The sequence below is a fragment of the Imperialibacter sp. genome, assembly GCF_040222385.1.
Classification (GTDB): domain Bacteria; phylum Bacteroidota; class Bacteroidia; order Cytophagales; family Cyclobacteriaceae; genus Imperialibacter.
Window position 1 is genome coordinate 1 of the sequence record NZ_JAVKDF010000039.1, and the last position, 230,686, is coordinate 230,686.

The window sequence follows — 230,686 nt, forward strand, 5'->3', positions numbered from 1 at the left end:
GCTAAGGCTGTGGGCACCACAGTCGTGCCCACAGCCTTAGCTGGTGGCACGACGAACTAATGAACCCCGTCATTTTTGGCAATTCGCCTCACTTCCATGCTATTGCCTTCACCTTGAAGCACAGGGCAGCCTTTGGCAAACTCCACAGCTTCTTCCACCGAGGCTGCCCTTACGGTAATAAAACCGCCGATGGTTTCCTTGATGTCGCCGAAGGGGCCATTGGTCACGACCTTTTTCGAATTCACAACCCGTGCGTTGTCGAAGGGAAGGCCGGTGCCACTAACAAATTTGTTTTGCGCTGCAATACCACCAATCCAGTCCATGGTTTGCTTCATCCACTCCTGCATTTGCTCGGCCGAGGCCACTTTGGCCCCGTCTTCATGCCTCATGATCAATACATACTCATCCATGATAGTAATCTTTAATGTTTCAGATAATTGATTTATACCCTCATATCAAATGAGTATCGATCAATTGGACACGTAGTAGAAATTATTTTCGGGAAGTTAGGAAAGACTTTCAGTTTTCAGGAAATCGCCATCTACAATCAGTAGCTTCACACCCTTTTCTGACACTGAGCGGTGGGAGCTTAACCCATCGGAAACCACATAGCTCATTCCTTTACTCAAAATAAAGCTTTGACCATCCTCCATTTCGGTTTCAAATTCACCCTCAATGCAGTAAACAATATGCCCTTTCTGACACCAGTGATCTGCGAGGTAGCCAGCCCCATACTCAACAATACGCATTCTCAACCCCGGCAATTGGAGTGTTTGCCAAAAGGAGGTGCCGGTTTCACCAGGATGCTCGGTTTTGGGCACTGAATCCCAGTCGATGGTTTGGAAAGGAATGTTCATTGTATGCTCAGGGTTTGAAAGACAGCCCGGCAGATGCAAGGGCTTGTTGCAACTTCGGCAGGGTGGAGGGCCCCATACCATGAAGTTGCATTATCTCTGCTTCGGTGTGGTTGGCGAGCGCCTGCACGGTGGTGATACCCTTTCCCTGCAGGGCACGTCTGGCCGGCGCCACAAGCGTGCTCAGAAAGTCATCATCTGGTTTTTCTTCATTGGCACAAATGGGACACACGGGGCAGTCGCTGCTCTTGTAGTATTGATGGCCCTTTTTACAAGTTCTGAGTGTTTTTTCGGGAGGAGTCATGAGAGAAGGAATGCGTGTTCTGAAATTATGAAAAAGGATTTACCTGGCCGGATCTTCATCGAAATGGTTAATGCACGTGGGGAAGCCCACTGCTCTTCTCCCTTTTGAAGATCACAATGAACTCAGTAGTACTTCCACGATCAAATAAAAACCAGCTTTCAGTTACGGGCTCAAACTTCACCAAATCCCAGCCTTCGCCTCCCCACTCGTCAAAGTTGCGACTCAGCTCCGACTGGAAGTCCTTCTTTTTCAGGTGGGCAACGCTTATGGTTACGATCTTATATTCAAATTTCTGCATATCATCCTATCGACACTCTTCCCCCGTCTTTTGCGGATCGGTAAATAGCCTCCACTACCCGAATATCTTTAAGTCCTTCTTCTCCAGGTACCATCACGGCCTGCTTTTTCATAATGGCCATGGCATCGTCGTCCATTTGTTTGGCTTGCTCGTTGTTGATCGGCTTGTTCAGCTTAATGCCGTCGCTTGTTACTCCATCAATGCCGCTGTAGGCAGAGAATGGCTCCAGCTTGTACCAACCATTACTACAGTCGACCTGCATAGCATTCATGCCCCTGCCAAAGCTGGCCTCGCAGGCTGCTGTGGCTCCGCCCGGAAATTCAAGATCGAATACAATGGTTTCCTCTACTTCATGGTAAATCTCGGGCCTGGTTGTGGAGGCTTTGGCTGTGACGGCTATTGGTTCCAGTCCGGTAGCATATCGGGCAGCGTTGAGAGGGTAAACACCCATGTCGTACATTACACCGCCTCCCATTGCTTTGATCTGCTTCCAGTGGTCGGTGCGCCCTTCCCTGTAGCCGGCAGCAACGGTCACCTTTTGCACTTTGCCGTAGGTTTGGTCTTTTTGAAACCTCATGATTTGAATTGTATTGGGCTCATGTTGCATGCGGTAGCCTATGCTCAGCTTCACTTTGTTTTTGCTGGCGGCATCAATCATGCTTTGGCATTCGGCCTCACTCATCGCCATGGGTTTTTCACACCACACATGCTTGCCAGCATTGGCAGCTCTTATGCTGTATTCGGCGTGCATGGAGGGGGGGAGGACAACATAAATCACGTCTATGTCCGGGTTGTTGGCTAGCTGATCGTAGTTGTCGTAGTTGTAAACGTTTTTGTCTTTGATGTTGTACTTCTGCTGCCATTCAGGGATTTTGGACGGCGTGCCTGTGACAATGCCAGCAAGGTAGCAGTTTTGGGTGAGCTGTAGGGCTGGAGCCAGCAGGTCACGGCTGTAGTAGCCAAGCCCCACAAGGGCTACGCCGAGTTTATCCTTTTGGCGGGGAACGATGATATTGGCAAAAGCATGAGAGCTCAAAGCCAGGCCTGACAGGCCGACCAGCGATTGTCCGATAAATTTTCTTCTGTTACTCATAGGGCATTTTTTTTGAAATAGTCTTTCATTTTAATTCTTGTAGCCTGATCAGGTAACTCACCATAGCAAGAAGCCATATTCTCTTTCACATGTGCCACCTGTGTGGTGGCGGGAATGGTACAAGTAACAGCAGGGTTTGATATGATATACTTTAAAAAATATTCGGCCCAGCTATTAATACCATATTCCTTTGCCCAGTCAGGCAAAGAAACTCCCTGAATATAGTTAAAAAGGCCACCAGTTTCAAAGGGCTGGTTGATAATGACGGCAACACCATGATCAGCGGCAAGTGGAAGCAGGTAGTCTTCGGCTGCATTGCTGCGAATGGAAAGGTTGATTTGAATGAAATCCAGCTTTTCCTTTTTGATAATTTCAGCCAATTGTTTGTGGGTATGGTCGAGGTAATGAGTAACGCCGACATATTTGAGTTTGCCTTCTTCTTTCAAAGACCGAAGCGTTTCCAGGTGAGTCTCCAGGTCTACAAGGTTGTGTACCTGAAGCACCGAGGGCCATTTCCGAAAGTAGCCCAACGAATTTTCGATCTGTCCTTTGCCAGCAACCTTACCCTGTGTCCAAACTTTCGTTGCTACCCAAAGCTTATCCGTTACTTCCAGCTCTGCTGCAAGCTCTCCAATTACTTGTTCTGACCTGCCGTACATAGGAGAACTGTCAATCACCCGGCCTCCCTGGCTGATGAATTCTTTCAACACATTTCTCATAGGGGCCCTTTCGCTCTCCGATTGGCCTACATTGAAAGTCAGCCAGGAACCCATTCCTATGGCAGGGATTTGTTCTCCGGTTGATGGAATTGTTTTCATTAACATCTGGTTACCCAAAGCGGAAACGAGGCCAGGAGTGAGATAGAGGCCGGCTGCTGTTAACAGGCTTGTCTTCAAAAATGATTCTCTTGTCATTAGTTTAAAAATGATGCGGTAATCGAATAACTAACTGTACAAGTAGAGAAGAGAAACTAATTTACTGATTTAGAGGCTTTGAAACAAAAACACCCTGACTGGCACTCAACCAATCAGGGTGTTCGTCAACAAAGTTCCTGTAAGTTATCTCTCTATTCCGTTCTCAAAGAACTTGAGGGATTCATTGCAGCTGCTTTGTAAGAATGGACGCTCATCGTTAGCCAGGCGATAACGAAAGACAGGCCGCCGGCAAGGGCAAATACACCCACGCCAATAGTAGTGCGGTAGGCGAAGTCCTGTAGCCAGGCGTCCATGGCAAACCAGGCCAGGGGCACAGTGACCACGAAGGCAATCAGCACCAGCTTCATGAATTCCTTGCTGAGCAGTAAAATAATGGAGCTAATGGATGCGCCCAGCACTTTTCTGATGCCCACTTCTTTGGTGCGTTGTTCGGCGGTAAAGGCCGCAAGACCAAACAATCCGAGGCAGGCAATGAAGATGGCCAGTCCTGCAAAAATCCCGAATATCTCCCCGATTTTTTCTTCTGCCTTGTATTCAGCATTGAATTCCTCATCGTAAAAGGCGTATTCAAATGGCTGGCCCGGGGCAAACTCATCCCATTTACTGTGAAGGAAGCTAATGGCCTCTGCATATTCAATGGTATTCAGCTTGAAAGTAATTCTACTGGTGCTTTCGCCCAGGAAGATGACAGCAGGCCTTATGTCTGTTTTCAACGACTCAAAATGAAAGTCTTTGACAACCCCTATGACTTTAAACACTGCGATTGTTGGATTTTCCGGGCTACTGCCTTCGCCGTCGAAGGTGCCCAACTCCTGTCCAATGGGATCGTCGGCTATTCCAAATTGTTTGGCAGTCGCTTCGTTGATGATGATACTTGTAGAATCTGTGCCAAAGTCCTTTGAGAAGTTACGCCCTTCTATCAACTCCATGCCCAGGGTTGGGATATAGTCGTAGTCTACATAAAACATAGCAAGGGATGTAGTGCTGTTGCTCTTTGGGTTTCTTCCCGGGAACATCGCACTATTGTTGTTGTTTGACCTGATTGGTAAAAAGCCGCTAATAGAACCACTCTGGAAGTAGTCGTTGGCTACAACCTCATTTTTGAATGATTCGATTGACTTGTCCAGTACGTACGTGTTTTGTAGCACGATCAACTGCTCACGATCGTAGCCCAGTTTTTTTGTTTGAATATAGTCGAGCTGATCGAAAACGATAAGTGTACCAACCACCAGAAAGATAGAAATAGAGAATTGTAGCACCACCAATACACTTCTAAGTGAGCCGCTCTTCATGCCAATATTTAGCTTTCCCTTCAGGACACTGGCTGGCTGAAAGGCGCTGAGAAAGAATGCCGGATAGCTGCCGGCTAAAAGACCAACAACTATCAGGATTGCCACCAACGAGACTGCCAACGTGGGTGTGGCAAGAATGCCTAGGCTGAACACTTTCCCGGTAAGCTCATTGAAGTAGGGCAAGGCAACTGCCAGCAGTCCAATAGCCACTACAAAGGAAATAGCGGTGATAATTAAGGACTCCAAAAGAAACTGACTGACCAGGTTATGTCTGTAGGCGCCCATTACTTTTCTGACTCCCACTTCCTTGGCTCTGTTGGCAGAGCGGGCTGTAGCGAGGTTCATAAAATTGACGCAAGCAATGATCAGAATGAAAGCGGCAACCGCCGAAAAGATGTAGACATATTTGATGTCGCCCGGAGGGCCTAATTGGGCATCGACCTGAGAATGGAGGTGGATGTCGGTAACGGGCGTCATGTAGTAGCCGATGTTATTACCAGCCTCTGCGAAGTCTTCCATAGATGCGCCCATGAAGCGCTCCAGTTCCGGCCCAATATATTTCTCTACCATCTCAGGGAACTTGGTTTCCAGGTTTTCCACCGAAGCGCCTTCAGCCAGGCGGAAATAAGTTTGAAAATTTTGACTTAACCATATCGCATTTTTGGCTTCATCAAGTGTTTCCATACTCGCCAGAATATCAAAGTGGAAATGAGTGTTTTGAGGCAAAGGTGCCATCACACCAGTGATTTTGTAATCCTGATCGTTCGATATCTTTACCACTTTACCCACGGCCTCATCATCTCCAAAAAGCTTTTTGGCAAGGGCTTCTGTAATAACCAGCGTTTTCGGTTCTTTCAGTGCGGTGGCTGGGTCGCCTGATATCATGTTGACGCCGAAGAAATCGAATACATTGGCGTCAACATATGCCACACTTTCTTCTTTGTACACATCCTCACCATATTTAACCAGAAAGTAGCCCCTGGTTCTGAACCTCACATAGTCCTCCACTTCGGGGAAATCTTCCTTCATTTGCGGCCCCTGAGCAGCGCTAATGACTGCGATATTGAATTCATTACCGCCAAACCGACCAGTCATGTCCATCCGGTACATTCGTTCTGCATGCGGCAGGTGCTTGTCGAAACTGAGTTCATCCTGTACAAAAAAGATGATCAGCAGGAAGGAGCAGATGCCAATGGCCAGCCCCAGTATGTTGATGAGAGAGAAAAATTTGCTTCTTCGCAGCGAGCGAAAAGCAATGAGTAAGTAGTTGGTTAGCATAGTAGTCCTATTTTGAGTTTGATAACATCAACGGAAAAGGCGACGGTAGGTTGTATTGCAAGGTAGCTTTCTTTACCATTAAATTGTTTTGCATCTATTTGACAACATTGCTTTTGCCATGGTTACATGGCAGATGCAAAATAGTGATGAAGGGTTGCGTCGGAGGTCAGTTGTTAATTACCCGCTGCGTGGTATCGGCTTTTTGGATCAGCAGGGAGTCGGGGGGACTGGTGTCGGGGAGCACGGGTGAGTCGTAGTACACAGGAGGAGGGGTGGGGAGCTCGTCTTTATTTTTATTTGGGTCAACCAACGCATCCTTCACCTTTCGTAAAACATTAAGAAAGTTAAATGACTGAGGGCCGGCCATGGCAGCCCGTTGGTTCTCGGCTGCATCCATGCTGTATTTGCGGTAGTCATAAATGAGCACCTGCTGCGTAAGTGCCGCCATGTTCTTTTCCACGTTTTTGTATTCCTGGTCCGAGAGTTCGAGGGAAAGAATGGCTTGCTTAAACTTTTCGATGGAAGCGGGAAGCACCGTAATATTGGCATTCTCCATCATGATGGTGTCTTTTTGGAGCATCAGCTTGGTTTCAAAAACGGGCGAATTCAATCCCTTTGGAATAGTCAGCTGCTGCGTTTTGTAGCCAACGTACGAAACACTCACCGTGTCACTTTTGCCCACCCGCACCTTAAAAATACCTTTAAAGTCGGTAGTAGTAGCTCGCTCCTTCACCGTTATGTGAGCAAAAGGAAGGCCGGTATAACTCTCGTCTTCCAGTACCTGTCCAATTACCAACACTGAATCGGCCGAGCTCGATTGTGCATAGCTATTGCCATGGAACAAAACTGCAAAAAGAAGAGTAAGAATCAGGTTTCCCGATTGGCGCATTGCAGGTTTTTTGAGAGCACGAAATTACGGTTCTCTATAAGAATGCCAAAACAGGTGAAATAGTTGTAACGACGCTAATTATAAACGGATAAACAGGTAGTAGGTGTACGAAAAGAAGCAAAGGAGATATAGGAAGCCCTCAGCCCTGTCCAGCTTGTATTTTCCGAAAGTATACATAAAAACGAAGAGCATCATGGTGCCGCCCATGATTACATAAAGGTCAGTGTTAAGCACCGTGTCGAAAGTCAACGGGCTATATCCAGAGCTCACAAGACCCGAGGTTCCTAGCACCAGCAATAAATTGAAAACGTTGGAGCCTATGATGTTGCCTATGGCCAGGTCTGACTTCTTATGCAGGGCAGCTACCACGGTGGTGGCTAACTCGGGCAGGGACGTGCCCGCTGCGAGAATAGTCAAACCGATTAGCCTTTCGCTGACTTCAAAAAAACGGGCCATCGCCACCGCATTGTCAACAATCAGCTTCCCTCCAAAAGTAAGGCCGGCCAATCCGCCAATGACCATGAGTGTCGTCTTCACACTGGTAAAGACCACAATATCTTCTTCCTCTTCCGAACTTCCTCCTTTTTTGAGATTAAAGAAGATATAGAGCAGGAACATGGAAAACATGACGAGCAGAATCACGGAGTCGACTATGCTAAGGATGTTTTCTTTTGCTCCAAAAAAGAGGACATCGTTGACGAGAACAAAGAAAACTAGCGTGGCGAGAAGGGAGTAGGGGATTTCTTTCCAAAGGGAGCTCTTTTGAACAGAGATGGGGTAGATAACAGCTGCAATTCCCAGAATCAGGAACATGTTGAAGATGTTTGACCCAATGATGTTGCCAAACACCGCTCCATCGTAGCCCTCCGTTCCCGATATGATATTCACCACCAACTCTGGGGCGGAGGTGCCCATGGCAACTATGGTTAATCCAATTGCGATGTCTGAAACATGAAATCGTTTGGCAAGGGACGAGGCTCCGCTTACCAGAAAGTCTGCCCCCTTGATAAGGAGGACGAATCCTACAATAACTAAAACGATATTGATTAGTATTTCCACGGTCAATGAGGTCGATAGTTCAAATAAGGTATACTAATATAAATATTTTTAGATTTAGTTATATAATACAGCACGAAATCAGGGATGAATAGTCCAGGATTATATTCAAAAATGCAAAAAGCGTACATAAGAAAGGCCCATGGGTGCATGGGCCTTTCAAGAAAAAGCGGCAAATCTGCTATTTCAATTTCATATCAGCGATGATGCCATCAATTCTTTTCATCAGAAGGCCTTCGGCATTTTTGAGCTCTTCAGCAGTTTTCACCGGTGTGGTTACGCTAAAGTAGAATTTTATTTTTGGCTCTGTTCCTGAGGGCCTTGCGGAGATTTTGCTGCCATCCTCTGTGAAAAACTGCATCACGTCGGACTTAGGATAATCCAATTTGGAAGTTTTGCCTGTCACAAAGTCCCTTTCCTCCAGCAATGTGTAGTCTGCTAGTTTGAGCAGTTTACTACCGTTGATCGTTTTGGGTGGATTGGCTCTCAGGTCGTCCATCATTTGTTTGATCTCTTCCTGCCCTTTGATTCCCTTCTTTGTGAGCGAGATGAGGTGCTCTTTGTAGTAGCCAAATTTGAGGTACATCTCATTCAGCATCTGGAACAGGCTCATTCCCTTATCTTTGGCAAAAGCAGTCATTTCCGCAATGAAAGCACACGAGGCAATGGCGTCTTTGTCCCTCACAGAATCGCCTATCAGGTAGCCGTAGCTTTCTTCGCCACCACCAATAAAGGTTTCCTTGCCTTCGAGCTCTCTGATCAAAGCAGCAATGAACTTAAAGCCGGTGAGTGTTTCGTAGCATTTTACTTTGTAGCCGTCGGCGATTTTGGCAATGAGGTCGGTGGTGACGATGGTTTTTACCACAAACTGCTTGCCGTCGAGTTTGCCGTTGTTTTTCCACTGCTCCAGCAGGTAGTATACCAGCAGGGCTCCCGTTTGGTTGCCATTGAGGAGCTGAAATTCGCCTTTGTCATTTTTCACTGCTATGCCCACTCTGTCTGCATCGGGGTCGGTGGCCATTACGAGGTCAGCGTCAATGGCTTTCGCTTTTTTCAAAGCAATGCTCATAGCCTCAGCTTCTTCTGGGTTGGGATACACCACCGTGGGGAAGTTGCCATCGGGCGTGGCCTGTTCGTCTACAATGGTTACGTTTTCAAATCCCATTCTTTTCAGGATTTCGGGTACCAATGTAATGCCCGTGCCATGGATGGGCGAGAAGACTATTTTCAGATCCTTTTGCCGTTTGATGATATCAGGCGAAAGGCTTCCAGCTTTGATCGCCTCAAGGTAAGGCTCGTCTACTTCTTTGCTTATCTTTTCAATAAGCGAGTTGTTTGGTGCGAACTTTACGTCGTCGATGCTCTTGATATTACCTACTTCGGTTATGGTGTTCTTGTCGTGCGGTGCAATCATCTGTGCGCCGTCGTTCCAGTAGGCTTTGTAACCGTTGTATTCTTTAGGGTTGTGAGAAGCTGTGATGACTACACCACTTTGGCAGCCAAGGTGACGGATGGCAAAGGAAAGCTCGGGAGTGGGACGAAGTGCGTCAAAAAAATACACTTTGAAGCCATTGGCTGAAAATACATCGGCGGTTGTTTGAGCAAAGAATGGGCTGTTGTTACGACTGTCGTGAGCAATGGCCACTTTTACTTGCTTGCCGGGGTAGGTTTTTTTTAAGTAGTTGGCCAGCCCCTGGGTGGCCATGCCTATGGTGTATTTATTGATCCTGTTAGATCCAGTGCCCATAATGCCCCTGAGGCCGCCTGTGCCAAACTCAAGGTCTCTATAAAAGCATTCTATCAACTGGGATTTGTCGGTAGAAGCGACCATGGCCTCTACTTCTTTTCTGGCTGCGTCGTCAAGGTTTTTGCTCGATAGCCATTGTTTCGCTTTTATCAGGGCTTGCTGTTCCATAAATGTTCAGTTATTTTGAGAGGGGAATTTAGCAGATATGTTTTCAAGACAAAAGGGTCTTCGGATTTCTTCAGTAAAAATGAAGGCAATGCTAAAAATCTGAAGGCTTGCTTGAATCTTAAAGTAAGTATTCCAAAGTTTGTGCGCTTTAAACCTATTGAATAATCTCTTAAGAAAGCTTCGAATATGGATATCAATAAACTTGACAAGGCTCTCATTGACTTGGTAGAAACAAAGATTGCCTTAAGCGGACTTAGCTACGACGACCCAAAGTACGATGACCTTGAGGAGTTACTTCACGACCAGGAAGATGAGTTTGTTGAGAATTACGGCGACTATATTGAGGAGGCGCTTAGAGATGTGCATGATGAATTCTGCCCCGACAGTGAGGTGTTGCTGCCAATAGCCTATCTGGCAAATGAATACATTAAGAAGGAGGCAGACGGAAAGGTTACTTACACCACGCTGACCAATCAGGGTGTGCCGGTGGATATGGATGACTTTCCTGATAAAAAAACAAGGATTGTTCTTATTCCTGCTCCTACACGCCTGGTACTTATTGTTGATGCACAGAATCAGCAGGTTGTTTGGAAAGCGGAGTAACCAGGGTTAATCTACATTCTTTCAAACATCAAAATAACCGTTTCCTTCTGTGAGAAGGGTGTAGTATATTTTCTGTAGGTCGTTCGCCCGAAAATGGCTATCATTATCTGACCAGGCACACACGTGCCCGACTATTGTCAGATCATTTGTAAACCTACTTAATAATGAAAAAACACCTTATTCTTGCCGCCTTTGTGTGCTTTGCAGGTAATCTGCTGGCCCAAACCGGCAAAGTTTTCGACAACCTTACTGTTACAAGTAAAATACTGAAGAGCGAACGCAAGTTCGCTATCTATCTGCCACCAGACTATGAGACGTCGCAACGCAGCTACCCTGTGCTTTACTTATTGCATGGCGCTGGCGATGATCAAACCGGCTGGGTGCAGTTTGGTGAGGTGCTGCGGATTGCCGACAAGGCCATTCTGGATGGGACGGCCACAGCCATGATCATTGTGATGCCCGATGCTGACACCGGTGTGAGGGGCTACTTCAATACTATCGATGGCAAGTGGAACTACGAGGACTTCTTTTTTCAGGAGTTAATGCCTCATGTGGAAAAAACGTATCGGATCAAGGCAGACAAGCGCAACAGAGCAGTGGCTGGCCTGTCCATGGGAGGTGGGGGCACGTTTATTTATGCGCTGCACCACCCTGAGTTATTCTCTTCGGCATGTCCATTGAGTGCCAGCACAGGCCCCCTCACTCCTGAGGACGGTCGCCGGTGGCTGGAACGAAGCGGCACTGAAAACCCTACGCAAGCCCAGCTGGAAGATTACTACGACAAGTTTGGTGTGAATAAGATCATTGACGGCATGGAGGCTGAAAAGCTGAAGTCAGTGAAGTGGTATATTGACTGTGGCGACGACGACTTCCTATACGAAGGCAATTCGCTGGTTCATATAGCCCTGCGCAAGAAAGAGGTGCCTCATGAGTTCAGAATAAGAGACGGTGGCCACAACTGGACCTACTGGCGAACAGCCTTGCCAACGGTGTTGTCTTTTGTGTCAGACACCTTTCACCAGAAGTAAAAACAAAAGGGCGGTTGAAAGACCGCCCTTTATTGTGTTGTTTACCTGGAAACCTTATGCATGTTCCCGAAAGAGCTTCTCAAGCTGATAGCCAGGCACTGCGCCTGACTGCCGCCATTTGATTTGCCCGCCTTTAAAAAGAATAAAAGTCGGAACACCCGTTACCCGGTAGCTTTGCGCTGCCTTTGGGTTTTTGTCCACATCAATTTTGATGATTTTGGCCCTGTCCCCCAATTTACGTTTCACATCATCCAGCACTGGAGCCATTGCTTTGCATGGCCCACACCAACTGGCAGTAAAGTCAACCAATACTGGTTGCTCACTTTTTATCAATTCAGAAAATGATAGCTTGCTCATAATGTTATTTCACTTCCTCATAAACCGTTTCCTGGTCAGGTAAGTTCTCTTTTTTTGAAGTTGTTGGTACTGCACAGCCACCGGCTCCACAACACCCGGTATTGGTGACAGCCTGAAACAGGAAAAGCGCAGCCAGAACGCCTGACAACACATCGCTTAACTGAATAGCCTGGGCTGCCAGGAAAACTCCAAATCCAAGCCTGAGCCACCTCGCAAAATGCCATCCCGTGGTCACTAATTCGTAGATCTTTGTCATAAGGTCTGGAGAAAAACAAGGCTTGCAGGCGTATGACTGAAGTGTTTAAACGACTGCTTTCTCGAACTGCAAGCTTACTTGTCTAACTGGGTAGTTATCTTAATTTATTTTGAAGGCTCATCCAGCCACCGCCATTGTGCACGGTGTAGCCTTTGGATTTAAGAAGGCTTTTAGCTGATCCGCTTCGCATGCCCGATGCGCAGCAGGTTATAATGGTCTTTTCTTTCTTCAACTTTCCAAGGTTATTTCCCAGCACCTGAAGGGGGATGTTGATAGCACCCTTTACATGGCCACCAGTATATTCCCCTTTTGTGCGAACGTCCACTATGATGGCACCGTCCTTCACCAACTGCTTTAAATCAACAGATGGCCCCATGCCTAGCATGTTTTTTATTGTTTGAATCATATGATTAGCTGTTGACCATTTCCATATTTACCTCAAGCCACGAACCGCCGTTAGAGCAGTCGATCCCCTGGGCTTTTAAGAAACCAGTTGCCTGGCCACTTCTGTTGCCACTAGCGCAGCAAAGAATGATAGGCTGAGCCATTTTCTTGATCTCCTGAACTTTTGAAGTGATGTCTTGTAATGGAATGTTGATTGATCCCCGTACGTGTCCACCCATGAATTCTCCTGGAGTACGCACGTCTATTACTGTTGCGTTCTTACTCATTTTAGATATAAAGTTTATTTAATAAGATTATTTTTTCTTTGTACTAATGCCAAACGGTAGATAAAGCGGACAAACTCCAATGAAGCTTGTGAGAATAAAAACGCCCGCAAGTATCAATAAAATAGTGGCGGCCATACCGGACAACTGCCCAAAGTAGTAAAGTGCGCCGATGACCAGTGCCAAAACAATTCTGATCACCTTGTCGATTGAACCCATATTTGCTTTCATGATAGTCGTATGATTAGAGGTTTATGTTCTAATACGATACAAATATCCGACAGCAATCGGGCGAAGTATGTGACTTTGGTTACGTTGGAATTTTTTTTGAAAAAAGAAGCCTTCAGTCCTGTAGTTAGCTGAACCCAAGAGTGTCCCTCACCCTATCTAACACCTTTCGGGCAATCACTCTGGCTTTTGCCTCTCCTTCCTGTAGTTTGGCCTCCAACTCATCCTCATGAGTCATGAAGTAGTCAAAGGTTGCTCGCTCTTTGGCGAAGTGAGCAAGTATTAGTTCCAGTAGTTCTTTTTTGGCATGGCCGTAGCCGTAGTTGCCTCCCAGGAATTTACCCCGCATAGCTTCGACATCGGAAGGTGATGCCAGCAGGCTGTAAAGTCTGAATACATTATTTGTATCAGGATCCTTCGGCTCTTCCAGAGGAGTAGCGTCTGTTACGATAGACATCACCTGTTTTTTGAGGTCCTTTTCAGAGGCAAAAATATCGATTGTGTTGCCGTAAGACTTGCTCATTTTCTGACCATCGATACCCGGTATTGTCATAAGCTGCTGGTCAATCCGGGCTTCCGGCATAACAAACACCTCGCCATAGCGGCTGTTGAAAGCCCCTGCGATGTCTCTGGCCATTTCCAGGTGCTGCAGCTGGTCTTTTCCTACCGGCACCACATTGGCATCATAGAGCAAGATATCAGCTGCCATCAGCACAGGATACACGAAAAGCCCAGCATTGACATCAGCCAGCCTGTCCGATTTGTCCTTGAACGAATGGGCGTTCTGCAACATAGGAAATGGCGTGAAGCAGCTCAGGTGCCAGGCCAGCTCCGTTACCTCTGTTACCCTCGACTGACGATAGAATATATTTTTGTCGGTATCGAACCCACAGGCAAGCCAGGCAGCGGCAACTGCTTTGGTGTTTTCTCTTCTTACATCGGCATCCTTGATGCTGGTTAACGAATGCAGGTCAGCGATAAAGAAGAGGGAATCGTTCTTTTCCTGCCTTGAAAGTTCAATGGCCGGAATGATGGCTCCCATCAAATTACCTAAATGTGGTTTCCCTGAACTCTGTATGCCTGTAAGTATCCTTGCCATTGATCAAATTTTGGGCAAAGTAAATAAAAATCTTACGTTGATGCGTCAGTAATAGTGATAAGTGTTGATCGTTAACTGCCGACTGCGTTATTTCGTAACAAGTTTAGGATGAAAAATATGGAGACAATGAAAAGGCTGGTATTTACATTTTTGGTGAGCAGTTTGCTGTTTTTTGCTGCGAGCAATGCGATAGCGCAAAGTGGCGCTGTTGCCGAGTTTACCGAAACAGAACATGATTTTGGAGATGTAAAGGAAGAGGAAGGCCCCATTACCCACACTTTTGAGTTTGTGAACAAAGGCAATGCACCTCTGGTGATATCCAGTGTGAAAGCCTCGTGTGGCTGTACTACTCCGGGTTGGAGCCAGGAGCCTGTATTACCCGGAGAAAAAGGTTTTGTCAAAGCGCAGTACAACCCTGCCAACCGCCCGGGGTCGTTTCGAAAGTCGCTAACCGTTACCAGCAACTCATCTGCCGGTGCCACCAGCTATTTGTATATCAAGGGCAATGTGACGCCCAAGCCCCGTACACCTGCCGATGACTATCCGAGCAAATTGGGAAACACCCGGTTCAAGTACCGGTCGATGAACTTCGGTGTGATTACAACTGAAAAGCCCATAACGAAAGAATTTGAGGTATATAACGACAGCGACGCAGCCATCACATTCAAAGAGAACATAGAAGCGCCGGCTCACATCAAGGTGTCGTATGATCCTTTGATTTTGGAGCCTAAGAAGGTAGGCAAGGTGGTGGTTACTTATGATGCAAAAGAAAAAGCCAGGTTTGGCTACAATTCCGATAACGTGAAGCTTTTTACTGATGAGTCAGAGAATGGTGAGAAGCTTCTTTATGTGCTGGCCACGATAGAAGAGTATTTTCCACCGATGACAGATGCCGAAAAAGCCAAAGCAGCGAGGTTGTCGTTTCAGGAAGTGACTCATGATTTTGGAAGGATTCAGCAAAGCGCCAGCGTTTCGTTTGACTTCGTTTATACCAATACAGGCAAATCTCCACTCAATATCAGAGACACCCGAACCAACTGTGGTTGCACTGTTTCTACCGTAAGCAAAGAGGATTTAAAGCCGGGCGAAACCGGTAAACTGTCAGTTACCTTCGACCCCAAAGGACGAAAGGGAACACAACAGAAGACCATTACAATTTTCTCCAATGACCCAACAGCCTCAGCGCAGACGCTGACGGTGAAGGCTTATGTAGAGTAAAAAGTATCTCAAAATTCACACAGTATGAAAGCCGCTCCAGAGCGGCTTTTTGCATTTAAGAGACCCGCTTCTAAATGACGGGAATTTACTTTAACGAGTCTGTGTTCATCCGAAGTGTTTTTGTGTCAAAAACAGTAATTGTCATATGGAAATAGGAATAGACAGCTTTGCTTCGATTGTGTCGGATAGTGAATCCGGTGTTGAGGCAGACAGCATGCAGGCGATGGCCAATTTGCTTGAACGCATTGAACATGCGGATAAATCTGGGTTGGATGTGTTTGGCATTGGTGAACATCATCGCAGGGAGTTCCTCGATTCCTCTACCGTCACCATTCTGGCGGCGGCGGCCGCTCGTACTAAAACCATAAGGCTAACAAGCGCCGTAGCAGTGCTAAGCGCTGCCGATCCGGTGAGGGTGCTCCAAAGCCATGCGACGCTCGACCTCATTTCCAAAGGCAGAGCGGAAATGGTGGTAGGCAGGGGCTCTTCCATCGAAGCCTTTCCTCTTTTTGGCTTCGACCTGAAGGACTATGATCAGCTTTTTGCTGAGAAGCTGGGGCTTCTGCTGCATATCCGTGACAATGAAATTGCCAACTGGTCAGGTAAATTCCGGCCGAGGCTCGTGGATCAACCTATCTACCCAAGACCAGTTCAAACCCCATTGCCTATTTGGCTGGGAGTGGGAGGCACGCCGCAGTCATTTGCCAGGGCTGGTATGCTTGGATTGCCTCTCATGGTGGCCATCATCGGCGGCGATACGCATCGTTTTCGCCCGCTGGTTGATTTGTATAGAAAGGCCTGGCTGGAAGCCGGCCATCCAGAAGACAAAATGAAAGTAGGGCTGCACTCCCTGGGGTATGTGGCAAACACGACAGAAGAAGCTATAGCAGACTACTTCCCGGGCTTTTCGGCCAACATGACGAGACTGGGGAAAGAGCGTGGGTGGCCACCAATGACCAGAGAGCGATTTGAAATGGCACGGGCACCCCTGGGTTCGTTGCTTTTGGGAAGCCCCGAGGAAGTGGCTGAGAAAATTTTACGGCACAGCGAGGCATTAGGAGGCATAGATCGGGTGACTTTCCAAATGGACAATGCCAACCTTCCTCATGAAAAAACCATGCAGGCTTATGACCTGATTGGTACGAGAATAAAACCGTTGATTCAGGGGTAGCGGCTAGATCTTTATCGTAGCAGGTCTGGGGGAAATGAGGTGCATCAGTATGAGCGCTACCACATAAGCGCACCCACAAATGATGAAAAGCACGCTGTAGCCGGCATTAATGTCTCCAAGCGCTTTGTAGTAGTCTAGCAACCGCCCCACAACAATTGGAAACAGCACACCACCAAGGGCGCCCGCTAATGTGCCAATACCAATCAGGCTGCTGATGACCTTTTTTGGGAATTCATCTCCTATGGTTGTGAGAATGTTGGCGCTCCAACCCTGATGCGATGCCGCCGCCAGGCTGACTAATGCGACGGCGATCCATAAATTACTTAAGAACTGCGCCAACATAATCGGGACGACGCAAAGGGCAAAGACAAGCATGGACACTCTTCTGGCTTTGAAGATGGGCCAACCCTTTTTGATTAGCCAGCTCGACAGGTAGCCACCCCCGATGCTACCCAGGGTGGTGGCTGTGTAAATAATCGCCAGCAGCAGACTTGGCTTGGTGAAGTCGACCTGAAAGGCATTGACAAAGTAGGAGGGAAGCCAAAACAAGAAGAACCACCAAATGGGGTCTGAAAGGAATTTGCCGACAATAAATGCCCAGGTTTGACGGAAGGAAAGCAGTTTGAGCCACGAAACCCTTGCGGTACTTTCATCTTTTTCTTCATCATCGCTGTGGATGTAGTCGTATTCCTCCTTGCTTAGTCTTTTTTGCGATACCGGGATGTCGTAGAATCTCCACCACAAGACGAGCCATACAAACCCCATGGCTCCGGTAAGTATAAAGGCTTCTTCCCAGCCCCATAGGGAGACGATAATGGGTACGAGGATGGGCGCCACAATAGCTCCAACGTTGGTGCCGCTAATGAAAATACCAGTAGCCAACGCCCGCTCTTTCTTGGGGAACCATTCCGCTACCGTTTTGATGGCTGTGGGTAAATTCATAGCCTCACTGAGGCCCAGAACGGCTCTTACTGAGGCAAAGCCAATAGTTCTCGTGGTTATTGCATGTGCCATGGAAGCAAGGCTCCAAATGATCAACGAAAGGGAGTAGCCCAATTTGGTTCCGATTCTGTCGATGAGTCCGCCAAAGCTGAGTAATCCCAAAGCATAAGAGGCTGTGAAAGCCATCACCACATGGCTGTAGTCGATTTCACTCCAGCCAAAGTACTGCTCCAGCGTAGGCTTAAGTATGCCTATGACTTGTCGGTCCACATACCGGAGGGTGGTGGCGTAGAACAATAAGGCACAAACATACCAGCGATAGTTCTTTATTACGCTTGATTTGAGCGAATGAGAAGAGTCGGCTGGCATGTGCGTTGGCTAATTTCGAAAATGCGTTGGATTCGTTGCAATGTTGCTACGAATCAAAAACCAAAATAGGTTTTAGCGTTGTTGTAGCAAACATCCTCTACCATTTGACCGAGCAGCTCCATATCATTTGGAAGCTCACCGTTTTTCACATCTTCGCCGATAAGGTTGCAAAGTATTCTTCTGAAGTATTCGTGCCTGGGAAAGGACAGAAAGCTTCTGGAATCGGTAACCATCCCCACAAAAACAGAGAGAAGGCCCATGTTAGACAGTGTGTTCATTTGCTTCTCCATGCCATCTTTCTGGTCGAGGTACCACCAGCCGCTTCCCCATTGCATTTTCCCGGCAGTTGTTCCGTCGTTGAAATTGCCAGTCATGGTGGCGAATAGCTCGTTATCGGCCGGATTGAGGTTGTAGAGGATGGTTTTAGCTAGCTGGTTTGAGCTATCAAGGTGATTGAAGTACCTGGCCATGGTTTGAGCCTGTGGGAAGTCGCCAATGGAATCAAAGCCAGTGTCGGGGCCAAGCTCCCGTAGCATCCTGTCGTTGTTATTTCTTAAGGCTCCAAGGTGAAATTGCTGTACCCAGCCTTTGCTGTGGTAAAGTGTGCTGAGGTGGCTTAGGATAATAAAGCGGAGACCAATTGCTTCAGCAGTAGTAAGCGGGTGCCCTTCCAAAGCCTGAACAAAAAGCTTCTCAGCTTCTTTTTCGGTAATGTTGCTAAAAGGGAGCGTCTCCAGCCCGTGATCTGCCGCACGGCAGCCGTGGTCATGAAAGTAATTTACTCTGTTTTCAAGGGCTGTGAATAGGCCCTGAAGAGAGCTGATGCTGACAGAAGAGGCTTCTGCTAATTTTTGCACATAGGCAGCATACGATGCGGAGCCAGCAAATGTATATGCTTTGTCCGGCCGGAAGGCTGGCAGCATTTTGAGCGTTTTTGAAGACTGCATTGCCTCATGGTAGTGCAGGTCGTCGCAGGGATCGTCCGTTGTGCAAACTACCTCTGCTTTCATTTTTGCCAGCAAGCCCTGCACCCTGAAATCTTCCCTTTGCAGCATGTTGGAACAATCTTCATAGATCTTCCGGGCACTTTTACCGTTGAGAAGTTCTGTCACACCAAAATACCTTTGAAGCTCCAGGTGAGTCCAGTGGTAAAGCGGATTGCGCATGGTTTTTGGCACTGTCTCCGCCCACTTCACAAACTTCTCTTCAGGCGAGGCATTGCCGGTGCAGTAGCGCTCATCAACGCCATTGATTCGCATTGCCCTCCATTTGTAGTGGTCGCCCTCCAACCAGATTTCAGTAAGATCTGAAAACTGACGGTTCTCAGCAATATCTTTTGGCGAAAGGTGATTGTGGTAGTCTACGATGGAAGCATTTTTAGCATGCTTGTTATATAGTTGTTTTGCTTCTTCCGATTGTAAAAGGAAGTCCTCGGTTAAAAAGGTTGGGTTCATGTTTAGGTGTTAATCGTAAGAAGTCTTGTTGGTTGCATGCATCCTATAGGCATGTGATTAAAATATTGAGGCAATTGCTAACTAAACTCCACAATAGGCATTAAATCCGCCGTCAACTGGTACCACCACCCCGGTAACAAATTTGGAGGCATCGGAGCACAGCCAAAGTAGCGTGCCAATGAGCTCTTCGGCGTCGCCAAATCGTCCAAATGGTGTTTGGTTGATCACAGCATTTCCCCGGGCTGTTAGTGTACCATCAGGGTTAGTTAACAACGTCCTATTTTGTTCGGTGAGGAAAAAGCCGGGAGCAATGGCATTTACACGTATGCCTTCGCCCACTTTTTTGGCCATTTCTACCGCAAGCCACTGCGTGAAATTGTCAATAGCAGCTTTTGCAGCTGAATAGCCCACCACCCTGGTGATGGGCCGGAAAGCCGACATCGACGAAATGTTGATGATAATGCCCTTTTTGTTGGCGGCCATTACCTCGCCAAATATTTGGGAAGGTAGTACCGTGCCCAGCAGATTCAAATCAACTACCTGCTGAAAAGCCTTGGTATCAAGGTCGAAGAATGTTTTGTCGGGAGAGATAGTAGCTCCCGGCATGTTGCCGCCAGCTGCATTGACCAAAATGTCGATTTGCCCGGTCGCCTTCAGAATACCTTTTTTTACATCTAACAGGTTGTCTTTGTCCAGTACATCGGTCTTGAAAAAGCTGGCTTTACCGCCGGTTTTTTCAATGTCATTGACAAGGCTTTTGCCTGCATCTTCTCTTCTGCCGAGAACGACCACATGAGCACCTGCAGCGGCCATATTTTTCGCCATCACAGAGCCCAATATGCCGGTGCCACCGGTGATTACAATTGTTTTGCCTTCTACCGAAAATAGTTGGTTGGGGGATTGATTCATGAATTGCCTACTTGTTAAACTCTTTGAACTGTTTGTTCATTTCTTCGTCACTCAAAAACTTACCGGAGCTGAGTAGCACCATGTGGTTGAAAACGATAGATTCTCCAGGGTTCAGCGTGGTAGTGAACTCCGGATCGGTGGGAACATATGATTTGGATGCAAGATTGTTGACAGCAAACAACCCGTAACCACGAGCATGCCAGTGTGCCGGATAGCCCATGTTTTTCTTGTTGTCTACCATGGCAATGGTAATATCTTCGCTTCCTTTAGTTGCAGAAAGGCTGACCCAGTCGGCACGCTTGCCCCATACATCACCTTTTTCAAGTCCACCGCTGTTTCTGTACACACCGTTTACACCTTCGTTGTTAAGGGCGGCTACGGTTGTTGGATTGCCGGCGGCGTCAGTAAATACTTCCGGCTTGTTGCTGGGCTCTTCAAATGCACGATCTAATCTGATGCCCATCATGCCTTCCTTCGACTCCTCAAAAACCACCTTGTCTTTCTGGGCTGTGAGCTTCGTTGTGCGATCGATAGTGCGCAGGTCGTCTGTTCCTGAAAAGGTGAAAGTTGTTTCTTCAACCATGAGCACCTTGCCTGAGCTGTCTACCCAATTCGATTGCACCACCAATGTGCCTTTGGTTTTGCCGCCTTCTGCTTTTATCACTTTTTGATGGCGGATGCTGCCATAATCCTTCTTTTGATCAGCAGGAATGGCATACGAGTTGTTCCAAAAGTCAAGATTGTTTACATCTCCATAATTGAACCAAAGGCCTACGTGATGAGGGTGGTCTACCCGCTCTCCTCCTCTGGGATCTCTGGGGAAGCCTCTGGTAATCACTGTGCCGTTTGCGGTATATATGGGATATAGAACTGGTTTATCCAGGTCTTCGGGATAGATATAAGATGTGAAGAGTTTTCCATCTATCATCACATCTACCTTTTTGTTCTTTTCGTCAGTTACAAACTTCACACCCTTCATTTGCGCATACCCAACATGGGCGATCAGTGTAAACAGGAATAACACAGCACCTGTTTTTGCAATTTTACCTAGTAGATCCATTAATGATGTAATTTATATTTTGATTTTGGATGAGTTTACAAATTGTCATAGTTATGACGAAATTTTCATGGTCAATCCTTACATGTCTCCCGCTTTTTTCTGGTGCCCAGGAGTAAACTAAGGGTGGTAAAAGAAAAATCCGTCTTAGAGTAATAAAGTGCTTTTTTTTACCGGGCATTCTCAATTCGTTCATACCATTCTAAGCTTTTCATATCGCTGTTACATAGCGAATAAAAAGCGGTTCACAATATTATAAAAACCTACTTTACTATCATGAAAAAGCCAGAACCATTCACCCGAAGAAAATTTATTAAAAACACTACGGGAGCTGCCATTGTGCTGAGTTTTCCAACCATTATCCCATCAAGTGCCTTTGGAGCCAACGACAAGGTGCAGGTGGCTGTACTTGGAGTAAATGGCCGGGGGAAAGATCACATCAAGGGATTTCAGGGCCTTGAAAACGCTCAGGTGGCGACACTGTGTGACCCTGATAAAAATATCCTGACCACCAGGGCAGGAGAATTTGAAGCAACATACGGCGCTAAGGTGAAAATGGAGCAGGACCTGAGAAAGGTGTTTAATGACAAGAACATTGACGCAGTGAGCATTGCCACGCCAAATCACTGGCACACGCTGGCCGCCATTTGGGCCATGCAGGCAGGTAAGGATGTTTACGTGGAAAAGCCAGGAACTCATAACCTTTACGAGGGTAAGAAATTGATTGAAGCTGCCAAAAAGTACAATCGTGTGGTTCAGCATGGCGTGCAATTGAGGAGTTCAGTGGCCATACAGGAGGCTATTCAGCACCTGCGTGACGGACTTATAGGTAATGTTTATATGGCCAGGGGGCTTGTGTTCAAGTGGAGACCCGATATTGGCAACAAAGGAACGGAACCTGTACCAGCAGGACTGGATTATGATCTTTGGACAGGGCCTGCTGAGATGCGGGACTTTTCCAGAAACTACGTGCACTACAACTGGCACTGGAGCTGGAACTATGGCAACGGCGACGTAGGAAACCAGGGGATTCACGAAACCGACCTGTGCATGTGGGGCCTGGACGTTGGACTGCCAACAAAGATCACCTCAATGGGAGGGAAGTTCCTGTGGGATGATTACAAAGAAACCCCTGAAGTGTTGACTTCTACCTACCACTATCCGGATCAAAAGAAGATGATTCAGTTCGAGGTTCGCCCATGGATGACCAACAAGGAAGATGGGGTCGGTATTGGAAACATCTTTTACGGTAGTGAGGGGTACATGGTGGTGAATGGCTACAACGAGTACCAAACCTTTTTGGGAAGGGATAAAACGCCTGGGCCAACAAGAAAAGAGGGGGGCAGCCACTATCAAAACTTTGTCGATGCAGTGCTGGCCAAAAACCCAGCCATGTGCAATGCGCCCGTTGAGACGGCCCACTTGTCGTCAGGCCTGGCTCACCTGGGGAATATTGCCTATCATACGGGTCGTGTTTTAACCTTCGACCCAAAAACGGAAACATTTCCGGGTGACGATGAGGCCAATGCCATGACGAAAAGAGAGTACCGGGCGCCGTACGCCATTCCGAAAAAGATATAAAGCTCAGGAGGCAGCGATTGACATCTCTATGAGAAAAGGCTGTCCCTAAAAGACCCCAAACAACTCAATATCAAAAATGAGATTGGAGTTCTTAGGGATGGCCACCTTGCCGGAATTGTCAAGAACATCATTTGCCCCATAGCCAAGTCCTGAAGGAATATATAATGTGATGGTAGACCCGTTTGGAATAAGGGGTAGTGTTGTTTGGAAGCCGGCTATGAGTCTGTAAAGATAGGTTTCCAGTTTATCGCCGGCGTCAAATTCCTCGCCTGTGCTAAGCAGCTTGCCTGAGTATTTAATCCACACAACGCTTTCCAATATGGGCTTTTCCCCATTGCCCAATGCGTCAATTTTGTAACGAACGCCATTTGGTTCTGTCAAAACAATATCTTTGAGGCCCCAAACCGCCAGCGAATCGTCAATGATCTTTGTATCTGTTTCCAGCTGAGTCTGATCTACATTTTTAAGTGTGCTGTCCAAAACATCTTGGGCAGTCAGGGGTTCGGCTACATCTTTGTTGCATCCTGAAAAGAGAAAAATGAATGCTGCCAGGAAAATATTTGCTTTCAAGGCAAAGGTTCTATTTAGTACAATCCTCATTAGTTAAGGTTTCTGTTTAAAGTTAGCGAACTCATAATAGTTGATAAGACCCACATAGACTCAAATGGTTTAAAGGCCTTTGGGATTTGTTAGGCTCAAAGTTAGAAGAAAAGGAACTTTTATTAGCCGGTTTTACATGAGTAAAACACCAAAAACATCAGGCATGTCTCAAAAAAGATGGCAAAGCTGGGCGAAGCTAACTCTAAAATGAAAGCCCTAATTGTTGCTAAGCTGCTTCAGAGCCAATTCTACACTTTTTACTGGAAGCTTGCATACTTTGTTTTGGCAAACATAAATGATGGTTTCGCCTTCAATGAGCTTATTTTCAAGCAGAGGAAGGTTTTCACTGTTCCCTCCCATTAGCAGCATTCCTGGGTGATACTCCCTCATCAAAAGTTGGCTTTTTTCCAGTGCATCTGGCCCCATTACTGCCACTTCAAACGGTTCGTTCACCAGCAAGCCCATCAGGCTCGCCCATTTGGCGAAGTAAGGGCCACTTTGGGTGAAGTCTTTTGATAGTGAGCCTACCATTTTTACGCTCATGTCCAGATAAGTGGCAGACTCATAGTAATGCCCGAGCTTGAAAAGCACTTCTGCCATTGCCGCATTGGAGGAGGGGATTACCTGATCGGCGATTTCGAATTTCCTTGCCACCAACTGCTCCGACGTGTTGGAAGTGTAATAAAAAAAGCCAGTTGATGTATCGTGAAAGTGTGTGACGGTATAGTCGACAAAGCTGCGGGCCTGCTCAAGCCAGCGAATATCAAATGTAGCCTGATAAAGCTGTATGAATGCTAGCGACAGGAAAGCGTAGTCATCGAGAAAGGCCTCGATTGACGGCCCGCCATTTGTATAGCTTCGCCACAGTCCGCCGTCGCTTTTTATCATGTTTTTCTTCAAAAATTCAGCATTCTTAAGTGCGACATCCAGATATTCTGGTTTACCCAGCGCCCAATAGGCATCTAAATAGCCCGACAGCATCAGGGCGTTCCAGGAGGTGAGTATCTTGTCATCCAGCGATGGGCGGATGCGCTTGTTTCTGGCTTCCAAAAGCTTTTTTCTCGATTTCTCAAGTGCCAATATTGCCGCATCTGCGGTCACTGCATGTTTTGCGGCCAATTCTTCGAGCTGCGTTTGTTTGTATAAGACGTTTTTCCCGTGCTCCCAATTGCCCTCTTCGGTAACACCGAAATAGTCGCAGAAAAGCTCAGCCGACTCTGTGTCAAGGGTTGCTTCTATCCCAGCTTTTGTCCAGACATAAAATGTGCCTTCTTCACCTTCGCTGTCTGCATTCAGCGATGAATAGAAGCCAGATTGAGGCGAGGTCAATTCTTCACTTACGAAGGAGAGCGTTTCTTCTACTACTTGAGCGTAAGTCTCATTTTTCGTCGCCTGATAGGCATGGGCATAGAGGCTGACAAGTTGGCCATTGTCGTACAGCATTTTTTCAAAGTGAGGTACTCTCCACTCCGCATCAGTCGAGTACCTGGCAAACCCTCCCGCCAGGTGATCATAAATCCCGCCAGCAGCCATAGCATCAAGGGTAGTGCTGACCACTTTCAGGGCACGCTCGTTATTATTTTGCTGGTGCTCCTGAAGCAAGAATTTCCAAACCGCTGGCATTGGAAACTTGGGGGCACCTGCCAGCCCGCCAGACGAGTAATCTAGCTCTGGCTCCCAGCTAGCGAATATGCCATGATAGGTTTCAAGTAGCCCGGAATTTGTTTCAGATTCCGCCGACACAATCATGTTGTTTGCAAGAATCCCTTCAGTGACGGCGGATGCCTGTTTTTCCACATTCACCCTATCGCCCTTGTATGCCTCGATGATTTGGTTCAATAGGTTGATCCATTGGTCTTTCGGGAAATAGGTGCCCGCATAAAATGGTTTACCATCTGGTAGCGTAAAGGCATTCAATGGCCAACCAGCACGGCCAGAGATAAGCTGAGCAGCTTCGATGTACACCTGATCGACGTCGGGCCGCTCTTCCCTGTCGATTTTGATTGCCACAAAATTCTCATTCATGATGCGAGCCACCGAGGTGTCCATAAATGACTCTTCCTCCATCACATGGCACCAGTGGCAGGAGGCATAGCCAATGCTTATGATCAGTGGCTTGCCCTCACTTGTCGCTTTTGCCAGGGCCTCATCTCCCCATTCGTACCAGTCCACGGGGTTGTCGGCGTGCTCACGCAGGTAGGGGCTGCTCGCTTTGGCCAGGCGATTGAGCGATTCGGTGTTTTCTGTCGCCGGCGAACTGCATCCTGCACAAACCAAGACTGCGAGAACAACCCAGGCCCATCCTTTTCTCTCTACACGCATATCCAACTATTTATTGAGCGCTACTTTTTCATCAGAGGTGGTCCGGGAGGTCGAAAAAACCCTTAGAATGTCATTATTGGATGAAACCAGCACCAGCCAGTTCGCCCCAAACTTGATCATTTGCACATCTTTTACATTGTAGGGCACAAAAAAGCCACTTTGAAGGCTCCCCTCTGCTTTGAATTCGAAGTTGCCAAGCCCTTTCATGAATACGCCAGGCGAGGCGTCATTAGGAGTGGTTTCTACTTCGGTGTCGAACTTATTGCCTGCCACGAGAAGGTCTTTGATGCCATCGCCATCAAAGTCTTCCACCAGTATGCCGTTAACCGCCGAAAGCTGCGCTTCAGTAGGCAGTTTTTTACTTTCAAACTTAGCCTCATTGTTAACCAGAATGGCGTTTGAAAAAGTATAGACTTTTTTGTTCAAGGCTGAGTTCATTCCCGGCCCGAGGATTGATTGAAGATCCGAGCTAGCGAAGGAGAGGTAACTGGGGAACTTTTGTCGAATGGATGGCACCTGGCCCGAGCTACATTCGATACCCCTAACAGGCACCAGAACAGAGTCGTTGTAGTAACGAGCGAGGAAAATATCGTTGGTGCCGTTGTTGTCAAAGTCTTTAGCAAATACCTGAAATGGCTTTTCTTCGTTCGTTTTGAACTTGTAGTTTTCGCCAAGGTTGCCAACAATCAAATCCTGATCACCATCGCCGTCGATATCGTCGGCCACCACTTTGTTCCACCAGCCTTCTGTTTTATCAAGTCCATAGATCACAGTGGCGTCTTTTAGCTTCCCGTTGACATTCGCAAACACCATGACAGGCATCCATTCGCCAACAACCACTAGTTCGGCTGTTTTGTCGCCATTCAAGTCGGCCCAGATGGCAGAGGTTACCATGCCCACATCGGTAAGATCCGGTGCGATTGCCTTGGTTTGATCGATAAATTGCCCGGACTCATTGATCAGCACATAGCTTCTGGGAGAGTAGGGGTAGGCCCCGGTGATAACGTGCCCACCACGGAAAAGATCGAGGTCGCCATCGCCATCAATATCGTAGGGAACGACGCAGGATCCGCTGCTTTGCGTGTTGATGGTTGCTGACTTGGCAAAGTTGCCTTTCCCATCATTCAAATAAAGTCTGTCCTTGTATTGCTCGGCTTTGTCAGGGAATTCGCTTCCTCCGCTTACAACATAGAGATCAAGGTCTCCATCACCGTCAGCATCGAACATTGTGGATCCCATGTCTTCATAGCTTTTATCTACTGCAAAGGCGGCTGTAGATTTTTTAACCAGCTTGCCTTTTGACTGTACATAAAGTTGCCCGGCCTGGCCAGAAGCACCGCCAATGAACAAATCGTCTTCTCCATCTCCATTGACGTCCCCGGTCGATATGAAAGGACCGCTCTTCGAAAAATTATGTGGTAGCAACGTCTGGTCTTTGTACTCATTCACTTCGTTTTCCTTGTGCACAAAAGCTCCCGCCAGTACTCCCGGTGAGGCTTGAAACAATAGCTCTTTTGAAGTGGGTAGTGTCTTTGGCTTCAATGCTTTTTCGTAGGGTACAACTACAGTTTGATTGACGCCGGCAATAGACATAGTATTCTGCATGCCATCGGGCCATGCCACTTTAAGGCTGTCGATGCTGCCAACTTGACCCAGCCCGAAATGGACAATTGGGTCATTTGAAGAAAGATAGCCCCGGACGGTTTTGTTCTCGAAAAACTGAATTTTGTCGTCGTAGTATATAGTGACTTTAGCTCCCATGCCATGTGCATTGGTGGCAGGGCCCTGTAGTTTTACTTTTAAGTAGTTGTTTCGATCTGACGAGGTGTTTTCATAGATGAAAGCTTCGTCATCAAGATTATTGATAACAAGTTCCAGGTCTCCGTCGTTGTCCAGGTCTCCCACAGCTGCACCATTAGAGAAGCTGGTTTCATCAAAGCCCCATGATTCTATGGCATTTTCGAAGTGCAGGTTGCCGGTGTTTCTGAAAAGGTAGTTTTTCACCTTAATGGGGTCATACACATCAATAAAATCCTTGTAACCATTTTTGAGCATGTCGTTCATCGACGTGTACTTGCTTTTATTTTTTAAAACAAAATCCCGCAGTTTCTTATCAAGATCCCCATCGAACACATCACGGCGATAGCCATTCGCTACAAAAACATCTCTGTATCCGTCGTTGTCAAAATCAGACATCAGTACCGACCAGCTCCATTCTGTCTTGGACACTCCGGCCATTTGCGAAATGTCGCCGAAGAATGAATTCCCTTGATTTAGGTGGAGCGCATTGTGCATGTACTGCTTATGCATGCCTCCGTTCACAATATTGTAAAAGCCTTCGACATCCATGGAGGGCATCGATACCTTTGACCGCTTGTAATCTTCAGGTAGCATTTCGGTAACCATTATGTCTTCCAGCCCATCGTTGTTGATGTCTGCCACGTCAGTACCCATCGAGTACATCGAGATGTGGTTGGTGGTTTCTTTTATCTGTTCTTTGAAAGTGCCGTTTTTCTGGTTGATGTACATATAGTCACCTTCGGCAAAATCATTGGCAACAAAAATGTCGGCATAGCCATCTCCGTTAAAGTCGGCGGTAACTACGCTGAGGGCATAGCCAAAATTGTTTTTGATCCCTGCCTGGGCACCGATTTCACGGAACTTGCCATTTTCGTTTTTGTAAAGCTTATCTCTGCTGAAGGAGGGGGACAGCTTCTTTTGCCGGATCATTTCAGTGAGTGGCAGGTCGAAGGAATCCGGTCTATTGGTCAGGTAAACATCCAGGTCGTTGTCATTGTCCATATCAAAAAATGATGCATGTATGGAGTAGCCAGACTCGTCGAGTCCGAAGTCTTTTGCCTGTTCTTTGAAGGTCAGGTCTCCCTGATTGATATATAGTAAGTTGGTTCTTTCTTCTTCGCTATCGTGATAGCCACCCTTGCAGACGTATATATCAAGCAAGCCATCGCCATTGATGTCAACCATGGTCACGCCATTGTTCCACCGGCCGTTGCCTTCTACTCCAGCTGACTGAGAAATGTCTTTGAATTTCAGGTTGCCCTCATTGAGGTAAAGCTTGTTGGGTACTTCATTGCCTGTAAAATATATATCGGAAAGTCCGTCGTTGTTGATGTCTCCAATGCCAACGCCACCGCCATTGTACACATAGGCAAAATTATCGAAGTAGTTGTTGTAGTTCTCATCCACGTCGTTGCGGAAAGTCACTCCGCTGCTGGCCCCGGGGAGCCTTTTAAAAACAGGATCCTCCCTCTTCTCTTCAGGCGCCGAGATGACCTCCGGTTTAGTTTCGCAGGCTGTCAGTACCGAGAAGAGTAGAAGTGCTCCGAAAATGGAATTTAGATGTATTTGTAGTTTAAACAGCATAGTGGTAGTATGATTTAGATAGATAGTCAGCTAAAATTTAACGGTTGCTGACTGATTTACCTGCTCTTTTAAAATTAGGTCAAAGTTAAAGGCTTTGCAAGACTAAAGGATATTCACCGGCGCTTCTATTTGTCCACAACAAGGAAAAAGTAGCTCTCAGGTGGCGGTCGCCAGGAGGCTGATTTGAGTCTTGCTCTTGCCTGTAATAAAATAAGAAGGGCCAGGCAATATGCCCGGCCCATCAAAAACTACTATTTAATTATTACTGAAGCTTAATTACAATCTGATCCCGGATAACCACAGTTCTGAGGGTATCCGCCCACAGTTCTGTCAATTTGCGATTGAGGAATAGGTCTTAGTGTGTGATATTCCTGAATATTTCCAGCGCCAAGCGGGTTGTAAGCCCTCACATACTCCAGTAGCTTCCCTGTTCTGGCCAGGTCAAACCAGCGACACTGCTCACCGTCCATCTCAAGGGCACGCTCTTTAAGGATAAAGTCCATGTCAACATCAGCTGCAGTGATCTGCATAGCAGCCTCCATTCCTTCTTTAGCGGCTCTTGTTCTTACCACGTTGATATCTTCAGCAGCTCCGGCACTATTTCCTGTCAGGAAGCGAGCTTCAGCACGAAGCAGATGGGCATCAGCCAGTCTCATAACAAACCAGTCTCTTGAGCCACGTTCCCACTGAATAGTAGGTCTGCGGGGATCAATGAACTTTTTCAAAGTAGGGAATAGACGCTCTGTGTAGAAATACTGGTCACCTTCGAAAGCTGGATTCTGCGTAATTACATTGTAGCGAACCTGGAATTTCTTTCCAGTCATCCACTCAGCGTCTTTACCGGGCCCTGGTACATACATCGCAGTGTCTCCAACTGTGAATCTGTCTGTTCCTATGTCGCTGGCAGTAACGGTTGATCCGTCGGCCTTCTTAGCTCCGTTGGTTACATGCACCTGTTCCCATTTAGGAATGCTTTTCGGGTTGTTGCTGATATAAGCGTGCTTGTATGTTTGATCATACCTTGCATCTATATCACGGCTTTCTGCCCAAACGGTACCCATATAGTCAGTAGGTCTGAATCTCTTAAATGGACGACCACCTTCAATGTCACGAATCATACCTGCACGGATGTCATACTCCATCAAGAAATAAAGATGGCCTCTGTTACCTACGCCGCCATTGCCACCATTCAGGATTAGGTCTGTAGCATATTGCACCGCCCAAATGATTTCTGAATTGATCTGATTGTCCTGATCCCAAAGGGCATCGTGGGAATCAACCAACGCATAGCCATAGTCATTGATCACATTTGAAAACAAAGTGTTGGCACTTGCAAAGTCCGCTGGCGAGCCAAAAGACTTTTGTCCTCGTGTGAGGTATGCCTTAGCTAACAAAAACTGCGCAGCACCCTTCGTAGCACGTCCATAATCGCTTTGCGCATCTGGTAAATTGGCAATGGCAAACTCAAGATCAGGAATGATGCCATCTGCGTAAACAGCCGACTGAGGTGAAGGATCCGCTTCTACTTCTGCGCCGATGGTCTCTTCAAGGGTAAGATAAACGTCACCCCAGGTTTGCACCAGGTAGAAATAGTAGTACGCCCTTAGAAAACGGGCCTCAGCCTGGCGCTGCGTTTTTAATGCATCACTCATGTCTTTCACTGCTTCCGAACGGTTCAATACCGCATTGGCCTGGTTGATCCCCTGATAAAGAAAAGTCCATTGCTGATCAAGGATGTTAACGGTAGGGTTCAATCCATTGTCGTAGAAGTTGAAGGATTTGTAGCCCCCATCAGCACCGTTTGTGTGCGTGTCTGTGCCAAAAATGGTCAGCATGTAGGCACGCTCGTTACTGTGGATTTCACGTAAGAACGAGTAAGTGGCATCTACCGCATCTTCCAAACCGGCTGCTGTAGTGTAGTAACTTCCTGCCGAAACATCTGAAATCAGCTTTTCATCGAGGAAGTCAGAACAAGACTGAGCAGTGAACGCTATCAGCGCCAGAGCCAGTATTATCGATTTTATGTTTTTATTATTCTTCATTATTTTCTCGGTTTTGATTCCCCTTAAAATGTTACACTAAGTCCGCCCAAAAATAATTGATTGGAGGGCATGTCACCAGATCCGAGGTTATCTGCTCTTTCCGGGTCAAATAGCTTGAACTTAGACCAAACGAGCGGGTTCTGAGCGGTCGCATAAATTCTCACATTCGTAAACCTCAACTTTTCAAGCACACTTGAAGGCAATCTGTAGCCTAATGTGATGTTTCTAAGCTTCACATAGCCGCCTTCTCTGTACCTAAGTGTGCTACCGTTGGTAATACCTTCCTGATTTTTGTTAGGTCTTGGGTAGTCATTGGTAGGGTTGTCAATGGTCCAATAATCAACTTTCAGGTTGTTGTATCGAGCCTGCATACTTGCCTGACCCTGGCAAAACTGACAGTTGATCATAAAGCCAAGGCGATAGTAGAAAAAGAATGATAAGTCAAAACCTTTGAAACTTACCGTGTTGGTTAACCCACCATAGGCAGCAGGCACGTCGTTGCCCAATATCTTACGATCAGCTGGTGTGAACTCACCATCACCATCCTGGTCTTTTATCTTGATCTCTCCGGGCACTGCACCCATGAACGCAGCAGCTTCATCTTTTTCAGACACCTGCCAGATGCCTATTTTCTCATAGTCGTAGAATGTACGAATAGGTTGTCCGATGAACCAACCACTACCTACGTCGTCTATCTTGTTACCATCTGCGTCTCTCTGGGCCAGGTCAATAATTTTCTCCGAGTAGTGGCCCATGTTGAAATCAGCATTCCACTTCAGTCCATTCGACATGTCAAGGATGGTAGCTCCCAAAGTGATTTCATACCCGTTGGTTTCCGTTCCGCCAATGTTCTGTAGAATAGACGTGTAACCAGAGGTAGGAGGTAGTGCTCTTCTCAGAAGTAGTGAAACACCGGTTGAAGTATGGTAGTAATCAAATGTACCGGTCAACCTGTTGTTGAACAATCCAAAATCGAAACCGACGTCGGTAGTTGCTGAATATTCCCAGCTTAAGTCCGGGTTAGGAATGCCGCCAAGTGCAAATCCTCTTGCATCGGCCTCGTTCCAGCTATATACCGACTGGTTAAGTGCACCCTGAGTCTGGTAAGGTGATACAGCCGTGTTTCCAACCTTTCCGTAGGAAGCCCTTAGCTTCAAATCACTGATAAGGTTAACTCCAGAAAGGAACGCCTCATCTTTCATTCTCCATCCTACTGATATACCAGGGAAAGCATTCCACTTGTTGCCTTCAGCCAAACGAGAAGAACCATCCCAACGCATACTTGCCTGGAAAAGGTATTTGCCTTTGAACGAGTAGTTCACTCTTCCCATGTAAGACAGTAGTCTGTAACTCTCAAGACGTGAGCCATAGTCGGAGATAGTCCCCAGACCGAGGTTGTACCATTCCGCTGTTTCGTATGGCAAGTTGATCGCAATCAAACCCGATCTTGTTGAATCTTGTTGTGCAGAACTTTGTAGCGCTGTCAAACCAAGGCTGTGATCTCCGAATGATTTATTGTAAGTCAACAGGTTTTCCTGTGTGTAACCAAAGCTTTGTTGGTTGAAAAGTCCCGCAGAAGGGGTACCGTTTTTACGGGCCTGAGTGAATTGACCTTCGAAACGGCCTCTCTCCCAAGCCTGGTAATCCTGACCAATCAGGAACTTGTATTTCAGTCCATCTAAAATTTGTACTTCAGCATAGACAGATGAGAATAGTCTGTTGATTGTTCTTTCATCTATGTATTTACCAGGTACCAATTCATTCAAAGGATTGGTACGGATACCATCCGAAATAGGAAGGAAGATGAGATTCCCTTCATCATCGTAAGGCATTCCAAGTGGAGTTTGGTTTACCGCTTCGGAAATGGTAGCTCCTGATCCCCAGTTCTGTGTTGAATGAGAATAAAGATTAGACATGCCCACCTTGAATATTTTGTTGATCTGATGGTCGACATTCACACGGGCAGTATATCTGCCGAAGTCAGTTCCTTCAACCAATCCATTCTCTTTGAAATAGCTGAGAGACAAACTTACCTGTGTTTTTTCGGTGCCACCGTTTACGCTGATTTGTTGGTTCATTTGAGAACCATTTTGGTAGATCAGGTCTTGCCAATCGGTAGATCGACCTTGCTGTGCTGAAAGCAACTCAACCGGGTCAACGAATACGGCATCGTCAGCTGGAATGGAAGAGCCAGCGTCGCCCCAGGCACCTCTGCCGGATGCGCCGTTGGCATCTACTCTGTTGGCTTCACGCTTCAGGGCGGCAAATTCAGCTCCATTCATCATTGGAATGGTTTTGAAAGGAGTAGTAGCGGCGTAAGTGCTTGTGTAGGTAACAGAAGTCTTGCCAGGCTTACCTCTCTTGGTAGTAATAAGAATTACACCATTAGAACCTCTTGAACCATAAATGGCTGTTGCAGCCGCATCTTTCAGAACTTCCATTGACTCAATGTCTGATGGGTTAAAGTCCTGAATGGAATTAGTGCCTGAGGTCATTGGAATACCATCCACCACGAAGAGTGGGTCGTTTGTAGCAGTAAGCGATCTTCTACCACGGATAGTGATTTTAGACCCCTGACCAGGACGGCCACCGCTGGACAAAACGTCAACACCAGCAATTTGGCCTTTCATGGCTTCCATTGTGTTGCCGGTAGGGATTTTCGCCAGGTCTTCACCGCTTAAAGATGCGATAGATGCTGTTACGTCCCGCTTGTCCTGGGTTCCGTATCCAACCACCACAACTTCGCTAAGGGATCTGACATCCACTTCCATCCCAACACTTATTTGAGACTGCGAGCCCACGGTCACTTCTGTTGTAGAAAAGCCGATGGCACTAAACACCAAGACAGCGTCTCTTGAAGGAACTCTTAGAGAGTATTTTCCATCAATATCTGTCACTGTTCCCGTGGTCGTTCCTTTAACAATCACGTTGACACCAGGTAGAGCCGAGCCATCTTCCACAGATGTGATCGTACCTGATACCGTCGAATCCTGCCTGGCAAACGCCTGGCTGGAGCAAATCACAACGAGTGCTAATCCTACCGGAAAGCACCACAGGATTCGCTTACATTTTGATAAAATTTCATTCATAGTAAGTAGGGTTTATAAATAATGTAATGAATTTAAACTGTTTAGACCCAATGCCATTATCGCATGTTTGGCTTTGTGCCACTTAGTAAGTTACTAAAATCGAGCTACTTTTCTTCTGTTTTTGTCCACATATAAGAATTCTTCTTTATCCTGGAAGACAGTTTATTGGTGAAAAATTAGACTATTGATTTTCTTAATGATTTTAAAGCACGGCTCATTTGTGTTTCAATGGTCTTAACACTGAGATGAAGCCGATCGGCAATCTCAACGTAGCGAAGACCCTGGTCACGACTTAGCTGAAATACCAGGCGACACTGTTTAGGTAACCTGGCTACAGCGTTTTCTATACTTTCCTGCAATTCAGCATACTCCGACCGTTTCTGTGGGTCGAAGTGATCGCATGGAATAGCTATTTCGTTTTCAATATTTGTAAAGCTGTATTTCTTCTCCTTTCTAAGATAATCGAAAGAGATATTTCTTACCGCTGTATAAAGGTATGACTTGGGGGAGCTGGAAATAACAATCACATTTCGATTGATCCAGATTTTAAGAAAGACTTCGCTGACTAACTCTTCAGCGACTTCATTATTTTCGACCAATTTCTCGCAGAAGCTGCGAAGCGGATGATAGCCAACAACAAACAATTTTTCAAATGCCTGAGCGTCGTCATCACGAAGTACTCTTAACAGCAAATAGTCTATGCTGTCAACAGATTTTGACGGAGCCAATCTTGTCCCGGTAATTGAAGCTCTTTTGGTTATAAGCATTGTTTAAGTAAGTAGCCGATTTCAATCGATTGAAATAAATTTACTCTCAAAATCTGAACAAAACAGATTTGGGAATTTTTTTTTAACGGTATCTGTCCCGGGAACGGTACCGAAATTTTTTTTAGCTTTACATTGAGCTATAAAAATCTAATAATGAGCAAATCTGACTCAACCATACGGGACATTGCACGCACATTGGGGATATCAAAATCCACCGTATCACGGGCCTTGAACAACCATTATGACGTAAGCCAGGAGACAGCCAGGAAGGTGAAGGAATTGGCGCTAAAAATGGACTATCAACCTAATGTTTTAGCCAGGCAGTTAAAGCTCCAGCGCACCAATACTCTCGGGGTTATTATTCCGGAAACTATTAACCGGTTTTTTGCTAAGGCTGTTGGGGGGATACAGGAGGTGGCCAATAGTGCCGGGTACAATGTGATGATTTGCCAGTCGAACGAAACGCTAACGCTAGAACAAAATAATTTGCAAACCCTGATGTCGAGCAAGGTGGATGGATTGCTGGTATCGGTGTCAAGGCAAACCGACCGGAGCGACCACTTTCAGTATGCGATCAACAAGGACATACCGTTGGTTTTTTTCGACCGAATATTAGAAGAGTTGGCGGTACCTCAGGTCTACTCGGATAATTTTGATATTAGTTTTCAAGGTACCGAACACCTGATCCAACAGGGCTGCAAAAGAATTGCCTTTGTGGCTGGGCCATTGCACCTTTTCAATAGCCGCAACCGGCTGAACGGCTACCTGGAGGCACTTAAAGCTAACAATATTCCAGTGCTGGAGTCGCTGATAGTGCAAGCCAACTACCAGGCTGGGCATGTGCAGCAGTACACCAGGCACCTCTTCGACGCCGGGGAGGCGCCAGATGGCATTTTTGCCATCAACGACATATCTGCTCTTGAAATGATGCATATCTTAAAAATGCGGGGCTTGCAGATTCCCAGAGACGTGGCGGTGTTGGGTTTCAACAACGAAGTTATCTGTGATTTTGTTGAGCCAACGCTGAGTAGCATCGAACATCCTGCGTTCGATATGGGGGTAGCTGCAACAAGGATTTTGCTGAAACAAATCTCATCTAAGGAAATCACCCAGCAGAAAGAACTGATAAAAAGCAGACTTGTTATCCGTGAGTCGTCGAGGCGATACTAGCGGTGCGCTGAAAAAGCCGACTGTTGGCAGGGATCCTCACCTAGTTGGAAGAAGTTTCCTTATATTGCTTCCACACCCTTTGCTAATTACTTTATCCGGAATCTTAAAGACCAAATGAACATCAAGTTGTCCCCTATTATAAGCGCCAAAGAACTTCTAGCTATCTATCAGAATGATAATCTGGTAATTGTGGATGCAAGCGGTGGCCCGAAAGCCAGAGAAAACTATAGTACGAAGCACCTTGATAAAGCTTTATTTGCTGACATCAATAAAGAGCTTGCTAACGTAAAGCCCAATGCAGCAGAAGGGGGGAGGCATCCACTGCCTACTGCTGAGCAATTTTCGCAGGCGCTGGGGCGATTGGGGATCACGCCCGGGAGCCACGTGGTGGTGTATGATGATATGGGCGGTGCCAATGCCGCCGCTCGTTTGTGGTGGATGCTGAGGGCAATTGGACACTCCAAAGTCCAGGTGCTCGACGGCGGGCTTTTGGCAGCAGAGAAGGCAGGGTTGATCACGTCGTCGAAAATGGAAATCCCCGGAAAAGTAGCTCCCTATCCTGTTGGTATGTGGCAGTTGCCTCAGGCCGATATGCAGGAGGTGGAAAAGGTAGCCAAAGACAAGAATCACATTGTTATCGACGTTCGGGATGCCAAAAGGTACGCCGGTCTTACGGAGCCGATCGACTTAGTTGCGGGGCATATTCCTGGTGCTATCAATGTCCCCTTCAGTGATAACCTGACCGCCGATGGTCTTTTTAAGTCTCCCAAGGAGTTAAATAACAAGTACCAGGCTGTATTTGGTAATACACCCGCCGACCAGGTAATTGTACACTGCGGATCGGGCGTTACTGCGTGCCATTTGCTGCTGGCCGCCGACTACGCTGGCCTTGAAATTCCCAAACTGTATGTGGGCTCATGGAGTGAGTGGTCAAGAAATAATAAGGAGATGGTGACTGCCGACACTGCCGGGCATTAAAACGTAAAATGCGTCGGGCAGTTTTCTGAAGCCATTCGGTAGCTGTATTTTACGGAACGAACCTAACTTTTATGGAAAAAGAGGAAACTCCCAAATGGCTTGAAGACCTTCAGCAAAGAAGCTGGGAACCGGAAGTGCTGCTTTCAGGAATTGTGTTGTTTGGCATGTTCAAGGTGCCACCATTGCTGGACAAGGCGTTGGCATTTTTCAAGTCTCAAGTATTTAGCTCAACCACCGATATTGACAATCTGGTGGGCATACTCAAACTTGGTATCTATTGGCTCATTCTCGGCCTTATTCTTCACTTGATTTGCCGGGGCATATGGGTAGGAATGGTAGGGCTAAGCTATACCTTCCCCAACGGAGTTAACGCAGAGCGACTCAAATACAAACATCGCTTTAAGACAAGAGTGGAGAAAATTCCACCCTTTCAGCGCATTATTATTAATCTGGAGAAACTTTGTAGTTCCCTGTTTTCACTCTCTTTTATGCTCTTCATGAGTATTGTAGGGGCCTACCTCTACTTTTTCATCCTTTTGGTTGTCCCGTTTTTTATAGGGATCATTTTCCAGGGGAATATAAACTTTACTGACACACGGGTCTTTGAAATATATGTTGTTGTACTGCTGGTTATCGCCTTCATGGGACTTATTGATTTTCTTACCCTCGGTTTTTTCCGGCGCTTTTCCTGGATCAGCAAAATCTACTGGCCATTTCACCAAGTCATTAGCACGTTTACATTGGGGCGCTATTACAGACCCATTTATTTCGCCTTTGTCAGCAACTCCAACCGGTGGGTGGTCTTCTCCCTTCTTACTGTGTTTGCTCTTGGGAGCTTATTTGGGCTGGATGAAGTTACCAATGATGTGTATGATGGTAGCTCGTTTTCCAGATTGAGCTTTTGGCATGGTGGTGATCGAAAGCTAAGGGTGTTCACTGGTTACTATGAAGATCAAAATGAAGAGCTTTTTTCCTACCAGGCGCAGATTCCTTCTGATATTATCGACGGGAATGTCCTTAGACTCTTTATCCCGGCCGGAGTTATTAAGGAGGACTCGATCAGGGCGTATGTGAACTATGATTCTCTGGTTGTTGCCAGCAAGGGCATGACCAGAGATGCGAGGGATATGCCCGCCATAAAAAAGTTTTATCATGTCTACCTGGACGACAGCCTGGTAAGGGAATACCCTCTTCTCTATCATTTTAGGCTTAAGACAAATCAGCCGGGCTATTTGGCTTACATCGATATCGCACAGTTGCCGCAGGGTATGCATACGCTGGAAGTTGGCGGGCCACCTTCCATGTACAAAAATCGCTGGGCGTCTATTCCGTTTTTTAGGGAGCTGGATGCAAGTGAAAGGAAAAGCATTAATTCGACCCAGAAAGAAGATGATGCCTATTTTCAGGTGAAGCCCGGGCTGCCCAGGTGAGGCCTGGCTAGTGGTGGAGTTGACGCTATTGCTAGTCCAGCCTTGGCTGACGAGTTGGTAGACTTTGCGTCGTTTTTGCAGACTGGTTGTCTACTATGTTCCGTACCTAACGGCACTCGCAGGAGTTCCTCGCATGCATGGTGAGTTACCGAGGTTTCGTCCCTACGGGACTGGCCGGACGAGTTGCCGCCTTTGCGAACGACTGTTTTTTTTCGCTTTTGAGCCTATTCCATTTCCACCAACTTCACTGGCCCTATCAACCCCGACGCCTGCACCTCCCAGCCGCTGGCATCGAACGCCTGATAGTCGATATTCACGAAGTTAATTTCGTGGTACTTGCGCCATTCTATCCCCGCCCTGTCCATGTAGCGAATGCGGTTGGCCATCAGGTTGGCTACTTCTATTTCTATGGTATTGTCGCCTTCTTTTAGATATTCCCCAATCCTTAACTCATGGGGCACAGCCCAGCTATTACCTGCATACTGTCCGTTCACCCATACTTTGGCACTTTCCCGCACATCGCCCAGTTGTAGAAGGTAGTCATCCTTTTTCGAAGCCAGGGTGAAGTGGGTAGCGTAGGTAGCGGTGCCGGAAAACTGGTCTGCTAATGAATCTCCCAGGGTTGTCCAGGGCTGGAGTTTGTCCATAGTTTTATTGCCGGGCAGGCTAGGGCCGCCAGCTTTGAAGTCAAGCGTCCATGGACCGTTGAGCGCAACGGTTCCACCGGTTTCGTTAGCATAGCTCCAGTCTGTTGCCGAGGTTTCGTTACCCACCTTAAGGAAAAGAGACTCGCCAGATTTGATCTGCATGCGGACTTGTGTTAGCCCGTTTTCGGTCTTTGTTTCTGCATTCCCAGCCCGGCCTGTCATAGCATCCAGTATTACAGCTTGCTCAAAAGCTTTGTTAAATGGCACCCACCCATCGAAAGCTTCGGGTCGCTGGTTGACAATAAAATAATAGGTATTGATGCCATCCACCCTGCGTACAAACTTCAGGCCGAGAGCCGCCAGCCTTTCAGGCTGAATCATGGCAGCTGTTAACGATGCCTGTACGTTGCCGGCAGGGCTCGTGGAGGTACCCAGCCCCATCACCAGTGAGTCGAGAATTGCCCTTCGCTGCTCCAGATTGTGGAGGCCAGGCACGTCTTCCGGTAACCCCTGGAGAATGATGGTTGCTCCCTGTTTTTTCAGCTTAAGCAGTGTCTGGAGTGCTTTTGTGGACATAAAAGTCATTTTGGGAATGACCAGCGCTTTGTATGATGTGCCGTCGGGGCCAGTGCTCAGCTGCCCGTTGGGAACGGCCAGCTTCTCCAGCCAGCTCTCGGAGATATAGTCGACAAGGTAGCCTTTTTCTGTCAGCCTTTTGGCCGTCGCATAAAAGTTGGTCGGGTGCAGCCACTCATCGATATTGTGTACTGTGAACAGGTATTCGAGGCTTTTTTTGCCGGAGAAGTACGCAGCATCGTCGTAGGGAAAATAGAGGAGCACATCACCGTCAGCCTGCCCGGTTTGCAACACCGACTGGCTTCTGTTGATGTAGCCGGTGAGACCATCGATATGAGGCCACCAGCTATTGGAAGAAGCAAAGTTGGTGGAGGCATAAAAGAGCCATCCTGGCCACTGCGCTTCCGCTGGGCTGTAGGTAGTGCCATGAAAGAATACGTGGTTCACTCCCGCCAGAAATGCCTGGTCGAGCTCGGGTTTGGTTTGTGAAAGGGGCGTTTTGAAATGCTCGCCCAGCCAGGTGAAGGTTTCAGAGGATACCAATGGCTTCCCAGCCACATGGGCTGCCGAGGAGGCAAACTTGAGCATATAAAGGTCGGGCGGCAAATGACGGCTGGAGTGAGTGTAGTTCTTGGCACCGGGAATATCGAACCCAGAATAGCCAAAGGTTTCGCACTCCGGAATGTCCGTAGCGGCGTACACATCCAGCAGATTGGCCGGGGAGCCATGTGCCTGGTTGCGTGACAAAGCACCGTGGTTGTTGATCCAGTTTTTCCAGGGCTCACTGAAGTTGGTCAGCAGCATTTCGCCCATTGTTTGGCGGTAGTCGGCCTTGAGCCTGCGGACGGTTGCTGAGGAGTCGCCACTGAGGAGGGTAGGCAGGTATGGTTTGAGGTCGTAGCCACGGTTGCGTTCAAAGGCTTCGAATAATGTAGGCGTGAAGTTGGCGCCGTACACCTCATAGCTGTCGTTGAAAAAGCTGCGGATATTGGGCCCGGGCGTGCCAAAGGCTTCTTCGAATCGGGCTGTGTAAACGGGGAAGGACTCTTTATTGAGGTGATCCATCACCAGACCGGCGCCACCAGGGGCGGCCCGTTTCACCATTTGCCCGGTTTTGCCGGCAAAGATGGCATAGAGCTCATAGTTGGCGTCGGGTGTCCATGGCAAAAGCCCGTCGTCGCTCAACGAATCAGTCAGGTCAATGGTTGTTTCAGGCCCGTAAGCCATCAATGTCACCAGCCGGGGTTGCATGGCTGCCTGCTTCTCATCGCTGACGGTAATTTTCTCTTTCAGTGCCTGCCCGGCATTCAGGCTGTACTGCTGAACGATCATTTTGGAGGCAGCATGTTCCGGCGTGATCTGCGGACCACCGTAAGGCCAGCCCGTGCCCAGGTTCATATCCACGCCCATACCGAGGGAGTCGGCCACACGTATGACCGTTTGTAGTCTTTGCATCCACTCTTCCGACAGGTAGTCGATGTATAGGTCTTCGAAGCCCATGGCTCCATAAATAGGGGTGATCTCCACGCCACCCAGCCCGGTCTCGTGGTAGGCGATCAGCTGCTTTCTGATATTGTCGTCGTCGACGGCATTTCCCATCCACCACCAGCGTGTCCAGGGTTTGGTTGTAACCGATTCAGCGGGCCAGTCTTGCTGAGGTGTGGTTTGGCAGGAGAGTAGGAGAGCAAAAGGCAAAAGGATGAGCAGGTAACGCATAAGGGATTGTAAATTAGAATAGGGGGATGAATATAATTGAATTTTTTAAGGAGAGAGAAATTAACAGCCTGGATGTGCTGTCATTAGGACGGATTAGAAATTCGACTTTATGATTGTAGAGGCATCATGTTTAGCAAAGCCCGGAGGCTACTATCACGTCTTTGAGCTTGCATCAATATGAGGATTAACTGGTGCGGAAAACCATCAGTAATTGCGGTAATAATCTCTGATCTTACTGATAGCCTGATTGTAAAGTGGTGCCGTAAATTCCTCGAACATAAACTGTGGACTTGGGGCTGATGCTTCCACTGTATTTACCATCTTGAGCTCTTCGTCGCTAAGCGCCCGCTCGTCACCGTTGAATGACGCCCACCTTATGGCCCAGGTGTACTCGCTGGGAAACTTTTCTTGTGTGAGCACTTTCTTCAGGCCATTGTCGAATACTTTGAAGTCCAGCACCCCGGTGCCCGTAATGGCTTTTTCATTGGTTGTAAGTTTGGCCTTGACCGTTCCATAGATTTTCTCATTGTTTCTTGTAGCGATAACCACACTGTCACGGCTTACATCAGTGGTTGTTTTGTTGCTGTATATATTGCCCAGGTTGAACCGGTCAAATTCCATGGTAATGATATGATCCACATAGTCCAATTTCTGCGAGTTGACTTCACCAGGAGTAAAAAACCGCACATATTGGTTGATCATATTGTTGTGCAGGTATTCGTTGATTTTGTTTACAAAAAATTCATGCCTGATTTCAAACATCCTTGAAGGAGAAGGAATGGGTTCGACGACAACACGGAGCGTGGCAAAGTAAAGCGACTCCTCAAGCTTCTCCTCCACATCTTTGAACCGGGGGGCCAACGCCTGAGCTGCCTGAAAATGCTGATGGGCTTCAATGGCCTTTATTCTTTGGTCTTTTTTTCTCAATGCTTCTACGCCCAGGTTATAGTGAACTTCAGCAGCCTTGTTTTTTGCGTCTGTCAGCTCTGCATCGTAGCGGGAAGGCTTTGGCACTACCTGCCGGCAGCCAGGACATCTTTGGATTTCGTCGGCCAGAAAATTGATGTATTGATAGTTTCTCGCAATCACCTCCCACTTCATGATGTCGTTCGAAGCTCTTGCTGTTTTTATATTCCCCAAATGCGATTCAAGCGCATATTTGTAGGCATTGGCCAATGTTGCCTTCGCTTTCTTTTGACCGTCGTTGGAACGAAGCCGATTGATAGCCTGCGTAACCGCTTTTTCATAGTCGCCCTTCTGAAGCGCCTTTTTTCCACTGGCACAGCCCGATAACAGGGCAATAGTGCCTGAAATGATAAGCAGGTGATAATATTTCTTCATGGTTAGTTGGCTTTGGTGCTAAGATAGGGATACCAGAAATAATGCCAACAAAAACCTGTCGCCATTTAAGGACTATTGCTCCTTAGTGTAGCGTGACTCATCAAAAAATTTGATTCCATACTATGTTGACCATTTTCCAGGCAGAGTTGATGTAGCGAAATATGGTAGGCAAGTGCGATCACCATACAACCTACTCACTCCTCAATGTACTGGCCGGGTTGGCCTTCAGTGATTTTAGCGCATAGCTACCCAATACTACCCAGGAGGTAACCATCACAATGCCAGCTGCAAGCAGGTAGGCAAATGGTCCGAGATTGATCCTGAAAGCGAATCCTTCCAGCCAGTCGTTCATCACATAGTAGTTGAGTGGCACGGCAATGAGCAAGCTTATAAGAAACAAGGTCGTTGATTGCTTTAAAAGGATCATAAGCAGTTGCGGCACCGAGGCACCCAGCACCTTTCTTATGGCCATCTCTTTCATCCGCTGCACCACGGTGAAGCTTGCCAGGCCAAGAATACCCAGCACGGCAACCAGGATGGCCATAAAAGTAGCATAGAGTGTCATAGATCCTATCCGCTCTTCTGTTTCGTAAAGGTTTTGGAACTGCTGATCGACAAAGGTGTAGTCAATCGGATGATTGGTGTCAAAACCTTTCCAGGCGTTCTCAATTTGAGCCATGGTTTCGCCGAGTCCGGCGGCATTGAGGCGCACGAGCAGCATGTTGTAGCGATTGCTATTTCTACCCCGGAAAACGTGGATGACAGGTTCTACAGCATTGGCCAATGACCGGAAGTTGAAATCTTTTACTACCCCAATCACCTCAAAACCTTCGTCAGAATCAGGGAACATGAGCTTATGACCTTCTACCGAAGTCCAGCCAAGTTGCTCCATGGCAGCCTGGTTGATCACTGACTTGCGTTGATCTGATCGCATGTCGATATCAAAATCTCTGCCTTCCAAAAAGTCAATATCCATTGTGGTGAAGTACTTGTCGTCGACGCTCACGAAGCGCCAGTCGAGCGGAGCCCTGTCTCTGGCATCTTCCGACTGCACCAGTACGAAACTCCCGCTGTACCTGCCTGGTGCGGAGTTGGAAGCGCACACCGACTTCACCCCCGGCACTGCTTCAAGCGAATTGCGGAAAGCTGCCCACCGCTGTTCGTTTTCTTCACCTTCACCTGACCGTGCATTGATGATCAGTACATTGTCGGGATCGAAATTCATGTCTGCCGTCTTCATGAAGTTGATTTGCTGATACATGATCAGTACAGCGCTGACAAGCATCACAGCAATTGCGAATTGGCAGGTGACAAGAATATTTTTTGGGTCAAAGCCGCTCCTCTTTAGAGATGTGCTGCCGTGCATCACTTCTCCGGCTTTCAACTTCGAAAGGGTGAGGGTAGGGTAAATACCGGCCACCAACCCCAGGCCGATAATGCCTGCCAGGAAGCTGACCAATGGCATGGGCTCAAACAGAAATGCGAGTGACATTTGTTGCCCAAAAAGGTCTATGAAGTAGGGTAACAGAATAAAAGCCAATGCTATGCCCAGGATACTGCCGACGGCAAAAAGAAACGTAGTTTCTCCCGTAAACTGGAGAACCAGGTCTTTGCGCCCGGCACCAAACGTTTTGCGCACTGCTACCTCTTTGAACCTCCCAAGCGACTGTGCAGCGTTAAGGTTAGCGAAGTTGAAAAAGGCAATTAGCAGCAGCCCGACGGAAATATAGCCAAGGAAATAGCCGTATTGCTGCTGCCCGGTGTTGAAGTCGTAGTAGTCGGCCAGAGGCATAAGCTCCAGTGTGCCACGTTCAGAGGGAACAACGAACTTTTCCACTAGTTGAGGGAATTGTGTCTTAAGGGTAGCTGGGTCTTTTCCGTTTTCCAGCTGAAGGAAGCTGAGAACAAACGACGATACCCATCCGTAATCTCCGTCTGCAATCCACTGCTGCCGTCTCGACTCCATGTTTACCAGCATGTTGAAGTTGAAACTGGAGTTGAAGGGAATTTCTCCAAAAACGCCTGTCACCTCATAACTTACTGGCGTAGCAAGCTGTAGCTCTATTGTTTTACCAATCGGGTCGGCATCACCAAAAAGCCGCTCTGCCATGTTTTGACTTATGACGACGGATCTTGGGTTGGCGAAAACCTGTTCCTTTTGTCCACGCACCAAAGGAAAAGAAAACATGTTAAACAAGCCTTGCTCGCCAAAGGCCATTCTTTCGCTGAAATCTCGTCCACTGTACCTGATTGTCGTTTGCCCGCCAAAAATAATGCGTGAGATGTTTTTGATACCCGGAATAGCTTTTTGTACTTCTTCGGCGAGGGGTGGCCAGGTATCGCTCACGTCAATTTGCCCTCCTTCCGGCGTAGGCCTGGTACGATACAAAAAGTAAATGTCGTCAGCATTTTCGTGAAACTGGTCATAGGTGATGATGTCGTAAGCATAAACACCCAGCAAGAGGCTTACGGCCACACCCAGGGTGAGGCCGAGCACATTGATGGAAGCAATGAACTTTCGGTGGCGGATGTTGCGCAGCGCAATGAGGAAATAACTCCCAAGCAATGGCCTGTAGGAGCCGTTGTATCTGAATTGTACTGAATGCTCTTCTTTGCTGATGTCGGCCGGAGTGCCCATCTCCTCAATGGCTTTTTTGCAGGCTTCCTCGGTAGAGTAGCCTTGCGCTTGCAGTCGTTCAATACTTTGTCGCAGATGATCTTCCAATTCGGAGATTAAGCCATCTTCCAGGTTCTTCTGCTTTCGGAGCTGTTGGCGCCATTGAGTGATGTGGCGTTCGATGAGTTGTTGATTATCCATGGAAAGTTTTTGAGTTGAGTGACCAAAGCTTCTCGAGTACATGGTGCATGGCCAGCCAATGTTCCTGCTCCTGATGAATGGCCGCCTTGCCAAGCTCGGTAATGGCGTAGTACTTGCGGTGACGGCCGTTGTCCGATTGGTTCCACTGCGAGGTGACCAGCCTTTCTTTCTCCAGCCTGTGGAGAACGGGGTACAGCATGCCGTCGGCCCATTCCAGTTGTCCGCCCGAGAGGGTCTTGATTTGTTGGATAATATCATACCCGTAGTTGGGGCCCTGCTGTAGGATACCGAGGATGAGAGGTTTGGAAGAAGCAGCAATCAATGATTTGGAAAAGTCCATATACTTAAGAAATCTTTATACATAGATAATCAATGTATAATAGAAAAGCAAGTCATGCCCCATGGAAAAGTCCGTTTGCGGCTGTTTCATGATTTACTCGCTTCGAAGCCGGGTTTTCGTGGGGAGTGCCACTGGGAGAGGGAGTTAGGCGTCGATCCAGCTGCCCAACGCCTCATCAATCGCCTGTAGCAACTCATCTGCATTGGCTTGCGTGAAGCACATGGGTGGCTTGATCTTCAGTGTATTGTCGAAAGGCCCGTCGGTACCTATGAGGATGTTCTGCTCTTTGAGTTTGTGTTTTACAAAGGCTGCCAGCTCGGTAAACGGCTCCTTTCTGACTTTGTCTTTTACTAACTCCAGCCCAAGGAAGAGTCCCTGCCCACGTGCATTGCCCGCCCAGTCATATTTCTCTGTGAGCTTTTCAAAACCGTTGAGGATATAGGTGCCCAGTTTTTGTGCATGTTCAGGCAGTTGTTCCTCTTCCAGCACATTGAGCACGGCGTGCGCAATGGCGCACGATACTGGATTGCCACCAAATGAACTGAAGAACTCCATGCCTGTTTCAAAAGAAGCAGCGATATCCTCGGTAGTCACAACAGCCCCCATGGGGTGGCCATTGGCAATCGGCTTGCCAAGGATAACGATATCCGGTACTACTTCCTGCATTTCGAAGCCCCAAAAGTAGTCACCTAGCCGGCCAAAGCCAGTTTGCACCTCGTCGTTGATGCAAACGCCGCCATTGGCTCGCATAAAGGCATACACTTCTTTCAGGTAGCCTTTGGCTAGTGGCACTTGTCCACCGCAGCCAACGATAGGTTCGGAGATGAAAGTGCCGATTTCAAGATCACTTGCTTTTATTCTGGCGACCAAATCTGTAGCGTATTGTTTGCCTGCCGTACCATCGTTTTGGGTGTATTGGCCTTTGTAGGTGTCGGGCAGGGTGGCTTCAAGGATATGCTCGGCTTTGCCTTGTCCGCCTTTGCGGTTGTATTTGTAATGGCTGATGTCGATCACCTGCCGGGTGTTGCCATGGTAGCCATGCTCCATCACTAGAATGCCTTTCTTTCGACTATGAGTTTGCGCCAGTCGCAGGGCCAGGTCGCTGGCAGCACTACCGGAATTAACAAAAAAGACTTTGGATAGCTTAGCCGGAAACTTGCTAAGCAGCTTTTCCGCATAGTTGTTGTACACCTCGCTCAGGTAGCGGGTGTTGGTGTTGAGCCGGGCCATCTGCTGTTGACCAGCCTGCACCACTCGGGGGTGGCAGTGCCCTACGTGCGGAATATTGTTATAAGCATCGAGGTAGGTGTTGCCCAGGTCGTCGTGCATGTACTGAAAGGCAGCACTAACCATGTGGATGGGCTTATCGAAGCTGATAGATAAGGCCTTGCTGGCCACTTTCAGCCTTTTGCTCAGCAACATGTCGGTGTTGTCGACAATAGTTGGTGGCATGCCCAGCGCTGTGCGAAACTCATGGCTGACACGCCGTGGATTCATTCGTACCCATTTCTCCAGCAACTCCCAGGCCGGTTTTTCGCTTATGGTAATGTAGTCGCTGTCGGGCTTCAGGGTTTTTGTGTAAGCCGATTTGCTCACGCTCACCGCCAGCCGGGTACCGATGAGGTAAAATAGTAGGTCGACCTCTGGCGGAAGTAGGGGCATGACTTCGTGGTAGCCTGTAATCACGGGGATGGCCCATTGGATTGGCTCTTCTTTCCCAAGCATCACGTAGGTGAGCGCTATAGCCAGCTCGTTGACTAGAGGACTGTAGCACATGTCGCCAAAGTCGATCAGGCCGGTGACTTTGTCGTCACTCACCAGTAAGTTCCAGTCGTTGGCATCGCCATGAATGATGGATTTTCTCAGGGCAGGCATCAACGGATCTACGACCTCTTTTTGCTGTAGGTAAAAATACTCTGCCCATTTGCGCTGCTTTGGATCTTTGATATAAGGGACATACCGAAGATTGCACTGGTACAGCTTCAAATCCCAGTCGAAGTCTTTGGCGGCAACTGCTGAGTAATATTGCCCAGTTAACGCCTTGTCCATTTTACCAAGAATTTGACCTAAAGAGTAATAGAGGGCAGTGCTTGGGGTTGATTCGGCAAAAAAAGAACCTTCAAGAAAGGTGAGCAGGCGCAGAAATATAGTCTCACCTTCGTTAGTTTGGATGGTAGTGGTTAGCTCCTGCCGGATATTGGCAATGGGGTTGGAAAAGTAGCCCGGCAGCTCATTGTTGAGCAGCAATAGAATTTTATTCTCGGCATCCAGCAGTTCTTCAAGGCCAGGCTCTTCCTGATAAATTTTGAGTAGGAAGGTGCCGTTGTCGGTTGTGACTTTGAAGTTGGTGCTGTCGTAGCCTTCCAGACTTTTGAATTCGGTGCAGGTGAGGTTGTAGTGTTCCTTGAGTAGTTCGGGAACGTTGTAGGGGCTGTTCATCTGAATCTGTTGGGGGAGTTTTGTCGTGCCCACAGCCGTAGCTGGTGGCACGACAAATTTAGGAAACCTCTTAATCAATCACCTGATGCACCTTTAGCCAATCGGCCAGTCGGTCGGCCCAGGAGTTGAATATTTCGTTTTTAGTGTTCACCATACCCAGGCCATGGGCTCCTTTTTCGTAAATGTGCATTTCGGCAGGCACTCCTGCTTTCTTCAAGGCCAGATAGAAGTAAAGGCTGTTTTCCACTGGTACTGCCGAGTCTTCAGTAGTGTGCACCAAGAAAGTAGGCGGAGTGAGGTTGGTTACCTGTTTTTCGTTCGACATTAAGGTTTGCTCTACCTTGTTTGGACTGTCGCCCAGCAAATTGAACATAGAGCCCCGATGAGTGAAGCTGTCGTCCATATTGATTACCGGGTAGCCGAGCACCATGTAGTTCGGCCTGGAACTGACTTTCTCTACTGCGTCTTTGCTGCTTTTGTCACCATCCGTGAAATGTGTGCCAAGACTGGACGCCAGGTGCCCGCCGGCGGAGAAGCCCATGATACCTACCTTGTTGGGGTCGAGCTCCCACTTGGCAGCATTGGCTCTTACCGTCCTTAGTGCTCTTTCTGCATCCATTAGTGGAACTGGATGGGTATAGCCGCTTTTGTGAAAACCCAGGCGGTAGTAGAGTACATAGGCCGTGACACCACGGTCGTTGTACCATTTGGCTACTTGCTTGCCTTCATGGTCATCGGCCAGATGCCCATAGCCGCCGCCGGGGCAGATAATGACAGCGGATTTCTGTGCGTTTTTCGCAGCCGGATAATAAGCCATCATATAAGGCTGGTCGGCATCTTCTTTACTTTTGGCCATAGGAGCACCGTCAGGCCAGAGGTATATTTTTTCCTGAGCGAAGCTGTTCATCGATATGCAAATGATTCCGAGTAAGAGTAGGTATTTCATACTTCCTTTTTTTGAAAAGGAAATTACAGCCAAGCGGCGAAATACCAAGAATCAAAAGACAAAAATCAATTAAAACTCAAAAGAGGAAGACCCAAATTCTGAAAACAGTTGCCCCGATCGGTGATTGCGAGGGCCATGTTGTAATTCTTTCCTAAGTCAATTGCTAGTGGCCTGTGGCAATCTGTTTATTAGGCATAGAAATCCTGATAAACAGATCGCCTCCTCACTCATTAAGCCGTTCCACAATTGGAATGAGAACCAGTACTTTCCGCCAAGCAAGAGCCAAGCGCAATCTCATGTGGCTTGTACTTTTGTTTTCCTTCGAATTTGAAGCTTAATTGGGCTTTGCCTATTGATATTTGTTTTTTGCGGAGTCTCCTTTACTTCTTCTCAGCCACAAATTCCAACGACACAGAATTCAAACAATACCTTAGCCCAGTTGGCTTGGGGCCGTCAGGAAACACATGGCCAAGGTGACCACCGCAGCGAGCGCACAGCACCTCGTCTCTTATCATTCCAAGCGATTTGTCTGTGCCTACCAGGATATTCTCTTTCTTCAATGGTTGATAAAAGCTGGGCCAGCCGGTGCCAGATTCAAATTTAGTTTGAGAGCTAAATAGTGGGAGCGCACAAGCTGCGCATACATACTCACCTTTGTCGTGATTGTCCCAGTATTTACCAGTGAAGGCTCTTTCGGTGCCTTTCTCTCTCAATACATAGTATTCGTCAGCGGATAACTTTTCTTTCCACTGTGCTTCGGTTAGTTTAAACTCACCTGTACCGGGGTTGGATGCTTCTTCTTTTTGTCCCTGTGCCTGGCAACTGGTAATGAATACCAACATGGCAAGACCAGTCATTTTTATCAATAAGTTCTTCATGGCTTTCTTTTTTGGTATAACTACGAAGTTAACAAGAATGTTGGTTTACCTGGTTCAGTTTATTCGATCCAAACGTCATCAAGAAGACTGAACACATGAAGAAGGAAACAACAAAACTCAAAAACCAAAAGGCAAGTAAATATCAAGCCCCAAGCAGGATTAGCCAACCCACCTTCCATTGCCGGTATTTGCGAGAGCGATACAAATAATTTCGTGTTGACGAGATTTGGTTGTTGCTCGTGGCAATCTGTTTCCCAGCTCCGTTTCTTGACTAACAGATTGCTTCAGCACTTCCTCAGCTGACTCGTAGTTTAGATAACGAGAAGTGCTTCGCAATTACCGACAGGTGGTGTTGCTGTTCAATTTCGAACTTGGCACTTATTTGTTTTTTGCCTTTTGCTATTTGAGTTTTTACCCATTCTATTCGTTCCTCAAGGTGCTTACGGGATTAGAATAAGCGGCTTTGATCGCCTGGTAGCTGATGGTCAAGCCAACAATCATCAAAGTAAGCCCCCCTGCCAGCAAGAAGCTTCCCGGCCCAATATTGATTCGGAAACTGAAGTCATCAAGCCAGCCATCCATAAAGTAGTATACCACAGGCACCGCAATGAGCAGCGAGAACAGAATCAGCAGCGCAAAGCCTTTGGAAAGTAGAATGACAATGTTGCCAATAGTTGCACCCAGCACCTTACGTATGCTGATTTCCTTCATTTTCTGCTGTGCCAGAAACATGATCAGGCCATATGACCCCAGACAGGAAATAAGAATAGCAATGCCAGCAAAGTAGCCCACTATTTTTCCTAGTCGCTCCTCATTTCGGTATGAAGAGGCAAGAGTTTCATCCAGGAAGGTATACTCAAATGCCTTTTCAGGGAAGTGTTTGATCCAAACCTGTTCAACGCCAGCGAGGGTTGCTGGCAAATTTTCAGGATGAATTTTTATAGAGAACATAGTGAAGTTGGCCACGGATACCCTGAACGCCAGAGGACCTATAGGCTGTTGCAACGTCATGAAATGAAAGTCTTTGATTACTCCAACCACCTGGCAGTCATTTCCTTCCACCGTGAATTTTTTGCCAATGGCCTCTTCATTCGAACCAAAGCCGTAGTCTTTCACAGCTGACTCATTAACCAGCACTGCGTTAAGGTGGTCAGTGCCAAACGACTTGTCAAAGTCCCTGCCGGCAACAACGCTCAGCCCGTAGGTGTCGATAAAGTCATAGTCTACTGACAGAACGGGTGCAATGATGTTTTCTTCTCTTGTATGTCCATCGGGAACAACAGGCCGATAGACAGATCCCAAGCCTAGTGGATTATCGGAAAGGGTGGACGCCAACACATTGGGGCTCCTCATCATTTCGTCTTCGAACGTATTCATTCGTTGCCTCATGTTGCCTTCAACGCCTCCAAAAGCATTATTGAAATTATTGCTAAAAAGCGGCACGTTAATAATGAAGTCTTTTTCAAAACCCATAGGTCGGTTGCGCATGAAGTTGACCTGTTGGTATACTATGATGCCACCTGAGATTAAGATGATGGAAACGGTGAACTGGACAATAACCAGGGTTTTTCTGAATGACAAACCTGACCTTCCTTTGTTTGAGAGGATGCCTTTGAGCGAATTGGCGGGATCTATTTTGGTCACGAAGAAAGCGGGGTAGATACCAGCAGCCACAGCGGTGATCAACACCAGCCCCAGGAAGATTAATACATTAGTGATAGTTAGAAAATCGGAGTATACCAGCTCTTTGTCCGTGAGGGTATTGAGAGAGGGCAATAGATAGAAAGACAGCCCCGCAGCAATGAAGGCCGCAGCCAGGCTAACAACGAATGACTCTCCCAGGAACTGCATCACTAATTGCGTTTTCCAGGCGCCCAGTACTTTTCTCATGCCTATTTCTTTCGTCCGCTGTAGTGACCTTGCCGTGGATAGGTTAATGAAGTTAATGCAGGCAATGAGCAAAGTTAGAATGGCAATGGCAGAGAAAATATAAACAAATGTAATGTCCGACACTGCCTCTGGCTCAGCAGAGAGATTGGCATACAGCCGGGTATCGGTCATGGGAAATAGAGACCATTTTTGACCAATTTTGATGGGCTCTGGCACAAACTTGTCATAGAACTCCGGGAATCTTGCATTGGCAGTTGCTGCCGATTCTGCTTCCTTGAGTAGTACGTATGTGTAGAGGTGAGAAGCCACCCAGTTTTGGTTCAGTCGCTCTTTCAGCTGCTGCCCATCCCCCTGCTCTATGTCAAACAAGTTGTCAAAGGGAGCGATCATATTGAATCTTACGTGAGAAGCACTCGGAAAGTCTTTGATCACGCCAGTTACATTGAAGGGATGGTTACCGGCAAGGTAAACGGTCTTTCCAATAGGGTTTTCGTCTCCAAAGTACTTTGTGGCGACTTCTTCTACGAGCACAACCGAGTAGGGGCTTTTCAGCATCGTTTTTGGGTTGCCCGCCACATAGTTGAAGGAAAAAATATCCTGAATTGTACTGTCCGCAAAAAAGACTCTGTTTTCTTCGAACTGTTTTTTGTTCCCTGCCTCATCCCTGACCTCTACGCTGGCATCCCTGTTATAAAGCCTGGCTGCGTTCTCTATTTCCGGGAAGAATTCTGTCAGGTGAGGAGCAATAGGCAAAGGACTTCGTGCGAGATTGAATCCATTGATTTCATATTTGAGCCTGTAAATGCGATCACTCTTGGTGTGAAACTTATCATAGCTCAACTCATCCTGCACATATATGAAGAGGAGCAGGCAGCAGGTAAGGCCGATAGACAGCCCAAGAATATTGATGAGAGAATAGGCCTTGTGACGCAGAAGATTCCTTATCGCCACTTTGAAGTAGTTCTTAAGCATGTCCTTTGAGTTTTGAGATACTGTATGAGCGAATTAATGTGAAAAAGGTTGCTTTTATTACGCTAATGGTGGAAATCAATTTCCTTGTGTCATTATTTTTATATCGGTTGACGGCAGTGGCGGCCACGATTACTCCAAAATAGAAGACAAATGCCAATACAAAGAGTGCTTACTGATAAAGAATTGAGCCGCAGGGAGTTTGTGCGGGCATCTGGCTTGCTGGGCCTCATGATGTATGGCGGCGGAGTGCTTACAGGCTGCAAAGCAGAAAGTGACACCCCTTTCGATGCCCTTACCGAGAATGACATCATGGTGACCATGCGGGATGGGGTACGCCTTGCCACCGATGTTTACTTTCCTGCAAAAGGAAAAGAGAGAGTTGATAGGGCCTTTCCGGTGATTCTGGAACGTACACCTTACGGTAAGCATTTGCCAGTCGTTTCTGAAGTGACAGCCGCAGATACGAAAACCTATAAGAACAGAGTGGAGGTTGCTGAATTCTTTGTCAGAGAAGGCTACATTGTAGTCTACCAGGACTGCCGTGGTCGCTATAATTCTGAAGGTGAGTATGTGAAGTACCTGTCCGACCCAAACGATGGTTTCGATACATGTGAGTGGATTTTGAAGCAGCCATGGTGCAACGGGAAAATTGGCACCATAGGATTGTCGTATGCCGCTCACAACCAGGCGTCGCTGGCCAGTGCTGGTGCGCCCGGCGTGGTGGCCATGTGGCTCGATTCGGGTGGCTTCTCTAATAGCTATCAGGGCGGCATTCGGCAGGGTGGGGCTTTTGAACTTAAGCAGGTCACCTGGGCGATTCGTAATGGCCCCAAAGACCCGGAAGCATTGAAAGACCCTGTGATTCAGGAAACTTACGAGAACATGGATGTCCATGGCTGGTTCAAAAAAATGCCATGGCAGCCAGGTAATTCTCCATTAACTGCCGTGCCTGAATATGAAGACTATGTGTTTGAACAATGGCAGCATGGTGATTTCGACGATTATTGGAAGCAGCCCGGCATTTATGCGCAAGGATACTATGATAAATTCCCGAACGCTGCACAGGTGCATATGAGTGGCTGGTACGATCCCTATCCCCGAACGGCTATTGATAACTATATGGGCATGAAGAAGCTCGGCAAGGGGCCTTTGAAACTCATCATTGGGCCGTGGATGCATGGCAGGAGATCTTTCACTTACGCCGGTGATGTTGACTTTGGGCCCCAAGCCACACTGGACACAAACCTGTCGCCCGACTACCTCACAGCCAGGCTGCGTTGGTTCGATCAATGGATGAAGGGAGAGAACAACGGCACCAAAGATGAACCAGAGGTAGCCGTGTTTGTGATGGGAGGGGGCAGCGGAAGGAAGAACGCTGAGGGAAAGCTTGACCATGGTGGTAAGTGGAGGTTTGCTAGGCAATGGCCAATACCTGAAACGCAGGAGTTGAAACTTTATTTAAGCAACAGGGGAGGATTGGAAAGTGAGCTGGCCGCAGACGGCGGGCTTCTTTCATTTACATATGACCCCGACCATCCCGTGCCAAGCATCGGAGGAAACATCACGTCGGGTGCGCCCATTATGGAGGGTGGTGCCTTTGACCAGGTGGAGGAAGAAAGATTTTTTGGCTCCGAGAGCGAAGGCAGAAAGCTTTCGGATCGGTCGGATGTGCTAAGCTTTCAAACAGAGCCGCTGGAGCAGGACATCGAGGTAACGGGGCATATACTGGCCAATCTTTGGGTTTCGTCCAACTGTGTGGACACGGATTTCACCATGAAGCTCGTCGATGTTTATCCGCCGTCCGAGGACTACCCGAACGGCTTTGCAATGAATATTACGGACGGAATTTTACGATGCAGGTACAGAGATTCATGGGAAAAACCGACGCTTATGACACCCGGGGAAGTATATCCCATTTCCATAGAACCATTTCCCAGCAGCAACTTCTTCAAAAAGGGACACAGCATAAGACTGGACATATCGAGCAGTAATTTCCCGCATTTTGACCTCAACTTCAACACAGGTGAGCCTGAAGGGATGGCTACCACTAAGAAAGTGGCTACAAACACGGTTTATATGACCAGGGAACAGCCTTCGCACATTGTGTTGCCTGTCATTCCGTTTGGAGACTGATGCAGCTTTTGCATAAATTGTTCGTCATTTTGATATGAATTTCCGTATACTCAACCATTCAAAATAAAAGGACTAATAATGATCAAACTGCAAAACATCGACAAGTACGTCGATTCTAAATTTCAGAGGGTATTTATACTTAAAGGGATTGACCTGGAGGTAAAACAAGGAGAATTTGTCAGCATCATGGGCCCATCAGGCTCGGGTAAATCGACCGTTTTGAACATCATCGGTATGCTCGACAAGCCAAACGCTGGCGAGTACTATTTCCTTGATGAGCCAGTTCATAAATTTAGTGAACGAAAGACCTCTGAGCTGCATAAAAACCATATTGGGTTCGTTTTTCAGGCTTATCACCTGATTGATGAGCTGACAGTTTATGAAAACATTGAAACACCTTTGTTGTACCGTGGAGTAAAGGGTAAGGAGCGCTCCAGCATGGTGGCAGAAATGCTCGACCGCTTTTCTATGGTGGCAAAAAAAGACCTCTTCCCTGAACAACTTTCAGGCGGGCAACAGCAGTTGGTAGGTATTGCCAGGGCCATTGTGGGGGAACCTAAGTTGCTTCTGGCTGATGAGCCCACAGGGAACCTGCATTCGGAGCAGGGCAAAGATATTATGGAGCTTTTCAAGAAGCTGAACGAAGAAGGAATGACCATTATTCAGGTAACTCACAACGAGGCATATGCGGAATATGGCACTCGTATTGTGAAGCTTGAAGATGGAATGATCGTTAGCGACGTTCAAAACAAAAAATAGAAGCCCAAAAAGACGCAGTCTATTGTAGCCAGTTGTTCAGCAGCTGGCTATTTTTTTAACTATAGAAGCTGGCTTTCTTTTTCTTGATGAATATTTGGCGGAAGCTGTTGCCCGACAGCGACCCTAGCCCGCCAGCAATGGCACCTATGAAGCCCGAGCCAATTACCAGGTAAATAGGATCGTCCACTTTGAACAGTGCAGCTACCTTGGCAGTAAGTATACTGTGTGATTCAATATCTATTTTCCATGAAATAACCATCCACAACAAGCCAACGCCAATAAAGCCACTGACAAATGCACCAAAGCTGCTGGTTGGAATTGCCAGCGACACCCCTGCAGCCACCACTACCATTCCCCACCAGGGAAGGTACAGGCCTGACAGGTAAGCCAATCCGGCAATGAGCATTACTTTTATAATTAGTTTCATTTTTTGGAAGGGTTAAGCGTTTGAACCAGCGTTGCATCGGCAGCAAGATCAGCCTGCTGAGATGTGAATTGCAGGCTGAGGTATTTGCCGGTTGCCCAGGGCGTGACCATATCCGCATAAGTGGGGTTACCCGGGTTGCCGGTTTGGCTGCCGGGATAAACTCCCCAGGCCTTTACGCCCGCCTTGTCGAGCTCCACAACCATCCTCCAGGAAGGGCCGTGCCTTCTGCTGGCGGCATTGACTATGCCATGGTTCCCGCCAATCTGCACATCGGTTACACTGAATGGCTCTAGCCGCATAAGGTGCTGAATGGTCGTGCTCTTGAAGTTAGCCCAGGTGAGGTCTACAGCGTGGCTGCTTTTCCAGCTGTCAACGCTGTCAAGGGAGGAAGCAAAAGTCATTGACAAAATATCCTTTATCGTTTCTTTGCGGGAGGTGCCAAGCACATCGGCGAAAGCGAGAGCAGGATTGTTTTTCATGAGCACACTGGTGTGGTAGTTGTGCGGCTTATAAGCCGCCACAGTCATTGTGTCGAACTCATCCCACAGCAAAGCATAAAACTGGTCCCACCACTCTTCAAAATAGGCCGGTGCCACTTTCTCAGGATCGCTAAAATAGTCCCACTTGCGAAGCATCTGGTATACATCCTTGGTACTGGCAACCATTTTTCCGGTGTCAAGGCTGTCGAGCATGAAAGTCAGGTTCTCGTAGGCCAGGTAATTGTAGTTATCGTTTTGCAGCTTCATCATGTCTTCGGGCTTAATGCCCTGCATGATTTTCAGTCGGTCGTTAATTCGCCGGTTTCTATAGTGCTCGTAATTGTAGTCGTAAACATAGTAGGGGTAGGTGGCATCTGCCGGGTGCTGGTTAGCTGAGCTTACGAAATTCCTGGCTGGATTGAGTTCGTGGATATTTTGCTGTTGAGGAATGAAAGGCCCCCAGTCGTATTTACTGTGGCGCCCATCCATCAGGAATTTTCCCTGCTCGGGGTATTTTACTGGGAACTTACCCTGCACCCACATGGCAATATTGCCGTGCACATCTCCGTAGACAATGTTTTGAGGAGGCCCCGAATAGTGTTTGAGTCCCTCCAGGTAGTCGTTGTAGTTTTTGCCCCGGTTGAAATGGTAGAAAAGACGGAAGTCGTTGGAGGTATCGTGTGCAGTCCATCGAAATGCGAAATTCACCTGTTCGCCATTGCCTTTGAAGTTTCGGTCGTAGGTAACAGGCCCAAAATGGGTGTAAATCACCGTGTCATACTTAGTGTCCTCTCCTCTTACTGTAATTTCTTCGATCACCTTCTGTGTTTTCAACCATTTGCCGTCGTAGAGGTATTCGTCACGGTCGTCATTTCTAAATTGGATGTAGAACCAGTCAGCCACGTCTCTCTTGGCGTTGGTGAATCCAAATGCGATTGAATCTGTAAACCCAATAGTGATGCCAGGCGATCCAGGAAAAACTGCGCCCATTACATTTACTGAGGGGCTATGCAAATGTGCCGCATACCAAATGGAGGGTAAGTTGAGACCAAGATCCGGCTCGTTGGCCAGCAACACATTGCCGCTCGCTGTTTTGCTCCCAGCCACGGCAAAGTTGTTACTGCCATTCTTAGGGTCGGGCTTGCTGATGACCTGATTTACTTTTGCAAGTGGTAGAGAGTCGTTGGGGTTAGCAACTTTTAAGGGTTCGAAGTCGAACTTAGTACCCGTCGTAATAATAGGATCAATACCAGAGTCTCTGTCAGGAAATAAGAAATTGAACGTGTCTTTACCCAGAAGCCTCACCATATTGGTGTTTTCCAGGTCGGCTTCCCCTGAAGAAAGCTGATCAGACATTTCTTTGAGCAGTAAGCATATTTTATAGGGGCTAAATGGCTCTGGCTCGTAGTTCAGCAATTTGTATTCTATTGGGAGGTCTTTGTAGTCCAGTGTGGCGATGTAAGCATTTACACCATCGCTATACGCCCGAAGCATTTCGTATATGGCCTTGTCTTTTTTTACCTCCTCAAGCATCCAACTGGCGCTGTAGGCCAGTCCTTTTCTTCGTTGCTGCTGATCAAGTGACGAGGTGACAGGGCCGAGAATCTCCGATAGCCGACCGGCTGTTTTGTAGAGCTGAAACTCCATTTGCCAAAGCCGATGGAAGGCAATAGTATATCCTTCTGCAAAGTAGAGATCGTGGTCGTTTTCAGCGAAGATGTGTGGAATCAGGTCTTTGTCCCAGTATATTTTTACAGGTTCTTCCAGGCCTTCCAAAGTTAGCTGCTCTGGTGCCTTAATAGCGGTGTATTCGCTGTTGGCCCAGAAGCCACTCATCGGGTTAAGGAATTTCCCCAGAGGTGGGATATTACCATTTTTGGAATTCAGAACGACTACAAGAACGATCGTTATTATTGTGAAAAAGACAAACTTAAATACTTTCATTCTGCGGCTGGGTTTCTACGTCGAAATATAGCCACTTTTAAAAAGGTCTTCAGAGATTCGTCAAAAAATGTGATCGATGTTTTTTTAGATGGTCGTTATGGATTGATCAACGACAGCAGGGGCGATTGCCGACGAAATACTAAGCAAGGATGTCGCTTGTAGCTTTATCGTTTTAATGAAAGGCAGAAGGCTTGGAGAACCAGCTTTCACCGCCTTTGAAAAGATGTGTGGGAAGGTAAAATTCCAGTTTCCACTGCAATAGCAGGTAAGAATCATTCCCAGCTTCTCCTCGTTTTGCTCCCGGGATCATGGCCTCGTAGGCAGCTTCATTTACCTCGTCTATTTCATCTTTCCTGTTAGAAAGGGTGAGTGCTTTGCCCGAAAGACCGCTCCCGTAGTTTTCTGACACATCGTCGAGCCTGTCGGTAAATGTATATCGGTACCCCACTTCGCCAACCAGGTTAATGAACTCGTTAATCCTGGCTTTTACTCCCACACCAAATGGAATAACGATGGCAGTTCCTTTGTAGGTCGTACCCTCAGTCGCCAGGGGCCGGAGGGCTTCCCATTTCCCGTCGAGCTGAGCTTTGGGGTTTACGGTTGTCACCCCAACCGCAACATGTGCGTACGGTTCAAACTTTCTTCTCTGGTGATAGATTTTATTATAGGGCTTGAAGTAATACATAGCCCCTAATTGCCCTTCAAAATTATTCGAACGAAAAGAAAGGTTGCGTTGCTTGTTGAAGCTGCTGTCTTCAGCATAGGTGTCGCTACCCGATATATTGTAGTAGACAAACTCAGCTCTGGCTGCCCACCGGGTAAGCAAGCGGCACTCTACTCCAAGGTTGAGGTTGGAAAGCCCCTGCTGAAACCCTTTTTTGTTGTTCAGTTCTCCCAAATACAGCGTATGCCCGGTTCCAGCAGTCAGGCTGAAATAACGGTCGTTGTATTGCCAGGATAAAAAATTCTGGGCTGACACCTTCACAAAAGGGATCAATAAAATGGCAAGGAGGATAGCTTTTTTCATACGCCTAAGGCCGAAAATAGGAAATGTTTTACATTTTAAGGACAACTGCCTTCATTTTAAGCCATATTTTCATAAACCTGTGAACATGGTTTAACCCTGACAGGTGCTCGGAATTTATATTACTTTCTCAAGCCTTTCTACAATTTGCAACACGGCCGGACAAACCTGGGTATTTCTCATAGTGAGATCCAGGATTTGGTGCATCTTCTTTCTGTTTGTGTGGGGATACTCTCTGCAAGCCCTGGGGCGGACTTCATATATGGAGCAATAGTTGTCAGCACCCAGAAATGCGCAGGGGGAGCTTTTTAGCACATAATCGCCCTCATTGTCGATTTTTAAGTACTCTTCGGTAAACGCAGATGGCTTAATTTTCAAAAACCTGGATATCCTGTCGATATCGGTACCAATAAAAATAGGGCTTGTGGTCTTGCAGCAATTGGCGCAGGTCAAACAATCCATTTCTTCAAACACTTCTTCATGAAGTGCGTGAAAAAGATCGTCCAAATGGGCGGTTCTTTTTCTTTTAATTTTTGAAATAAACTTCTGAAATCCTGGTTTTTTGCTGATTGCGTCAGAAGCGAAGCGTTCTAAATCCATTTTATGAATGTAAGGAAACACCCACTAATCCACTTTTTCTTTTTTAAATGTGGAAAGCCAGGCCAAAGCATCCTCTTTGGAAGTAAAAAGTCTTGTTGGAACCCCAGGCTTGCTTACACTCAAAAAGAAGTTGCCTAAAAGGCGATTGACAGGAGAGCCTACGACAAGTGCACATGCACTCATGTTTTTAATGCCATCACCAGTGGCCAATGTCTCTCTGGCTTCCTTACTAACCGTTTTTACATCTGTCACATCCACAAAGACCGGGTACGTCGAGTCCCCCGATTTCTCTATTCTTAAGGCTATTAGTTTTTTAGCCAAGTCCAGATCAATATGTTCAACGGTATATTTGCCATACAGAATTCCATTTTCAATCCACGCCTCGCCTATACTATTCGGATTATTCTCCATCATAAGTCTACCTCTGTAGGGTTTTCCATTTTTCTCAAAGATAAGCCCATTAATGGCACAATACATTTGTGATAGTAAATTTTTAACAAATCCTCCACCATCAATGGCAAAGACAAGGCACAATCATTTATTGGACACAATTGATGAGATTATCACCAACGCTAAGAAAAAAGGTATAGTTCACCTTTACTCACAAGATGAATCTCTCACTGGAAACACCCTCACTATCAATGATCAGCAACTAAATCATTTTGGGACTTGTGGTTACCTTGGACTTGAGCAGGACATGCGGCTTAAGCAGGCAGTTGCCGATGCGGTGATGAGTTATGGCACGCAGTTTCCGATGTCAAAAACATATGTTTCGTCGTCGTTGTATACCCGGCTGGAGTCGCTCATGAGCCAGATGTATGAAAACAAGCCCGTTGTTTTAACCAAGAATAGCACCATTGGCCATATTACTGTAATCCCTTCGATTATTCGTGAGGATGATCTCGTTATCATGGATCAGCAAGTGCATGCTAGTGTTCAAAGTGCTGTGCAGCTACTAAAAGCCAAGGGAGTTTCTGTTGAAATTGTCAGACACAGCAGGATGGACTTACTTGAAGAGAAAATCAAGGAGGCGGGCAATAAATACAATCGTATATGGTATATGGCCGATGGTGTATACTCAATGTACGGCGACTTTGCACCCATCAAAGAAATGGTGGCGCTGGCAGAAAAATACTCCAGATTATATCTCTACGTGGACGATGCGCATGGTATGAGTTGGGCCGGACCTCACGGGTCAGGGTATATTAGCGGTCAGGTAGGGATGCACCACAAAATGGTCTTTTGTGGTACCATGGGTAAGTCTTTTGGGGTGAGTGGAGGTGTGATAGTTTTTCCTGAAGAAGAAATGCAAAGGAAAGTGAAGATTTTTGGTGGCCCACTGACGTTCTCCGTTCAGATTGAGCCTCCTATGCTGGCAGCGTGTATAGCATCGGCTGAGATTCACCTCTCTGACGAGATAAAAATTATGCAGCATGAGCTAGCTGAGAAGATCAGCTATTGCAACTATCTGATCTCACAAACCAACCTGCCTCTGGTTGAAGAAAATCAATGCCCCATCTTTTTTATAGGCACTGGTATGCCCGCCACAGGATATAACTTTGTGAAGAGAATGATGGATGACGGCTACTATGTGAATCTTGGGGTTTTCCCGGCCGTGCCAGTTAAAAACACGGGTGTGAGATTCACTATTTCAAGACATAACAAGCTTGAAGATATTAAGGGGCTTGTTGAGGCCATGGAGTATCACTACCCCAAAGCGCTGGAGGACGAGAATCGTACTCCCAATGAGGTAAGGAAAGCGTTTAGGCTCCCACTTATTGAGGAAGGTGCAGCATGGGGGATAAAAAAGGCCAAATCAGACTTGGGGCTGACCTATGAAAAAACAATAGGCAAATTTTCGGAACCTGAATGGAATAGCTTAATGAGAGCTGACATGTCGTTTGACTACAAAGGCATCGAATACCTTGAGAAAGCTTTTTCAGGTAATCCAAGGGACGAAGAGAACTGGGATTTTCACTATCTGATGATAAAAGATAGTAAGGGGAAAGCCATTCTTTCTACTTTTTTAACCTCCACGGTGTGCAAAGACGATATGTTTTCAAGGCCGGAGGTGTCCCGGGCGATAGAGGCCGAGAGGAAACTCAATCCATATTACCTGACTTCCAGGTCGATGGTTATGGGCTCGCTAGTAACAGAAGGAGTGCATTTTTATCTTGACAAAAGCCATGCAAACTGGAAAGATGCGGTAACGATGATGGTTGAAAAACTATCCCAGATACAGGATAAGGAAAACATTGCCTCCATCTACCTGAGAGATTTTTATGATGACGATGCAGAATTAAGAGAGCTTCTGCAGGACTTGGGATATGTGAAGGTGGATTTCCCTGAGACGTGCATAGTTAAAAATCTTGCCTGGAATGACAGAGAAGAATTTCTTCAAGGGCTTTCCAAGAAATCGAGAAGGCACATAAAATATGATGTGCTACCGTATGAGAACTTCTTTGACGTAGAGATAAAGAGTAATCCATCGGCGGATGAGTTGAGACAATACAAGAAGTTATTTCAAAATGTAAAGGACAGAAACCTGGCAATCAACGCATTTGACTACCCAGAAAAATTCTTTTTGTCGATGGCAGGGCAAGCAGGTTGGGAGTTTATTGTTCTCAGGCTTAAGCCAGAACTGAACGAAACTAGTGAAATGGTCGGCGTCGCTTTCAACTATCGCAACCAGGACGATATCTATTGTGGGTTGATACTTGGTATGAACTACGACTATTTGGAAAAATACTCAACTTACCGTCAGCTCATTCACAATACTCTTTTAAGAGCGAAGGAACTTGGGTGCTCAAAGCTTAGACTCGGCTTGTCAGCTTCTATGGAAAAAAAGAAGTTTGGGGCAACTGTTAAACCGATGATTGCTTTTGCACAAGTGAAAGACAACTACAACATGGAAGCCATTGAGCAGGTTACTGTGAGCCAGGCTTAATGCATTAAAAATAACTGTTACTCTCTTGAAAATTCATTATGGTGCTAGAAAAAAGAACCATTCAGGTTGACGATCGGCTTGACAGAATTAACACTCTAATTGTTAAGCTGGCGTCCGGTAGTTTGGATGCCAGAGAAACTCCCTCCGATGATTTTGATGAGGTAGATGCGATAATTGCGGGTATTAATATGCTGGGGGAAGAATTGGAAAGCTCCACTGTATCACGCAACTATCTCAAGAGCATCTACGAAGGTATTGTAGACCTTGTTGTTATTTTGAATGAAGAAGGAATCATTCAAGGGGTGAATGGGGCGGTGACCAAATTACTTGACAAAGAAGAATCTGAGCTCCTTGGGTCGCACTTGACAGAGATGTTTGAAATGGACTCGACTGATGCAATGGGGCTTATGGAATTGTTGGCGAGTAATAAAAGCCTGAGTAATGTTGAAGGCAAAGTATTTTCAAAGTCTGGTAAGGAAATCCCGGTTAGCACGTCATTTTCAATGTTGCTTGATTCTAAAGGCGAGGTGGCCGGCTTGCTTTTGGTAGCCAAGGACATGACCGTTCAGAAGCAGATTGAGGCTGAACTTAAGAAAAGCAAAGAAGCGGCGGAGTTGTCCAATCGCATGAAAAGCAGTTTCCTGGCCAACATGAGCCATGAAATAAGGACGCCTCTCAATGGAATCCTGGGGTTTACAGAATACCTTATAGGGATGAGCATTACCGATGAGCAAAAGGAGTACCTTCAATTGATTGAAAGCTCCGGGCAAACCCTGATGAAGCTTTTAAGTGATATTCTGGATCTTAATAAGATAGAGGAAGGCAAGCTCGGTTTTGATTATGTGCCCATTCATTTCAAAGAGACCATGACCTCTTCTCTTCAGCCATATAAATACATGGCCAACGAAAAGGGAGTGGCATTTGACCTCCAGTTTGAGAACTTTGATAAGATTTCCCATGTGTATTGCGATCCTACTCGTGTAAATCAGATAATGGTGAACCTGGTTGGAAATGCGTTGAAATTCACCAATAAAGGAAAAGTAAGCGTCAACCTAGGCATTTCTCCTATGGGAGACGGTAAACAAGCGATGATCAGAGGTTGTGTTTCCGATACAGGGATAGGTATTCCGGAGAGTGTCAAAAATGATATTTTTAAGGCATTTGTGCAGTCCGATTCATCTATTACAAGGAGATTTGGTGGCTCAGGTCTGGGCTTGTCGATTGTAAAAGAGCTTATTCACCTAATGGGAGGCGAAATCAGCATTGGCAGCCCCTCTCACATAGGCACAGCCGAAAACCCTGGCTCTGAGTTCAATTTTAACTTCTCTGTGGATATAGCCGAATCACCGGCAAAAGAAGCTGTCGAAAAGTTCGAAAAACTGGAATTTACATCGCAGTACAAGTTGCTTGTGGTGGAGGACAATGAGATGAATCGCATACTCGCAGGGAGGGTGCTGAACAAGTTTGGAGCAACGGTTGAATACGCCGTACATGGCAAAGAAGCAGTACAGATGCTCAAGTTGAACAACTATGATGCTATTTTAATGGACGTTCAAATGCCTGTAATGGATGGACTTCAAGCCACACGAATTATCAGGAGACTGGGATACAATTTGCCCATCATTGGGCTGTCGGCCAACGTGTTCAAGGAAGATATAGACCGAAGCAGGCAAGCTGGTATGGATGACCACATTGGTAAGCCATTTACCAAATTATCCATTTTTAAAGCGCTGAAAAATGTGTTAGAGTAGATTGCGTTCAATGCAATGTCCTGCGCCACATTGCCCGTATTTAAACAGGTTAGCAGGTGTGGGCTCTGTTTCTTCCTGGTTATCAACAGTACTCAATAGCCCGTTTTTTCATGACAATACTGAGTTGTTTTGGCCTTGCCGACCAACTACAAAATTCTGACAGGTAGTTGCCCCTTTATGATTTTATAAGGTTTTCTCTCCCTTTGCATTAATTTATGCTGGATATTAACGCCTTCGAACTATAATTGTAAATTAGAGGGAGTTTAACCGTAGACCAGTGTCCGGTAAATATCATGGATCATCTCTTTTACTGAAATAGTCGAAAATGTAAAGCGTACGCCAGATGCTTCCGAAACACGAGATTCCAGATCACCTCAAAGGCAGAATTGACGACATTATACAGTTGGTCTATGAGATAGCCAATGGTAATTTCGAATATCGGCTTCCTCGCTATGGATTCAATGACGAATTGGACGGCCTTGTCGGTGGAATCAACATGTTGGGTGAAGAGCTCAAGTCCTCCATGGTCTCCAAAAACTACCTTGAAAGCATTTACAAGGGCGTAGTAGATATTCTATTCATTCTTGACGTCAATTTTCGGATTGAAGAAGTGAATGAGATCACACTGGAGAAATTTAAATGTGACGAAAGTGCATTGCTTAAACGGCCACTAGCCGAACTACTAAACGAGAATGAACAGATACTCCTGGAAAGGGTGAGGGCTGAACTTGGCGATAAAAATATTTGCAGGATTAATGAGTTGCACTTCTCCTTTAACGGCGAACTTTCTAAGCCACACTCAGCCACCTTTTCCTACCTCCTCAATAGCCAGAATCAGCCCTCCAATATCCTGCTAATTGCCAAAGACGTCTCTGTTTTTAAAGAGGCAAGGGAACGGGCTGAGGCGTCCAATGAGGCCAAGACACGCTTTTTGGCTAACATGAGTCATGAAATAAGGACGCCCCTTAGCGCTATTTTGGGGTTTATCGACCTGATGTTTGAAACCTCCCCTACAGAGGAACAGCAAAATTTCTTAAGGCTTATTAAGGCTTCCGGTGAAGACCTCTCCAAACTGATTAATAATATTCTCGATATCAATAAGATTGAGGCAGGCAAGCTTACGCTTGAACAAATAGAATTTCAGTTTGAAGAAATAATGAAGTCAAACTTGAATCCTTATCGCTATCTGGCCAGGGAAAAAGGGATCGATTTGTCTATCACTATTGATCCTGCTATACCTAAAGTGCTTATAGGAGACCCTCAAAAGATAAACCAGGTAGTCCGAAACCTTATAAGCAATGCGGTTAAGTTTACGGTTGCTGGTAGTATAAATGTGAATTTCACCAGCTTGCCAGCCAGGCCCGGCTACGCTATTATTCAGGGAGATATTATCGATTCGGGTATCGGTATCCCCTCCAATAAGCTAAACGTTATTTTTGATAGCTTCACACAGGCTGATGACTCCACCTCACGTAACTATGGAGGATCTGGTTTGGGACTTACCATCTGCAGGTATTTACTCAACTCTATGGAAGGAGACATAAGAGTAGAAAGCCCGCCAGTAAGTTTTGGGTTCGAAAAAGGCACCGCATTCACATTTACCATGGAGCTCCAGGTGGCAGACTCACAGATTGTGAAGCCAAGAGAGGAAGTGCAAACCATGAAGCTCAAATTCAGTCGACAATATCATATACTGGTGGTGGATGACAACGATCTCAACCTGAAGCTTGCCAAACGGGTGCTGGAAAATTTGGGTGCCAAAGTGCTTGTAGCCGACGGTGGTCAGAGTGCGTTGGACCTGATCAATATCCATGACTTTGATTTGGTCTTCATAGACATTCACATGCCCGAAATGGACGGCTACGAGCTGGCAGTAAGAATCAGGAAAATGCAGTATAATATGCCGCTTATCGCACTTTCGGCAGATGCATATGAGGAAGCTGTGCTAAAGTCGCTTCAATCGGGCATGAATGCTCATGTTAAAAAACCATTTACAAAGGAGGAGATTTTCGTTGCTTCAAAGGGGTTTTTAGAGCTTTAGCGACTTATTTTTTTTGAATAATCCCCATCATTTCGATAGAGTAGTTGTCTTTGGCTTGAATAAAAGCAACCCTGGGATAAATGGTGGCGCCGAGTTTCTTTTTCTCAAAAGATGAGGAGTAACCAAAGTTTATTTTCTTAAAGCCCAACGACTGCGCTCTTACAATTGTCTGATACAGCATTTGCCTGTAGGTCTGATACTTCTGCACATAGTCGTAGTCCATGCCGATGAATGCAGGCACGTAGGTTATATTATTGTTGTTGAAACAGAACATGACCGCAATGGGGTTGTCGGTTTCATTTTGTCCCTGTTTTTCTTTTTTAAGCCTCAATACGATAAACTCCCAGTTGGGATTTTCCGACATCTGTTCGAAAGCGCCTTTGTTAAACGGAAACGTATTGACATCTAAGTTCTTGTTCCAGACGTTTTGGTACAGTTTCATAAACTGGGAAACCTCTTCTGGCGCAAGCTTTTGCTTTACTTCGATGTCAAAGTAGTCTTCGTAGGGAGCCACGTCTTGTCTGAAATGCTTCCTGGATTTGCTGGAAAGCGTTGAAATATATTCTTCTGTGTTTGCCCATGACAGATCTTCCAAAGAGCATGACTCAGGTAGGGTAGTTTTAAAAAATCCTTTCTTCAAAACATACTCTTCAATTTGCGTGTCACTTTCGTCAAAGTCTCTCAGTACGATAGAAGAAGGCTTCAGGGCCTCATCCAGCTCTTCCACTTTTTCGATAATAAGATTCATCGCATTTCGCCACCGCTCGTCCTCTTTATCAAGAAAGAGGTGAGGGCCTTCAGTAAACAGCGATCCCATAATTAGCGCAGTAGAGACCATGAAGTCGGGCTCTGTTTTTCTTTTTTCTTCAAACTCCTTTGAAATGGAAGCCGGAGCCAACATGTCTTCTTTCCAAAGAGCGAAAGTGAAAAAGGTAGCAGCTATCACTTTTTTATGTTCGTCACGAACGAGTAGATAAAAGAACCTCCAGTTATTTTCCTTCTCTGCATTATCAGTAAAGGTCTTCTCAAGAAACTGAAGCCCGGCATGATTGAAAACGCCCTCTCCTCCAAAGTACTTGTCCCAGGTTTTGGCGTCAATTTCCCTAGCAGAGCCATAGGTTTCTAATGTCAGTGTCTCTGTTTTCCTGGCTACGACTTTGTTTTCTTTTTCAATGAGCGGAAGGTCAAAAATCTTTCGTATGCTGTTCATCGAATAACGCTCTTCCTCCAATGTCTTCGGAAAGTTTTCGTTCAACGCAGACACCAACTGCTCAATGTCCTCACGATGGTTATGCCGGGAGATTGTAAACCTAATGCCAGTTTTCTTTACCGGTACAGCAGGAAAAATTCCCATGTTGCCATAGAAACCGGCATCATACATTTTGTTGACAAAATTATAGCCCACGGCAGGTGCGCCTGCTCCGATATAGAAAACCGGGCAGTCATTTCTATCTACCAGCGGTAGATTCGTCTGCGCCAACAAATCATTGCAATAGTCTATTTTGCCACGCAATTCTGCTTGCATCTCAACGATCTCAGGGCTGAGGTGAATCTTGGCAGAGGCAATGGCAGCTGCAACAGATGCCGGTTCGAGCTGAGCAGAAAAAGTGAGCGGTCCTCCAAAGTTTTTTACCTTATTGAAGTAGGGCAGGTTGGAAGAAACCAGTATGCCTCCGCTTGCGCCAAACGACTTGCTGAGTGTGCTGAAAAGGAATACATTCTCTGGCAGTTCTTTGTATTGGTTAAGCACATAACCGGTTCCGTTCTCACCTACCCAGCTCATGCCATGCACGTCGTCGAAATATAGGTATAGCTGTGGATACTTCGCACAGAGGGTCTTTAGATGCTCAATTGGTGCGGTGTCGCCAAACATGGAATAAACACCATCAGCACAGTACCATATTTTTTCCCGGCCAGGGCTTAGTACTTTAATTTTTTCCTCAAGCATATTCATATTATTATGCCTGATCATATCTACTGTCACTCCTCTGTTTTTTAGCAGCAGGGATGCATTCTGCACACTCCAATGGACATAGTGATCTAAAATTACAGCATCCTCATCTCGTACAATCGATGGAATTACTCCCATGTGGCCAAGCGTGCTATTTTTCATAACAAGCACGGGAACTTTAAACATGAGATTTAACTTTTCTTCTAGTTCCTGGTAAAGCGAATGGGAAACATAACTTTTGGATAGGGGAAATTGCGTACCGAATTTTTGAATGGCGTCGATGGCCGCATCTTTTAACCGTTGATCTTGCTCAAGTCCGAGGTATCCTGTGGTGCCGAAGTGGAAAAGATCGTTGCCATTTATTTTGATAGTTCTACCTGTAAAACTTTCATCTTCGGTGTGCAATTGTATGACGCCTCTGGATTTTGCGTCCTCTGCTATGGTATTAAGTGTATCAATTAAGTTATTATGTTTTACTTTTGCCATTCGGGTTAGTTAGATTGCCAGCTAAATTACACCAGCTAATTGTAATATTTGCATTTTAATAAGAAGAGAGGTGCAGAAATTATGTATTTTTCCTCAAGAATTTGACTATTAGTAGTTTGCGATTGATCAATGGACAAGATAGAAAATGAGTTTGCTAGCTTTTTTTTGAAAGATGGGATTCTGCATTTTATCTACAAACCCAATACTGAGTTAAATCTGGATGCAGCCAGGAAGGTGGTTGAAGATAGAAAAACTATTCAGAAGGGCAAATCATACCCCGTTTTGTGTGATATACGGGGGCTAAAAGATGTAGATAAGGTTGCCAGAGACTTTCTTGCGAAAGAGGGATCTTCTCTGGTGGACGCCGTGGCCCTTGTGGTTGACTCACCGGCATACGAGTTTATGGCTAACTTTTATCTGAAGGTTAGTAAGCCTGATGTGCCGACAAAAATGTTCAGCTCGATTGAAGAAGCACTCGAGTACATTAAAAAATTCAAGTAGGCTGGTGCAAAAAAAAAAGGAGCCCGTCTCAAGAAAGAGGGGCTCCCACTATATGATATTTCTTCTTTTAACTTAGGCCAGCACTTCCTTTACTTTGGTGGCGGCATCTTTTAGCACGATGGCTGGGAACACTTTCAGTCCTGACTCAGCAATTATTTTCGCTCCTTCTTCAGCGTTGGTGCCTTGAAGACGAACAATGATTGGTACTTTGATCTCTCCTATGTTTTTGTAGGCTTCTACCACACCTGTAGCTACTCTGTCGCAGCGTACGATACCCCCGAAAATGTTGATAAGGATAGCCTTCACGTTAGGGTCTTTTAGGATGATCCTGAAGCCGGCTTCAACAGTTTTTGCGTTGGCTCCACCCCCTACGTCAAGGAAGTTGGCAGGTTCGCCACCAGAAAGCTTGATGATGTCCATAGTAGCCATGGCCAGTCCCGCACCATTTACCATGCAACCCACGTTTCCGTCGAGCTTCACATAGTTAAGACCTGCTACGCCGGCCTCTACTTCCAAAGGATCTTCCTCCGAAATATCACGAAGCTCAGCTAGGTCTTTGTGACGGAACAAGGCGTTGTCGTCAAGGTTCACTTTGGCATCAACAGCCAGAATTTTGTTATCAGAAGTTTTCAACACAGGGTTGATCTCAAACATGGTGGAGTCACTTCCAATGAATGCATTGTAAAGAGAATGGATAAATTTCACCATTTCCTTTAGTGCGTTGCCTTCCAGCCCCAATTTGAAAGCCACTTTGCGTGCCTGGAAGGGCTGCAAACCAACAGATGGGTCTATCCACTCCTTAATGATTTTCTCAGGTGTATGCGCAGCCACTTCTTCGATGTCCATACCACCCTCAGTAGATGCCATGATAACATTGCTGGCTTTTGCCCTGTCGAGCAAAATACTCATGTAATATTCTTTCGGCTCCGATTCGCCAGGATAGTAAACGTCCTGAGCAATGAGCACTTTATTCACCTTTTTACCTTCGGGCCCAGTTTGGTGGGTTACCAATGTGCCTCCCAGTATTTTTTCAGCCTTTGGTGCTACTTCATTCAGGCTCTTGGCAAGCACTACTCCATTCGAATCGGTTTCCCTTACTTTGCCCTTTCCACGTCCGCCGGCATGGATTTGTGCTTTTACAACATACCAGCTTGTGCCTGTATCTGCATGGAGGGTTCTTGCAGCTTCCAAAGCCCGTTCAGGCGTATCGGCAACGATACCTTCCTGGATGGTAACTCCGTAGCTTTTCAGAATTCCTTTGGCTTGATATTCGTGAATGTTCATCCTCTAATTTTTTTGTGCGAATCTAAGCCATAGGGGGTGCAATTACAAGCTAAAGTTTAATGGTGAAGAGATCGGTAGTTATAAAGCCTTGAGGGAAAGGCAATCTTTCTATATTTGCAGGGCAACAATTTTTTAGATGCTAAAAGCGACAGGAATAAAGAAAAAATACGGCAACCTTGAAGTGTTAAAAGGCATAGACCTTGAAATAGCCAAAGGAGAAGTAGTTTCCATAGTGGGAGCAAGCGGCGCCGGTAAAAGCACTCTCTTGCATATACTTGGTAGTTTGGACAATCCAGACGAAGGCACGATAGAACTGTCGGGCAAGAATGTTTTTAAGTTGACATCTACTCAGCTGGCGTCTTTTCGCAATAAAGAAATTGGCTTTGTCTTCCAGTTTCACAACCTGTTGCCCGAGTTTACGGCACTGGAGAATGTTTGCATACCCGGTTACATAGGCGGCAGAAATGATGGCGAGGTAGCAAAGAGAGCTAAAGAGCTTTTGCAGCTTCTGGGCCTGGGCGCCAGGCTCGACCATAAGCCTTCGGCCCTTTCCGGAGGTGAGCAGCAAAGGACGGCGATTGCCAGAGCACTGATCAATAGCCCTTCCATTGTTTTTGGTGATGAGCCAAGCGGCAACCTCGATTCTAAAAATGCCAATGAACTCCACAACCTTTTCTTCAAGATAAGAAAGGAGCTGGGCCACACCTTTGTCATTGTTACCCACAACGAAGAATTTGCCGCTATGGCCGACCGTACGTTGGAAATTCAGGACGGCATGGTGCTTACTGATGCGGAAAAATGAGGAGATGGAAGAGATTGCCGGCAGGGGTAAAGTATATGCTGCTTGCCACACTTCTCTTTGCAATGATGAAGGTTTGCGTGAAAATGGTTCCGCAAATTCCGTCCGTCGAAATCATCCTTTTTCGATCAGTTATATCGTTCATCATTTCATTTATAGGCATTAAAGCTGCAGGTATTTCCCCCTGGGGTAATAACAGACCCATGCTTATTTTAAGAGGGGTGTGTGGTTCTTTTTCGTTGCTGCTCTATTTCCTTTTGATTCAGCAGATACCGCTCGCCACCACCTACACGCTGCTTTACCTTGCTCCCGTGTTTACCACCATTCTGGGTATTTATTTCGTCAAGGAAAAAGTGTTCTCTATGCAGTGGGTGTTTTTTGCCTTGTCAATGCTTGGCGTGCTGATGGTTACTGGTTTCGATATCAGGGTAGAGCCTATTCACTTGCTGATAGGTCTGGCGTCGTCGCTCGGTTCTGGCGTGGCATACAACGTTATTCGCAAACTAAAAACCAGTGAGCATCCACTGGTGATCATTCTATATTTTCCTTTGGTCACTATCCCCATCGCAGGCGTTTATTCCATTTTCATTTGGGAGCAGCCTGTGGGCTGGGAGTGGTTCTGGCTGATCATGGTGGGCATATTTACCCAGTTTGCACAGTATTTTATGACGAAAGCTTACCAGCAGGAGGAACTTTCAATCATCTCAAGTCTCAGCTATCTCGGCATTGTTTATGGGCTGGGCTTTGGGTTTTTGTTCGGCGAAACCTTCAATTTGCTTACCTACCTGGGTATGGCCTGCGTTATTCTTGGTGTGGTAAGTAATGTATGGTGGAAGAAGAAAGGTGAAGTTTTGAAAAGGAGAAAATCAATGGTGAAGAGTCGATGACCAAATAGTAGTATTTTTTAATTTTGTCATCAGAGCGTTCAATTTGGGCTTCAAGCGAAACACTAAATACCGATAACTATCAAATGTCAGGACATAGTAAATGGTCAACCATCAAGCGGAAGAAAGGGGCGCTTGATGCCAAGAGGGGGAAAGTTTTTACCAAACTGAATCGGGAGATTACTGTTGCCATAAAAGAGGGTGGTCCCAACCCTGAGGCGAACACAAGGCTGAAAATTGCCATTCAGAACGCTAAAGGGGCCAACATGCCTAAGGACAATATCGACAGAGCCATTAAGAAGGCTTCTGGCGATGACGCCGACAGCTATTTCGAGCTCACCTACGAAGGGTATGGACCGCATGGTATCGCTATTTATGTGGAATGCACCACAGACAACCAGAACCGCACGGTTCAAAATGTAAGGCACGCCTATACAAAGTACGGAGGAAGTTTGGGGACGAATGGCTCACTTGAGTTTCTGTTTGAAAGAAAGGGCGATTTTCAGGTGTTGAAGCCCGAAGACTTTGATGAAGACGAATTTACCCTCGAAGTAATCGATGGAGGCGCAGAAGACCTTGGAGTGGAAGAGGGGTACGTAACAGTCACCTGTGCATTCGAAGATTTTGGTAGGATGCAGAAGAAGCTCGATGAGATGAACGTTCAGGTAGAGAATGCAGAGCTACAGAGAGTGCCAGCTAACCGCCTAAGCTTGGGGGATGAGGAGTTTGTGAAGGTAATGAAACTTATCGATGCACTGGAGGACGACGACGACGTGCAGAAGGTATTCCATAACCTGGAGATTACCGAGGCGCAAATGGAATTGATTTGACCTCTTTTAATGTTACTTTCGGATAAGGATTGAGACTAAATCAGTCCTTTGTTATCTATGAAGATTACGAAAGACTTATACAGTGCATCCATGGCACTGCTTACCGACCTTTACCAGCTCACCATGGCCTATGGCTACTGGAAGTCGGGCAAGGCAGATCAGAAAGCTGTTTTTAACTTGTTCTTTAGAAACAATCCTTTTGGGGGTGGTTATACAGTTGCCTGCGGGCTGGAATACGTGGTCGATTATCTTAATAACTTCCATTTTTCGAAGCAGGATCTCAGCTACCTGGCTGAGACGACGGGTAACGACGGGCAACCGCTGTTCGAGACCGCCTTTCTTGACTATCTCGCAGATTTGAAGTTTACCTGCGACATAGAAGCGGTGCCTGAAGGAACCATTGTTTTTCCGCATGAGCCTATGGTGCGGGTGACTGGCTCTATTCTGCAATGCCAGCTGATAGAAACGCCCCTCTTGAACCTCATCAATTTTCAGACACTGGTGGCTACCAAAGCTTCCCGCATCTATCAGGCCGCAGGCGGTGATCCCGTTATGGAGTTTGGGTTGAGGAGGGCGCAAGGGATTGACGGTGCACTGGCAGCCAGCAGGTCGGCCTTTATTGGTGGCTGCACTTCTACCAGCAATGTGATGGCAGGTAAGCTCTTTGGCATTCCGGTAAGCGGCACCCATGCCCATAGCTGGGTGATGTCATTTGACAGTGAGAGGGAGGCTTTTGAAACCTATGCCGAAGCCATGCCCAACAATGCGGTATTGCTGGTTGATACCTACGACACGGAGGAGGGAATCCGGCAGGCTATCGCTGTAGGAAAGACGATGCAAGCCAAAGGACAGCAGTTGATGGGAATTAGGATAGACAGCGGTGACCTGGCCTATTTCTCGCAAATGGCGAGAGAGATGCTTGACGAAGCCGGCCTGAAGCATGTAAAAGTAGTGGCCAGCAACGATCTGGATGAAAATCTGATCCAGAGTTTGAAGCTACAGGAGGCAAAAATTGATGTCTGGGGTATCGGTACCAAACTGGTAACTGCTTATGATCAGCCGGCGCTTGGGGCGGTGTACAAGCTATCGGCTATTGAGAACAATGGCAAGTGGGAGTACAAGCTGAAGCTTTCAGAACAGACCGTGAAAATGAACAACCCCGGCATACAACAGGTGAAGCGTTTCAACGACGGGCGCCAGTATGTGGGCGATATGATCTACGATGTTGATGCCGAGCTGAAGAAAAAGAGCCTCATCATTGACCCGATGGATGCGACAAAGAGAAAAACGCTGAATGCGGAGAAGCTAAGTAGTGAAGATTTGCTGGTGCCGGTTTTCAAAAATGGTCGTTGTATCTATGCCTTGCCCGACATCAAGGACATCAAACAACGCCATATTGATCAGCTTGCTATGCTGGATAGAAGTGTGAAACGCTTTGTGAATCCTCACGTTTACCCGGTAGGGCTTGAAGAGAGCCTTCACAAAGCCAAGACAGAATTAATACTAAAACTTAGAAGATTGACAAACAATGAATAGAGAGGCCTTGATCGTTGTAGACATACAAAACGACTTTCTTCCTGGTGGCGCATTGGCAGTTAATCAAGGTGATGAAATCGTCCCATTTGTAAACGAGCTAATGGATAGCTTTGACCTTGTGGTAGCTACCCAGGACTGGCATCCGGCTAACCACGAAAGCTTTGCCGCCAACCACAAAGGGAAGAAACCCGGTGAGGTGATTGACCTGAATGGACTTCCTCAGATCATGTGGCCGGTACATTGTGTACAGGGGAGTAAAGGAGCAGAGTTTGCTTCAGCTTTGAATACCTCCAAATTCAAAAAGGTTTTTCAGAAAGGCACTGACGCCACCATCGACAGCTATAGCGGCTTGTTTGATAACGGAAAAAGGAAGTCAACTGGTCTTGGCGAATACCTGAAAGCTGAAGATGTGGAGAAAGTGACAGTGGTTGGCCTGGCCGCCGACTACTGTGTGAAATTTACCGCTTTGGATGCAAAGGAATTTGGCTTTGAGGTAGTGTTACCTGTGGCAGGCACCAGAGCCGTTAATTTACAACCTAATGATTTTGAAAAGGCCCTGGAGGAATTGGAGAGGGCAGGGGTGGAGGTGAGACGGTAAGAAGTAATCAGTAAATGGTAATCAGTAAAAAGTGACTGATTACCATTTACTATTCACTGATTACTTAACTGAAGCCATATGAAGCACCAGGTCAACTACACGGTTGCTATAGCCCCACTCATTGTCGTACCATGACACGACTTTCACGAAATTAGCGTTCAGGCTGATACCAGCGTCAGCATCGAAGATAGACGAGCGAGCGTCACCAACGAAGTCAGTACTTACTACTGCATCTTCAGTGTAGCCCATAATGCCTTTCATTGGTCCATCAGCAGCATCTTTCATCGCCTTCTTGATGTCTTCATAAGAAGCGCCTTTTTCAAGACGGCAGGTAAGGTCGACTACAGATACGTCAGGTGTAGGAACACGGAAAGACATACCGGTCAATTTACCATTCAATGATGGGATTACTTTGCCTACGGCTTTTGCAGCGCCAGTAGATGATGGGATGATGTTCTGCCCTGCACCACGTCCGCCTCTCCAGTCTTTCATAGAAGGACCGTCGACAGTTTTCTGTGTTGCAGTGGTAGCGTGTACTGTGGTCATCAAACCTTCCACGATACCAAACTTGTCGTGAAGCACTTTAGCAAGTGGAGCCAGACAGTTGGTGGTACATGAAGCGTTTGAAACGATATTGATATTGCTCTTGTATTCAGTGTGATTTACACCCATAACAAACATAGGGGTATCATCTTTAGAAGGAGCAGACATTACCACCTTCTTGGCACCTGCAGCAATGTGCTTCTCAGCAGTTTCTTTGGTAAGGAAGAGACCAGTAGATTCAACTACATACTCAGCGCTTACTTCATTCCATTTCAAATTGGCAGGATCCCTTTCTGCAGTTACCCGGATCGTTTGACCATTCACAACCAGGTTACCGCCCTTTACCGACACCTCACCCTTGAACAGGCCATGAGTAGAGTCGTACTTGAGCATATAAGCCATATAATCTGGTTCGATCAGGTCATTGATTCCTACGATTTCGATCGAGGGGTTGTTGATTGCCGCCCTAAACACCAGGCGACCTATACGACCGAAACCATTGATACCTACTTTTACTTTTGTCATTTTCAAAAAAGTTTATGGTTATTACGAGAGAGTGCAAATCTAACACCCATACCCACTAAAAACAAAGAAGTTAGCTGTTAAGGTTCAGTAGTTTTTCAATCATTTTTAGAAAATTTTTCCGCAATGCTTTGCAATTAAAATGAGGCCATATATCTTTGCACCACAATTCAGGAAAGGGGTAGCGATTCACGCATAATTCTTCTTCAATTGTCCCCAAAATGGTCCGTTCGTCTAGGGGTTAGGACGCCAGGTTTTCATCCTGGTAACAGGGGTTCGATTCCCCTACGGACTACAAAAAAAGCCGCTGAAAAGCGGCTTTTGTCGTTTAAAGACTACCTCAAATCTATTCCACAATTCGTGGGTCAAGCGGAAAATCTGGGCGCCAACTGTACTAAGCATAGATTTTAGAGAGTCTGTATAGAAAAAAGCTAACGTTCCTCACTCCTCTAAACTGACTTCTGAAGGCTTTGACCTTGGCGTTGAAAGACTCTGCTGCCGCATTGGTACTTCTGCGTTCAAGGTAGTTGAGGATAGTTAGGTAGTGCTGCTGGTTGGTTCGGGAGACAGTATTGAAGGAGACTAGCCGTCCGCTTTAAACCCAGCTTGTTCAACGTCGTTGTACCACATCGACCCTGATCTTAGAAAGAGCATCCAGGTTGTTCAAGGCAGATATTGTAGAGACTGCCCTTGACAAGCTTTTGACCTCTTTAGATCAACAGCTTCACGGCACACTTCTGATCGAAAGATGGGGGTAAATGTTTTGTGGGGGGTAGGGTTTTTCCTGGCACTCCCGTTTAGTAGTCATGTTGAAAAATTTGACGATGCATACTACTAACCAAATCATGAAACCCAGCCTAATTGAAAGATCATCAATGAAACCTTCTATCCATCACTGCTCCAGGGAAGTGGTCAGAATGGGTTTATTTCTCTTCTTTTCTCTATTGCTCATCAGTTCTAAGCTCTTTGCCCAGAACAGGGACGGTTCCATTGACCTTACCGGCGGATCAGGTCGGGGCATTTATGTCAACCACGACGGAAGTGGTAGCGGTCTTGGTGTAGAGGGCAAAGCCCTTACCGTGGAAGCCTGGGTACGCCTGACGAGTAACAGCAACGATAATTTTAACTTTTTCCGATTTAGAAACGGAGATGCCCGACTGTCTGTGGACTATAAAGGAGATGCTGAGAAGTCTGACGAGCCCTGGCGAGTTCAGATAAAAGGTGGCCCGGATGGAGAAAAAACCTGGGACCTGAATTACAATAAAAATGGCTCAACCGGACCAGATTTCCTAAATAATTGGCATCATGTGGCCTTCACCACCAATGGTGGTAGTACGGTACAAATCTATATAGACGGCACCTTGCTCCTTCAATGGACCTTGACCAGTGGTGGTGAATCGGTGGCATTATATCCAACCGATGGAGACAGAGATGGTAATTCTTTAATAGGATCAGAGGGAGTGTCCAACGGTGCGGATGGAACCATGTATGTTGGCGAGGTGAGAATTTGGAAAACGAGACTTTCCACATCAGAAATTTCCACCTATTATGATGAAGAGATCAATAGCTCCCATCCGAAATGGGGTGACCTGGTAAGATACTATCATGGAAACGAGTCCTATATTGATGCTGCTACTTCAGTCAGATATTATGAAGACGAGTCGCCGACTAACGAATACGATGCCTATGGCAACGACAGCGACATTGGGTTAAGTCTTACTTATACCCCTACTGTGAAACCGCCGTCTTTCGACAATACGGAAGTAAATCCTTCGTTCAGCGCAAGTACTTGTAATACCGATGATGGAATTGATCTTAGTTGGACTGATTTTCAATCGTCCAGTACCTACAAATCAGGAACCACTCCCTCATACGAAGTGACAAGAGTGAGCGATAACACCACTATTTATACAGGTGGAGCAAGCTCAAAAGAAGATACGGATGTCTCACCCGGTGATGCTGAGACGTATAAATTGAAAACACGCTGGTACATCAATAGCGTGGCCGTTTACTCAGATGATGAGATCACCACCAACAAAGGCAGCATGACTGAGGTGTATGCAGCACCTTCTGGTTTTAGCGCTACAACCGATAATTGCGACGTGACGATAGACCTGGATTGGGATCAACTGACCTCAAGTCCGCCCAAGTGGAAGGTTCAAAGAGCGACTAACTCCGCTTTTACCACTGGGGTGACCACCCTTACCTCCACGCTGGCCGGGTCAGTCACCAGCTTCACAGATGCCAGCCCTAATCCTGAACAAACTTATTATTACAGGGTGGTGGCTACTGGAAATGATGGCAATGGCTGTTCGGTAATCGCATCAAACTCGACAGTCGTTTCAGGGTTTAGTTCCAAACCACCAACAGCACCTACTGACCTTGCGGTCGTGGTTGACAATGTCAACAATGAACTGGACATCACTTGGACAGACCCGAGCAATAGCTACGCCAGTGGTTTCATACTTCGCAGGGAGAAGCTGGATGGAACAGATGCTGTGGATATTACATTGGCCAATACGGTCACCAGCTATTCGGATGCTGACATCTCAATATGTGAAACTTATCGGTATAAAATTGCCGCTACAAATGCATGTTCCCCAAATGGTGTTTTTTCCAACACGACCCAGACGGGTTTACTTGGATTGGATATCGATGATGTCTTGTCTTCTGTAAATGCCTCCAAAGGTTATTTCTCGAATGAGGTACTATTGGAGTGGGAAATAAACGGAAGCCTTTCGCAGGTAGATCGTTTCCGTATCGAAAGAACAGTGGCAGGAACCGACAGCTACCAACTAATAGGTGTGGTGGACAACAATCTTTTCTTCAAAGATGAGTCTGCGAGTTCAGGTGTTTTCTACAATTACCGTGTCACAGGCGAAACGACTTGTAACGATGCGATAGTGTATACGAATGAGATAGTTGATCTTGGCTTTCGTCAGCCTTTTGGTATCGCTAATGGTCATACAGAATATTCGGGAGGAAATGCTGTCGAGGACGTAGTGATCAACTTTGAGCGTACAGATGGTGCGCAGATTGGTAACAGTTTGAAATTTGATGGAGCTGGGGATTATGTGGCTATCGATAATTTTTATTACGAAGGAAGCGACTATGAAGAAATGACCTTGGAGACCTGGTTCAAAACAAGCAATAGTGATGATCAGATTATAGCTGCTTTTGATGGTAGCGATTATTGGAGGCTGGAAATCAATGGTACTTCTGCCGATGCAGGTAAAATTGGAGTTTTAATTTCTAACTCTGCTCAAATGAAGATGCAAAGTACCGTAAGGGTAGATGATGGTGAGTGGCACCATGTAGCGGTAGTATTTGATAATGGCACTTTATCAATGTATTTGGATGGTGAATTCAATGTGTCATCCGAAATAGGAATATCCACATTTGGAAGTACCAATAAGCGATATGGATTTTTGGGTATCGGTAGTGAGGCAGATGTATTTAATGGAGCTACTGGTCCAGCATATAGTTTCGACGGTAATTTGGATGAGTTTAGGTTGTGGAGTGTAGTGCGCACAGAAGATCAAATCAAGAATAACTATGACCGTCTGATCAGCAATGAGCAAGTGGGCTTGGAAGTCTATTACAGATTTGATGAGGGAGTAGGAAGTGAAGTGTACGATGTAGCTAAAACAGGTGAAAACTTCAACCAAAACGATGGCCTTTTTGTGGGTGGCACAAGTTTCTCCAGCGAAATTCCAGGTTCGGATAAATTGGGAATAAGAGCCACTACTGATCAATACGGTGATTATACCGCTGATTATATTCCTTACAAAGGATCAGGTAATGTTTTCAGAGTCACACCTGCATTTGGTCAGCATCAATTCACACCATCTTCCAAATCAATTTTCCTGGGAGATGGTTCATTTGTGCAAAACAACGTAGATTTTGAGGATATTTCATTTTTTACTGTGAGGGGTAAAGTGTCTTATAAAGATACCAATGTGCCCGTACAAGATGTGACAGTTCTCATAGATGGACAGGCGGCACTGGGCTCTGATAACAAGGTGGTGAGAACAGATGCGGAAGGCAACTATGAAATCAATGTGCCTATTGGCAACCACTACCTTTCTGTAGAAAAAGAAGGGCATACTTTTCATGAAGGATATTTCCCCCCATTAGATGCGTTGGGAAGTGTTACATTTCATGAATTCACCGAAGATCTCACAGTTACCTTCACTGATAGTACGAAGGTGAAACTTGCCGGACGGTTGGTGGGAGGCACCCGGGAAGCAGAAAAGAAACTGGGTTTTGGTTTGTCGACCAATAACGTGGGCAGTGCCACCCTGTCTTTTGATTTGCAAAATGCAGCATACGACTTACCTACAGTGACGGTAGATACAGATCCGTCTACGGGAGAGTATGAAATAGAAATGCTGCCGGAGCAGTTTACGATTGCAGATATCTCAACTACTGGTGGTTATTCTATTGCAGCTACTGATTTGCCTGTGCTGGACTTAAGAAATAGTGTGGCGGAAATCATAGAACTGGAGAATGAAGATGGCCCTGCAAGCGCCTCTTATGTTTATCACCACAAGCAAAATTTTGTCATTAGAGAGACCCCGGAAATATTGGTTTACGGACAAAATGAGGAGGTATTTGAAGGGGACACAGAGCTGGAATATTCTGACCAGGAGTCGGGTGAGGTCAAAACACTGGATCTGAGCGTATCTAATCCTTTTGATTACCCCTTCTTCAACATGGGAAAGCCCTATGAGGCCAATATATATGTAGTAGAGACCTATAGAAATCCATATCATCCTGCAGGGGGAATCATTGACTACGTTCCTGTAGTGAAGGCTGAGGTGGCGATAACAGATAATATTGGCTCTACTCCAGGCGAGGGCAATACGGGGCAAACAGATGAGAATGGACTCTTCCATTATGCTTTTTTGGCCGGAAGTCCGAATATTCAACTAAATGGCGCTGAGTCCTTCACCAAAACCTTTGAGGTGAGTGCCACTGTTGACGGATATGGTATTGCCTGGCGCTCTTCAGACCCTTTCAGGGCTTATATATTGGGTGTTAAGCCTCAGGAAGGAACAGGTTTTGTGACGTATGGTCCGGACCAGATTGATTTTGTACTTCGTGATCCTCCGGGCAGCAACAGTTACGCCTACTTAGAAAAAGGCTCCTCTTACTCCGTCTCGGAGGGTTGGGTGCTGAATGCAAGCACCAACCAGTCACTTGATAAAAATATCAACAAAGGAGTGGATGTGCAAGCCGGTGGCGGGTTGGTTGGGCCGGTAGTGAGCGTAGATACGGATGAAATCAGTGAGACCGGTATCCAGGTAAGCCGGGCCTACGATTACAATGGCCACTACACGGAGAGTTATAATTTTACAGAACGGATCGAGACAAGTGCCGACCCTGAGGATGTAGGTTCGGCAGCTGATCTTTTTATCGGACGTGCTACCAACGTATTGGTGTCAAAAACCAGTAACCTTCGTTTGGTGGATAGAAACTGGGCTGAAACATACCTGGAAGCTTCCCAGTACCTGGATATTACCGGAAGTGATGTGGTGATTGCTTTACTGGATGGATATGCTGTGGATAATAACGGTATATCGACCTATTTCATCTACTCGCAGCGTTTTATCGTGGAGGAGTTGATCCCGAATTTACTCGTATTGAGAGATGAATTGTTTGAAGGGCCGAAGTATGAATCGCACCTGCCTATGAGCAGCCCTTACTATGGGCTCAATAATGATGACAATAGCTTCAATGAGCTAAAGCACTCAATGTTGATTGCCGATCCTTATGCAGATATTTCCAATCTTAGCTATACGTTCACCCCGGAGACAGATGAAGATATCGATTCGGTTCAATTTATCAATGATCAAGTTACTTCCTGGATCAACGCACTGGCGGATAATGAAGCCGCTAAAATAAATGCCAGGTTAATTGACAATATATCAGTAGATGGAAGCGGAGGGGTATACAGTTCAGAAGTTAAACAGTCTTATAATAAGGATTTCAATTATTCGAGCGTAAGGTCAATGCGGTTGACATGGAACGCCGGTTTTGGTATACTCTCGAATGGTGCAGGTCTTCAAATCAGGAATAACTTTGATGCGACGGCAGATATAGGAAATACGGGTTCCAAAGAGATTGATCATAGCTTGACTTTTGGCTACGTGATTGATGAAAAGGATGAAGGAGACTACTATAGCATTGACGTAAAGACTGTAGATGGAGTCGGTATTTACAATAAGAGTGCATTTGGCGATTACCAGAAAACGTTCAAAGAGTTTCGGGCTGAGACCCAGGAAAAGTTGATTTTCGCCGGAGCGTATTTCGCCGGGGCTGCGGTAACAAAAGCAATTGCCAAGTACGGAGCAAAGAAGGCAGGCAGGAGTAATACATTTATTGCTACGGCTGAATTTCTCATAGATGCTGCTGGTTTTGTATATGAAGCGGTGGATCATACCAATAATGCATTGGAAGTTTTTGACAAGCAGGATGATTTGACCACCGATTTTAATGTGACAGGGTTTAAGATCTCAAGTCCGATCTTTAGCGTACGTGGTGGTGCCAGCAGATGTCCCTACGAAGGAGGTGAAGAAGCTGAATTCGTTAGTATAGACGGTGCCGTAATGAATTTGCATACAGCCACCCTGAAAAGAGAAATACCCACGATAGCTGTTTCTCCTTCCATTCAGGCCAACGTGCCCGAGGGTGAAAAAGCGGTATTTACGTTGCAGCTGGGAAACGAAAGTGAAACCAGCACCAACCTGTGGTATGAAATAAGTATCGATGAGTCGACCAATCCTGACGGGGCGATCCTCCTGATTGACGGACTGACGGCCGAGCGTCAATACCTGGTAAATGCCAATGAAATTTTGGAAAAGACATTGACAATCCAGCAAGGTGCGTCGGGTGTACTCAACTATGATAGTCTTGGAATCATCCTGCACTCTACGTGTCAATTTGATCCCACCACAAGTCAGGCGGATATAGCAGACACCGTTTATGTGAGTGCCCGATTCCTGCCTAAATGCTCTGATGTGGCAGTGGGTAATTTCAACGAAAACTGGATCGTCAACTATGCGGATGGAAATGAGATTCCTGTAAAGCTGGATGGCTACAATGTCAATCTATCCACCCTGGAAAAAATTGACTTTCAGTACAAAACGCTTTCAGGTACACCTATCACGGTAATGACTTACTACAAAGACGCTGAAACTACCGGTTATGCAGAATACGACGGGCCAAAGGATGTCATCGACGGATCGGCTGACGTGTCGTTTATCTGGGACATTAGCTCATTGAATGACGGAAAATACCAGATCAGGGCAAGGGCTCATTGTTCGGATGGTTCGGTGTTTGAATCAGATTATCTGACAGGAACGATAGATACCTCCAATCCTGTCGTGTTTGGCACACCCTCACCAGCAGATGGCGTGTTGAATGCCAGCGATGATATCCTGATCAAATTTAGCGAAGAAATAGAGGCCGGTTTCGTGAAAGACTTCAACATCAAAGTGAGAAGTGTGCTCAATGGTGCCGATGTGTCGCATGCTACTTCTGTTCAGTTTGATGGAGCTGATGATGTGGTAGCTATTGACAATGTTACGTTCAACAAAAAATCATTCACCATTGAGTTCTGGATGCAAAATGAAGTAGAGTCAGCATCATCAGAAACGACCATCATGGCCATTGGTAGCGGCAGCAACCAGGTAGCGATCACCCAGGATGGTTCTGAGATCAACTTTAAGCTGGGAAACAACACGGTGGCCATTGATCCGTCTGCGGCCTACACGATGACCAATCCGTGGAACAGCTGGCATCACTGGGCGTTTGTTTACGACCTCGACAATGAGAAAGTAAAGGTTTATGCCGATGATCAGGTATTGGCTGAGGTCTCAGCCATTGATTTCAATCCATCTTATGAAGGTGTATTGGAAATAGGAGATGGTCAGTTCGCCGGAAGAATGCACGAATTGCGCCTTTGGGAAGATGTCCGCACTTACGGGGAAACTGTAGCTAATATGTCCGTCACTTTGGTCGGAAATGAGCCAGGTCTGTATGGCTACTGGCCTTTGGATGAGGGCAACGGTACTCAGGGACTGGACCGTGCGGCCAGCAGGCATGCTACTATTGCTGCAGAGTGGTCGCTGGAGCCTGGCGGAGTGAGCTGGGAGTTTGACGGTACAAACTACCTGACCATCAACAGCACCAATATTCTGGCGGATGCTGAAACTGACTTCACCATCGAGCTATGGTTCAAAGGAAATAGCACAGGTGCTCGCCAGACTTTGTTGTCCAACGGACTAGGTGATGGCATGGATACAGAAACGAATCCTAACTCCGTGGTAGTCATTGAAGCACAGGCAGACGGCACCCTACATGTGTTGAGCAATGGGTATGATTTTCAGGGAACTGACACCGACTATATGGATGGTGACTGGCATCACCTGGCTTTTGTAGTGGATAGGAGTGCCAATGCCAGAATGTACATAGATGGTGAACGACAAAATCAGGTGAATGCAAGCAATATCGATCAGTTTTATGGAGCTGAAGTTACATTGGGAGCTCGGGTAGAACGCATCGATCCAGCCACAAACAGTTACGACAATTACTTATCGGGAGCGGTTGATGAAGTGCGTTTCTGGAATACCGCCAGATCGGCCACGCTCATCAACCAGTACATGCACACCAAAATCGAGCGTGATGAACCAGGTTTGGTTTCTTATCATCCGTTTGAGACTTATGAAGTGCTTTTAGGGGCCTATTTAATGGAAAACACGCTGGCTGATCAGGTAGAAAATGATGATTTAAGCGATGTGTCGGATGCGGTTTCCAGCGATGTGTCGGATCATTTTTCGGATCAGAAACCAGCGATCAGAGATATCCGGGGCATGCAGGATCTTTTATTTGATTTTGCAGTCAACGACGATGAAATCATCATCATCCCAAATGTGGATGCAGGCAGGATAGAAGGTCAGGTAATGGAAATTACCATACTTTCTGTGCAGGATATGAATGGAAACAAGTTGCTGTCTCCGGTAACCTGGACAGCTTATGTGCAGCAGAATCAAATCAAATGGGATGATGATGCGCTTGAGCTGATCAAGGCAGTAGATGAGTCCATGAGCTTCACCGCTTCATTTACCAATAAGGGCGGTACGTCTCAGGGATATTCGTTGGAAAACATTCCGGCATGGTTGTCTGCCAGTCAAACAAGTGGGTTTGTAGACCCGCTGGAGACAGTAGTGATCACCTTTGATGTGAATGATGCGCTGAACGTCGGTAGCTATGCGCACGGCATCTACCTGTCTACAGATGAAGGATTCAATGACCGATTGGCTATTGACTTGAGAGTATCTGGCGATGAGCCGGACTGGGAAGTAGATGAGAGCCAGTTCGAATACTCCATGAACGTGTTTGGGCGTCTGATTATCGATGGCGTGGTCTCTACTGATCAGTATGATATGGTGGCCGCTTTCGTTGGCGATGAGGTAAGAGGAGTTGCCATACCTACATACGTTTCTGGTGTGGATGACTATCAGGTCTTCCTGACTATTTACAGCAATGAAGTCAATAATGAAGCTATAGAACTGAGAGTATACGATGCAAGTACGGGCTATACACACGAGAACGTGACTCCGGAGATTACCTTCACAGCAAATACCATTATGGGAAGCGTGGTATCACCAGTGGACATTGAGGCGGATGAGCGTATTTCCAGGGAGTATGCGCTCAAAGCAGGCTGGACCTGGATCTCTTTCAACCTGGACGATGAGAATCTAGCCTCAGTTGGTAGCTTGTTCGGAGATATTGGCTCCGATGGGGATATTGTGAAAAATCAATCGACGTTCGACGAATATAGTTCGGGGGCATGGTTTGGTACACTGAGCAGCTCAGGCGGATTCGCCGCAGGAGATATGTACAAGGTGAAACTGGCAGAATCAGCAACGCTGAAAGTAATAGGTCAGCCATTTGATGTAGCCAGCAATCCCATAGCGATCAGCTCCGGCTGGAACTTCATCGGATTTGTGCCACAAGAGAAGATGACCCTTGCCGAAGCACTGGTAAGTATCAGCCCTGAGGTAGGAGATGTGATCAAGTCGTCCACTTCCTTCGCAATGTATTCAGGTTCATCTTTAGGTTGGGTTGGTTCGTTGACCAACCTGCAACCAGGCAGAGGGTACATGCTTAATGCAACCAGCGATGGCACATTGACCTACCCTGAGCGTGCATCCCTGAGTAGTGGAGCTCGTAGTGCGAATGAAAGGCCTTACGACAACTATTTCACCGTACAGGGCAATGAAGGCGGGCACACCATGTCCATTGTTGCCAGAGTGGAAAGCTTCGATTTTACCACAGCCCTGGAAGAGTATCTACTGGTTGCCTATCGAAACAATGAAGTGATCGGGTATGCCCCGGCTACCTCGGTGGATGATCAGTCATTGTTCTTCTTGTCAGCAACAGCGGAAGAAGCGGATGAGCTCTCCTTTAAGCTTTACCACATGGAGGAGGATGCTTATTTTGAGCTAAATGGTGCGGTGATGTATGCCGCTAATAAGGTTCTTGGGTCTGTTTTCGAACCGGTGGTTCTCGATGGAAATGGGGTATTGGAAGTAGCTGATGCAGATCATATTTCGGTTTATCCAAATCCATTCGACTCCTATTTGGATATTCGAATCCAGTCAGATGTGTCTCATATCGATATTTCACTGGTTGACTTATCAGGTAAAGTGATCTTCAGCAAACAGTTGGAAAATGTGGGTTCCGTCATTCGACTGGAAGATGAATTGAAGGGGTTGGCCCACGGCGTTTATCAGCTAATCACTGTCGAAGGTTCGGAGAAAAGAGTATTCAAGCTCATCAAATAATCTGGTACTTAAATCTCCAAGACGATGACTAGATATTTCTTGAGTGCCTGTTTATGGATCATTGGTAGCTATGCAATCTCCCAACCGGTTGGTTGGGAGGTTGATCCTTCTGAATACGAGTATTCAGCGTCATTTACCTGGCAGGTGCAATTCACCACCTCCATTGCTGTTGATGGGTCGGATTACCTGGCGGCCTTTGTTGGTGACGAAGTAAGAGGAGTTGTGTCGAGTCTTTATCATCCTGCTTTTGAACAATACTTTTTCCCGATTCTGGTATACAGCAACTCGGTCAACGAGGCAGGGCTCACTTTCAAATATTACGATGCATCCGAGGACGCTACCTATCAGATAGATAATGAGTACCAGTTTGTACTTGATCAGTCAAACGGAAGTTATTCCGATCCACTACTTTTTACCATTGATAACCGGCTTTCACAAACGATAGTGTTTGATGCATTGGAGACGGTTAGCTACGGAGTGGGGCCGTACGAGTTGACTGCCAGCGCTACTTCAGGGCTCACCGTAAGTTATGCTAGCTCCGATCAGACCGTGGCCACTGTTTCAGGAAGTACCCTCACGGTGGTGCGGGCTGGAAGTGTCATTATCACTGCCAGTCAGGAAGGAGGTGGTGCCTACCATGCCGCAGACGATGTGCCACAAACACTGGTAGTAAATCAGGCAAGTCAGACCATCACTTTTGACGCTATGGAAGATGTGGACATCAGTGTGGGAAGCGTGCAGCTTACAGCCAGTGCAAGTTCCGGCCTGGATATCGCCTATAGTCTTGTATCTGGTCCGGCCACCTTATCGGGAAACTCTTTGACTTTGACCGGCACCGGGGAGATTGTGGTGGCGGCCGACCAGGAAGGAGATGCCAACTACCTGGAGGCGGCCCAGGTGAGCCAAAGTTTTTTAGTAACCGATGCGAGTAAGCAAGATCAGCAGATTGTATTTGATGAACTGGAAGAGAAAAGCTATGGCGGAGGCTCCTTTGAGCTTCGTGCGTCAGCTAGTTCCGGTTTGTCTGTGAGCTATGCTAGTTCCAACACAGAGGTGGCGATTATTTCAGGAAGTACGGTGACGATCATTGGTGCGGGTAGCACAGAAATCACTGCCAGTCAGCCGGGGAATGACGACTACAATCCGGCTGAGGAGGTAGTGCGCACGTTGGTAGTTAATAAGGCATCGCAAACGATAAGCATAGATTCGCTGGCCAACGTGAATCTAAGTATGGGCAGCATTGAGCTGACGGCATCTGCCACTTCCGGACTAGAGGTGGCGTTCACGCTTCTTGGTGGCCCGGGTGTTTTGTCCGAAAACATACTTACGCTTACCGGAACAGGTACTATTCACATCGCTGCTGATCAGGCGGGTAATGATAACTATGCAGCGGCTGACCAGGTCTTGTATAGTTTTTTAGTAACTGAGGCTGCCAGGCAGGCTCAATCCATCACGTTTGGGGCATTGGATGAGAAAACATATGGTGACGAATCGTTCGAGTTGACGGCCACGGCGAGCTCGGCGCTCACCGTGACTTACAGTAGCTCCAACGACAGTATAGTATCAGTTTCCGGAAGTACCGTGACGATCATTGGAGCCGGCTCGGTGATCATCACGGCTAGTCAAGCAGGCAACGACGTGTATGAGGAAGCGCCAGACAGGGTGCAGCTATTGATCGTCAATAAAGCCAACCTGACGGTGGTAGCTGACGACAAGACCATCACACAGGGTGAAGATGTTGGGGAGTTTACCGTGAGCTACACGGGTTTTGTGAATGGCGAAGACGCAGCGTCGCTCGACGTACAACCCACGGCGTCGGCGTCCGTTGCGGATGCATTACAGCCTGGAACCTATTCCATTAAAGTGTCTGGTGGCAACGATGATAATTATTTGTTTAGCTATGCCGAGGGGACGCTTACCATCAAGACTGTACTTGGTTTGAAGGAAAGGGAATTTATCCATGTTTACCCAAATCCAGCGACGGATTACCTGATCATCGAGTCCTCTAATATCAAATATGTAGAGGTGCTTGATTATACTGGAAGAACGTGGAAATCGCAGGAATTGACTAATGGAGAAGTGGATCTTACAGGTTTACAGGAGGGCATCCACCTGCTTCGCCTAAGTGACAGTGACGGCAGGGTGGTTTCCACCATGCGATTCATGAAAAAAGGGTAGACTTCAATTTCCACAGCGACAACAACAACCCTCGCCTGAAGGTCAGATGGCTACTTAAAACCCTGGAGGTCTTGCAAAATCTCCGGGGTTTTTGAGTTTTGATCAAGAAATGAAAAGGCTTGGGAAGCAAGAGACCTCTCTTTCTTCTGCTCAAAGCTTCACTGGCCCGTTTTCTCTACTTTTCTTTTGTTTTGAAAAAAAAACTCGATATCCATTGTGTCTGGAAATCAGAAGGGACGTATTTCCGGCCGTTCCACACTTTACCACTCAATCATCACCATGAGGTTGGGCGCAAATTGAATGGCGTTGCGTTCTTTGAGCCTTGGTGCCGGATTTCCTTTCCTGGTTACTATGTCAGTCAGATTGACCTGGTTGTAAGCATTGATCAACGAAACACCAAAGGTGGCCGACAGACGGCGTTCTTCCGTTGGCGGAATGGTGTAAGAGGCCGAAATATCCAGCATGTGAACAGCCGGATACCGGTAAGGGAGAGCATCGAAAGGATTGGTAAGACTGGTGCCTCCTCCCGGACGGCCCCCAGACTGTCGCCGACTGCTTTCTTCGAGGAAAAGATTTTCTGCCTGTATCATGTCCAGCGAGCGGCTCGTCAGTCCGGAATTGAGTCTCCATCCTGCCGACATTTTCCATCGCCCTCTTTCTACAAGGCCTCCCAGGTAAAAAACATTGGGCTGGCTGAATTTGGAGTCGTAGGTGACGTCCAGGGCAGAATCCATCGCCACCTTGGACTGACTCCACGAGTAACCGGCCCATATCGCAACACTTTCATTCACCTGCTTTTTTATGAAAAAGTCAACTCCGTACATAACGTGGTCGGCGGTAAGGTAAATCCCCCTGTTGTTGTAAAACCTCTTGTCGCTATGGTAGGTCACGTTGTTGGCCGTTTTATAGTACCCTTCCAGGTCAAAAATCCACGAATTGGCGCTTACCACGCCGCCCACCATTGCCTGGGTGCCCGATATAATATTGTCGTCGGTACTGGCCAGCAGCCACAGCTCGTTGTCGAAACCACCGCTGGAAAACTCCAGGTTTTTCACCTGGCTGAGATACTGTCGGTACCAGCCCAGCGAGCCTTTGAGTGTAAGGGCCTGGTGTGGGTAATAGTTGACAAATAAGCGGGGGGTGACCTGAAGGTTATTGGTCAGGTCGTAGTAGGTAGCCCGAACCCCAATCTGGGCATAAAGTTTCTTCAGGCTGTTCCACTCGAAATTGACGAAGGGAGAGAAAGACTGGGCTTCAGCCTGGTTTGACAGAACGACGGGGACAGTGTCACGTGGATTGGTGAGACTGTAGTTATAATAGGTTTGTTGAAACTGATAGTCTATTCCAGTCTGCAGCGAGTTGGCATGTGGCAGCTGGATGTCGACCTCTTCCTGAATACTATAGTCCTTAATACCGTTCAGCGAATACCCCCCCGACACACCCGGCGTAGGGTTTTGAATGGCCATGCCTATCAGATAAGCGTATTCATAATCCGACACGGTAACAGACAGCGAAGAGGTGGCCTTTTGCGTCATCGCATATTTCCACTGGAAATTGAAGCCAAGGTTTTTTACCTGGTTTTCTTCAGGTACATCTGTAGCGATTTCTGTTTTGGAGCGTGTAAAAATGGAAGTGAAGTAGAGCTCGTTTTTGCGATTGGGCTGAAAAGTAACCCTTCCGTTGTAATCTTCGAACAAAACATCAATGTTTTCCCGCACCCTACCGGCAGAGTCGGCCAGTGCAGATGCGGCAAATACCATTTGGGAAATTGCCCTGAGCTTGGGAGACGAAAAAGTATAAGGATAGGACCGCCTGGCCCCTAATGAAACACCTACTTTTTTACCAGCCAGAGGCACCTTCGTGTAGCCCATCGCATAAAGTGAATTGGTGCCCAGGCCGGTCTTCGGATGGAGGGCCGGCTGCTGGTCCGATTGGATCTCTACAGCGCCACCCACACGCCCACCCATGCGGGGGTGATAGCCGTTTCGGTATACCTTCACCTCTTCCACTACCTTGGGGTTGTAGGGAGAAATGGTGCCAAAGTAGTGCCCTCTATGGTAGATAGGAATGTTGTCAAATAGAATCAGCGACTGGTCGGTAGAGCTACCCCGAATAAACAGATTGCCGGCCCGGTTGTCAGGAGTGGTAATGCCCGGTAATGCGGCCAGCGACGCAAACAGGTCTCCGTCTGTTTCGCCGGGCAGCAAGGGAAGGTCCGCCGTATGAATTGAAATGCTCTGACTGGCAGGGTTCATGTTAATGCCAGAAGTGAGGTAGTCTTCTATAATGACCCTCTTCAGGTGCAGTGTTATCAGGCTCAGCGGAAGGGTGAGGTGCTTGCTGTTGAGCAGCTGGCGGAAGGTGATTGGCCGCCGGCCATAGCCCGGCACATACACATCCACCGAATCACGCATTGAGGGTTTGTAGGAAAATCTCCATTCATCACTGCTTTGGGTAGCAGCTGGCACAGGCAGGCCGTTGACAAGCAACACGCTACCCATGAGAGGTGGAATAGCCTCGCTGGTAGTGGAATCGACAACTATGAGATGGAATTCAGTCTGGGCCAGGCTGATAGCATAGTACTGTTCATTTACCTGATCGAAAGTGAAAGGGAGTGAGTTTTCGACAGTTTCTATGAACGATGGCAGGTCCGTATTTTTCGTGTCAAACTTCTGGTCAATGAGTCCTAATATCTCCGGGTCGTAGGAAAATTTAACTCCCGCCTCGCTTTCAAAAAAGGCAATGGCTTGCAGTAGATCCTGTTCGCCTGCAGATTGCGAAATACATGAAAAGGACAAAAAGCTGGCAGCCACTAAAAAAAACACTCTCATTCTCTTATTCAATACTATTATTCGGACAAATATAACCGATCGTCCTTTAGTTCATAGTTGATGCTAAGAGGGATAAAGACAAGTCTTAAAGCTTCGTCCAGATTGTTATTGGGAAATGAGCCTGTAAACCGCCTGCTAAGGTTGACGGCGCCTGCGTCCGTCTTCAGGCCATATTCTGATTCCAGCGTTTTGATAACCTGCCTGAGGGGGGCATTTTCGAAGGATGATTCGTTGTTCAACCATTGAGGGCCAGCCCCGGAAACCTCCTTTTTTGCTTCCCATTGTCCCTGGTAGTAGAGATGGCCTTCGCCGCCATTTACGATTACGGATGGCTGGTTTGCGGCCGTTGCTTTCACCCGGCCCTGGTAGCAGCTCACCTGCATCCCGCTCTCAAATTCGTGTACCTCAAAGCGGGTTCCCAACACTTCCACTTTTCCGGTGGAAGTAGTTACAGTAAACGGGCTCCCTTCTTCTACCTGCAAAAAACCCTTCCCTTCCAATGTTAGCTGTCGCTGGGTGGCAGACCAGCTTTCGTCCGTCCAGCTAACACTGGAATTAGCAGCAAGCGTAATGGTTGACTGGCCATCGGGGAGGAGAATCTCCCTGGTTTCTCCAGCCACGGTAGTATGGGTGACCTGGCCCGGCAGATTGATGAACCAAATGCCTGCAGCCAATATCATTAAAACGGATGCAGCGACGGAGAGAGGCAGCCAGAGCCTCCTTACCTTTCCCTGCTTTTGCTGCCTGGTGACTGCGTCGGCAGAAAAAACGTCAGTTTCCAGACCGGGCGTCCAGCTGTCCACTTCATCAAGTATCTGCCTGAACTTGAGCAAGTCTTCCCGGGCAAAGTGCTCCTTTAGCTCCTCTTCTGAAAGCTCTCCGTTCGCCCATCTGGCAAGTTGTTGGTCTTTGAAGTCCTCTGCCATAAAAACCCTTGTGTTTACTATTAAAACGAGATATTCAGTGATAACCCTACCTACAATTTCAAATGTTTTAATTCATCCAGCTTCTCCTTCAACAACTTAAGAGAACCGGAGATGTGTTTTTCCACTGTTTTGATGGAAAGGTCCAGGGCTTCGGCTATTTCCTGGTTCTGCATCTTGTCTATCCGGCTCATAAGAAAAACCACCCGCTGCTTTTCCGACAGGGAGGAGATCGCATCTTCCAGGTGCGTTTTAAATTCCTTCTCCCTGTAGAGGTATTCAGGATTGCTATCCATCTGCGTCTCTGACATTCCTTGGCGGTACTGAAATTTCAGCACCACTTTTTGGTGGTCGGCATCATCCAGAAACAACCGGTTGGCTATGGTGTAGAGGTAGCTTTTCGATTTTTCGAAGTCCACCTTGCTGCAATTGTTCCACAGCCGGATGAACGCTTCCTGGGCAAAATCCTTGGCTTTCTCCAGGCTCCCCAATTTGTAAAAAAGAAAGTTCCGGAGAGCGGAGGCGTAGTTTCTGTGTACCTCGTGAAATACCTGCTCTTCACAAATTGATTTGCCCATGGCCAGCTGACTGATGATTGATTGGCCTGCAAATTAAAACAATGTCCCGATATTTGATATTTATGGCGCTGGTAACCATAGCATCACTGTAGAAGACGCCGATAAAAAGATTTCGTATTCAAATACTTCGGCCATCCGTTACTGGTCGTCCGCCATTTTGGAGTAGATTATCGAGCCAATTGGGCAGCCACAATGCTATGGCCCCGGCACGTATACTTGCGGTTGCTGTTCCTTCCGATCGACCGGGTATGCTCGTCGCTCGTCCTGACCCTGTGGGGTAGCTGCCTTTCGTAAGAAAGCTTTTCATAGGCTGCTTCGCCGCTATTTATCACAAGGGCAGTGTTGCTTTGAAAGTACTTTTCTTCACTAACAGAACGCAAATCCGTCGGCGTGCAGTCGCCTTCGCACATTGGTTCCATGACCAAAAGTCGCTTTCCCAGAACACTCTTGACGTTGCACTCGTTTCTATAGTTTTTAAAAGTAGTTTTTCCAGGAACCTCTGCCTGGGTCCGTGCAACGTGCTGCACTGCCAGGCCCAGGAACAGGCAGAGGCCTATCGTAAATTTTTTCATTTGGCGAGGGTGATTGATTTGAAAATGAAGCGGGAGCACTTGGTAAGCCCCGCCGAATTGCTCAGGTTTCTCCTTTCAATCTTCGGATGTCTTCAATCAGACGACTCATCTCCAGCTGCAAGGTGCCATTGTAGATCCCCCGGATCCGGAGCTGGCTATCCACCAGTACCACGTTTTCGGTATGCAGAAAATCAGAATCGGCGGTGACACTTTTCCCAAAGCCTTCATCAGCAAAATAGGATTCTCTTCCCAGGGTGTACAGATCGTCTTTCTCCCCTGTCAACAGATGCCACTTATCGCTTTGAATCCCTCTTCTTTCCGCAAAGTCGTGCAAAACAGCTACGGAATCTACCCATGGCATCACGGTATGAGACACTAATAAAACGGAGTCGTCATGTTCAAACTCCACCACCACCCGCTCCAGGTTATCCGTCATTTTGGGGCATATCATTGGGCAGATAGTGAAAAAGAAATTGGCCACGTATACCTTTCCCTTCAAGTCACTTTCTGTTATAGTGTCACCATTTTGGTTTACCAGCTTAAAGGGAGCAATGGTATGTATGTTGGCATTGCCGATTGCCTCATCGTCAAACCACTCGGGGGTAAAATCGGCTTGTGAGTAAAAAGGAAGACCTACGCTTACCTCTTTTGGATCACGTGGGCCTGAGCATTGCGACAGTATGCCAACGCATACAAGGCCTGTTAGTAATCTATTTATCATATATGGCAGAGGTTAGTCGTGTGATTTGCTCCAGTTCAGTATCAATGTTCTTACAGCGTTTTACACCCACCAGTCCATAACGCCTCCCATCTTCACGGATGACGTAGTTCGACCTGATTTTCCCATCGGGCCTCCACATTTTCTGCGATCCGAATGGCTGGCCATCTACATAGTTGAGGTCTTTTGCCAGCAGTCCGCTTTGGTACCACTCCTGGTGGTTGCCAGCGCTCTTGCCTGTTACAAAGTGATACTGAAATTTCAGGCTGCCATCAGGGTAATACCCGGTGTGCGTGCCATGCTTTTCTCCTTTCACGTAGGGTCTTACATACATCACTTCTCCGGTGGGGTAATAGCCATAGCTGACCGACTCTAGTAGTCCTTCGGAGTAAGCTGATTTGCTTTTCAGCGTGCCGCCGGGATAGTATTCCACCAGGTATCCGGAAAATAGCCCACCCTCATAATGGAGCCGACCTTTCTTGTCCCTTGATAAGGTCTCGTCGCTTTCCGCTACTTCAATATCCGGTATCAGCGGGCCGCAGCCCGCCAATACCAGAAGAATTGAAAAACAAAAAATAACCTTCATATCACTAAAAAGTAATAGTCCCGGGGGTTCCAAAATAACCGTCGCCATTGATCCATGGTAGGTCATCGGTAGCGTGGTAATGATAGATCCCGTCGGGGAAGTCGGCTGTTGCTGAGGTGTGTCCATGATAATCGTCCAGGTCTTCGTTGGTCAGCCTTTTGCCATTTTCAAAAGGTCCGTAAACCGGAAACCCGTCAAGTAGAAAGCCAAGAAAGGCGTCGTCCCCTTCATTTTGGGTAATGTAAACCGGCTCGGTATGGTAGTGGTACATTCCCTGCTGCTGAGGATGTCCTTCGTATTGATCAAAGGTGTTGAGCTCATCCAGGATATCGTCGCCCGGGGCTGCGGCCTGGTTGAAGAGTGCCACACTGTTCACAGCAATACCTATTGGGCCCATGGAGGTGGCCTTGTGGGTTGAAGCCTCCTCCGGAAACCGTGGAATTTTCATCACAATGTTCTGAGTAATAATATTGTGGGGATTTTTCTTGAAGTCGGGGTTGTTGGGCTCTTCGTAGGCCTCATACAACGCATTGCTGTTTTCGTAGTACATGCTTTTGTGATCGGGCTCATCTTTTGTGGTGATGGTAATGTTGTTTTCTCCAACCACAATAGTGAGGGCGCTATTGTTGGTGAACTTATCGACCAGAATGCTGACATCGTTATTAATTTCTAGGGTCGGGTCTTCGTCGACCTCTATGTCATCAGCATCGTCTTCGCCTCCACAGCCGGTCATGCCGGTTAAACAAAAAATAGATAATGCGACAATGGAATGCCTGATACTTGTCATGTTAATTGGTTTTAAGTTAGCACAATTGCTTTTGCATCATTAAAAGGGGAGGTGAAGCAGAACCCTACCCTGGCTTTAGAAATTTTCTGAAGAAATAATTTATGCCTGACTAAAGATGGTAAAGGATAGGTGGCAAAACGGTCAAGTAGAAGTGCAGTGATGGCTTTGTTTGGATTTATCTTTTTTTCATCCTGAAGCATCAAAGACCATTTATAAGAAAAGCTATTGATAATAGAATCAAAACGTGGCTAACATACGAGCTGGTCGTTGGCCGCAACAGTCGGATTAACCGAATTTGTTTCATTAATTGGTTTCTTAAAAATTAACAGAGTCTTGTTAATCAATATATAAAATAGCCCCCCCAACGGACTATGACAAAAGCCGCTGAAAAGCGGCTTTTGTCATTTTGTGCCATGCACGACAATCAGTAAGGTAAGGTGGAGACTTTTACAACCTCACAATGATGTGGTTAAAATACGTTCACCCCTTTGCCTGTTGTTATGAGGCTAAACAAGCTTTTCTCTATCAGACCTCCCCAGGCATCTGAGCAGCCTCCGTAACATTCAAATGTAGGGACCAAGCCACAATGGGTGAACTTGAGTTCTGTCTGGTCTCCAGCCGGGGTAATATCAAACTGCAGTTTGGTATTTGTCCACTCGTCCTTTTTGTCTACAAAGCTCAGGTTGCTTTCAGTGACCAGCCAAACCACTTTATCATTGGGAAACATTTCCACTATTTTTTGCTTCGAGAAGTGCATGTCACCCATTTGATAGGTGAACTCATCGTTGAGTTTGTCGGTATTCCCTACCACTTCACCTTGCCACCAGCCACGCACATTATTAATCGCTGCAAATACTTCTGCTGGTGTTTTATCTACCACGATTGTGGTTGTATAACCTTTTTCTTCCATGACTTTTATTTGTTTGGTAAGCCCCATTTTTCTACTAATTCAGCATTAAGGCCACCTTCTTTAGGGTTGGGCTTTCCGATTCCTGTTGTAATTAAGCTTTGTAAGCTACCTTGTATGTAACTCGACCATGCATCTTCGCACACCTGGTAGCATTCGTATGACGGCACCAGTCCTTCGTGCGTGAATACAACCTTCGTTTTGCCTCCTTCCTTGCTGATGTCAAAAATCAATTTTGTATTGATCCATTCAGTTTTGTCTTTCACAAAATTGAAATCATTATCGACCACCTGATACACCAATTTCTTATCGGGAACCAACTCAATAAGCTTGATTTTGCATAAATGAACGTCTTTGTAGTGATAGAAAAACGTTTCATTGAGCTGGTCAGTGTTGCCTTCGATATCATCTGACCACCAGGCTCGAAAATCTTTGATGGCGTTGAATGCTGTCTTCGGTGTTTGATCCACCAAAATGCTGGCGGTGAAATCTTTGTTTTCCATTTCTGTCTTATTTGCTTGAACACTATTTGTTTGTCATCTACCAATGCCTGGCTGCTGTTGTTTCCGCAACCTGCCATGATCAGTGCAACAGATGTTGCCCATATTTTCCTTATTTTCATCGTGACGTGTTTTATGAAAGTGATTAAATGCCGGTTTTGGGTTGATAAGTGATGGCTAATACTCCCGAGACAAAAGCTTTTGTATTAATCAAGTGCAGTCTGTCACCCGCAATCCCTGATGCTTTCCCTTTTTTTAAAACGGCTTTCAGTTTCCCCATGCAAAGAAACCATCAAAATACCACCTTTAAGGGGTGCTAAATAGACATTATGATGGGTTGATTTGGACAAGTCCTGCGAGTACATTTGTAGAAAAACAAGTGAAGCATCTAACGATAATCATACCTCACGGAGAAAATAACCTCAGCAGTATAACGGGGACGTATGAGATATTTACCCGGGCCAATAAGTATTGGAAAGAAAATACCGGAGAGCAATTATTTACCATACAGCTAGCGGGAACTTCAGAGGAAGTAGCGTTTGATGCGGGGCTGTTTACAGTAAAGCCTCACACGACTATTTCGGCCATAGCCAAAACTGACCTTATCGTGATTCCCTCGCTAAATCATAATTATGAGCTTGCGTTGAAGGGAAACCAGCCCCTTGTAGATTGGGTAGGTGAGCAATACAAATACGGAGCTGAAGTAGCATCCATTTGCACAGGTGCCTTCATGCTTGCTTCGTCGGGGTTGCTCGACGGGAGAGTTTGCTCCACGCACTGGTCGGTGGCCGAAAACTTCAGAAAAATGTTTCCTGGCATAAATCTACAAACCGATAAATTGATTACAGACGAAAAAGGGCTTTACACTAATGGCGGTGCTTATTCCTTTCTCAACCTGGTGATTTATTTGATCGAGAAATACTATGACAGGCCAACAGCCATTTACTGCTCGAAAGTATTTCAGATCGAAATAGATAGGAATACCCAATCTGAGTTCACCATTTTTCGTGGGCAAAAAAAGCACGATGACGAAATGGTGCAGGAGGCTCAGGCCTATATCGAAAAATATTTGGCCGAGAAGATTAGCATGGAAGAGCTATCGTCAAAGTTTAATGTGGGAAGAAGGAATTTTGACAGACGATTTATCAAGGCTACGGGGAATACCCCCCTCGAATACTCTCAAAGAGTAAAAATAGAATCAGCAAAAAAGGCGCTGGAAAATACCCGCAAAACAATCACCGAAGTAATGTATGAAGTGGGTTATTCTGACGTAAAAGCATTTCGTGAAATTTTCAAGAGGTATACCGGAATGTCTCCATTGGATTATAAGGGTAAGTACAATAAGGATTCAGTGATGCAATAAAGTTAAGCTTTCGACCCATATTAAAATCAATCTTTGCGGGCCACTAAAATCCTATTTTGTGATAGTTCTGTGGTAATACAAAATAGGATTGCATTAGGACACTGTTTCTGTAAAAAAGCGAGAAGTCTAAGTTTGACCCCGCAGGCACGCAATGGACCGATTTTGTTTTTTTGACTAAAAGCTTGATGCTAAATCACCGGGAACACAGATCGATTCTCACTTGCTTGTTACCGCATTCTCCAACATTTTGACAAAAGCTGGTTGATTCCAGGCGCCGCTGTCGTGTCCCATAGACGTGTAGAAAGACTGGCCTTTACCAATTCGTTTGCGCCAGGCCACTGGGTGATCTTTCCCCATACCAAAATCCTTTTCAGTCATCCATAGCATGTTGCCGCTGGGGTTGATGCTCTCCCCGTTTATTGTATAGACGATTTGGAAGCCTTTGTTGCGAGGATTCTCCAGGAACACATACCATTCATCAGAGTGGGTGAATCGACCAGGGAGACCAGCTGTAATCACACTGTCAGCACTTGTGTCCAGCATGACGGTAGTCTCCTGAAACTGTGGGTTCAGCGAGTGGTGGGAGAAAGTAGCTCCCATCAGGTTGTCAGTATACCAATCCCAGTGATGCGAATTGTCGCCAGCACCGTGGATGCCTATCAGGCTGCCGCCATTGGTGACATAGTCTTCCAAATGCTGCTGCTGTTCGTCGTTTAGCACACGACCAGTGGAATTGTTGAAGATAACCGCATCGAACTGTGCTAGCTGGTCTGCGTTAAAGATGCCACCCTCCTCTGTGTCGTAGACAAACCAGTTGTTCTTGATGGCTAATCCAGCGAACACCTTCTTGCCAGCTTCAATAGATTCTCCATGCCTGAAGCCAGTAGCCTTGGAGAAGAGAAGCACAGTAGTTTTGTCTGACGGAATGTTGATGTTTGGTGCTTCAGTTTCGTACGACACCGGAAAGCCATTCTTTATTTTGTATATAAAGCCCGCCATGAGCCCACATAGCACGACAACTACTCCAAGCACCGACCAAAGGGCTATTTTTAAAAACTTTTTCATGGGTATAGGGTTAGGGTCTTTCTTTTATTTTTGAATAAATTCAATGCTGGCCAGGCCGGCAAATATCTTCGTGGCATCAGCACATTTAAATGTGAAAACGAGGGTGTGCGGGCCGTCAACCGGGTCGATATCTACCACCATCTCTTTAAAACCAAGATCAGTGAGGCCTGTCTCGAAGGTACCAGAACCTATCTTTTTTCCATCAACGCCGTCAATCAACACATTCATTGAGCCGCCTGAGAAGTAGGTTGGGGCGACCACTAAGTTTAGCTTCAGCTTACCTACGCCCGTCAGGTCGACGTCATCATACTGGAGAACAGCATTATCGCTGGGTAAAGTCATGGTCATATCTTTTTCAATCCCAGGCATCATGCCTGCTGTAACATTGAAAGTCATCACATTCTTTTTGCGGCTGAACTTATCACCTCCTATCATGGGATAGGAGAGTGACAGCACCTTTGTAGCCGTCAGTGGCTTCATGCCGTTGGCACCTTTATCGGTATAGGAGGCAGTGAAGATATAGGTACCTTCTTTTTCAGTCGGCTTATGCTTGTTGAGGGCATAGGAACCTTTGTAGGGGAGGCCTCCCTTAACAGATTTTCCGCTCAGCGACAGGATATAGGCAATCATTTTCTCTGTGTCGGCATTGCTTAGCTGTGGGTGTGGCGACATCATCAAGTCGCCCCAAACGCCGGAGCCACCTTTGATTACCTTCTCCACGAGGTTTTCTACAGCTCTTTGCTGTCCTTCATATTTATTGGCAATGTCAGTGAAAGTTGGGCCCACTGACTTGTCCTTCAGTTGGTGGCAGGCCTTACAGTCTGAAGCTTCTACCAGCGCCTGGCCCACGAGGTGAGCCGACGCTTCCATATTGGCCTGATGGCCCTGCATCACTTCTGTCAGGTCGTGACCTCTTTCGAGATAGTCGGCCGTGAACGTAACCGACGATGGATCGATGCCCTTGTTGATGGAGCCGTCTTCTGCGTCGGTAAGGGATACCTCATAATTGAATGTCGAGTTGCTCCAGTAAAACGACTGATTGCCCGTGAAGTTAATGGCAATTTGTGGCAGGTCATTGCCTGCAAGCACTGCCGCTTCGGCACTGGCACTTTCACCCGAAGGGTCAGTCACGACAAGACGTACCTTGTATTCTCCCGGTGTTTTGTATTCGTATTTTGGATTCTTTTCTGCTGATGTGCCACCGTCACCAAAGGCCCACGAGTAGGTCAGCTGGTCACCGTCGAAGTCTTTTGAAGCGTCTCCATTGAACGTCACTGTCAAGGGAATAGACCCTATCATTTTGTCGGCTTCAATGACCGCAAGCGGCACCCTGTTGCCTGATGAGTAAGTGATGTGGATCAACCTGGCGTCCATATTCTGTGTGAACCAGTTGGTGCCATACTCCAGGGCGTAGAAATCGCCTGACGGGCTAATGACCAGGTCGACCATGTTGTTGAACAACATATTGGGCAGAAAACGCTCCATTCTCACAAAGTCTCCATTGTCATCCAGTGTTACCGCCATTACCCAGCCACGCATCCAATCGTAGGTGAAAAGCTTTTTGTCGTAGTAATCGGGAAGTCGCTGGTCCGACTCAGGGTATCGGTCTTTGTAGAAAACAGGGCCTGCCATGGCGTTCCTGCCACCTTCACCTACCAACGGGTACTCGGTGGATTCCGCATAAGGGTAGTAATACAACGGAGGAGTGGCAGGCGGTAAATCCTTCGCTCCCGTATTGTTGGGAGAGGTGTTGACAGGCTTTTTGGGATCGAACAACGGGCCGGTCTTGTTGTTGGTGTAGTCGTAGTGGTTGTAAGGGAAGTTATTACCCACAAAGTAGGGCCAGCCAAAGTTGCCTGCCTTTTTGGCTTGATTGAGCTCGTCGTAACCCCGTGAGCCGAAGCCTGTGCTGTCTTTTGCGGCGTCGGGGCCCACGTCGCCCCAGTAAAGAAATCCGGTCTTTTGATCGATGGAGATCCTGAAGGGATTACGGGCACCCATCACGTAGATTTCCGGTCTTCCCTGCGAGGCATCTGCGAACAGGTTGCCTTCGGGAATGGAATACGTGCCGTCGTCTTCAGGCTTAATGCGAAGAATTTTACCTCTCAGGTCGTTCGTGTTCGATGCCGACTTTTGTGCATCCCAGGCAGAACGGCCAGGTGTTTCGTCTATTGGGCCATAGCCAGTGGCTCTTGGGCTGGTATTGTCACCCAGCGACACATAAAGCAACCTGTCGGGGCCAAATTCCACCGAACCAGCCGAGTGGCAGCATTCTTGCCGTTGCGTAGGAATGGTCAGTAGCACTTTTTCCGACGCATAGTGCAAAGAATCACCTTCAAAAGTGAAGCGGGAAAGCTTTTGCATAGGCTTGTCACCCACAGGGGAGTAGAACAGGTACACCCAATGATTGGAAGTGTAGTCAGGATCAATGGCAAATCCTAAAAGTCCATCCTCCAGTTCACTATGTACCGGGAAAGTGGTCACAAGCTTTACACTATCGGCGCCTTTTTTGAATAGCTTAATAGCGCCCTTTCTTTCTATAAAGAGGACATCTTCATTGGGAAAAATATCGAGTTCCATTGGCTCATTCAAGTTGAAAGCAAGCACATTTTTCTGGAACCTGTTTTCTTCCGGAGCTACTCTGGAATTATTGTAATCAACAGGTGTGCCGGGGCCGGCTGCATACTGGATGCCGCCCCAAAGCATTTGAATAAAGTCCTTGTCGATCCACGCCTCATCGGTATGCCCCAGGCCTGTGTACCACGACCGGCCACCGTCGAAGTCACGGTACCATGTGATGGGGTGGTTTTCTCCGTTGGTGCCTCCTTCATACGACAGTTCATCGAGGTTCATCAATATGTTGATATCTGACTTGATCTCTTTATAGTTGTACCACTCATCGGTGCGGGGCCAGTTTTCGGGCAGGTGTTGTGTAGAAAGATGGGTTTTGTCCACGACCCGCACCGTAGCATCTCTTACATTCGGATCGGAGGGATGGCCGTTGAAATAAGCACCCACCAGTTCGCCGTACCATGGCCAGTCATATTCTGTGTCGGCTGCGGCATGGATGCCTACAAATCCGCCTCCCGCCTGGATCCAGCGGTTCATTTCCAGCTGCTGGGCATCGTTGAGCACATCGCCAGTGGTGTGCAGAAACACGATTACGTTGTAATTCTGAAGGTTGGCTTCGTTGAAGTCCTCGCTGTTTTCAGTAGTGTCGATCAGGAAGCCGTGCTCCTTAGCAAGGCTCATTATAGCAGCCTTGCCTGCAGGTATCGATTCATGTCGAAACTCAGCGGTTTTCGAGAATACGAGCACTTTGATATCTCGGGTGTCCCGGGTAAAATAAAAGTAGGCGGCGGCGACAAGCACGACCAGTGTCAGCAGGATGATGTAGCGTTTTTTCATAATGAAAACTAATAATTAAAGCCAATAGGTATGAAGACCCGGTCAGCTTTTTTGTTACATTTGTTAGAATCTAATAAATAAAGGTAAGTGCTTTATTATTAACATTTATTAAAAATTAATAAATAAATTCTCACTCGACTGACAACCATGGACGGATTGCAGGAAATAAGACATTTTTTGGAGAAGGGGTACCAGGATTACCGGTCCAATGTGTCGGTGGATTGCACTATTTTCGGTTACCACGAAGGCAAGCTTCAGGTGCTTCTGCTTAAAAACAGGCTGTTGTCTCAATGGAGCCTCCCGGGAGGTTACGTGAAGCATACGGAAAACCTGGATGAGGCGGCTGCCAGGGTAACGGCAGAAAGAACTGGCATCGAAAACCTTTTTTTGAAGCAGTTCAAGGCGTTTGGAGACCCTGATAGAAACAGGCTGGAAGGTTTTGACCCGGAGAAGCTGTATGAGATGACGGGCGTCCGGCTGAATGAAGACAGCTGGCTGGCCGGACAGGCTGTCACCATCGGATTTTATGCCATTACCGACATTGTTCATGCCCAGCCCAAAGCCGACATATTTTCGAGTGAAAGCCAATGGTTTTCTATCGACGAGTTGCCTCGCCTGGCTTTCGACCACAACGAGATAGTGCGGGAAGCGCTTTTCAACATGCGGATACACCTGTATCATTTCCCGATAGGAAAAAACCTTTTGCCGCAAAAGTTTACCCTGAAGGAGATCAGGCTTTTTTATGAGGTAATGTCGGGCAAGACCCTCAATGCGTCCAATTTCCCCAACAAGCTGATTTCTATCGGCCTGATCAAAAAGACCGATGAAAAGCTAAAGATCGGGGCTCATCGCTCACCCACCTTTTACACCTTCAACGACGAGGTGTATGAAAAGGCGCTGGAGGAAGGGGTGGTGCTGGTGTAGGTAATACAAAACCATTACCTAAAATTCCTCCCCTCAGGAAAAATCTTGGTTTGAACTACTTCTACTTTAGCCGGTTTCTTTATCCGAAAATAGGGCACAGTGGTTTCGTCAGAACGGGACATGGGTTTATTGGTGTATCTTTTTTTACTTGCTAAGTTGTTATAGGATACTGGAAGCATTGCCATATTGGGGAGAAAGGAGTATTTTCGTCTATGTTTTATCAAGATCGCATCATATCAGACTATAAGATACTTTTGGGAAAGCCAGTGATAAAAGGCACAAGAATATCAGTGGAATTAGTTTTAAAGAAACTCTCAGAGGGAGCAACTGTGGACGAGCTTGTTAGTGATTATCAGGTACAAAAAGAGGATATTTACGCAGCTCTCAATTACGCCGCATCGCTGTTGGCTAATGAGGAAGAACTGCTTACTAAGAAATGATCCTTGCAGATGAGAATCTTCCTCCCAGGATGATTGAACTGCTCAGGGGCTCCGAAATAGAAGTATTTTCAATAAAAGAAAATCACAGGGGAATTGACGATCAGGAAGTAATTAACCTATCTAAATCTCCACCTCGCATTATTTTAACCGAAGACAAGGACTTTGGAGAATGGGTTTTTGCTCATCATGAAGAATCTATCAGCGTAATTTTATTGCGATACAAAAGACCTGACCTCGACCTGATTGCCAACATTGTTATAGATTTAATTAAAGCCAAAGGAGCAAGTCTGTTTGGGAAATATGTTACAGTGACACTCGGTAAAATCAGGATTAGAGAAATTTAATTTATAGAATAGAGTAATGACTATGTGGTTCTCCCTACAAGGGATTTGAACTTCCTTTTGTGTTGCATCACCTAAAATTCCTTCCCTCCGGAAAAATCTTGCCTTGCACCACCTCAGACTTCTTAGGTGGTTTGGACTTTGCATAAGGCACGGTCGTTTCATCAGAACGGGACATGGGTTTTAAGTTCAGGTCTTCTTTCTGCGAATTATTGAGCTGCTGTAGAAATGCCGATAGATTAATCAGGCGCCTGGCAATCACGTGAATTACTTCACCTTCTTTTTGCAGCTGACCTTCCACCATGAGCAACTTCGATTGAATTATTTCTTTTCTATACTTGTCAAATAGCTTCTTGAAAACCACCAGATTGGCAGTTCCTGTTTCATCTTCGATGGTAATAAAGCAAATGCCGCTGGCCGTGCCGGGTCTTTGTCGCACCAATACCAACCCTGCTACTTTGATCAAACCACGGTCTTTTGCGCCTGAGAGATCACGGTTGGGTGTAATGCCAAGTTGTTTGAGTTGTTCCCGTAAAAAGCTGACCGGGTGAGCTTTGATAGACAGGGAAGTGGAGGCATAATCATGGATCACATGTTCGGACAGTTGCATTTCAGGAAGGTCAACCTTTTGCTCGTGCTCATTTTGTTGTTGTGAGGAGAACAAGGCTTTGTGTAGGTGATCTTTGGTAGAGACTTCCCACAGTGCTTGTCGGCGGTCCAGCCCAATGGACCGGAAAGCATCGGCATCAGCCAGCCGTTCCAACGCACTTTCCGATAGCCCTAGCTCCCGTAGTTCGTGCACGCTGGTGTAAGCTTGTTCCCGGCCAGCCGCCAGGAGCTGGATGTCTTCCTCTTTCAGCCCTTTTACCTGTCGAAAACCAAGCCTTAAAGCACAAAATTTACCTTCTTTTTCTTCCAGTGCATAGTCCCATTCCGAATGATTAATATCGAGCGGCCTCACTTTAACGCCATGATTTCTCGCATCGGTGACTAATTGCGCAGGTTGGTAAAACCCCATTGGCAAGCTATTGAGAATGGCGCAGGCAAACACATCGGGGTAGTAGCATTTGAGCCATGAAGAAACGTAAACCAGTAATGCAAAGCTCACTGCGTGGCTTTCAGGGAAGCCATAGCTGCCGAAGCCCTCGAGCTGCTTGAATACACGTTCAGCATATTCTTTCGTATACCCTTTAGCTGTCATTCCATTGACCAGCTTGTCGTGGAAATACGACACTTTTCCCTTGGCCTTAAACGTAGCCATACTTCTCCGTAGCTCATCAGCTTCGGCAGGGGTAAAGCCAGCGGCTACAATGGCAATGCTCATCGCCTGCTCTTGAAATAGTGGCACTCCCAGGGTTCGGCCAAGTATCTCCTTCAACTCTTCGGAAGGATATTCTACAGGTTCTTCCTTATTGCGCCTTCGCAGGTAAGGGTGCACCATATCGCCCTGAATAGGCCCAGGCCTCACTATGGCTACTTCTATCACCAGATCATAAAAGCACCTGGGCTTGAGTCTGGGTAGCATCGACATCTGCGCACGACTTTCAATCTGAAACACGCCTATGGTGTCGGCATGGCAAATCATTTCATAAACTTTCGGGTCATCCTGCGGGATATTGGCCAGGGTAAAGTCTTTGTCATAATGCCTTTTTGCCAGGTCGAAAGCTTTACGGATACAGGTAAGCATACCAAGGGCCAGTACGTCGATTTTAAGAAAGCCAAGTGCCTCAATATCGTCTTTGTTCCACTCAATATTGGTGCGGTCTTCCATACGGGCATTAAGCACCGGACAAAGGTCAGATAGTCTGCCTTCCGTGATCACAAATCCACCCGTATGCTGCCCCAGCTGCCTTGGGAAGCCGATATATTGATGGGTAAGCTCGAGTACTTTTCTAATAGTCGGGTCATCGGGGTTGATACCCTGACTGATGATGCGGTTTTTGTCGAAGCCTTCGTCTTTGAAGTCCCAAATCAGGCTGGAAAGGCGTGTGATGGTGTCCACAGAAAGCCCCATCACCTTGCCTACGTCCCGGATAGCTCCCTTGTGGTGCAGTTGAGTAACTGTGGCCACCACTGCAGCCCTGTCCCGGCCGTATTTATTGTAAATATACTGCATCACTTCCTCCCGTCGTTCGTGTTCAAAGTCTACATCGATATCTGGCGGCTCATTGCGGGCGGCGGAGATGAATCGCTCGAAAAGCAGGTTGAACTTGGAGGGATCTACCGAAGTAATGCCCAGGCAGTAGCAGACGGTGGAGTTGGCGGCAGACCCTCTTCCCTGGCAGAGGATGTGTTGCTCTCTGGCATAGCGCACGATATCGTAAACTGTGAGGAAATACTCTGCGTAATTCATCTGGTCAATGAATTTCAGCTCATAGTCAATATTGCCTTTTACCTCAGCAGGTACACCCTCGGGGTACCTGTTTTGCGCTCCTTTCCATGTCAGATAAATAAGCTCTTCCTGGGGAGTGCGTCCTTCGCTGGTGATTTCTTTTGGATACCTGTATTTTAGTTGATCCAGGGAAAACTGACACTTCCCGGCAATCGCCTGGCTTTGCTGAATGGCTTCCGGGTAGGCCCGGAACAGCCGCTGCATTTCATCCGCTGGTTTCAGGTAACGTTCGGCATTGGGGTGAAGGCGAAAGCCGGCTTCCTGAATGGTGCATTTTTCTCGGGTGCAGGTCACCACATCCTGCAATTCCCTTCTGGTGGGGTGGTGGTAATGCACATCGTTAGTGGCAACTAATGAGATGCCAAGTCTTTGTGAAAGCTGATTGAGGCGGTGAAGCAGTTTGAGATCGTTGCCATCGTAGGGTCGGCTGGCCGCCAGGTGAAGGTGAGTGCCAAAAGCTTCCCGGTACTCTTGCAGATGGATTTTAAAGGTAGGGTCAAAATCAAACGACTCGTTCAATTGTAAAGGAGGGATGGCCACTAATTCAATTCCATCAGCATGTTCGTAAACATCGGCCTTGTACAGCTCGCACTTCCCCTTTTCTGTACGCAGGTTGCCTTTGGTGAGCAACCCAGACAAGCGGGCATAGGCGTCCTTGTCTGTTGGAAAAGCCAGCAGACTGGGGCCGTCCTGCAGGTCGAGGCGACAGGCTGCAATAATGCGGATGTCATGGCCTCTTGTGGCAATGTGAGCCCTAACGATACCAGCCAATGTATTTCGGTCGGTAATGGCAATGGCTTTATAGCCATAGGCAGCCGCCTGTGTCACCAGCTCTTCCGGATGAGAGGCTCCCCGAAGAAAACTGAAGTTGGAAGTGACTTGTAGTTCTGTGTAGGACATGGACTTTTATCTCTAGTTAGGTATTAAAGAATCCATTTTTTACCCCTACCCTAAAGGGAGTAATGGATTCTTTAATACTTGATAATTGCTTCTCTGTTCTGTGAGTATTTAACTAACAGATAGATATTTTTTGGCTTCATTTATCAGTGTAATTTGGAAATTCTTCGGCGCCTAAAGGGAGCTGAAGAATTTCGCAGCAGCTTCAATTTTGCTTCATAAAACCTTTGTTAAGGGTTTAAATAATGACCAAACCTCATTAAGCTTCTCTCCCTTTAGGCTTGAGGTAAAAGAAGCTTAGAGCCATATTTTCAAGCAAAGAACCCATGTACATACCACTGGAAGCTTTCGTCGTCATAATGCCCTGACCGGAAGATCCAGAACCGATGCCCTTCTTTGTCTTCCACCCGGTAATAGTCACGGTGCTGGCCCTGCTGTAGCCACCATTCCTGCTCAATGCGTTCAGGGCCGTCGGCCCGGGCTACTTCATGCACTTTGCCTTTATAGCGAAAAAGCATGGGTGGATAATCGGGAATGGGGGCACTGACTTCAATTTTCTCAGGCCTGTTCAAAAGCTGAAGAGGCCGTAACTTATCCACCCGCCAAAGTGTGCTGGCTTTTTCCTGCAAGGAGATAGCAGACCTGAATGACCTTTCGGGCCAGTAGTGCTCGTCGGGTAAATAACGGTGCACCGCAGCAGAACCAAATTTGCCAGCCAGCTTATCTACTAGTTCCGACAGCCGCATATCGTCCAGCCCGCCCGTTTCTTCCCACAACTGTTCCTGCTCTGGCAGCAGCTCCTCTACTTTGGGTGCCTCCAGGGTAAATAGCTCGATGCCCATGGCTGGCTCCAGCGTTGAAATCTTCACCTCAAATAGTTTGAACAGATGATTGACATGGTGCGTGGGTCGGCTGGTGCCAATCTCCATCTGCACTATTTTGCCATCTACCCTGTAGCCTTTGAAGGTGGCAGTCCGCAATCCTTTCTGCTCCTGCCTGAGGCGATGACAAAGGGTTTCCAGCAATTGCTTCAAGGCGATTTCAATACCTGTGGCGGTGACGATGGGCTCCATGCAGGGAAGTCGTTCCTGATAGGGTTCGGCTGGTACAACGGGCTTCAGCATTTCCTTCACCATTCCCATTGCCTGATCTATTCGCAATAGCAGAAGAGGGCCAAATCTTCTTCTGAGAGAGGTGCGTGGCATTCCAATAAATTGATAAATTTGATGCAAGCCTAATTTGTGCAGGCGTTCCAGGGATTCAGTTTCCAATCTCAAGGCTTGTGATGGTAAGCTTAAGATCGATTCCTTGTGCTTCCCAGGCGGTATGATATTGTCTTTGCCACCAAACCGGGCCACGGCCCATGCGGCACCCACTGTGTCGGCCATAGCAGTTCGCACCTTATAGCCCCTGGTTTCCAGCTTCTTTTCTATATCTGCCAGGTAGGCAGCATCACCTCCCCAAAGGTGGCTACAACCCGATGCGTCAAGGAGAAGTCCGTTGGGAGGATCAATGGCCACCACAGGTGCGTACCGTATGCACCACTCAGCCAGCCGGGTCAATAGCTTTTGAGCAAGCTCGGGCTTATCGTCCAGGGCTATCACCGAAGGCACCGCTGCTCTGGCATCGGCCAGCACCATGCCATCATCTATACCCTTTGCCCTTGCCATCGCATTCGAAGAGGTAATGACCATCCTTCCGTGTGAAGGTGTTCTTAGTACAAATGGAATCTTTCTCAGCTCAGGTTGGCGGAGGGAGAACCAGTCGGTAGACAGGTAGCGAAACCATATGGATACAAATCTTTGGCCCATGGTTTCATCCTGCTTTTCGTTCTTCTGGCTCAAATTGATGCAATACTTTCTCTACTGTCTTCAGCTTACCATTCTGCCACCTTACTTCCCAGGTGCCAGGCTTTCCGTTTCTTACCCTTTGCAGCTCCGCCTGCCATTGAGGAAACCCCACTCCCGGCAACTCATCGATCGCTTCGCCAGGAAGGGAGGCTATTTTCCATCGGGAAACGCAGGCTGTAGTGGTCAACTTTTCAGCATAGGGCCTAATAACAAAGCCTGTCACACAGCTTTGCTCTACCGCCAGTTGCAGCCGTCGGGAAGAGGTGAAGTCCAGGGTAGGCATTTCGCCAACAACAACTGAAACAGAGGGGCACTTCAGTGCTTCTTCAACAGCCCACCATACTTCTTTTTCTTTTCGGAGGTCAATAAAGATGAAACGCTCGGGTGAGATGCCGAAGCTTTTTAAGGCAGGGGGGAAGAGTGTGCGGGCAGCACTGATCCAAAAGCCAATGCCAGCGGGACCCATGACACTACTCAGGAGGGCGGAGACAAAACCGTTGGTGGCGGCTGTGTCTTCTTTGCCGGCCGGCATAAATTCATGGATAGACCCCAGAGGAAAAACACCATTAGGAAAAGCAGCATCCATCAGGCCTAAATGCATCCTGGTGGTAGAGCTACCGGGGGATTTGTATCCTTGCAAACGGAGAATATCTGTTTGTAAAGAGGAAAGTATGTCTGCCTTACTCTGTTGCATGGTGCCCTAAATGGGAGTGTAAAAGCCAATTATATTGGTTTTCAAAGGTAGTGATAACCAACATAATTAGCAATTAATCTATAATTACTAAAATAGTTGGTATTATGAATGATCAGAGATGAATTAGGGCCAATATGCCTTCTGAACCTTCTGTGGGGTGTAGGAGATGTTTTTGAAGCAGATAGGAGAAAAGAGAACTCTGTACTAATTGACTCTTAAGTTAGTTTCAATGTCAGAATTCGTTTGCTTCCTTAAGCGCCTCTTCGATTAGATGTTCAGAAAGCCGGAAGTTTGTTTGTTGAAGCTTCTCCAGGAAAGGCTTTATTGATGAAACAATTCCTTTCTTTTTAGCTTTAATGAGAATACCCAAAGTGCCCGTTATTTGTAACCCCAGTTTTTCAGCAGTGTATCTTGCTTTCTGATCATCAAGAATAATAAGATCAGCGCCAATTTCAAGGGCTAGTGTGATAGCGCTTGCTTCTCCCATGTCAATCTGAAACTCAAGTATTTGCTGCTTCTGTTTATCAGAAACATCTAATATATTGACCTAAGAAGGAAGTTTCTCGCCAAATTCTGCCTCAACTTCTTGTGTTGAATAAACCTGTTCGTAAAGCTTTTGAAGGATGTCTAACTCGTTAATATTTGTTAGAGCAATAAAGCAGCTTGTATCAGATACAACTACTTTAGGCATTTTTTACTTCTCGGGATAGGTCCGAAGGGGGGTAGTTGAAAAGAGAAACGTTGTACTTGCCCAACATTTCAGCAAAGGCTCTTTTTGATATCCCAACCAACTCTGCTGCCTGCCCAAGGGACAGCTTGCCTTCCTCGTATAATATTAGAGGCAAGGGTCATGGCGATCTCCTTCTCATCGAGATTTAAAGAATCCGGGATATTGAGCACCATTTGCTTCATTGTCGATAATTAATTTTAAATGGTCAGATGGATTCGTATGCTTGTTCTTTCCTTGCAGTTCATTGGCTGTTTGAAAAAGCATCCTTACTCCATCAATCAAATTTAAGCTTTTTCATGCCTTTTACAATAAAGAACCTAAGAGCCGCATGTCCGGACTCTTAGGAGTAAGTTAAAAGTTATGCCTTGTACTGGTGAGCAATGTCAATTGCCAGTCTTACCTGCTTCCAGTCAATTTCTCCCAAAAGGGCACATTCTGCACCCAGAACAAATCCTTCCGGGATGTTTTGCAGCACAGCATCCACCTCGGCTGAAAGGCTCGCTGTATTTTCAGTGGCAATAGCTCCTCTTTTTTCCAGTCCGCCAAAAATCGGGCGGTTAAACTGCTTATGAAGGTCTTTAGGTGTTAACATTTCATTATTCACTTTCAGGCTGCAATTCACCAACTGACCCGGATAGTCCACAAACGGACTCAGGTCATCATAATCTCCTACATAGTCGCAAATATGAAGGACATTGCACGAGCAGGCAGCATTGATTTCATTCATGACCACCAGGTCATAAGGCTTGACATAATCAGTGAAAATAGAGGGGTTCTGAAATCGAAAACCTTCTCCTCCCTGCGTAGAGGCAAGGAACCCATCCACCCCTAGTTTGATGCACTCCCGGGCAAAGAGAAGTGTACTTTCGGTGATAATTTCCATTCCCTTTTTCACACTTTCCGGATCTTGCTTGAGGTGCTCCGTTAGTAACTCACCGGTAACGGAATGCCCGGCACTCATGAATGGAGAATAGAGAGTTGCAATGACGGGAGCGTGTTTTTTACCTTCTTTTACAAGCTCCTTCACCACATACAACTGACTCTCATAGAAGTCCTTTCCGTAAAAAGGCATATTCGCCCAGTCTTCGGGTTTTTGAATGGTGGTTAAGGCTGGAAATTCAGACTCATATTGAATTTTCACAAAATCCATGTCAATGGCATGGAAGTATTCCATATGCTTTTTTACGGCTGCGTCACCTGTCTTAAAACCCTCTCCGAAATGGACAAAAAAGCCACAGGGGATGTATCCATTGTTTTTTCCGGTCGCAATTAGCTGTAGTACTGCTTCTCGCTTATTAACAGGCGGGCGGGAGTTGCAGGAAGGTAATATCCAACTACTTGCCAGGGCTGTTGCTGACAGAGCGCCAATGGATTGTAGGAATTTTCTGCGGTCAATCGATGAGTAGGACATGGTAGTTGGTTATCATTTATCCGAATAATAATACGAAATACCACGTCAACTTGAAAGCGGGAATAAGCCAGGGCGGACTCATTTCCCGCTATTCATTCAGTTATTTCTTTTCTTTCAGGAACGCCAGCTGCCCCAAATGATTGGCCAGGTGAGCCGTGCGGTTCATGATCAGGTTGAGTCTGTTGCGGTGGGGCTCCTTGGCAAAATCTTCAGGAGTTACGGCAGTATGACGATCAAACCAGCCTTCTGCTGTAAATTTTTCAAATGCCGATGAAAGTGTTTCGTTCACCTTAGTCCAGGCAGCTCTTAATTCAGGAACGGGCGTATTTTGGCCTGACTTATCCGGTGTCCTTACATAGGGTTCGTACAAAGCCGGAAACAGTTTATCCCCAGCACCAAGTAAAGGAAGCATGTTATCGTGCACTGCGGCAAGGTGCCCAAGCAGGTAAGAGCCAGTGTTTCTTCCCGGGGCTACTTCTGCAGCAATTTGCTCATGGCTAAGGCTGTCGAAAAGTTGGTTGGTGCGTTCAATCTGAATATTCCAGGCATCCAGGGCCATTTTGATAAAAAGTGCTTGTTGGTTCATCATAAATTAGTTAGAGATAATAATTCTTGAGAATGTATTTTAGAGAAAAAGTACTTTGAAGCCGGAATGGTTCATAAATTAAGTTTAGGCGATTGAAATAGGTATTATTTTTTGTGGCAATTTTATTCTTCTGTAAAAGGAATAATGTAATCTTTAATCAATCAGGGTTTCTGATTCTAGAAATAATCTTTTTTTAAAGGAAAACGCATTAACAGGTATAAATAAAACTACTAGCAACATGAAGAGAAGGATTACCAGGAAAGTCTATTTATTTTTTAGGCATTTAATTATACCTGTCTTAATATTCTATGTTTCAAGTGTCAATGCACAAATAAATAACTTAGGGCCATATGATATTGGGGTGACCAGAGATATATCTCTTTCTGAGAACGGAACTTATATTCTTTCTACCCTTGCGGGCATGTACAAACAAGGTGACGCTGGAAAATGGACGAAAGTAAATACAGCAATTAATAATTTATATTTTGAGGGGTACTTTGTAGAATCACCCGATGGTAGGCTTTTTACATGGGATTTTAATGCTGGAATTAACTATTCAGAAGATGAAGGTAATACATGGATTCCGAAAGTTTTCTTTATTCCGTCATATTCAAATATTAGAGTGAATGGCTTGGGGTTCAAAGGTGATTCAATAATATTTTCAACCTCCACGGGGTTGGCCTACGTACTGGATTCAGAATTGGAGGCGAGGCACTTTGAGGGGCTTGCCGGAATAGAATTTATCAATCTGTTTGTTCAGGGTAATATGATTTTTGCTGGAGCAAAAGATTCGACCTTTTATTTTTCTGATGACGGAGGGGCTAGTTGGAAGGTTATTTCAAATTTACCATTTGATTTTTTTCAAACGAGAATGATCGTTTTTGATTCAAAGATTTTTGTTGGCACGCAAACTGGTGGCGTTTGGTTCAGCGAAAACTATGGAGAATCCTGGGTACAAAAAAATGAAGGCCTGGCAGGTACCTGGGTTCGGTACCTTTATAGGGATGGAGATAAATTATATGCTATAAATGATAAAGCTTACATTGCTAATATCGACGAATTGATATGGAGGGATGTAGGTTTTGAACGTACAAACGGTGAATTTTTGGAATGTATAGCGGCTAAGGACGAAAAAATAGTGATTACTTCTCGTCAGTCCGTTTATGTAAGCAATGATGGGGGTGAAAGCTGGAAAGACGAAGGAGTTGAGGGAATAACAAGTGCGTACATTGAGGGGCTTGTAGTGAAAGATGATGGAGGAATGCTGGCCTACTCCAGAAACACCGGTTCCTACGCCAGGGGTTTACAGTCAGAGAAATTTTCAAAGTTTTGTTTAGGATACGGAGAGCCGGTGTATGTAGACGATACGCTGTATCTTGTGATTAATTCCGGATCACATATTGCCAGTTTTGATAAAGTAACAGGTGAGACAATAAAATACTTTCCTTATACGAATGATTTCCTCTTTTCAAAAGAGATGGTACATACTTCGGAAGGGTTCTTTGTTAGCACCCTGCAACAGGGAGTGTGGAACTACGCTGGTGAAGCCACCTGGGAAAACTTTAGTAATGGCCTTGGCTCACTTGAAACATTTCAATTTGAATCAATAGGTGACAAGTTGTACGTGGGCACGAGTGATGGATTGTATGTAACAAATCACTTAGAGGCAAACTGGCAAAGGATTGATAATGGAGCCGAAAATCATAGAGTGGATAATTTCATATTTGTTGATGATGTTTTGATTACAACCGGCTTTGCAGCAGGATCTTACAGATCGGAGGATGCAGGAATTACTTGGTCTAAAATAAGCAGCTTAGATGCTATCATTGACGATCTATATTCTTTTGAAGGCAAATTATATGCGGCCGGCCTTTCATCAATCCATATTTCGGAGGATCTGGGAATTAGCTGGACGACCGTAGAAATCAAGCCTTTTGAATACCCAACCTTTATTCAATCCATTCTTGTAACATCCGACTCTATTTATCTTGGCACCGGAGAAAATGGTGTTTTATCTCTTAAGAATGGGGAGCCGCAAACAGTGGAATTTTCTCCTCTAGAGGAGAAAGTGTTTGGCGAACCAGATTTTGTTCTTGCTGCTACATCTAGCTCTGGGCTTGATGTAGAATTTAGTAGTTCAGATGAATCAATTTTGGCAATCACTGATGGCACAGCCAGTATTCAGAAGGCAGGGGTTGTCAAGATATTTGCCAGTCAGCCTGGGGACGAAACTTATATGAGCGTCAGTACTTCTCAGCAACTTGTTATACGAAAAGCTGATCAGGTGATTACCTTCGATGAACTTAAGCCGGTTGTTCCTGAAAGCGAGCCATTTAGATTGGAAGCAACTTCTTCGTCGGGACTCCCTGTCGATTTTATATCCTCGGACACAACGGTCGCTCTAGTTGACGGTGAAATTTTGTCTTTGGTTGGAGTAGGGACGACTATTATAACTGCCTCTCAAGAGGGAAATGATAACTTTTTACCAGCTGTGGAAGTAAACCGGGAATTAAGTGTGTCTGAAGTCGCTGGCATAGCAAACCTTTTGCCAAATATGGTCGGGGCATACCCAAACCCGACTGATGACTTTCTGTTATTGGGGACAGGGGTTGAACTTAAGGATTTGAATTATTCAATCTATACCATAGATGGGAGAATTGTTAGGATCGGAGAACTACAAAGTGACCAGCCTGAGAAGAGGATTTATTTTGGAGAGCTAAAATCAGGCATTTATATAATAAAGATAACAGATGGCAAAGAGTCGCTGACGCTAAGGGTAATTAAGAATTGATCAATTCGGATCAACCTTCTGGTGGCCGCAAAACTGTTTGCTAGCACTAACTCCAAGAAGAGACTTCGACTAAGCTAAGCGTATTTGAAACGCTAACAAGGCCTGGCGCATTTGTTTTGATGAATAAATTAAAAAGGGTGCGATAATTTGAATTTATTACAATACCCCCCATGAAAAAAATACTCCTCCTCGGCTCAGGAGAACTCGGAAAAGAATTCGTCATCAGTGCCAAAAGGCTGGGCTGTTATGTAGTGGCCTGCGATAGCTATGTGGGTGCACCAGCCATGCAGGTGGCCGATGAAAACGAAGTTTTCAATATGCTGGATGCTGACAAACTCAGAGAAGCCGTCGAACGTCACCAACCAGACCTGATCGTGCCGGAAATTGAAGCCATTCGTACAGAAGTGCTGGTGGAGATGGAAAAGGAAGGCAAGACTGTAGTGCCGAGTGCCAGGGCTGTGAACATGACAATGAACCGTGACCGCATCCGTGACCTGGCAGCAGGTCTCGGCATTCGCACCGCTCACTTCGCCTATGCGGAGTCTGCTGAGCAACTGATGGAAGAAGCTAAAACAATTGGATTTCCAGTGGTGATCAAGCCGGTGATGAGCAGCAGTGGCAAGGGGCAGAGTGTAGCTCAAACCGCTGATGACATCCAAAACAGCTGGGACTATGCCTGTGCAGGTATGCGGGGCGACAGACAGCGGGTGATTGTGGAGGAGTTTATCCGGTTTGACTACGAAATAACGCTGCTCACTGTGAAGCAAAAGAACGGCCCCACGCTTTTCTGCGATCCCATTGGCCATGTGCAGGAACGGGGCGACTATCAGTACAGTTGGCAACCACAACCAATGACTGATCAATTCCGACGGGATGCAGAAGCCATGGCCAAAGCCGTGACCGACGACCTGGGTGGCGTGGGTATTTTCGGTGTGGAGTTTTTCGTTACCAAAGACGAGGTCATTTTCAGCGAGCTCAGCCCCCGGCCACACGACACAGGTATGGTAACATTGGTCAGCCAAAACCTCAGCGAGTTTGACTTACATGCAAGGGCAATCCTGGGTTTGCCCATCCCCAACATTACTGTAACAAAAGGAGCCAGTGCCGTGGTATTGGCCACGAAAGACGGTGTGTTACCAACTTACACAGGAGTGGAAGTTGCCATGGCTGCGCCCGACATCGATGTGCGCATCTTCGGGAAACCCACTACGAGGCCTTATAGACGCATGGCGGTGGTATTGGCCAGGGGTGAAGATGCCGTTGCCAGGGCGAGAGCCGCCGCTGCAAAGATCAAGGTGGCTACAAAAGAAATTTGATTGCATCCTGCTGGGTAGTAGTCTCCGGCCTCTGATTTGATGAAATCTGTTTTTATCTCAAAAACTGCAATGAACAGCAGTGGAGTGTTCGGGAAAAAGTGCTACTTTAAACCTTGTGTTTTTCCTTTATATCTACCTAAACGATCTGTCATGAAATTTGTCCGTTATGCATTTGCTCTGATCATTCTCCTCATTTGCGTAAAATGCAAAACCAATACGGACGCAGGTCAAGCTGAACAAGCTGGAAAAACCAAGGAGTGGTTAACCTTTGAAGGACGGGCAGACATGCCGAAGGTGGTGCTGGTTTCCGGCGACGAAGAGTACCGGTCGGAGGAAGCACTTCCTCAATTGGCCAAGATTCTCTCTGCTCGCCACGGATTCAACTGCACAGTACTGTTTGCACAAGACCCCAGCTTGCCAGGCATAGTCAATCCCAATTATGGACGCAATATACCAGGGTTGGAGGCCCTTGAAACTGCTGATTTGATGGTTATTTTTACCCGTTTTCGTGCTTTGCCAGATCAGCAAATGCAGTACATCGACAATTATTTAAAAAGTGGCAAGCCTGTGATTGGGATACGGACTGCCACCCATGCTTTCAATTTTACAGAAGCCGATTCTGCTTCACGCTGGTCGTACTATGGTAACAACTTCGATGGAGAAGGTGAATGGAAGGGAGGGTTTGGGCGACTGGTTTTGGGCGAAAAATGGATTTCTCACCACGGCCACCATCAGCACCAAAGTACCCGGGGAGTGGTGGCAGCGGGTGCCGAAAGTCATCCCATTCTGAAGGGAATTGGTGAAGGAGAAATATGGGGACCGACCGATGTGTATGGCGTGCGGTTGCCATTGCCAGGCGATTCGCAACCCATCGTGTTGGGACAAGTTGTGAATCGGGCAGGTGAGTTTGCTGCCGACGATGCCTTGTATGGCATGCGTTTTTCAGATACGGACGTGGCCGGAGAGGAAATAGAAAAGGATAGAGACGGAAACGAGAAAACTATCAATCGGAATGATCCGATGATGCCTGTGGCGTGGGTGAAAAGTTACCAGCTTCCCGGAGGTCAGCCTGGAAAGGTATTCACGTCGACCATGGGAGCTGCCACCGATTTGTTGACCGAAGGCACTCGCAGAATGCTGGTCAATGGCGTTTTTTGGTCGCTCGATCTCACGGTTCCGGATAGGGCTGATGTGGACACCGTCGGTGTGTATGAGCCCAGTCAGTTTGCTTTTCATGACGATCAGTATTGGGCAGACAAAAACATCAGTGTGGAATCGCTGCAGTGAAATAGGCGAGTTTCCCGGACTTGCCCATATCCAACATTGACGTAAAAGAATCAGCCGATCCGGAGAAAAGAGCCAGAGAAGCTACGGGCAAAATTACGGTCGTCAGCTAAGCACCGCTGGCCGGATATTGCGTGATTTTAGTGCCTTCATCCTCAGTAGATATTTTGGCATATTGACAAAGAGTACCCCTGAAAGGATAACAACCATAGCCATCACCTGAAGCGTGTTCATGGTTTCTCCGCCAACTAACACTCCTAACAGTACAGCCACCATCGGATTCACATATGAGTAGGTACTTACTATGGACACAGGTTGCGTTCTGACCAGCCAAATGAATGCCATAAAAGTGGCGGTGGTGCTGAGAATGGACAGGAACAGTACGGCCACCACGGAGTCGGTTCTGATCTGGTGTAATTGTAGCGCAGAGAATTCGCCTGAAATGAAAGAGACGCTGATAGCGAAAACACCGGCTGCCAGAAGGTGGATGGCCGTTTTTGTGAACACAGAGGTTTCTGTTTGAAAACTTCTCAGACGAAGGGATCCAATAACCCATAAAACGCTTCCGCACACCATCACCAGAATGGCCCGGGAGTGCTCCAGTGAGACAGCGCCAAAGCTGGCGGTCGGTTTTTGAGAAACCAGCAATACCACACCAATAAGCCCGGCCGTGAGTCCACTCATGATCCACGGGCTTCGAAAATTAACATGCCACTGCGATTTGTCGAGCACTATAAACCAAAAGGGTGTGGTAATAATGATGGAAGCCAGCGACGAAGGAAGGTATTGTTGTGCCCACACAACAGCGATTACCCCACCGCCGAAAATGATGATTCCCCAAAAGGCAAAGCTGAGAATTTCTCTGTATGAAGGCAGCTTTTCTTTTCTGATATAACAAAAGCTAGCCAGCGCCAGCCCTCCGATGAGGAAACGCATGGCCGATAAAAGGAAAGGAGGGAAGGACTTGAGGGCAATAGAAACTCCTAAAAAGGTAGAACCCCAAACCAGGTAAACGGCGGCGAATGCCAGTATGGTTTTTTCTCTTGAGTTATTCATTGTTGAAGCTATAGTTAAGGCCAATATTCCAGGTAAATTTGCCACTGCCATCCGCAGCCAGGGGCTGTACCGCCTGAAAGAAAATGGAAAGAGGAAGTTGCTTGTATGTCAATGTGGTTTTGTTCGACACAAAGAGCCCTTGGAAAGGGATTTTGTTCCTCAGGTAAAAGAGGTTGGGCCGCAGCTTCAGGTTGAAATAACTTGACCCGGGAAAGGTGTTGATCTCCGTTGCCAGGCTCCAGAAATCTCCTCTTTTCACTGCATCCACATCAAGTCCTTCATCGTGCCACCAGATGGCCTGAATAGAAAGGTGGTCGTTCACTTCGTAGTAGACAGCCAACTCATTTTCAGAATATCTGTTCACTCTTTTGACTGTGATGGTCTGGTTGTTTTCAACAATCGTCGACTGTTTGAAAAACAGCGACCAGTTGGTTCCTGCCCGGAAAACAAATTTCCGCCAGGGAAACTGAAAGCGAAACCAGTTGTTGGACGACCAGGGCTTGCCGTCAATACCGTAGTTGAATTGATGGTTGAATGAAAACTTATTTTTCTGGAGAGAGAATGCCGTCATCACAGCTGGTTTGCCTAGAGAGAAGGCAGGCACAGGGGAAATACCATTGTTGGTGATGTCGATGCTGCCTGTAAGAAGCAGGGGGCGGGCGGTGGAGTCCTGTCGGTTCCGGGACAGCAGAGGTATTGAGCTGATCAGCAAGAGGAGAGTGAGAGTGATCTTCATGATCTGCTAATGCTTGTTCGGTGGGTGAGATAGTGATCCAGGCTCCAACTGTCAGCGGGCAGTGTGGCCAGCAAAAAGGCGGCAGTGAAGTTGACGAAAACACCATAGTCGAGCGGCTCTTTGATGCCAAATGAATAGGTCATGGCCCCGGCAAAAAGGAAAGTTAAGATGCCTGAAACGGTCGCTACAGGTTTGGTTTTATAGCCCGCCATCAGCAGGAGTGAAATGGAAATTTCCAATGCTGTGGCAATGAATGCCAGCAACGGTTTGATTACGTCTGGAGCGTATGAGTTTACCTCCCCAGCATAGTCAAGGAAATGTTGCCAGCCGTCGGGGTGGCCGCCAAACAGATTGATGCGGCTCGAGTAGGCTGAGATATAAGTGGCCGCCAAAGTCATACGGAGTAGGAAAGTGAACAGGTTCGTTTTGTTGCTCATTATTGTGCTTTGATAGGCCAAAGCTCTATATTGTCTGGATGATTTTAATAATCCAGTTTTAACTTTTTAGCTAATCCAGACATGAAGCTGATCACAGACCTTGTTCAGTGGGATGCCAGTGCAGAAACGCCTGTCTATCTTCAGATCGCCAATGGCTTTATTCACCATATCAGGCTGGGCAGATTGAGGAAAGGATTGAAGTTGCCCGGTTCCAGAGAAATGGCTGGTTTGTTGAGCGTCAACCGAATGACAGTGGTGGCAGCATTGAACGAGCTGGAAGCCCAGGGGTGGATAGAGATGCTGCCAAGGAAAGGGACGTTTGTAAGAAAGAGTCTTCCTTTGCTTGCTCCATCAAAAATTGAAGAGGCTGATCAATTCGTCATACCAGAAAAGGCTGGCTTCGAGTATGACGAAAGCAAAATTGTGCCCTTTCATGCGGCTGATTTCCCGCCGTCGGGAAAGATCAACTTTGGGGATGGGTTTCCTGATGTGAGGCTGGCTCCGATAGAGCAGCTGATCAAAACCATGAGGAGCCTGTCTCATTTACCAGGACAGAGGAGGTACCTGATGTACGGAGGTGCTCAGGGATCTATGTTTTTGAGGCAGGCGCTTTCCGACTTTTTGAATGAAACGAGGGGACTGCCGGTATCGCCCGAGAACATACTGATTACCAGGGGAGCTCAAATGGGACTTTATTTATCTGGCTCTATCATTTTGGACAAGGGAGATCATGTGATTGTTGGTCGGCCTGGATACGGTGATGCCAGTCTCACATTAAGGCAGTTGGGTGCAAAAATCGACGAGGTGCCTGTGGATGAGTATGGACTCGATGTAGATGAAGTTGAAAAGCTTTGCCGCCGGAGAAAGATAAGATTGGTGTATGTGATTCCGCACCACCATCATCCCACCACGGTGACGCTGGCCCCTGAGAGGAGAGTGAAGCTGCTGCAACTGGCTGCGCAATATAAATTTGCTATCCTTGAGGACGATTATGATTATGACTTTCATTACGCCAGCAAACCCATCATGCCCATGGCGAGCCTCGATAGGCATGGTCATGTGATTTACATCGGCACGTTCACGAAAACCCTGGCACCGGCGATCAGGCTGGGCTTTATTGTGGCGCCGGCTAACTTCATTCGACATGCCGTTTATCTGAGAAAATCGATCGATATCCAGGGCGATAGTCTGCTGGAAAATGCCATTGCCGAGTGGTTCAAAGACGGCACCATTGCCCGCCACATCAAAAAATCTGTTAATATATACCGGGACCGGAGAGACCATCTTTGTGAGCTGCTGGAGGATCGTTTTGGTGCTGAGGTGGCTTTTGAAGTGCCGAAAGGAGGGATGTCGGTTTGGGTGAAGTTCCTGAAGAACGACCTGGCAAAAATATCGGAGAGAGCAGGCAGGAAGGGGCTGCTGATAAGAGACGGGCGGGACTACGATACCGACAAGGTGAAGTTCAATGCGGTGAGGCTCGGGTTTTCGTCGCTCACGCTGGAGGAGCAGCGGAGAGGAGTTGAGATTCTGGGTGAGTGTATGTGAGGGGCAGGCTGCCTAACAAAAAAAGCCAACCTTGCGGCTGGCTTTTCGCTTCTGATATTTGGCTTTCACTCAGAGCCTCACGAAGAGGACACTGAAGCTGGTCATGTTTTATTTGAATCCGATTTCAGCCAGGCCTTTGTGGCTGATGTTAATCGCCTCAAAGGGAGGCAGACCGAAGGTGGCATCTTGCTCCACCATGTAGAACTCCATACCTGACTGAGCTTTGGCAGCCAGTATTTTCTTAAAGTCGATGCTTCCGGTGCCTACCGGTGCAAAATTGCCTTCAGCATTCATATCCTTCACGTGCCATGCTTTGAAACGCCCTGGATACTTCTCAAAGTAGGCAAGCGGATCAGCACCCGCCTTGGCTACCCAGAAAAGATCCATCTGGAAGTTAACAACGTCGGCGTTGCAATTTTCCAGCAGGTAGTCGATCAGCACAGTGCCATCTTCTCCTGGCATAAACTCAAAGTTGTGGTTGTGGTAGAGCAGTTTCAACCCAGCGGCCTTACATTTTTCACCAAGCGTATTCAAAATCTCTGCTATGTCAGCAGGCGTGCCTTTCATGCCCATTGTCATGGTTTCTCTGTTGAAAGTGAACATGCCCATTGGGGGTACTGGTATCACGAAGTATTCAATGCCAGCGGACTTGGTGTCGGCGATCAGCTGGTCTGCATTTTCCATCGTCACCATGCCCATGTGAGCGCTTTTTGCTGTCAAACCAAGGGTGGCAAGGTAAGCTTTGAAATCGGCTGGTGCCATGCCGTAGAACTTGCCATCTTCGTAGTTGGCAGCTTCTACATAGGCGTAACCGGCATCGGCCACGGCCTGAAGGGTAGTCTTGGGGTCGGTGGCCATAGAATCACGCACGGTGTAAAGGGCCAGACCGCCAAATGAAGTAGGTGTTACCTCAGTGGTGTCAGTAGCTTCGGTGCTTTCTGCTGATTTGGTTTTGGTATCGCACGCAGTGAAGCCAAGCGACAGTGCAAACAAAAAGACAAAGCTCAATTGTAAATAACGTTTCATAGTGTTTTCAGTGTTTAATGCGTCAAAGTTACGCAAGTTCAGGGGAAATCGAAGGTTAATGTTGGTAGTTGATGTTTATTCGAATTTGCTCCAGTTGCTCTATGCTTCACTCAATTAGATTGAGTAGGGTTTGCAGATTCTTATCGGTAATCGTCTCAATTTTATAACTCACCAAGGAACTCACTGAGGGGTTGTGCCTTCTTCTTGCCGGCTTTGACCTGGTTCACTTCCTCTACTGCCTCCTTTAGCCCCTCAAGGAGTTCAGCCTTGTAAGGGGTGAGTGGTTTAGCTTTTACGAATGAAAAATTCTTTAGCACTTCCATAACGAATGCAGCCTTGTCGTCTTTTATTTCCAGAATTACCTTCATAGAGATATTGATTTGGCCAGTCGGCTGCTCAAATATACGAAATAGATGTTCTTTTTGGAATACGCATGTGTTACCAAGAGCATAAGTAGGTGCCCGGGTTGGAGCAGTCATTGACCGTAGTGATTAGTGCCTCACTGTAGCCAGTACTTTATTGCACCAGCCATTCATTCTGCTCCTCAATGATCATGGCAAGGCAGAGTGCAGCCATCTTAAGCTTTTGATCAGCTGGCAGATCAGGCAGTATCCACACGTTTCGCTTGGGAGTAGCCTGCACGGCACCAATTTCAACGTCTCCCTTGTAGATGGCGAAGCCTACCCAGAGGGTGAAAGGAGCTACTCTGCCATTGTCCATCCGCTTGACAGGCACCAGCTTGTATTCCTCCGTATCGGTTTTGATAGCGCCGGTAAAAACACCATTGGCTACCGAAGCCGCCAGTCCCCAGGTGAGCGTGTCAGCGCTGGAGGTGATAAGAGCTGTTACATTCTGCGAACCCTGCGACATGGTAATGTTGGGGAACCAGGAGTTTTGGGAGCTTTGTACCAGTCCGTCTTTCGACATATTGACGATGGCCGTGTCGCCAGCTCCGTTGATCATGGTGAACGCCAGCTGCTGGCTGGAGGAAGAAATAGTGCCCTGCACATTGCTTCTGCTATTGGTAGTAAGCCACCCGGCCTTGGCATAGACAATTTTATATTCATCAAAGTAGTAATAGGGCACTGCTTTCATGCCTTTATACTTCACCTGCTGAGGCTGTGCTTTGGTGCTAAGCGAGGAGTCGATTTCCATGATCATTTGGGCATTGACTGTTGAAAGTAATGCCACGCATAGCAGGGTGGTTGCTACGAATTTTATCGAAAGAGCGCTCATAATGTACTTTTAGATAAGGTTGTGAGTTGATGTCTGCAATCGGCAGCGAATATGGCAGTCTTGCATGGAATTGTCGAATGTTGAGATGCAATATTTTTTGTAGCTCATACCCCACGCCCTGTCCCCTGACAGGGTGTTATAGAATATGTGTAGGGCCTGTTGGGCGGCAGACCAGAGAGGAACTTGCGGATGCAAAGGAATGCTTGAACAAAAAAGCATAAAATATTGTAACCTTAAGGTGTCAATGTGCTATCTTTGGGTTTCAGTTTGTCTTTTTCACTTAAACGTCTAAAAAATGGGACAAGTAAAAAAATCGAGTGCCGACCAGGTGGATATGCATCGGAGGCTATTGTTCGGCTCCATGCTGCTGCTATCGCTGGTTTTTGGCATCAAGACCGCTCTTTATTTGGTGAACGGTGCTACTACTAACTACCTGAATGTGGTAGCCAAGGTTGTGGTAGCTGTTGCGTTGGTTTTGCTGGGCATTACTGTGTTTTGGAAGCTAAGGTTTGTTCCGGGAAAGGATCGGTATTACCTGCTTACGTCAACGGATAGTTTTGTAGCTCAGGTGATGAACAGGGCCTGCAGGATCTCCTGGAGCCTGACTTTCTCAATGCTTTGCCTCACCATGATGTTCACCAGCAGGGATAGCTCGTTTTTTCCAACGGAATTCTACCTGAACCTCGCTGCCTTCTTTATGCTGGCCACTTTCAGTGTTAGTTTTTTCATCCTTTTTAAAACAGAAGGAGACGAGGAGTTTAGCTCGATGGACACATGAACGAGAGGCTTGAAAACCGCATTCATGTGTTGCGGGCTGAACACCGGATGAGTCAAAGTGACCTGGCCAATGAGATCGGCGTGTCGAGAAAGACGATCAGTACCATCGAGGTGGGGCGATTTATTCCTTCCACAGTCATTGCCTTGAAAATTGCCAGGTATTTTAAGGTGCCGGTTGAGGAGATATTTATGTTGACGGAGGGAGAGTAGTGGGTAACTTTAAGGCTGATCGGGTTGTCTGCGGTTATGTCGGCTTGTGAAGAATGGCGCTTTCAAAGTGGTCGACAAGTTCCCCCCAAGCCTGATCCTTTATAGGTGGTTAGGAAGTGTATAAAGGGTCTATTGGGGGACAGAGCAGTGAGAGGGAGGCCAGGTTTTGCTACTGGTTGTTTTTATTTTGTAGAGCAAGCTAAAAGCTTGATTTGCAACAGCCATAAGTTATGCTATAGTTAGAATTTTGCGAGTAGAGAAAATGACGTTTTTACTTTTTTATCTATTTGAAAGAGATACTTTTGGGAAAAGTTTTAGACTTATTGGTGTGAAATTATCAAACTTGTTCTCTGTGTTATTCATTACTTCCGTTGGCTCGATTTTGATTGTCAGTTGTGGGAAAGATGAGGAAGAACCTAAAGTCCTTGTTCCGGGGATTCTTACTATCACACCCAATATTGGGCTGGAGGGGGATACCGTTAGAATTCTGGTGGAAGATTTTGACGGTATTGGAGAAAGTTGTGAAGTATATTTTTCCGGTATAAAGGGAACCAAAATCGGTTTTGAGGGTGATAATCTTGAAGTAGTTGTGCCCTCTGGAGCAGAAACAGGTATGGTCTCAATTGCGGCCGATACAATTGAATTGGAAGGCCCAGTTTTTACGTATCTCCCGGTCATTGATGAGATAGACCGCCTCATTCAACGTGTTGGGGATACGGTAAGGGTTTCAGGAAGGCATTTTGCTGCCATCGCATCTGATAACCAAATTTTATTTAATGATAGCCGACCTACAACGCCAATTTCTGCTAGCAGAAACAAAATGGAAGTAGTTGTACCTTCAGACGCATCTTCAGGAAAACTGACACTGGCTGTTGAAGGAAATGATGTCAGGAGTGATGATGAGCTTCTTATTGTTGAACCAAAGGATTTTCCCAGAAACGGGTTGATATTCTTTGCCCCTCTAGGAGTTGATGCAAAGTCGGTTGTCGGCAGTATAGTTGGTGCCGACAAAAGTACAAAAACAGTTGATAGGTTTGGTGTTAAGAACCATGCAAGAGCTTTTGATGGAGTTACTAGTAATATTAGTTACAACCGAAATATTCCCAGTACGCCTTCAACAATCACCTATTCAGTGTGGGTTAAAACAGAAGAGTATAATGATGGGGAAATTCTGTTTAATAATGGATACCGCTTTGATTTGAGGAACGATAAGTTTAATTCTTCTTATGATATTAGGACTGGAATATCTAGTCGAGTCATCGTTGATGTGCCGTTTTACGAATATCGAAGCGGTTGGGTAAATCTTACGGCATCATATGACCTTTCTACTGCAAAAGTTTATCTTAACGGCGAGTTAGTATATACTAAGAGTCTTGAGGGAATAGAGATATACGATTTTCCTAATTCAATGATCTTGGGCAGTCTTTCTTCGTCCAGCTTTTTTTTGGGTGATATCGACGATATTTTAATCTACAATAGGATACTAAACGATGGAGAAATTTTGCAGCTCTTCGAACAAAATGTAACCGCTTTCATGATGTAGAAGTACCTTTCTGTAGATAGGATATAGTGAAAAATAGACATGGCTCCCTTAGTCTGCCGCAAGTTTAGCACTAGTGTAACTTGTGGCAATCCTTTCATGAAGCTTTCAGCTTCTCTCCCCACTTCACTCCATCATTCCCCGGGCTTCTTGCTGGTTCGAGCATCTCGCTCAGAGCTTCAAATCTATCCTTTTCGCTGCTTCGAACTTGCAGCTCGAACCCTACCACAGCCCAAATCAACCCCCATCCCCCCTCCGAATCAGCACCCAGCCCAGCGATCCCGTCGTAGCGATCATCGCAAGCAGCATGGCCAGGATGCCCCAGGAAAAGTCGGCCTGTTCAGTAACGATTTGATAGCCCCAATAGCCACTAACTCCGATGCCTCCAAGGGCTATCAGGATACAGCCAAGGCCATAGTAGATAGCGAATTCACTGCGAGTCTTTTGATTCATGTATTGGTTATTCAATGCTTAGTACCTCACTCCACTGGTTCGAGGGTCTCGCTCGGATCTTGTCACCCACCTCGCTACCGCCTTTATCAATGGCATTACCTTTTTCTTCGACTCTGAAAAAAAAGGTTATTGACGTTGTTAAATTTACTGTTTATTTGAAATTTAGATAAGTTAATCTCTTTAGATAAGAGAAAAAGAAATACTCCTCTTGAAAGTAATTGTCGAGAAAGAAAAGATCACTAGATATTTGCTTAATACTGACCATCCTGACGGAGGATCTAAAGCCTATTTTTTCATCAAGAATGGTTTTCACGCAAGTTATTGGAGGGTTTTTGAAGAGGCCTTGTTAACCCATTTCGTGCAATCTCAGTCATCAAATTCGAAGGAAACAACACCTTTTGGCATGAAATACATTTTAACAGGGTAAAACCCCGCACAGGGAAAGTGTGTTGATTAAAAGTGTTTGGTTCAAGGAAAAAGAAGCCGATTTTCTTAAATTAGTCACTGCATATCCTTTTTAGCGATGATAGAGAATTTTGACAGAGTAGTTTTGAAGGAAGATTTGCCTGAGCGTGGCTTGGTGAAAGGTGATATTGGTACGGTCGTAATGATTCATGACAACCGGAAAGGGTATGAAGTGGAATTTTTCACTCTGATGGGCAAGACCCGAAGTGTGGAAACGCTCAAAGCCAATCAGGTCAGATCTGTCAAGGCCAATGAGGTGGCACATAGCAGGGAAATTGCCTAGCCACATTTTTTGCAAAATATTTCATAGAATAAATTCCTTCACCCTGCCAGGGGCTCTTCTGGTCGACCAGGTTGGTGGATTCCTTGTTTCAGCGTTTCGCCACTACTGTACCTTTCAACTATTAATTTTTCCGGGCCAATCTTTTGAGCCAAGTTTTGGTTTTGTCAGTTAAGCTAGCGACTCCTTTAGAAAAGGTGCTTTTGGATATCGAGTTTTTAAAATATGCGTAATAGAAGAAGCGAGACACTTCAATGACTGTGATCCAAGTGGACACTTGAATCATCTAAAGGTCAATTTTTCATCTTGGGTAGTAAATTGTGTTGTATCGACACAATGAAACCACTACCTTTAGAGAACGGGGGCAGGCCTCCCATACTTAAACTACATACCAATGAAGAAACACTTACTGAATAGGAGAGCCCTTGGCTTTCTGCTGGTGCTTGGGGTCACGGTGAGCCTGGCCAATACTGCCTCAGCGCAATTTCGCCGCAATCCGGTGGTGTCGCCGGAAATACATGCCGACAATAAAATTACTTTTCGGGTGTATGCACCCAATGCCAACGAAATCACTTTGTCGGGTGATTGGATGGGGCAGGGCAAAACCGAGCCCCTTGTCAAAGGAGATACCGGACTGTGGGCGGTTACTGTCGGCCCGCTGGAGGCTGAGCTGTATGGCTACAACTTCACGGTCGATGGGGCGTATGCGCTGGATGCTTCCAATGCCCTGGTGAAAAGGGACGGTGTGCGTAACATCAGCTTCTTTATGATCAAGGGCAAAGGCTCGGATCTGTACGAGCCAAAGCACGGCCCCAAAGGCATGGTGTCGAAGGTTTGGTACGAGTCGCCAACACTTGGCCTCACCCGACGCATGTATGTGTATACCCCACCCGGATACGAGAACAACAGCAAAGAGACCTACCCTGTCTTTTACCTGCTGCATGGCGGCGGTGGCGATGAAGACGCTTGGACGGAACTCGGCCTGACGCCCACCATCATGGACAACCTGATCAATTCCGGCCAGGCCAAGCCCATGATTGTGGTAATGACCAATGGCAACCCCGATCAAACAGCAGCCAGCATTGAGGCCCCTGCCAAACTCCCAATCCAGGAAGGCCAGGGCGGCTTCGGTATGGCGAACAAGAAATTTGAGCAAAGCCTGGTAAAGGATGTAATTCCCTATGTAGAAAGTCATTATCGTGCGAAGAAAGGAAAAGAGAACCGGGCTTTATCGGGTCTCAGCATGGGAGGGTGGCAAACGCTCAATACCACGTTCGACAATCCAGCCATGTTCGACTACATCTGCGTGATGAGCATGGGCTTCGTGAAGGACAGTCCTATGCTGCCTAATAATGGCGACGATCGTGACAACGATATTGAGGCGTTAAAAAAGGCGAGCCCTAAAGTGTATTGGATTGCCTGCGGAAAGGACGACTTCCTGTACGATAGTGTGGTCAACCTGCGAAACACACTCGACAAGCATAACTTTAAGTACAAGTACCTGGAGAGCACCGGAGGCCACACCTGGACCAACTGGCGTATTTACCTGTCGCAGTTTGCGCCGGTGCTGTTTAAGTGAACTAACACCATGGAGCCCGGTTTGGGGTCTCCTGAAAGGGACCCTGAACGGGCGATGTGGATAAACGATGCTACCAATGAACAAATCGATCCTTTTACTGGCCATGTTGATGTGCGCCGGTAGTTTATATGCCCAATTCCCAGCCAGGGAACCGACACCCAACGATACCCTTCAATCAGTTCGCCAATTGAAAAATGGTAAAGTGGCGTTGAGCATTTATGCGCCCAAAGCGTCTGAAGTAAGGGTGAGTGGCGACTTTCCCGGAGGCTTCCCCGGATTGGTTTTGCAAAAGGACGAGCAGGGCGTTTGGTCAGCGACGACCAGCGAAGCACTGCTGCCCGATGTTTATACCTACGACTTTACGGTGGACGGACTGAAGGTTTTTGATCCCAAAAACCCCAGGTCAAAGGAAAGCAACAGTGGTTATTCTAACCTGTTTGAAATAGCAGGACCTGGCAATGACTTTCAGGCACTCAAAGACGTACCACATGGAAAAGTGGAGATGGTTTGGTACAAATCGACTGCGCTGGACGGCGTTACCCGACGGCTGCACGTGTACCTACCACCCAACTATGACCAAATCAGCAAAACGAAGAAGCTGCCTGTGCTGTATCTGCTCCACGGCGGAGGCGACAATGACGCCAGCTGGACAACGGCCGGCCGTGCCAACCTGATCCTCGACAACCTCTACGCTCAGGGGAAACTTGAGCCTATGATCGTGGTAATGCCTGCTGGTCACACCCATATCCAGGGCTTCTTTATGGGTGCAGGTGATCAGCAGGATCCGTTTTGCCGGGATTTTGTGCAGTCCATCATTCCCTTTGTGGAAAAGACTTATCCGGTTTCTGCCAAAAGAGAACACAGGGCCATTGCCGGGCTTTCCATGGGAGGCATCCAAACGGTGAACCTTGCCCTCTGGCACCCCGACCTTTTTGCATATGTGTTTCCTCTGAGCACCGGCTACTTCCCTCCAAACATTGCTGAAATCAAAGAAAAGTATGCTGATGTAATGACCAACAAAGAAATCAACAACTTCAAAAAGTTTAAGATTTTTATGGGGGGTGAAGCCGACATCGCCTACCAGAACAACCTCAATATGATGGCCATGTTTGATGGCTTTGGGATCAAATACGAATACGAAAATGGCAGTTACGCCCACACTTTCAGGGAGTGGAGGCGTAACCTCAGAGACTTTGCCCCCTTATTGTTTAAATAAAAGAAGACCGACGTTTAAAAAATCATAAAAATGAAAAATAACAAGCTCTTACTTATCCTGTTTACAACCCTTATCGGGTTTGGTTCCTATGCCCAGCAGTCGCTGTTTGGTGGGCAACAGATTGTTTCACCGGAAATCCTCCCTGACAATTCAGTGACGTTCCGTTTTATGACCCCCAATGCCGACACGGTGAAGGTGACAGGTGACTTTTTACCTACGGTGAAAATAAAGACAGAAAGGGGCGAGTTTGATGCACCGGGCAGCGCATTGCTGACTAAAGGTGAAAACGGTGTCTGGTCGTATAAGACCGGCCCATTGAGCTCAGAGTTATACAACTATTCCTTCATCGTGGATGGTCTCAGGACAATTGATCCCAGTAATCCTTTTATCATCAGGGATGTGGCTTCGCTGACCAATTTGTTCATCATTGGTGGAGGCCAGGCCGACCTTTATAAAGTGATGGATATTCCGCACGGTACCGTAACCCGTCGCTGGTACGATTCGCCGGGACTGAAAATGGATCGCAGGCTCACTATTTATACACCGCCGGGGTACGAAAAATCGACAGAGAAATATCCTGTGCTGTATCTGCTGCATGGTGCCGGTGGCGACGAAGAAGCATGGATAGCGCTGGGCCGAACCGCCCAAATCATGGATAACATGATTGCACAAGGCAAAGTAAAACCGATGATTGTGGTGATGCCTAATGGTAATGTCATCCAGGATGCAGCTCCGGGAGAAGGAAGTGAGGGGTTCTACAAGCCGCAGTTCATGGTTCCCAAAACAATGGACGGCACTTACGAGGCTAATTTTATGGACATCATTAAGTTCACTGAAGCGAACTACCGGGTAAAGGCAGACAAGGCCAACCGGGCCATAGCGGGGCTTTCCATGGGAGGCTTTCATTCACTACACATCTCCCGCTATTTCCCCAACACGTTTGATTATGTGGGGCTGTTTTCAGCCGCTATCATGTCGAGAGACGATGCCACAGGCAAAGTATATTCTGACTTCGACGGCACATTGAAGAAGCAAAAAGACAATGGTTACAAACTCTACTGGATAGGCATCGGCAAAACCGACTTCCTTTACAAAGCCAACGAAGAGTACCGGGCTAAGCTGGATGGCATGGGTATGAAGTACCAGTATGTGGAATCCGAAGGAGGGCATATCTGGAGAAACTGGCGGGTTTACCTTTCGCAGTTTGCGCCGGTGCTGTTTAAGTAGAAACTGGTTTTTACTCGATTTATGGTTTCAGGTCTGCTCTTTGGGGCAGGCCTTTTTTTGTTTCCCTGGAATGCAGTTTTTCATTTGAATCCCTTTAACTGCAGTTTAACGGAGCATGAATTCTTTAAATATTATTTGACATTAATAAAAGATATATTATTATTGTTTATCAATAATTAATTTCCGCATAACATGAATAAGCTTCGCATCATTCGCATCATTATTAAAGCCAGCATGGGCTTGCTGATTTTAGGGATGGTGTTCGTTACCATCTTCTTTGCGTCGATGAAGGAAGGTGTGTTTATCGAGATCGAACAGCCGCATTGGGTAATCAAATCGGATCAATTACAGGAAGTGTTGAGATCGCAGTTGCCTGTTCCGGATAAACCCATGTTACTTTCTGTGGAAACGCTGGAAATGATGCTGCCGGTACATCTCAATCTAAGGTTGATTGTGATCGCAATGATGTTTATGGTGTCGGGCTATATGCTCTGGATACTATGGCTCATAGCAACAATCATTCATGATGTGATGAAGGGCACACCGTTCAACCTGAGCAGTAGCAAGAGAGTGAAGCTTATCGGTACGCTGGTTGTGCTTGCTCCTTTGGGCGAGTGGATACTCAATGTCTTTTTCTCGTTTTGGATCGATAATCGATTTCATTTCGAAGGAATGACCCTGGAAACAGACGCCAGTCTGGGCTGGCCGGTGTTCATTCTTGGGTTGTTGATTGTGGTGCTGGGTGTAGCCTTCGAGCAGGGCCAAAAAATACAGGAGGAAAACGAACTGACAATTTAGGGAGAGCACTTTCAATACGGTTCTGTTCAATTCTTAAATAGCTTGTGGTTGTAAAATTGATGATATGAAAAAACTCAATATTGCCCAGGGTGTCATCACCTTCCTGATATTGTCGCTGTGGCTGGGCGTGGCTGTAGGCACTGTTTCTCTGGTGACAATGAAAGAAGGAAGGTATTACGAGATAACCGAACCCCACCTCAGGGTGCAGTCGGACGTATTGCAGAAAAGCCTTGGCGAAACCCTGGCGGGCAGTATTCCAGAATCGTTCAAAATCAGGGTAGACACTATGAAATTAAGCCAACCAATTGACGGAGGTTTAAAAGCACTACTACTTTCGATTGTATACCTGTCTGTTGGATACCTGACCTATGTGCTCTTCGTTTTCAAAAGCATTATCAACGACGTGAGAAGAAGCAACTCTTTCAATAAGGACAATATACAAAGAGTGAAATTGCTCGGTTTGCTGATTGTTATTGCTCCATTTGCCAATTGGCTGGTGGCGAAGGCCATGGTGTGGTGGCTTGAATATAATTATCTGTTTGAAGGACTAAAGGTTGTTTCAGACTCGTCTTTTGACTTTACCGTGTTTCTAATGGGCCTCATCATCATGGTGCTGGGCGTAGCATTTGAACAGGGGCAGGAAATTCAACAGGAAAACGAACTCACTATCTGATGCCGATTATAGTCAATCTCGATGTAATGATGGCGAAGCGGAAGATCCGTTCCAAAGACCTGGCCGACAGGCTGGGCATCACCGAAGCCAATCTTTCCATACTCAAAACGGGGAAGGCGAAGGCAGTACGGTTTTCTACCCTGGAGGCAATTTGCCAGATACTGGATTGCCAGCCGGGGGATATTTTAGAATTCAGGGAGGAGGAGGGTTAGGGATTGTAGCTTGAAGGCTCCATGGTTTTGATATAGAAAAGCCCATCAAAAACATCAGGCCAAATCGCCAACTCATTGCCATTACCATAAGGTTTGGAAATGAAGGGTTGTGACATCCAGGGTGCGAGATCGCTTCTGTAGTTAACAAACCCAAAGTCATTCCCGACTTCACCGAGCAGGTCCTCTATGCTGCCGTCCAATGGCTCGATCAAATCAACTGCTTTCCCTTTTGTCCAGTCGTTTAATTTTCCTCCATAGGCTGTAAAACCAATAGTGTAAATGTGACTGTTGTTAGTTTCATGCGTGTAATTGCCCATAGTTATAAATTCGGGAGCCAACAGTGGGAATTTATCGGTTTTCACATCATATACTGCCACCTTATCCAAGTTTCTCGAAAGGTGAGTGGTGGCACCCCAAACGATGATCTTTCTGTCGCTGAATTTGTTGATCATCCAGTTCAGATTGCCTCCCATATATTTGTCTCGTGCGTTACCAGCCTTCTTATAATCCTTTTCTACTGCCAGAAGTTGCGTGAATTCTGCGTAGCCCAGGGTGCTTTCACAGACCTGCACCCAAAAGTCTCTTTGGGACAAAAGAGGAAGTTCGCCATTTTGGCTGAACGTCTGAAGCTTTGTTATCAGGTTGGTAAGCCCATTGTCGATGAGCTCGAAATCGATATCATCGAGCACTGTGGGGGCATCATAATAGCTGAATAAAGTCACCAGCTCTCTGCTCAGGTCTGTCCAGCCTGATGAAGCGGCAAAAGCAGCATCATTATTTTTCAGGAACGCATTAAGATCCGTGGTGAAATTGCTTTTGTAGTTGCCAAAGAACTGAATATCGAATCCTATTAATTCCAAAGGAGTCACGTCTCCATCCCAGTAGTTGAATACGGGATAAACCTCAGAGGTAGCAGACCAAAGTGTATTGATAGAGTTGCGGGCTGCCTCCATACCTTTGGTACCATTTTCAATTTTTGTCCATGCTTTGTGGCAGTCGTAAAGACCACTTTCCCAGGCGATCATGTCAAATCCCATTTCCTGATGCAGAAAGCGGATAAGTCGGGCCTTGGCTTTGAAGGTCGAGCCATCTCCATGCGACATTTCTCCGAGCATTACCACTCTTTTGCTTCCAATGACATCCTTGAGGAAGGCCAGATCTGAGTAGTCCTCATCAAACGGGTCAATGCTTCGAGGAACGTACGTGTTTTGTGTAAGCCAGTCAATTCGCTCTGCTCGTTCAGCGATACTAATTGCCGCAGGTGCCTCGGCGAATATTGGCATGTCATCGTCAGTCGCAGGCTCTTCTGAGTCGTCGGAATTCTTGCAAGCAAACAAGAGAGTTGTGAAACTGAGTACAAGTAATACAGGTTTCTGGAAACAGAGCGAACGTATTTTCATGGTCAGGTAGTTTTCGGTGGGTCTCTGGAGAAGAAACAGCTTAGAAAAAACTTACCATTACTATTTTTTTCGATTGAATCTCCTTAGGCAGGTCTGTTACCCCTTCACCAAATACTTATCCAGCCATCCTACCACCAGCTTTCGCATCTCAGGCAGCTCTTCATGCGGGCAGTCGAACAGCTCGATGAGGCAATCTTCTTCCCGGCCATGTTGCTTGTACAGCGGCAGCAGATAGTCTCTGATTTTCTCCACACCGGCAGGCGGAGTCAGCAAATCCAACCGTCCATTCAAGCTGAGGTGGGGCCGGGGAACTATCAGCTCGTTAATGGTGCTGGCAGAAAAATGTTTGAGTATTGAAGGCACATAATAGTAGATACCATGGCCACTGAGATTGCCGATTTTCATCAGCTCGTCAAAGTCGGTGAGGCAGCACAGGTCGAGGCAGGTAGTGATGCGGGTGTCGAGCGCCGCCAGCCACCAGGCTTTGGTGGCCCCCATCGAGAGCCCGAACACGCCCACCCGGCTGGTGTCGGCTTCCGGCCGGGCCAGCAGGTAGTCGAGGGCTTTCATTTCGTCCCACAGCATCATACCAAAAAGTGTTTGCCCTTTCCATAGCATTTCCTTGAAAGTGTCGGCTTCGCCAAACGCTCCATTTTTCAACCGGTTCCTTTCGCCAAAGCACCAACTATCGATGGCCAGGGTCATGATGCCCTTTTGCGCATATACTTCTGCATAGGCCGGCATCACAGTTCGGCCGTTAAGCAATTCTTCTTTTCCTACTTCATAGGTGCCAAAGTGGGCATGGCAATAGAGCATGCAGGGTGCTTTGCCTTTCAGGTTGTCAGGCACGAGTAGGATGCCAGGCACCTTCTCCAGCCCATTGAAGTCGAACTGCAAGTACTCCAGGGTGTAGCCGTTGCGCTTTTCTTTTCGAATTAGTTGCGGAGGCTTGGGCGCATGCCGGGTGGGCAAGTCTCCCAATAGTTCAAGGAGCTTTTTGCGCTGGGAGGCCTGGTAGTCGGCGTAAGATGTGTCTTGAAGGGGCATAGATAGAACGAATTGATTAAGCGGTAGTATCCCGGCCAGCGAAGCAGTTACAGATTTCTTGATGAATATTCTTCGGGCATGAAGCATACGCTTGTTTTTTGCTATTGGAAGGTAAGCATTTTTTAAACACGTTTTTATCTGCGGCAAACGGTGTTGTTTCACAATTTCCAATGGCACCTTTTGCTTTCACGATGAGTAAACTTTACTTTCCGGTAGCAACTGCGTTATTATACCTAACTAAACAACTCAGAGGATCGGTTCTATGAAGGACACCGGCGGCAGGCCTATTACAGGTGTGCTCAATGCATTTATTTTTTTGGCAAAAAAGAGCTTGTCGAGCCTGCATTGCGAGCAAGCTTTGGCGGTGCTGGTCTTTGCCCTGATGGTAGCCTGTAGTTCTAAGGACAAGAGGGAGATTGAGCGTAATCTGGCATCAACGCACAGCTTTTTGTCCCCCGTTTCGTTAGCAGATCAAGAAAGAAATGTAGGAGAATACCAGCGAGCTTATGAACTGTACGATAGCCTGGCAAAAGTATTAGGGCCGGAAGAAAAAGTGTATGCTTCCATCAACGGGGAGCTATGCCGTTTCTTGTCCAATGATACCCTTAGTATGTTTTCCCTAGATCGTTTACCAGGTGCCGTTACTGCCAGTCAAAAGGTAGCAGAAAGTCTCCTTCAGGGCATTTTTGAAACCAGAAATGGCCGCTCTGGCCTTAAAGACTTTTATCATGCCGGGGCATTGCTTCGGTCTGACGATAAAAAGGAGACTTTCGAGTATTTTGCCATGTTGGAGCAGCTTGCCTGGTGTCATCAGATGGTGCACGGCGAAACTGATTCATCTTATTTCTATTACAAAAAAGCGCTGGATATGGCTGGCGATTTTGAAGTGCTGTCGCCCCATATTCCACGACTTCTCGTGCAGCTTTCGGAAGTGGCCATTACCAATAGGGATTTTGTAGCAGCCCTTGGCTACACAGAAGATGGCTTAAGACAAAAGCCTCACAACAAAGATCTTCATGAGTTGCTGATTCTGAAGGCAACACTGATGCGACGAATGGAGAAATTCGATTCGGCCACTTACTACTATCAGTTGGCGGACGAAAAAGTCCAATTGCAAGCAGACACCGCTAGCCTGGCCAAGCTTTTGAGGGAAAGAGCGCTTCATGAAATGATCGTGAATAACGACTCTTTGTTCCGCCTCCAAATGATGCGTCTGGAAAGTTTGCCTGCGCACTTTGCAAGCAATGCCTGGATTAGCTCCGACCGTTTGTACGGCTTTTATCACTTTCTAAGGGGAGATGCTCAGGCAAGTATCGATGCCTATGAGAGGGCTGTGGCACATTTTTCCAGGCAAAAGCTTCCTGATATTGTTCAAACAACAGAGGCGTTTTGGGTGCTGTCATACTTGTACCGGCAATTAGGACAGTATGACAAAGCGGAGAAGAATATTTTTGCAGGCATCGTCTACTTTTCACCCTACAAAAATGCCCCTTTCTCCTGGGAGGTTGTGACATCGCCCGAAGTCTCCAACCGGGGTTTTAATTTCGTGAACTATCAGCAACTGGCGGAAATCGAGTTGCAACGCTATAAAGACAGGTCTTCTGATCAGGAGAGCCTAAGGCGATCATTTGAAATATATCAGTTGATCGATTCGCTGATGTTCCAACAAATCAGGGCTGTTGAAGAGGATGCGCTGCTGATGTTTTTGCGCATTGGCCGGATGGTTTATTCCGGGGCTATTGAGGCGAGCTTTCATTTGCATCAGCTTACGCAAGACACAGCTTTCCTGAACCAGGCACATATGTACATGGAAAGGAGCAAAGGACTGATTACCTACCAGGACTTGCTTGCCAGGAACCAGGAATATTTTTTGGAAGTGCCGGAGGAATTCAGGACAACGGAGCTTCAACTGAAAGCCCAGATAGCCGCCATGAAGAGGAGCTACGCTTACGATTCAAGGGAAATGACTGCACTGCTAAGAAAGGCCGACGACTACTATGCCGACATGCAGGACAAATACCCGAACTACTACAAAGCCAAATATCAGATAAACCCGGATTCCTACACTCATTATGCCGACATGGCCGACGCCCGTGAAGCCACCTTTGTGCAGTATTTTGTGAATGACGACTATGTGTATGCCTTAAGTTACGGCGGCGAGGGCCGATTTGAGCGAGTTGAGGTGGATGCGCCTTTTACGACAGCTCTTAATGTGTTGGAAACGCAACTGGCGAAGCTGCCCAATCGACAGGGTGGGGCAGCAAAAGAAGCCTTTATGGAATCCTCGGCACTGTTGTACAACAAGTTATTAAGGCCGCTAGGTAATATCCAAAAGTCTCTTCTGGTCATTCCCGACGGTGCGTTGGCTTATCTTCCATTTGAAGTGCTCGCAACGGAGGTGGCTGTTTCATTTCGGGATGCACCTTATCTGATCAAGACCTGTGAGGTGAATTATGCGCCGAGCTTGCAAATTTATGCTCTTAATCAAGGTAAAAACGGACTTCCTACAGATGAGGTTGTTGCCTATTCGTTTACAAAATCACTGGGTGAGCTTGATGCACTGCCCGGCACAAAGCGGGAAGTCGCATTGCTCGGTAAAGTGTTTTCAGGGAGTGATGTTCAGGTGAGAACAAATGAGGAAGTAACCCGACAAAGGTTGATTGACGACATGGTGGCGGCGGGAGATATTATCCACCTGGGTTTACATGCATCGTCCAGTTTGGCTGATAAATTGGAGAATAAGATTGACTGCTATTCTCCCACAGGCCTTGATCAGGATGCCCTGTATGGGTACGAAATTGCACCCTTGTCGATCAAGGCGCATACAGTGGTGCTCACGGCTTGTCAGTCGGCCTTTGGGCCCGTGGTGGAAGGAGAAGGTACGTACAGCCTGGCCAGGGCATTTAAACAGGCTGGTGTAGCCAACGTCGTAGCGTCTTTGTGGAACCTTTCCGATGGCACAACCTCCTCTTTGGTTGGGAGTTTTTATGAAGGGATAAGTCAGGGGGAAAGTGCAGCCACCAGCCTGTCTCTTGCCAAGAGAAAATACCTGAAAAATGCGGACGAGCTTATGGCTCATCCGCATTTTTGGTCAGGGCTTGTTTGTCAGGGGCAATAGCTGAGCAAGGTCTCAGAGCCGTGGTTCTATATGTGCAGCTCTGGTGATGTATAGTCCAAGCGTAGGGTCGTAAGTAACGGGGGCATCAAGCGCCACGCCGTCTTCATCCGGTGAGTAGGGGCGCCAGGCACCCCTTGGCTCACTATTGTTTGGGCCTTTCTGTCCATCACAAACATAATAACCAACAGAAAAATCAGGGAGAATGAAAGGGTAGAAGCGCATTTTGTTGAAAGTGAAAAATACCTCAATCCTCCCTTTGGCTGAGTTAGTAGTTGACGTAAGTACCCGTTTTGGGCAACCATAAGGGCCGAAAATTTTTCTGTCGAGGATAAAATCCTTTGTGTAGGTGGGGTCGTTGCCCATGCTGACGAGGAAAAGACCCTGTGTGTCGACTCTTTCGCCGTCCACAACCTGTGCTTCTTCAAAATAAGCCGGAATTGACATCGGGGTAAGAACAAAGCTGGAACCTGGAATTTCTAGCTGATAAGCAAAGGCGTACACAGGCATTCCCATCAGGTCATACTCGTACAAGTCAACAATGGGAATTACTGGAGTACCGCCAGTGACGGGTGGCGCAGCTGAGGCGGTAGCTCTGCTACTAAAATGGTCTTTTCTTGTGTACAGATTAATAGTCGGCATAATGATTAGTATTAGTTTATGTTCAAGGTAAAGAAATAGGAACGATAGTGAAATACTTACTTTTAAGGAAAGTGGACTTAACTGATATGTTTTGAGTTGTTCAGGCTGGTGGCCTCGTGAACAAATGCTTGAAGTGACGGTTATTGTGTAGTAGAATGACGAAACTACTCGTCATGCATACTATTTTATCACATTTCAAACGTTTGTTTGAATAATCTTGCTATATTTCGATCTCGATTTGAACCAATAAACTACACGTTATGAAAATGAACATTCTTAAATGGGCGAAGATATTTAGCCTGCCAGCCATGGCGCTTGGTCTCCTTGTTTTCACCGGTTGCGGTGGCGATGATGAAGAAGCGAAGCCAACAATGGACATTGTGGAGCTGATTAGCTCTGATAAATACAAGCAGGCCTCTGGAGCCGATGAAGAAGAGTCACTTGACTCTCTTGTTAAGTATTTAGGTGTGTATCCTGATCTGATTGAGTTGCTGGGCGGCTCTACTGAATATACGCTTTTTGCGCCAAGTAATACTGCTTTCAAAAGCCTTCTTGCTACGCCAGGGTTCCCAAAAGACATCACAGACATTAACCCTGAAATCGTAAAAGGTGTATTGTCTTATCATGTTGTGTCCGGCACCAAGCTGAAAGCCGATTTGACTGCGGGAACCTCAGTAACAACAGCGGAAACAGAGGCAATTGTTGTGAATGCCGATGGTACGCTGAAAACAGGTTCTACTAATCAGGCCATCGAGTTTGTTTCAGCTGATTTGAAGGCAACCAATGGCGTTGTACATTTAATGGCTACTGTATTGATTCCACCATCGGTGGGCAGTTCTCTTACGCCCATCCTTGGGACAAATGCAGGCACGCTTTTACTAGGCGCTCCCTTTAGTACTTTAGCAGCTGGAATTAAACTAGCTGATACTTACGCAGCTGCAAATGAGCTACCGACATTGACTTCTATCCTTGCTGGAGGCACTGTCCACACAGTTTTTGCGCCAACCAATGAAACTTTTACTGCAGGACAGATTACTGCCAATACGTTTACAGGCCAACAATGGTATGGAATCATTGCTAATCATGTGGTTCTTTCAGATGTGACTCCAGCAGCATTGACAGATGCAACTGCTTCTACCACGGGGAAAAAATATAATAGTGCTTTGACCAAGGACGGAGTCAACTATAACCCATTGTATTTTTACTACAATTCAGCTAACAAGCAGGTAGGAGTTGGTATTTTCATCGACAGCAACAGTGATTTCAATCCTGCTACTGGAAGTGGCTTCAATGCTGAGATTGTTGTACCGGATGCTGCTACAAACTCAAACGGCCGAGTACATGTGATTGCCGGGGTACTTTCTCCACCGCAATAATTTTGGAAACAACATTAGCGCAAAAAGAAAAGGCCGGATCATCCGGCCTTTTTTATTTTCTCTTATTGATATTCCAATAACAAGGGGACAAAAGCTTCTACATAAGGAACCACGCCTGTGTAATGGGTAAATCCTTCTAATGGAGTCAGAGAGAGTACAGACGTTGGCGTTCCATTTTCTATCAGCTTATTATAGCTATCCACTGAGTTCTGATAAGGTACGGTTACATCGGCTGTGCCGTGAAACATGTAAGTTTTAACAGTTGGTATCCAGTCGGTGAGACCATTGTCGTTAAAGCCATCCACCAAATACTGATAGTCCGGATTGCTATCGATGTTCTCAAGCAAATCGCTCTGTACCAAATCAGTAATTGTGTAGCTCAGCTCTTCGTTAATCTGGCCGCCATTTTTACTACCGTCAAATAGCGTCGGTATTTCGGTTGCATAAGGCTCGTTGAAGAAGTTGGACAAAGGTTCTGTCCAGTCGTAGTAGGTTTGGTAAGCCAGCGCCACATAAGCCAGGAAAAACGGGTTGTCGTAGGTTTCAAGCCCGAAGAAATATTCCTGCATGCCTTTGACGTCGTAGCCTCCCGACGAAGGGAACGATGCCAGTAGATCGAATCCGTCGAGGGGATTATTTTCAATGGACTGTTGCGCTGCCATAGTTGCATATCCTCCCTGAGAGTAACCTGCAAGAAAAAGTTGGGTATCGAACTTAATGCCTTCCTGTTGTGCCAGCTGGTGAGCTGCTTTCAGCGCATCTACAACCGCCGTTGCAGTTGCTTCTTTTACATAATATGGGTGTAGAACCTCCTTCGATGCTCCGAAACCAATGAAATCAGGAACGACCGTAATGAATCCTGGACTCGCCATAGCAGCGTAAAGAATGAGAGAAGTGCTTTGAAGAGAGGAAGAAGAAGGGGCTTCGGCATTGGAGGCTATGGTGCCATGCTGAAAGCTGATCATGCTGACTTTCTCTTCAGTATCAGGCAAAATGACCACACCTGAAGCGGTAATTGTTTGCCCCTTATAAGTTGTTTCGTACGTGATCTTGTAAATGTCAACACTGTAAATAAACCGGTCAGTTGGGATGTCAATACCAGCGGCGGCAACAAAAGTCTTCAACTCTCCAGCGGATCTGCTTAAGAAGGGGGTTGCCTCCTTTAGGTTGGTATACTTTACCGATGGCCCTCCGTCGTCGTCTTTTTGGCACGAGGTGATGACGAGCAACAGAATAAACAGGAAACTGAGTAGGTAATTCTTTTTCATAGTCGTGGGCTTAAATAAAAAAGGCTGTCAAATTAAAGACAGCCTTCATGGGCAAATTGTTGTTACGTTAATTCATTAGTTCATCAAAAGTGAGCGATACATAGTAGATGGCGCCAATATTGGGACCGCCTAAGCTCTGGATATAGTAGGTGTTAAGTATGTTGGAACCGCCCACTTTAAGCATTGATTTGATATTGGGCAATTTAAAGCTCATTTGGGCATCGACTGTTGTGTAAGCAGGCACCATTCCAAACGCAGGTGCTACGAAAGACGACTGCCATTCGAACTCAGTTTGCCACCTCATGGCCACGTTGAAGCCAATTACGTCAGTAAGCTTGCGGTTGGCAAACGACACGTTCACTTTGTGCTCTGGCGTGTTGTACTCCGCAAGGAAGTTTTCCGGCACATCGTTCAGCACATTCCAGCTATGGTTGGCTGAAATGGTATATCCCCGGCTTAAATTGTAGGTAAGCCCAATAGCAGTGCCCTGTGACGTTACGGTTTGATCAATATTGGTATAAATCTGAAAAGTGTTCAGGTCGGTCCCGTTCAGAATTGTAGCATAATTGGGTGTGCCCACAAGGTCTGGGCTAGGTGCTGTTGCCTCAGTAAATGCCGTGGCCTTTCTTACTCGTATTTGAGAAATAAAATCATCGTAAATATTATAGTAGAAGCCCGCATCAATCATCAGCTTATTCTGAATCAGGGTTTTGTAGCCAATCTCAAACGACTTTACCTGCTCAGGCTTTACAGGGTTGAATGTTGTTACCGGCGTTAACAGGGCAATGTTGGCAGGGTTGAAGATCGCTGCTGAAGTCGCCCCTTGATTGAATACCGCTGTCCCGTAGTTTTGAACAGAAAAGCCTTCATAACCCAGTGGAACTCCGGTGCTTGACAGTTCGGTAAGATTGTACTTCTCAGCATATCTTGGGAGCCCCCCCAGTAGCCTGGCACTAATGATGCTAAGGTCGATATGCTGCCCCTGCGTGGTCGGAATTCTGAAGCCAGTTTGAAAAGAGGCTCTCAGGTTGTGATTCTCTTTTACTTTCCAAACGGCAGAAAGCCTCGGGTTCACTCGCCCTTTGAAGTTCTGGTTTTTGTCGTAGCGAACAGAGCCTGACAGTTTCACTTTGCGTTCACCTATCCACTTGCCAAACTGCGTGTAAATGCCTTGCTCTGCAATGGTGATAGGCGCATCTGCATCATCAAAAATGGTTCCGCCAGAATTGAGCTCATATAACCTGTAGCTGGCGCCGACCTGCAGTTCCATAAAGTCGATCTCGTTTTTGAAGTCGTACTGAGCTTCTGCATGGTATAGGTTGGTGCGGTCGTTGAATCCCGGCCCTTTTGGAACCACACCAACCAAAGCCCTTTTCTTTATGTCCTGAAATTCCTTTGAATTAGGATCAAGGACAAAAAGATCGTTGAAAACACCCCTTGCGTAGGCATGGCCCGCCTGCTGCACCTGAATCCTTTCAGCATCAGATAGCGCATTGACGTCGCCCGGAGCGTAACCTGAATTGTACAGATATCTAAGGTATTCTATACCATAATTGCCTAAGGCGCTAGAAACATCAAAATTGGGATTGACCCTAGCAGCAGCCAGGTCGTTGACCCTTTTTGCCAAAAACTCAGTGATATATGAATCGCCTGAGTTCTCTCTGGTTGTATAGGCACGCACATAAAAATTGTCACCTCTCAACTGCAGGCGGTGCTGCATTATGCCGAAGTTGTTTAGCGAATACCTTTGGGCACCAGTGTAGATACTTGTTCCCCAGCCTCCGTTGAACAGGTAACTCAATTCCATTCTATCGTTAAGCCGGTAGAAAAGCCCTATGCTGGCTTTCTTATTTTCGGCGCCGTAATCGATGAGATCAACTTCTTTGTACGGAGTAACCGACACTACATTACTAGGAAGGTCGCCAGCTGCGGCATAGGTTTGGGCAGAAACTCCTGGCTCAAATACGGCATTTCTGGCCAGCACATTCCAGTTGGCGCTGAGAGGGAAAATAGCGAGGTTAATCGATGCTTCGTCCCCCATATAGTGCAGCCGATCCGATCCTGGATTGGACGTAAAACCTTCGGGTGTTCTGGCTATTTCCCTGTCTACATCGCTGGTGCCGTGCCAGTCCTCGGCTTTGCTGTAGGCCAGGTTTACTTTGAAGGCGAACTTATTATCAAATGACTTAGCGTAACGAAGGGCACCTTCATAAAGTGGGGCGGCGTCATGACCTGATTTTTCCCCGCCTCCCAGGTGGTTGACACCCACTTTTGAGAAGGCGCTCAACCCCTGATACTCGAAGGGGCTTTTACTGTTCACGAGAAGTATGCCATTGAAGGCGTTAGGGCCATATAACGCAGAGGAGGCTCCTGGAATCAGCTCCACACTTTCTACGTCTAGTTCCGAAGGGCCATTTAAGTTGCCAATAGGGAAGTTAAGCGCTGGTGCTTGTGTGTCCATACCGTCGGTGAGCTGCACAAATCTGGTGTTACCGGTGTTGGCAAACCCTCTGGTATTGATGATTTGGAAGTTGATGCTACTGCTGGTAACGTCCACACCTTTTAGTGCAGCAATGCCTTTGTAGTAGTTGTCAGAAGCGGTCGACTGCACCGCCAGGATGTCCATCTTCTCGATTGATACCGGCGACTCAAGGATGCTCTCTTCAACACGGGAAGCTGAAATCACCACCTCCTGCCCGAGCATCGTTTGCTCCTGCATCTTGATGTCAATATTGCTCATGGCCGCATTGCTCACCACAAACTCCTGTGTGGTATACCCTATATAGGATATTTGAAGTGTAAAAGGAGGGGCATCGCCGACGCTGAGTTTGAAGTTACCATTGATGTCAGTTACCGTACCCAATACCTTGCCCTTCACAAGGATGTTGACACCGGCAAGTCCGTCGCCATTGGCGGCATCAGTTATTTTGCCCGAAATGCTGGTTTGAGCTATCGCCGTGGAGGCAGCGAATAAAAACAGAAATAGTAAGTTTAAGTAAGTAGTAGTCTTATTCATAGGGTCATGTTTAGCTAATCCTTAAATCTAAATCTTTTTTTGAGAATTTGGCAAAGTGATTCTCTGTATGGGCCTTTTAAAATAGGACCTAATCTGTAAGCTTGTCCAGGCTGGCAATAATAAAGATATAACTATTGCACAAACTTGAGCTATCGACCCGGCAAAATGTGACACACGGATTGCCTCTTGATGGGTAATTGCCTTAACTTATGAACTCATTAAACACCCCTTGCAATGAAAGCCCTTGTGCTGGAAGCTTACAATCAATTTACTTATAAGGAAGTAGCCGACCCGAAGATCGCCGACAACGAAGTGCTGGTGAGAGTAAAAGCTGCCGGAATATGTGGCAGCGATGTTCATGGCATGGATGGCAGCACTGGAAGAAGGCTTCCACCCGTTATCATGGGGCATGAGGCTGCTGGCGAAATAGCAGCGGTGGGGAGCGATGTTACCAACTGGAAGGCAGGCGATAGGGTCACTTTCGATTCTACCATTTTTAAGAAAGATGACTGGTTTACCCGGCAAGGTCATTACCAGCTCAGTGATGGCAAAATGGTGGTGGGCGTGTCTACACCAGATTTCCGAAAAGATGGTGCCTTCGCAGAATATGTGGTCTTGCCTGACCACATTCTTTATAAGCTTCCCGACGCTATCTCATACACACAGGCTGCTTTTGTGGAACCAGCGGGGGTAGCGCTTCATGGCATCGAAATCACCCAACCCTCCATGACCGATATCGTGGTGGTAGTGGGAGTAGGAATGGTGGGCTCCTTTGTGCTTCAGCTGCTGAAAATCAGAGGCTGCCGGAAGGTGATTGCTGTCGATATCGACGACTTTAAGCTGGAGCTGGCCAGGAAGCTTGGCGCCGACCACGCCTTTCTGCCGAATGATCCAAAGTTGATGGAAACAGTGAAAGGCTTGACCGACGGACGTGGGGCAGATGTAGTCTTTGAGGTGGTAGGAGAGGAGGACAGTGTGAATACCTGTATCTCTGCTGTTCGCAAAGGAGGCAAAGTGACGCTGATTGGCAACGTAACACCCACGATCAATTTTCCTGTGCAGTCGGTGGTAACCCGGGAGATAAGAGTGCAGGGATCGTGCGCCATTAATGGCGAATATCCTGCGGTGCTGGACTTGATCGCTTCCGGTCGCCTGGATGTAACAAGTATTTTATCGGCGGAGGCTCCTTTATCCGAAGGTGCCGCCTGGTTTGATCGATTATACAATAAAGAAAAAGGCCTCATGAAAGTGATGCTAAAGCCCTAAGAAAAATGGAGAAAATTAGAGTAGGAGTAGTTGGAAGTGGAAAAGCCGCAGGCATGCATGCCGATGGCATTATGAATATCAAAAATGCCAGTCTTATGGCGATTCATAGCCGACGCAAGGAAAGGGGCGAGGCTTTTGCCGGGAAGTATGGAGCCAAAGCCTATCAGGATATTGCCGACATGGTTGCGGCTGAAAAGCTGGAGATGGTTACCGTTTGTTCGCCTCACCCTAACCACCTTGAGGCGGTGGAAGCGGCCATGAGCGGGGGTGCTCATGTGCTGGTAGAGAAACCGCTGGCTTCTACGCTGGAAGATTGCGATGCAATGATTGCGGCTTCAAAAAAATATGGCAAAAAGCTGGGCATGGTGAGCCAACGCCGCATATTGCCCGCTTCACAGAGAATCAGAAAGGCCATTGACGCTGGAAAGATAGGTACACCTGCGCTGGGAATAGCTCAGTTGCTGGGCTGGCGGGGCGAAGAATACTATAAAAGCGACCCCTGGAGAGGTAGCTGGGAGCATGAGGGTGGCGGTGTGCTGGTGAACCAAGCCCCGCACCAAATCGACTTGCTGCAATGGTATATGGGCGGAGAAATGGAATCGCTGTACGGCGTATGGAACAATATTAATCACCCCTACATTGAAGTAGACGACACGGCGGTTGCTATCATTAAGTTCAAGGGAGGCGGTATCGCTAACTTGATTCTGAGCAATTCGCAGAAGCCCGGCCTCTACGGTAAAGTGCATGTTCATGGCTCCAATGGTGCTTCAGTAGGTGTGCAAACAGACGGTGGGGCCATGTTCATCGCAGGGATTTCAAAAGTGCAGGAACCACCCAAAACCGACCTTTGGACCGTGCCCGGGGAAGAAAGCCTGGTGGCACAGTGGGAAAAAGAAGATGTCGACTTGTTTCACAGAGAGGATCCGATTGAATACTTCATCAGGGCCCAGAACCAGGACTTCGTGGATGCGATCATCAATGACAGACCGCCAATGGTAGATGGAAAAGAGGGTAGAAAAACTGTCGAGATATTTACGGCCATCTACCGGTCAATGAAAGAGGGAAAGGAGATCAAGTGGCCGCTATAGCAACTGGTCAGTAGCCGTACGGCTGCATCATTTGTCTGATCATCTGCACCCTTCTCCCCAGGTGAGGATGCTGTAGCAATGGCAGAAATTGGTCGTGGGTGGTGTAAAACCCTAGATAGAAAAGCCAGAAACCCAGCGACAGGTGCGGAATCATGCTAAGCTCCGCCTCGCTCACGGTTTTGTGCGACTGGTAAGCATTTAGAAAGGTAGCGAAGGCTGCATCGGCGGCGTGTCGTTTTAGCTTGCCGTATTGCACGTCCAAATCCAGACTGACCTTGAAAGTCATAATGTCGTTCACCAGCCAGCCATATCCCATAAAGTCGAAGTCGAAAAAGGTGAACTGCCCGTTGTCGTCGATGTGGAAGTTTTTGGGCATGAAGTCGTAGTGGCAGTAGCCTTTGGAGAATGATGTGTCGTCTACATTTTTGATTGCTGTTGACGCTTTATTTGCTGCCTGTTCGAGCCAGCGGTAATCTTCGCTTTCGGCCCCAAGGTAGGGTTGGATGGCTTTTATGGGTTGCTGCAATGTCGTTTCAATATCGAATGTCCAGCGGGGGTAGGTAAGCATCAGGTTAGTCGATACCTCATGGAACCTTGCCATTTCAAAGCCTAATGTCTTGAGCTGGTTGTCATCCAACACCGACACAAATTGACCGGCAGCGTAGGAAAACAAAACACCATATTTCTTTCCCTCAGCAGCCTCAAAGGTATGGATGTGGCGTCCTTCGGTATCTGCTATCGGAATTGAAGCAGGTACTCCGGCAGCTTTTACCTGTAAAAGCAATTCGACTTCAGCGGCCACCTGTTCATAAGAACGGATATCGTGACGGTAAATTCTTAGGATATACTTTTGGTTCGAGACTTGAATCAGATAAGTGTCGCCTACACCTCTCAGCAGCAACTCACATTGCACCACCGACCAGTGATAAGCTTTTGCAATGTAATACCCCAAAGCAGAAGCCGAAAGGGTAGAATAGCTGGTTGGGAAGAGCGAGCTCATTGGGTGAAGGAAGTTTAAAAATGGGGAACAAAACTAAATAAAACTTTCCGCCCGCAATGCTCATGGTTGACTTTTCCTTTGTATGAAAACTATTGTCTGGCGACAAAAACCATAAAAAAGGAGGTGGCTATTTAGTCATCTCCTTTTCTTCCTTTAGTCGGTCGCTGTTCCTTAGATAGCAACCTTAGCGCCCATTACCTTTAGAAACTCTCTAATGAAAGCAGGGTGGGCAGGCCACGCAGGAGCTGTTACCAGGTTGCCGTCTACATAAGCACCATCCACTGGGATATTCTGGAATTCCCCACCAGCGATAGTTACTTCTGGCCCCACGGCTGGGTATGCGGTGAGTTTCCTTCCTTTGAATGATTCGGCTTGGAATATTGATTTCCGAATTTCTTATCTTTGTAACATGAGTCAAGTAATAGCATATCCAGATAACAAGGAGAAATTAGTTGCCTTAAAAGCTTTCATGAAGGCTTTGAAGATTTCCTTTGAAGAAAAGGACGCTGGGCAGTATAACCCTGAATTCGTTTCCAAAATCATGAAAGGAGACAATGACTTGAAAGAAGGAAAGGGTGTCAAGATCGACACAGATGATTTATGGAAGTAATTTACCTTCCAGAGGCCATTCTTGACCTTGCTTTTTGGAAGAAATCTGGAAACAAGAAAATCCAGCAGCGAATAACTATTTTGGTTAAAGCTATCCAGGTTGATCCATTTCAAGGAATTGGTAAGCCAGAACCATTGAGGCACAATCTTTCTGGAAAATGGTCGAGAAGAATCAATGCGGAGCACCGGCTTGTTTATACAATCGAGAATGACCTCATTTACATTTATTCTTTAAGGGGACATTACAAGTAAGCCTATACCCTCACCACAAAGCTAGTCCCTTTCCCCAATTCAGTATTCACAGTTAACGTCCCTTTGTGCAGCCTGATTATCTGCCGACTAAGGCTGAGGCCAATGCCTGAACCCTGCTTTTTTGTTGTGTAGAAAGGCACGAAAATGTTATCCAGGATGTCGGCTGGAATACCAGGGCCATTGTCTGATATTGAGATGATAACAGTCCCGTTATCTTGCGTTGCGCTCATTTTGATAAGGGGAGAAGCGACTGCTTCCACTGCTTCACCAGCGTTTTTTACGAGGTTGATCAATACCTGCTCAAACAGGTCTTTGTCGATGGTTATTTCCAGCCCGGCCGACAAGGTCTCGGTCTCCAGCTTGATCTCCTTTTTATCAAAGTCCATCAAAAAGAGTTTTTCAACTTCGCCAAACAGCGTTGATACTTTTATTTTTTCAAACCTGGGAGGCTGAATATTTGTCAAACTGCGGTAGGCTTCTACAAACCTCACGAGACCTTTACTGCGGTTTTCTATCGTTTTCAGGCTGTCTACAACGTCCTTCGCCGACTCGTCATCCAACGCTGAAAGAGGCAGAGGCTGACCTGCCTCGTCTTCGAGCATTTCCCTGATAACCGATGTGAGCGTGGAGATGGGAATCGCTGAATTCATGATTTCGTGGGTCAATACCCTAATTAGTTTCTGCCATGAGTCGAGTTCTCTTTCCTCCAGCTCGTTCCTGATGTCCTGAAAGGAGATAATGCGGTATTGGGTGTTCTTTACGGTAATAGATGAGCACTGAACGGACAGGTTGTAAAGCTCTTTGTGTAGCAGCTTGGTGAGAATGCGCTGGCCCGGCTCCAAAGCGTCGATGGTGTCGTAAAAGGCTTCGTCAACATTGCGAAGAGAGCCCATGTTTTTAATAAACTTCTTGCCCGTAAGCTCTGTAAACGATCGATTGTAGATCAGCACTTCGCCTTTTGGGTCGGCTACAACAAGGGCCACCCTCACATGCTCCACAATGGTTTGAAGAAAAAGGTATTGCGACTCCCGCTCGGAGCTTAGCTGATGGAAGACCCTGATGATTTCGGAATAGGCAAACTTCAGGTCGTCGACCCGGAAGCGGGCGGTGTGGCCGGAAAAGGAATTGGTGAAATCGCCCTGTTTGATAGCAGAAAGGAAATTGTAGAGCTCCCTCCGGTAGATTTCCACATAGCGAAACAAGGATACCGTGGCAATGGCAGTAAACAACATCAGCCAGCAGCCAGCCAGCCAGAAATCGGTGCTGATAATGATGTACATGCCTGCGTAGCCCAGCACCAGGATCAGTGCAATACGGACGATGACCTGCCAGCGAAACCTGTCAAAAACCATACTTCTTCATTTTGCGGTACAGCGTGGTGCGGCCCATGCCCATTTCGTCGGCGGCTTTGGTCAGGTTACCTTCCCATTTTTTGATGGCTTTTTGGATAAGCTGCTTTTCCATTTCATCTTTCTGAAGCACTTCGTTGATCATGGCGGGCTGAGGCTTTTTGTCGAGCGGGAAATCATCGGCAGTCAGCTCAGTGGTGTCGGCCATGATCACCGCTCTTTCCATCGTATGTTGCAGCTCACGGATGTTGCCCGGCCAGGGATATTGGTCTAGTTTTTTTAACGCTGACTTGTTCAGTGACAGCTGCCGCTTGTTGTATTTACTGGCGTACGAGTTAAGATAGTGCTCCGCCAGTAATGCCACGTCGCCGATCCGTGACCGAAGAGGAGGCAGCGTAATCTCTACCGTGTTGATCCGATACAACAGATCTTGTCGAAAATCACCACTTTCAATCATTTCATCTATTCGGATATTGGTGGCTGAAATTAGCCTTATATCAATATCGACCGGACGATTCGAGCCGATCGGTGTCACCTGCCGGGCCTGTAGTACCGTGAGTAGCTTGGACTGCTGGGTGGTGGTCAGGTTGCCAATTTCATCCAAAAACAGCGTGCCTCCCGACGCTATTTCCAGCCGTCCCTGCCTGTCTTCTTTGGCATCGGTAAAGGCACCCTTTTTGTGCCCAAACAGCTCCGATTCGAAGAGGCTTTCTGCCAACGAGCCCAGGTCTACTTTAATGAAAGGCTCCTTTGCCCGGAGCGACTGACGGTAGACCTCCCTGGCTACCAGCTCTTTACCTGTTCCGTTTTCGCCAAGAATAAGCACGTTGGCGTCTGTTTTTGCCACTTTTTCTATCGCTTCAAACACAGGAGCCATCACATCGGAACGACTGATCATATCTGGGAATGACCTGGCAATATCGCCTGTGATGACCTTCTCTCTCGATTTTAGCTTCTGCACCTCCTTTTTGGAGCGGGAAAGCTGAAAGACGTTTTCGACGGTAGCTATCAGCTTTTCCCTTTCCCAGGGCTTCACCAGAAAATCGATGGCACCAATTTTCATGGCTTCAACCGCCAGCTGGATGTCGCCGTAGGCGGTGTTCATAATGACGTGCGCCTGCGGATCAAGCTTAAGTATTTCTCTCAGCCAAAAGAGCCCTTCGTTCCCGCTTGTTTGCCCATGGGAGAAGTTCATATCGAGCAGAATCACGTCGAAGGCAGTTTTCTCCAATAGCCTTGGCAGTCGTTTCGGGTCTGTCTCAGTATGCACCTCACCAAATCGCTGCTTGAGCACCAGCTTAGCAGTGTAGAGCACGTCCTCGTCGTCTTCAATGATCAGTATATTGGCGTTGAGCTTCGGCATTACCAGTAATTCGTTTGTAGATAACCCTCCAAGGGCTGATCTTCAGCATAGCAAGAGCCCTTGGAAGGTTTAAAGCAGAAATATATCAACTGTTCCACAATGAAACGAAAAATTGTTTCAATGTGAAACAATTCGAATGGTGTTAAGTAAGTTTTTATTTTGCAATTATTTGATATTCAGAACTTTAAATATTATGGCATTCTGTTTGGCGTATAATGGTTCCGTCACCATAAGCGAATAAGGTTATGCTCAAAAACTATCTAATTCTAGCCTTCCGTCATCTAAAGAGAAAAAAGGGTTTTGCTTTCATCAATATCGCTGGCATGGGTGTTAGCCTGACTGTGGTACTGGTCATTCTGCAATATGTGGTGCAGGAAACCAGCTACGATAGCTTTCATGAAAAGCTCGACAGAACATATCGTGTTGTTGGTACTATGACCCAGGCCGGCAAAGAGTCGGCGGCGAATCCCGGCAGCCATGCCCCGCTTTCGGTAGCGGTGGCAGCGCAAGTACCTGAGATTGAGACTTACGCCAGGTTTGACCGAATTGATTATACCAATGTTTCGTTAACAAACAAGTCTGAAGCCACTCCCCGTCAGGTATTTCAGGGTAACTTCTATATTGTAGATTCTACTTTTTTTGAGGTGCTAAGCTTCGACCTGATCAGTGGCGACAAACGCTCTGCCCTTACGAAACCGGAAAACATGGTCATCACCGAGAGCGTGGCAAAGAAGCTTTTTGGCGCTCAGGATCCCATGGGCAGAGAGGTTGAAATGGGAAACAATTGGGGAAAATACACCTTTCAGGTGTCAGGAGTGATGAAAGACCCACCATTCAATAGTCACCTCTCTCCACAAGTACTTATCCCGCTGACGTTTTATGACAAGATCAATGTGAAGATCAACGACTGGGAGAATAGCTACCTGGGTAGCTATGTGGTACTTAACAGCCCGCAGTCGCTAGACCTTGTTACAAGTGCATACAACTCTATTTATCAGGAGCACCGCCCGGAGAGCCAGAAGAATCAGGGCGTCGATTACGAGTATTCGCTTCAGCCAATGGCTGACGTATATCTTCACTCTTCTTTCGAATTCGAATCGGCCAAAACTGGCAACTTTACCTATGTGGTGTTTATAAGTATAGTTGGTGCGCTGGTGCTGATTATATCCTGGGTCAACTACGTAAACCTTGCCACTGCGCAGTCGGTGGAGCGGGCCAGGGAAGTGGGTATCAGAAAGGTGTTTGGTTCGTTAAAGAGGCAGCTAATCAGCCAATTCCTTTTTGAATCGATGTTGATCAATGCTATCAGCGTTGTGCTGGCACTTACGCTGGCCCAAAGCCTGCTCGGGAGGATTGGCAACTGGACGGGCATAGAAATCCACTCGACCCTGATTGCGGAGCCGCTGTTTTGGGTCTGCGTTGTGTTGTTTTGGCTAACCGCCTCATTTTTTGCCGGGTTTTATCCTGCCTTTATATTGTCAGGCTACAGGCCTTCAAGAGTGCTCGGCGGCAGGTTTAAAAGCGATAGCAAAGGTGTTTTTCTGCGCAGGTCGCTGGTGATTTTTCAATTTGCTGTATCCGCTTTGCTCATAGCGGGCACTATCACAGTATACCGGCAGATCAGCTATATGCGCAGCCAGGATTTGGGGATTAATATCAATGATGTGGTGGTGTTAAAGTCGCCTCCCTCTGCCCTGAGCAGTGTAGAGTTCAACAAGAAGGTCAACTATTTTAAAACGGAGCTGCTGAGAAATCCGCAGTTTGCGGCGATGACAACGGCCAGTACCATGCCCGGACATAAAATTGGCTGGACATCAACAAAGATGAGGAGAAAGGGCGAGGCCGAAGGCGAGGGGGCGTCGTTCAGTTTGATTGCTTGCGACAAAGATTATCTTAAAGCTTTGTCAATTAGCTTGATGGCAGGGGAGTTCTTCCAGGGACATGAGCAGCCCTGGGTTACCGGAGAAATTGTGATCAATAAACGGGCAGCCGAAATGTTGGGATATCAGTCGCCAGAGGAGGCACTGTATCAGCACCTGGTGTGTCCGGTTTTTGGCGGTGCCGACCTTAGGATTATTGGTGTGACCGACGACTACCATCACCAGGCTTTGCAGTCTTCCATTGAGCCGGTGATCTATGTCCTCTCCAACTGGAGCAACTACTACCTGGTAAAGCTGAACCTTAAGGGAACCGCTGAAGAAAAAACAACTGCGCTGGCACCAGTGCTGTCCAGCCTGGAGTCGTCCTGGAAAGAGGCATTTCCCGAGAGCACTTTCAACTATTCATTTTTAGATGAGCAGTTCAACCAACAATATAAAGCCGACCAGCAATTCGGTGCCCTGTTTACTCTTTTCTCTGCCTTTGCGATCTTCATTGGATGTATGGGCCTTTTTGGTCTGGCTTCCTACACGCTTTACCAAAAGACCAAAGAGATTGGTATCAGGAAAGTGTTGGGCGCCAGGTACGGCGACATCATGGTACTGGTATCAAAGGAATTTCTATTGCTGGTTCTTATGGGAAACCTGGTAGCCATACCTGCGGGCTGGTGGCTGGTGAGCAACTGGCTGGAGGGATATGCCTACAGAATTGAGATCGGCTGGTGGTTTGTTGCCATCCCGGTAACGAGCCTGCTGGTGCTGACCTTTTTGACTATCCTGTTTCAGGTGTTGAAGGCAGTTAGGCTGAATCCGGTGGAGAGCTTGAGGTATGAGTAGTGGAGTAAACAGTAAGAAGTTGGAGAGTGGCCCACCAACGCTTGAGGCTACGGCGGGCAAAGGAGAGCGATAGGCGTCGGTACGGTAGCGTGGGGCAGTGCTAGGAAACCGTCAGCCGCCGGAAGATGAAATCGAACCTTAGCGGGCTTTGCTCCTTTGCGTGATCGATTTGTGGGTTGAATAGTAATGCAAAGGGCTGATTGATAACAATTGACTTTTACTAAACAGAAACATCAAAATATGTTTTTTAACTACATCAAAATCGCCTGGCGCAACATCCTTCGCAAAAAGATGTTCGCTTTTATCAACGTGCTCGGTTTGGCTATAGGCATCAGCACCTGTTTCGTTATGCTGCTGATGATTGAGTTCGAAAATGGTTTTGATACGCAGCACAGCAATGGTGACAGAATTTACCGCCTTTATACCACCTTCAGCGGTGCCTTCAGCGGCTCTAATAGAGGAACGGCCTCGGGTGCAGGTCCTGCCATCAAAGAGAGTTCTACTAATGTTGAAAGAGTGGCTCAGTTTTTTGAAGTTGGGGGCAACAAAGTGACAATATCCCAACCAGACGCCGACCCAGCCATATTCAGAGAAGGATTGAAGGCCATATTGGCGGACAGCTCCTATTTTAACATGCTTCCAGCCTATGAATGGATCGTTGGCGATCCCTCTGTTTCACTTTCCAGTATCAACCAGGTTGTGTTGACCGCAACTACTTTCAAAAAGTACTTTGGAGATAAGGCCTCTCCTCAGGACATGCTGGGAACAACGATCACCTACCGTGACTCGATCCAGACCACGCTAACGGGGGTTGTCAATGAAATTCCATTCAGAACCGATTTTCGTTTTACTGAGTTTGTGTCGGTGGCGACAGCAAAACGTTTTGGGGTGAACCTCAATGATTGGAGAAGTACAAACAGCGGCTCTCAAACATTTGTTGAATTGATGCCCGGTGTTAAGGTTGAAGACTTCGAGAGCCAGGTGTCACTGCTGAAGGAGAAATACATGGCAGAGCATTTGGACAGCGACTACGAGGCGGATTTTATGCTCCAGCCGTTGTCGGAGCTTCATTTTAATCCGGAGTTGGGGATTTTCAATTCAGTTGGCGACGTGGCCAACAGGTCCACCCTGAAGATTTTGGCCCTTGTTGCTGTGCTGATTCTTCTTATTGCTGCCATTAACTATATTAATCTTGAAACTGCACAGGCCACCAGAAGGGCGAAGGAAATAGGCATCAGAAAGGTGCTCGGTAGCTCGAGGTCGACGCTGGTCTTTCAATTTCTGGCGGAAAGCATCTTGCTCACATCAATAGCCACAGCATTTGCCTTGCCGCTTTGTCAGTTTGCGCTGATCTATTTCGATGAATTTTTGTCTCCTGATATGTCGCTAAGCCTGAACGACCCCGCCACCATCGGGTATTTGATTGCGCTGGTGCTTTTCGTGGGGACGCTGGCAGGCATGTATCCGGCATTGGTGCTAAGTAAGTTTTTGCCAGTAAAGGCACTGAAGAGCCAGATTTATACCGAAAAAGGGAAGAATTTCTCTGCGCTGCTCCGCAGAGGTTTGACCATTTTTCAGTTTACATTTTCTCAAATACTTATTGCTTGCTGCTTGCTGATGATTTGGCAGGTTGATTTTTTAACGAAAAGAGACCTGGGTTTTAAGAAAGACGAGATACTGGTGGTAGGGACTCCCTGGCGGGAAACTGCCCAGAAAAGAGAGCGACTTGCCGCTGAGCTGGCTTCAATACCTGAAATTTCTGCCATCTCCTTGCACGATAATCCGCCGTCCAGTAACAACTGGAGCTCTGATTTGCTGAAGTCGTATGACGAAAGTGGAAATGAGGTAATTCATGATGTGCATATAAAAAGGGGCCAGGTGGACTATTTCTCCTTCTATGAGATTGATTTCCTGGCTGGCCGACCGTTTCTGCCCAACGATTCGCTGAAGGAAGTGGTGATTAATGAAAAATTTGCCAGGGAATTGGGCTACGAAACCCCCAATGATGCCATTAGCGAACAAGTAAATTGGGGAACAGAAAAGCACACGATTGTGGGTGTTGTCAACGACTTCCACAACAGGTCACTACATAGTGAAATTGACCCGCTGGTTCTTGTATACGACGAAGAGGGCAGCGATATAGGGGTGAAGCTGAACCTGGAAGGTGGTAGCCATGCCAGTGCCGACGCAGTGGTTGACAAAGTGAAAGCTGCGTGGGATGAAGTATATCCGAACCACCCCATCCGATATGAGTTTCTTGATGAATCGATCAATAAAACCTATGAATCTGACCGCCGGACGGTGAAGCTTGCCTCTACAGCGACCCTTATTGCCATTCTGATCTCTTGCCTTGGGCTGTTCGGATTGGTGTCATTTAGCACGATTCAGCGAACCAAAGAAATTGGCATCAGGAAAGTGCTGGGAGCCACGGTGGGCAATATTGTGTCGCTCATGTCGAGAGACTTCCTTGGACTGGTGTTGATTGCCTCCGTGGTGGCTGCTCCCATCGCTTACTGGCTAGGCTTAATGTGGTTGGAGGATTTTGCTTATAGTGTTGAGCCCGGAGTTTTGTTATTTCTCCTCACAGGCGCATTTGCGCTGCTGATCGCCTTTCTCACTGTGGCGCAGCAGGCATTCAAAGCAGCCACTGACAATCCGGTGAAGGCTTTGAGGTATGAGTAAGAATGGTCTACGAGGCCAACTAAACAAAACCACCTCGCCATGCTAAGAAACTATTTCATCATCGCCCTTCGCCACCTGAGCAGAAACAAGGTTTTCTCGCTTATCAATCTGGCAGGTCTTTCAATAGGTCTGGCTACTTTTCTTGTTATTTTCACGTTTGTGTCTTTCCACAGAGGATTTGACACCTACCACGCAGATGCAGACAGGATCGTTAGGGTAGGTACCAGGATAAAGCTTGGAGGTGAAGTGATTATTTCTCCCACGGTAGGTGCTCCGGCTGCAAAGGCTTTTAAAGAAGAGCTTCCCGGAATCGACGAAATTGCGACAATATTCAGCCGGCCCTATTTCAGGTTCAACATTTCCGTTGGCGATAAGAGTTTTCCCAGCGAGCAAGGTGTGTATGCGGACTCTCTCTTTTTCAGCATGTTCTCCATACCGGTTGTAGCCGGAAACCCTTCCACTGCCCTCACGGAGCCAAAATCGATTGTGCTTACTGAAAGTATGGTAAAAAAGTATTTTGGCGATCAGGCATCACCTGAGTCTGTGATAGGAGAATTGGTGGAAATAGAGGATCAGGCAGTTGTGCGGGTAACTGCGGTATGCGCCGATGTGCCTCAGCAAACGCATTTTACCTTCAATGTTTTAATTTCCTCTGATCTAAATCCTCGTGACAGACAATATTGGTTGGGAGAAGGTGTATTCACCTATGTGAAGCTGGCAAAGGGACAAACGGCTGAGCAACTGCACGACATATTCCCGGCATTAACGGAAAAGTACATCGGCCCCGAGATAAAAGAATTCCTCGGTGTCAACCTATCAGAGTTTTTGGCGACCGGGGGCGAATTCGAGTTTACAACTACGCCTATAGAGGATATACATTTAAAATCTCACGCCGAAACCGAAATCGCTGTCAACGCCAATGGTACTTATGTCAATATTTTCTTTGGCGTAGGGGTACTCATCCTGCTACTTGCAGTCATTAATTTTATCAATCTTTCCGCAGCTTCCAATATCCAAAGACTGAAAGAAGTGGGCGTAAGGAAAGTGATGGGTGCCAGGAGAGAAGGGCTTGTCCTGCAGTTCATGACAGAAGCTATCCTGATCACGGTAGTGGCCTTTGGCCTGGCGCTGACCCTTCAGCAGGGAGTGACACCTCTTGTAGGTCAGTATTTTGGCGTCAATATGGGAGATGGCGTGGTGTCAGTTGGCTGGTATGTGTCTGTTGCGCTCGCCGGTAGCATTGTCATTGGCGCTGCTGCGGGCATCTATCCGGCTTTTTTACTTTCTAATGCTAAAACAATAAATGCACTTAAAGGGCAGACATCAGTTAGCAGCAAGAAGAGCAGCACCCGAAATGCCCTGATGGTGGTTCAGTTTGCTATTACGATTGGATTGCTGTCGTGTGTAATGGTGATCATGGCTCAGGTGCATTACCTCCAGACAAAACCATTGGGATACAACAAAGATCAGGTAATGCTGATCAATAGTATCGACCACTTGTCTGCCAGCAGAAGCGCAGTTCGCCAGGAACTTGAGGCACTGCCAGGTGTGGAGGCTGTATCAATTGCCAGTTACGTGCCTTCCGGCCCCAGCGATTTTGACCGAAACGCCATGCAGGACCTGACTGCTGAAGCACCGGAAACCTTTAGAGTGACTCACGCTGCCGTGGACGAACACTTCCTGGAAGCGATGCAAATGAAGCTTTTGTACGGAAGGAATTTCTCTGAGGCCTACGGCGATGAGTCCTCCAATGTGATTATCAATGCTGCCATGAGTCGTGCTTTTGGCTGGGACGTAGCAACCGGAGAGGCCATCGGAAAGACCGTAACAGACGTTGATTTTAACCGGGGCTTCACCGTTATCGGCATCGTCGATGACTTTCATGTTTTCAATATGCAGGACCCTATCACTCCGTTCTTTTTTCGGTACTCAAAGGAGGGCTTCGTTGCTGTGATCCGCTTCAATACTAATGAGCTCCCGGCGTTGAATGCAGCATTTCCTGACATGTGGAAGCAGTTTTCTGAAAAGCCCGCCAATAAGTCTTACCTCAATGAGTTTTTTCTGAAGACTTTTGAAGAAGAAAAAAAGATAGGTAGTCTGTTCGAGATGTTCACAGCTTTGGCCGTTATTCTTTCAGGCATGGGGCTTTTTGCCATGACGGCGTTTAACACCCACCAGCGAACCAAGGAGATAGGCATCAGAAAGGTACTGGGTGCTGAAGGCTTTGGGTTGTTTATCATGCTTTCAAAAGGAGTGGTGTTCATGCTACTGATCGCTGCTGTCATTTGTATTCCAATGGTTTATTACGGAATGAGCGAATGGCTGCAAAGCTATCCGTACAGAATTGCCCTGCCCATCTGGGCTTTGGTTGCACCGCTGGCAGGCATTGTGCTATTTGCCTTGTCCGTTAGTGGATGGCATATTTTGAAAGTGATAAGGATCAATCCTGTTGAGTCGCTGAGAGATGAATGAACTGCGGCAATGTTCCATTGTCCCATTGGGGTCTCTCGCAGAGAACCCTGATGGGGCAAGTGGACGCCACGTTGATTTCTCATCTTCCCATTTTCCCATTCAACCCATTGGGGTCTCTCGCAGAGGACCCTGATGGGTTCATACCGTTGCTCCTCTTACACCACCTCCCTTTTCCCAAGGCATCTTCCAAACAAGCCCCTGAAAGACTATTTCCTGCTAATTTTCTGGTCTTAAAAAGCATCCCGGCAGACCTTGTTTTACATTGAAGCTTCCACTGGAAACGCAACATACTTGAACCTCAAACGCAACAAGCTTGATGAGCAAGCCATCGAAGCTTCAATGGCACCCGACGCAGGCTTCAGCCGAAATGAGTGGAAGCTTCCACAGGGGTTGATCGAAGCTTCCATCGGACACCGGATGTTTTTGATAGGATATATTGCGTAAAAAATATATGTTTATTACAGGGCAAAGATCGGTTAAATCTACGCAAGACCCCACCTGTGGCTATAGGGAATATAAACGCTAGTACCCGGGCTGACTGGGGTTTATACAATCGTTGGGCACCATTAAAACATGACTAAAAAACATTTCAAATACGACTCTGAGTATTCAATCGGAATGTATCTGAGTAAGTACCAGTTTTTGCAACAAACTGAATTGGAATTGTTTGCCAAAAATCAAAATACATTCACAGATGCAACACCTTGTCATATCTACTTTATTCTTAAAAGGTCTAAACTTTCTCTCGACAGCACCTACTTTAAAGAAGAGCCAAACTATGTTGAAGTAAAGTATTTCATTCATGAGCAAGAAAAAAAGCACGAAAGACTGTTGAGAATACCAAAGCCGACTGAACTTAAAAACCTTGAATTAGGTACTGAATACCCGTTTGACTTTTTCAAAGTAACTGACAATGGGGAGAACAATGCGAATTTTAAGCTTTCTGCAATTCTTGACATATTACACCCAAAACAATACCAAGCCGAACCCCTATTAGACTATGAAGTTCTATATGTAGGACAAGCATTTGGAACAGACGGAAAGCGAACCGCTATTGACCGAATAGGCTCTCATTCAACCCTTCAGAAAATCTATTCAGAAGCTATGCAAAGAAATCCTGATTCGGAGATATGGCTAATGTTATCTCACTTCGAAGAACAGCGTTTTGGGGCCATGAATGGTAACATAATTATGCCTGTTGAAAATGAAAAAGAACAAATGGAAAGGTTTGCCAAATTCATGAACCCTAGTTCTTCTAATTTTTCAGAAGATCAAAAAATAAACTTTACAGAAGCGGCTTTGATTCAAGCTTTTTTACCAAAATATAATAAAGAGTTTAAGGGAACCTTTCCAAGTCCAAATCACACCTCATATAAAGAATGCTATGACTTGGATGTAAATGGAATTGTTGTAGAACTCGACACAACAAATGTCGCAAGGTGGTTATACTCTGACAAACTTCCTAGAAGACCAGAAGGACAAATTGGAATACCTTATTGGCAACATAGTGAATTCCATTTCACCACAGACAAAGAAAGGTTTAAGATGTTTAACAACGAGTATTTTTAAAACAAAAACGGTGCCCAACAAAACCTATAAGCAATAGCGCCCTGCGGGACGCTACTGCTCATAGCTAAAACGTTATCTCATGAACCAGCGAATAAAAATAGCACTGATACCCAGCATGCTTTTTTGTGTGCAAACTTCCTTCGGCATGGGTGAAGCATACCTGGTAAAGGAACAAACGGTAGCTTTTGAAAATAAGATCATCAAAGTCCCTCAGGTCTATTCGGTCACTCAGGGTGACACTGCCAGTTTGAAATAGATAAAGCAGTTCGGTTGATGAGAGAGTATTTTGACAGCAAAAGATGAACTAATGAAAGACTATAAGAACATCAAGACATTTGAAGAGTTGATTGAACTCGAACACGGAAAAATCGGAACGGAAAGCCGAAACAAATATGAAGAGGGGGCGCAGATGTTCATTGTGAGTGAAATGCTAAAAGCAGCCCGCAAGGAAGCAAAACTGACACAGGAGCAACTGGCCGAAAGATCAGGAACAAAGAAGAGTTACATTTCTAAGCTTGAAAACGGGAAAGTAAATATCCAGCTCTCAACGTTGATCAGAATTTTTGAGCAAGGATTGAACAGAAGAATTGGACTGACTTTCTTGTAAATCACATGTGAGTGGATCTGCCAAGTATGGCCCATGCGTCAGGTACGGATCTGGGTTAGCTCGACGAGGGAAGTGAGGCTGGCGTAACGCTTACACAACCATTCTGGATTTAATAAGCTTGATATTATCTTCCTTCACACCGAAGGTTCCTGCCAGCTCCCGCCAATGAGAAAGTGCGTCAGCTGTCTGATCGATGATGGCTGCTACGTCAGCGCCGGAGAGGTGGGTTTGTTTCCCAAGCTGGATTAAATGAGGAATAGAAGGGGCCTGGCCTTCACCCATCGCCATCGTGCTTTGCTGCCCTCCCGGGCCGGAAGAGAAGGTCAGGTCATAGGCAGGGGCGAGCGTCCAGTCGCCATTTTGATCCATCAAAAACGAGAAGTTTTTTCCATGATCATCTCTGTTGTGAGCAAGCACATTGAAAACGACCAGCCTAAACATTTTCTCCACTTCTCTGGCGTCTTTTGTGAGGGCCAGCGTTAGCTCAAGCAGGTTTTCATAATCCAGCGCTGGCACCCTGAAATTGGCATGCAGCAACCCGCTGGCGGTGTGCATATGCCAGCGCCGGCCTGGCGAGCAGTCGAAACGTTTGACAGCAAAATGTCCAGGGCCTTTATCAGCAGGAAAGAGGTAAGTGGCTGGCATGGCTAGCCCGGCCTGTCGTGCCATCAGGGAGTAAACGAACTCAATGCCTCCGGCGTCATCACCATCATTGGCGTTGGGAAACTTCACCATCCAGTGCTCGTAGCCTTCAGGCAGCTGGTGTTTTCCATGGATGATATTTTTTTTCTCCCCATCCAAGCCCACCAATACTTTTGGCCGTGCACCTGCCGAGGAGCCACCTAAGTCAATCAATTCCTTTAAAACCTCACTGGCTTCCCCATTCAGCACGTCCCGGGTCTGGTTGGCCAGTTTATTCAGGTCAAGAGGGCTATCGGAAGCCTGGCTGCTGTGATCTGGTGCATATACCAAAGCGCCTGGACCGGTGGTGCCAACAAGGGCCAGCCGGTCTAAAGGTGAAAATTCAGCAGGCAGTATGCCCTGGCCTTTTAAAAAGCGATCGATGAGCAGCCGCCCCCAGCCGTCAGGCAGGCTGTCGTCAAACACGCCGGGCAATCCCTCAAAAAGAAATGGGTCGAAGCTGTGAAGCCCTGTTTGAAGTGGTAGTTTGAAAGGAGAAATGGGCAAGTCAAGCCCAAGAAACGACTGGTCGTACCCGAAGTAAATTCTATTGTCCCGGCTGGCCAGTCGCCCTACCGGAACCGTGTCGTTGGCAAACTGAAGACCAACTTTGATTTCCTTCACTGGTGTGTATCCATTCATTTTTTCCAGCCTCGTTTTGGTGTGGCAGCCTTTTGGCCCTTCAGCACATCATCAATGGAAGAAAATTGAGGCTGACTGACAGCGGTTGCTTCCAATACTTTCTCCAGGCAACCAAGGGCCATGCAAAGCTTAACAAATGAAAGGAGGGACAGTACACCTTTTTGCTCAAACTTTCGAAGTGTTGGTAAACTCACGTCTGCCCTTTCCGCTAAACCTTCCTGGGTCAGTCCCTGCGCCAACCGCAGCGCCTTGATGTTCGCAGCAAGCTTTTGCTGTGCTTTTGGAATCGATATAAGTAACATTATTGTATTAATTAATAGATAAATATACTAATTAATAATATAATAGGATTAGTTAGAGATCGCTAAATTGATTGAGGTCTCCGGGAACCCGCTCAAGTCACTAAATAATTAGCTCCAATCGTTTCAAAATGAAACACTCCACCGTTTCATTTTGGTGCACAATGCTTTTGATTATTATTGTAAATACCTGACTTTTAGGGTTTTGATGTTTGGCATATCTTATGGCTTAGTATTGTCAACCGATGAAACACCAAACATAAGGTTCTCATGCTTTTCAACTACCTCAAAATAGCCTGGCGCAATATCTCCAGAAACAAGCTACTCACCTTCATCAACGTCGGCGGATTGGCAGTGGGCATCGCCACCAGTTTGCTGATCATGCAATATGTAGCTTTTGAGCAAAGCTACGACCAGTTTTTAGACAACAAAGAGCGGATATTCAGGGTAGACTGGAGCTTCAATCAGGAAGGTGAGACGGCGTTGGCACTCCCAAAGGCAGCATCAGGTGCGGGTCCTAAACTTGTTACCGATTTTCCGGAAGTGGAAACAATGACCAGGATTTACAAAACCTTTAGCCCTGTAAATGTCAGCTATCAGGACAAGGTTTTTAACGAGGCTAAAATCCTGTTTGCCAGTCAGGACTTCTTTCAAGTGTTTTCCTTACCACTGACGTCTGGGGAAAGGGAAAGTGTGCTGGACGCACCCAACAAGGTAGTGCTGAGCCGGTCGGCAGCTGATCGCTATTTTCCGGACGCCGACCCACTGGGCAAAATTCTCCGCCTCAAGGAGGGCGACGATTGGGACATGAGCCTGCAAGTGACAGGCGTTATGGAAGATATGCCGGCCAATACCCATATGGAGGGAGTCCTGGTTATTTCCTTTGACACCTATATCAAGCCAGGCTCTTATGCCGACGGAAGCTTTTACTGGGTAAACTTTTACACCTACCTGCTCACCGCTCCGGGCACTACAAAAGAGCAACTGGATGCCAAACTGAACCCATGGCTGGCTGCCAACGAGGCCTTCAACGACTGGAGCGAAGGAGACAAGCCCACCGCAAGCGTGATGCCACTGGAGGATATTCACCTGCACTCGCACTATACGCAGGAAATGAAGCCCAACGGCAGCTACCTGGTGGTTTCCATCCTGATGGTGGCTGCGCTGGTGATATTGGTAATAGCCTGGCTCAATTATATCAACCTGAGCACTGCCAAGGGCCTGGAACGGGCCCGTGAAGTCGGCATCAAGAAAGTGGTGGGGGCTGGCAAGCACCAGCTGATGGGGCAGTTTTTGTTGGAGGCGCTACTTATTAACCTGATGGGCCTTATCCTTGCGGTTACCTTGTTTCAATTTGCCCAGCCCCTGCTTCAGTCGGTGATGCCCACCACTGTAAGTTGGAAGGTGATCCTCGATAGCGACCTGTTGCTTCCCATGGCTGCTGTCATCGTCTTCGGATCGTTTTTGGCAGGCTACTATCCTGCCCGGGTCATCTCATCCTACCAGCCAGTGGCTATTCTAAAGGGCCGGGTGGCGCATTCTACCGGAGGCGTGCTTCTTCGCCGAGTCATGGTGGCCGTGCAGTTTGGGCTGTCGTTGTCGCTTTTGGTGACCACGTTTACTGTTAAAAACCAGGTAGATTTCATGTTTTCGCAGGACCTGGGTATCAACCTGGACCAGGTAGTGGTGGCACTTGCCCCCGACGCTGTTTCGGGTGATCAGGAGGAGAAGTTTCGATTATTTCGCAATGAACTGATGTCGGGCAGAAGTATTGTGAACGCTTCCAGGAGTGTAGTGGTGCCGGGAGAATCAATATTTTACAACTATGCGAGGCAGTTAGCGGAGGGGAAAGGTGCCAGCGACAAATATGGGCAGGGTGCTATTGATCCTTATTTTCTTTCACTTGTAGATATGGAGTTCGTAGCAGGCCGTGATTTCAACCCTGACCTTGAGACTGACAAGCGGGCCGTAGTTGTCAACGAATCGGCGCTGAAGCTGCTCCAGTATGCCGATGCCGAAGAAGCATTAGGAGAGACGATTCGCTACATGGATGACGACTTTGGCGCCTGGACTATCGTGGGTGTAGTGAAGGACCACCATCAGTATGGGTTGGGTAGTGAGATTGAGGCAATGATCTACTACCTGGAGCAGCAGGCTCCTTCGTACTTTCTCTTTAAGATCGCCCCAGACGCAACACAGCAGGCTGTGGCCGAAATCCGGGAAGCGTATCAGGAGTTTTTTCCCGGCAATCCTTTCGACCACTATTTTCTTGATGAGTCGTTCGAGCAGCAGTATGCCGCCGACCAGCAAATTCAGCAGGCTTTCAGCGGTTTTTCTTTCATCGCCATTGTTATTGCCTGTTTGGGGCTATTTGGCCTGGCGTCTTTTGAAGCTATTCAGCGAACGAAAGAAATAGGGATCAGGAAAGTATTGGGAGCCTCTTTTTCAGGGCTTGCGGTGCTGTTCTCAAGTCGCTTTCTTGCGTTGCTGCTGATAAGCGCAGCGGTAGCCCTTCCCGTGTGTTACTTCCTGATGGAGGAATGGCTCAATGGCTATGCCTACCGAATGGAGCTGGGCTGGAGGGAATTTGCACTGCCGCTCGGGATACTGTTGGGCATAGCTATGGTCACCTTGCTTTATCATACGCTTAAGACAGTGAGGGTGAATCCCGTGGATGCATTGAGAAGTGAATGATTTAAATTTCAGAAAGAAAAAGACTGTTAGCATGTTACAAAACTACTTTTTAATCGCCTGGCGCAATTTGCTTCGCCACAAGGGTTATTCGTTTATTAATATCCTTGGACTGACGGTTGGCATTGCCGCCAATGTTTTCATCCTTCTTTGGGTGGCTGATGAATTGTCATTTGACCGGTTTCATGCCAATGGTGACCGAATTTTCCAGGTGCTGATCAATGGCGAATATCCGGACGGGAGTATTAAGACTTATGCCGCCACTCCTGCATTATTGAAAGACGTCATCGTAAGTGAAATACCGGAGGTGGAATTGGCCACCCAGCACAGCATGGAAACGGAGCTGTTGGTGAAATATGAAGCCAATGCTTTCAATGAAAGTGGAATCTATGCCGACCCTGCACTTTTCAAGGTATTTAGTTTCCCCATCGTAAGTGGTAATGCCGTCCAACCCCTGACGGGCATTAAAGCAATTGCTATTTCTGAAAATCTTGCCAAAAAACTGTTTGAAAAGGAAGATCCAATTGGTAAAACCTTGCACCTGGGAGCATCCGGTGAACTTACCGTCACCAGCGTTTTTGCTAATATTCCGCCAAACTCATCTCTTCAGTTTGACTTTGTTATTCCTTTCGAACTTTTCACAAAGGAAAATCCATGGACACAACATTGGAAAAGTGGCGGAACAAAAACAGTGGTGATGCTGAAATCCGATGACTTTACGGACGCCGCCAACCAAAAACTTTCTGGCATAATCAAAAAGAACTGCTCCGATTGCTCAACCACACCCATTTTGTTTCCCTACCTGAAGTCGAGGTTGTACGCTGAATTTGAGAATGGGAAAAACACCGGCGGAAGAATACAGCAGGTTTTCCTTTTTGGCGCTGTGGCCCTCTTAATCCTTGTTATGGCGTGTATTAATTTCATGAACCTTTCAACGGCCCGATCAGCCAATAGAAGTCGTGAAGTAGGCGTGAGAAAATCGATAGGTGCTCACAAATCGGACCTGGTTATTCAGTTTATGACCGAATCGTTGCTGTTATCTTTCATTGCGCTGCTTTTTGCCATGGGGGTTGTTCAGCTGCTGCTACCCTTCTTTAACGAGATCACGGCCAAGTCTATTGAATTAGACTTTACCAATCCTGTGCTCGCTTTTGGTGTGTTGGGAGTGGCGGCTACTTGTGGATTATTGGCAGGAAGTTACCCGGCTTTTATTTTGTCGAGATTCCATCCAGCCAGGGTTTTAAAGGGAAATGCACAACCAGGCCTGACCGGAAACACGCTTCGTAAAGCACTTGTCATCGTTCAATTTACTACGTCATTAATACTTGTCGTGGGGAGTATTGCGGTATACAAGCAGATAATGTTCATCAGCGAAAGAAACCTTGGTTTTGATAAAGAGAATGTCATAGTAGTGGATCGGAACGAAGGCACGGACAAAAACTATTCGGCCATTAAAAATGATTTGAATCAGCTGGCTGCGGTGAAAAGCATAGCCTTTGGGGGCAGCAATATATTTACAGTACCCATCACTACTACAGATCCTGTATGGTCTGGAAAGCCTGCGAACTCTTCCATCTTTTTCAAAATATACCGCTGCGATGCTGAGTTCATTCCCACGATGAATATCAAAATGCTAAATGGTCGGAACTTCATCGGGGGTCAGGATGCGTCCAATTACATTATCAACAGGAAAGCTGCCGAGGTGATGGGACTGGATCTTGAAAATACGGTAGGAGCAGACCTCGAAATGTGGAATGGAAAAGGGAAAGTAGTTGGAGTGACAGATGATTTTCACAATAACAATTTGAAGTTTGGCATCGAGCCGATGATTTTCATGTATACTGAAAATAACGGTTCTCACTACTTTATAAAGTTGGGCGGGCAGGGGCCAGTGGTGGAAACCGTTGCCCAGGTTCAAAATATCTTTGAGCAGCACAACCCGGATTACCCTTTCGAATACACTTTTCTCGACGAAGTTTTCGACAGGGAATACCGAACGGAGGCAGTTGTGGGAAAGCTGTCATTGAGTTTTACTGTGATTGCTATCCTGATTTCCTGTTTGGGCCTTGTGGGCCTGGCGTCTTTCACTGCTGAAAGAAGAACCAAAGAATTGGGCATCCGAAAAGTGATGGGAGCTTCCGTTTGGGGGCTTGTTGTCATGCTGGGCAATGATTTTGTGGCCCTCTTCAGCTTTAGCTTACTCGCTGGTATCCCGATTGCCTGGTTTTTAGTCAACGAGTATTTATCAGACTATGCCTTCCGGACGCAGGTCGGTGGGGGCACTTATATCGCCATCTCACTTTTTATGTTAGTTGTCACATTGCTTTCCGTAGGCTATCAGTCAATCAAAGCAGCTTCGGCCAATCCAGTCGACTCTCTGCGAAATGAATAAGTTGACCAACTGCAAAACCAACAACGGATGCTAAAAAATCACATTCTCCTCGCTTTCCGCCATTTGAAAAAGGAAAAGGGGTATGCCCTTGTAAGTATCATGGGCCTTGCCATCGCTTTTACTGTGGCTTTTTTCGCAGTGGCTTTTCTTCTGCACGAAATGGTTCCGGACCAAAACTTCGTGGAAAAGGAAACACTGTATCGAATGAATTCCTACTTCACAAAAACCGAAGAGAGAATTGATATACCAAGTGTTTCCTTTGGTGCGGCCGAAGAGTTGATGGAGAAAATACCTGAGTTGGAGGCAATGGTTCCTATAGAACCAATGCGGGGAGCTTTTGATGTGTCTGTTGGAGGTAGAACCTTTAAAGTGGATAATTGTGTTTTGACCAGCCCTGGCTTTTTGGGCCTTTTTAAGCAGGATTTATTCTCCGTGAAGTTGCCATTTGAAGAAGGAACAATTCTGTTAAGCAATGCCATTTCTAAATCCATCTTTGGCGACATCGACCCCACAGGCCAAATAGTAAATACGAGCCGAGGAGATTTTATAGTCGCCGGTACATTTGAAGACTTTCCGTCAAATTCTCACTTGCAGATCAATGCCGCCGCCATGTCGCTGCCATCTCAGGATGACAAAATAGGAGGAGGGTATGTTTATGTCAGGCTTCAGCAAGGTACTGTACGAGAAAAGGTAGAGGAAAAATTAGCGCAATTCTCTAACGACCTAAATGAACGATATGGCCCCTTTGCTTATTCGGTGGAGAGTGCCGATCGGATTTACTTCAGCGACATACGTGTCGGTTCGACTACGAAAGTCATCAATAAAAATACGCTTCAGCTTCTGCTTATTGTTTCGGCCATCATCTTATTGATTTCGACCACTAACATCATCAATCACACGCAATTAAAGGCACTGTTTCGTGGGAGAGAAGTTGGGGTGAAAAAGGTGCTGGGCATTAAGAAGGCTCAGCTCGTTTATCAGTTTTTTGTGGAGTCTTTTTTGATTGTTGCTGTATCGTTTCTGTTGGCAATGTCGATGGCACAGGTGTTTGCCAGCGAGGTTTATATGTACCTCAAGGCAGTGTCGGTTAATCAGCCTGTAGCCATAGCCATCGTTGCTGGAGTAGCGTTGGTGGTTACAATGCTCATGACGCTGTCTCAACTCTATTTGTTTGCGGGCATTATGCCCAGAAGGGTCATTTCCGGTAACTATCACATCGGCACCAGGAAGCACCTTTCAAAAGCTATGATTGGCTTTCAGTTTTTGATCACGACTGTGCTGGTGGGGGGAGCGTTGCTGGTAAGAAGCCAGATGAGTTATATCGCCAATAAACCACTGGGGTTTGATGAGGACGGGTTATGGTATGTCTACAGTGGTCGGGACTCTCTCAATCTTCAGCTCCTGAAAAACGAAATTAGAAGCATCCCCGAAATTACTTCCGCTACCGTTTCCAGCTCCATTCCCGGCAAACCGGACGGATACTTTCTCTACTCTTTTCACTATGCTAAGAATGAAGATAACCTATTGCAGTGTCAGGTAGATCAGGACTATTTTGACACCTATCGAATGAGTTTCATAGAAAAGCCGACTGTGCTTACCAGCTCGGGTTATCTTCTCAATGAGCAGGCTGTACTGCTGGAAGAAAAGATGGATGGGGCATTCAAGGCGGAAGGAGAACTACTGGGAGTGGTTACCGATTTTCATACTTCTTCGTTCTTGCAACCTATTTATAATGTCAGGTTCAGGATTAGCGATGAAACTCAGGGCTTTCTGACAGTTAGGATAGTGGAAGGCAAAGAAAAGGAAGCAAAGCAGTATTTAGCTGCCAAATGGAAGCAGCTTTATCCTGACACCCCTTTTGAACTATTCAACCTGAAAGACCAGTTTGTTGCTTCTCATGCCTCGGTTACTGACTTCCTAAGGGTAGTCAATGCCCTCACACTTATATCGGTTTTTATCTCTTGTGTTGGGTTAAGCGCTTTATCTGCCTTCTCCATCAAAAAGAAAATCAAGGAAGTAGCCATTAGAAAGGTGCTTGGTGCTACAGTTTACCAGATAGCCAAAAGTGTTAATCTTGGGTTTGTTTTGATCATTGTTGGCTGTGCACTGGCGGCCATTCCGATAGTAAACAAATTTGGCAATGACTGGCTGGATCGATTCGCTTACCATACCCAGTTTGATTTATGGATTCAGATATTGCCAGGTTTTCTCGTGGTGTTTGTTGCTGTGGCTATTGTCACGTTCAAAACATGGGCTACCGCCAAATCGAACCCCATTGAAGCATTAAGAACTGAATAAACCAACCCATTATGCTCAAAAACCACATTCTCCTCGCTTTTCGCCATTTGAAAAAGGAAAAAGGCTACACGCTGTCAAGCATTGTCGGGCTGGCGCTGGCCTTTGCTGCCTGTTTTTTCACGTTCAGCTTCGTGTTTCATGAGTACACAGCCGACAGGCAGTTTGCTGATCGAGACTTGACTTACAAGCTGCAAGCCAACGATACCATCGATAGCCCGGTGAAATTCAACTCCATGCCTATTTCCAATGCGCAGTACATGGAAGACCATTTTCCCGAAGTGAGCCTTGCCGTGCCGATTTATCAGGAAGGCAGTGAAGTGACAGCGGAAATACAGGGCAAGTACTTCGTTGAGAAGCTATGGGCTTACACCGAACCGGAAGTATTGCAGCTGTTCGAAACGGAGTTGTTTGACGTCAGACAAACTGTAAAGGAAGGCACAGTGTTGCTTAGCGAAACCGCTGCCCAAAGGTTTTTCGGAAACGAAGACCCTGTGGGTAAAGTAATCGGCACCGAAGAAGGTGACTATGTGGTAGCTGGCACTTTTCAGGATTTCCCTTCCAATGCTCAGCTGCAAATTAACGTATTCTGCATACCACTACCCTCGAAGGAAATGCAGTATCGTCAGGGGCTGGTTTATTTAAAAGTCCTTCCTGATGTCAACATACCTGAGCTCCTTGTCAAAGTTGATAAGGAATCCGACGATATGGATCGGTTTCTTGATGTGATCAGATACACCCTTGTTAGCGTAAACGACGTGTATTTGACGTCCTCAGATAATACAGGTATCCAAAAAAGCGCCAACAAAGATATGGTAGAAGATATGGCTGCCATCTCTCTAATCATACTATTTATCGCTGCGTTCAATATTGTCAATTTAACCCAGGTGAAGACTCTCTTTAGGGGAAGGGAAGTGGGTGTAAAGAAAGTGCTTGGAATTTCCACTGGGCAGCTTATGACGCAATTTTTGGCGGAGGCAGCCCTAGTCGTTCTCCTTTCGGGGTTGCTGGCCATATCTTTTATTCAACTCGGGAGGCAGGAGCTACTTGGGTACCTCCAAATGAACAAGCTTTCCATTGCTTCGGGCGGATCATTTCTTCTTTCACTGATGGTGGTTATAGTGCTGCTGTTGGGCATTATGCAGACGCTGCTCTTCAGAAAAGTAATGCCAAGGGATGTAATAGCGGGTAAGCTGAAGCTGGGAGAAAAAAAGTGGTTGCTGAAAGGTTTCGTGGGAGTACAGTTTTTGATCGCCTGTACCCTTGTGGGGGGCGCCCTGTTGGTAAATAAGCAGAAGCAATACATGTTGTCCAGGCCAGTAGGTTTTGATGTCGACGACTTGTGGTATGTAAGAATGTATTCCTCTGAAGATCTCAGACTACTGCGAGTGAAGACGGATGAGATGCCAGGTGTTCAAAACTCCACTATTTCAAGCGGACTTCCTTTCGTGACCTATGGTGGAATGGTGCACGAGGACGATGGTAAGATGGAATTTATTCCTTTTATCAGTATTGATGAACACTTTACGTCTACCCTCGGAATCAGTTTTGTCAATGAGCCTACGGTGTTTCCTGATTCGGGCGTGTTTGTGAACCAGACGTTAATGGCAAGGGAAGACCTTGACTTAAAAAAGGCTTTAGGTGAGAGCGTGGTGGGTGAGGTAGCTGATTTCCATTTTGGAAAGTTAAGCAATCCAATAAGGGCCATGGCTCTTGAGCCTGACAAAGATGTATCGAAAGGGTTTATGACGATGCGCATTACCTCATCAGCAGTAAATGAGGTAAAGAGTCAACTTAAAGAGGAATGGGAAGCCCTATATCCTGCCTACCCTTTCGAGCTCTTTTCTCTTAAGGAAAACTATGTCGATGCTCACAAAAAGGAAGTTGAATTGGCCAATGTGCTGACTATGCTATCGATGATCGCTGTTTGCATTTCCGGCATTGGCCTTGCCTCTCTCACAGGCTTCTTTGTGAGGAAACGTTTCAAAGAAATCGCTATTCGTAAAGTATTGGGTGCCACCATCGAACAGGTCATTCGCCAGGTAAATGCTGGCTACCTGGGATGGATAGGCGGGGCCATTGTGCTATCGATGGGTGTGATCTACTATTTCGGGAGCGAATGGCTGGCAAGTTATTCCTACGCTACGGAGATAGGTTTTTGGGTGCTGGCTGGGCCGTCTGTGATGCTCGTGGTCATTGCAGCTGCCATTATGATCTTGCAAAGCTGGAAGACCGCCCGAACTAATCCTGTGGAGGCGTTGAGGACGGAATAAAAACCTGCTATGCTCACTAACTACTTCAAAATCGCCCTCCGTAACCTGCTCCGGCATAAGACGACCTCGGCGATAGCCATTTGTGGCCTGGGGCTGGCTTTGGCTACCGCTCTTCTCATCGGGCAGTACGTTCGTTTCGAACTGGGCTACGACCGGTTCCATGGTGCAGGCATTCATCGAACCTATCGCATTTTCTCCAGAGACTTTTCCAGTGGCGCCTTGCAGTACGAAGCCGCCACCTCTCCGGCTGTGCTTGCCACTTCTTTGCTCAGTACTCCACAGGTGGAAGCCATCACCAGGCTTTGCGGGAGCTCCAGCTTTTCCAATGTGCTGTCGTACGACAACGGGGAAGAAGCCAGGAGCTTCAACTCTAGTCATGCCTATTTTGCTGAATCATCGTTCTTCGATTTTTTTGCCTTTCCACTGCTCAAAGGAAGCAAGGAAGCATTGGATCAGCCTTTTCAGGTAATCATCTCCAAGGCGATGGCTTTGAAGTTTTTTGGTGCTGATGACCCCATGGGCAAAACACTGAAGCGGCATACCAGCATGGATGACGTCGAATATACGGTGGCAGGTGTTTTGAAGGACCTGCCAGCTAACACCCACATGGCTGTCAACTTTTTGTTTTCTTTTCCTACTCTGGCACAAACGGAAAGAGGAAGAGAGGATTTGAAGGTCTGGAATTCGGAATATTTTTATTCTTATGTGACACTACGTGAAGGTGTTCATCCGGACGATCTTTCGGAACAGTTGCTTGCATTTGAAGGAGAATGGCTTGGTAAGTATGGCATGGCGCCAGATCCAGCACACCCACGCTGGCACATGCAGCCCGTCGTTGATATTCACTTGAAATCACAGTTGATGGAAGAAATGAAAACCAATAACTCGGCCGCTGATGTTTACTTTCTGATCGCCATCGCCGTGTTTGTGTTGTTGATCGCCTGGGTCAACCATATCAACTTGTCTATGTTCTCGGCGCTCAGCCGGGGAAAAGAAGTAGGTGTGAGGAGGCTGATCGGTGCTGGCAAGTGGCAGCTTATTCAGCAGTTTGTAGCGGAGGCTTTCGTAGTCAACCTGTTAGCGCTGATAGTTGCTTTTACCGTGGTGCAGGTGAGCTCCGGCTGGTTTCAGCAGGTGGCTGGTAGTCCGTTTGGGCTGTTCTGGAGAGACGACACTATGCTGGCGGTGTGCGCCCTACTTTTCGTGGTGAGCGGAGCCATCTCGTCGCTGGTACCCTTTTTTTTGCTGCAAAATAAACAGCTCGCCTCGATGTTGAAAGGAAACATGAGCAACGTGGCGGGCGGTGGTTTGCGGTCCGCCTTGATGGTGGTGCAGTTTGCTGCCAGCCTTTTTATCATTGTGGGCACGGCGGCGGTATACGGTCAGCTGCGGTTCATGCACAACATGAAGCTCGGGATTGACATTGAGAATACGTTGGTGCTAACAACCCCTTCCTTGGTCGACTCGACTTACCTGTCGCAACTCGATGTGTTTAAAAACGAGCTCCAGCGATATCCCGGCATTCGGTCTGTCTCCACCTCGGCGTTTTTACCAGGTAGCGAGAATGCCTGGCAGCAGCGATTTTGGAAGCCAGAAAGTGGTAGCGATGAGGCTGTCCTAATGACATTCAATGTGGTGGACGATAGTTTTGTCGATGTATTTGGCGTGGAAATAGTGGAAGGCAGGGGCTTTCTGCCTACGGAGCAACGGAAAGGAGACTTCGGAGACGCATTGGAAAGCATCCTGATCAACGAAAAGGCAGCTCAAGCTCATGGTTTTGCCAGTGCAAGGGAAGCAGTAGGTAGTGAGCTGGCCTCGAAAGGTGTTCGTTGCAAAATAGTGGGCGTAGTGAAGGACTTCCATCAGGAATCGCCAAAGGCTGCCATTCCCCCGTCCATGTTTGTCCTGGACAATGTCAACAGCACTTTTTATGCTGTCAAACTGAATTTTTCAGCCGGTGACCTCAATGGCGAATCACTGACAGCCGCACTTGCATTTATTGAAGGAAAGTGGGACGAGGTATTCCCTAACAACCCCTTCGACTACTTTTTGCTGGAAAAAAGGTACGAGCAGCAATATGCCTCTGAAGACCGGCTGTCAACACTGCTGGGGGTTTTCTCCGGCCTTTCGATTTTCATTTCCTGCCTTGGGCTCTTTGCCCTGGTGTCGCTCACCATTGCCCAACGAACCAAAGAAATAGGCATTAGAAAGGTGCTGGGTGCCTCGGTTAGCAGCTTATTAGTGCTACTGTCCTCTCGTTTTGTGAGCCTCGTTGTGTTGGCGATTGTTGTCACGCTGCCGCTCACCTATTTCCTGGTGAGCGAATGGTTGCAAAACTATGCCTACGCCATGCGTTTGGAGTGGTGGTTCTTTGTGCTGCCGGGAGCGGGATTGATATTGCTTGCGTTGGCTGTGGTGGTAGTCGAGGCCATCCCAAAGGCACAAGCCAATCCCGTGGATTCGTTGCGGATGGAGTGAGTGAACGTTGATTGATTGAAATTGTGGCGCTCATGGATTCATTACCTGATATTGCGCTTACTTGTTTCCAGTAAAGCGCTTTACCGATTTCCGCTAAGGCCTTAGTGAACGTCCGTTAAGCGCTTAGCCGAATTCCATAAAGCGCTTAGTGAGAATCCGTTAAGCGCTTAGTGGGAAACGATGGGAAGTGTTTCATATTGAATCCCTGTTGTCGCTGTAGGTAATTTCTGTTAATTTGACGTAACGTTTAGTCACCGACCGTCATTCTTATGATCACCCGCCGTCTTTTTCTCAAATCCACCCTGGTTACGTTGCCCGCCGTCGGCCTTATAGGCAGTACTATGGCTGCCCGAAAGCCGAAAGTGCGTTTTGGTGTGGTCACCGACTCCCATTATGCTAACAGAGAGCCAGGTGGCATTCGGTACTACCGGGAGTCGCTGGAAAAGATGGCCGAGTTTACCGAGGTGATGAACAGGGAAAAGGTCGATTTCGTGATTCATTTAGGCGACTTTAAGGATGAGGACACCAACAGGAGGGAGGCTGACACTTTGAAATACCTACAGAACCTGGAGGCGGTGTATGCACAATTCAAAGGCCCCCGCTTCCATGTCATAGGCAACCATGATGTAGACAGCATCAGCAAAGCACAGTTTATAGCTAATGTGGAGAATACAGGCATCGACTCGGGCCTTGGCTACTATTCGTTTGACAAGAAGGGGTTCCACTTTATAGTGCTCGACCCCAACTTCCATCCTGACGGCACTGACCACAACAAAGGCGATTTTGAGTGGTTTGAGTCGACTGTTCCCCAACCTCAGATGGATTGGTTGAAGGCTGACCTCGCAGCGACCAGGCTACCCACGGTGGTGTTTGTTCACCACTCACTTTATGAGCTACCCGATGAGACTATGCATGTAGAGAATTCAGCGGCTGTGAGGAGCATGTTAGAGCATTCCGGTAAAGTGACGGCAGTCTTTCATGGCCATTGCCACAGGGAGGGTTATTCCAGTATCAATGGTATTCACTACACGCTTTTGCCTGCCATGGTCGACAACAGCGGGCCGGAAAACAATGCCTATGCCATCATTGAAGGGTTTGGCAATGGTGACCTGGAGTTGACAGGATACAGGAAGACGAGAAGCAGGTGTTATCCGGCTAGCTGAGGTTGGGTGAAAAGGGAAGGCACCCTCACAGGTTATTGCGAGGCTACGGTGAAATGATTTTCTATGTCTTTAAACTCAAATAGCAGCGGCAGTCTGCAGGCTTAGGCAGTGAATCCGGCAGATTGCCACGCCACATAGTGATTCTTCACACAATTCAAATATCGTTTTGTGGCTCGCAATTACCGGTTCTGGGGAGTTCGGCTGCAATCCAAACTTTCAATAAACCGCCGAAATCCGACTCACCGGTTATTGCGAGGCTGGAAGTAAATGGTTATCTATGTTTTAAAACTCAAACAGCCGTGGCAATCTGTTGGAAAGTGCGGCTGAGGGATCAATCGAAATATTCTCATGGGAAAAGGAGGTGTTATTTATATTCTAACCAACAAGAATCGCACAACCCTTTATGTTGGTTTGACTTCTGATTTGATCACCAGACTACACGATCATAAGACAAAGAAATACACTAATAGTTTTACTGCGAGATACAATCTGGATAGACTGGTTTATTATGAGATTTTCCATTCCATAACTGAGGCAGTAGCGAGGGAAAAACAACTAAAAGCCGGGAAACGGCAAACCAAGATTGACCTGATAGAAGGCTTCAACCCTGAATGGAAGGATCTTACGGATGAGGTTTTGAAGTGGTAGCAGCGGTCAAGTAGATTGTCGCCTCACCAGCTGTTGTAGCCCGTCCGCCATACCGGTTATTGCGAGGCTGAACATACTCATCATCGATAAGCACTTTATTAACAGCCGTGGCAATCCGTCGGCCTAGGCAGCGAATCAGGCAGATTGCCACGCCATTTAGTGATTCTTCACACAATTTAAATATCGTTTTGTGGCTCGCAATAACCGGTCGGAATAACTTTGCGGTTCGGATGCTCAACCAACATGCTTCTTCCTGAACCCCGACGGACTCAGTCCGGTGATTCGCTTGAACTGCTTGTTAAAATGGGGAATGGTGCTGTAGCCCGACTGCAGACAGACTTCGGTGATGCTGAGTTCAGTATCGATCAAAAGCCTGCTGGCGTGGCCTATCCTGAACTCATTCACAAACTCGATGAAAGTCTTCTTAGCCCTTTTCTTGAAATACCGACAAAAAGCCTGAGGCGTTTGGTGAAGTAAGTTGGCAACAGGGTCAAGTCGAATCACTTCCGAGAAATGTTGCCTTACGTACTCAAACACAATCGTCATTTTTTCCGCATCTTTTGCCGTTGTGTGGTGCGCATAACCAACGCTGGCAAGCGTTCTCGCCTCGTTAGAAGTAGCCAGGAGTTGAAGTGTTTCCATGAGGCCAAGTACTTTGCTAAATGGGTCGGCATTTACCATGTGTGCCAATTTTTGTCCAACCCTTTTGGAGAGCTCCAATGGAAATGCCACACCGTAGCTGGCTTTTTCGAAAAGTTGCCGGATGGTGGCAAACTCAGGAGAGCTGAGCAAGCTGTTGTTGAGCATCCCTTCGGAAAAATGTACGACTATTGCCTCACTTCTGCCGGACTGATTAGAAGGGTTCTGCCAAATATGTGGAAGGTTCGACCCCAGCAGCACCAGATCGTTTTCTACGAACTCCTCAATACTGTTGCCCACAAACCTTGTTCCCCGGCTTTTGATAATATAAGTGAGCTCCATTTCGGGATGGAAGTGCCATGGAGCATCGAACTCCGGGAGGTTCAGCGCACGAATTATCAGTGACTGACCTTCTTCCAGGTCTACTTTTTCAAAGATGGCTTTCATCCGTTATCGATGCAATGCTTGTTTATATTACCAATAATACGACTCTGTATCAATATATAGGTTAAAATAAGTTAATTAAATGCAAAAATTGACGTAGAGGGCTGTCGGAAAAGGTGGTACTTTTAAATGAGCATTAGTAATTTATAGTATATGAGTAGTGTTGCAGATTTGGCCGGGGTTCATGAATTGGTAAGTCGTCTGTTTGAGTGGCCCGAAACTGAAAAGGAGTGGGAACAATACAAACTCAGCGACGAACAGGTAGCCTTTTTTAAGGAGAATGGCTATTTGGCCAACGTGAAATTACTCAACAGTATGCAGGTAGAGTCACTCCGCAATGAACTTGAGGAGATTGCCGACCCCAACCACCCCGGCCACCATCTGTTCTACGAATTCCATTCCAACGAATCCGCCGACCCTTCGAAGGTACTTTTCCATGCCCTGGGTGCATGGCGGGTGACCCCTGGTTTTCACGACGTGCTGTGGAACCCCGCTTTCGTGATGGCCGCCAGTCAGCTACTGGGTGGGTCAGTTCGCTTCTGGCACGACCAGCTTTTTTGCAAACCAGCCAAACATGGCGGTGTGGTAGCCTGGCATCAGGACTACTCGTACTGGACACGCACCAAACCTATGGAACATCTCACTTGCTGGGTAGGACTCGACGATGCCGATGTGGACAACGGCTGCCTGTACTATGTGCCCGGCAGCCATAGGTGGGGTTTGCTCGACAAGCCTGACCTGGCAGGGGATATGAACGGTTTGGATCAGTACCTGACCGAAGAGCAGAAGGCGCAGTTCAATCCGATTCCCATTGAAATGAAAATGGGGCATGGTACTTTCCATCACCCCTTGCTGGTGCATGGGTCGTACGAAAACAAAACAGACAGGCAGCGTAGGGCATACGTCACCAATGTGTTCAAAGACGGAACAAGATCGGATGCTGACACACCGTTGCTTGCAGGCGCCGATGTTGTGCCACGGGGACAAAAGATGCAGGGGAAGTTTTATCCGCTTCTTTATCAGGCCTGATAGCCAAACTGGCGAATCACTTCACTTCCTGAAGTTGGGTCTCTTCATCCTCTTGTTTTTTAACCACTTGCTCGGTTTTCACGCCCTCCTCATTTTCTATCCTTTTCGGTTTGAAAATATTGGGATCTATGCCCATGCCAAATCCGCTGAGCAATATGAACAGCACCAGCCCGGCTGTTCGCAGGTATTTTTTGAACTTCTTCATGAAGTGTAGCAGTAAAATGATAGGCCAATCAGGCGCAATCAATCAGTAAATAATTGAGAAATGGGTGGCGCAGAGGCCGTGGGGGAAATTCTCAGGAATGGGCGATTGCTTCCTGACTGTAGGTGAAATAGAACTGGTGACGTTCCCGTGAAAGCTGCTTAGCTCTTACTTCGAGAAAGCGACTGACAGATAGGCTGTACTGTCTCTTAGATGCGACATCTTCCAGTCTGGAAATAGCCAGGAAGCTGATTTTGCCACAATTGGATCGCAAAAAGTTTTGATGGTAATCGGCTACCGCTTGTTTGTAGGAATGGTAGCGGGTGGCAGAAGTATGCGATACCAGCTCGGTTTTTGGTGAGAATGGCAGGCTCTGATCGCTAACTCCATCCAATCCAGATAGGCCAAAAATTGCTATCAGCACGGATAGTGCCAGTAGACAAGTGTCGGAGAGCCTTTTGGAGAGTTGTTTTATTTGAGCATCCATTTCAGCGTAAATATAACTCAGTTTCGCAAATCTACCTATTTTGTTGCGGGTACTAGAAATCAAACAAATCCTCCAGGTTTGTCGCAATGCCGATTCTCACGCCAAAGTTCTTGTATTGGCCATCCTCGAAAGCCGCAACGGCCTCCAGCCTGAATACCCTCATGATGTAGTCCAGGCCATAACCTACTTCCGTGTAGTTATTTGAATTGGGTGCGCCCAGGTAGTTAATGAACATGTTTTCTTTGATGCCCATCATCCTCACGAATGCCAGTTGTGTTACCACTAACTTGCGCCATTGGTTGTGCACAAAGGCGGTAACGTATTCATCATTGGTGCTGTAGTAGTAGTAATCAAGCAAACGGAAGTTCTCCACCGGATCGAGGGTGGCAAACAGTGTTTGGTTGCCGGGGAAGTGCTTAAAGTCAGGGAAGTAAATGGCCTTGTCGTTGATGAACTTGCCTGCATTTACCCGCACATCCAGCTTCGAGCGGATGCCCCACTCAAAGCTGTGTTTTACCCCTACGTCTAACAAGTCGTAGTTAACATCGCTTTCAGCCCAGGGCATGCCTTTCCGGTACTCAAGAGTGAAGGTGGGCGTCGACTTCCTGATTTCCTCTTTCGACCCGTTCTTCATCCTGTACTTCAGCCATGGTTTGTACTCTCCTGAAATGTTAAATGTCAGTGCCTGGTGCTCAAAAAAGCCTGTTATTTCAGTATTGGCATTGAGAGGGTTGTTAGCTGTATACTCTTTGCCAGGGTGTTTGAAAAAAGTAAAGTCGGAATTGTTGGCCAGGCTTCTTCGCTGCGCATATTCCAGCCCTGCTTTTGCTGAAAACTTGTCGCTGTAGCGCTTCTCGTTTTGAAATCGCACAAAGTCCTTCTCGTACAGTTTTAGGTAGCTTTCCTTGAAGAGGAGGGCGTAGGCAGTGTTGATATAGGGGTGGATGGGCTCAACGGCACTTAACTGCTGCACATAACTGCCTGCTTCCAGCCGGGCGGTGCCTCTTGTGCCACTTTCCCCGTATTGGAAATCAACATAACCCTTCGGCAAGAGCTTTTCTCTGGCAAAAGAATAGCGCAGTATAGGGCCAAACTGGAGCTTATTGCCATTCTCAAACCGCCTGGAGTAATTGATGTCATAAAAGAAGTTGAAGCCCTCCACTGTGTTGAAACCGATGGTTTCAAGTGGTGACTCAATGTTGAGTCGGCTTTTCTCTCCCAGTTTGTAGGAGTTGCCCACAATCGGGTCGGTGATCCTTACCTTCCTGTCTCTTTTGTTTTTTCCCTTTTTTGTTGTATCCGACTTGTATTCGGCTTCTTCCGCCTTGTCGAGGCTGTCGATCTTTGTATAGCCCCTTATTTCATAGGCAGTAAGCGGCACAGGTCTCATGCTTGTCCAGAAGGTGGAGTCGTTGTTGTAGCTTGTGGTTGAGTCTCGTTGTATGGAGATGTTAGAAACAATCTCAGGGAATTCAAGATCCTCCATCTCTTCCTTTTCGTATTCCTTCACCAGCTTGCGCAGGTCTTTTCTGGTTACTTCCTTGTTCTGAGCCAGCTTTTCCAGGGTCTCCTGGCCCTTTGTCTTTTGCTTCACTTCAGCGGCGACTTCTTTGTCTATTTTTTCATCAATCACTGTCACCGGAATATCGAGATCGGGGTTGAGGGTGATTTTATATTCGCTGAGCGTGGCCAGGTAGTTGTACTGGAAGTCGAACCCGAAAAAAGACCCGTTGATGACAAACTTATGACTTACCGGGAGCCAGGCTTTGTCCTCGATGGGATTGTATACCTGCTCAACGTTGAATTTGATCCCCAACTTATACATGGTAAAGTCGAGGCTGTGAATGCTCCAGAGGTCGTCAACGATGTAGATTGTTCCCTCAAAAATGTCGTCTCCTTTGCTGCGGGGCGTGACAAGAATTTTATTGATCACATAGCCATCTTCTCTAAAATAGCCATCGTAGGTAAACCGGTAGTAGGCGAATGCCTTGGGCGAAAGCGGAGAAATGGCATCCACAACCTTTGGCTCGTAGAAACTGGCAGTGAGAAACTCTCCCGGGCCCGTGCCGTTGTCTTCCCCTTGCGAGAACACCGCCACCACCTTTTGCGAGTAGGTACTCGGCCGTTCGTAGTGCAATTCGCTCACCGACTCTGATGTAAAAGCCATGGTACTGTCAATGCCCTCTTCGGCTATTTTGTTGCGGAGAAAAAAGGGTGAGTCGAGCAATCGGCCGGATCCCTTCATGTAGACTTTGGCATCGTAGGCATCGAGCTGGTTGGCATGGAAGCTGGCCTTGCCGATTGCTTTGCGCATGATGGTGTAGGCAGGGTCTTCTTTGCCGCTGCGTACTTCCACTTCTTTGAGGAGAAATATTCTGGGCTTAAGGGTGAGGTTGTACGTTTCGAAGCCGGTAGTCACTTCAAAGAAATGCACGTTCGATTCGTAGCCAATGTACTGAAACACCACGTCATACTTACCAGGAGCAAGCCGCACCTCATAGTCGCCTTCGACATTGGAGGTAGTGCCGGTGTTGATGTTGCGAATGAAGATAGTGGCAAAGGGGAGAGGCTCATTATTCTCTCCAAGCACTTTGCCTTTAATACCAGTATTTTGGGCTAAAGCGGTGAAAGACACCAGCAGTAGCAGGGATAAAGAGTAAAAACAACGCATCTAAAAAATTTGAGTTTTGATTGACCTTGTAGCCTAGATGTAATAATCAGTGCTGAGGTTGCGTAAGTAATTACAATATTAATTTTTTTTCGACTGCTAGGGCAGGCCGAATGCAGTAGAAAAGATGAGAAATTGATGTCTTACGGGGAAATGGGTGGGTGCACTGAAGGAGGTGTTTTTTTCAGGAAGTCCATCACTTGGGCAAATGGACTTCCTGTGCTTAGTCGCTCAATTAAGTATTGGGTTTTGAGGATGCCTATTCACTTTGAGGGTGCCAGAAGCAAAAATCAGTGCCTGGATGATCAGTGCAATGACAAGTAAAATGGCACTTTCCAGTTGGGACGACAAAGTGCTTGCACTAAACAGTGCTTTAGCGTCTGTCATTAGAGATGCTCCTTCAGTTACCTGGATGGAAGAAAGTGTTTTCAGGGACAACGCCGCCTCCTTTGCGTATGCTTTTGCAGCCGTCAGGTCACCCTGTTCTGCCTTCGCACCCATTTTTTTGCTGAGGTCGTTGAACCCGCCAAAGACTCTTTCTTCTTCCTCAGTAAGCACTGTTTCCAGGTACGACTCGTTCAAGACCATTATTTGCTGGAAGGCCGCCTCCACCTGCTGTTGTTTGTCGGCATGTTCAATGTTCTCGGAATCAATAATTCTCTCGATCAAGTGGAGGTGCTCTGCATGCTGAAAAATATAGCTTTCCACCACCAACCGATCCTGAAATATCGAATGGATCGTTTCGCTGATTTTCACCGAGTTTTTCCTTTCTTTCAGGTTATTGAATAACACTAACAAAAAAACAGTCAGGAGTAGTGCTGCCGCTGTTGTTTTGTTTCGAATGCTGTATGTCCATTTCATAGCGTCTGAATTTTAGCCTCTTCCATGGCTTGTTCAACTTTCAATATCTTGAGTTTTTTTGGGCCGCCAGGTAGCGTCCACTGAACAGTCATGCCTTTCCTGAAGCCAATTAGGGCAATGCCAAGTGGCGACAGTATGGATACCCTTTTCTCAGCAATATTTGCTTTATTCGGAAGAGTGACTGTGAAGTTGATTTGTTGTTTTGAATTGATCTCCTCAATTTCAAAATAGGAGTTTAGTCGAATAACATCTTCCGGTATTTTGTCGTTTGCAACAACCCGAGCACGATTAAGCTCATTCGTCAGTTGTCTTATCTCAGCAGTCTTTAAATGATCCGGTAGATTAGCTATCAGGGATTTAATTGTATTGTGGTCTGCTTTTGTTATAATAGGATTCATCGTTACGTCGTATTTTAATTGAACATGACACCAAGCGAATGCCACTGAGTGAATAGGGCATCCGTATGGTGGTATTATGCCGGAAAGTGAAATGCTAGGTTGAATAACGTGCTCCGGGTAGTCAGAGCAAGAAGTCTGCAGGAACAGTACTACCGGCCTCCTTACTTCTTTGATGAAATGGGAGGCCTATTTTACAAAGGCTTTGTTGTGCGTACAAAGCAACACACAGCTATCGATTCCGCCATCTGGCGAAAAGGGCAATTTGAGTATGTCCTTTGGTTTGCGCACGTTGTAATCTTTTTGCTATTAACAAGATACAACTTAAAATGGTTTGGCAAGCCAATTTCTGTAATATCGGTTGTTAAAGATCGACTTTTCTCTTCATATGCCTCACCCTTTCTCATAAACCGAACGCTATTTGCAGGAATGAAGAGAGTGGATAGGATGCAAATGGCAGGATTTGCAGTGTATCAGCATTTTGATTCCGCTACCGCTGAATTGATATCAAATTGTCAACACCTGTTAAACGGATAATAACATTTTCATTTTCCGCCGTTGAAGAAAATACCTCTCCATTAACTTGAATTGTGGAGGTTTTTTCACCCTTTAGTTTTAATAATACTGTCCAGCCAGGGTTTCGTTGTGTTATCTGATAAGTGATCAAGCTGTCTTTTGTATTTTTTGTGAAGCCAATGACGTTGTCCCCCATCAACACATCGCTGATAGAAACATTGTCCCAGCCCTCGGGCATATCGGGGGCTATCGTCACCAGCTTTTTGTGCGCTTCCGGCTGAATACCGAAAAAATAGTTGACAATAGGCACAGCCACAGCATAGATGTTCCATGCCTGCACAATCATGCCATAATCAGGGCTCACCTCGTACATGGAGCCGGGCAGGGCGTAGCTAAATGAGTTGTGCAGCTTTTTCAGGTAGCCAAGTGCCTCGTTGGGGTGCCCGTATCTGGCTTCAGATATCGCTTGCACTCCTGTGGGCAGCGTCATAACAGCGCCCACATAGCTGAACGACTTCCATTTGCTGGAGGCGTCATTGGCTTCATCTCTGTCCATCCCAGTTACGTACATGCCGAAACGGTTGCTGTACTTTCTGGCAGTAGCTAACGCCTTTTCCGCCTTGATTGAATCTGCTATCCCCATTTCTGTTGGCGTATTCACGACCCAGTTGTGGTGAACCACGTAGCCGCTGGTGGTGTTCGCAGCCTTGCCGATCAGTTCTTTTTTTGTTTGCTCCAGCTCTTTGATCGACCATGGTTTATTGATGGTGTCAGCTCGCACAATCGCCGCATCAATCAGCTCAAGTGCCTGCGCCTTTGTGGAGCGGAAGTCAGCGAACGATTGGGCACTTTCCACCCACCATTCACTATTGATTTTCTTTTTCAGTGCATCGGCCTTCTTCTGGTATTCAGCGCCAAGATCAGGCTCGTCCATTTCCATTGCCATTTGCGCAGCAGCTTCATAGGCTTGTTGGGTGTACACCACTACATCCACCATCTCGCTATGTAGCCCATGAATTTCCATCATGCCGGGGCCGTCCGGATATCCGTTGCCATCTTTGTCCTGTTCTTCGATCCACTTGATGCCCTTCTTCACTTCCGGGTAGTATTTTTCGATTGTCTCTTTGTGACCAGTCCATTGATAGAACGTCCAAAGCAGTGAGATAAACTGTGGGGTCTCGTTGAGGTTACCTGGATTATAGGTTTCTCCGTTGGTGGAGGTTTCATGAATGATCCGGCCATTGCCGTTTAATTCCATCGAGAGCTTTTCAATCAGGTTGATGGTCGAGTTCACTTCAGCCGGGGAGCCAGTAGCCAGCATACCCTGCAGGGTATAGCAGTTGTCGGCACCAAACCACCACGGATAGTCGGGTAGCCCGGCGGAAACACCTCTCCCTATTTCCGGCACATCTCTGATAAGCCAGGCGGTATTGTACTTCACCCAGCGGTACATGGTTTCAATGTCTTTGTCAGGGATGGAGATGGATGATGCCTGAGCTATTTGCTTATACCGATTCATTTTGTTCTTCAGCGTAACCGAGGCTGTTCCTTTTAGCTGATCATAGGTGGCATGGGCGTCGTCGGCTGATGTGTATGAGCCGGCGATATAGTACTGAACCGGATAGGTTTCGTTGGGCTGTAAAGTCACCCTCGAAACAATGGTGCCGTCGGTGCCCAGCCCTTTTCTTTCCTGAGGGCAAGGGCTTTCATCGATTCTGTATCCGACAACAGGCTCGCTGCTGCCAAATATCGTGTACCAGTCGTTGTTCAGGTCTTTTCCTAAATAAGTCTCGGAAAGCTCCTGCAAAAAGAGGGTGTCTCTGCCATTCTCAATGTTTTTTCTTTCCGCCAACCACACAGGCCTGAGGTCGACCATGCCTGTGAACGCAAGCTCCAGCGACTTTTCCTCTTCGCTTTGGTTGGTGATAGCATATTCTACAATGAGCCCTTCCATGCCGCCGTCAGGCACAAACTGAGTTCTTTGCACAAGTAAATCACCCTTTCGAAAAATATGCTTGTTGGCAAAAGGGTAGTTGATGAATTCATCGGCCTTATCCAGACACCAGGGAGCCTCTTTGCCAACCTCTCCGATATTCATTGAAAAACCATCCATTAATTTAATCGGGTGATCCCAGAGACCGCCCATTTCTCCATCTACATGCCAGCCGAGGTCGGGGAAGCTACCATCCTGATGGCCAATCATATAAACCCGGTCGCCGGCCGTCACAAATGGGCTGCCCAGGTACTCCGGTTTACCGCTGATATGTTCTACGCTGTCCAGGCTGACAAGAAGGCTGGTTGGTTTGGTGTCCGTATCGCAGGACACAAAGGTCAATGATATCAATAAAAAGCAAAGGAGTTGTTTCATCAAAAACGCAGCATTTTAGATAGTTAAAAGTACCGATTCCTTTACTTGGAAGCAAAGGTGAAATGACTACCGCCGAAGAGCCTGAAGCTCATCGCAGGACCTCAAATCCCTGCTTTAACTCATTGCCCTCCTCATCCACAAGTGTAAGCATGTGGGGGCCAGGTTCCGGGTGGAAGCCCATTTGATGGATGAAATTCGTTGAGCCAACGTAGACTTCATCCAGGTGCCAGTAGATGGTTGAAGCCGGGTTACGGTGCGCCGCTTCAAATATGGCCAAGCCCGGTTTGCCATCCTGCTCAACCGGCACATATACTTTGGTGAACTCTCTGGGGTAAATTAATTCCATGAAGCCGTTAGCGTTTTGCTCTGCGCATGAGGACAGAAAAGGTGGTGGCTCTTTGTAGTTGGAATGATACTGCTTGTAGTACCATGCCTGCACAGCCGGTAGCACAAACCAGGGTTTGGAATGCATTTTGTCGACAGCGTAGCAGGTGCTGCTTACCTGGTTTTTTTCAGCCTGATCCAGATGGAGAAGATGATGGTAGGTGCATCGTTTACCCTGAAGCATATAGTCAGGTAAATTTGAGTCGGTTGTTTCCGTGCAATACTCGCCTGCCAAAAGTCCGCTTTCTTTGCAGATGCTGACCATCTTTCCGAACGGCTCATCGAAGGTGGCGTCGCCATCCAACAGTTCGAATATGCTGAACATCAGCGGCGAGGCAGAGCGAATGCCAGTCAACCCCGGCCGACCCTCACTATCGGCATTGCCTACCCAAACACCTACTAAATAACGGTCGTTGAGGCCAATGGCCCAGGCATCACGAAAGCCGTGGCTGGTGCCTGTTTTCCACGCAATGGGCCGGTACGAGCCATACATTTCTGCACCTGACATTTCTTCAGGACGCCTCAACTGCTGCATTGCCTGAAAGGCATAGAGGATGGAGGGTGCTGCCAGTAACCCATGAGATTCCAGGTCACTTTCTTGTTCGGTTGTTTTTAGTGCAAGGTAGGTGTTTGGCCTATAGTCAGCGGTTGAGTAGCCTCTGTTGTAAGGGCGATCCTGAAAGTTGTTGAGCGCTCTCGCCATGCCAGCAAACATTCCGGACAGTTCCCAAAGAGTCGATTCAGCGCCGCCAAGAATTAAAGAAAGGCCATAATGATTGGCGGGCTTGTCGAGGGAACACATCCCTATTTGTTGCAGCTTTTGATGCAGCTTTTCGTAGCCATATTCCCGCAATAGAAAAACGAAAGGGACATTGAGACTGCTGGCAAGCGCTTCATCGGCTGCAACAGCCCCCCGGTATTTTTTATCAAAGTTTTGCGGAGCAAAACCCCGATAAAAGAGTGGGATGTCAGGAAGCAGCTCCTTTGGTAAGAGAATTCCATCATCCAGCGCTGCGGCGTACAGAAATGGCTTTAGCAGGCTTCCGGGGCTTCTGCGGGCGGTGATCACGTCCACAAACTGACCATGGTTGTTGGTTTCGTCACCATTGGGAAAGGAATTGCCTACGTAGGCGAGGGTTTCTCCTGAAGCAATATCGATAACAATGGCGGCGGCGTTGTGGATTTCATTGTAGGCCAGTTGCTCTGAATAGCGATCCGTTTTTTCTTTCACCTGGCGTTGCAGAGCAAAGTCCAGGGTCGATTGCACAATGGTACCGGCCAGACCGTCTTTTTCAGCTCGTTGCAAAAGGTGGAAAGCATCGTTTGGCAGGGGCTTTACTTTGCCGGGCAGAGGTTCAGCTTTTGCCAGCAGGGCCTCGTCGCTGGTGAGGTAGCCGTTTGCGCTGAGTTTATCTAAAAGGGCGTCTCTTTTGTGTCTGAAGGTGATTTCATTTTTCCCCGGGAATACTGAGGAGGGGCTGTTGGGCAGTACTGCCAGCGCCGCAGTTTCTGCCCACGAAAGCTGATAAGGCGGGCGACCGAAATACCTCCAGGAAGCTGCCGACAGCCCGACGACATTGCCGCCAAAGGGTGCGTGGTAAGTATATAGCTGCAGTATCTCCTCTTTGGAATAGAAGAGTTCCAACTTGATGGAAAGCAGGAGCTCCCAGATTTTTTGACTGTAGGTTCTCTCCTGGTTTTCCAGGGCCATTCTCACGGTTTGCATGGTCAGGGTGCTGCCGCCGCTTACTATTTTTCCCGACCGAATATTTTGCCAAACTGCCCTGCCAAGCGACACAGGGTTGATACCCGGATGGTAGTGGAAGTACTCATCTTCGAAGAGGAGAATGGCGGCCTCGAACTTTTGCGGCACCGAGTCAGAAGGAGGGAAGCGCCATTGTCCGTCGGAAGAGATGCGGGCTCCCAGCAACTGTCCATCGGAAGACTGAAGAAGTGTGGCGTATTTCTTAGGAAAAAGGGGAGACGGCAGGGGGTAAAACAGGACGAGCATTAAAGGAATGGCGAACAAGGCTACCATCCATTTGAACCACTTCCTTTGGAATAAATTTATGAGGACTGAACCAGCCACGTTTATTACTAAAAGTCAGAGCGATTAATTGGATACAGAGTTGAGGTAGGTCAAAGAAAGCAAAGTTTAGCTGATATAAGAAAAACAGATGGCCTCTATTAAAATAGGAGAGGCCATCTGTTTGCTACTCGTTTCCCCTATTTATCGGTGATCACCTCTACCCACCTTCCGGCCTTGTGGGCGTAGATGGTGTCATCGTACATGGCTTCGACAGAGGTGGCAGGCATATAGAATTTCCCCTGGTAAGATGCATTGAGCAACACCCTGATTACTATTTGTTTGCTTGCCTGCAAGTCGAAGTAATTCATGACCCTGTCATCACGAATGTCAGTATAGTCGGGTTTTTGCCCATTGCTCGCATCTTCTGTGCCTTCCAGTCGGGTGTTGATGATTTCCCAACCTGAAGGGAACAGTTGAGTGAGCGCCATGTCTTTGTACAGTCCCTTTTCTCCCGGGTTTCGAACGACAACCTCTGCCATGAAGTTGGTCCCTTGCTTTAGCCTGCTAACGTCGAGCCCGTCGCCGTCCATGGTTTTGTAGCTAACGATCATACTCAGGTTTTTCTCACCTGCAATTTCACCTCCTTCAATGGGAACACCCTTGCGGATGACTCTTGCGAAGATGGGAGCACTTCCGTTGTTGGTTATCTTGATGGGCTGCTGTTTGTCAGGTGTTTGAAGGTATACCTGGGTCACATAGTCCTTTCCTCCCGCTGGAGAAAGCTTTCCGCCTACCTCCAAAGCGACAGTGAGCGATTCATCCAAAGGAAAGTCCTGCACATATTTGGCAATAGAAATAAAGCAATAAGCCGTTGTTTGTGTGCTCATCCATTTGTCTTTATCTCCCATTTCTTTGGCTATTTTCTGTAGTATCCCAAAGGCATCTTCTTTCCTTTTGAGCTGTAGGAGTGTTTCCATTATCATCGCCTGATCACGCATGGGTGAGCCATAGGTGTAGTAGTATCGCCTGTTATTGTCAGGTTCAACATCTGACGAAAGCCCTTCGACAAGCCCGGTTGCCTGCTGATCAAATCCAGCCAATGCATAAGTCAGTGCAAGTCTCCAGCGGGCTTCTCTTTGCAGGTTTACTTTCTCCTTCATCCTGTTCATAGCGCCCACTGCAGGGCTGCCAGCCAGTGCCAGGGTATACAGCCTGTAGGCCTGGATGAGGTCGTTGTCGTCTTCACCGCTAAGGCTTCCCCATGCGTCTGCTTTCTGGGTCTGGAAATTGATCCAGGAAGCCAGCATGCCTTCGGGCACACTGTAGCCTTTTTTACGGGCCTCAACCAGGAAATGACCAGCATAATTGGTGCCCCAGAAGTTGGCATAGCTGTTGCCGGGCCAGTACGAGAAGCCGCCGCTGCTCAACTGGAAGCTTTTCAGCCGGTTGATGGCAGCATCGATATTTTTTTGTATCTGCATTTTCTTGTCATCTGGCAGGGTAGTCAGGTTATCAAGATAGAGCTGCGCAAATACCGACGAGGTGGTTTGTTCGATACAGCCATGTGGGTACTGGATCAGGTAACCCAGACGCTGTTCAATATTCAACGGTGGTAGAGTACTTAGCTCGATGGCCCCTTCGTTTCTTCCTGCCAGTCCAATTGGCGTGTAGTCGAGGCTCCAGTTTTCGCTCGCACCAAGCACCCTTTCCACGACCTGCGTTACCGGTGGGTTGCGTGGAATGATGTTCATCTCAATGTCGTAGCTGGCAGTAAGGCTGCCCGACGTGGCCGTTACTTTCACTTTGCCTACACCCAATACCTCTTTCGCTTTCAGGTCAAAGTAAATAACCTTGTCGCCTTGCCCTGTGAAAGTCACAGACTGCTCGGCGGCACCATCGAGAGCCAGAGTGCCTGTTGCCTCTACTTTTATTTTGGCGTTCTTAACATTGTTGTCCAACGCAAAGACGTTAACAGGCAGTTTCATGGTTTCTGTTGGCCCGGCTACTCTCGGTAAGGTAGCCAATATCATCAGCGGCTGCTTCACAGGCGTCGCCTTGTCGGCGAATCCGTATGCTCCGTTGTTGGCAGCGATGACCATGGTTTTTACACTGCCGATGTATTGGGGCAACTTGAGATTGTGCTTGGCCGACTTGCCCGCTTCAAGGTAAAACGGCCCCAGGTACATAACGACCGGCTTAAACCTGTTGGCTTCGGTTTCTTCTTTGGCTTCAATCTCCCCGTCACCTCCTACAGCCAGCAGGCGCTCAATTTTGCCCGCAAAAGCGCCCATCACATCGTCATACACGTCCCAGGTTTTGATGCCCAATGCCTCTCTGGCGTAAAAGGAGTTCCAGGGGTCAGGGGTTTTGAAGTTCGTAATATCCAGCAATCCTTCATCGACAACGGCAATGGAATAGGCCATGGCTTTGCCACCCTTTTCTGATACTCCGATGGTGAAAGACTGCTCAGGGCGTAAATCGTCCGGCATGGCTATCACTGGCTCAAGCCTGGTGCCGGGGTCAACAACTTTCACAGACTGCACCCCATATAATCTGATGGGCAAGTCATTAGAAGTTTGCCCGTGAGGTTGCAGCATGGTGAGGCTCACGTAAAAGTTGGGTGCCATGTCGCTGGTGGCTTCAAAGTCAATGGCCGTGTTGCCTTCCTTGGCTTCCACCCAAAAGGTTTGAAGTACTTTGCTCCCCGACTCCAGGCTGACAAGTATGCGATTGCCAGCTGTAGAGGGTATAGACAAAGCGATTTTTTCCCCTACCTTATATTCTTCTTTTTCGATGCCAAAGTCGAGCATGGACGAGCCGCCCAACTCACCTCTTTTGCCTTTGCCGGCCCAGCCTGGCCAGTCGATGTACACCACCTGACCAGCCGAGTGCCCTGAGATAGGATCTTCCACCCGCACGAAATACCGGCCCCATTGTGGATAGTCTATCCGAAGGTTCCAGGAGCCCTCACCGTTGTTGGTGTCTATAAAGCCTTCTTTGATAGGGTCACGGTACGAACGGCCCACATAGTTGCTAATGGCGTCATAGGAATTGTCCCACCACCATTTCCAGTCCAGCTTAAAGAGCTGTACCTTCACATTGCGTCGGTTGATGGGATTGCCGTCGGCATCGACCGATGCGATGCGGATGGCGTGGTCTTTATCGGTAAGGATAATGCCTCTTTTGTCGCCTTCAGGAGTTTTCACGCCCACAAAGGTTGAGTACGGATAGTAAGGCATGCTGACATTGCTGATACTGAAATCGCCCCCTTCTTCATATACCTTGCCGAGGAACCTGGCATTGAGAGCACCAGGCGCATTGTTCGGCTCTCCCAAATTGATGTTGATCCGGGAATATCCTTCAGCATTCACCCTGCCTTCGTACACCATTTCCCGCTCTGAGTAGAAATCCTTGGAGAGGTCGTCGAAGCTGTAGTTAGGGTATTTTTTGAAAGTGGTTTTAATAGGAGACAAAACCAGTTCGAATTCCGCCTTCAGGTTGCCTGCCTTGGCACCGCTCAACCAGCGCACGTTCAGGTCGCCGGATGCTTGCTGGTCGGAGGAGGTGAACACGCTTTTGTTGAAATTAAGCTCTATTTTAAGCCTGTTGGGCTTGATGGTTTCTATTTTTATCTGTTTGCTGAAGGTGGCACCGCCTACTTTGGCTTTGGCTAACCAGTTTCCCGTAGGGGCGTCCTTGTCTGTGAGCAGGTCAAAGCGATACATGTCACCCACCGGCTGAGAGCTCACCTTGCGGGAGTAAAGCTGCCCCATGGGATTCCACAGCTCCATAATCACAGGATGCGCCGAGGGGAGCGTCTCCTCAATGTCTTCCAGAATAAACCCAAGATGCAGGGTGTCGGCCGGTCGCCAAACACCACGTTCGCCATATATGAAACCTTTGAGTCCGTTTTGAATCCGCTCGCCAGTGACATCAAAATTACTGAGTGACAGGGAGCTGCCATCGTCAATTTTCAGGTAGCCTACCTGATTGTCTTTTTTGGCGATAATAACGAAAGGATTCCCCTTGCCTTGTAAGATCACTTTGCCATCTCCATCAGTTTGGCCTGAGCTAAGCAGCTGCTGCTGGTAATCATAGGCTTTCACGTCGACGCCGGACATGGGCTGAACGTTCACCAGGTTAGTAGCAAACACATGCAGGTTACCATCGTCTCTTTTCTTGGCAATCAGCCCCAGGTCTGAAGAGAAAAGCACCTTTCTGATGGAACGGCGATCTCCGTAGTACGAACTGGTGCATGGGTTATCCCGGTCTTCATAGCGGTAGTCGTCGTTGTAATAGTCCTCATAGCCGTCCCAATACGACTCTTCCTCTTCCGCTCCCCAGTCTTCCTCTATATCATCCATTTCTTCAATAGCGCCACCTTCAGCAGTACAGAAGTAGAGAGAATATTTTTTGCGGAAGCCTATCTTTATTTCATAAACCGCCCCGGGAGCAGTCTTAATAATTTCCTCAAGATTAAGTGTGAACCGGTTCCATTTGTTGAGGTTTGTTACGCCAGAGTTGTTGAGCTGGATAACAGTTTGGGTGACGGGGCGGCCTACTCTTCGAAGCTCGTAGCGGCCACCCATGTTGTTTGTTTGCAGGTATTGCAGCATGTTGTCCTCAAACACCCGGGTAACGGTGACGTCGACGGCGCTTAGCCCAACCGCTTCAAAAGGCAGTATGACTCCATTTGTACTGGGCAGAATGGATTTTCCAGAGTCGTCGACCAGTCGAATCTCTGGTTTGACCTGCACCATTTCCAGGCTTGTGCTGTAGTCTTGCTTCAGGTTGTAACCAGCTATGTTTTTGAGGGAGCTGTGAACGGTGACTTCTACTGACCCCTGAAGAGTAGAGGTAGGGTAAATTTTTAGTTCATTCAAGCTGATAACTGTCCGATGTCTGTTGCTGTTGCCAGCTAGTTGGATCAGCCCCTGAAGTGCTTGCTTGTCATCCAGTGGATCCGAAAACAAGATGGAGATGTAGTCCTCAGCTCCGGTCACAAATTTACTCGACTGTACTGAGAAATCGCTCAGCGAAGGCACCTTCACCTCCTGTTCTTCCGACTTTTCAGCACCAATCGAGGCACCATTGAAAGCCAGGGTTACAGCACTTTCCTTTTCAGATCGGACAACTTCTTCTACAACAAAACTGTGTGTGTTGTTATCGCCGTGTTTCCAGGTAATCTTCAGGTCTTTACCACCCTGGGTGGCTTTCAACACTTTCTCTACGTTCTCAATATCGGCAAAATCAGCGGTTTGCACCTGGCCGTCGATCCTCATTCTCTTAAGATCTTTTTTGTCGTAGGGCTGGAGGTTGTTAACTATTCCATCAAAATTTTGGATGAGTGTTTGAAAGGTGAACTTAAACTCACTTCTGTCGCCGGGCACATCCTTGAGCACTTTGCCCAAACTGAAAACAGCCTCGTATTTGGTGTTGCTGGGGAGATATTCAGATGGAGTGTACACAATTGTACGGTTATCTTCCCAAAGGGCCGTCCCCTTCATAGACGGCGAGAACTTAAAGAAGGAATCTTCAACTGCCTTGCCTGCCAGCGAATCTCCAGCGGATTTGGCGAGTCGGATTCGGATAGATGAGGTGCGTGAAATCACGCCACCCGTGAAAGAGGAAATATAATCTACATAGAGATTCTTGGGGCTGCTAAAGTCGTCTTTTCTGGCGGCAGGGCCTGAGCCCCCGCAGGCAGTCAAAAGGTAAAAAATAGCAGAGCAAGCAAAAAATTGTTTTAATAAACGTTGCATAATGATGAAGTTTTTCGGTTGGTAAATTAGCTACTGAAAATCAATTTGAGAGTGATCTTGTTGTGAATTAATTATTCAGTACAGTATATTTTTTAGAGAAATATAGTATTTCGCTACCGAACATATTCCTTTTTGTGTAAATAAATCTATTGTATTGAAATGGCCAGCCAAACCATATAAGGCACAGGGATTACCTCATCTGGGCTTCTGCCCAGCTCTTTTAGTTTTTCGTTAGTCACGAATCCATGCTTTTCCGTCGAAAGATCAGTCAGCGTATAGCCGTAGTCGGAAAGTAAATCTTCAAACGGGCCATAAACATGATGATCGATCATGACCTGTCTGATCAATTTATAATCCAGCTTCTTTCCATTTTTGTTCACATGCGCTTTCCACTCACTGGAAGCATTGAAGGCGGCTATTTGGTTTTGGAGCACGTCGTCGTATTCCAGCGGATAGCCAATGTTTGCCGATGTTAAGCGAATAGGGATGAGCTGTGCAGCACTGTCCCAAAGTGTGCGGATGTTAGGTATTTCGTCGGACAGGTTTGTCTTGCCCTGGGTGTTTTTACTAACGAAGTAATTTAGAAAAATTGCCGTGTCTGACTCACCGTTTTTCCGAAAGGTCAAGGACCTGTATCCATCACCCAATGTTAGCTTCAGTGAAATGGACCTAAAAGAAGTGTCGACTTCAATCTGCCCCCGGCATAAATGCGAAAAGGGTAGTAATAAGATGAGAAGATATACTTTTAAAGGCACAGTCTATTCTTTGTAATAAGCTCCAAACAGAATCATCATTTCATCGGTGCTTCTGAGTCCGAAATGCAGGCTACGATTTTCCTGGTTGTCATAAGTAGTCACAAGTTTCAGGCCACCTTTAGCCGGAATCACCAGCGGCGGATCCAGTTGCAGAATTGGTGGATGCTCCCAGTCGTAGGAGATGTAAACCAGCTTGCCGTCGTTTTCGCCGCCTATGGCATACACCCGGAACTCGGTCATGTGGCTGTGTGCGTGCGACCAAAGCTGGAAGATTGTTCTCTCCTCATCAAAGCGAAACTCTTTGGTAAGGCTCGTTTTCGTCTTTGCAGGTATATTGATGTTGTCGTTGTTCAGGTTGAGGATTTCGGCTATGTGCACCACCTCTTCCTCTTTTGTTGTGTGAATATTGGCATACACCTCGCCAACAACCACGTCATTAGTTTTGTTGGCGTAGTGGCTGTTCATATCGAAGCCGGAGTTGGCGGGCACCTTCAAAGCCACTCCCTCCGGAAATGCATAACGCATGCGGGGCCACTGCGTGCCGGTGACGAACTGATGATAGGCCATGACCAGCAAAGTTGAGATAACATATTCTCCTTTGGCATCATACACGTCCCGGATATAATCGGACTTGGGCACGAAGAGCTCCGGGATGTTGTTCGTGTAGTTGTAAAGGATAAAATGGTGGCTGCCAGGCCTCATGCTGAACTCCACCTCTTTGATGAAAATGGGTTCCGGGTTGTTGAGCAGCTTATAAGAGAACATTTCCCTGTCTGTATTAGCTGGCACATCAAAAGGCCCGAGATGGAACTGAATGCCTTCCGTAGGCAATGCCAGCGGCTCAAAAGGAAGCACTTCAAAAGTAGTGGTGTCGTTGAGAATCGACCGGTCAACGATTTCTCCGTCTTTCGGAGCGCCATTAATGATCCACTGCCTGATAAACTCAAGCTCACCGTTGGTCAGCACACCTCCAAGTGGCATAAGAGATCCATATTGCGGGTGATCCTGGTAAAAATGCTCCTGATCATGCACATTGATTTTTTCCCAAAGGAAGCTCTTGTACAGACTTTCAATGCCTTTGTCGCCAACTAGTTGCAAACCATCGGCTTTGGCTGCTGCATTGTTAGGGGCTCTGTTGATGAGCTGTTCGTACGACTCCTCTGCCGAAAGGATCAGATCCGATTGCTTGGCAAAGGTGGTGCCGGGCGAGTGACAGCTTACGCAGGATGCGTCCCAGATTTCTCCCTGAATAATTTCGTAGGTCGACGTATAGCCAGCCAATGGGTCTTTTGGTGGTTCCTCCGTTCTGTTGCAGCCGACGCTGGTAACGAGGACAACAAAACCGATGAACAAACTTTTCCTTTTCATACCATTGAGGGTGTTTTATAAAAATAAGGAATATCACTGACTTTATCCTGTGCGTGGCGGGACTTCACCCATTTACTCGTTTGAATTCATTCGAATAATAGTTATAATCACCCCTTTTAAAACCTACTTTTCCATGAAAAATAAACTACTCTTACGCATTTCTATTGCCCTGCTAGTCCTTTTTGTCGGACTTCACCACCTCCATGCGCAAACGCTGCCGACTGCCAAACCCGAAGAGGTGGGCATGTCATCGGACAGACTCCAGCGCCTCAGTGCTGTTTTCAGGCAGTATGCAGACGATAAAAAGATGTCTGGCAATGTTATTTTGGTGATGCGCAAGGGAAAAGTGGTGTACCATGAAGCGTTTGGCTTGAGGGACATCGAGTCCAAATCTGTGATGCCTAAGGATGCTATTTTTCGAATCGCATCGCAAACCAAGGCCCTTGTTAGCGTTTCGATCATGATGCTTCAGGAGGAAGGAAAGCTTTTGATAAACGATAACGTAAGCAAATACATACCCGAGTTTGAAGAGACCACGGTTGCTGTGGCCAAAGAAGATGGTGTGTATGAGATTGTGCCGGCAAAAAGGCAAATCACGCTGAGGGATTTGCTCACTCACACAGCAGGCATTGGTTATGGTGGCGGGCCTGCCAAAGATAAATGGGAAGAGGCAGGCATCACGGGATGGTATTTTGCCCACAGGGAAGAGTCTGTTGGTGCCACTATTGCCAAAATGGCTTCACTGCCTATGGATGCTCAGCCAGGGGAGAAATTTGTTTACGGCTACAACACAGATATCCTTGGTGCAGTGGTGGAAAAGGCTTCGGGAATGCCGCTGGATCAGTTTATCAAGACAAGGATTACCGATCCGCTGGGAATGAATGATACGCACTTTTATCTACCGAAGAACAAGGTGGGCAAGCTCGCAACGGCTTATTCAGCGTCTCAGGACAAGCCAATAGAGAAGTCACCGGTAACCGGCACCATGGTAAGCCAGGGAGCCTATGTGGACGGGCCCAGAACAAGCTTTTCGGGAGGAGCCGGTTTGTTGAGCACAGCCGACAACTATGCGAAGTTTCTTCAAATGACGCTGAATGGAGGTGAGCTCGATGGCACACGAATTCTTTCACCAAAAACCGTTGAGCTGATGACGGTGAGTCATACAGGCGATATTGAGTTTCGGGACGGGCAAGGGTTTGGTCTCGGGTTTTACGTCGTGGAAGATTTAGGCGAAAGAGGTATCCCCGGGTCGGTTGGCGAATATGGTTGGGGTGGTGCCTATGGCTCAACTTACTGGGTCGACCCCAAAGAGGAGTTGGTAGTGGTTTACTTCAAGCAACTTATTCCGACTGCTGGACTGGACGATCAGGCCAAGCTGAGAGCGCTGGTGTATCAGGCGATTTTGGAGTAATTTGTTAGGTCAGGTTTCAATGTTTTCCAGTGGTGTAACCTTGGTTGGAGAAGGGGCATAGTTTGTAGTTATTTGATGTTATGATGAAAAGAATACACCTGAACCACATCCTCGCTACCTTTACAATTGTATCGATTTTAACTTCTTGTCAGCCATCGTTGGATGCCGATATCGGAAAGACAGAAGTTGCCAAATGGTACCAAGACAAAACCGGAGCTGTTTCTCTCACATTCGATGATGGCACCATCCACCAGTTCACTATAGCCATGCCTATGCTCGACTCGCTTGGCATGAAGGGCACGTTTTACATCATCACTGGCAAAATACCTGAGTCGCAGTACCGGGGCACCTTTATCGGCAGGCCGGGAGAGGAGATCATTGCGGAAACTGCCAAAATACCAACCAACAAGGACAATCTGCTTGAACGAGCTTCTGCCATTGGCTTTCTGGGTTATGAGGGCGGCCTCGATTATCACACCAGAGCTGGAGCGGCAGTCGACGCCGAAAACGTAGACAAGTCCATTGAAATCATCGAAGAAGGGTATGCGAAGATCAGAGCTGGTGAGCTCAGGAAGGTAGGGCCACCTACCAGCTATAGAGAGGGTAACGATACTACCACCTGGGAACTGTACCGTCAATACGCCGCCAATGGGCATGAGATTGCCAGCCATACGGTTACCCATCCCCGGTTGGCCATCCTCGATGAGGCCAACATATTGTACGAGTTGGAAAAGAGTAAGGAAGAGATTGAAAATCAGATAGGTGAAGACTACATTTTTTCAGCTGAAGGGCCTTATGGCACTGAGAATGAGCACGCCATGGAATATGTGCTTAGCGTATACGAATCGGCCCGTAACCGGATGCCTGAGCCCTTTCTGGCTGAGCTCAACAGGGGTGCGAAGGAGTCGCCGGCTGAAGGAAAAGACGGGAAGGAGTATGTGCAGTGGCAGCGGGGGCCTTTGTCTAAAACGCCCATGGAGCTGATGAAGTCGTGGGTGGACACTACCGCCGCCCGCAATGACACCTGGCTGGTGCTGGTGTTTCACGGCGTAGAGGGTGTTGGCTGGGAGGCCAAACCTAAAGAGCAGCTACGGGAATACTTTGAGTACGTGGCGGCTAAAAAAGACTACGTATGGGTGGCTCCGTTTGTGGAGGTAACGCAATACATAAGAGAACGCATGGCTGCGAAAGTGAGCACAAAGATTGATGGCAGCACTATCGTAGTGAACCTTACACATACCCTTGATCCGAAGTGGTATGGGCATAACCTGACTCTCAAAACACTGGTGCCTGACTGGAAAAAGGTGCAGGTGAAACAGGGCGACACTATACTCGCTGTGCGAATGACGGAGGAAGATGGGAAGAAGTATGTGATGTATGAGGCTTTGCCCAACGGCGAACCGGTAACGGTCAGGGAAATGGAATAGCTGGCAAAGTCTGTTAAGCTTTTTTAATCCCGACCATTTCAGCCAGCACATTCACTGTCTTCCAGTTTCTGGTAGTAGCCCCAACCTTCAGTTTAGATTCAAAAAAGGTAATGTTGATCTTTGTTCGGCCATAGCCGTTGGGGCAGTATACGTACACTTCTTTTCCCGTCAACACGAAGCGATCCGGGGCGTAGTCGTAGGTCAGCAGTTTATCCACGTTCTCCTGCTTTGGCAACTGGTCAAGGAAGGTCACATGTAGTTTGTCAAGTTCGATGCCTTTCTCATTAAGAAAAGGATTTTCTTCAATCACTTTTTGTACGTCCGCTTTGGTTCGAACAAGGACGGGTACATCGAAACCAAAGTGTTGGCTGATGGCTTTTTCGATATTTCCTTTGACCAGCGTTTGTTGTTGTTCGCTTGTTGCAAAAGCCACGTTGCCGCTCTGTATATAGGTCTTCACTTGTTCGTATCCCAATGACTCATACAGCGTCTGCAGCTCTTTCATGGGCACCGGCTTGTGCCCGCTGACGTTGATGCCTCTGAGGATGGAGATGTAGGTGGTCATGTTCGAAAGGTAGCAGGTATTTCCGAAGAAAACCGTGAAATAGGAAATCCTCATGCACAATCAAGTGCACTTGGAAATGCCTCTGTTTAGTGCTTGTGGCCCAAATAGTGCGCCTTGAGAATGTCCTCCCCAAAATCGGCTCCTTTTTCCCTCCAGATGGCATGGATATGGTTGCCGTCGTTGTCAAAACCCACGTTGTCGTACTCGATCATGAAGTCGGGGCCATTGATGATATAGTAATGCGGGCTTCTCGCCTCATAGCTTCCTATCCAGGCGAAGTAGATATTATCGATCCCAGTCTTAAGCAGCTTGTCATAAGCCCTCTTTGCACCGTCATGCTCCAGGTTATCGACATATTCTTTGATAAGCCATTCAAGTAGCCCTTTTTGTTCCTTGTTCATGTCGGAGGCTTTTATACCGTAGTAGTCGTCAATTCTTTTCGGCCCGCTGGGGCTGGTGATAATGTCGCCGGGTACCTTTTGGCTTAATGTAGCCACTTTCTTTTGCTGTTCAGTCAAAGCGTTGATCAGCAGAAAGCCATAGTCTTCTTCTTTGCTCAATACCCGCAAACCGGCGTATTTGGTAATACGTACCTCGGCAGGATCAGTGCCGATAAAGAGCGGGGTAAGTGAATATCTACCATCGGCCATCGACAGGCTGATGGCGATGTGATGACCACCCAAATTGAGCCCCCAGGGTTCTTTTATGTCGGGAGTGCCCCACACAGAAATATAGTAATTGCCGTATTCCCAATCGAGTTTCTTGATTTGCGCCAGCCCTTCTTTGGATATTTTCCCCCTGCTGAAAGTGGAGTCGTATACCATATTCAGGACATCGTCCAGCTTCATAATGCTGGTGACTTTGAGGTAGCCCTGCGAGCTGAACAAGGTCGTTAACACCCGGTGAAACTGAAGCATACTTGCCTCTGAGAGGTCGCCATATCGCTTGCCTGGCCTCGGCACCAGGCCAACAGGCAGATTCGTCCATTTTTCCCGGCCCGGATCGTCGAACGGTAAGCTAATCTGCTCCAGCTCTTCTGCGCTCAGCGTTTTCAGAAATACTTTGGTAACGTCTACAATTTCGTCGGCCGTTTGGCTGAACAGGGGAGCTGATGTGATGGCAAGAAAGGCGATAAAGGTGAGAGCAAATTTCATTGGGGGTGTTTAGATAGTTGATAAAAGCCGACTCAATATAGCTCAATAAATATTCAAACCAACTGATTTAGCCGCTGCTGGCCGGGAGCCAAACTGGCATGAATAATGCATAATACATTTCTGTTCGTACAACTTTTTAGACTTATGAAAACTGATTTTTTTAATGCTGCTATTTGGTGGGCTATGCACCGGATGTGTGAGTACAGGTGTGCTCTTTCAGGATGGAAAAACGGCTGGGAAGAAAGAATTCGATGGTGCCATTGGCATTTCCTACAATGTGGTTCCCTCTTACACCACCGACTCAGCCTCACAAACAGTTAAGCTAAATCCCTTCAAAGTGCCTGCGCCGTGGATCAATATTCAGGCACAGTATGGCCTGGCAGAGCGGCTGGATGTGGGTGGTTCTTTTGGCCTGGGCCTTTTTAGTGCCGGACTCAGCGGTTTCGCCAAGTATGCGCTTTTACCTAATGAAGGTGTTTTTCATCTGTCACTTTATGGTGGTGCGGGCTTTGCCGCCTCCACCGACAAAGTAGAAAATGGCACAGCCACATTTGCCCAGCTGGTCGGCGGTATTCCTTTTAGTTTTGACGTTACTGAAACAAATACGCTCGTTATCCAGCCGTTGTACAGCCACGATTTCTACAAGGTGAAAGTTTCAGACGACACAGTATATGACGACCGATTTGATGCACACCTTGTACATTTGGGGTTTGGGGTGATTCGAAAAAATTTGGACAAAGATAGGTCTGTGTTTTACAATGTCACGATGAACTATTCGCCATCAGAAAAGAAGGCTTATCCTACTTTTGGTGTGGCGATAAGGCTGTGATCGATAAATGAAGGAGGCTTATTAGACCATTTTTGAAGCATTAAGCTTTTTGGAAATTGAGCTATCAACCAAATGGCCAACACAAGCAACGATACCGTTATCGCCGGAGGTGCCAGGCAAATTTGCTCCATACTCAAAAATAAACAGAAAATGCGGTTTGTGACTTTCGGCGTGGGGTCGTAATGTCAGGCTTCGCAATTTTTTTTAAATCCAATTGACTAGTTTAGAAGATCATTGAAACCCAACCTGACAAGTCTCAAAAGAAGATATGGTGTCATACGATAATGCCATTTCAGGAAGTAACTGGATAAAGCCGGTATTGATAATCGCTGGAATTATAGCTGCGCTTATCGTTTTCGAGGGTGCGCAGCAATATTATTACCTTCAGAGGTATAACCTTTTCCCTAACGCTAATATTACGCTGCTTGATTTGACCATTGGCCACCTTAAAAGCTGGCTGATCTGGGCGCTGGCTGGAATCCCATTGATTGTATTCGCCCTGCGGCATCCATTTGACAAAGGGGGAGACTACAAAAGTCAGACACTTATCTATCTTGGGTGGGTGTTTGGTATTCTTTTGGTCTGCATTGTTCTCATAGCGCTGGAAGAAGTGTTCTTTCAAGGTGGGGCCGCCACAATCGATCGATTTATTGGCGGGCTTACGTTCTACACTTTCCAAAAAGGCCCCATTTTTCTTTTGGCTTACACCTCCCTGATTATAACGCTTCATTTTTTTGTGAACATACAGACGCTGGAGCTAACGGTGAAAGAGCTAAGCTCCATGAAGGTTAGCAATCAGTCGTTGTATGAGGAGCTGAAAGCCCAACAATACGACGATGCTACTCAGTTCATTATTGTCAAAACTGGCAACCGCAGCAGGGTCGTGGCACTCGACGATATTCGCTGGGTAGAGGCCGACGACTACTGCGTGAGGCTCCACACGAGAACCCAGGAATCGTACGTGCTTAGAGGTTCCATGAAAGCGATGGAGCAGGCCTTGCCTGGAAAGAAGTTTATCCGTATCCACAGGAAGTGCATCGTGAATCTCAATGATGTGGACGAGTTTCTTTTCTCAGACACGCCGGAAGTTGTACTCACTGGCGGGATGAAACTGCCCGTGGCTAGTTCGAGAGTGGGGCAGATTAAGAAGCACTTGAGCCTATCGTAACCACCATAAGAGACTTCATTTACCGGTTTCACTTTTACCAGCCAGGCTAGCCTGTCTCCGCAAACCCACCCCCTGCCTTTCTCTTTTTTCGCCGCAATAACCTGGTCTTGACTGAATATTGACAGAAGATGACGCAAAATCGACAGTAGAAGTAGCTAGTATTGAGCACTTTTGGATGTCTGACGGATGTCACTGGTAACAGGCGTTCGATTTCTGACAACAGCTATGGGACTAGTTTTGAATCACCACCTTCAATAGCTATGATCCAACAACTTCCAAAGTCATTCAAGCGTTGTCAACCGCCTCATATGTCTGGCATGATGACTGGTTCATCCGCAAAGCGGGTGGTCAGTTTCTTGTTGGGTAACTTATTCACTGTTTTTACTTCAAACGCTCAGGACGTTGTCATCACTCAAATGGCCCTGCAGCCCGATGGCAAAGTGGTGCTCAGGTACAACCTGAACGACGACCGGCTGGATAGGAAGTATTCCCTTTACCTGTACGCTTCTTCCGATAACTACATACAGCCACTGGCGCAGGTGAGTGGCGATGTGGGTGTTGACCTGGCCGTCGGCGGTAACAAAACCATCACCTGGAATGCCAAAGAAGAGTTGGGCGACGGCTTTGCAGGGGATATAAGCCTCGAGCTAAAAGGCAATATCTATGTGCCCTTCATTGCCCTCGACAACTTCGACGATTACAAAGTGCTGAAGCGGGGCAAGCCCTACGACGTCACCTGGACAGGCGGGCGTGGCGACAATGTGCTGCTGTTCGAACTCTACGAAGAGGATAACAAGATCAAGGTGTTTGACGAACGCCCCAATGTGGGCAACACCACCATCATCATTCCAAACGACGTAAAGCCTGGCCGCTACCGCTTTAAAATCAGCGACAGCCGGAACAGGGATGAGGTGGTTTATACGATGGATTTTATTGTGAAGCGTAAAGTGCCACTGATCATGAAGGCAGGATTGGGCTTGGCTTTGCTGGGAGGGGTGGGGTATATAGTGTCGCAAAGTGGGGCCGAGGCTCCTGAAGAGAAGATAGGGGATCCAATTTCACCGACCAGGTAAAAAAAGAATGAGATATAGATTTACTTACAAATGATCAAGACAAAGTACATAGCCCTTCTTCTTTTGTTTTTCATCGTCAAATCCGCTTTCGGACAGGCACCTGAAAATTTTAGCTATCAGGCAGTCGTGCGGAATTCATCAAACCAGATTATCACCAATTCTCAAGTAGGAGTCCGAATGAAGATTTTGCAAGGGACAGCCACGGGCACTGTTGTCTATACCGAAACCCACACAGTAAGCACCGATGCCAACGGGCTGATTAGCTTAAAAGTAGGTGGTGGCAGCAGCTCTGATGATTTCTCTGCGATAAATTGGCAGGTTGGCCCATTTTTTCTGGAAAGAGCGATTGATCCAGGTGGTGGCGCCACGTATTCCATGTCTGGTGTAGACCAACTCCTCAGTGTTCCATACGCATTACATTCCAAAGCAGCCAAAAATATTCCTCTCACTGATGGAAAATTATTTATAGGAAACACCAGCGGGAAAGGCGCAGAAGTAACGCTTTCTGGTGACGCTACTATTACCAATGCAGGATACCTAAGCATCAGCGACGGTGCTATTGGAAGCAACGAAGTTGTTGACAATAGCCTTACAGCAGATGACCTTGCACCAGGTTCCGTGACCACAGATGAAATAGCCGATGGCACAGTTGGCAATATAGACCTCAATAAAGCAGCCATTCCACTTAGTGGATTTGGTCCTGCAACATCGGCAGTAGATCTGGGGGGTAAAACTTTCACCAATGTAAAGGACCCTGTTTCCACTCAGGATGCTGCTACGAAGGCTTATGTGGATGCCTTAGAGCTGAGGTTGATGCAGTTGGAAAATGAATTAATATCTGCTGGCAGCTATATACTAACCGATTTTGAAGGTAACAAATACAGCGTGGTTGAAATTGGCAGTCAAGCCTGGATGGCGGAAAATTTAAGATCCACTAAGTATAACGATGGATCAGATATCACGCTGATTACTGAAGATGCTGATTGGGGGACGTATGATAATCCTGGTTATTGCTGGTACGACAATAACGAAGGCACAAACGGGGACCCTTATGGAGCTCTGTACAATTGGTATGCGGTCGCTTCCGAAAAACTTTGCCCTACTGGATGGCATATCCCTACAGATCTTGAGTTTTCAATATTAGAGGAAAGTTTGGGAGGCCTGGATGTGGCAGGAGGGAAGCTTAAAGAACAAGGTACAACCAATTGGTCAAGTCCAAATACAGGAGCAACTAATTCTTCTGGATTTGGCTATACTCCTGGCGGGCTAAGGGTGGGTTCTGGCGCTTTTCAAAACATAGGAATAGCTGGAAGCTTACATTCCAATACTGAAAGTTTGCACATCAGTGGAAACTGGGCATGGGGCATGGATACGAATAGTGATGATCTCGTCCGTTCAAATGGCAACAAGCGACTGGGTAGGAATGTGCGATGTCTAAAGGATAACGAGCCAGAAATCATTGCTCCTGGTACTTATGCTGTTGGCGATTTGGCTCTTGGAGGAGTGATAGCTTATGTGCTCCAAACCGGTGACCCTGGTTACGATCCTGATTCAGAACACGGTTTAGTCGTAGCGCTTTCAGATCAAAGTTCGGGTGCAGAATGGGGTTGCAGCGGCACAGGGATCAGAGGAGCGGAAAGATCCGATATTGGCACTGGCAGCCAAAATACCCTTGATATTATTTACGATTGTGCAACTCCAGGAATTGCTGCTAGACTTTGTCATGATTTGACTTTGAACGGATATTCAGACTGGTATCTTCCAAGTAAAGAGGAGTTGAACATACTATATCTCAATAAAATGGCAATAGCTAGTGGTGGAGCCACCTTAGCAGATGAATACTACTGGAGCTCCACTGAAAACGGAGGGCTGCTAGCCTGGGGTCAGGACCTTAGCAATGGTCAAGCGGTAGCCCCAGATAAAAGTGTAACTAATCTTAACGTACGGGCTGTTCGAGCTTTTTGATAATTAAGGTATAAGAGTTAAATAATGGTCAGAAGATTTTTATATATCATCATTTTATTATCAGGGTATGGCCTTCGAGCTCAAACCCCTGAGAAGTTCCCTTATCAGATGGTGGTGCGGGATGCCGGTAATAACATTCTCAGTAATGCCAACCTTGGTTTGAGAATAAGTATTGTGCAGGGCAATGAATCAGGAAGCATAACCTACACTGAAACACATTCGACGTCGACAAGCAAAAGTGGATTTGTATCAGTGGTCATAGGTAGTGGGGCCACAACGGATAATCTCTCTGATATTGATTGGTCGATGGGGCCATTTTTTGTGAAGGCAGAGATTGATCCAACCGGTGCAACCAGTTACTCGCTCACCAGCATAAACGAGTTACAAAGCGTGCCCTTTGCCTTTTATGCGAAAACAACCGAAACGTTAGTAGTGTCTGATGGCCATTTGCTCGTTGGCAACAGTTCAAATCAAGCAACATCAGTAGTGATGACAGGGGATGCAACCATAACCAATACGGGCAGCATAGTCATTGGGAGTGACATAGTAAACAGTGCTCAAGTGATAGACAACAGCCTTTTGGCGGATGACCTGGCCACCGGATCCGTGACAAGTGACGAGATTTTAGACGGTACAATACGTAACGAAGACCTGAACAAAAGTGCTATTCCTCTAAGTGGTTTCGGTGACCCAACAGCCTCAATGGATTTTGGTAATCAGCAGATCAGCAATTTGAGAGAGCAGGTTGGAGATCAGGAAGTTGCAACTAAAGCATATGTAGATGCCTTAGAGGAAAAGTTAATTTCATTGAAGTTGGCACAGGGGTATGCTACCAAAGACGTTGATGGCAACGTTTATAGTAGTGTTACTATAGGTACCCAAACCTGGTTTGATCGAAATCTCGCCACTACAAAATACAACGATGGGACTGAAATCACCTTAGTTTCCGAAAATAACGCTTGGCAGAATTTAAGCTCTCCGGGATATAGCTGGTATGAAAATGACCAGGCATCCTATGCAAATTATGGGGCGCTTTACAATTGGTTTGCTATCGATCCTTCCAGCAATGGTAACAAGAACGTCTGCCCAACTGGTTGGCATGTTCCAAGTTTGTCCGATTGGAACACACTAATTTCTTTCTTGGGAGGTACCGAAGTTGAGCGATCAAATAAGCTAAGGCAAAAGGGCACCAATTATTGGCCAGCTCCAAACGCTGGCGCTACTGATGAGTTTAGATTCAGAGGGTTGCCTGGTGGGTCAAGAAATAGCAATGGATCCTTTTCTGGGATTGGTAGCAGTGGCAATTTTAGTATGTCCGATGATTTAGGTGGATTTGTAAAGACTATGTCTTTGACAAGCACTGGTTTTTCTGCTTCTGCTAGTATCACAAAAAATTATGGCAACTCAGTTAGGTGTTTGAAGGATTGACGAATTCTAATTTTTTATTGATGAAAAAAATAAGTGTCAGCGTGTTACTAATGTTTGCTTTAGTTACTATCCAAGCTCAAGTACCCGGTGCAATTAGTTATCAGGGTTTGGTACGTAACGCAAACAATGTAGTTGTTGCCAATAGTACTATAAGCTTGCGTATTAGTATCATCAAAACTACAGCGACCGGAAGCATCGTCTATGTTGAGACCCATAATGCAACAACAGACGGCAACGGAATTTTTACGGTCAAAATTGGCACAGGAAGCAGTTCAGATAATTTCACAGCAATCAATTGGCTGGGTGATAAGTATTTCCTTAAAAGAGAAATTGATCCAGCAGGAGGCAGTAATTATACCATTTCTGGCACAACCCAATTCTTAAGTGTACCCTATGCGCTTTATACCAATAATGCGGAGGGAGTGTTGCTGGAAGACGGTAAAGTATTAATTGGTAATTCTTCAGGAGCATCTTCCAATAAAATAGTGGGCGACGATATGACTATTTCCAATAGTGGCTTGGTTACTATTTCTTCCGGTGCAGTAGGAAGCCCGGAAATTTTGGATAACAGTTTAACAGCATCTGATCTGGCCATGAGCGCTGTTGGCAGTGATGAAATAGCCAATGGATCGATTATGGACGCAGATTTGGACAAAGTAAATATTCCCCTCAGCGGATTTTCTGCGCCAGCTAATGACTTGAATGGTAATAATCAATTACTGGGTAATATAGCTGATCCTTTAAATGATCAAGATGCCGCTACTAGAGCTTATGTGGACGACCTGGAAGATCAACTTAATTATCTTATTAAGAGCTTAAAGGAGGCTGGGTCAATTCCTATTCAAATAGGAGATTACGTTTTTGGAGGTGTGGTGGCCTATGTTCTCCAGTCAGGCGATCCAGGCTATGATGCTAATCAGCAGCACGGCATTATTGTAGCTGTTACTGACCAGTCCAATCTTGCTTTGTGGGGTTGTTTGGGGACAACTATTGCTGGAGCCGATGGTGTTGCTATTGGAACCGGTATGCAAAATACATTAGATATTGTAGCCGGGTGTGCGACTGCTGGAATTGCCGCCAGGCTTTGTGTTGACTTGAATTTGAACGGCTATACTGACTGGTATCTGCCAAGTAAAGATGAACTCAACCTACTGTACCTAAGTAGATCTTTAATTAATGCTTCCGCTTTAGAGAACGGAGGAACTGCCTTTGTAAATGATAGACGCTACTGGAGTTCGACTGAGAAAAATAGCTTTGAAGCATGGATTCAAAATATGTCTAATGGGGAACAGCTTTCTACGATGAAGACGATTTCAGCAAGTACTCCTGAGGCTGTGCGAGCCGTGAGGTCTTTTTAAAGGGAAGAATTATGAATTTCTATAAGCAGGAAGTAACAAATAGACGTAAGGAACAAGAATGATACGCATAAGGAATATAGCTATCTATACTTTTATCTTGGTCATGCTGGGAATGAACCAAAACTATGCACAACAATCTACTACCTCAACCGGAGGCACGATAACCGGGACAGGTGGGATCGTATCGGATGCCGTTGGTCTGTCCATCTACACTTCTATTTCCGGCGCTGGTGGAAAAGCCAATGAAGGCATAGTCGTTCCTGTTAATTTCTCTCCGCAACTGGCTGCTATAGGGGCAAAAAGCATTGACGAAGAAATTGAACTTGCTTTTACTGCTGTCGGCTCCGATGTTGACCTGCAAGCCTTAGATTACAGCCTGGATGCTACATCGACAGGGAAAGGAATGAGCATCAATTCCACTACCGGGGTTTTTAGCTGGACGCCTGCGGAAGACCAGGATGGTTCCCATAGCGTGGTGATTTCGATCTCCGATGGCACTTTTTCTGTTTCGGAGACTTTTACTATCACCGTAACGGATATAAACAAAGCGCCAGTTGTAGCAGCTTTGACTTCCAAAGCTGTAGATGAGCTAGTGCCCTTGTCTTTTACCGCCTCGGCAACGGATGCAGATTTGCCAGCTCAGGCGTTAAGCTATTCCCTGGATGCTACATCGTTGGGTCATGGAATGACAATTGATGCCATCACTGGGATTTTCACTTGGACACCTTCAGAATCACAGGATGGACAATACACGGTGGACGTGCTCGTGAGCGACGGAGTTGCCACCGATGTTGAAACAATTACGATCACCGTGGCCAACATCAACGTGGCGCCCGTACTTCAAACCATCGGTGAAAAAAGTGCGGACGAACTGGTGTCGCTCGCCTTTACGGTAGCGGCCTCAGACTCTGATTTGCCTGCGCAGAATTTAACCTATAGTTTGGATCAGCCCTCGCTTGATAAGGGGATGACCATCAATGCCACTACTGGTGCATATGCTTGGACACCATCAGAGTCTCAGGATGGTAGCCATGATGTTGTTTTTACTGTAAGCGATGGCCTACTGTCGGCTTCAGAAACTGTAGCCGTCACGGTGGCTGATGTCAACGTCGCTCCTGTACTGGCGTCTATTGGTGCGAAAAGTGTTGATGAATTAGCAACACTTTCCTTTACAGTATCCGCCACGGATTCAGATATCTCAGCGCAAAGCCTTATTTTCAGCCTCGATCAGCCCTCGCTGGATGCTGGAATGGCCCTGGATGCAGCTACAGGTACTTTCAGCTGGACACCAGGTGAGTCACAGGATGGAACTTATACCGTAATTTTCACTGTATCGGATGGTTTGGTGACTGATTCTGAAACAATTACTATTACAGTAAATGATATTCCTGATAATCCGTTAGCGTTTGAGCCAACGAGTGCAGACATTACCCCGGGCACTTTCAAGGCAAGCTGGGGGGCGGTGGCTGGCGCCACCGAATATCAATTGGAGGTTACCTCCAATGAATTTGTAAACCTGCTTCCAGGATACAACCCATTTGTTTTAACAACTACAGAAGTGGTTGTTACAGGATTACAGCCGACCACCAACTACCAATTCAGGGTGAGGGCCAGGAGTGCGCTAGGTGTTTCCGGGTATTCCAACATAGTAAACGTTACAACATTTGATGATGCAACAGTAAGTCCTCTGGCTATTGGAGCAATAGACTTTGCGACCCGTCAAGACAACACCACCTCCCAAACACTAAGCATTTCTGTCACAGGTGGGACAGCGCCTTATGTTGTCACGGCTACACACCGTGGGTTGCTGGAAAGTGAATTCAACATTGAAACACTTTCTGAAACATCCCCAGGTAACTACTCCTTCACAGTCAGTCCTGAAATGCTCGATGAAATGGGCGTGCAGTTTGAAATTACCGCCACTGATGCCAAAGGCGATCAGCAGTCGAGGGCCGGAAGTATTGCACGATCCTTTGGTGAGGCAGCCAGCCCTGCCCTTCCTTTTGAACGCTTTGGTGGCACCACCCTGACCTGGAACTTATTCACTATTCCTTATGATCTCGATAATAAACTGGTGAGCAATATCTTTGCCGACCTTGACCAGAGTCGCCATGAATTCGACTGGAGAATAGTGCGCTACCGCAATTCCACCAATGATTATGTCAACTTCAACACAGGGCAGGTCAGGGTAGGAGAAGCCTATTGGTTCAATTCCAAAACCGCAGTGAGCATCAATGTGGGTGCGGGCCAAACTACTGCTTCAATACCGTTTCCCATGACCCTGCTGAAGGGCTGGAACCTGATCGGGAATCCCTACACGGTGGCCATTTCCTGGGAACAGGTACTGGCAGCCAATCCTGACAAGACGGGTATTGACCCTATCCGGCTTTTTAATGGCACGGCATTGGTCATTGCAGATGTCGTTCAGCCATTTTCTGGCGGCTTTGTCTTCGCCGAAGAAGCCACTTCAGTGGACATTGACCCCATCGCTTCTAAGCCCAATGGTAGAATTCTGGCCGGTAAGGGCAGGATCGAAAGTACAGATATCGACGAGATGGCCTGGCTCTTTCCGCTACAACTAAGTGATGGACAAACGACTACGGTGTTAGGCGGTGTGGGCATGCACCCAGATGCCCTGGAGTTGAAAGACCAATTCGACGGTATGGTACCCCCTCGTTTTATCCACTACAGCGAGATGTATACCACACACGAGGCTTATTTCTACCCTTACTTCTCCACCGACGTGGTCCCCACCAAAAGCGACCACACCTGGAGCTTTACAATGTCATCCAATAAAGTAGCAGGACCATCCAACCTGACCTGGGACATGGGGGCTTTGCAAAACAAAGCCTCCAGTCTCTACCTGCTCGATCAGCAAAGCGGCAAGTTGGTGGATATGAAAACCACAGATAGCCACACCGTTGACCTGAGCAAAGGTGATTTTAGGTTTGAAGTCTACTTTGCGGGCAGTGGCAACCAGGTAATCCCCAATCAACTGCTGTTGGGTGATGCGTACCCTAATCCTGCAAGCACACAGGCGACGATTCCCGTACTGCTGCCTGGCGATGCCAACGAGTTGGTGGATATTGATCTTTCTGTTTTCGATATCAATGGCAATCGTATTAGCACCCTGGCCAGCGGCAAGTACAAACCAGGTGTGTATGAATTTACCTGGAACGTCGGGGTTGAGCAAAAGAGATCAGTTAGTGGTATGTTCTTTTACCGATTGAGCTTTAACGACAACAACAGAGCACCACTTTACAAAAAACTAATTCTGCGATGAGGAAGACAAAGCAAATTTTGGCTGTCATTGGATTTGTTCTTTTTGCTGTAGCGCAAGTCAATGGCCAGGTGGTGGTTGACAGAACCAACAAAGTATCGCTGGATTTTACAAAACCCGTCAAGGCCACGGTACTGCCCGAGGTAAATTGGGTACTGCCCCGCCTGGAGTACACCAACAGTGAGGCGAACAAGGTGGATATCAAGGCCAACGTTCAAAGCAAAGTGCCGTTGAAAAGGGTGACGCTTTCGGTACTAACTTCGCTGGATGAAGCCCCTATGGCTACCATGGATATTCCATTGCTTAGCCCGACTTCAGCTGAATTTGAGAAGAACATGTACCTCGCCGATGGTCAAAACTATGTCAGGATCACTGCGGAAAACGTGGATGGAGGCATTGTGTCGGACGACAGGTCGGTGATTGTGGGTATGGATGCGCTCAAAGATGCCATCGCCATCGACAGGAAGGACTACGCTGTGTTATTTGCTACCGATAAGTACGACAATTGGAGTGATCTTACCAATCCGATTTACGATGCCAAAGCGATCGGTCAGGAGCTCGAGGAACGTTACGGCTTTGAAGTAAGAATTGTCGAAAACGCCAGTCAGGATCTTGTGTTCAATACGTTGAGGGAGTACGCCCAGAAGAGCTACAAGCCTCAGGACCAGCTTTTTGTGTTTTTTGCAGGTCATGGGCAGTACGACGAAACCTTTGGTGAAGGATTTGTGGTGGCCCGTAATTCTATCGCCAATGACCCAGGCAAGAACAGTTATATCAGCCATAGCCGACTCCGAAATATCATCGACAATGTGAAGTGTCAGCACATTATGCTGGTGATGGATGTGTGCTTTGGTGGCACGTTCGATCCGGTGCTGGCTTCATCGAGAAGTATTTACGAGGAAATGGACAACTCCGAATTCATCGTCAAAAAGCTATCGCTGAGAACCAGAAAGTACCTAACCAGTGGCAGCAAGGAGTACGTGCCCGATGGCACGCCTGGTAGTCACTCGCCTTTTGCTGTGAGGATGCTTGAGGCGCTTAAGACCAGCGGGGGAGGCGACCGGCTGCTGACTATTTCGGAAGTAAATGTGTACATGCAGAAACTACAGACCACGCCCAGGTTTGGCTCTTTTGGAGCAGATGACCAGGGGAGTGAGTTTATGTTTATCGCCAGGTAATAGGCATTTTTCTGGTGCTCATATGATTTTGATATCAAGCAGCAAGCTGTTTAACAAGTAGGGTAGTAGATTGATTTTTTGGTGTGCAGTTGACAAGCGGGGCAGATTTGGAAAAACACCAACTGCTATTTTTTTCGCCTTGCCACCTTTTTTCCTGCACCAGCCCCCCCCCATCGCAAGCCTCCCACAAAGGTCAGCTTTTCGACTGATAAGAGTCAGTATACGCCATCTGTGCGAGCAGTACCTTAGTATCACTGACCACCAAAAAAGAGTAAGTCATGAAAAATCTTCTCATACTCGGCGCAGGATCTGCTGGCACAATGATGGCTAATCACTTGTCGAAGAAAATGTCTTTAAAGAATTGGGCCATCACAATTGTGGATCAATTCGACAAGCACTACTACCAGCCAGGCTTCTTATTTCTTCCTTTTGATATTTACAAAGAAGAGGACGTATACAGAGAGAGAACAGACTATTTGCCTGCCAGCGTCAGCTATATTCAGAAAGCAATTGACGTTATCAAGCCTGAAAACAATCAGGTACTACTGGCAGACGGTACGGTTCTTCCCTATGACCTATTGATTGTAGCCACGGGGTCACAGATTGCACCTGGTGAGGTAGAAGGAATGCTGGGCAGCGAGTGGTATAAGTCTGTCTTCGACTTTTATACCTTCGAAGGATCCCGCAACTTACGTGACAAACTACGTGACTGGAAGGGTGGGGATATGGTCATCCATATTACAGAAATGCCCATTAAATGCCCGGTGGCACCTCTTGAGTTTGCCTTCCTTGCCGATTGGTATTTCCACGAAAAAGGAATACGAGACAAGGTGAACATTTATTATGTGACACCGCTCGACGGTGCCTTCACAAAGCCGGTGGCGTCTTCCAAACTAGGTCATTTGCTGGAAGAAAAAGGCATCAACATCGTGCCCGATTTTGCCATAGCCAAGGTAGACAACGAAAATAGAAAGATTGTATCCTGGGACGATAAAGAGGTTGCCTTCGACTTGCTGGTGACAGTTCCTACCAACATGGGCGACGAAGTGATTGCCAGGTCAGGTATGGGAGATGATCTCAATTTTGTACCAACAAACAAACACACGCTACAGTCCAGCAATTTTGAAAATGTGTTTGTGATTGGAGATGCAACCAATGTACCGGCGTCAAAAGCGGGTTCTGTTGCCCACTTCCAGGCTGAGGTGCTCACCGACAATATCCTGAGGTATTTAGAAGGCGAGCCGCTCAAAGAGGACTTCGATGGTCACGCCAACTGTTTTGTGGAAACAGGCTACGGCAAAGCTATGCTGATAGACTTCAACTATACTACCCAGCCAGTTCCCGGAAATTTTCCTTTCGCTGGAGTCGGGCCAATGAAGCTCCTTAAGGAAAACAAGGTCAACCACTGGGGAAAACTAGGATTCCGCTGGGTTTACTGGAACATGTTGATGAAAGGGTATAGTATCCCTTTCATTACCGCTCAGATGCAAAAAGCAGGAAAAGAGCTGGAAGAAGAAAAATTAGAAACTGTATAATCATCATAAAACCAAAAATGATCATGGAAGCTGTAATTGCAAACCGTCCCGTAGAAGTTAATGAGCAAGGTTATTTGCTGGATATGAACCAGTGGGATAAAGAAATAGCACGTGGTATTGCTCTTGAAGAGGATATTGAGTTGACCGATCGTCATTTTGAAGTACTCAATTATTTGAGGAAGGAACAGGAGAATGGCACAGCGTTGTCTATTCGCAGAATCGGTAAATCAGGAGTGGTAGATATCAAAGAGTTCTACGCTCTGTTTCCGGAAGGGCCATTAAAAAAAGCCTCCCGTATAGCCGGTATTCCCAAGCCAGCAAGCTGTATTTAATCACTTAAAAATCTGAACCATGGAAACTGTAGAAGCACCCGTAAAAGCCCCGGCAAAAAAGGAAAAGAAGCTGAGGAAGATAATGATCATCAATTCTAAGGCAACTATCGATTCTGTGTATGCTGCCCTTATCCTGGCCAACGGCGCAAGGATGGAAGGTATCGAGTCAGAGATTTTCTGCACATTCTTTGGGCTGGAAATGTTGCAAAAAGATAAGATGGATCATTTGCATGTGGCCACCGTGGGCAACCCCGGGTTGCACATACCTACTATGATAGGTGGGCTGCCTGGTATGGAGACACTGGCCAGTACAATGATGCGTAAAGAAATGGACAAGCTGGATATTCCTCCTGTGAGCGAATTCCTGGAAATCTATAAGGCGTCTGGCGGAAAAGTGTTTGCCTGCAAACTAGCCATGGAAATGTTCCACCTGGAGAAAAAAGATCTTTGGGATGAACTGGATGACGTGTTAACTGTCGGTGATTTTTACAATAGAGCCGACGAAGATGGCACGCAGATTATTTTCGTTTAGCAGTTCCAAGTCGTCTGAAGGGAGCACGGGTTATTCGAACCCGGGGCTTTTTTCGTTTTGTGTTTGGCAGCCCAGGGGCTATTTTAACTTCCCTTTGTAAGTGCGTTTAAACTTCTCGTACCTGGGAATTGATACTCCCCGCACATAACCACTGCCCGGATTGTGCTCGATATAATCCTGGTGATATTCCTCTGCTCTGTAGAAAGCTTTCAGCTCCATGATTTCAGACACAATGGGCTTGCTGAACATGCCTGAGTTGTCGAAGGTCTTTAGCGATTTTTCTGCAATGGCTTTCTCCTCCGGTGTCATATAGAACAAAATGGAGCGGTATGAATTGCCGACGTCAGGACCCTGGCGGTCTTTGGTAGTTGGATCCTGCGACGTAAAGAATACTTTGGTCAGCTCTTCGTAGTTTATTTTGGACGGGTCGTAGTAAACCAATACTGTCTCGGCATGGCCGGTTGTTTCAGTATTCACCAGCTCGTAGGTTGGGTTTTTGGTATGGCCGCCTGCATAGCCTGATACTGCCGAGTCGACACCCACTACTGCCTCAAAGATATGTTCTGAACACCAGAAGCAGCCTTCTGCAAAAGCAGCGATGGCTTTTCCGGCAGGAGCCTTTAATTCAACCTGCCTTGCGCCACCGTCATTTTTTGATTTTTGGGCATCGCAGGAATAGAAGCCTAATACAGCTATAAGTAGTGATGATTTGGCAAGAGTATTTCTCATGATGTTGATAACTTGGTAAATAGCCGATAAGTTTCAAAAAATACTATTAATTAAAAGTCCCGACCAAGACAGAATGGATGCTAAACCATCATCAACGGGTTATCTGGTTAACCTGTAGAGCAGGATCGCAGCTCTTTTCGTCTGCATCGGCAATGTCTTTAAATTCCCTGTTTCATTCACAGTGTGGTCATTTTTGCCGCCCATACCCAGACCATCAAGGCCCATTTTAATATACGGAGATGTAAACGAAATATCTGCCGCTCCGGCATTGCTCGGGTTGACCGGCTCCACAGTCATAAAACCCAGATCGGTGCTTACTTTGCTGAGTTGTTTCAATAACTCATAGTTGCCTTCGGTAGGGGCAAAGGGTGGGTAGCCTTCATCAAAACTGATGGTAGCATTGGTCTTGGGCAGGTGTTTCGCCACAATCTCTGTCATGGTTTTTTGAGTGCGCTGAAGTTGCTCAGGTGAAATGGTGCGAATATCACCTGTTACCACGGCATCCTTGGCTACCACGTTGCTTTTGCCGGTAGCTCTTCCTCCGTCTATAGATTCCTCGTAGGCGACGTTGGTGCCGCCAAGAATCATTCCCGGATTGAAAGTGAGGTACTCTTCTGTGCTTAGCGCTTCGTAAAACCCTGTCAGAATTCTGGCGGTTTCATAAATGGCCCCAGCACCTACCTCAGGTTTGAACACCTGAGAAGAATGGGCGGCATTGCCTGTTACTTTTAGCGTCCAACCTGATGAGCTTCTGCGGGCAACATTCGCTGTGCCTGGATTGCCGTCCCCATTTTCAAAACCAAGAGCGATGTCAGCCCACTTAGCTGCTTCTACCAATTCTTGCTTTGAAAGAGACAGCGGATCGCCACTCAGTTCCTCATCACCCGTCATTACCACAGTGATGCTCATATCCTTCAATAAACCGGCATCGTGCAGTGCAGACAAGGCCTGGAGAATGATAATATCGCCACCCTTCATGTCAGCAATGCCGGGACCACTGGCCGTGGTATCGTTCAGTACTTTGTATTTTTGAAATGGGCTTTCCAATTCAAATACCGTGTCGAGATGGCCGATGAGTAGAATTTTCTTTCCTTTTCCTGCCGTAGTTTTGGCTACCAGATGACCTGCCCTGTTCCAGGCACTTCCGTCTTTCCATTCTACTTCCATGCCAAGGGCTTTGAACTTGGGCATGAGTACGTCGGCAACGGCTTTCACACCATCGAAATTCATCGTACCGCTGTTGATGTTAATGATTTCCTCAAGTAGCTGAAGGGCCTCGTTGTTGTGTTGGTCGATGTATTTTGTAAGGCGTGTCTCTGTTTTGGAAACCTGGCCTTGTAGTGAGGTAGCAACAAAAAGTAACATGAGGAACACGATGGGCGAGAATGATTTCATAGCTACAATCTATTATTGGATAATATTACAGAATATTGCCCAATCGCCGAAGGCTTATCAAATGAACAACTCTTCCTCACTACGGGTTAATAAATGTTGTTACTATTTATTTTCCACGGTGAAATCGTAAGGGATGCCAAGTTCTTTGTAGAGTTTTCTCCTTTGTTCTTTATCGATCAGCAATTCTTCTCTGGCCGCATCAGCTACGTCAATAGCGATATCCCTTGGAACGACTATTACACCATCTCCATCAGCTACAATCACATCACCCGGCCTGATGTAAACACCGCCAACAACGACTGGCTCGTTATAAGAGTCAAGCTCATTCCGTCCCGGGCGGATACCTCGTCCTCTCTTTTCGTAGTTCATGTAAACAGGGATGCCTTGTTTTATCACTTCGTCCGTATCTCTGACACCGCCTGCCGAAACAATGCCGATTGCGCCTTTCGATTTCCAAATCATGCTGTTGTTCGATCCGGTCGATCCGGTATCACCATCATTGGCATTATCTATCACTATCACATGGCCTTCTTTTATGTCTTTAATAAATGGCTCTGCCGACACGTTGGTATACCACATATCTCTCCAATGTTTATAGTCGTCACGGCTCACATTGCCAGGATGCGGACGTCTTGTAGTAGGAACATACCTTACCGTAAAGGCGATGCCAACGAATTGGTGTTTGAACCCTTCAATGTCTTTCCAAAGAGGGGCTATTTTTGGGTCCATCAGTCCTACATCTGGCATGCCCAACATGTCCATGCCATCGGAAACGTCGGCAACCCGCAGGCCAGCGTAAAGTTTTATCAACTGATTGTCGGTTACCTCCCTGGTAGTTTGAGCGAAAATACCTGCTGGAGTAAGGAGGACGCATATAACTAAATGTGTAAGGTTTTTCATAGCAAACGTATTTTTCATTAGGGTATTGTCAAATTTAGCAAATCAGAGCTTTCTCGTAGCCTTTTTTTCTTCAAAAATGAGCTGAATTGTTGAGTAAAAAAAAGTCACTGCCTTGCGACAGTGACTTCGTCAATATATGATTTAGAGTAGGTTACAATCCCTGCATTTTCCAGCCATCACGGTAGTCTCTGCGAACAAACTGGTTGGCATCATCGAAGTTAGTGATTTTCATGTTGGGGCCATCCCACATGAGTTTGATGAAGCGGCCCGGGTAATCGAACTGGTCGTCTCTGCCACCTGGTCTCTTCTTCTGAATATCATAGCTTCTTATGGCCAGGTTACCCATCAGGATACTCTCTGTCATAGGGCCTGCAATATCAAACGGTGAGCTCACTTCCATTTTGCCATACCCTGCGATACAAGCCTCCACCCACTGGAAGTAGTGGCCTGTGTCGGATCCACCAGGGACTCTGGCAAGTGTTTGCGGCACTTTTACCTCGTTCGTTCTTGAAGTTGGAAGCAACTTAGGGTCTCTGCCATAGGTGCTGCACATCATTTTGCCTTTGCTGCCGACCATGATGACTCCGTTGCCGCCATCCCCCATCATCTCATTAGGGCCAAGCTCTTTAGGTCTTTCAGGCTGGATGCCGCCATCCATCCAATGGAACTTAACGTCTGGTTTTCCTCCTGGGCCGGGGAAATTCATGATGACGTGAGAGGAAGGAGGACAGCTATCGGGGAAGTAGCCTCTCTTAAACTCGTCTACATATACGCTACCCACACTGCACTCTACAGAGCTTGGATAACCAAGCCCAAGCGTGCGGAAAGGAGGTTCAATAATATGGCAAGCCATGTCGCCAAGGGCACCAGTGCCGTAGTCCCACCAGCCACGCCAGTTGAAGGGCACCAGTTTATCTACGTAATCTTTTTTCGGTGCAGTGCCGAGCCATAATTCCCAGTCGAGTTCTTTTGGTATCGGAGCGCTTTGCGTTGGCCATGGAATGCCTTGCGGCCACACCGGACGGTTTGTCCAGCAAAATACTTCAGTTACATCACCAATAATGCCTGCATCATACCATTCTCTCATTTGACGTACGCCATCACCAGAGGCGCCCTGGTTCCCCATTTGTGTCACCACTTTGTATTTTTCTGCCGCCTGGGTAAGCATTCTGGCTTCATAAATATCATGGGTCAATGGCTTTTGCACGTACACGTGCTTGCCCATTTGCATGGCGGCAAGCGCCTGAACTGCGTGCTGGTGGTCAGGAGTTGATACCGACACTGCATCGAAGTTCTTGCCTTCCTTGTCGAGCATCTCTCTGTAGTCTTTATAGTATTTTGCTTTGGGGAAGTTCTTTCGTGAAGTCTCCGCTCTCCTGTCATCTACGTCACAAAGGAAGGCGATTTCGGCCTTGCCACTTTTTGCAAAATTGGCGATGTCGCTTGTGCCTTTGCCGCCGGCACCGATGCCTGCTACGAGCAGTTTGTCACTTGGGGCAAGGTATCCTTTGCCGCCTATTACGTATCGTGGTACTATGGTGAACGCAGCACCTGCGATAGCCGCATTTTTCATAAACGTTCTTCTAGAAGTGCTTCCTGAAGCTGGGGGTGTTATTTTTTTGTGGGGCATTTGAGTATAATTAGAGATATCACATTTAATTCAGTCCTTAATATAATCAAAAATGCTTCTTCACAACGGTTTTATTACAACCGGGGCGTTATGAAATAATGAAGGGATCATTAAAGAGATTATTGAAGCTGGGTTGAGAGGCTGTTGTAATTAAAGGTAGAGAAATGAACAATTTTAGGACAAAATACGTTATATTAGTGGACAAATTACCCGAATATGAAAAAGCCAGGATACGAGCTCAAAGATGACAAGCCAATGGAAGTGCGTGAAGCTGCTCTCGCATACTATGCCCTGCCGGGTAAATTTTCTCCCGGAGCTATTCTGGGCTTAGCTAATGATCAACTTATGGAGCCACTTCAGAGAGTTGCTACCTTCAGGAAGGGATTGAGCAAAGGTTCTTTTGACAGGCTGAAGCAAGTGACAGGTCTCGATTACGAAAATATGGCAAGGGCTTTGTCGGTCTCTTCAAAAACACTTCAAAGAAAGGATGTTTTCGATATAGTGCAATCTGAAAAAATGTATGAACTGGCTACTCTTTACGCCAGTGGCATTTCTTATTTTGGCCAGGAGGGCTTCCGGCGATGGATGGAAAGGCCACTTTTTAGCCTGGGAAATATAAAGCCTATTGACCTCATAGATGTATCAGAAGGAGTTGATCTGCTCAAAAATGAGATAATGCGAGTTCAGCACGGCATTGCTATATGACAATTTATAGAATTGCCAGGACTGAATTTTGTGATTTGTCAGGGCAGGGTGCCAAGATTTACGGGGGACGGTGGAATCGACAGGGCTTTCCAGCGCTATATGGTAGCAGCTCTGTTTCATCTGCCTTGCTGGAAAGGCTCACGGTAGATACTGAGCTCTTTTCCTCGGAGCGCTATGTCTTATACTCGGTGATGGAGCTTGATTGCCCTGATGCGATGGTTAAAAAGTATGCAGCCAACGATTTGCCTGAAGGATGGGATGCCATTCCTCACGGGAGTGTTTCAGAGGAGTTTGGTAGCCAACTATTAGCTAGTGGTTTGCTGTGTTTCGGCGTGCCATCAGTTGTGGACAAAAGCTCTCTAAATTTTTTAATCAATCCAATGTCGGGAGATTTTGATATGATTGATGCAAGGATTCTTCCACTAAGCCTTGACCAAAGGATTGTTCGTGGCTAATGACAGGTAGTACGCCTTGCTAAACTCCTCTGAAAATAGGCCTTGTCAAACAAGTAGGCCCGCCACCGCCCTTTACGCTGATTTCCTGACCTTTGTAGGTGATTACTTCGCAGCCAGCATCTCTGAGCCTTTTCTCTGTTATTGGATTTCCCTCCACCATCAGGCATCGACGGGGAGCCAGAGCCAGCACATTGCAGCCCATGGAGTCAAACTCTTCTTCCGGCACTTCCACTAACTTAAAGCCCCTTTCTAAAAGCAGATTTCGGAACGCAATAGGCATCAATGGCGAATACACAACCGCCAGGTCCTTATTAACCGGGCTCAATATCGACATCAGGTGAAATACGTCGGAAGGCCCTCTGTAATGCGGCAGTTCGGCTACTATCACCTCCACACCTTTTGGTTCAAGCAGGGCTTTTAGCTGAGCAATGCCTTCCAGGTTGGTTCGGTAGGTGTGGCCAACGGCCAGGGTTTTGTTGTCGAGCCAGGCCACGTCCCCACCTTCCAGCGTGCCTGGGGCAACGATTTCTCCCATAATGGTTATTTCGTTGTCTGCAAAGAATCTTTTTTGTGCTTCAGGCTCCCTGGCACGGGCTTCTTTGCCCATCCGGCAAATGATCATTCCAAAGTCGGTGGACACAGAGGCATCCCGACAGTAGAGGGAATCGATGGACAGCTCTTCGTTTTCAGGAAGGTGAAGGAGTTGGACGCCAGTGGCTTTCAGCATTCTTTCAAACTTCTCATATTCTTCGTTGGCAAGAGCAAAGTCCGGCTTTTGCAGATAGTTTAATGCCTGCCATTCTCTGGCGACTTTTTCCTCACTGATAAATGCTTGAGAAGATGGTTTGATGACCAGCTTCGTGAGTTTGCCGAATTCTGAATGGGTTGTTTGGCTCATATTGTTTATTTTTTGCCAGGCGCTGGGTATTTTTTGTCGGCATCATCAATCACAATGACCCAGTCAGGCCCAGGTTGATTCTCTTTTATGAAAACGTTCCAGGTAGATATCTTGAACACTCCTGTGTTTTTTACTTTTCCATAGGGTATCGCTTCTCCGGTAACGGGGCTATACCACCACACGAACAAATTTCCTCCGGCGATTGCATCCGTTTTGATAGAGACATCCCGACTCATAGGCAAGTACGCCATTATGTAAGTAGCGTCTTTCTTTCCTGGTTGGCCGTTTCTTGTAGCTTGCATGTGATCGGAGGCATATTCATAATTTTCCTGGTTAATCAACGACTGATCTGGAATTCGGGTCAAAAATGGGCGTGATTCCATCAGGTTTCTAAGGTGCTTCATCTGGCTTGCTCCGGGTTGCTCAAGCGCTTCATTCCAGGGCATGTTGGCATAAATAATCGGGCTTACGTCAGCTGTGTACATTTGCCAGATATTATTGTTTCCATAGGTGTGTCCAAAGGCTCCTGCAAAGACTGACCAGTAAGCATATTTTCTTATCTCGTAATCGTTGTAGCGGGGGTTGGCTGGATTGAACCACTCGTTGATGTCTTCATAGGCTGGTTCACCGTTGAGTACAGGCTTGGGCGGGGTGAGGTTGTAGTCGTTTGCCACCCTGGTGTACACATTGTCGGAAAAACGCTGGTGCCCCGACTGCAGGATGTTGAAGTCCAGCCAGTTGGTTTTTTGAAACCATTCTGAACTGGTTTGCTGGCCAGATGGGTGATAGCTGATGAGGTGGGCATTGCCAGCTCCTTTCTTCAATCCCTCTGCCATAGCATTCCAAATATTTTCCTTGTCGGTTGGAACCCTATCGCCGCCTAGTATCCATAACACATTCCACTGGTCTTTATACCTTTTCCCTAAAAACTCACCGTAGGTTCGTGCGTTGGATTCCGTGAAGATCATTTTATTGTCAAACAAAGGGTGGGGTTGATCCTCTGCATGGGCTCCCCAGGTAGGAAGGAGTGCCATATACAAACCGAACTCTTCAGCTTTTTGCACGACATGATCCACTAGCTCAAAGTACTTTTCGTTGGGTTGCGAAGGATCGAAATCAACGAGTGGAAGATTTCCTTCAGCGTTGGGCACCGTCAGCCCGTTTATCTCACTGAGAATTACAGCCTGAATAGCCGTAAATCCCTTGCTGGCTCTGTTTTTTAGGTAGTAGTCAGCCTCGTTTCGGTCAAGTCTGTGAAACAGCTCCCATCCGGTGTCTGCCAGGTAAAAGAACGGCGAGCCGTCTTCCTTTACTAAAAAGCGTTTGTTGTCGCTCACCTTCAAAGGCTGCGATTTGGCAGCTACTCCGAAAATAAGCAGTAGGCCCGTGATGCTTAAGGCGACGTTTAAATATTTCATTCGTTCGAAGTCAGTCTAGTTGGTTTAGTTTTTCCGAAAACATACAGCGGTATGCCGAGCAGCAGTGATACAAAACCCCAGGCAATGCTCTCCTGGCCTGCGCCGATCATCGCCCACATTCCGTAACCAAATGCGAGCAGACCCAAGCAAATATCCCAAAGCCGTTTTGCCGGGGGAATATTCTGGTTTCGGTTGACAATCAAAAAAGACGCTGCCGAGAAAAGATATGGTACAAGGACGGTAGTGGCTGTTAACAGGATGAGGAACTCAAAGGCACCGGCCATTCCCCGGGAGTAGTTCATTACCAACAATATTGAAACAATGACACTTCCGATGATGAGGCCAAACGCCGGCGTGCCGTTTTTATTTACTTTGGCAAATACTCTGGGGAAATCGCCATTTTTTGCTGCAGCATAGGGCGTTTGTCCCTGGAGCAGAATCCATCCGTTCAGCGCTCCAAAAGTGGATATCAGGGCACCAATGGTGATAAGGTAACGGCCGGTATCTCCCCAAATCAACCCTGCGGCATCGGCGAACGGGGCGTTGGAATGCTGAAGTTCGGAGGGGTGGATCATTCCCATGAGGGCAACCGAGCTCAAAATATAAACCCCGGTGGTAATCAACGTGCCAAGCATGGTGGCTTTTGGAACTGTGGTCTCCGGGTTCCGGATGCTTTTTCCGGGGATAGTTGCTACTTCCAGCCCCATGAAAGCAAAAAGAGTGATAGTGGCGGTGGCGGTGACTGCGCTGAAATTACTTACTTCACTAATATTGAAAGGACGAAAATTGCCAAAATCGACATAGAACAACCCGGCAATAGTTACCAATAATAAGGGAGCAAGCTTTAATACAGTAGTGGTTAGTTGCACATAGCCAGCTTCTTTTATGCCAAGTGTATTTACCCAGGTGAGTAGCCATACCACGGCCAGGCTCACTGCCAGGGAGTAGCCGGAGTTTTCGGCTAGTTGAGGGATGAGCACGGACAAATAGCTAACGAAGGCCACCACTATAGCTGCATTGGTCGCCAGTATGGAGATTTGGTAGCCCCATGATGAGATGAAGCCGGCAAAATGTCCCAGTCCTTTAGTGGCATAAGTGTAGGGCCCGCCATCCTCATTAGGAAACCGCCGACTGAGCCTAACAAAAACGAGGGCAAGAAAAAGTGCACCAACGGATGAAACCACCCACCCAAGCAGGCTGATAGCCCCATAGGCAGCCAGGGCTACAGGCAGGAAGAAAATACCCGAGCCTATCATATTGCCAACAACGAGGGAAGTAGAAGTCCAGAGCCCTATTTTCTTTTCTTGCGACATAAGTGGATCATATTGTTGGGCAAGTTAGTTGAATAGGATGCATAGCCTTGGATTCCGTCGAAATTAGTAAAGGATGAAGGTTAACCAAACCCATATTGAGTAGGCGAGGCCGGCAACAAGGAAGCCCACACCCAGCCATCTGTATTTTACGAAGCTCAGCCACATGTACAGGCCAGTTAGTACGAATATGAGCAGAGCCAGGCTGGCGAGATCCATCAGCAGGATATACAAGCTGTAGGCAGGCGGACCACCATATTTGTGCAGCCTATGGTAAGCCGTGATGCTTCCCATAGTGTTTCTGTCAGATACTTTGACGGTTGCTGTGGTATGGGTGCTGTCAAAGTAAACGATCGATTGCCGCAGCATGCTTTGGTATTCGTAGTAAGTGGTGCCTTTGTTTGTCCAGGAATTGTGGAAGCGGCCGCTTATTTCCAGTTTATTTTTTAGTTGTTTGTACAGCTCCTCATTGCTCACGTCTGGCTTTTTCATGGAAATGGTCTTGATTTCAGGCGCAGGCTTCTCCTGATCAAACCATTGCGGGTTGTTCATGAGGTAGCCCGTGACAAAATACATCACCAGAAACGTGATGGTGATGAAGGCAGCATACATATGGATCTGCCTGATAAGTTGATAGAGGTTTACCCGGCGAGCCATAAATAGATCATTAGTAGAACCGACATAGTAAAACTTCCGATGAGCCAAAACGCCGAAGACTTCGACCTCGATTTGCTGACCCACCAAAGGTAGATGCCACTCAGTGCCCAAAAGAGCAGGGAATAAACTGTTAAGTCCTGATAAAGCCACCAGCCGTTGATCCACCAGGGTGCTCCTGGGATTTCTTCATGAAGGCCATGAAGTCCCTTTAGCATCGATATGAACCTTGTGGAATTAGTGGTAAACTCAATTTCCGGGATGCCCCAGGTGCCGGTCATTCGGAAATCCCTGCCGAGATTGCGCACATTCACGAGAAAGCTTGAGGAGTCTATGTGAGACTCCCACGGAATGAACCAGCCCATGAGGTGCAGAGAGTCTCGAAGTGCCTCACCTAGCGCTCGAGGGCTATCAAAGCTGTCCTCATTTAGGGTGATGGCTATACGCTCGGATTTGACCGGGGTAAACTCCTCTTTTAATGAGACATGGTTAAAACTGAGAGAGGACAGGGCGAAAATAAGCAGGTAAGGTGTGCAAAAAAGTCCCAGGTAGATATGAAACTGCAAGAGGTAATTTTTCACCTTCATAACTACAGCTTAAAGAAAATCTTCCTTTGATACAGCCAATAGCACAGATACCAGGTGAAGACCCAGGCCGCCAAAGCCGCAAATAAGGCTTGCCAATGTTCACCTGCGCCGAGCAAACCGGTGAAGCCGCCAGCGAAGACCGCCAGGGTCTTATTGAACCATTGGTGGCCAACAGTTTCGAAAAACAGGTATATGAATATGGAGTTCATTCCCACTACTGTGGCTATTAGTACCCCTCGTTGTTTTTTTCTGATATCGACCCACCAAAATAGAAGTGCCACCAAAAGAATTACCCAGCCAGCCGATGCAATAGTGAAAGAGCTGGTGGCGATTCTCTTGATGATAGGAGTGATACCAGCTAAATCCATCGCAAACCCGACAACCAAAAAGCCGACTCCAGCTATTGATAGCCATTTTAGCTTCGCCGACGATGGCTTGTCCTCCATTAGCCATTTGCCGATTAACACTCCCCAGATGGTGTGCGCTGCAGTAGGAATAAAGTTGATGGTGACCCAGCCTCCCCCGTTGATTTTGCCCATCAGCACCATGTCCATGTAGTTGCCAAAGTTGTGCTGATCAACGAATGGTTGGTCGAAGCCGGGCATTAAAATGAAACGATACATAAGTTCTGTGAGCATCAGCAATCCAATTGAAACTGCGAATTGGAATGCAAATGATTTCCGAATGATCAGGTAAGCAATAAGTGTGGTTACCGACAGTTGTGTCAGCACATTCCAAAGCTCCCAAACCAGTTTGCCGCTGTACACACAATGCAGTGCTGTGCCTGCTATCAGCAACTTGAGGCACCTGATAAGTATGTGCTTCCAATTGTCTTCC

At 47.0% G+C, this 230,686-nt stretch carries 177 protein-coding genes, 1 tRNA gene and 1 pseudogene (1 of these 179 cut by a window edge); 77 read left to right on the forward strand and 102 right to left on the reverse strand.

Features of this window, described 5'->3' with window-relative positions; translation table 11 throughout:
• Positions 1 to 56 precede the first annotated feature (56 nt).
• From RIG68_RS19795 to RIG68_RS19840, 10 genes are all read right to left on the reverse strand, one after another.
• Positions 57 to 410, reverse strand: coding sequence for a YciI family protein (locus RIG68_RS19795; RefSeq protein WP_350087559.1), 354 nt, complete (start codon positions 408 to 410; stop codon positions 57 to 59).
• A gap of 96 nt (positions 411 to 506) precedes the next feature.
• Complete coding sequence (locus RIG68_RS19800) at positions 507 to 857, reverse strand: DHCW motif cupin fold protein (protein ID WP_350126194.1); 351 nt, start codon at positions 855 to 857, stop codon at positions 507 to 509.
• 7 nt (positions 858 to 864) lie between these two features.
• Positions 865 to 1,158: an RNA polymerase alpha subunit C-terminal domain-containing protein gene (locus RIG68_RS19805; protein ID WP_350126197.1), complete on the reverse strand. Its 294-nt coding sequence runs from the start codon at positions 1,156 to 1,158 to the stop codon at positions 865 to 867.
• Positions 1,159 to 1,225: 67 nt separating this feature from the next.
• Positions 1,226 to 1,456, reverse strand: coding sequence for a DUF4177 domain-containing protein (locus RIG68_RS19810; RefSeq protein ID WP_350126200.1), 231 nt, complete (start codon positions 1,454 to 1,456; stop codon positions 1,226 to 1,228).
• 1 nt (position 1,457) lies between these two features.
• Positions 1,458 to 2,549 carry a Gfo/Idh/MocA family protein gene (locus RIG68_RS19815; RefSeq protein ID WP_350087547.1) on the reverse strand — a complete coding sequence of 364 codons (1,092 nt, stop codon included), beginning with the start codon at positions 2,547 to 2,549 and terminating at the stop codon, positions 1,458 to 1,460.
• Positions 2,546 to 3,463: an aldo/keto reductase gene (locus tag RIG68_RS19820; RefSeq protein WP_350126203.1), complete on the reverse strand. Its 918-nt coding sequence runs from the start codon at positions 3,461 to 3,463 to the stop codon at positions 2,546 to 2,548. The genes RIG68_RS19815 and RIG68_RS19820 overlap by 4 nt, the downstream gene beginning before the upstream one ends.
• A gap of 152 nt (positions 3,464 to 3,615) precedes the next feature.
• Positions 3,616 to 6,054, reverse strand: a complete 2,439-nt coding sequence (locus tag RIG68_RS19825) for an ABC transporter permease (RefSeq protein ID WP_350126206.1) — start codon at positions 6,052 to 6,054, stop codon at positions 3,616 to 3,618.
• Positions 6,055 to 6,220: 166 nt separating this feature from the next.
• Positions 6,221 to 6,943, reverse strand: coding sequence for a carboxypeptidase-like regulatory domain-containing protein (locus RIG68_RS19830; protein ID WP_350126209.1), 723 nt, complete (start codon positions 6,941 to 6,943; stop codon positions 6,221 to 6,223).
• Between the two features lie 78 nt (positions 6,944 to 7,021).
• Positions 7,022 to 8,002: a calcium/sodium antiporter gene (locus RIG68_RS19835; protein ID WP_350071022.1), complete on the reverse strand. Its 981-nt coding sequence runs from the start codon at positions 8,000 to 8,002 to the stop codon at positions 7,022 to 7,024.
• Positions 8,003 to 8,180: 178 nt separating this feature from the next.
• On the reverse strand, positions 8,181 to 9,914 hold the full coding sequence (locus RIG68_RS19840) for a phospho-sugar mutase (protein WP_350126212.1): 1,734 nt from the start codon (positions 9,912 to 9,914) through the stop codon (positions 8,181 to 8,183).
• A gap of 186 nt (positions 9,915 to 10,100) precedes the next feature.
• On the opposite strand from RIG68_RS19840, the gene RIG68_RS19845 reads away from it, so the two are divergent.
• Together RIG68_RS19845 and RIG68_RS19850 are read left to right on the forward strand one after the other, a co-directional pair.
• Positions 10,101 to 10,517 carry a hypothetical protein gene (locus tag RIG68_RS19845; RefSeq protein ID WP_151998525.1) on the forward strand — a complete coding sequence of 139 codons (417 nt, stop codon included), beginning with the start codon at positions 10,101 to 10,103 and terminating at the stop codon, positions 10,515 to 10,517.
• Between the two features lie 164 nt (positions 10,518 to 10,681).
• Positions 10,682 to 11,545 (forward strand): alpha/beta hydrolase, encoded by an 864-nt coding sequence (locus RIG68_RS19850; RefSeq protein ID WP_350126215.1) that lies wholly within the window; start codon positions 10,682 to 10,684, stop codon positions 11,543 to 11,545.
• Positions 11,546 to 11,599: 54 nt separating this feature from the next.
• On the opposite strand, the gene trxA is transcribed toward RIG68_RS19850, so the two are convergent.
• The 6 genes from trxA to trpS form a co-directional block, all read right to left on the reverse strand.
• The gene (trxA, locus tag RIG68_RS19855) at positions 11,600 to 11,902 is read right to left on the reverse strand and encodes a thioredoxin (RefSeq protein WP_350126218.1); all 303 of its coding nucleotides are present in this window, start codon (positions 11,900 to 11,902) and stop codon (positions 11,600 to 11,602) included.
• A gap of 4 nt (positions 11,903 to 11,906) precedes the next feature.
• Positions 11,907 to 12,158 (reverse strand): hypothetical protein, encoded by a 252-nt coding sequence (locus tag RIG68_RS19860; protein ID WP_350126221.1) that lies wholly within the window; start codon positions 12,156 to 12,158, stop codon positions 11,907 to 11,909.
• Between the two features lie 94 nt (positions 12,159 to 12,252).
• Positions 12,253 to 12,564 (reverse strand): rhodanese-like domain-containing protein, encoded by a 312-nt coding sequence (locus RIG68_RS19865; RefSeq protein WP_350126224.1) that lies wholly within the window; start codon positions 12,562 to 12,564, stop codon positions 12,253 to 12,255.
• 4 nt (positions 12,565 to 12,568) lie between these two features.
• A complete protein-coding gene (locus RIG68_RS19870; RefSeq protein ID WP_350126227.1) occupies positions 12,569 to 12,829 on the reverse strand; it encodes a rhodanese-like domain-containing protein in 261 nt (86 codons plus the stop codon).
• Positions 12,830 to 12,856: 27 nt separating this feature from the next.
• Positions 12,857 to 13,057 carry a YgaP family membrane protein gene (locus tag RIG68_RS19875; RefSeq protein ID WP_350126230.1) on the reverse strand — a complete coding sequence of 67 codons (201 nt, stop codon included), beginning with the start codon at positions 13,055 to 13,057 and terminating at the stop codon, positions 12,857 to 12,859.
• Positions 13,058 to 13,181: 124 nt separating this feature from the next.
• Complete coding sequence (gene trpS / locus RIG68_RS19880; protein WP_350126233.1) at positions 13,182 to 14,153, reverse strand: tryptophan--tRNA ligase; 972 nt, start codon at positions 14,151 to 14,153, stop codon at positions 13,182 to 13,184.
• A gap of 126 nt (positions 14,154 to 14,279) precedes the next feature.
• Here trpS and RIG68_RS19885 point away from each other — a divergent pair, with 126 nt between their 5' ends.
• Together RIG68_RS19885 and RIG68_RS19890 are read left to right on the forward strand one after the other, a co-directional pair.
• Positions 14,280 to 15,371, forward strand: coding sequence for a DUF1573 domain-containing protein (locus tag RIG68_RS19885; protein ID WP_350126236.1), 1,092 nt, complete (start codon positions 14,280 to 14,282; stop codon positions 15,369 to 15,371).
• A gap of 145 nt (positions 15,372 to 15,516) precedes the next feature.
• Positions 15,517 to 16,542, forward strand: a complete 1,026-nt coding sequence (locus tag RIG68_RS19890) for an LLM class flavin-dependent oxidoreductase (RefSeq protein WP_350126239.1) — start codon at positions 15,517 to 15,519, stop codon at positions 16,540 to 16,542.
• Between the two features lie 3 nt (positions 16,543 to 16,545).
• Here the strand turns inward: RIG68_RS19890 and RIG68_RS19895 are convergent, their stop codons facing one another.
• From RIG68_RS19895 to RIG68_RS19910, 4 genes are all read right to left on the reverse strand, one after another.
• A complete protein-coding gene (locus tag RIG68_RS19895) occupies positions 16,546 to 17,853 on the reverse strand; it encodes an MFS transporter (RefSeq protein WP_350126242.1) in 1,308 nt (435 codons plus the stop codon).
• A 53-nt stretch (positions 17,854 to 17,906) separates the two neighbouring features.
• Positions 17,907 to 19,307, reverse strand: a complete 1,401-nt coding sequence (uxaC, locus tag RIG68_RS19900) for a glucuronate isomerase (protein ID WP_350126245.1) — start codon at positions 19,305 to 19,307, stop codon at positions 17,907 to 17,909.
• A gap of 81 nt (positions 19,308 to 19,388) precedes the next feature.
• Positions 19,389 to 20,216: an SDR family oxidoreductase gene (locus tag RIG68_RS19905; protein WP_350126248.1), complete on the reverse strand. Its 828-nt coding sequence runs from the start codon at positions 20,214 to 20,216 to the stop codon at positions 19,389 to 19,391.
• Positions 20,217 to 20,223: 7 nt separating this feature from the next.
• Positions 20,224 to 21,276: a DUF6807 domain-containing protein gene (locus RIG68_RS19910; protein ID WP_350126251.1), complete on the reverse strand. Its 1,053-nt coding sequence runs from the start codon at positions 21,274 to 21,276 to the stop codon at positions 20,224 to 20,226.
• Between the two features lie 273 nt (positions 21,277 to 21,549).
• Here RIG68_RS19910 and RIG68_RS19915 point away from each other — a divergent pair, with 273 nt between their 5' ends.
• The gene (locus tag RIG68_RS19915; protein WP_350126254.1) at positions 21,550 to 22,854 is read left to right on the forward strand and encodes a Gfo/Idh/MocA family protein; all 1,305 of its coding nucleotides are present in this window, start codon (positions 21,550 to 21,552) and stop codon (positions 22,852 to 22,854) included.
• Positions 22,855 to 22,899: 45 nt separating this feature from the next.
• Here RIG68_RS19915 and RIG68_RS19920 read toward each other — a convergent pair whose 3' ends face one another.
• The 6 genes from RIG68_RS19920 to RIG68_RS19945 form a co-directional block, all read right to left on the reverse strand.
• A complete protein-coding gene (locus RIG68_RS19920) occupies positions 22,900 to 23,454 on the reverse strand; it encodes an FKBP-type peptidyl-prolyl cis-trans isomerase (protein WP_350126257.1) in 555 nt (184 codons plus the stop codon).
• A 216-nt stretch (positions 23,455 to 23,670) separates the two neighbouring features.
• Entirely contained in the window at positions 23,671 to 25,776 is a 2,106-nt protein-coding gene (locus RIG68_RS19925) for a thioredoxin domain-containing protein (RefSeq protein WP_350126260.1), read from the reverse strand.
• Between the two features lie 6 nt (positions 25,777 to 25,782).
• On the reverse strand, positions 25,783 to 29,160 hold the full coding sequence (locus tag RIG68_RS19930) for an FG-GAP-like repeat-containing protein (RefSeq protein WP_350126263.1): 3,378 nt from the start codon (positions 29,158 to 29,160) through the stop codon (positions 25,783 to 25,785).
• A gap of 272 nt (positions 29,161 to 29,432) precedes the next feature.
• Positions 29,433 to 31,202 carry a RagB/SusD family nutrient uptake outer membrane protein gene (locus RIG68_RS19935; protein WP_350126266.1) on the reverse strand — a complete coding sequence of 590 codons (1,770 nt, stop codon included), beginning with the start codon at positions 31,200 to 31,202 and terminating at the stop codon, positions 29,433 to 29,435.
• Positions 31,203 to 31,225: 23 nt separating this feature from the next.
• Positions 31,226 to 34,291, reverse strand: coding sequence for a SusC/RagA family TonB-linked outer membrane protein (locus RIG68_RS19940; protein WP_350126269.1), 3,066 nt, complete (start codon positions 34,289 to 34,291; stop codon positions 31,226 to 31,228).
• A gap of 176 nt (positions 34,292 to 34,467) precedes the next feature.
• Positions 34,468 to 35,058 carry an RNA polymerase sigma-70 factor gene (locus RIG68_RS19945; RefSeq protein ID WP_350070968.1) on the reverse strand — a complete coding sequence of 197 codons (591 nt, stop codon included), beginning with the start codon at positions 35,056 to 35,058 and terminating at the stop codon, positions 34,468 to 34,470.
• Between the two features lie 153 nt (positions 35,059 to 35,211).
• Between RIG68_RS19945 and RIG68_RS19950 the strand changes: the two genes are divergently transcribed.
• The 3 genes from RIG68_RS19950 to RIG68_RS19960 all read left to right on the forward strand — a co-directional run bounded on the left by RIG68_RS19950 (position 35,212) and on the right by RIG68_RS19960 (position 38,636).
• Positions 35,212 to 36,228, forward strand: coding sequence for a LacI family DNA-binding transcriptional regulator (locus RIG68_RS19950; protein ID WP_151998546.1), 1,017 nt, complete (start codon positions 35,212 to 35,214; stop codon positions 36,226 to 36,228).
• A gap of 114 nt (positions 36,229 to 36,342) precedes the next feature.
• A complete protein-coding gene (locus RIG68_RS19955; RefSeq protein ID WP_350126272.1) occupies positions 36,343 to 37,206 on the forward strand; it encodes a sulfurtransferase in 864 nt (287 codons plus the stop codon).
• A gap of 71 nt (positions 37,207 to 37,277) precedes the next feature.
• On the forward strand, positions 37,278 to 38,636 hold the full coding sequence (locus RIG68_RS19960; protein WP_350126275.1) for a hypothetical protein: 1,359 nt from the start codon (positions 37,278 to 37,280) through the stop codon (positions 38,634 to 38,636).
• 224 nt (positions 38,637 to 38,860) lie between these two features.
• Here RIG68_RS19960 and RIG68_RS19965 read toward each other — a convergent pair whose 3' ends face one another.
• The 8 genes from RIG68_RS19965 to RIG68_RS20000 all read right to left on the reverse strand — a co-directional run bounded on the left by RIG68_RS19965 (position 38,861) and on the right by RIG68_RS20000 (position 53,199).
• The gene (locus RIG68_RS19965; RefSeq protein ID WP_350126278.1) at positions 38,861 to 41,575 is read right to left on the reverse strand and encodes a glycosyl hydrolase; all 2,715 of its coding nucleotides are present in this window, start codon (positions 41,573 to 41,575) and stop codon (positions 38,861 to 38,863) included.
• Between the two features lie 204 nt (positions 41,576 to 41,779).
• The gene (locus tag RIG68_RS19970; protein ID WP_350126281.1) at positions 41,780 to 42,916 is read right to left on the reverse strand and encodes a hypothetical protein; all 1,137 of its coding nucleotides are present in this window, start codon (positions 42,914 to 42,916) and stop codon (positions 41,780 to 41,782) included.
• A gap of 190 nt (positions 42,917 to 43,106) precedes the next feature.
• Positions 43,107 to 45,734: an ABC transporter permease gene (locus RIG68_RS19975; protein ID WP_350126284.1), complete on the reverse strand. Its 2,628-nt coding sequence runs from the start codon at positions 45,732 to 45,734 to the stop codon at positions 43,107 to 43,109.
• Positions 45,727 to 46,074, reverse strand: coding sequence for a PadR family transcriptional regulator (locus tag RIG68_RS19980; RefSeq protein WP_350126287.1), 348 nt, complete (start codon positions 46,072 to 46,074; stop codon positions 45,727 to 45,729). Before RIG68_RS19980 ends, RIG68_RS19975 begins: the two co-directional genes overlap by 8 nt.
• Before the next feature lie 144 nt (positions 46,075 to 46,218).
• Positions 46,219 to 48,513 carry an aminotransferase class III-fold pyridoxal phosphate-dependent enzyme gene (locus tag RIG68_RS19985; protein ID WP_350126289.1) on the reverse strand — a complete coding sequence of 765 codons (2,295 nt, stop codon included), beginning with the start codon at positions 48,511 to 48,513 and terminating at the stop codon, positions 46,219 to 46,221.
• 70 nt (positions 48,514 to 48,583) lie between these two features.
• Entirely contained in the window at positions 48,584 to 49,459 is an 876-nt protein-coding gene (locus tag RIG68_RS19990; RefSeq protein ID WP_350126292.1) for an alpha/beta hydrolase, read from the reverse strand.
• Between the two features lie 380 nt (positions 49,460 to 49,839).
• Positions 49,840 to 50,337 (reverse strand): peptide-methionine (R)-S-oxide reductase MsrB, encoded by a 498-nt coding sequence (msrB, locus tag RIG68_RS19995; protein ID WP_350126295.1) that lies wholly within the window; start codon positions 50,335 to 50,337, stop codon positions 49,840 to 49,842.
• A gap of 420 nt (positions 50,338 to 50,757) precedes the next feature.
• Positions 50,758 to 53,199: an ABC transporter permease gene (locus RIG68_RS20000; protein WP_350126298.1), complete on the reverse strand. Its 2,442-nt coding sequence runs from the start codon at positions 53,197 to 53,199 to the stop codon at positions 50,758 to 50,760.
• Between the two features lie 150 nt (positions 53,200 to 53,349).
• On the opposite strand from RIG68_RS20000, the gene RIG68_RS20005 reads away from it, so the two are divergent.
• Together RIG68_RS20005 and RIG68_RS20010 are read left to right on the forward strand one after the other, a co-directional pair.
• Positions 53,350 to 55,332 carry a CocE/NonD family hydrolase gene (locus RIG68_RS20005; protein WP_350126301.1) on the forward strand — a complete coding sequence of 661 codons (1,983 nt, stop codon included), beginning with the start codon at positions 53,350 to 53,352 and terminating at the stop codon, positions 55,330 to 55,332.
• 78 nt (positions 55,333 to 55,410) lie between these two features.
• Positions 55,411 to 56,091 carry an ABC transporter ATP-binding protein gene (locus RIG68_RS20010; RefSeq protein ID WP_151998560.1) on the forward strand — a complete coding sequence of 227 codons (681 nt, stop codon included), beginning with the start codon at positions 55,411 to 55,413 and terminating at the stop codon, positions 56,089 to 56,091.
• Positions 56,092 to 56,146: 55 nt separating this feature from the next.
• On the opposite strand, the gene RIG68_RS20015 is transcribed toward RIG68_RS20010, so the two are convergent.
• The 5 genes from RIG68_RS20015 to RIG68_RS20035 form a co-directional block, all read right to left on the reverse strand.
• Complete coding sequence (locus RIG68_RS20015; RefSeq protein ID WP_350126304.1) at positions 56,147 to 56,518, reverse strand: hypothetical protein; 372 nt, start codon at positions 56,516 to 56,518, stop codon at positions 56,147 to 56,149.
• Positions 56,515 to 58,941, reverse strand: a complete 2,427-nt coding sequence (locus RIG68_RS20020) for a penicillin acylase family protein (RefSeq protein ID WP_350126307.1) — start codon at positions 58,939 to 58,941, stop codon at positions 56,515 to 56,517. Before RIG68_RS20020 ends, RIG68_RS20015 begins: the two co-directional genes overlap by 4 nt.
• 172 nt (positions 58,942 to 59,113) lie before the next feature.
• Positions 59,114 to 59,968 carry a DUF6089 family protein gene (locus tag RIG68_RS20025; protein ID WP_350126310.1) on the reverse strand — a complete coding sequence of 285 codons (855 nt, stop codon included), beginning with the start codon at positions 59,966 to 59,968 and terminating at the stop codon, positions 59,114 to 59,116.
• A 114-nt stretch (positions 59,969 to 60,082) separates the two neighbouring features.
• Positions 60,083 to 60,565, reverse strand: a complete 483-nt coding sequence (locus RIG68_RS20030) for a YkgJ family cysteine cluster protein (RefSeq protein ID WP_350126313.1) — start codon at positions 60,563 to 60,565, stop codon at positions 60,083 to 60,085.
• A 24-nt stretch (positions 60,566 to 60,589) separates the two neighbouring features.
• Positions 60,590 to 61,042: a DUF7793 family protein gene (locus RIG68_RS20035; RefSeq protein WP_350126316.1), complete on the reverse strand. Its 453-nt coding sequence runs from the start codon at positions 61,040 to 61,042 to the stop codon at positions 60,590 to 60,592.
• A 37-nt stretch (positions 61,043 to 61,079) separates the two neighbouring features.
• Here RIG68_RS20035 and RIG68_RS20040 point away from each other — a divergent pair, with 37 nt between their 5' ends.
• The 3 genes from RIG68_RS20040 to RIG68_RS20050 all read left to right on the forward strand — a co-directional run bounded on the left by RIG68_RS20040 (position 61,080) and on the right by RIG68_RS20050 (position 67,304).
• Positions 61,080 to 63,512: an aminotransferase class I/II-fold pyridoxal phosphate-dependent enzyme gene (locus RIG68_RS20040; RefSeq protein ID WP_350126319.1), complete on the forward strand. Its 2,433-nt coding sequence runs from the start codon at positions 61,080 to 61,082 to the stop codon at positions 63,510 to 63,512.
• A 38-nt stretch (positions 63,513 to 63,550) separates the two neighbouring features.
• Positions 63,551 to 65,263, forward strand: coding sequence for a PAS domain-containing hybrid sensor histidine kinase/response regulator (locus RIG68_RS20045; RefSeq protein WP_350126322.1), 1,713 nt, complete (start codon positions 63,551 to 63,553; stop codon positions 65,261 to 65,263).
• 343 nt (positions 65,264 to 65,606) lie between these two features.
• Positions 65,607 to 67,304 (forward strand): response regulator, encoded by a 1,698-nt coding sequence (locus RIG68_RS20050; protein ID WP_350126325.1) that lies wholly within the window; start codon positions 65,607 to 65,609, stop codon positions 67,302 to 67,304.
• A 4-nt stretch (positions 67,305 to 67,308) separates the two neighbouring features.
• On the opposite strand, the gene RIG68_RS20055 is transcribed toward RIG68_RS20050, so the two are convergent.
• A complete protein-coding gene (locus RIG68_RS20055; RefSeq protein WP_350126328.1) occupies positions 67,309 to 69,741 on the reverse strand; it encodes an aminotransferase class I/II-fold pyridoxal phosphate-dependent enzyme in 2,433 nt (810 codons plus the stop codon).
• 129 nt (positions 69,742 to 69,870) lie between these two features.
• On the opposite strand from RIG68_RS20055, the gene RIG68_RS20060 reads away from it, so the two are divergent.
• Entirely contained in the window at positions 69,871 to 70,242 is a 372-nt protein-coding gene (locus RIG68_RS20060) for a DUF7793 family protein (protein ID WP_350126331.1), read from the forward strand.
• Positions 70,243 to 70,314: 72 nt separating this feature from the next.
• On the opposite strand, the gene sucC is transcribed toward RIG68_RS20060, so the two are convergent.
• A complete protein-coding gene (gene sucC, locus RIG68_RS20065; RefSeq protein WP_350126334.1) occupies positions 70,315 to 71,526 on the reverse strand; it encodes an ADP-forming succinate--CoA ligase subunit beta in 1,212 nt (403 codons plus the stop codon).
• A 136-nt stretch (positions 71,527 to 71,662) separates the two neighbouring features.
• Here sucC and RIG68_RS20070 point away from each other — a divergent pair, with 136 nt between their 5' ends.
• The 5 genes from RIG68_RS20070 (at position 71,663) to pncA (ending at position 76,173) form a co-directional block, all read left to right on the forward strand.
• Positions 71,663 to 72,328 (forward strand): ABC transporter ATP-binding protein, encoded by a 666-nt coding sequence (locus tag RIG68_RS20070; RefSeq protein WP_350126337.1) that lies wholly within the window; start codon positions 71,663 to 71,665, stop codon positions 72,326 to 72,328.
• Entirely contained in the window at positions 72,325 to 73,212 is an 888-nt protein-coding gene (locus RIG68_RS20075) for a DMT family transporter (protein WP_350126340.1), read from the forward strand. Before RIG68_RS20070 ends, RIG68_RS20075 begins: the two co-directional genes overlap by 4 nt.
• 83 nt (positions 73,213 to 73,295) lie before the next feature.
• Positions 73,296 to 74,039: a YebC/PmpR family DNA-binding transcriptional regulator gene (locus RIG68_RS20080; RefSeq protein WP_350126343.1), complete on the forward strand. Its 744-nt coding sequence runs from the start codon at positions 73,296 to 73,298 to the stop codon at positions 74,037 to 74,039.
• A 57-nt stretch (positions 74,040 to 74,096) separates the two neighbouring features.
• Complete coding sequence (locus RIG68_RS20085; RefSeq protein WP_350126345.1) at positions 74,097 to 75,575, forward strand: nicotinate phosphoribosyltransferase; 1,479 nt, start codon at positions 74,097 to 74,099, stop codon at positions 75,573 to 75,575.
• Positions 75,568 to 76,173, forward strand: coding sequence for a bifunctional nicotinamidase/pyrazinamidase (gene pncA / locus RIG68_RS20090; protein WP_350126348.1), 606 nt, complete (start codon positions 75,568 to 75,570; stop codon positions 76,171 to 76,173). Before RIG68_RS20085 ends, pncA begins: the two co-directional genes overlap by 8 nt.
• Positions 76,174 to 76,233: 60 nt before the next feature.
• On the opposite strand, the gene gap is transcribed toward pncA, so the two are convergent.
• Positions 76,234 to 77,241, reverse strand: coding sequence for a type I glyceraldehyde-3-phosphate dehydrogenase (gene gap / locus RIG68_RS20095; protein ID WP_350126350.1), 1,008 nt, complete (start codon positions 77,239 to 77,241; stop codon positions 76,234 to 76,236).
• A gap of 220 nt (positions 77,242 to 77,461) precedes the next feature.
• Here gap and RIG68_RS20100 point away from each other — a divergent pair.
• Positions 77,462 to 77,533, forward strand: a tRNA-Glu gene (locus RIG68_RS20100).
• Between the two features lie 99 nt (positions 77,534 to 77,632).
• On the opposite strand, the gene RIG68_RS28905 is transcribed toward RIG68_RS20100, so the two are convergent.
• Entirely contained in the window at positions 77,633 to 77,773 is a 141-nt protein-coding gene (locus tag RIG68_RS28905) for a transposase (RefSeq protein ID WP_502880675.1), read from the reverse strand.
• Between the two features lie 310 nt (positions 77,774 to 78,083).
• On the opposite strand from RIG68_RS28905, the gene RIG68_RS20110 reads away from it, so the two are divergent.
• Positions 78,084 to 88,091, forward strand: a complete 10,008-nt coding sequence (locus tag RIG68_RS20110) for a LamG-like jellyroll fold domain-containing protein (protein WP_350126353.1) — start codon at positions 78,084 to 78,086, stop codon at positions 88,089 to 88,091.
• A 24-nt stretch (positions 88,092 to 88,115) separates the two neighbouring features.
• Positions 88,116 to 90,269, forward strand: coding sequence for an MBG domain-containing protein (locus RIG68_RS20115; protein ID WP_350126356.1), 2,154 nt, complete (start codon positions 88,116 to 88,118; stop codon positions 90,267 to 90,269).
• Between the two features lie 260 nt (positions 90,270 to 90,529).
• Here the strand turns inward: RIG68_RS20115 and RIG68_RS20120 are convergent, their stop codons facing one another.
• The 9 genes from RIG68_RS20120 to RIG68_RS20160 form a co-directional block, all read right to left on the reverse strand.
• Positions 90,530 to 93,100, reverse strand: a complete 2,571-nt coding sequence (locus RIG68_RS20120; protein WP_350126358.1) for a TonB-dependent receptor plug domain-containing protein — start codon at positions 93,098 to 93,100, stop codon at positions 90,530 to 90,532.
• 17 nt (positions 93,101 to 93,117) lie between these two features.
• Positions 93,118 to 94,026 carry a FecR family protein gene (locus RIG68_RS20125; RefSeq protein ID WP_350126361.1) on the reverse strand — a complete coding sequence of 303 codons (909 nt, stop codon included), beginning with the start codon at positions 94,024 to 94,026 and terminating at the stop codon, positions 93,118 to 93,120.
• 50 nt (positions 94,027 to 94,076) lie between these two features.
• Entirely contained in the window at positions 94,077 to 94,619 is a 543-nt protein-coding gene (locus RIG68_RS20130; RefSeq protein ID WP_350126918.1) for an RNA polymerase sigma factor, read from the reverse strand.
• 149 nt (positions 94,620 to 94,768) lie between these two features.
• The gene (locus RIG68_RS20135) at positions 94,769 to 95,173 is read right to left on the reverse strand and encodes a hypothetical protein (protein ID WP_350126364.1); all 405 of its coding nucleotides are present in this window, start codon (positions 95,171 to 95,173) and stop codon (positions 94,769 to 94,771) included.
• Between the two features lie 61 nt (positions 95,174 to 95,234).
• Complete coding sequence (locus RIG68_RS20140) at positions 95,235 to 95,894, reverse strand: SCO family protein (protein WP_350126367.1); 660 nt, start codon at positions 95,892 to 95,894, stop codon at positions 95,235 to 95,237.
• Complete coding sequence (locus RIG68_RS20145) at positions 95,884 to 96,477, reverse strand: toxin-antitoxin system YwqK family antitoxin (RefSeq protein WP_350126370.1); 594 nt, start codon at positions 96,475 to 96,477, stop codon at positions 95,884 to 95,886. The genes RIG68_RS20140 and RIG68_RS20145 overlap by 11 nt, the downstream gene beginning before the upstream one ends.
• 4 nt (positions 96,478 to 96,481) lie before the next feature.
• Positions 96,482 to 97,264 carry a YHYH protein gene (locus tag RIG68_RS20150; protein WP_350126372.1) on the reverse strand — a complete coding sequence of 261 codons (783 nt, stop codon included), beginning with the start codon at positions 97,262 to 97,264 and terminating at the stop codon, positions 96,482 to 96,484.
• 469 nt (positions 97,265 to 97,733) lie between these two features.
• Entirely contained in the window at positions 97,734 to 98,174 is a 441-nt protein-coding gene (locus tag RIG68_RS20155; protein ID WP_350126375.1) for an SRPBCC family protein, read from the reverse strand.
• Between the two features lie 5 nt (positions 98,175 to 98,179).
• Positions 98,180 to 98,674 carry an SRPBCC family protein gene (locus RIG68_RS20160; RefSeq protein WP_350126378.1) on the reverse strand — a complete coding sequence of 165 codons (495 nt, stop codon included), beginning with the start codon at positions 98,672 to 98,674 and terminating at the stop codon, positions 98,180 to 98,182.
• A gap of 376 nt (positions 98,675 to 99,050) precedes the next feature.
• Between RIG68_RS20160 and RIG68_RS20165 the strand changes: the two genes are divergently transcribed.
• Entirely contained in the window at positions 99,051 to 100,034 is a 984-nt protein-coding gene (locus RIG68_RS20165; protein WP_350126381.1) for a GlxA family transcriptional regulator, read from the forward strand.
• Positions 100,035 to 100,250: 216 nt separating this feature from the next.
• Here the strand turns inward: RIG68_RS20165 and RIG68_RS20170 are convergent, their stop codons facing one another.
• The gene (locus RIG68_RS20170) at positions 100,251 to 101,099 is read right to left on the reverse strand and encodes a ThuA domain-containing protein (RefSeq protein WP_350126384.1); all 849 of its coding nucleotides are present in this window, start codon (positions 101,097 to 101,099) and stop codon (positions 100,251 to 100,253) included.
• A 24-nt stretch (positions 101,100 to 101,123) separates the two neighbouring features.
• Positions 101,124 to 104,507 carry a ThuA domain-containing protein gene (locus RIG68_RS20175; RefSeq protein ID WP_350126387.1) on the reverse strand — a complete coding sequence of 1,128 codons (3,384 nt, stop codon included), beginning with the start codon at positions 104,505 to 104,507 and terminating at the stop codon, positions 101,124 to 101,126.
• Positions 104,508 to 104,654: 147 nt separating this feature from the next.
• On the opposite strand from RIG68_RS20175, the gene RIG68_RS20180 reads away from it, so the two are divergent.
• From RIG68_RS20180 to RIG68_RS20190, 3 genes are all read left to right on the forward strand, one after another.
• Complete coding sequence (locus tag RIG68_RS20180) at positions 104,655 to 105,431, forward strand: NUDIX hydrolase (RefSeq protein ID WP_350126390.1); 777 nt, start codon at positions 104,655 to 104,657, stop codon at positions 105,429 to 105,431.
• Positions 105,432 to 105,643: 212 nt separating this feature from the next.
• Positions 105,644 to 105,871 (forward strand): DUF433 domain-containing protein, encoded by a 228-nt coding sequence (locus tag RIG68_RS20185; protein WP_350126393.1) that lies wholly within the window; start codon positions 105,644 to 105,646, stop codon positions 105,869 to 105,871.
• On the forward strand, positions 105,868 to 106,215 hold the full coding sequence (locus RIG68_RS20190) for a DUF5615 family PIN-like protein (protein ID WP_350126396.1): 348 nt from the start codon (positions 105,868 to 105,870) through the stop codon (positions 106,213 to 106,215). The genes RIG68_RS20185 and RIG68_RS20190 overlap by 4 nt, the downstream gene beginning before the upstream one ends.
• 67 nt (positions 106,216 to 106,282) lie before the next feature.
• Here RIG68_RS20190 and RIG68_RS20195 read toward each other — a convergent pair whose 3' ends face one another.
• The 7 genes and pseudogenes from RIG68_RS20195 to RIG68_RS20230 all read right to left on the reverse strand — a co-directional run bounded on the left by RIG68_RS20195 (position 106,283) and on the right by RIG68_RS20230 (position 114,772).
• Positions 106,283 to 109,504 carry an error-prone DNA polymerase gene (locus RIG68_RS20195; RefSeq protein ID WP_350126399.1) on the reverse strand — a complete coding sequence of 1,074 codons (3,222 nt, stop codon included), beginning with the start codon at positions 109,502 to 109,504 and terminating at the stop codon, positions 106,283 to 106,285.
• A gap of 308 nt (positions 109,505 to 109,812) precedes the next feature.
• On the reverse strand, positions 109,813 to 111,312 hold the full coding sequence (locus RIG68_RS20200) for a Y-family DNA polymerase (protein WP_350126402.1): 1,500 nt from the start codon (positions 111,310 to 111,312) through the stop codon (positions 109,813 to 109,815).
• 4 nt (positions 111,313 to 111,316) lie between these two features.
• On the reverse strand, positions 111,317 to 112,045 hold the full coding sequence (locus tag RIG68_RS20205) for an ImuA family protein (protein ID WP_350126405.1): 729 nt from the start codon (positions 112,043 to 112,045) through the stop codon (positions 111,317 to 111,319).
• Positions 112,046 to 112,277: 232 nt separating this feature from the next.
• A pseudogene (locus RIG68_RS28910) lies at positions 112,278 to 112,736 on the reverse strand (PIN domain-containing protein).
• Positions 112,729 to 112,890, reverse strand: coding sequence for a UPF0175 family protein (locus RIG68_RS20220; RefSeq protein ID WP_350126411.1), 162 nt, complete (start codon positions 112,888 to 112,890; stop codon positions 112,729 to 112,731). Before RIG68_RS20220 ends, RIG68_RS28910 begins: the two are co-directional and overlap by 8 nt.
• 243 nt (positions 112,891 to 113,133) lie before the next feature.
• Positions 113,134 to 114,186 (reverse strand): uroporphyrinogen decarboxylase family protein, encoded by a 1,053-nt coding sequence (locus tag RIG68_RS20225; RefSeq protein ID WP_350126414.1) that lies wholly within the window; start codon positions 114,184 to 114,186, stop codon positions 113,134 to 113,136.
• Positions 114,187 to 114,286: 100 nt separating this feature from the next.
• Positions 114,287 to 114,772, reverse strand: coding sequence for a DinB family protein (locus RIG68_RS20230; RefSeq protein ID WP_350126417.1), 486 nt, complete (start codon positions 114,770 to 114,772; stop codon positions 114,287 to 114,289).
• 238 nt (positions 114,773 to 115,010) lie between these two features.
• Between RIG68_RS20230 and RIG68_RS20235 the strand changes: the two genes are divergently transcribed.
• From RIG68_RS20235 to RIG68_RS20245, 3 genes are all read left to right on the forward strand, one after another.
• Positions 115,011 to 117,563: a T9SS type A sorting domain-containing protein gene (locus RIG68_RS20235; RefSeq protein ID WP_350126420.1), complete on the forward strand. Its 2,553-nt coding sequence runs from the start codon at positions 115,011 to 115,013 to the stop codon at positions 117,561 to 117,563.
• A gap of 170 nt (positions 117,564 to 117,733) precedes the next feature.
• Complete coding sequence (gene purT / locus RIG68_RS20240) at positions 117,734 to 118,879, forward strand: formate-dependent phosphoribosylglycinamide formyltransferase (RefSeq protein ID WP_350126423.1); 1,146 nt, start codon at positions 117,734 to 117,736, stop codon at positions 118,877 to 118,879.
• A gap of 150 nt (positions 118,880 to 119,029) precedes the next feature.
• Positions 119,030 to 120,166, forward strand: coding sequence for a ThuA domain-containing protein (locus tag RIG68_RS20245; RefSeq protein ID WP_350126426.1), 1,137 nt, complete (start codon positions 119,030 to 119,032; stop codon positions 120,164 to 120,166).
• Between the two features lie 102 nt (positions 120,167 to 120,268).
• Here the strand turns inward: RIG68_RS20245 and RIG68_RS20250 are convergent, their stop codons facing one another.
• The 3 genes from RIG68_RS20250 to RIG68_RS20260 are packed head-to-tail and all read right to left on the reverse strand — an operon-like array spanning position 120,269 to position 122,392.
• Positions 120,269 to 121,219 carry an EamA family transporter gene (locus RIG68_RS20250; RefSeq protein WP_350126429.1) on the reverse strand — a complete coding sequence of 317 codons (951 nt, stop codon included), beginning with the start codon at positions 121,217 to 121,219 and terminating at the stop codon, positions 120,269 to 120,271.
• Positions 121,212 to 121,955, reverse strand: coding sequence for a hypothetical protein (locus RIG68_RS20255; RefSeq protein ID WP_350126432.1), 744 nt, complete (start codon positions 121,953 to 121,955; stop codon positions 121,212 to 121,214). Before RIG68_RS20255 ends, RIG68_RS20250 begins: the two co-directional genes overlap by 8 nt.
• Complete coding sequence (locus RIG68_RS20260) at positions 121,952 to 122,392, reverse strand: DoxX family protein (RefSeq protein ID WP_350126435.1); 441 nt, start codon at positions 122,390 to 122,392, stop codon at positions 121,952 to 121,954. The genes RIG68_RS20255 and RIG68_RS20260 overlap by 4 nt, the downstream gene beginning before the upstream one ends.
• Before the next feature lie 81 nt (positions 122,393 to 122,473).
• Here RIG68_RS20260 and pdxR point away from each other — a divergent pair, with 81 nt between their 5' ends.
• The gene (pdxR, locus tag RIG68_RS20265) at positions 122,474 to 123,937 is read left to right on the forward strand and encodes a MocR-like pyridoxine biosynthesis transcription factor PdxR (RefSeq protein ID WP_350126438.1); all 1,464 of its coding nucleotides are present in this window, start codon (positions 122,474 to 122,476) and stop codon (positions 123,935 to 123,937) included.
• A gap of 108 nt (positions 123,938 to 124,045) precedes the next feature.
• Here pdxR and RIG68_RS20270 read toward each other — a convergent pair whose 3' ends face one another.
• From RIG68_RS20270 to RIG68_RS20280, 3 genes are all read right to left on the reverse strand, one after another.
• On the reverse strand, positions 124,046 to 124,963 hold the full coding sequence (locus RIG68_RS20270; protein WP_350126441.1) for a sugar phosphate isomerase/epimerase family protein: 918 nt from the start codon (positions 124,961 to 124,963) through the stop codon (positions 124,046 to 124,048).
• Between the two features lie 161 nt (positions 124,964 to 125,124).
• Positions 125,125 to 125,331, reverse strand: a complete 207-nt coding sequence (locus tag RIG68_RS20275) for a hypothetical protein (RefSeq protein WP_350126444.1) — start codon at positions 125,329 to 125,331, stop codon at positions 125,125 to 125,127.
• Between the two features lie 148 nt (positions 125,332 to 125,479).
• Complete coding sequence (locus RIG68_RS20280; RefSeq protein WP_350126447.1) at positions 125,480 to 126,199, reverse strand: hypothetical protein; 720 nt, start codon at positions 126,197 to 126,199, stop codon at positions 125,480 to 125,482.
• A 295-nt stretch (positions 126,200 to 126,494) separates the two neighbouring features.
• Between RIG68_RS20280 and RIG68_RS20285 the strand changes: the two genes are divergently transcribed.
• The 3 genes from RIG68_RS20285 to RIG68_RS20295 all read left to right on the forward strand — a co-directional run bounded on the left by RIG68_RS20285 (position 126,495) and on the right by RIG68_RS20295 (position 128,729).
• Positions 126,495 to 126,977, forward strand: coding sequence for a hypothetical protein (locus RIG68_RS20285; protein WP_350126450.1), 483 nt, complete (start codon positions 126,495 to 126,497; stop codon positions 126,975 to 126,977).
• The gene (locus tag RIG68_RS20290; RefSeq protein ID WP_350126453.1) at positions 126,974 to 127,186 is read left to right on the forward strand and encodes a helix-turn-helix transcriptional regulator; all 213 of its coding nucleotides are present in this window, start codon (positions 126,974 to 126,976) and stop codon (positions 127,184 to 127,186) included. The genes RIG68_RS20285 and RIG68_RS20290 overlap by 4 nt, the downstream gene beginning before the upstream one ends.
• A 328-nt stretch (positions 127,187 to 127,514) precedes the next feature.
• The gene (locus RIG68_RS20295; protein ID WP_350126456.1) at positions 127,515 to 128,729 is read left to right on the forward strand and encodes a LamG-like jellyroll fold domain-containing protein; all 1,215 of its coding nucleotides are present in this window, start codon (positions 127,515 to 127,517) and stop codon (positions 128,727 to 128,729) included.
• A 234-nt stretch (positions 128,730 to 128,963) separates the two neighbouring features.
• Here the strand turns inward: RIG68_RS20295 and RIG68_RS20300 are convergent, their stop codons facing one another.
• On the reverse strand, positions 128,964 to 129,179 hold the full coding sequence (locus RIG68_RS20300) for a hypothetical protein (RefSeq protein ID WP_350126459.1): 216 nt from the start codon (positions 129,177 to 129,179) through the stop codon (positions 128,964 to 128,966).
• A gap of 208 nt (positions 129,180 to 129,387) precedes the next feature.
• On the opposite strand from RIG68_RS20300, the gene RIG68_RS20305 reads away from it, so the two are divergent.
• The 8 genes from RIG68_RS20305 to RIG68_RS20340 all read left to right on the forward strand — a co-directional run bounded on the left by RIG68_RS20305 (position 129,388) and on the right by RIG68_RS20340 (position 135,629).
• Complete coding sequence (locus RIG68_RS20305; protein ID WP_350126462.1) at positions 129,388 to 129,606, forward strand: DUF6883 domain-containing protein; 219 nt, start codon at positions 129,388 to 129,390, stop codon at positions 129,604 to 129,606.
• Between the two features lie 96 nt (positions 129,607 to 129,702).
• A complete protein-coding gene (locus RIG68_RS20310; protein ID WP_350126465.1) occupies positions 129,703 to 129,927 on the forward strand; it encodes a DUF4926 domain-containing protein in 225 nt (74 codons plus the stop codon).
• A gap of 391 nt (positions 129,928 to 130,318) precedes the next feature.
• Entirely contained in the window at positions 130,319 to 131,503 is a 1,185-nt protein-coding gene (locus RIG68_RS20315) for an esterase (protein WP_350126468.1), read from the forward strand.
• A gap of 76 nt (positions 131,504 to 131,579) precedes the next feature.
• Positions 131,580 to 132,719, forward strand: a complete 1,140-nt coding sequence (locus tag RIG68_RS20320) for an esterase (RefSeq protein ID WP_350097866.1) — start codon at positions 131,580 to 131,582, stop codon at positions 132,717 to 132,719.
• A gap of 30 nt (positions 132,720 to 132,749) precedes the next feature.
• Positions 132,750 to 133,946 (forward strand): esterase, encoded by a 1,197-nt coding sequence (locus tag RIG68_RS20325; RefSeq protein WP_350126471.1) that lies wholly within the window; start codon positions 132,750 to 132,752, stop codon positions 133,944 to 133,946.
• Between the two features lie 192 nt (positions 133,947 to 134,138).
• Positions 134,139 to 134,744 (forward strand): DUF2975 domain-containing protein, encoded by a 606-nt coding sequence (locus RIG68_RS20330; protein WP_350126474.1) that lies wholly within the window; start codon positions 134,139 to 134,141, stop codon positions 134,742 to 134,744.
• A 64-nt stretch (positions 134,745 to 134,808) separates the two neighbouring features.
• Positions 134,809 to 135,417 (forward strand): DUF2975 domain-containing protein, encoded by a 609-nt coding sequence (locus RIG68_RS20335; protein WP_350126476.1) that lies wholly within the window; start codon positions 134,809 to 134,811, stop codon positions 135,415 to 135,417.
• On the forward strand, positions 135,417 to 135,629 hold the full coding sequence (locus RIG68_RS20340; protein ID WP_350126479.1) for a helix-turn-helix domain-containing protein: 213 nt from the start codon (positions 135,417 to 135,419) through the stop codon (positions 135,627 to 135,629). The genes RIG68_RS20335 and RIG68_RS20340 overlap by 1 nt, the downstream gene beginning before the upstream one ends.
• Here RIG68_RS20340 and RIG68_RS20345 read toward each other — a convergent pair.
• Together RIG68_RS20345 and RIG68_RS20350 are read right to left on the reverse strand one after the other, a co-directional pair.
• Complete coding sequence (locus tag RIG68_RS20345; RefSeq protein ID WP_350126482.1) at positions 135,626 to 137,029, reverse strand: erythromycin esterase family protein; 1,404 nt, start codon at positions 137,027 to 137,029, stop codon at positions 135,626 to 135,628. The two genes, RIG68_RS20340 and RIG68_RS20345, sit on opposite strands and share 4 nt — an antisense overlap.
• A gap of 96 nt (positions 137,030 to 137,125) precedes the next feature.
• Positions 137,126 to 138,163, reverse strand: coding sequence for a dienelactone hydrolase family protein (locus RIG68_RS20350; protein ID WP_350126485.1), 1,038 nt, complete (start codon positions 138,161 to 138,163; stop codon positions 137,126 to 137,128).
• Between the two features lie 175 nt (positions 138,164 to 138,338).
• Between RIG68_RS20350 and RIG68_RS20355 the strand changes: the two genes are divergently transcribed.
• Entirely contained in the window at positions 138,339 to 141,194 is a 2,856-nt protein-coding gene (locus RIG68_RS20355) for a CHAT domain-containing protein (protein ID WP_350126488.1), read from the forward strand.
• Positions 141,195 to 141,206: 12 nt separating this feature from the next.
• On the opposite strand, the gene RIG68_RS20360 is transcribed toward RIG68_RS20355, so the two are convergent.
• Positions 141,207 to 141,833: a hypothetical protein gene (locus tag RIG68_RS20360; protein ID WP_350126491.1), complete on the reverse strand. Its 627-nt coding sequence runs from the start codon at positions 141,831 to 141,833 to the stop codon at positions 141,207 to 141,209.
• Between the two features lie 266 nt (positions 141,834 to 142,099).
• Here RIG68_RS20360 and RIG68_RS20365 point away from each other — a divergent pair, with 266 nt between their 5' ends.
• Positions 142,100 to 143,209 carry a fasciclin domain-containing protein gene (locus RIG68_RS20365; protein ID WP_350126494.1) on the forward strand — a complete coding sequence of 370 codons (1,110 nt, stop codon included), beginning with the start codon at positions 142,100 to 142,102 and terminating at the stop codon, positions 143,207 to 143,209.
• Positions 143,210 to 143,271: 62 nt separating this feature from the next.
• Here RIG68_RS20365 and RIG68_RS20370 read toward each other — a convergent pair whose 3' ends face one another.
• Entirely contained in the window at positions 143,272 to 144,477 is a 1,206-nt protein-coding gene (locus tag RIG68_RS20370) for an alpha/beta hydrolase family protein (RefSeq protein WP_350126496.1), read from the reverse strand.
• A 67-nt stretch (positions 144,478 to 144,544) separates the two neighbouring features.
• A complete protein-coding gene (locus RIG68_RS20375; protein WP_350126499.1) occupies positions 144,545 to 147,493 on the reverse strand; it encodes a TonB-dependent receptor domain-containing protein in 2,949 nt (982 codons plus the stop codon).
• Positions 147,494 to 147,727: 234 nt separating this feature from the next.
• On the opposite strand from RIG68_RS20375, the gene RIG68_RS20380 reads away from it, so the two are divergent.
• Positions 147,728 to 148,759, forward strand: coding sequence for a galactitol-1-phosphate 5-dehydrogenase (locus RIG68_RS20380; protein WP_350126502.1), 1,032 nt, complete (start codon positions 147,728 to 147,730; stop codon positions 148,757 to 148,759).
• Positions 148,760 to 148,764: 5 nt separating this feature from the next.
• Positions 148,765 to 149,847 carry a Gfo/Idh/MocA family protein gene (locus tag RIG68_RS20385; RefSeq protein ID WP_350126505.1) on the forward strand — a complete coding sequence of 361 codons (1,083 nt, stop codon included), beginning with the start codon at positions 148,765 to 148,767 and terminating at the stop codon, positions 149,845 to 149,847.
• A 7-nt stretch (positions 149,848 to 149,854) separates the two neighbouring features.
• Here RIG68_RS20385 and RIG68_RS20390 read toward each other — a convergent pair whose 3' ends face one another.
• Together RIG68_RS20390 and RIG68_RS20395 are read right to left on the reverse strand one after the other, a co-directional pair.
• On the reverse strand, positions 149,855 to 150,847 hold the full coding sequence (locus RIG68_RS20390; RefSeq protein WP_350126508.1) for a phosphotransferase enzyme family protein: 993 nt from the start codon (positions 150,845 to 150,847) through the stop codon (positions 149,855 to 149,857).
• A gap of 171 nt (positions 150,848 to 151,018) precedes the next feature.
• The gene (locus tag RIG68_RS20395) at positions 151,019 to 151,240 is read right to left on the reverse strand and encodes a DJ-1/PfpI family protein (protein WP_350126921.1); all 222 of its coding nucleotides are present in this window, start codon (positions 151,238 to 151,240) and stop codon (positions 151,019 to 151,021) included.
• 16 nt (positions 151,241 to 151,256) lie between these two features.
• On the opposite strand from RIG68_RS20395, the gene RIG68_RS20400 reads away from it, so the two are divergent.
• Both RIG68_RS20400 and RIG68_RS20405 read left to right on the forward strand, forming a co-directional pair.
• Entirely contained in the window at positions 151,257 to 151,457 is a 201-nt protein-coding gene (locus RIG68_RS20400; RefSeq protein ID WP_350075261.1) for a DUF2683 family protein, read from the forward strand.
• Positions 151,448 to 151,708, forward strand: coding sequence for a Txe/YoeB family addiction module toxin (locus RIG68_RS20405; protein ID WP_350075259.1), 261 nt, complete (start codon positions 151,448 to 151,450; stop codon positions 151,706 to 151,708). Before RIG68_RS20400 ends, RIG68_RS20405 begins: the two co-directional genes overlap by 10 nt.
• A 2-nt stretch (positions 151,709 to 151,710) precedes the next feature.
• Here the strand turns inward: RIG68_RS20405 and RIG68_RS20410 are convergent, their stop codons facing one another.
• Together RIG68_RS20410 and RIG68_RS20415 are read right to left on the reverse strand one after the other, a co-directional pair.
• Positions 151,711 to 153,060, reverse strand: coding sequence for a sensor histidine kinase (locus tag RIG68_RS20410; RefSeq protein WP_350126512.1), 1,350 nt, complete (start codon positions 153,058 to 153,060; stop codon positions 151,711 to 151,713).
• Positions 153,050 to 154,420 (reverse strand): sigma-54-dependent transcriptional regulator, encoded by a 1,371-nt coding sequence (locus RIG68_RS20415; protein ID WP_350126515.1) that lies wholly within the window; start codon positions 154,418 to 154,420, stop codon positions 153,050 to 153,052. Before RIG68_RS20415 ends, RIG68_RS20410 begins: the two co-directional genes overlap by 11 nt.
• 245 nt (positions 154,421 to 154,665) lie before the next feature.
• On the opposite strand from RIG68_RS20415, the gene RIG68_RS20420 reads away from it, so the two are divergent.
• From RIG68_RS20420 to RIG68_RS20450, 7 genes are all read left to right on the forward strand, one after another.
• Positions 154,666 to 157,134 (forward strand): ABC transporter permease, encoded by a 2,469-nt coding sequence (locus RIG68_RS20420; protein WP_350126518.1) that lies wholly within the window; start codon positions 154,666 to 154,668, stop codon positions 157,132 to 157,134.
• 240 nt (positions 157,135 to 157,374) lie between these two features.
• Entirely contained in the window at positions 157,375 to 159,816 is a 2,442-nt protein-coding gene (locus tag RIG68_RS20425) for an ABC transporter permease (RefSeq protein ID WP_350126521.1), read from the forward strand.
• 39 nt (positions 159,817 to 159,855) lie between these two features.
• Positions 159,856 to 162,288 (forward strand): ABC transporter permease, encoded by a 2,433-nt coding sequence (locus RIG68_RS20430; protein WP_350126524.1) that lies wholly within the window; start codon positions 159,856 to 159,858, stop codon positions 162,286 to 162,288.
• A gap of 291 nt (positions 162,289 to 162,579) precedes the next feature.
• Positions 162,580 to 162,732 carry a hypothetical protein gene (locus tag RIG68_RS20435; protein ID WP_350126527.1) on the forward strand — a complete coding sequence of 51 codons (153 nt, stop codon included), beginning with the start codon at positions 162,580 to 162,582 and terminating at the stop codon, positions 162,730 to 162,732.
• A 129-nt stretch (positions 162,733 to 162,861) separates the two neighbouring features.
• Positions 162,862 to 163,857: a hypothetical protein gene (locus RIG68_RS20440; protein WP_350126530.1), complete on the forward strand. Its 996-nt coding sequence runs from the start codon at positions 162,862 to 162,864 to the stop codon at positions 163,855 to 163,857.
• 79 nt (positions 163,858 to 163,936) lie between these two features.
• The gene (locus RIG68_RS20445) at positions 163,937 to 164,113 is read left to right on the forward strand and encodes a hypothetical protein (protein WP_350126533.1); all 177 of its coding nucleotides are present in this window, start codon (positions 163,937 to 163,939) and stop codon (positions 164,111 to 164,113) included.
• Between the two features lie 51 nt (positions 164,114 to 164,164).
• Positions 164,165 to 164,464, forward strand: a complete 300-nt coding sequence (locus RIG68_RS20450; protein WP_350126536.1) for a helix-turn-helix domain-containing protein — start codon at positions 164,165 to 164,167, stop codon at positions 164,462 to 164,464.
• Between the two features lie 90 nt (positions 164,465 to 164,554).
• On the opposite strand, the gene RIG68_RS20455 is transcribed toward RIG68_RS20450, so the two are convergent.
• Positions 164,555 to 165,787: a type II toxin-antitoxin system HipA family toxin gene (locus tag RIG68_RS20455; protein ID WP_350126539.1), complete on the reverse strand. Its 1,233-nt coding sequence runs from the start codon at positions 165,785 to 165,787 to the stop codon at positions 164,555 to 164,557.
• The gene (locus tag RIG68_RS20460) at positions 165,784 to 166,089 is read right to left on the reverse strand and encodes a helix-turn-helix domain-containing protein (protein ID WP_350126542.1); all 306 of its coding nucleotides are present in this window, start codon (positions 166,087 to 166,089) and stop codon (positions 165,784 to 165,786) included. Before RIG68_RS20460 ends, RIG68_RS20455 begins: the two co-directional genes overlap by 4 nt.
• A gap of 267 nt (positions 166,090 to 166,356) precedes the next feature.
• Here RIG68_RS20460 and RIG68_RS20465 point away from each other — a divergent pair, with 267 nt between their 5' ends.
• From RIG68_RS20465 to RIG68_RS20495, 7 genes are all read left to right on the forward strand, one after another.
• Complete coding sequence (locus tag RIG68_RS20465) at positions 166,357 to 168,780, forward strand: ABC transporter permease (RefSeq protein ID WP_350126545.1); 2,424 nt, start codon at positions 166,357 to 166,359, stop codon at positions 168,778 to 168,780.
• Between the two features lie 31 nt (positions 168,781 to 168,811).
• Complete coding sequence (locus RIG68_RS20470) at positions 168,812 to 171,169, forward strand: ABC transporter permease (protein WP_350126548.1); 2,358 nt, start codon at positions 168,812 to 168,814, stop codon at positions 171,167 to 171,169.
• A 27-nt stretch (positions 171,170 to 171,196) separates the two neighbouring features.
• Complete coding sequence (locus RIG68_RS20475; RefSeq protein ID WP_350126551.1) at positions 171,197 to 173,467, forward strand: ABC transporter permease; 2,271 nt, start codon at positions 171,197 to 171,199, stop codon at positions 173,465 to 173,467.
• 11 nt (positions 173,468 to 173,478) lie between these two features.
• The gene (locus RIG68_RS20480) at positions 173,479 to 175,737 is read left to right on the forward strand and encodes an ABC transporter permease (protein WP_350126554.1); all 2,259 of its coding nucleotides are present in this window, start codon (positions 173,479 to 173,481) and stop codon (positions 175,735 to 175,737) included.
• A 9-nt stretch (positions 175,738 to 175,746) separates the two neighbouring features.
• Positions 175,747 to 178,215: an ABC transporter permease gene (locus RIG68_RS20485; RefSeq protein ID WP_350126557.1), complete on the forward strand. Its 2,469-nt coding sequence runs from the start codon at positions 175,747 to 175,749 to the stop codon at positions 178,213 to 178,215.
• Between the two features lie 269 nt (positions 178,216 to 178,484).
• Positions 178,485 to 179,378, forward strand: coding sequence for a metallophosphoesterase family protein (locus RIG68_RS20490; protein WP_350126561.1), 894 nt, complete (start codon positions 178,485 to 178,487; stop codon positions 179,376 to 179,378).
• A gap of 348 nt (positions 179,379 to 179,726) precedes the next feature.
• Entirely contained in the window at positions 179,727 to 180,026 is a 300-nt protein-coding gene (locus RIG68_RS20495) for a GIY-YIG nuclease family protein (protein WP_350126564.1), read from the forward strand.
• Positions 180,027 to 180,260: 234 nt separating this feature from the next.
• On the opposite strand, the gene RIG68_RS20500 is transcribed toward RIG68_RS20495, so the two are convergent.
• Positions 180,261 to 181,112, reverse strand: coding sequence for an AraC family transcriptional regulator (locus RIG68_RS20500; protein ID WP_350126567.1), 852 nt, complete (start codon positions 181,110 to 181,112; stop codon positions 180,261 to 180,263).
• Between the two features lie 150 nt (positions 181,113 to 181,262).
• On the opposite strand from RIG68_RS20500, the gene RIG68_RS20505 reads away from it, so the two are divergent.
• Complete coding sequence (locus RIG68_RS20505) at positions 181,263 to 182,138, forward strand: phytanoyl-CoA dioxygenase family protein (RefSeq protein ID WP_350126570.1); 876 nt, start codon at positions 181,263 to 181,265, stop codon at positions 182,136 to 182,138.
• A gap of 16 nt (positions 182,139 to 182,154) precedes the next feature.
• On the opposite strand, the gene RIG68_RS20510 is transcribed toward RIG68_RS20505, so the two are convergent.
• The 10 genes from RIG68_RS20510 to RIG68_RS20555 all read right to left on the reverse strand — a co-directional run bounded on the left by RIG68_RS20510 (position 182,155) and on the right by RIG68_RS20555 (position 199,933).
• Positions 182,155 to 182,343, reverse strand: a complete 189-nt coding sequence (locus tag RIG68_RS20510) for a hypothetical protein (protein ID WP_350126573.1) — start codon at positions 182,341 to 182,343, stop codon at positions 182,155 to 182,157.
• Between the two features lie 91 nt (positions 182,344 to 182,434).
• Positions 182,435 to 182,827 carry a hypothetical protein gene (locus tag RIG68_RS20515; protein WP_350126575.1) on the reverse strand — a complete coding sequence of 131 codons (393 nt, stop codon included), beginning with the start codon at positions 182,825 to 182,827 and terminating at the stop codon, positions 182,435 to 182,437.
• A 52-nt stretch (positions 182,828 to 182,879) separates the two neighbouring features.
• The gene (locus RIG68_RS20520; RefSeq protein WP_350126578.1) at positions 182,880 to 185,498 is read right to left on the reverse strand and encodes a DUF5686 and carboxypeptidase regulatory-like domain-containing protein; all 2,619 of its coding nucleotides are present in this window, start codon (positions 185,496 to 185,498) and stop codon (positions 182,880 to 182,882) included.
• Between the two features lie 228 nt (positions 185,499 to 185,726).
• Positions 185,727 to 186,356 (reverse strand): hypothetical protein, encoded by a 630-nt coding sequence (locus RIG68_RS20525; protein WP_350126581.1) that lies wholly within the window; start codon positions 186,354 to 186,356, stop codon positions 185,727 to 185,729.
• Positions 186,353 to 186,754, reverse strand: coding sequence for a GreA/GreB family elongation factor (locus RIG68_RS20530; RefSeq protein ID WP_350126583.1), 402 nt, complete (start codon positions 186,752 to 186,754; stop codon positions 186,353 to 186,355). Before RIG68_RS20530 ends, RIG68_RS20525 begins: the two co-directional genes overlap by 4 nt.
• Positions 186,755 to 187,241: 487 nt before the next feature.
• Positions 187,242 to 189,635 (reverse strand): alpha-L-rhamnosidase-related protein, encoded by a 2,394-nt coding sequence (locus RIG68_RS20535; RefSeq protein ID WP_350126586.1) that lies wholly within the window; start codon positions 189,633 to 189,635, stop codon positions 187,242 to 187,244.
• Positions 189,636 to 189,723: 88 nt separating this feature from the next.
• Positions 189,724 to 192,057, reverse strand: a complete 2,334-nt coding sequence (gene pbpC / locus RIG68_RS20540; RefSeq protein ID WP_350126589.1) for a penicillin-binding protein 1C — start codon at positions 192,055 to 192,057, stop codon at positions 189,724 to 189,726.
• Between the two features lie 188 nt (positions 192,058 to 192,245).
• Complete coding sequence (locus RIG68_RS20545) at positions 192,246 to 197,810, reverse strand: alpha-2-macroglobulin family protein (protein WP_350126591.1); 5,565 nt, start codon at positions 197,808 to 197,810, stop codon at positions 192,246 to 192,248.
• 146 nt (positions 197,811 to 197,956) lie between these two features.
• On the reverse strand, positions 197,957 to 198,565 hold the full coding sequence (locus RIG68_RS20550) for a hypothetical protein (protein ID WP_350126594.1): 609 nt from the start codon (positions 198,563 to 198,565) through the stop codon (positions 197,957 to 197,959).
• 3 nt (positions 198,566 to 198,568) lie between these two features.
• Positions 198,569 to 199,933 carry a hypothetical protein gene (locus RIG68_RS20555; RefSeq protein WP_350126596.1) on the reverse strand — a complete coding sequence of 455 codons (1,365 nt, stop codon included), beginning with the start codon at positions 199,931 to 199,933 and terminating at the stop codon, positions 198,569 to 198,571.
• 133 nt (positions 199,934 to 200,066) lie between these two features.
• Here RIG68_RS20555 and RIG68_RS20560 point away from each other — a divergent pair, with 133 nt between their 5' ends.
• The gene (locus RIG68_RS20560) at positions 200,067 to 201,344 is read left to right on the forward strand and encodes a serine hydrolase domain-containing protein (RefSeq protein WP_350126599.1); all 1,278 of its coding nucleotides are present in this window, start codon (positions 200,067 to 200,069) and stop codon (positions 201,342 to 201,344) included.
• Positions 201,345 to 201,424: 80 nt separating this feature from the next.
• Positions 201,425 to 202,771, forward strand: a complete 1,347-nt coding sequence (locus tag RIG68_RS20565; RefSeq protein ID WP_350126601.1) for a polysaccharide deacetylase family protein — start codon at positions 201,425 to 201,427, stop codon at positions 202,769 to 202,771.
• 13 nt (positions 202,772 to 202,784) lie between these two features.
• Here the strand turns inward: RIG68_RS20565 and RIG68_RS20570 are convergent, their stop codons facing one another.
• Both RIG68_RS20570 and RIG68_RS20575 read right to left on the reverse strand, forming a co-directional pair.
• A complete protein-coding gene (locus RIG68_RS20570) occupies positions 202,785 to 203,390 on the reverse strand; it encodes a DUF1697 domain-containing protein (protein ID WP_350126604.1) in 606 nt (201 codons plus the stop codon).
• A 32-nt stretch (positions 203,391 to 203,422) separates the two neighbouring features.
• Positions 203,423 to 204,490, reverse strand: a complete 1,068-nt coding sequence (locus tag RIG68_RS20575; RefSeq protein WP_350126607.1) for a DUF3500 domain-containing protein — start codon at positions 204,488 to 204,490, stop codon at positions 203,423 to 203,425.
• A 163-nt stretch (positions 204,491 to 204,653) separates the two neighbouring features.
• On the opposite strand from RIG68_RS20575, the gene RIG68_RS20580 reads away from it, so the two are divergent.
• The 11 genes from RIG68_RS20580 (at position 204,654) to RIG68_RS20630 (ending at position 219,168) form a co-directional block, all read left to right on the forward strand.
• Positions 204,654 to 205,319, forward strand: coding sequence for a hypothetical protein (locus tag RIG68_RS20580; protein ID WP_350126610.1), 666 nt, complete (start codon positions 204,654 to 204,656; stop codon positions 205,317 to 205,319).
• A 268-nt stretch (positions 205,320 to 205,587) separates the two neighbouring features.
• Complete coding sequence (locus RIG68_RS20585; protein WP_350126613.1) at positions 205,588 to 206,487, forward strand: LytR/AlgR family response regulator transcription factor; 900 nt, start codon at positions 205,588 to 205,590, stop codon at positions 206,485 to 206,487.
• 308 nt (positions 206,488 to 206,795) lie between these two features.
• Complete coding sequence (locus tag RIG68_RS20590) at positions 206,796 to 207,560, forward strand: hypothetical protein (protein ID WP_350126616.1); 765 nt, start codon at positions 206,796 to 206,798, stop codon at positions 207,558 to 207,560.
• Between the two features lie 30 nt (positions 207,561 to 207,590).
• The gene (locus tag RIG68_RS20595) at positions 207,591 to 209,525 is read left to right on the forward strand and encodes an FISUMP domain-containing protein (protein WP_350126619.1); all 1,935 of its coding nucleotides are present in this window, start codon (positions 207,591 to 207,593) and stop codon (positions 209,523 to 209,525) included.
• A 24-nt stretch (positions 209,526 to 209,549) separates the two neighbouring features.
• Positions 209,550 to 210,953: a fibrobacter succinogenes major paralogous domain-containing protein gene (locus RIG68_RS20600; RefSeq protein WP_350126622.1), complete on the forward strand. Its 1,404-nt coding sequence runs from the start codon at positions 209,550 to 209,552 to the stop codon at positions 210,951 to 210,953.
• Between the two features lie 20 nt (positions 210,954 to 210,973).
• Positions 210,974 to 212,311, forward strand: a complete 1,338-nt coding sequence (locus RIG68_RS20605; protein WP_350126625.1) for an Lcl C-terminal domain-containing protein — start codon at positions 210,974 to 210,976, stop codon at positions 212,309 to 212,311.
• A 58-nt stretch (positions 212,312 to 212,369) separates the two neighbouring features.
• Positions 212,370 to 215,594: a putative Ig domain-containing protein gene (locus RIG68_RS20610; protein WP_350126628.1), complete on the forward strand. Its 3,225-nt coding sequence runs from the start codon at positions 212,370 to 212,372 to the stop codon at positions 215,592 to 215,594.
• The gene (locus RIG68_RS20615) at positions 215,591 to 216,769 is read left to right on the forward strand and encodes a caspase family protein (protein ID WP_350126631.1); all 1,179 of its coding nucleotides are present in this window, start codon (positions 215,591 to 215,593) and stop codon (positions 216,767 to 216,769) included. The genes RIG68_RS20610 and RIG68_RS20615 overlap by 4 nt, the downstream gene beginning before the upstream one ends.
• Positions 216,770 to 217,047: 278 nt before the next feature.
• On the forward strand, positions 217,048 to 218,304 hold the full coding sequence (gene sqr, locus RIG68_RS20620; protein WP_350126634.1) for a type III sulfide quinone reductase, selenoprotein subtype: 1,257 nt from the start codon (positions 217,048 to 217,050) through the stop codon (positions 218,302 to 218,304).
• 23 nt (positions 218,305 to 218,327) lie between these two features.
• Positions 218,328 to 218,636, forward strand: coding sequence for a TusE/DsrC/DsvC family sulfur relay protein (locus RIG68_RS20625; RefSeq protein ID WP_350075140.1), 309 nt, complete (start codon positions 218,328 to 218,330; stop codon positions 218,634 to 218,636).
• Positions 218,637 to 218,655: 19 nt separating this feature from the next.
• Positions 218,656 to 219,168 carry a DsrE/DsrF/DrsH-like family protein gene (locus RIG68_RS20630; RefSeq protein WP_350075138.1) on the forward strand — a complete coding sequence of 171 codons (513 nt, stop codon included), beginning with the start codon at positions 218,656 to 218,658 and terminating at the stop codon, positions 219,166 to 219,168.
• A gap of 78 nt (positions 219,169 to 219,246) precedes the next feature.
• On the opposite strand, the gene msrA is transcribed toward RIG68_RS20630, so the two are convergent.
• The 4 genes from msrA to RIG68_RS20650 all read right to left on the reverse strand — a co-directional run bounded on the left by msrA (position 219,247) and on the right by RIG68_RS20650 (position 223,822).
• The gene (gene msrA, locus RIG68_RS20635) at positions 219,247 to 219,897 is read right to left on the reverse strand and encodes a peptide-methionine (S)-S-oxide reductase MsrA (RefSeq protein ID WP_350126638.1); all 651 of its coding nucleotides are present in this window, start codon (positions 219,895 to 219,897) and stop codon (positions 219,247 to 219,249) included.
• A 99-nt stretch (positions 219,898 to 219,996) separates the two neighbouring features.
• Positions 219,997 to 221,292 carry a M20/M25/M40 family metallo-hydrolase gene (locus RIG68_RS20640; RefSeq protein WP_350126641.1) on the reverse strand — a complete coding sequence of 432 codons (1,296 nt, stop codon included), beginning with the start codon at positions 221,290 to 221,292 and terminating at the stop codon, positions 219,997 to 219,999.
• A gap of 102 nt (positions 221,293 to 221,394) precedes the next feature.
• Positions 221,395 to 222,192: an RraA family protein gene (locus tag RIG68_RS20645; protein ID WP_151999852.1), complete on the reverse strand. Its 798-nt coding sequence runs from the start codon at positions 222,190 to 222,192 to the stop codon at positions 221,395 to 221,397.
• Positions 222,193 to 222,343: 151 nt separating this feature from the next.
• A complete protein-coding gene (locus RIG68_RS20650; RefSeq protein ID WP_350126644.1) occupies positions 222,344 to 223,822 on the reverse strand; it encodes a Gfo/Idh/MocA family protein in 1,479 nt (492 codons plus the stop codon).
• Between the two features lie 216 nt (positions 223,823 to 224,038).
• On the opposite strand from RIG68_RS20650, the gene RIG68_RS20655 reads away from it, so the two are divergent.
• Positions 224,039 to 224,527 (forward strand): Xre family toxin-antitoxin system antitoxin, encoded by a 489-nt coding sequence (locus RIG68_RS20655; protein ID WP_350075130.1) that lies wholly within the window; start codon positions 224,039 to 224,041, stop codon positions 224,525 to 224,527.
• The gene (locus RIG68_RS20660) at positions 224,524 to 224,982 is read left to right on the forward strand and encodes an RES family NAD+ phosphorylase (RefSeq protein WP_350126647.1); all 459 of its coding nucleotides are present in this window, start codon (positions 224,524 to 224,526) and stop codon (positions 224,980 to 224,982) included. Before RIG68_RS20655 ends, RIG68_RS20660 begins: the two co-directional genes overlap by 4 nt.
• Before the next feature lie 19 nt (positions 224,983 to 225,001).
• Here RIG68_RS20660 and RIG68_RS20665 read toward each other — a convergent pair whose 3' ends face one another.
• The 6 genes from RIG68_RS20665 to RIG68_RS20690 all read right to left on the reverse strand — a co-directional run.
• Entirely contained in the window at positions 225,002 to 225,880 is an 879-nt protein-coding gene (locus RIG68_RS20665; RefSeq protein WP_350126650.1) for a dimethylarginine dimethylaminohydrolase family protein, read from the reverse strand.
• Between the two features lie 5 nt (positions 225,881 to 225,885).
• Positions 225,886 to 227,298, reverse strand: a complete 1,413-nt coding sequence (locus RIG68_RS20670) for a glycoside hydrolase family 140 protein (protein WP_350126653.1) — start codon at positions 227,296 to 227,298, stop codon at positions 225,886 to 225,888.
• Positions 227,295 to 228,611 carry an amino acid permease gene (locus RIG68_RS20675; protein ID WP_350126656.1) on the reverse strand — a complete coding sequence of 439 codons (1,317 nt, stop codon included), beginning with the start codon at positions 228,609 to 228,611 and terminating at the stop codon, positions 227,295 to 227,297. Before RIG68_RS20675 ends, RIG68_RS20670 begins: the two co-directional genes overlap by 4 nt.
• 63 nt (positions 228,612 to 228,674) lie before the next feature.
• Positions 228,675 to 229,265 (reverse strand): PepSY-associated TM helix domain-containing protein, encoded by a 591-nt coding sequence (locus tag RIG68_RS20680; protein ID WP_350126659.1) that lies wholly within the window; start codon positions 229,263 to 229,265, stop codon positions 228,675 to 228,677.
• Positions 229,250 to 229,849: a hypothetical protein gene (locus tag RIG68_RS20685; protein WP_350126661.1), complete on the reverse strand. Its 600-nt coding sequence runs from the start codon at positions 229,847 to 229,849 to the stop codon at positions 229,250 to 229,252. Before RIG68_RS20685 ends, RIG68_RS20680 begins: the two co-directional genes overlap by 16 nt.
• 2 nt (positions 229,850 to 229,851) lie before the next feature.
• Positions 229,852 to 230,686, reverse strand: partial view of an acyltransferase family protein gene (locus tag RIG68_RS20690; protein ID WP_350126663.1) — the 3' portion only. The gene runs 278 nt beyond the window's last position; 835 of the gene's 1,113 nt are visible here — the last part of the coding sequence; the start codon falls outside the window, past its right edge; it ends in the stop codon at positions 229,852 to 229,854.

Bases quoted from the DNA above. Each gene is read 5' to 3' on its own strand.
- RIG68_RS19795 (WP_350087559.1), bottom strand. From the start codon at position 410: ATGGATGAGTATGTATTGATCATGAGGCATGAAGACGGGGCCAAAGTG.
- RIG68_RS19800 (WP_350126194.1), bottom strand. From the start codon at position 857: ATGAACATTCCTTTCCAAACCATCGACTGGGATTCAGTGCCCAAAACC.
- RIG68_RS19805 (WP_350126197.1), bottom strand. From the start codon at position 1,158: ATGACTCCTCCCGAAAAAACACTCAGAACTTGTAAAAAGGGCCATCAA.
- RIG68_RS19810 (WP_350126200.1), bottom strand. From the start codon at position 1,456: ATGCAGAAATTTGAATATAAGATCGTAACCATAAGCGTTGCCCACCTG.
- RIG68_RS19815 (WP_350087547.1), bottom strand. From the start codon at position 2,549: ATGAGTAACAGAAGAAAATTTATCGGACAATCGCTGGTCGGCCTGTCA.
- RIG68_RS19820 (WP_350126203.1), bottom strand. From the start codon at position 3,463: ATGACAAGAGAATCATTTTTGAAGACAAGCCTGTTAACAGCAGCCGGC.
- RIG68_RS19825 (WP_350126206.1), bottom strand. From the start codon at position 6,054: ATGCTAACCAACTACTTACTCATTGCTTTTCGCTCGCTGCGAAGAAGC.
- RIG68_RS19830 (WP_350126209.1), bottom strand. From the start codon at position 6,943: ATGCGCCAATCGGGAAACCTGATTCTTACTCTTCTTTTTGCAGTTTTG.
- RIG68_RS19840 (WP_350126212.1), bottom strand. From the start codon at position 9,914: ATGGAACAGCAAGCCCTGATAAAAGCGAAACAATGGCTATCGAGCAAA.
- RIG68_RS19845 (WP_151998525.1), top strand. From the start codon at position 10,101: ATGGATATCAATAAACTTGACAAGGCTCTCATTGACTTGGTAGAAACA.
- RIG68_RS19850 (WP_350126215.1), top strand. From the start codon at position 10,682: ATGAAAAAACACCTTATTCTTGCCGCCTTTGTGTGCTTTGCAGGTAAT.
- trxA (WP_350126218.1), bottom strand. From the start codon at position 11,902: ATGAGCAAGCTATCATTTTCTGAATTGATAAAAAGTGAGCAACCAGTA.
- RIG68_RS19860 (WP_350126221.1), bottom strand. From the start codon at position 12,158: ATGACAAAGATCTACGAATTAGTGACCACGGGATGGCATTTTGCGAGG.
- RIG68_RS19865 (WP_350126224.1), bottom strand. From the start codon at position 12,564: ATGATTCAAACAATAAAAAACATGCTAGGCATGGGGCCATCTGTTGAT.
- RIG68_RS19870 (WP_350126227.1), bottom strand. From the start codon at position 12,829: ATGAGTAAGAACGCAACAGTAATAGACGTGCGTACTCCAGGAGAATTC.
- RIG68_RS19875 (WP_350126230.1), bottom strand. From the start codon at position 13,057: ATGAAAGCAAATATGGGTTCAATCGACAAGGTGATCAGAATTGTTTTG.
- trpS (WP_350126233.1), bottom strand. From the start codon at position 14,153: ATGGCAAGGATACTTACAGGCATACAGAGTTCAGGGAAACCACATTTA.
- RIG68_RS19885 (WP_350126236.1), top strand. From the start codon at position 14,280: ATGAAAAGGCTGGTATTTACATTTTTGGTGAGCAGTTTGCTGTTTTTT.
- RIG68_RS19890 (WP_350126239.1), top strand. From the start codon at position 15,517: ATGGAAATAGGAATAGACAGCTTTGCTTCGATTGTGTCGGATAGTGAA.
- RIG68_RS19895 (WP_350126242.1), bottom strand. From the start codon at position 17,853: ATGCCAGCCGACTCTTCTCATTCGCTCAAATCAAGCGTAATAAAGAAC.
- uxaC (WP_350126245.1), bottom strand. From the start codon at position 19,307: ATGAACCCAACCTTTTTAACCGAGGACTTCCTTTTACAATCGGAAGAA.
- RIG68_RS19905 (WP_350126248.1), bottom strand. From the start codon at position 20,216: ATGAATCAATCCCCCAACCAACTATTTTCGGTAGAAGGCAAAACAATT.
- RIG68_RS19910 (WP_350126251.1), bottom strand. From the start codon at position 21,276: ATGGATCTACTAGGTAAAATTGCAAAAACAGGTGCTGTGTTATTCCTG.
- RIG68_RS19915 (WP_350126254.1), top strand. From the start codon at position 21,550: ATGAAAAAGCCAGAACCATTCACCCGAAGAAAATTTATTAAAAACACT.
- RIG68_RS19920 (WP_350126257.1), bottom strand. From the start codon at position 23,454: ATGAGGATTGTACTAAATAGAACCTTTGCCTTGAAAGCAAATATTTTC.
- RIG68_RS19925 (WP_350126260.1), bottom strand. From the start codon at position 25,776: ATGCGTGTAGAGAGAAAAGGATGGGCCTGGGTTGTTCTCGCAGTCTTG.
- RIG68_RS19930 (WP_350126263.1), bottom strand. From the start codon at position 29,160: ATGCTGTTTAAACTACAAATACATCTAAATTCCATTTTCGGAGCACTT.
- RIG68_RS19935 (WP_350126266.1), bottom strand. From the start codon at position 31,202: ATGAAGAATAATAAAAACATAAAATCGATAATACTGGCTCTGGCGCTG.
- RIG68_RS19940 (WP_350126269.1), bottom strand. From the start codon at position 34,291: ATGAATGAAATTTTATCAAAATGTAAGCGAATCCTGTGGTGCTTTCCG.
- RIG68_RS19945 (WP_350070968.1), bottom strand. From the start codon at position 35,058: ATGCTTATAACCAAAAGAGCTTCAATTACCGGGACAAGATTGGCTCCG.
- RIG68_RS19950 (WP_151998546.1), top strand. From the start codon at position 35,212: ATGAGCAAATCTGACTCAACCATACGGGACATTGCACGCACATTGGGG.
- RIG68_RS19955 (WP_350126272.1), top strand. From the start codon at position 36,343: ATGAACATCAAGTTGTCCCCTATTATAAGCGCCAAAGAACTTCTAGCT.
- RIG68_RS19960 (WP_350126275.1), top strand. From the start codon at position 37,278: ATGGAAAAAGAGGAAACTCCCAAATGGCTTGAAGACCTTCAGCAAAGA.
- RIG68_RS19965 (WP_350126278.1), bottom strand. From the start codon at position 41,575: ATGCGTTACCTGCTCATCCTTTTGCCTTTTGCTCTCCTACTCTCCTGC.
- RIG68_RS19970 (WP_350126281.1), bottom strand. From the start codon at position 42,916: ATGAAGAAATATTATCACCTGCTTATCATTTCAGGCACTATTGCCCTG.
- RIG68_RS19975 (WP_350126284.1), bottom strand. From the start codon at position 45,734: ATGGATAATCAACAACTCATCGAACGCCACATCACTCAATGGCGCCAA.
- RIG68_RS19980 (WP_350126287.1), bottom strand. From the start codon at position 46,074: ATGGACTTTTCCAAATCATTGATTGCTGCTTCTTCCAAACCTCTCATC.
- RIG68_RS19985 (WP_350126289.1), bottom strand. From the start codon at position 48,513: ATGAACAGCCCCTACAACGTTCCCGAACTACTCAAGGAACACTACAAC.
- RIG68_RS19990 (WP_350126292.1), bottom strand. From the start codon at position 49,459: ATGAAATACCTACTCTTACTCGGAATCATTTGCATATCGATGAACAGC.
- msrB (WP_350126295.1), bottom strand. From the start codon at position 50,337: ATGAAGAACTTATTGATAAAAATGACTGGTCTTGCCATGTTGGTATTC.
- RIG68_RS20000 (WP_350126298.1), bottom strand. From the start codon at position 53,199: ATGCTTAAGAACTACTTCAAAGTGGCGATAAGGAATCTTCTGCGTCAC.
- RIG68_RS20005 (WP_350126301.1), top strand. From the start codon at position 53,350: ATGCCAATACAAAGAGTGCTTACTGATAAAGAATTGAGCCGCAGGGAG.
- RIG68_RS20010 (WP_151998560.1), top strand. From the start codon at position 55,411: ATGATCAAACTGCAAAACATCGACAAGTACGTCGATTCTAAATTTCAG.
- RIG68_RS20015 (WP_350126304.1), bottom strand. From the start codon at position 56,518: ATGAAACTAATTATAAAAGTAATGCTCATTGCCGGATTGGCTTACCTG.
- RIG68_RS20020 (WP_350126307.1), bottom strand. From the start codon at position 58,941: ATGAAAGTATTTAAGTTTGTCTTTTTCACAATAATAACGATCGTTCTT.
- RIG68_RS20025 (WP_350126310.1), bottom strand. From the start codon at position 59,968: ATGAAAAAAGCTATCCTCCTTGCCATTTTATTGATCCCTTTTGTGAAG.
- RIG68_RS20030 (WP_350126313.1), bottom strand. From the start codon at position 60,565: ATGGATTTAGAACGCTTCGCTTCTGACGCAATCAGCAAAAAACCAGGA.
- RIG68_RS20035 (WP_350126316.1), bottom strand. From the start codon at position 61,042: ATGTATTGTGCCATTAATGGGCTTATCTTTGAGAAAAATGGAAAACCC.
- RIG68_RS20040 (WP_350126319.1), top strand. From the start codon at position 61,080: ATGGCAAAGACAAGGCACAATCATTTATTGGACACAATTGATGAGATT.
- RIG68_RS20045 (WP_350126322.1), top strand. From the start codon at position 63,551: ATGGTGCTAGAAAAAAGAACCATTCAGGTTGACGATCGGCTTGACAGA.
- RIG68_RS20050 (WP_350126325.1), top strand. From the start codon at position 65,607: ATGCTTCCGAAACACGAGATTCCAGATCACCTCAAAGGCAGAATTGAC.
- RIG68_RS20055 (WP_350126328.1), bottom strand. From the start codon at position 69,741: ATGGCAAAAGTAAAACATAATAACTTAATTGATACACTTAATACCATA.
- RIG68_RS20060 (WP_350126331.1), top strand. From the start codon at position 69,871: ATGGACAAGATAGAAAATGAGTTTGCTAGCTTTTTTTTGAAAGATGGG.
- sucC (WP_350126334.1), bottom strand. From the start codon at position 71,526: ATGAACATTCACGAATATCAAGCCAAAGGAATTCTGAAAAGCTACGGA.
- RIG68_RS20070 (WP_350126337.1), top strand. From the start codon at position 71,663: ATGCTAAAAGCGACAGGAATAAAGAAAAAATACGGCAACCTTGAAGTG.
- RIG68_RS20075 (WP_350126340.1), top strand. From the start codon at position 72,325: ATGAGGAGATGGAAGAGATTGCCGGCAGGGGTAAAGTATATGCTGCTT.
- RIG68_RS20080 (WP_350126343.1), top strand. From the start codon at position 73,296: ATGTCAGGACATAGTAAATGGTCAACCATCAAGCGGAAGAAAGGGGCG.
- RIG68_RS20085 (WP_350126345.1), top strand. From the start codon at position 74,097: ATGAAGATTACGAAAGACTTATACAGTGCATCCATGGCACTGCTTACC.
- pncA (WP_350126348.1), top strand. From the start codon at position 75,568: ATGAATAGAGAGGCCTTGATCGTTGTAGACATACAAAACGACTTTCTT.
- gap (WP_350126350.1), bottom strand. From the start codon at position 77,241: ATGACAAAAGTAAAAGTAGGTATCAATGGTTTCGGTCGTATAGGTCGC.
- RIG68_RS20110 (WP_350126353.1), top strand. From the start codon at position 78,084: ATGAAACCCAGCCTAATTGAAAGATCATCAATGAAACCTTCTATCCAT.
- RIG68_RS20115 (WP_350126356.1), top strand. From the start codon at position 88,116: ATGACTAGATATTTCTTGAGTGCCTGTTTATGGATCATTGGTAGCTAT.
- RIG68_RS20120 (WP_350126358.1), bottom strand. From the start codon at position 93,100: ATGAGAGTGTTTTTTTTAGTGGCTGCCAGCTTTTTGTCCTTTTCATGT.
- RIG68_RS20125 (WP_350126361.1), bottom strand. From the start codon at position 94,026: ATGGCAGAGGACTTCAAAGACCAACAACTTGCCAGATGGGCGAACGGA.
- RIG68_RS20135 (WP_350126364.1), bottom strand. From the start codon at position 95,173: ATGAAAAAATTTACGATAGGCCTCTGCCTGTTCCTGGGCCTGGCAGTG.
- RIG68_RS20140 (WP_350126367.1), bottom strand. From the start codon at position 95,894: ATGATAAATAGATTACTAACAGGCCTTGTATGCGTTGGCATACTGTCG.
- RIG68_RS20145 (WP_350126370.1), bottom strand. From the start codon at position 96,477: ATGAAGGTTATTTTTTGTTTTTCAATTCTTCTGGTATTGGCGGGCTGC.
- RIG68_RS20150 (WP_350126372.1), bottom strand. From the start codon at position 97,264: ATGACAAGTATCAGGCATTCCATTGTCGCATTATCTATTTTTTGTTTA.
- RIG68_RS20155 (WP_350126375.1), bottom strand. From the start codon at position 98,174: ATGGAAGAAAAAGGTTATACAACCACAATCGTGGTAGATAAAACACCA.
- RIG68_RS20160 (WP_350126378.1), bottom strand. From the start codon at position 98,674: ATGGAAAACAAAGATTTCACCGCCAGCATTTTGGTGGATCAAACACCG.
- RIG68_RS20170 (WP_350126384.1), bottom strand. From the start codon at position 101,099: ATGAAAAAGTTTTTAAAAATAGCCCTTTGGTCGGTGCTTGGAGTAGTT.
- RIG68_RS20175 (WP_350126387.1), bottom strand. From the start codon at position 104,507: ATGAAAAAACGCTACATCATCCTGCTGACACTGGTCGTGCTTGTCGCC.
- RIG68_RS20180 (WP_350126390.1), top strand. From the start codon at position 104,655: ATGGACGGATTGCAGGAAATAAGACATTTTTTGGAGAAGGGGTACCAG.
- RIG68_RS20185 (WP_350126393.1), top strand. From the start codon at position 105,644: ATGTTTTATCAAGATCGCATCATATCAGACTATAAGATACTTTTGGGA.
- RIG68_RS20190 (WP_350126396.1), top strand. From the start codon at position 105,868: ATGATCCTTGCAGATGAGAATCTTCCTCCCAGGATGATTGAACTGCTC.
- RIG68_RS20195 (WP_350126399.1), bottom strand. From the start codon at position 109,504: ATGTCCTACACAGAACTACAAGTCACTTCCAACTTCAGTTTTCTTCGG.
- RIG68_RS20200 (WP_350126402.1), bottom strand. From the start codon at position 111,312: ATGGGCCAAAGATTTGTATCCATATGGTTTCGCTACCTGTCTACCGAC.
- RIG68_RS20205 (WP_350126405.1), bottom strand. From the start codon at position 112,045: ATGCAACAGAGTAAGGCAGACATACTTTCCTCTTTACAAACAGATATT.
- RIG68_RS20225 (WP_350126414.1), bottom strand. From the start codon at position 114,186: ATGTCCTACTCATCGATTGACCGCAGAAAATTCCTACAATCCATTGGC.
- RIG68_RS20230 (WP_350126417.1), bottom strand. From the start codon at position 114,772: ATGAACCAACAAGCACTTTTTATCAAAATGGCCCTGGATGCCTGGAAT.
- RIG68_RS20235 (WP_350126420.1), top strand. From the start codon at position 115,011: ATGAAGAGAAGGATTACCAGGAAAGTCTATTTATTTTTTAGGCATTTA.
- purT (WP_350126423.1), top strand. From the start codon at position 117,734: ATGAAAAAAATACTCCTCCTCGGCTCAGGAGAACTCGGAAAAGAATTC.
- RIG68_RS20245 (WP_350126426.1), top strand. From the start codon at position 119,030: ATGAAATTTGTCCGTTATGCATTTGCTCTGATCATTCTCCTCATTTGC.
- RIG68_RS20250 (WP_350126429.1), bottom strand. From the start codon at position 121,219: ATGAATAACTCAAGAGAAAAAACCATACTGGCATTCGCCGCCGTTTAC.
- RIG68_RS20255 (WP_350126432.1), bottom strand. From the start codon at position 121,955: ATGAAGATCACTCTCACTCTCCTCTTGCTGATCAGCTCAATACCTCTG.
- RIG68_RS20260 (WP_350126435.1), bottom strand. From the start codon at position 122,392: ATGAGCAACAAAACGAACCTGTTCACTTTCCTACTCCGTATGACTTTG.
- pdxR (WP_350126438.1), top strand. From the start codon at position 122,474: ATGAAGCTGATCACAGACCTTGTTCAGTGGGATGCCAGTGCAGAAACG.
- RIG68_RS20270 (WP_350126441.1), bottom strand. From the start codon at position 124,963: ATGAAACGTTATTTACAATTGAGCTTTGTCTTTTTGTTTGCACTGTCG.
- RIG68_RS20275 (WP_350126444.1), bottom strand. From the start codon at position 125,331: ATGAAGGTAATTCTGGAAATAAAAGACGACAAGGCTGCATTCGTTATG.
- RIG68_RS20280 (WP_350126447.1), bottom strand. From the start codon at position 126,199: ATGAGCGCTCTTTCGATAAAATTCGTAGCAACCACCCTGCTATGCGTG.
- RIG68_RS20285 (WP_350126450.1), top strand. From the start codon at position 126,495: ATGGGACAAGTAAAAAAATCGAGTGCCGACCAGGTGGATATGCATCGG.
- RIG68_RS20290 (WP_350126453.1), top strand. From the start codon at position 126,974: ATGAACGAGAGGCTTGAAAACCGCATTCATGTGTTGCGGGCTGAACAC.
- RIG68_RS20300 (WP_350126459.1), bottom strand. From the start codon at position 129,179: ATGAATCAAAAGACTCGCAGTGAATTCGCTATCTACTATGGCCTTGGC.
- RIG68_RS20310 (WP_350126465.1), top strand. From the start codon at position 129,703: ATGATAGAGAATTTTGACAGAGTAGTTTTGAAGGAAGATTTGCCTGAG.
- RIG68_RS20315 (WP_350126468.1), top strand. From the start codon at position 130,319: ATGAAGAAACACTTACTGAATAGGAGAGCCCTTGGCTTTCTGCTGGTG.
- RIG68_RS20320 (WP_350097866.1), top strand. From the start codon at position 131,580: ATGAACAAATCGATCCTTTTACTGGCCATGTTGATGTGCGCCGGTAGT.
- RIG68_RS20325 (WP_350126471.1), top strand. From the start codon at position 132,750: ATGAAAAATAACAAGCTCTTACTTATCCTGTTTACAACCCTTATCGGG.
- RIG68_RS20330 (WP_350126474.1), top strand. From the start codon at position 134,139: ATGAATAAGCTTCGCATCATTCGCATCATTATTAAAGCCAGCATGGGC.
- RIG68_RS20335 (WP_350126476.1), top strand. From the start codon at position 134,809: ATGAAAAAACTCAATATTGCCCAGGGTGTCATCACCTTCCTGATATTG.
- RIG68_RS20340 (WP_350126479.1), top strand. From the start codon at position 135,417: ATGCCGATTATAGTCAATCTCGATGTAATGATGGCGAAGCGGAAGATC.
- RIG68_RS20345 (WP_350126482.1), bottom strand. From the start codon at position 137,029: ATGAAAATACGTTCGCTCTGTTTCCAGAAACCTGTATTACTTGTACTC.
- RIG68_RS20350 (WP_350126485.1), bottom strand. From the start codon at position 138,163: ATGCTTCATGCCCGAAGAATATTCATCAAGAAATCTGTAACTGCTTCG.
- RIG68_RS20355 (WP_350126488.1), top strand. From the start codon at position 138,339: ATGAAGGACACCGGCGGCAGGCCTATTACAGGTGTGCTCAATGCATTT.
- RIG68_RS20360 (WP_350126491.1), bottom strand. From the start codon at position 141,833: ATGCCGACTATTAATCTGTACACAAGAAAAGACCATTTTAGTAGCAGA.
- RIG68_RS20365 (WP_350126494.1), top strand. From the start codon at position 142,100: ATGAACATTCTTAAATGGGCGAAGATATTTAGCCTGCCAGCCATGGCG.
- RIG68_RS20370 (WP_350126496.1), bottom strand. From the start codon at position 144,477: ATGAAAAAGAATTACCTACTCAGTTTCCTGTTTATTCTGTTGCTCGTC.
- RIG68_RS20375 (WP_350126499.1), bottom strand. From the start codon at position 147,493: ATGAATAAGACTACTACTTACTTAAACTTACTATTTCTGTTTTTATTC.
- RIG68_RS20380 (WP_350126502.1), top strand. From the start codon at position 147,728: ATGAAAGCCCTTGTGCTGGAAGCTTACAATCAATTTACTTATAAGGAA.
- RIG68_RS20385 (WP_350126505.1), top strand. From the start codon at position 148,765: ATGGAGAAAATTAGAGTAGGAGTAGTTGGAAGTGGAAAAGCCGCAGGC.
- RIG68_RS20390 (WP_350126508.1), bottom strand. From the start codon at position 150,847: ATGAGCTCGCTCTTCCCAACCAGCTATTCTACCCTTTCGGCTTCTGCT.
- RIG68_RS20400 (WP_350075261.1), top strand. From the start codon at position 151,257: ATGAGTCAAGTAATAGCATATCCAGATAACAAGGAGAAATTAGTTGCC.
- RIG68_RS20405 (WP_350075259.1), top strand. From the start codon at position 151,448: ATGGAAGTAATTTACCTTCCAGAGGCCATTCTTGACCTTGCTTTTTGG.
- RIG68_RS20410 (WP_350126512.1), bottom strand. From the start codon at position 153,060: ATGGTTTTTGACAGGTTTCGCTGGCAGGTCATCGTCCGTATTGCACTG.
- RIG68_RS20415 (WP_350126515.1), bottom strand. From the start codon at position 154,420: ATGCCGAAGCTCAACGCCAATATACTGATCATTGAAGACGACGAGGAC.
- RIG68_RS20420 (WP_350126518.1), top strand. From the start codon at position 154,666: ATGCTCAAAAACTATCTAATTCTAGCCTTCCGTCATCTAAAGAGAAAA.
- RIG68_RS20425 (WP_350126521.1), top strand. From the start codon at position 157,375: ATGTTTTTTAACTACATCAAAATCGCCTGGCGCAACATCCTTCGCAAA.
- RIG68_RS20430 (WP_350126524.1), top strand. From the start codon at position 159,856: ATGCTAAGAAACTATTTCATCATCGCCCTTCGCCACCTGAGCAGAAAC.
- RIG68_RS20440 (WP_350126530.1), top strand. From the start codon at position 162,862: ATGACTAAAAAACATTTCAAATACGACTCTGAGTATTCAATCGGAATG.
- RIG68_RS20445 (WP_350126533.1), top strand. From the start codon at position 163,937: ATGAACCAGCGAATAAAAATAGCACTGATACCCAGCATGCTTTTTTGT.
- RIG68_RS20450 (WP_350126536.1), top strand. From the start codon at position 164,165: ATGAAAGACTATAAGAACATCAAGACATTTGAAGAGTTGATTGAACTC.
- RIG68_RS20455 (WP_350126539.1), bottom strand. From the start codon at position 165,787: ATGAATGGATACACACCAGTGAAGGAAATCAAAGTTGGTCTTCAGTTT.
- RIG68_RS20460 (WP_350126542.1), bottom strand. From the start codon at position 166,089: ATGTTACTTATATCGATTCCAAAAGCACAGCAAAAGCTTGCTGCGAAC.
- RIG68_RS20465 (WP_350126545.1), top strand. From the start codon at position 166,357: ATGCTTTTCAACTACCTCAAAATAGCCTGGCGCAATATCTCCAGAAAC.
- RIG68_RS20470 (WP_350126548.1), top strand. From the start codon at position 168,812: ATGTTACAAAACTACTTTTTAATCGCCTGGCGCAATTTGCTTCGCCAC.
- RIG68_RS20475 (WP_350126551.1), top strand. From the start codon at position 171,197: ATGCTAAAAAATCACATTCTCCTCGCTTTCCGCCATTTGAAAAAGGAA.
- RIG68_RS20480 (WP_350126554.1), top strand. From the start codon at position 173,479: ATGCTCAAAAACCACATTCTCCTCGCTTTTCGCCATTTGAAAAAGGAA.
- RIG68_RS20485 (WP_350126557.1), top strand. From the start codon at position 175,747: ATGCTCACTAACTACTTCAAAATCGCCCTCCGTAACCTGCTCCGGCAT.
- RIG68_RS20490 (WP_350126561.1), top strand. From the start codon at position 178,485: ATGATCACCCGCCGTCTTTTTCTCAAATCCACCCTGGTTACGTTGCCC.
- RIG68_RS20495 (WP_350126564.1), top strand. From the start codon at position 179,727: ATGGGAAAAGGAGGTGTTATTTATATTCTAACCAACAAGAATCGCACA.
- RIG68_RS20500 (WP_350126567.1), bottom strand. From the start codon at position 181,112: ATGAAAGCCATCTTTGAAAAAGTAGACCTGGAAGAAGGTCAGTCACTG.
- RIG68_RS20505 (WP_350126570.1), top strand. From the start codon at position 181,263: ATGAGTAGTGTTGCAGATTTGGCCGGGGTTCATGAATTGGTAAGTCGT.
- RIG68_RS20510 (WP_350126573.1), bottom strand. From the start codon at position 182,343: ATGAAGAAGTTCAAAAAATACCTGCGAACAGCCGGGCTGGTGCTGTTC.
- RIG68_RS20515 (WP_350126575.1), bottom strand. From the start codon at position 182,827: ATGGATGCTCAAATAAAACAACTCTCCAAAAGGCTCTCCGACACTTGT.
- RIG68_RS20520 (WP_350126578.1), bottom strand. From the start codon at position 185,498: ATGCGTTGTTTTTACTCTTTATCCCTGCTACTGCTGGTGTCTTTCACC.
- RIG68_RS20525 (WP_350126581.1), bottom strand. From the start codon at position 186,356: ATGAAATGGACATACAGCATTCGAAACAAAACAACAGCGGCAGCACTA.
- RIG68_RS20530 (WP_350126583.1), bottom strand. From the start codon at position 186,754: ATGAATCCTATTATAACAAAAGCAGACCACAATACAATTAAATCCCTG.
- RIG68_RS20535 (WP_350126586.1), bottom strand. From the start codon at position 189,635: ATGAAACAACTCCTTTGCTTTTTATTGATATCATTGACCTTTGTGTCC.
- pbpC (WP_350126589.1), bottom strand. From the start codon at position 192,057: ATGGTAGCCTTGTTCGCCATTCCTTTAATGCTCGTCCTGTTTTACCCC.
- RIG68_RS20545 (WP_350126591.1), bottom strand. From the start codon at position 197,810: ATGCAACGTTTATTAAAACAATTTTTTGCTTGCTCTGCTATTTTTTAC.
- RIG68_RS20555 (WP_350126596.1), bottom strand. From the start codon at position 199,933: ATGAAAAGGAAAAGTTTGTTCATCGGTTTTGTTGTCCTCGTTACCAGC.
- RIG68_RS20560 (WP_350126599.1), top strand. From the start codon at position 200,067: ATGAAAAATAAACTACTCTTACGCATTTCTATTGCCCTGCTAGTCCTT.
- RIG68_RS20565 (WP_350126601.1), top strand. From the start codon at position 201,425: ATGATGAAAAGAATACACCTGAACCACATCCTCGCTACCTTTACAATT.
- RIG68_RS20570 (WP_350126604.1), bottom strand. From the start codon at position 203,390: ATGAGGATTTCCTATTTCACGGTTTTCTTCGGAAATACCTGCTACCTT.
- RIG68_RS20575 (WP_350126607.1), bottom strand. From the start codon at position 204,490: ATGAAATTTGCTCTCACCTTTATCGCCTTTCTTGCCATCACATCAGCT.
- RIG68_RS20580 (WP_350126610.1), top strand. From the start codon at position 204,654: ATGCTGCTATTTGGTGGGCTATGCACCGGATGTGTGAGTACAGGTGTG.
- RIG68_RS20585 (WP_350126613.1), top strand. From the start codon at position 205,588: ATGGTGTCATACGATAATGCCATTTCAGGAAGTAACTGGATAAAGCCG.
- RIG68_RS20590 (WP_350126616.1), top strand. From the start codon at position 206,796: ATGTCTGGCATGATGACTGGTTCATCCGCAAAGCGGGTGGTCAGTTTC.
- RIG68_RS20595 (WP_350126619.1), top strand. From the start codon at position 207,591: ATGATCAAGACAAAGTACATAGCCCTTCTTCTTTTGTTTTTCATCGTC.
- RIG68_RS20600 (WP_350126622.1), top strand. From the start codon at position 209,550: ATGGTCAGAAGATTTTTATATATCATCATTTTATTATCAGGGTATGGC.
- RIG68_RS20605 (WP_350126625.1), top strand. From the start codon at position 210,974: ATGAAAAAAATAAGTGTCAGCGTGTTACTAATGTTTGCTTTAGTTACT.
- RIG68_RS20610 (WP_350126628.1), top strand. From the start codon at position 212,370: ATGATACGCATAAGGAATATAGCTATCTATACTTTTATCTTGGTCATG.
- RIG68_RS20615 (WP_350126631.1), top strand. From the start codon at position 215,591: ATGAGGAAGACAAAGCAAATTTTGGCTGTCATTGGATTTGTTCTTTTT.
- sqr (WP_350126634.1), top strand. From the start codon at position 217,048: ATGAAAAATCTTCTCATACTCGGCGCAGGATCTGCTGGCACAATGATG.
- RIG68_RS20625 (WP_350075140.1), top strand. From the start codon at position 218,328: ATGGAAGCTGTAATTGCAAACCGTCCCGTAGAAGTTAATGAGCAAGGT.
- RIG68_RS20630 (WP_350075138.1), top strand. From the start codon at position 218,656: ATGGAAACTGTAGAAGCACCCGTAAAAGCCCCGGCAAAAAAGGAAAAG.
- msrA (WP_350126638.1), bottom strand. From the start codon at position 219,897: ATGAGAAATACTCTTGCCAAATCATCACTACTTATAGCTGTATTAGGC.
- RIG68_RS20640 (WP_350126641.1), bottom strand. From the start codon at position 221,292: ATGAAATCATTCTCGCCCATCGTGTTCCTCATGTTACTTTTTGTTGCT.
- RIG68_RS20645 (WP_151999852.1), bottom strand. From the start codon at position 222,192: ATGAAAAACCTTACACATTTAGTTATATGCGTCCTCCTTACTCCAGCA.
- RIG68_RS20650 (WP_350126644.1), bottom strand. From the start codon at position 223,822: ATGCCCCACAAAAAAATAACACCCCCAGCTTCAGGAAGCACTTCTAGA.
- RIG68_RS20655 (WP_350075130.1), top strand. From the start codon at position 224,039: ATGAAAAAGCCAGGATACGAGCTCAAAGATGACAAGCCAATGGAAGTG.
- RIG68_RS20660 (WP_350126647.1), top strand. From the start codon at position 224,524: ATGACAATTTATAGAATTGCCAGGACTGAATTTTGTGATTTGTCAGGG.
- RIG68_RS20665 (WP_350126650.1), bottom strand. From the start codon at position 225,880: ATGAGCCAAACAACCCATTCAGAATTCGGCAAACTCACGAAGCTGGTC.
- RIG68_RS20670 (WP_350126653.1), bottom strand. From the start codon at position 227,298: ATGAAATATTTAAACGTCGCCTTAAGCATCACGGGCCTACTGCTTATT.
- RIG68_RS20675 (WP_350126656.1), bottom strand. From the start codon at position 228,611: ATGTCGCAAGAAAAGAAAATAGGGCTCTGGACTTCTACTTCCCTCGTT.
- RIG68_RS20680 (WP_350126659.1), bottom strand. From the start codon at position 229,265: ATGGCTCGCCGGGTAAACCTCTATCAACTTATCAGGCAGATCCATATG.
- RIG68_RS20685 (WP_350126661.1), bottom strand. From the start codon at position 229,849: ATGAAGGTGAAAAATTACCTCTTGCAGTTTCATATCTACCTGGGACTT.